Raw genomic sequence first — 227,526 nt, forward strand, 5'->3', positions numbered from 1 at the left:
GGATCGCGGCGGGGAAGGTGACCTGGTTCATCGTCGGGTCGTAATAGGCATTCACTTCCTGCGGGGTCATGTACCACAGGTCGCGATCGACCGGCTTCGTCATCCGCGACAGATCGAGCTTCCATTCGAAGATGCCGGCATTCATCGCATTGGCCAGCGGATCGGCGCGGTCGACGATCATCGCGGAATAATCGATATATGTCTTCGGGTGGCCGATGCGCGGATCGAATGAGGCGAGCTTGGCGAGCGCTTCCTTGCGGGTCGGCGCGTCCATCCAGGCGGCATGGTTGATCTTGTCGGCATAGGCAGCGCGCAGATCCTCGATCAGTTCGCTGGCGAGCTTGTCGGTCTCGGGCGTCCAGTGATCCTTGACGTAGAGCTGCCCCACCGCCTCGCCGAGGCTGCCGTTGATCAGGCGGATGCCGCGTTTCCAGCGATCGGATTGCTGCGGCACGTCGCGCATCTTGTGGCTGTAAAAGTCGAAGCGCGCGTCGTCGAATGCCTTTGGCAGGAACTGCGCGTGATCGCTGACGAAGCGGAAGGTGATCCAGTCCTTCCACGTGTCGATCGGGGTATCGCCCACCCTCTTGCCCGCAGCGGCGACGGCGGTGGTTTCGCGCACGACCACCGTCGGCATCGCGCCGAGCCCGGCATGGTCGAGCGTCGCGGGCCAATCGAATTCGGGGGCGAGCCTGGTGAGTTCGGCGCGGCTCATCGGGTTGTAGGTCGCCTGCGGATCGCGGCGGCGCTCGGGTGTCCACTGGTCCTGCGAGAGCTTCGTCTCCAGCGCGACGATGCGATCGGCCTTCGCGGGCGCATCGCCGATGCCCGCGAGCGTCAGGATCCGGACGATATAGTCGCGATATTGCTTGCGAATCGTCTCATATTTTGCGCCGGGCAGCAGATAATAATCGCGGGTCGGCAGGCCGAGCCGGGCCTGGCCGGCGTTGATCGTATAATGGGACGGATCCTTGTCGTCGGGCGCGACGCCGATATCGATCGGGCTGGCGTAGCCGGGTTCCGCCATCAGATTGTTGAGTTGGGCGCGCGTCGAGACCGATGCGATCCGCGCGAGCCAGGGCTGCAGCGGCTTGGTGCCGCGCGCCTCGATGCCGGCCTCGTCCATCCAGGCGGTGTAGAAATCGACGATTTGCTGGACCATCGGATCGTTGTGCGGCTGTTTCGCCGCCGCCTCGACGAGCCCGCGCACCTCGCGCTCGGAAAGATCGGGCAGCTCGCTATTATAGCCGGCCGAGGATTTGTCGGCGGGGATCGGATAGGTTTTGAGCCAGGTGCCTTCGGCAAAGCCAAAGAAATCGTCGCCCGGCTTTATCGATGTGTCCATCGTCGCATAGTCGACGCCCCAAGGGCCATATTTGGGTTTGGCGGGGGGCTGGGCGGCGGCCGTCGCGATGCAGGTTGCGGCGGTGATCAGCAGGAGGGCAAGCGTGCGGCTCGGGCGCATGAACGGCTCCGTATCAGGCGAGTTGCCGAATTAGAGCAGCAAAGCGCGCCTGATGCATCCGCTAAAATGAGCGTCTGCCGAAACAAGCTAACGCCCGCCAAGGCCGGAGCCTTGGCGGGCGTTAGCCACCCCCGCAGGTGTAATGAGATCAGGCGATCTGCAGTGCGGCTACCGCGGAGCGGCGGCGCTTGCGCAGGCTGAAGCCGACGATGCCGAAGCCCAGGATCAGCATTTCCCACGTCGACGCTTCCGGCGCGGCCGACACGAATGCGCCGGTGAGCGAGACGCTGTCGAGCAGCGAGAAGGGCGGCTGCCCGCTCGGTGTGCCGGCGGCGAGGAAGTAGAGCGTGTCGCTGGCTTTCGAGGCGACGAAATTATAGGTCTGGGTCTGCCAGCCGGTAAAACCGTGGCTGGCATCATTGAGGATAGCGGTCTGACTGCTCAGGCCTTCGTCGGTCAGGCCGAACTTCCACGATTCAGTCGTCGCGCCATCGAAATTCTTCTGCTGCGCGCCAGCCCAGTTGAAGGTCAGCGAATAGCTTTGGCCGACGATGAGCCCGGAAATCTGCTGACTGATCCGGGCCACCTGATAGGCGCCGTCGGCACCTATGAAGTTGCCGCCCGTGGGGCTGGCGACGAACCCGTTGTTGACGCCGCTGCCGGGCCCCCACAAGGTCACGTTGCCGCTATCGCCATTCGCGCCGGTGCTCGTCGCGGTCGCGCCCGAGAAGATGAAGTTGTAGCCGGGGGCGCCGCCGGCCTCGTTCGCATTGGTCCACCCCACCGCATTGGTATTGTAGTTGAGCTGGCCAATGCCGTTGGTGGTAAGCTCGAAATCGCCATTGGTGATGAACTGGTGCGCCGGATCGATGGTCGCCAATGCCGGTGCGGTGGCAGCCAGGCCGATGAGCGTCGCGATCCCCAGCAAGGCGGCTTTCAGCGTGCCGCTGGCGCGACGAGCCTTCACATCATGCATGCCCGAAAGAATCGACGTCATTCTCTGCCCCCCGAATATATGCCACGCATAGCCGAAACGATTGCGCCGGGCGATAGGTTTGTCGGTCCGACCCACCGGCAGAGGCCGGGATTTCCGCGAAGCAAAGCAACCGTACAGCATGCCACATTTCCGAATATGTTCCGTCTACGGAATATTAAGCAATATTCGCGCCATTATAAATTATTTGTATATTTCAATTGTTTAATCGTGCTCCTTGATTGCCAAGAAATGCAAATTGTAAAATCTGCCGACAACAGGTTTGCTGGATCTGCTCCATCGTCGCCGCAAAGCAGCAAGCGGATAATACGCCGTGATCGCCGCCGCGAAAATCGCTATCGGTATTGCGGGGCTGCTCCTCCGGCGGGGGAGATCATTAGCAAGAGGGTTTGAAGTGCGGGGTAAAGTAAGCTTTCGGGGTGGCGCGGTGATCTGCGCTCTGCTTCTGTCGGGCTGCCATAATGAGCCCAAGGGTCAGGTGATCGCTATCGTCAATGGGCATGAGATCTCGTTCCAGGATCTGAATGCCGAGCTCGACGGCCTTCAGCTCCCCGACAACGTCGATCGCAAGCAACTGCGGCGGATCCTGTTGCAGCAGGTGATCGATCGCGAGCTCATGGTGCAGAAGGCGCATAAGATGGGGATCGACAAGACCCCCGAATATGTAAGCGAGGTTCGGCGCGGTGAAGAGAATCTGCTCGCCGGGATGATCGGTCATAATGTTGCGGTGACGGTGCCGTTGCCGGACGAGCGCGACATCCAGCAATATATCGACAGCCACCCATTTCAGTTCGGCAGGCGCGAGCAGTTGAAGTTCGATCAGATCCTGTTCGATCCGCCCAAGGACCGGCGCAAGCTCGACGTGCTCAAGGATACGCACTCGCTTGACGCGGCGGCGGCGGCGCTGCAATCGATCGGCGTCGCCTTCACGCGCGGCGAGGGCGCGATCGACACCGGTCCGACGGCGCCCGATCTGGCCGCGCAGATTGAGGCTGCGCCGCCGGGCGAACCGATCCTGTTGCCGCAGGGCAATCAACTCGCGGTTGGTGTGATTACCGCGCGCCAGCCAATTGCCACACCGCCGGCCGCCGTGCACCTTGCCGCGGCGCGCGCAGTCCGCGCCGCCGCTTTGCTGCATGAAAGCCAGGCACAGATCCAAAGCGTCCGCGAAAAAGCCAAAATTGATTATCGAGACCCTGAACTGGCGCCAGCGCCGGTTGCCCGGCGCTAAAACGTTTCCCCGAGTTCGGGCTCCGGCTCGGGGAAACGCTTTACGTCAGCGCCCGCTCGATCAGTCGCCCCAATCGTGCCGAGAAAGCGCGCGGATCGAGCGGGTGTTCGCCGTCGGCAATCTGCGCTTCGTCGAGCAGCAGATGCGCCGCATCTTCGCGGAAGGTCTTTTCGTCCTCGCCCAGCGCGGCGAGTTTGACGATCAGGCCGTGGCGCGGATTGACTTCGAGCACGGGCTTCGCCGCCATCGGCGCCTGGCCGGCGGCCGCCAGGATCTTTTCGAGCTGGCGGTCCATGCCGCGATCGGGGGCGACCAGGCAGACCGCGCTTTCGGTCAGCCGGTCGGAAGCACGAACGTCGGACACCGCTTCGCCCAGAATCTCCTTGGCGAAGGCGATAAAGCTGGTGACCTGCTCGCTGGCTTCGACTGACGGCGTCGCATCACCCTCGGCGAGCGGGATCAGGCTGAGGTCGGCGGCGCCCTGCGTGACCGATTTGAACGGCTTGCCGTCATGATCGACGCCGGCGGTGACCCAGAAACTGTCGACCTGATCGGCGAGCAGCAGCACTTCGATGCCGCGGGCGCGATAGCCTTCGATCTGCGGCGAGGCTTTCAGCCGGTCGAGATCGGTGCCGACGGCATAATAGATCGCCGTCTGGTTCTCCTTCATCCCCGCGACATAGTCTTTCAGTGAGCGCCAGCCGTCGCCGGCCGTGCTCCGGAAACGGGCGAGGCCCAGCAGGCTCTCGCGGCGCTCATAATCCTCGTACAGGCCTTCCTTGATGACCGGCCCGAAATTTTCCCAAATCGCGGTATAGGCTTCGACATCGTTGCCGGAGAGCTTTTCGAGTTCGGAAAGGACGCGGTTGGTGACGCCCTTCTGGATCGCCGACAGAATCGGGCTTTCCTGAATCATCTCGCGCGACATGTTGAGCGGCAGATCGGCCGAGTCGACCAGCCCGCGCACGAAGCGAAGGTAGCGGGGCAGGATGTCGGCTTCATCGGTGATGAAGACTCGGCGGACGTAGAGCTTCATACGGCCCTTGCGATCGGGATCGAACAGGTCGAACGGCTTTGATCCGGGCACGAAGGCGAGCACCGAATATTCCTGCCGGCCCTCGGCACGGTAATGGAGCGTGATCGCAGGCTTGTCGAACTGACCGGCGACGCTGCGATAGAAATCGGTATATTCGTCCTCGCTGACCTCGGACTTGGACTTGGTCCAGAGGGCGGCGCCATCGGCGATCTCGGCGGGTTCGGCATCGGGCTTTTCAAGGATGGAGATCGGCACGGGGACGTGGCCCGACTGCGCCTTGACAATCCGCTCGACCTTGAAGCGCTCGGCGAAATCCTTCGCATCCTCCATCAGGTGGAGGACGACGCGGGTGCCGCGCGGCGGCGCTTCGGCGACCTCGACCGGTGCGATCGTATAGGTGCCGAGTCCGTCCGACGACCACATCGCGGCTTCGTCCGATCCGGCGCGGCGCGAGACGACATCGACCTTTTCGGCGACCATGAACGCCGAATAGAAGCCGACGCCGAACTGGCCGATCAACTGCGTGCCTTCGCCTTCCTTGTTCGCGGCGATCCGGTCCATGAACGCCTTGGTGCCCGAGCGCGCGATCGTGCCGAGCGCCTCGGACATGTCGGCGGTGGTCATGCCGATACCATTGTCCTCGATCGTCAGTTTGCGATTGTCGGGATCGAGGATCAGCGAGATCCGCGGCTGCGGATCGTCGCCGAGCAGGGCCGGATCGGCGATCGCCTCATAACGCAGCTTCTCGCATGCATCAGCGGCGTTGGAGATCAGTTCGCGCAGGAAGACATTTTTGTCCGAATAAACCGAATGCACCATCATGTGGAGCAGCTTGGCGACATCGGCTTCGAACGCGTGGGTCTCGGGGGCAGCTTCGGTGATGGTTGTCATGGGCTTGAAAGGTCTCTCCGGGTTGAAACTTGCCGCGGAGATGGCGGGCAGCGAATTTTATTTCAAGGGGCAAGCACCGGTCGACGGCACGGGTTCTTTTGAGCAAGCCAGGCCCCGCTTCTCAAAAATCGCTCGGCGTGAGCGCGATCACGGATATCGCGTCCGATCGGGCCTAGAACAGGATCGACATCGGGAGAGGTGGTGACAATAAGAGCCTAGTCGATGTTCGATCATATTCGCCAATGCCCAGCTATTGTATCCGAAATGGTTCAATATGGGTGGTGATGAATTGTTCGCAGGATATGTTCATGTAAAGCGTAAGGAGTAAGTAGCATGCCGTTACCGTCAAATGTCCATGAATTGATGGCCAATCTGCACGAGCAAGGCGTCGTCAATCTCGATACGTCGATCCGCTCGCTTGTTCAGCCTGCGGTGCTTGGCTCGGCCAGCCCGAATTCGCTGCCGACCGACATCATCATTGGCCCGCGCTACGTGTTCGTCACGAAGGTCGGCCAGCAGGCCGGCATCAACGAACAGGTCGGGGCCGTTGCCGGCCACGCCGCCGGCATCCGCTGAACATTAAGGGAAGGAGAATTCCAATGCCAACGACTCCTGTTCAGGCGTCCAAGACGCTGACCGCGCTTTCCGACGCCAAATTCCTCAACCTCGATGCCTCGCTGCGTTCGCTGGTCCATCCGGCCGGCATGGGCGGCATGTCGGTCGGCGGTCCGGTTTCGGATGAAGGCCCGGCGATCCTGATCCACGAGAATTTCGTGTTCATCCATGTCGGCGGCCTCGTCGGCGGGATTAACGAGATGACCCAGAAGGCGGGGATCGCGGAAGCCGCGGGCCGTGTCGCCGGTGGGCTCTAATCATCCGTCGCGAGAGTGGATGATCGAAACTTTGGGCCGCGTCCTTCGGGATGCGGCCCATCTCCTCGATCGGCTCCCCGCGCTCTCGCCGCATTGGCCCGCGGATCGCACCAGCGGCCATGTCGACAAACTGATCGGGGAATCGGCGTTGCTGTTGCTCGCCGCGGCACGTGTGCCCGCCGACGTGCTGTGGCCCCATATCGCGAGTTTGACCGCCTCGCTGATTCCGCATGTCCATTCGGTCCGATCGCGGGCGCTGCTGATGCGGTCCCGGAGGAACCGGCATGCGATCCTGCTGCCGCACCTCGTGCTCGCAAAGCTCGGATATTGCGATCCGGTGCTCGAAGGCTTGTTGTGCGACGGTGCTGGCGCGGGTGAGGCCGAGGTGCAGGGCTTCCGGCTGGCCGAACGCGAATGGTTGCGGGCGCTCGACGAGGGGACGCCGCCCGACATGCGGCGCTTTACCGGCGACACCATCTTTTCGCGACCGCTCAATGTGCTGGAGATGGATCGTGGCGATCTCTACGCGGTGACCCATTGGGTCGCTTACGCCACCGATCTGGGCCAGGTTGCGGCACCCCGCTGGATGGTCGATGCGGTCATCGCGATGATCGACGACGCGATCGCGTGGCAGATCGGGGCCGAGGATCTCGACCTGCTGGGTGAGCTGCTGATGATGGCACGGATGCTGCGGCTGCCGCAGAGCCCCGCGACCGACGCTGCCTGGGCACTGATCCGGGCTGCGTGGGACAGGATCGGTTTTCTGCCCAGCCCCAGCTATCGGGCCGCGGACGTGGAGCCGCTCGAAGGCGATGCCCGCGCCGCGCATGAGGCGGCGCACGTCTATCATACGATGTATGTGCTCGGATTGCTGTGTGCGACCGAAGTGCGCTTCCCGTCGCGCAACATCCACAGGTCCCACGCGGATTGGGCCTATGCTCTGGTGGTGGCGCAGGATGCGGAACGCGCGGCCGAACGGGCGGCGCCTTATTGCCGCGGCAAGCCCGGGTCGATGGCCGATGGCGCCGATCCATCGCCGCAAGCCGCGCCGCCATTCTGGCGCGGTGTGCTGGAAGCCAACGCGCACCACGCCGACATCGTCGCCGCGGCGGACCTCATATCGGCGGTGCGCAGCTATGATCTGGCCGCGTTGGCGCGATCGATGGACCGGTGGATTGCGGACGGGCTGCCGGCATCGGGGCTGTTTATCGATGCTGTGACCTTTCTGATCCGCCAGCAGGTGGCGGACGGTGCGATCGGCGCGCAATTTCTGATTGATCAAAATCGCGCGAGCCCGGCGGCGGCCATTGTGACGAGTGCGCTGGCCGAACTGCTGGCGCGATCCGCGATCCATATTCGAACGGAGCTTGCCGCGAGCGGGGCCGTGCCGATGCGGGAGTGCGTGCATTGAGAGCGGGCTGGCGGGTGGATTAGGAGACGATATGGTGAAAGGCCTGCCCGGCCGTCATTCTCCGCTTGCACGCGCCACCAGACATCCGTCACAGAGAGGCCGGCTGAGCAGCCCGCCCGCCGGTGCGGCGAGGCTGCTCCAGGGGGGCCTGGCTATGGGGCGTGCAGCGAAGCTCGCGACCGATTTCGGGGAGGGTGGCGATCCCGCGGCGGACGTGGGGCCGCCGGCGCGATATCGCGCTTTCATCAGCTACAGCCATGTCGATGAGACGGTGGCGCGCCGGCTCCATCGCTGGCTGGAAACCTATCGCATTCCCGCGCGGCTTGTCGGCCAGATCACGGAGGAGGGGACCGTGCCGCGACGGCTGTCGCCGATCTTCCGCGATCGTAACGAATTGCCGGCGTCGAGCAGCCTCGACGATGCGGTGAAGGCCGCGCTCGCCGAATCCGCCAGCCTGATCGTCTTGTGTTCGCCCGATGCCGCGCGTTCGCGCTGGGTGGGAGAAGAGATCAGCCATTTTCGGGCGACTCATCCCGATCGGCCGGTGCTGGCGGCGTTGCTGCGCGGTGCCCCGGAAGACGCGTTTCCGGCGGCGCTGATCGATGATGGCGAGGCCGAACGAAAGCGCGAACCGGTGGCAGCCGATTTTCGGAAAGGCGGCGACGGCAAGCTCGCGCGGCTGAAGCTGGTTGCAGGATTGAGCGGCGTCGCGCTCGATGAGATCGTCCAGCGCGACGCGCAAAGACAGTTGCGGCGTGTGATGGCCATCACGCTCGGAATGATCGTTTCGACGCTAATATTGGCGATGCTCCTGATCGTTGCGCTCGAAGCGCGCAACGAAGCGGAGCGCCAGCGCCAGCAGGCCGAAGGACTGATCGAATTCATGCTCACCGATTTGCGATCACGGCTGCAGGGGGTGGGCAGGCTCGACATATTGGGATCGGTCAACGAGCGCGCGCTGGCTTATTATGGCGCGCAGGGCGATCTGGGCCGGCTGCCGAGCAGCTCGCTCGAACGGCGTGCCCGTGTATTACAGGCGATGGGCGCGGACGATCAGCGGCGGGGCGCTGTCGATATGGCGCTGAATGAATATCGCGAGGCGCACCGGACGACCCGTGCGCTGCTGGCCGAAAAACCGAACGATGCGCAGCGTATCTTCACGCATGCGCAGAGCGAATTCTTCCTGGGCTATGTCGATTATCAGCGCGGTCGATACGATGCGGCACGCCCGCATTTTCAAGCCTATCTCGATCTGGCGCGCCGGCTCGTCGCGATCGATCCGCACGATGTGCGGGCGTTGCGCGAATATGGCTATGCGCAGGGCAATATGTGTTCGCTCGAACTTTCCAGCAAGGCGAATATGGCACAGGTGCTTGGCGCCTGTCGCGGCGCGCTGTCGGCAATGAAGAAGGTCGCTGCCGCCAGGCCCGCCGATGCGGAGGTGCGCAACGATCTGGCCAATCGTCATGCGTGGATGGCCGATGCGCTGCGCGCGTCGGGCCGGATGCGCGAGGCGCTGGCCGAGCGGCAGGAGCAGGCGCGGATCGTAGATGATCTGCTGCGCTCGGACCCGATCAATGCCGGCTATCGGCAAAGCTGGATGCTGTCCCGTTATTCCATCGCGATGTTGTACGTCGACCTTGGCGACAAGCAGGCGGCCTGGCAGCCGGCTCGAGAAGCTCGCGACGCGAATGCATTGTTGATTGCCACCGATCCACAAAATCAGGACTGGCGCCATTGGCGCCAACGTATCGCGGATAGCTTTCGTGGTCTTAGCAAGGAGAATTGATGATGACGCACAGGAAGATGGCACAATATCCCTTGTCTTTGGCGGCGCCGACGGGTGTGGAGCCGCGGAACGCGATAGTGAACTTCAGCGTCACCCTGACGGCTGATGGCAGAGACATCATTCTCGTGATGGAGGATATGGAAACCGGAAAAGATTATATCGCTATTAAGGAGCATAGCGACGTCAAAATCGTGCTCCGCGGTGACCAGATCTTCTTTTCGAAAGAGCATGACGGTATCACGATGAAGGATGACGACCTCGGCCATTTGTACGGAGGTCTCGAATATGGCGACTATGATAAGGAACTCGACCGCTACAGGAGCGTCAAGTTCGTCGCCTGTTTCAACAAGGGCGGAAAAGTCGGTACGAAACACCCGTTCAACATCAATGTGGATCTGTTGCAAGGCGGCTCCAAGGCGCCGCGCTGGATCGGCCTGACGATCGATCCTGACATCACGAATCCGCCGCCGCCCCGGGACTGAGCGTGGCTGGCAAAGTGGGCTGCATGAGAGATAGGGCAGGACGGATGATACTGTGAACAACGCGATGCTCGCGGCGATCAGGCGTCACGCGCGCTCGGGCGATACCGAGCGTGCATGGCAGCTGTTCGCCGACGGCGGCTTCGAAGGCGAACGGCGAAACGCCAACATCCTCAGCCTCAAGGGACGCTTGATAAAGGATCGCGCGCTCAAGGCTCCGGCGGGCGAGCGATCGGCGCTGTTACGGGCGGCGGGCGATGCCTATCTCGATTCAGCCACGATCACGCCGGCCACCTATCCGTTGATCAACGCGGCGACGATTGCTTTGTTGAGCGACGATCGCCCGCGGGCGGAGACTCTTGCCCACCGTGTGTTGGCGATGCTGGAAAGCGGCGGATACCAGGCCGAGACGCCTTACTGGCTCGGCGCCACGCGCGCCGAAGCCTGGTTGCTGCTGGGCAGGATCGTCGATGCGCGTGGCGCTTTGGCCGAGGCGGTTCGGCGTGCGCCGCAGGCGTGGGAGGACCATGCCTCGACTTTGCGCCATTTCCGGCTGATTCTGGAGAAGCTGGGCGAGCCGACGGACTGGCTGCGCACCTATCAACCGCCGTCCAGCCTCCATTTCAGCGGGATCATCCATGTTGCGCCCGATGCTGGCGAGGCATCGGCGCGGATCGGTGCCGCCATCGACGCGGTGAAGCCCGGTTTTGCATTCGGGGCGCTTGCGGCTGGCGCCGACATCATGGTGGCCGAAATCCTGCTCGACCGCGGCGTCGATCTGCACATCGTCCTCCCATCGCTGACCAGCGCGTTCCGCCGGGATTCTGTCGGGCAGTTCGGCGCGGCATGGGAGGGGCGATTCGATGCGGTGCTAGCCGCCGCCGGCACTGTCGAGGAGATCGGTGATCTCGATCGGGTGTCCGAAGCGGGCATCTTCATGGGCGACGAAATGGCGATGGGGCTGGCGATCCGTCACGCGCATGTGCTGGAAAGCAGCGCGTCGGCGCTGAGGATCGGCGATGGTGCTCGGCTCAGGGGGCGCGGACTCGACGATGCCTGGACGCGGCAGGGGCTGGCGATCCATGCCGTCCCACTCGATCGGGACTCGCGCCGCGCAGTTGGAGCGCTGCCTGCTTTCACGCGCGAGGCACTGGTCGCTGTCCCTTACGGCCATGCCGTCGCCGCTGAACTCGCCGCGGCCGGTGCGCGCGTCGATCGGCTCGGATCCCACACGATCGCCAGTTTTGCTGATCCGGTCGCGGCGGTGCGCGCCGCGCTGGCCAGCGGTCGCGATACGAACATGCCGCTGGGCATCGCCTATATGGCGTTCAATCCCGATATGCCGATGCGCGATCGCGCCGAACAGGCGGTGCATATCGCCGGCGCCGTCCATCCGGGCAGTATCTCTGTCTCCCGCTCGACCGCGCTCGCGCTGACGCTCGAGGCGCCGGACCTGCGCTGTGAGAATTTCGGGCACATCGCTACGCCACAGGGCGACATCGCGCTGAGTATCATCGCGTCGTCATAGGGTGACGGGGGCTCCGGGGAAGACTTCTCATTCTTTAACCGATCCAGTCTGCAGCTCTGATAATTTAGCAAATAATGTTCTGTTGCCGCAAAAATAGTGCTATCGAAGTGCCATGCCGTCGCGGATTTCCCTTGAGCTGGCGTTTACGTCGCCGACGCCGCCTTTGGCCCGGTTGCCGCGCGACTGGAGGGGCTTTTCAGCGGAGTATGTCGACTTCACTAGCGACGCGCCCTTTGAATTCCGAAATCTCGGCGACAGCCATTATCTTGCACTTCATGACATTGCACTCCGCGACGGGGAGCTGAAAATCGACGGGCTGACACGCCGGAATACTCTCGATCTGCGCGATACGATCACTTTCGTACCAAGAGGTTGCGAAGTTAGCGGATGGTCTGACCCGGTAGAGCGGTCGAACAGCTTTGTTGCGATGTACTTCGATCCCGAAGTGATTCGCGAGGATCTGGGCGCTCGTTATATGCGAGCCGAGCCTGGGCCGTTCGCTTATGCGCGGAATGCACCGCTTCGCGATACGCTGAAAAAGCTCGAGGCGGTGATTCGCGAACCCGAAATTGATGAACTGCATGCCGAAAGCCTGTGCCTTCTCGCTTCGCTAGAGATTTTCGGCGTCATGGCGGACGCGCAGGGGCGGCTGTCGGATCGACAAGTCACGGCGGTGACAGAATTCGTGGAAGCGCAACTGCATAAGCCGATCGGATTGTCCGACATGGCTGCCGTTGCCGGGCTTAGCCGATTCCATTTTTCCCGCGCGTTCAAGGCGACGACGGGCGAGAATCCTCATGGTTTCGTCCAAAGGCGCCGCATCGCCCGCGCCGCCAACCTTCTGACCACCAGCGATCTATCGATCGAGGCTATCGCGTTGGTGGTGGGCTTCGCGGGGGCTTCGCAGTTCCGGCGAGTTTTTCGCGATCAGATGGGGATTTCTCCATTAAGTTATCGATTGCAACGGCGTTGAGCTGAAAGGGAACATGTCTGAAATCGACCAAAACGCGCTTGATCTGACCGTCTGCGATCGGGAGCCGATAACCCGGCTCGATCGAATTCAAAGCTTTGGCTTTCTGATCGCACTCACCAACGACTGGACGATCGTTCGAGTCTCTGAAAATATCGAGGGCTTCTTAAAGGCAGATCCCGCTCGGTTGCTGGGCTCCCGCTTTGATAATTGGATCACGCAGTCTGCGTTGCACGACATCCGCAATCGCATGGCAATTATGTCGTCAACCTGTGGAGAGAGGCTGTTCGAGGTCAAGATTGTCCCGAACGCTCCGCCGGTCGATCTCGCAATACATTTCCAGGGCGATCTTCTGATCATCGAAGGCGAACGATCGCAGAAGGCGGAACGCATGGAGGCTGCGTCCATGGTCCGCGCCATGACATCGCGCCTTGCCAGATCTCCGACAATCGACAGGTTCCATCGCGATGCCAGTCGGCAGGTCCTGGCCATTACCGGTTTCGATCGGATCATGATCTATCGGTTCGATCACGATGGGAATGGAGAGGTTATTGCCGAGGCGACCCGCAGCGGCATGGAAAGCTTTCTGGGCCTGCATTATCCCGCGACCGACATCCCGCAGCAGGCGCGGGCGCTGTACCTGATCAATCCGTTCAGGATAATTGCGGATGTCGACGCTCCCACAGTCGCGCTGTTCCCGCCTGCCGATTCGGTAACACCGCCGCTCGATCTTTCGCTGTCGGTCAGCCGCGCCGTCTCGCCCGTTCATATCGAATATCTGCGCAATATGGGAATCGGTGCGTCGCTGTCGATTTCCATCGTGGTCGAGGAGCGGCTGTGGGGGCTTATCGCCTGCCACGCGCGGGCTCCACGCCTCCCAAGCTTCGTCATGCGAACAACGGCTGAGCTGTTCGGCGCAATGTACTCGATGATGCTGGAAAGCCGTTTGCGGCGCGGCAGTGCCGAGGACGAACAGAGGGCGCGCGCGCTCGCCGATCGCGTCATCACGATGATCGCCGGTGACGAAACACTGATGGAAAACGCGCAATGGCTGCAGGACATGACCCGCGACATGATCGATTGCGATGGCGTTGCGATCTATCGTACGGGAGCGGCACATCTCCACGGTGCCACGCCACCGGAAGATCAGGTGACTGCCCTTGCCCACCATTTGAATGCGGCCTCTCCCAGCCGCGTTTTTGTCACCGATAAACTGTCGGCCATCCATGCACCATGTGGGACGACGGCGGATCGCGCCGCTGGCATGATGGCGATCCCGATTTCCCGGGTCCCCCGCGATTATATCATGCTGTTCCGCCGCGAACGATTGAACGAGGTGCGGTGGGGTGGTGATCCTGCCAAGCCCGTCGAGCCCACCGCCGATGGCTCTCGCCTCTCTCCACGCAAGAGTTTTGCGGCATTTTCCGAGTTGGTACGCGGCACGGCGCTGCCTTTTTCCGATCGCGAGCAGCGCATCGGTGAGGCGATCCGCCAGGCCTTGATTGAAGTGATTCTGCGGTATTCCGATAGTGCCAGCGAGGAACGCAGGCGAGCGTCGGAGCGGCAGGAACTCCTGATTGCCGAACTCAACCACCGGGTTCGCAATATCCTCGGGCTGATCAGCAGTCTCGTCAAGAAGACCGGAAAATTGGCGACGGATGTCGCGACCTATGTCGAATCTCTCAGCGGACGAGTCCAGTCGCTGGCCCGTGCGCATGATCGGGTGACCCGGCAAAGTTGGGGACCTGCTGGCCTGGCAGGATTGTTCGAGGATGAGTTCGCGGCGCATGACGGGGCGCTTGGCCGTCTGCGTTTGTCGGGGTCCGGGATACGCCTTCTGCCGCAGGCGATTTCAACGGTGGCGCTGGTTGTGCACGAACTGGTCAGCAACTCGTGCAAATATGGTGCGCTCTCTTCGACTGGCAGCGTCGAAGTGAACCTGGACGTGGTCAATGGCGAAGGACTCTACATTCGCTGGAAGGAGCGTGGTGGACCGGTGGTTGTCGCACCGGCACGACGCGGCTTCGGCTCGGTTATCACCGAGCGGACGATACCATTCGACCTTCAGGGGACAGCTCAGATACGGTTTCTCGCGGCGGGGCTCGAGGCGGAGTTTTTCATCCCGCACCACCATGTGGTGATTGCACCAGACGATCTGGTCCAGCCGGTGGGCGCCAGTACAAGCGCCTTTTCGATGGAAATCGGCGAGGTGCAAGTTCAGACTCTGAGCGGCGCCGTCGTATTGCTGGTCGAGGATAATATGATCATCGCTCTGGAAGCGGAGGATATGCTCCGTGAACTCGGCGCGGTGGAGGTTGCCCTGGCGGCGACGATCGGTGAAGCGGAAGAGCTTCTTTCCCGACACCATTTCCAATTCGCCATGCTCGATATCAACGTCGGCAGGGGTACCAGTTTCGACCTGGCTAAAAAACTTGCGGCTGCGGGAACACCATTCATCTTCGCGACGGGCTATGGCGATGAACTGGCGCTCGAGCAACGTAATGGCGGCGAAATCGTCATCCAGAAACCATATGACCGTGACCATCTGGCCCGGGCCGTCGATCAGGTTCTTCGGCGTGTTCCTGTTGCCTAAAATGTTGAATGGGAAGAGACTTGGCGTTGATGAATGCGCGACAACGCTCCATTCGCGCCTGAAACAGGAAACCAGCTTCGCCCATCGGCGGGTTGAACAGGCGTTCGACCTGCCGAAAGCCGCCGGAGATGTGAACACATACGTCCTGGCGCTCGCCATGATGTATGGTGCCTTTTCCGGAATTCGGCAAGGATTGACGCTGATTGCCGGGAAAGGGGGCAAAGAAGCCGAACGCCAAGCATGCGTTCGTATCGAGCGATTGCAAGATGATCTCCGTTTTTTTGGTCTTCTTGCCGACGACAGTTCTTTTCCCCCAATCGTTCTCCACGACGTGCAAGAGGCCTTAGGCTGCGAATATGTCATGCGAGGTTCCGCGCTCGGCGGGCTGGTGATCTTCAACCGGGCGGCCACGCAGTTAAAAATCTCAAAGACGCGTGGTGGAAAATACTTCTACGGCGATGGCAAGGCGACCATCGCAATATGGTCGGCATTTCGGGAAAGACTGACGCGACTAGACGCCGCCGGAGAGTGCGCGGACCAAATCGTGGGGGGCGCTATCAAAGCGTTTTGCTATATCGAAAGGGTATTTTCCAATGCCGCCGACATCGGCTTAACCCGAACGTTACCCGGTGAGGGTGGGGTGCCTGGATTTGGGGTGGCTGCCTCCGTTGGCCCCAATGTTCGATTCTCGGGTTGATGCAGTGCTGGCCAAGCGGATGGAGCGATTGGCGCTGGCGGCGATAGCAGCCAAGCGCGATCCGCAGCGTTGGATCATGACTGCTGCAACTCTCACCGCGCTCCAAACTTCCCTCGAACGCGCCGAATTCGATCTTGACGCACCGCGGCTGATAACGCTCGAAGGGCCGATGTTCATGAACATTCCCATCGATATCGGCGTGCCTATGAATGATGATCCACCCGTCGATCTTGTGACACGATAGGTGCACTCTATCCATCGACGGGATGGTTGGTTTTTCGTCGCAATCCTGAATGTCTGCGGCGGGCCAAGCCAACAACATTTGCGTTTCGAAAGCCCTTTTATGGGCGGTTACGTCGCCGTGCAGGGGCACGGTAGCCGGTCCAGACGGGTCGAGTTGGTCGCCAGTTCAGAAACGGATACGGTGCCTTTGGCGAGATCGCGGCTACGCTTCCGTCCCAAACGGCCATTCCGGAATTCAATACACCATATCCTCGAGCATGCGCGGCGCGACAATCGTCATGTGGCGATCCGATCGGCTGATCACCCCGCGCCGTTCGAGCGCGCTAATCGCGCGCGATGCGGTCTCGCGCGATGTATTCGCGTTGAGCGCGAGAGCGGTCACCTTGGGCGGGGGAACGATCCGGTGGTCGGGACCGGCAAGCCGCATCAGTTCGGCATGGACGCGGCCCGGCGCGGAGAGGGTGCTGCGCGCGGCCATGCGATCGAGCGACATGTCTAGCTGCCGGGCCAGCCGCAACGCAAGTCCGGCGCCGATCGCGGCGTGACTGTTCGCAAGGGCGGCGAGCGTCGCGCTGGGCATGCGCAGCGCCTGGACATCGCCATTGGCGACAATGTCGGCGCGGTGCGTCGTGGGTGCCGGATAGGCGCCGAAAAACTCACCGGGTCCATGATAGGCCAGTTGGACCCGCTGCCCATCGAGCCCGAGCAGCTGGATATGGACGACGCCGTCGATCAGCAGCCAGCATTGATCGGATGGGTCGCCCTGATGCGCGAGCACCGTCTTGTGGGGAATGTTAAGCGGCACCATCGACTTGTCGAGCAGGGCGGCGACGGCCTCCTCGCAGGCGAACATCGCAGCAATGGCGGCAAGTCGCTCGTCCTTCTGCACCGTCAATTATCCCCGCAGGCCACGACCGGCGGTTCGGTCGATAGACCAGATGCATCCATTTCGGAAGGGAACACGCAATCCTGCACCATATCGCCGGATTAGCCGAAAGATTTGCTGCAATCGCGTGATCCAGCGCACGCTCATGTGCATTTGTCGACATTTCCTTTCGATTGCCCCCCAATGCGGGTTTCTTGCGCGACGCGCGGGCCAGCAATGCGATTCGCGGACGATGAATCGGAAAAGGACGGATGATGCCGCTGAACTTCTACGGGCACCCATTTTCATCATATTGCCAAAAGGCGCTGATCGCGTTGTACGAGAACGATATCAGCTTTGAATTCCGCGTGATCGAGCCGGGCGCGGACGAGATCGTCGCGCAATGGGCGGGCTTATGGCCGCTCAAGCGGTTTCCGCTGCTGGTCGACGGCGATCGGATGGTTGCCGAGTCGAGCATCATCATCGAATATCTCGACCTGCATCATCGCGGAGCCGTCCGGATGCTGCCGGATGATCCGGCCGAAGCGCTCGACGTGCGGTTCATGGACCGCTTCTTCGATCACTATGTCATGAACGTGATGCAGGTGCCGGTGGCCGAGGCCTTGCGCACAGGCGACGCGCGCAAGGACATAGCGCTGGCAGAGGCGAAGGCGGCGCTCGAAACGGCCTATGCCTGGCTCGACCGGCGGCTCGCGGGAAAGACCTGGGCGATGGGCGACACGTTCACGCTTGCCGATTGCGCGGCGGCGCCATCCTTATTCTATGCCGATTGGGTCCATGAGATCGATGGCTATCCCAATCTCCGTTCCTATCGTTCGCGCCTGCTGACCCGGCCATCGTTCAGGCGCGCTGTCGAGGAGGCGCGGCCGTTTCGGCCATATTTTCCGCTAGGGGCACCTGACCGCGACTGAGGTACCTTGAGGGGCGTATCGTCGATCCCTACATAGGCGGCACTGGTTCATTCGGGGATTCTGAAACATGTCTCGGGCGATGGCGATTGGGCGCGGCGTGTTGGCGGCGCTGCTGGTTATGACGATGGTGGCAGGACCAGCCGATGCCCGCCGCGGCGGCAGCTTCGGCAGCCGGGGTTCGCGCACCTATTATTCGCCCACGACGACCCGGCTGGCGCCGACATCGTCGGGGCCGGTCGCGCGATCGATGACGGCGCGGCCGACCTACCAGGCGCCGCAATATCAGCCCAGCTATGCGCCGGCCTATAATCCCCGCCCGCGTTTCGGATTTGGTAGCGGGCTGCTGACCGGTGTCGTGGCCGGCGGACTGATCGGCTCGCTGTTCGGACAACATGGCTGGGGCGGCGGTTATGGCGGCTATGGCATGGGCGGCGGTGCGGGCATGGGGCTGCTCGCGACCCTGATCCAGCTGGCGCTCCTTGGCGGCGTCATCTGGTTCGTGCTGCGGCTGTTCCGCGGCAAACGATCGACGCAACCGCCTTATTATGAGCGGCCGACAAGCTATGCCGCGGAGCCTTATGTCGCGCCGTCGCCGTTCAGCATGGGGCCGGGCGCTCCGTCCTCGGGCGCCGACATTTCGCTAACGGGCGCCGATCAGGAGGCGTTCGAGCGGCTGCTGATCGAGTTGCAGGATGCGTTCGGGCATGAGGATTACGGACGGCTGCGGACGATCACCACGCCCGAAATCATGTCCTATCTGGCCGAAGAGCTCAGCGACAACGCCACGCACGGGCGGCGTAACGAGGTGAGCAGCACACGCCTGCTCGACGCCGAAGTGTCCGAAGCCTGGCGCGACGATGACGGCTCAGATTATGCGACGATCGCGATGCGCTACGAAAGCATCGATGTGATGCGCGACCGCAATTCGGGTGCGATCCTCACCGGGGACCCCGGTCGCCCGACCCAGGCCACCGAATTGTGGACCTTCATTCGCCCGTCGGGTTCATGGAGCACGTGGAAAGTATCCGCGATCCAGGAGGCATAAGCGGTTTTTGAATCATTACGCGTCGGAATCCTGTGTGGCCGCCCGCACCTTATGCAGGAGTAGGAGGCCGCCATGCCTACAGGACCTTAGCGGGTTCGCTTCTGAAGGCTTTACGGCGCGGGGAAGCCGGCTACAAATGAACTATCCGTTGCCGAAGCGCGAATAGAATCGATGTGCCCAAATGGCGCCGCCGGCTGACAGGAATCGGGAGATGCGAATGTCTGAGCAAATCGAATTGACCAGTGTCCACAACACGGCGATCCAGTCAGCCGCGATCCGCGCCGGCCATACGCTGACAGGGTCCGAGCCGAAGATCTTCGAAGATTCGTTGGCGCTGGCGATCAGCGGCATGGCTGAACAGGATGCCATCGCCTTCTGCAAGAATATGGGGCCGAGCAACGCCTCGACTTGCGTCGTGCGTAGCCGCGTCACCGAAGATCGTCTTGCTGCGGCGCGCGAACGCGGCGTCGAACAATATGTGATCCTCGGCGCTGGCCTGGATACTTTTGCGCTGCGCATGGCGGACCGCCTCGGTTCGCTCACCGTCTATGAAATTGATGATCCGGTGTTTCAGCAGTGGAAGCGGGAGCGAATCGAATCGCTGGGACTGAAATCGCCACCACAGCTTCGCTACGCGCCATGCGATTTCGAAACGATGTCAATTGCCGAGGCGCTGGCGCCGGCGGGATTCGACGCCGACCGGCCGGTCTTCATCTCTTGGCTGGGCGTTACGCAATATCTGACGCTCGACGCCATCAGGGAAACGCTCAAATGGGCCGGCAAGTGTGCGCCAGGTTCCGAAATCGTGCTGACCTACACCGATGGCGGTGATCAGAGCGAAACGCTGATCGCCCATGCGGCAACCCGGGGCGTGAAGCTCTATTCGCATCCATCAGCTCAGGAAATGACCGATCTCCTGCGAGAAGCCGGCTTTACCAAGATCGAGCAACAGACACGGGAGCAGGCCAGCGAGCGCTATTTCAAGGATAGGGCTGACGGGCTCGTTGCCCCGGAATTTCAGCGCATGGCGATGGCCATCGTGTAAATTAGCATCGCGACCATACGGCGTCTGACGTCGATATTCCGCTGCGGTGGACTGTCGACGTCAATCCCCGGGTCGAGCGTGATAGCGCGGCGCGATCTTCCCCGCTAAACAGCCTGCCATGTTGCGCCTTACCGAACTGAAACTGCCGCTCGGGCATGCGCCCGAGGCGCTGCCTGCTGCGATCTGCGAACGCCTTGGCATCGCACGCGAGGACCTGCTGGGTTTCGAGATCGTGCGGCGCGGCAATGATGCGCGCCGGAAATCGGCGATCCAGATGGTCTATTCGATCGACGCCGACGTTGCCGACGAAGCCGGCGTGCTCGCGCGATCCGCCGGGAACCCGCATGTCCGGCCGGCCCCCGATACGGCCTATCGCTTCGTCGCGCAGGCGCCGGCCGACTATGCCGGCCCGCGGCCGGTGGTGATCGGCACCGGGCCGTGCGGATTGTTCGCCGGCCTGATCCTCGCGCAGATGGGGTTCCGCCCGATCATCCTCGATCGCGGCAAGGTGGTGCGCGAGCGCACCAAGGATACGTGGGGACTGTGGCGCCGGAGCGTGCTCGATCCCGAATCCAACGTCCAGTTCGGTGAAGGCGGGGCCGGTACCTTCTCCGATGGCAAGCTCTACAGCCAGATCAAGGATCCGCGCTATCTGGGGCGCAAGGTGCTCGCCGAATTCGTCAAGGCCGGCGCCCCGCCCGAAATATTGACAGAGGCGCACCCGCATATCGGCACGTTCCGGTTGGTGACGATGGTCGAAAGCATGCGCGCGGCGGTCGAGGCGCTGGGCGGCGAATATCGGTTCCAGCACCGGGTCGACGATATCGCGGTCGAAACGGCTGCCGACGGTGGCCGCCGGATACGCGGACTGCATCTCAGCACCGGCGAATATCTGGAGGCCGATCATGTCGTGCTCGCGATCGGCCACAGCGCGCGCGATACCTTCCATATGCTCCACGATCGCGGCGTTCATATCGAGGCAAAGCCCTTCTCGATCGGGGTCCGGATCGAGCATCCGCAATCGTGGATCGACACGGCGCGCTTCGGCGCCTGCGCCGGCCATCCCGATCTGGGGGCGGCCGCCTACAGCCTTTCGCACCATTGCAGCAACGGGCGCACTGTCTACAGCTTCTGCATGTGTCCAGGCGGCACGGTAGTTGCCGCGACGTCCGAGGTCGGCTGCGTCGCCACCAATGGCATGAGCCAATATTCGCGCAACGAGCGCAACGCCAATTCGGGGCTGGTGGTCGGTATCGATCCGGCGCGCGACTATCCCGGCCATCCGCTCGCCGGCATCGCGCTGCAGCGGCATTGGGAGCGGCTGGCCTTCGCCGCCGGCGGCTCTTCGTACGCGGCGCCGGGCCAGAAACTTGGCGATTTTCTCGCCGGCCGGCCGTCGAGCGAACTGGGCGAGGTGATTCCGTCCTATCGGCCCGGCGTGCATCTTACCGATCTCGCGAGCTGCCTGCCCGAATTCGTGGTGACGGCGATGCGCGAAGCGTTGCCGGTCTTCGGGCGCCAGATCCCCGGCTATGATCATCCCGACGTGCTGCTCACCGGGGTCGAGACCCGCACCTCGTCGCCGATCCGCATCACCCGCGGCAAGGATTATCAGAGCGTCAACACGGCGAACCTCTTTCCCGCTGGCGAAGGCGCAGGTTATGCTGGCGGTATTCTCTCGGCGGCGGTTGACGGGATCAAGGTCGCAGAGGCGGTGGCGACGGCGATGATGAGCGCTCGATAGAGGATCGCAACCGGACCGCCGGTGGATCGTTACGGGGAAGGCTCAGGCCGATCCCATGGGCACGAACAGGCGGAGAAACAGGTGACACGTTTGATCGGAATGATGGAGCGCGGATGCGCGGTGGCGGCGCTTCTGCTGATATCGGCGGCTGCCGTCGCACAGAACAGCGAGACAAGCGCCGATTCGGGGCATCCGAGCCGGTTCGAGGAAACGCGCAAGGAGGCCGGTGCGATCATCACCCAGCCCGCGCGCGACGTCGGCGTATCGAAGACGGTGATCCCCCCGCTGCTGGTGAAGGCGGCGGAAGATCCTTACGGCCTGGGCGGGCTCAAGAGCTGCCGCCAGATCGCTGGCGCGGTTCGGGAACTCGATGAGGTGCTCGGCCCCGATTTTACAGCGCACAAGGCCTATAAGGAAAACCGTGCGGGAAAGCTGGCGAAGGAAGGCGGCGAAACCGTGATCAACTCATTCATTCCGTTCCGCGGGCTGGTTCGCGAAGTCACGGGCGCCGCGCCCGCCGAGCGTCGCCGCGAAGCCGCGATCGCCGTCGGCTATGCGCGGCGCGGCTTTCTGCGCGGCGTGATGCAGGGCAGGGGCTGTCGCGGCTGATCCGTCGCCGCTCTTTCGCTCGTGTGAGGGTATAAAAGCCCCTCCCCTTCAGGGGAGGGGCTTTCGGCACATTTCTTCACGCCTCAGCGCACCAGCACACCGTGCGCCTTCTTGCCTGCCGACAGCCGCACCGGCGCATCGCCGACGGTCACGATCGCATTTTCGTCGGCCACCTTGTCGCCTTCGATGCGCGCGCCGCCGCCCTTGATCAGCCGGCGGGCCTCGCCCTTCGATGCGACCAGCCCGAGATTGAGGAGCGCGTCGACGATGCCGATCGATCCTTCGGGAACGCTGAACGTCGGCAGTTGCTCGCCGGCCGAGCCCTCCTCGAAGGTCTTGCGCGCGGTTTCGGCCGCGGCTTCGGCGGCCTCGGCGCCGCGGCACATCGCGGTCGCGGCATTGGCGAGGATCTTCTTGGCCTCGTTGATCTCGGCGCCACCCAGCGCCTCCAGCCGCGCGATCTCGTCGAGCGGCAGATCGGTGAACAGCCGCAGGAAACGGCCGACATCCTTGTCGTGGGTGTTCCGCCAGAACTGCCAGTAATCATAAGCCGGCAGCGAATCCTCGTGCAGCCACACCGCGCCCGACACCGTCTTGCCCATCTTGCCGCCGTCGGCCGTCGTGATCAAAGGCGTGGTGACGCCGAACACTTCGGTGCCGTCGATCCGGCGCGCCAGCTCGATACCGTTGACGATATTGCCCCACTGATCGGAGCCGCCCATCTGCAGCCGGCAGCCGTTGCGGCGCGACAGCTCCAGGAAGTCATAGGCTTGCAGGATCATGTAATTGAATTCGAGGAAGCTCAGCGATTGCTCGCGATCGAGCCGCAGCTTGACCGAATCGAAGCTCAGCATCCGGTTGATCGAGAAGTGCTGGCCGACATCGCGCAGGAACGGAATATATTCGAGCTTGTCGAGCCAATCGGCATTGTTGACCATCACCGCATCGGACGGGCCCTCGCCGAACGTCAGGAAGCGATCGAAGATGCGCTGGATCGAGGCGACATTGCCGGCGATCATATCGGTGGTCAGCAGCTTGCGGGCTTCGTCCTTGAAGCTCGGATCGCCGATCTTGCTGGTGCCGCCGCCCATCAGCACGATCGGCTTGTGGCCGGTCTGCTGCATGCGGCGCAGGAGCATGATCTGGACGAGGCTGCCGACGTGGAGCGACGGAGCCGTGGCGTCGAAGCCGATATAGCCGGGCACCACCGATGTCGCGGCGAGCGCATCCAGCGCGCTGGCGTCGGTCGCCTGATGGATATAGCCTCGCTCGGTGAGAAGGCGCAGCAGATCGGATTTATGTGCGGTCATAACGCGCGGGCGCTTAGCATGGGGTTGGACGGATGGGTAGCATGTTGGCGGTGGGTTTGATGTCGGGCACGTCGCTGGACGGCATCGACGCCGCGTTGATCGAGACCGACGGGCTCGGCTACATCCGCCCGATCGCGTTCCGCAGCGATCCGTACAGCGTGCAGGCGCGCGATCAACTGCGCGAGGCGTCCGCGCTCGCGCTCAGCTTCGAAAGCCCGCGTCAGGCGAAGACGATCGTTGAGGCAGAGGCGATGGTGACGCGGCGCCATATTTTGTCGGTGCGTCAATTGTTGACCGATGCCGGCGTGGCAGCAGAGGCGGTCGGCGTGGTCGGCTTTCATGGCCAGACGATCGCGCACCGCCCCGATCGCGGCTGGACCTGGCAAATCGGCGACGGCCGCGCGATGGCCGATGCGCTGGGCATCCACGTCGTCAACGATCTGCGATCGGCCGATGTCGCGGCGGGCGGGCAGGGCGCGCCCTTGCTGCCGGTCTATCACCGCGCGATGACATCGGGGATCGGTGCGCCGGTGGCGGTGCTCAACCTTGGCGGGGTCGCGAATATTACCTGGATGGGGACTGGCGAGCACGCGGTGATCGCGTTCGATACCGGGCCCGCCAACAGCCTGATCGACGATTGGATGCTGGCCGAGACCGGATCGCCTTATGACGCCGGCGGCATGTTCGCGGCGCGCGGGGCGGTCGATGAGACGGTGCTGGCGACAATGCTCGATAATCCGTGGTTCGATGCGCCCCCGCCGAAGTCGCTCGATCGCGCCGATTTCACGATCCAGCCCGCGCGCGGGCTTTTGCCGGCCGACGGCGCCGCGACCCTGACCGCCTTCACCGCGCGGACGGTGGCGCTGGCGCTCGGCCATCTGCCGGAGCGGCCGCGCCGGTTGATCGTTGCCGGCGGCGGGCGCCACAACCGGACGTTGATGGATATGGTCTCGGCCGCGTGCGGGGTGCCTGCCGAGCCGATCGAGGTGCTCGGCTGGAATGGCGATGCGACCGAGGCGGAGGGCTTTGCCTATATGGCGGTGCGCGCGCTGGGCGGGCATCCGATCAGCTTCCCCGGCACCACCGGCGCGCCCGTGCCGCTGACCGGTGGCGTGGTGCATCGGGCGTGAGAGGGCTCTCCACCCCTTTCCGTCATCCCAGCGAAGGCTGGGATCCCCCCAATGCCTGTTCCAAGCGGTGAGCCGAGAGGGATTCCCTTCGCTGGAATGACGGGGATCTGCGGCGAATGTGGGAGGGCGTTTATCGACCCATTGCAGACATGACATTGAGTGCTATTAATGGAGCAAGATGAGCAAAGCATACGAATGGGCATCGCGGCCGCCGAATACCGTAGAGCGGGTAAGTGCTGGTATTTGGCTTGTGCTATGGCTGTTTTCATCAGCTAATATCTTTGCAGAATGGCACTTATTCGGCCGTTATGACGGCACGGTTGGGGGATTGCTTACCCTCGTCGGTTTTATGGGATTGGCTCTCTTGCCGAAGGTCAAACGGACTGAAGCCGATCAATAATCTACGACCCGGTTTCCACCCTAGGCTGTCATTTGGCGGACTCTGCTGCAGGACACTGTGCGTTGGAAGGCGTCTTCGCCTCGCTCAGATGAACGATGTGCTCAGCCATATAGAACAGAGCGTCAGCAAGTGTCGTGAGACGCGCGAAATTTGTTAGGCGCATGGGGAAGATCCAACGATGAAACGCCTGCTCACCAGCCTCGGCTATCGCGCGGTTGCGGCTGGCTTGCGCATCCCCGACTTCGCCGCCGCCCGCGCGTTTCACCAGCAGGCGCGCACGATGCAACTCATCCGCACGCTGGACATCAATCTTGTCCTCGATGTCGGTGCGAACCGCGGCTTCTGGTCGCAGCATTTGCGGATGTCGGGCTATCGCGGCCAGATCGTGTCGTTCGAGCCGATCGCGGGCAATACCGGCGCGATCGAGGCAAAGCGCAAGGGCGACCCTTGCTGGCTGGCGATGCGCTGTGCGCTCGGCGCCGAGGATGGAGCCGCCGATTTCAACGTCGTGCTGAGCGGTGCGGCCGATGAAACCGTGCTCAGTTCCTTCCTGGCGATCCGCAATCAAAATGCCCGGACGACGATCGAGCAGGTCGAGGTCAAGCGACTGGAGAGCCTGTGGCCGCTGCTGTCCGGGCTGGTGCCCGATCCGCGCATCTTCCTGAAGATGGACACGCAGGGCTTTGATCCGCAGGTGATCGCCGGGGCTGGCGCGGTGCTCGATCATGTCCGGCTGCTGCAGTCCGAAATATCGGTCGAGCCGCTTTATGACGGGATGACCCATTATACCGATGCGCTGCTTGGCTATGAGGCGCTGGGCTTCCGGCTGATGGACCTGTTCGTCGTCAACCGCACGGCAGATGGCGGCGTGCTCGAATATGATTGCCTGATGGCGCGGCCATAGGATCAGGAAAAGCGGCTGAAATCCGGTGCGCGGCGCTCGGCAAAGGCCGCGAACGCCTCCTGCGCCTCGGCCGACGCCAGGCGGGCGAGGAACTGGGTGATTTCCTCCTCCATATGCGCGGTGATCGCGCGTTGCGGGCGCATCAACCTCTTGGTGGCGATCAGGGCGCCGAGCGGTTGGCGGACGAGCCGCCGGGCAACCGCATCCGCCGTCGCATGCAGATCGGCAAGCGGCACGACTTTGTTGGCAAGGCCCCAGGCGAGCGCATCCTGAGCGCCGACCGCGTCGCCGAGTGCGAACATCGCGAACGCGCGGACATGGCCGATCAGCCCGGGCAGCAGCAGGCTCGACGCTGCCTCCGGCGCCAGTGCGAGGCTGACGAACGGCGCCGACAGGACCGCATCCTCGGCCAGCACGACATGGTCGCAATGCAGCAGCATCGTCGTCCCGATTCCGACCGCGCGGCCCTGGACCGCCGCCACCAGCGGCTTTTCCAGCGCCGCCAGCGTCCGCAGGAAGCGCATGACATTGGCCGGTCCACCCGACGAAGCCGTGGCCGCGAATTCGCCAAGATCGTTGCCGGCGCAGAACATATCGCCTTCACCGCGGATCAGGATCGTGCGCACCGCGGGGTCGCTTTGCGCCGACTCCAGTTGATCGGCGAGCGCCGCGTACATCGCGTCGGTCAGCGCATTCTTCTTGTCCGGTCGGTTCAGGATCAGGGTCAGAATGCCGCCGTCGTTGAGGACGATGATATGTTCGGTCATGGGCCGCCCTGCGCTCACTTCTTCCGGCTCAGCGCGCGCATCGCGTCGTCGAGCCCCGTCAAGGTCAGCGGATACATGCGCCCGCCCATCAGTTCGCTGATCAACTGGGTCGATTGCGAATATTTCCACTGTTCCTTCGGCACCGGGTTGAGCCATGCCGCGGACGCATAGATGTTCGTCATGCGCTGGATCCAGACGGCGCCGGCTTCCTCGTTGAAATGTTCGACCGATCCGCCGGGATGGGTGATCTCATAGGGGCTCATCGCCGCATCGCCCACGAAGATCAGTTTGTAATCATGGCCGAATTTATGGAGCGTATCCCAGGTGGGGGTGCGTTCGGCAAAGCGGCGGCGATTGTCCTTCCACAGGCTTTCATAGACGCAATTGTGGAAATAGAAGAATTCGAGATGCTTGAATTCGGCGGTCGCCGCCGAGAACAGTTCCTCGCACAGCTTGATATGCGAATCCATCGATCCGCCGATATCAAGGAACAGCAACAGCTTGATCGCATTGCGCCGCTCGGGCCGCATCTGCACGTCGAGCCAGCCCTTGCGTGCGGTGCCGTCGATGGTGGCATCGATATCGAGTTCGTCGGCGGCGCCGGCGCGGGCGAAGCGGCGCAGCCGGCGCAGGGCGACCTTGATGTTGCGCGTGCCGAGTTCGACATCATTGTCGAGATTCTTGAACTCGCGCTGTTCCCACACCTTGATCGCGCGATTGTGCTTGCTCTTGCCGCCGATGCGGACGCCTTCGGGGTTATAGCCATTGTTGCCATAAGGCGATGTGCCGCCAGTGCCGATCCACTTGCTGCCGCCCTGATGACGGCCCTGCTGCTCCTCGAGCCGCTTCTTGAGCGTCTCCATGATCTCGTCCCAGTCGCCGAGCGCCTTGATCTTTTCCATCTCCTCGGGCGAGAGGAATTTTTCGGCGACCGCCTTCAGCCATTCCGCGGGGATTTCGGCCTGTTCGGTCGAGTAGCTGCTCTCGATCCCGCGGAAGACCTTGGCGAACACCTTGTCGAAGCGATCGAGCAGGCCTTCGTCCTTCACATAGACGGCGCGGGCGAGATAATAGAAATCCTCCGGCGTGCGATCGATCACGTCGCTGTGCAGCGCCTCGAGCAGCAGCAGATGCTCCTTGAGGCTGGCCTTGATGCCGGCCGCGCGCAATTCATCGAGAAAGCCGAAAAACATCAGGCGATCCTATCGCGATGATGCCGCGTCCACCAGAGCGCGAGCAGGCTGATCGCGGTGGCGGCGCTCAGATAATAGCCGACATAGGCAAGGCCGCCGCGATCGGCGAGCCACTGTGCAACCAACGGCACCGGCGCCGCGCCCAAAATGCCTGCGATGTTGAAGGTCATCGATGCGCCGGTGTAGCGCACCCGCGACGGGAACAGCGAGGGCAGGAAGGCGCCGAGCGGGCCATAGACGAAGCCCATCATGAACAAGGCCAGCGCCAACCACAGGAAGATCGGCAGCAGGCTGCCGCTCAGAAACATCGGGCCGAGCAGGAAGCCGGTGCCGATCGTGCCGATGCAGCCACCCATCAGCACATTGCGCGCCGACGACAGATCGGACCACCAGCCCGCCAGCATGATGCCGCCGGCCATGAACAGGATCGCGACGAGCTGGATCGACAGGAAGGTTTCCTGCGGATAGCCGAGCGATTTGGTTCCATAGCCGAGCGCGAACGCGGTCGCGAGATAATAGGTCGCGAAACAGGCGATCGCGGCGAAGGTGCCGGCGATCGTTGGCGAGAGATGATCGCGAAACAGTTCGGCGATCGGCACTTTCGGCGGCTCGGCCTCGGCGAGCGCGGCCTTGAACGCCGGCGTCTCGGTTAGCTTCAACCGCACCCACAGGCCGACCGCGACGAGGGCGGCCGAACCGATGAACGGCAGGCGCCAGCCCCAGGCGAGGAATTGCGCCGAACTCAGGGTGACACCGAGGATCAGAAATAGGCCGTTGGCCGCGATGAAGCCCACCGGAGCGCCGAGCTGCGGGAACATGCCGAATCGTCCGCGCCAGCCCGGCGGGGCATTTTCGACCGCGAGCAATGCCGCGCCGCCCCACTCGCCGCCAAGGCCGATTCCCTGGCCGACGCGCAGGACGCACAGCAGCAGAGGCGCGATCCAGCCGGCCATCTGATAGGTCGGCAGGAAGGCGATTAAGGTCGTCGATCCGCCCATCAGCAGCAGCGACGCGACCAGCGTCGATTTGCGGCCGATGCGATCGCCGAAATGCCCGAACAGCCATGCCCCGAGCGGCCGCGCCAGAAAGGCGAGGCCAAGCGTGGCGTAGGATTGCATCAACTGGGCGGATACCGACGATTTGGGGAAGAAGAGGGGCCCGAACACCAAAGAGGCTGCCGTTGCATAGATATAGAAATCGTAGAATTCGACCGCGGTGCCGACCAGGCTGGCGATCAGGATGCGCGGCGTCGAGGCCGATTGAGTGTTCGTGCTGTCCGTCATCGCGCTCCCCAGGTCCGTGCCGGGATTGGCGCGCCGGGCGGCCGGGGTCAAGCGCTCGCGAAAAGGCTCCGGAACGCGGGACGCTCCGGAGCCTTATCCCTCAGCTCAGCTCAGCTCGGGATCAACGGCAGCGCACGCTGCCGCGATCGATCGACTGGCCGAGCAGCGCACCGCCACCAGCGCCCAACAGGGTGCCGAGCGTGGCGGAACGCCCGCCGGAAATGGCGTTGCCCAGCAGTCCGCCGGCCACCGCGCCGACGATCAGGCCGGTCGTGCCATCGCTGCGGCGGCAATAATAGCGATTGTCGCGGCCGCGATAGATCCGGTCGTTACGGCCGAGGCGGCGCTCGCCATAGCCGGGATCGGCGCGATAATAACGCGACGCATCATAATAGCCGTAGCGCGGATCGGGGCGGTTATAGTCGTATCGCTGGTAAGCGCGCCATTCGGCACGGTCGTTGCCGCGGCGGTCATCGCGATCATGGTGACGATCGCGATCGCCTCCGTGATCACCGTCATCGTGGCGGCGGTCTCCATCGTCATGACGACGATCGCCGTCATCATGATCGCGGCGACCATTGGCCTGCGCCCATGGCGGAGGGTCGGCGAAAACGGTGGTGGTGGGGGCGATGGTGGCGACGAGGGCGGCCGCGAGAATGAATTTGCGCATGGGGAACTCCGTTCGATGTCTTTTTAGTTGCGGCATCAGAACGGACCGGGCGCGTGATAAGTTGCGTGAACCGAAAACTACCTGTCGTTCACCGTTCCGACAGCCGCCGGAACGCGGCGCTGGCCAGCCAGCCGAGCACCAGCGACAAGGCGACGGCACCCAGCCCGTACAGGAACGAATTGCGTTCGGCCGAGCGCGCGACATAGGCCTCGAAGCCCGATTTCGCGATGTCGATGTCGCGCGTAGCGGCGGCCACCACCCGGCCATTTTCGATCAGGAAGGTCTCGGCCGTATATTTGCCGACCGGCACGCGTGCGGGGATCGCGATGCGCGCGCGGTAGAGCACGCCTTCGCGAATCTCGACGCCATTTGCGGTTTCCGAATAATAGCCGCCCCGGCGCTTGAGATCGACCACGCCATCCTCGAACGCGCGATCGTCGGCGGGATCGCCGCTGGCGGGCGAAAGCTGGAGATTGTCGATGCCCAGTTCGTAGATCACGGCGGTGCGATCCTTGACGATCTGCGCGATCGGCCGGGAGGCGGCCAGGGCATAAAAGGACGGCACCGATCGGAAATCGGCGCTGGCGGCGTTGATCCACATGCCGGCGATCTTGCGCTTCTGGCGGATCAGCACCGCCTCCGACGGTCCCTTGATCACGACCGCGATCTCGGGATGCCGGCTCGGCACCTTGCCGCCGGGATAGAGGATCGCGCCGAACAGCAGCAGTTCGGCGCCGGTGAAGCTGTAGATGATGTCGATCTTGTTCTGCGAGACATCCGGGACAAGCCGGGGCGCTTCCGCTCCCATCAGTAGCGGCGTGAAACATAGCAGCCCCAGCCATCCTCTCATGCCGGCTGCACCGTGAAGATCTCGGGCGGCCGCCACGTCAGCCCCAGCCCCATGCGAAACGCGATCACCAGCACCATGAAGGCCAGGATCAACCGCAGATATTCGGGCTTCAGCAGCTGGGTCATCCGCGCGCCGATCTGCGCGCCGGTGACGCTACCGATCAGCAGCAGGCCGGCGAGCACGATATCCACGGCATGGGTGGTCATCGCATGTACCATCGTCGTCGCGGCGGTGACGAACAGGATCTGGAACAAGGAGGTGCCGACCACGACGCGCGTCGACATGCCGAGCAGATAGATCATCGCCGGCACCAGGATGAAGCCACCGCCGACCCCCATCAGCACGGTCATCACGCCGGTCGCGAAGCCGAGCAGCAACGGCGCGAGCGGCGAGATATAGAGGCCCGATTTGTAGAAACGCCACCGGAACGGCAGCACCGCGATCAGCGGATGGTGCCGCTTGGCCTGCGCCCGCGGCCGCTCGCCGCGGCGTTGCGCCATGATGCTGCCGATCGATTCGCGCGCCATGATCACACCGATCCCGCCGAGCAGCACGACATACATCAGGCTGACGACCGTATCGATCTGCCCCATCGCCTGCAGCACCCGAAAGGCAAAGCCGCCCGCCAGCGCCCCCAGCGCCCCACCGACGACGAGCACCGCCCCCATATGATAGTCGACCCCGTCACGCCGACCATGCGCCATCACCCCGGATACGCTGGCCCCGGTGATCTGTGTGGCCGAGGACGCGACCGCGACGGCGGGCGGTATGCCGTAGAAAATGAGGAGCGGCGTCGTCAGGAACCCCCCGCCGACCCCGAACATCCCCGACAGCAGCCCCACAATCCCGCCGAGGCCGATCATCATGAAGACGTTCACCGACAGGCCGGCGATGGGGAGGTAGAGATCCATGGCGGATCAGGGGTAGCGCAGATGGGCGGCGGGGGGGAACTGGTTTCGGAGCTTCGCCAAGGCCAGATTGAACAGATGCCTGCGGTAAACACCGCAGGCATCCTCAAGCTTATAGCGAATGTTCTTTGACGCCGGCCATGACCAGCCAGCCGATCGCATAAGTGATCAGCAGGGAGAAAAACACGGTGAGAACGATCCGCCCGCGTTCCGGGAATTGCGATTTCACGGGCAAATTGGGTTCGACCACGCGGACGATATATAATTGCTGCTTGGATGCCTGGTCGCGCGCCTTTTCCAGGTTTGCGGCCGCGGCCTCATAACGCTTCGCCGCGAACTCTTGCCGAACTTTAAGGTCTTCATAATTACCGAGATTTGCAGCAATCGCGTCGCCGCCCACCACCAGCTTGCCGGACTGGCCCGCAACCTGCGCACTCAACGCCCGCACGCGCGCCGCGGTGGCGACATATTGGGGGCTGGAAGGCGAGATGATCCCCTGCATGCTCGCAAGCTGCGCGCGCGCCTGGGTCAGGGCGATCGAGAGCGTGCTGACGAGTCCGATCTGCGCCCTGCCTGAGCCTTCCGGATCGATGTCGCCCCGCTGCTGGCGGAAGCTCGTCATACGGACCTGAAAGGCGGCAAGCGCGGTTTCGGCATCAGCCAATTGACGCCCAGCGGAGGAAAGCGTGTCGGTCAGGCTGCGTTGGTTCAGTAGGTTGACCCGCTGCTCACCCATCAGCATCAGCTGCTTAATGATCGCGTAAGAATCTGCGGGACGAAAGGTTCGCACCTGCAATTTGGTGATCCCGCTGTCGCTGTCGAAATGGACTGACACCTGTTTGCGATAATATTTCAGTAACGCTTCGGGTGTGGGATTCGCACTCTGCAGCCGTGTCGCGATATCCGCCTCGGGGCGGCGGAAGCGATCGATGATGTTCACGCGGCGATTGAGATTCAGCACCGCATCCTGGGAATCGAGATAGTCGTTGACGCTTAACGCATCACTCCGGGTTTGCGAAATGCCTGGGGTCATTCCCAGAAACTGCCCGAATCCACTTGAGAGGCCCGGCGAGGAATCCGCCGTTCGCACCACGAAATGGGCCTCGGATTGATACTGATCGGCGGCGACAAGGTAATAATATGCCGCCGTAACAAGTGTCGGCACGATGACGATTAGCAAAAAGGCCCGGTTGCGCTTTGCCCATGCGCGCAGCGATATGGCAAAAGACGCCATAGCACCGGGCTTTTCGTGCGGTTCGTAAACGGGCTGAGGCCTAATGATTCCGTGCATTGTCGTTCCAGAACATGAATTGATCCCGTCGCCGGGGCGAGCCTTCACGAAAGATGGACACGCTCCCGGGCCTTCTTGATCGCGATCAGGCCGATATATGTCACAATAGCGCAACAGGCCGTTATATACGAGCCGTCCAGATATGTATCCGGTGCGCTTTCGAACATGCCATATCTAACATATTCGAATATGAGCGCCATCGGATTCCATTCCATGAACGTTTTGAATGGTCCGGAGAGCCAATCCATCATCAGGAACGCGCCCGAAATCGGCATAGTAAAATAGGTGATCGGATGGATCAGCCGCCCTAATGTGGGGCGCTCGTAGACGGAGGCGGTTACGATCATACCCAGCCCGAAGGCGAGCCAAACGAGCCAGGCGATACCGGCAAAAAGATAGAGCGGCCGCGCGGGCAAATTGGCATATCCGAGAATGATCGATGCCGAGAGCAGGATCACCAGCGCGCTGAAGCAGCCGGCTGTTTCGATGATCGTGCGGGCGATGGACATCGTCAGGACCGAAATCATCCGGTGGTACAAAAGCACCGCATTTCCTTCGAGGATCGCGTCGGCTCGCGAAAAGATCCCGCGAAAGATAATGAAAACCGTATATCCCAGGATACCGAATGGCACCGGGTTTATGTCGCTTCCGGTGTGGGCGCCTTGAAAAGAGTGAAGGATGCCGATCACCGTTGCAAACGTAAGCGGTTCGCCGATCATCCACAAATAGCCGATATTGTTGCGGCCGAAGCGGGTGTGAAGCTCCCGTATTACCAGAGCCCCAATCACATGGATTTGACCCGTCAGGTCGTTATAGAAGCTCGACGGCGGGCGACTCATGCAGTTCCAAAGCCTTTAAAATGAAGATACTGCCGATGGGAAATGGCTGGATCTTCATTGCGTTGTAATCCAAAGCGAGCCACCATACCCTGCGGAACCCCGGACTTGCAACCCTCGCAACCGCTATTCTCTCCATCTCGTTAGCTGGGCGGTGTGTGTGCGTCGCAGCATGCTATCGGTCGGACCGGCATGGTGCGTTCGCTCGGCTCACCGTTCGCTGGCGTGTTCATTTGACTAGGGATGTCAATTTTGCGATGGCTTCCGCCGGCTTCGGACCTGTAAAGACGTTCGATTTTGAACTTTGGCGAGGAACGAAGGGTGCCGGTTTTGAACTGCCAGACGAGCTGGCGACGGTAAACTCTCCTGTCTGATAACCGGATAATGTGGACGATATGGTAGAAATGCTTCCTGCTGAACGGCTTTCAGATCTGTTTGATCAAGACGACGACGATTTTCTTGAATGCTGCTACGTCTCAATCTTAGGGCGGCCATCAGATCCACCGGGTTTTCGGCACTTTCAGGATCTTCTTCAATCCGGCGCTGCGAAAACTGAAATCGTATTCGGGATAGCGGCATCACCAGAAGCCCGGAAGTATGGTTGGCGGCTGCCGGAACTGTCCCAGTGGATGTTCGATCAGGGTTTAGCTGGATCCGCTCATATGATCGAGTTGGTGCGGGCATCGGGCATCCCCTCAATACCGCCATTCGAACCGGTTGTGGCCCCGGGGATTGCCAGGATGTGGATTGATCTTACGGGCGCGTTTGAAGCCCGCGGAGCATTCTCGGAATCCGTCAGGGTGGAGTTGGAACTCGCCCGATCGCTGAGGGTCGCCAATCCTTGGCTTCGTTTCTCAATTTACATCGATACGGGGTTTGCTGAAATCCCGGAAAACCAACTCCAATGGCTATTCGGCGCGGCGGACCTTCGTGAGGCATACCAAGTATTTTTCGGCAGGGTCGAAGGTCGTGAGTCCCCGCTTCGATCGATTGAATTGACGGTTCCGGATTCGGACATGTTTTTTCATCCTTACGGGTCGAGCGATCTGATATTATCGGCCGGATTGCAGGGAGATCGAAAGAAAGAAGGCTTCTCCAAGCTGAAAAGTATCAGCCCCCAGATTTATGTAAGCTTCCTCGTTTACGATATCATGCCCCTTGTTGCCGACACGGCTCTGTATTTTAGCGAGGAGAGCCGGGATGTCGTTCATCGTTACTTGGATTGGGCGACGGAGCATTGCGACTTCCTGCTTTACGGCAGCGAGGCGGCGCAGAAAGATGTTGAAACCCAGCTCGAGTCCGAAGAAACGCCGGCCATTTCCGGGAAGCCCATTCGGCTGGGGATCGATCCCGTGGAAGGGATCGTTCAAGACGGGGACGCCGAACGACTGATTACTCTCGGGATAACCCGGTCCTTCATGTTGGCGGATGTGTCCGCTGACGCGAGCAGCGATTATGGTCTCCTTTATCGCGTGATGCTGATGTGTCTTGCCCGGAACCCTGATCAAACACCCCAGTTAGTCATATCGGGGGATATCGGACTTGAGAGTGACCTTGCTAGCATGGTGCTGCGAGACCCGCGGGTAGCGGGGCACATTCTGATCGTAGATCCGTCTGACGATGATACAGCCGTTCTGTACAGAAACTGCCGCTTCACGATTTTCGCGGGGGCATATCCTGGATGGGCCCCCTCGGTGAGCAAGAGTTTCGCTTTCGGCAAATTCGCCCTCGCCGCAGACACACCAAATTTGCGTGAAACGGGCTACGATCTGATCGATTTCGTTGAGCTTGACGATGTTCGGTCATGGACGGAAAAGATATTGTCATATGCGGGCGATGACCGGTTGCTCGATGATGTGCAGGCGAAAATTGCGGTGCAATGGTCAAGGCCATCATGGACAGATGCTGGGCACGCCGTTTACGAAGCCCTCACCGCCCTTGCCAACCAATGTTTGCCCTCGGCTCAGCTCGTTGATCTTATTGGCTCGAATGTGCCTTGGAAAAAGCCGGTCATCTGGATGGACCTTTCACTTACCTTCCTCAATTGGGGTGGGGGAATGCAAGGTATCGTAAGGGTGGAATTGACTTATGCCCATTACTTGAAGAAAATCGCACCCGACAGCCGATTTTTTGCTTATCATAATGGCCGTTTCTTCGAAATACCCACTGATTACCTGACATGGTTGTGGGACGCCGAAGAGTTATCGGCTGCCTACGATTTTTTCCATGATTTCTGGAATAAGGCTGAGTCCGAAGGGACCGGCAGCCGATTCCAGATTGCATCCCAGGATTCGATCGATGGCGCTGTGCGCCATTTGACCAAAATTCCTGAAAACACGATCGTTCTCTTTTGCGGTATCGGATTCGTAACACCGGGTCAGATGCACAGTGAAAAAGCGATCACGGACATGGTTTCTCCAGCGCGTCGTGTAATGACGTCACAGCTTCTATATGACTTCACACCATTTCTGCTGCCGCACACACATGTGCAATCGACGGTCGATGGATATGAGTTGTTCGTGAAGCATATATCCAATGAGTTCGAGCATATTCTCTATGGTGGGAAGACGGCGCAAAGGGACGGCATTAAGATACAGAAGGATCGGGGATGGCGCTCACCTCCGAGCGATTATCTGGAGTTTGGATCCGAACTCGATTTGGCCGATCAGGGGGCTCCGCCAACGCTGAGACAGCGCCGTAAGGTGTTGGCTGATCTCGGCATCACGGAGCGTTTTGTGATAACCGTTGGGACAATTCAGCCTCGCAAGAATCATGAAGTCCTTTACAAAGCTTATCTTCGAATGCTTGAGGACGAGATGCTCGAAGAGCCATTGCAGCTGATATTTGTCGGCAAAAATGGCTGGCTGAGCGATGACCTGCTGGCGGCAATCGCCAATGACGAGCGTGTTCAGGACAAGTTGCTGGTGCTCAGCCCTACCGACGAGCAACTCCGCATTCTGTATCATGCGTGTGAATTCACCTTGCTGCCAAGCTTCTATGAAGGATGGAGCCTGACGCTCCCGGAAAGCCTGGGTTACGGGAAATTCTGCCTCACGGCTGATGTCGATCCACTCCGCGAAACAGGCCAGGATCTGGTTGAATATATAGACCCTCTGGATACCTTCAGGTGGGCCGAGCGAATGGCGTATTACGCGAGGAATCCCAAGGAAGTGCTCAACCGTGAACGGGTAATTGCCGAGCAGTGGGATGCGCGAACCTGGCTTTCATCGACGGAGATGATGCTCGATAAGCTGTACGATGCTCACCGGATCATGGTCGAAAAGCAGAACGGCGAGCCACACGCGGTCGGAGCGGACAAGTGACGAAGGTTCTCGTAACGGGATCTTCGGGCTTTATCGGACAGCACCTGATGAGGGAGCTTGGGGCTAAAGGATATGATGCGGCAGGTGTATCCACACAGCAGTCAGCTGACTCGATCTATGAATGTGATATCGCGCAATTCGAGCAGATCGATGCAGTCGTTGACAACTTTCGACCCGATGTCGTCATTCACACGGCTGGCATCGCCGCCGTCACTGCTGCGGATGTCCTGCGCTACTATTCAGTAAACGTTATAGGTACCGAGAATTTGCTCGAGGCCCTTCGCCGGACAGGTGCGCAAACTAGGCTATTATTTCTTAGTACGGCCGGTGTTTACGGTAATCGCGACGCCGAGTTTTTGTCGGAGGCGTTGGCGCCACAGCCCGTCAGTCATTATGGTTTCAGCAAATTTTCCTGCGAAAGACTAGTCGAAAATTATATCGACGAGGTCGTTTATACGACGATTCGGCCTTTCAATATAATCGGACCGGGACAAAATCCGTCGTTTCTTGTGCCGAAGCTTGTATCGACCTTCGCCAGGGGAGAGCGAACGATCAAGTTGGGTAATCTGGACGTGCTTCGCGACTTCATGGATGTTCGGGTATCCGCCGAGAAGATCGTCTCGCTTATCGAGCGCGAGAGCAGCTTTGGTGAGCAGGTCAATCTTTGCACGGGAGTAGCGACGTCACTATACTCGCTGATTAAGGATCTGGAAGATATCGCAGGCTATGAAATTGAGATCGAGCAGGCAGTCGGCCTCGTTCGCAGATCCGAAGTGTGGCGGTTGGTGGGGTGTCCGTTGAAACTCCGCGCGTTGCTCGACGATCGCTCGGAGCCGACGCCCGTGCGAGACATACTTCTCGAGATGATGACGCTATACCGCCATTAGGGTCACGGTTGATCATCGATGCCCCCGAAGGAAAGATTAGGGCGGCGAGAAATTATAAGAACATGTATATCGGCGTTCATCCTTCAACCATTGCGTTTGCGATTGAGATTGCGAGGATGGACGGTTTGAGTTGCATCCGTGCAGGCTGCGCATTTGCGCATTGCGATAGCCAGATTGGACTATTCCTGTGGCAGATTTGCCGCCGTTCTGGTGGAGTCGCTGTAACGAAGAGGAGTTAAACGATTGAGATTTGAACAAATTGACGTACAGCATGTCTTGCATGATACGCGTACGGCTTATCTGCGGGGTATCGACGCGCGCGGCAAGACGATGGTTAGCGTTGGTGCCAGCGGTCTGTGGTACTTCGATTGGGTTCATACCAATTGTGGATGGCCGGCGCGCCACATCGGGGTTGAGTTATATCTTCCCAAACCCGACGATTTGCCACCAAATTCCGAATGGGTCGCCAATACCGCCGGCGATATGAGCGACGTGGAAAGCGATGTCGCAGATATCGTTTTTTCCGGGCAAAATATTGAGCACCTTTGGGAAGATGACGTCACGAATTTTCTGATGGAGGCAAGCCGAATATTAAAAAGCGGCGGGCTGCTTGTCGTTGACAGTCCAAACAGAATTATCACTGAAGCCCTGTGCATCATTCAACCAGAGCATATGGTGGAATTCACTCCGAACGAGATTGCCGATATCTTATTCGCGGCGGGTTTCGATGTCGTAGTGAATCGGGGAATATATCTGACTCGCGATCCCGTAAGCGGCGAATTTCTGTCCTATCAACCGGATCATCTGTGGGCTGGTCCTTGGTCGTTGGTGCAGCGTTGCGCGATTTCCGACAGGCACGCGAATGAATCCTACCTTTGGTGGGTCGAGGCACGTAAAGCACGTCGTGACCCCGACGAGGCCAAAGTGCGCGAACTCATCCGTGTCTGTTGGGAAAAGGCTTGGCCGGAACGTATGAATCGCTTCAATAGCGAACTCAGTGAAATCAAATCCGATGGTGCGATATCATATTACTCATCGACCAAGGGGCATCAGGGTGCCGTAATCTATGGGCCTTATGCTCCCATCGTTAAAGGCCAATATAAGGCAGTTATGAGCGTGTCTCGTTCAGATCTGGTCGGTCCGCACGACGTAGTCGGAATCATGGACGTGCTCTTGAATAATGCAATGATAAATCGGGTAGATATATTGGCTAGCGACACACCATTACATGAATATGTTGATGTTTCGATCGAGTTTCAGATAGAGGCCGAGACGGCGTTCGGTATGCAGTGCAGGATAATCGCAAATGGTTTATCCGGGCTTCGCGTCGAGAGGGCCCTTAGGTTAGAAAAAATTGGCTAGAGCCCCCGGTGATCTTGACGTGGAAAGGCCCTGCTGTGGCGCCACGTCAAGATCACCGCTCGGCCTTGAAGGCTAGACTCACATTCGATCAGATTTGCACGTATCCGGAGTTCCGGAGGTAATTGGAACATTCGTCTGGCTTGAACTGTCAATCGGCGCGCAAACGGGACCCCCGATCGGCGTTGAATAGGGACCCCTTGATGAGGATACGCGACTTTCCCAGCTTGTGACGCAGGGAGGGCGTAGCCCGACCGAAGGCGCAAGCTGGGAAAGTCGTTCGGCGTTTCTCTGGGGCTACCCCGGGGCGGTCAGCTGCGGTTTTTGAACCGCCAGCTGTCATTGCCGGTCTCGATGATATCGCAATGATGAGTGATGCGATCGAGCAGCGCGGTGGTCATCTTCGGATCGCCAAAGACGGTCGGCCACTCGCCGAACGCGAGATTGGTGGTGATGATCACCGATGTCCGTTCGTAGAGTTTGCTGACGAGGTGGAACAGCAGCTGACCACGTGATCGTGCGAAGGGCAGATAGCCGAGTTCGTCGAGCACGATGAGATCCAGGCGCGAGAGCTGGGCGGCAAGCGAACCGGGCTTGCCGATGCGGACTTCCTCTTCAAGCCGGGTAACCAGATCGACGGTATTGAAGTAGCGGCCACGTGCGCCGTTGCGGATAACATGGGCGGTGATCGCGGTGGCGAGATGGGTCTTGCCCGTGCCGGTGCCACCGACCAGGACGATGTTGCGTCGCCCCGGTAGGAATGAACCGCTGTGAAGCGACCGGACCAGTCCTTCGTTGATCGGCGTGCCATCGAAGGCGAAGGTGTCGATATCCTTCACCGCCGGCAGCTTGGCCGCAGACATCCGGTAACGGATCGAGGCGGCATGACGATGCGCGATCTCGGCGCGCAGCAGGTCTGTCAGGATCTCCATGGCAGTGCGATTGCGCTGCAGGCCGGTGGTGACCGCATCATCGAACGCGCCCGCCATGCCCTTGAGGCCAAGGCCGCCCATGGCGGCGATCATATCATGCCGCTGCACGGACATCTCGCAGCTGGTCGTAGCGGTCGCAATCGGCGATCGGCGGATGCTTCAAAATCAGATCCTCGGATGTGATGATCGTAAGCGTTTGTGGCGGTTCGCGCCTGCGCGACAGGATATTGAGGATGACCTCGTCGCTGGCCGCGCCCGCATCGAGGGCTTCCCGGATCGCATCCTCGACAGTCTCCAGGCCATCGGTCAGCACGGCCCACAGCACGCGCACGAGCCGGCGATCGGCCTCGTCGCCGGTCCCGAGCTTGCGCCGCAGCCGGGCCAAAGCTGGCGGCAAATCCCAGCCCTGGAACGGCGCGCCATTCCTCAGCGCGCCGGGCTTGCGGGCAAGCACGGGCAGATAATGCCACGGATCAAGTGTTGTCTGGTTGCGCCCGAAGAGGCGAGCATGGTCGGCGACGATATCTTCACCGCAGCGAACGACGATCCGGTCAGCATAGCTGCGAACCTGCACCGTGCGGCGGGCGGCCTTGGCCATCACCGAATATTTGTTGCGATCGAAGCTGACCAGGCATGTACCTGTCACGGCATGTTCGCTCTCGTGGAAGTCATCGAACGGCGCCAATATCGGTTGCAGAAACGGCCGCTCCGCGTCCAGCGCCTGCGCCACGGTCAGGTCGCCTTGTTCGGGATGGGCATGAAGCTCGGCCCACCGCCGGCATTCTGCTTCCAGCCAACCGTTCAGCTCCTCAAAGCTGGCGAACCGCAACCGGGGTTGGAAGAACCGTCCCCGGATCGTCTGGACCTGATGCTCGACCTGGCCCTTCTCCCATCCCGCGGCCGGTGAACAGGCCGTCGGTTCGATCACGTAATGATCGGTCATGATCAGGAAGCGCCGGTTGAAGATCCGCTCCTTGCCGGTGAACACCGTCGTCACCGCCGTCTTCATATTGTCGTAGATGCCTCGGCTCGGAACCCCGCCGAAAAAGGCGAATGCCCGCGCATGGGCGTCGAACAGCATCTCCTGCCCCTCCCGAGGATAGACGCGGACATAGACCGCCCGCGAAGCGCATAGCCGCATATGCGCGACCTTCACCCGCATCGGCTTGCCGGCGATCTCGACGTCCTCGTGACTCCAGTCGAACTGGTAGGCTTCGCCGGGCCGGAATAGCAGCGGGATGAAGGCGACCCCGCCGTCACCGGGATCGTCCCGTCGCGCGACCTTCCAACGCGCCACGTAGCGCCGAACCGCATCGTAGGAGCCTTCGAAGCCTTCGCGCTTCAGCAAATCGTGGATCCGCGTCATCCGCAGCCGATCTCGCCGCCTGCAAAGCCAGGCCGCTGTCTAAACCATCGGAATGAGGGGTCCCTGTTCGACGCCGATCACCCCGCTAACAGGGCTCTTTTTGCACGCCGATCAACACACCTTGCGGAATTCGGCCACGTAGCGAACCCCGGTATCGCCAATCTGGCTAAGCTGGCTGAGCAGACGTTGGCAAAGGATAGCTTGCCATCGTATGCCCGGTCGGCGCTGGAGATCCTGATCCGGCAGATCATGGCAATCAATACCGAGGTGGCCCAACTCGATCAGCAACTCGCAGTCTGGCATGCGGCAAGCGAGGCAGCCAGAAGCTCGCCGCGATCCCGGGTCTTGGCGTTATTACCGCGACCGCCATCGCCGCCACTGTCGCCGATCCGGAGCAGTTCAAATCCGGCCGGCAATTTGCCGCTTGGCTGGGCCTGACCCCGCAACAACATTCCACGGGCGGCAAGACCCGACTGGTTGGCATATCGAAGCAAGGCGATCGATACCTGCGCAGGCTGCTGGTCGTCGGTGCCACTGCTGTCATGCGACACATCAAGGACAAGCCCACCCCGATGGCCGACTGGATCCGGAAGCTCAGCGAGAAGAAGCCCTTCCGTGTGGTTTCAGTCGCGCTCGCGAATAAGCTCGCCCGGATCGCCTGGGTCGTGCTGACCCGCAAGGAAGCTTACCGGCCATACCACCTGGCGGCCTGACGAAACACAATCACCCGAATTGGCAATGGCAGTCGATGATGAGTAACGATCGAGCCAATGGTGAGGAAAGCCCGTCTGATTCACTGCGCTTCAAATGCGCGCGAGCTTGATTAGGGACCTCACCGGCGGATTTCCATCAAGGCCAGCGACAACCAAAAGCCGCACAAACAGGCTGGACATATGAAAGAAACCGATCAAACCCAGCTCGACAAAAAGCCCTTGCCATAGGGGCGTCCACATATGAATCAGATTATAGCACCCTTGGGAATCCCCACGATTCAACTCGATCGGATTTCAGTCTAATATCGCGATCACAGCATAGATGGCCCCGGTTCATGACCTGCATATCTTGGGCTGGACACATTGTGGTCGGAATGCCGCGGTTGTTCCGCAGCGTGCGAATGGATGCGCGGTGCCATACTGTCAGATGTTGTGATGATCCGCACGATAATCAGCGACTATCCGAGACAGCGGCTGAAAGTTCATCTCGCTCTTATGCTTAAGGAGTTCCGCGTAAGATAATTCCGCAATGTCGCTGACCTGCCGCTGCTCAACCGCGGGTCGCGGGCCGCGCCACATCACCATCTGCCATGGATCTTTGTCCGTACAGGCGAAACGGAACGGCTGGAGGAATGTGTCGATGAACATGACCACGCGATAAACGTCACCCATCCACGCGACGCTGCCGTCAGGACTGGCCTCCCGGACGCGAAGCATATCGTCGGTGCTGGGAAGCGACGCCGCATAAGAGGTCGGCCATACATCATCGATCACGATCACGCCGTTAGGAGCAAGGGACTCGACCGCATTCAACGTATCCCGCAAAATCTGCTCGAACGTGTGCAAACCATCAAGGAAAATGACATCGAATTTGGGGTCCGTTGCTTTCCGCGCACCGAAATAGTCGTCGCTCGGTATCTGATGATATTCGAGACTATCGGTTATGGGAGTGGTCGGCATTTCGAAACGAAACACGGGGTCGACCGCGATCTTTCGAGCTGCTTTGATAGTGTGAAAGGTGAACCCATCCTCGACCCCGACTTCGAGATAATTCGGCCGGTCGAAACAGTCCACAAGACTTTGAATTACCGAAACCCTGCTCACACGCACATTCTCCATGGAAGATAAGGAAGGCATAAGCGGAAAAATGGGAGCGCTTCAAGCTCGTTCGGCATCTTGACCGAACGGAAGCCAGCGGGCTGGCGCGACACCTGGCCGGTGAAGCAAGCCGGGATTGGCCGTGAGTCGAGGAGGGGCGTCCCCATACTCACCCCATGGTCCTTCCATGTCGCGACATCTCGCTATGTGCTTCGCGTCATTGATCGCGCGCATCGTCTCTAAGTGCGCCGTATCGGTGTCGCCGGTCGGCTTCATCGCTTGCGTTGAGAAAGAAGATAGTTATCGCGATGGCGTACGGGTGTGAGGTTGCAGACTGCCTGCTTCTGCGGCAGAGCCCGCCGACGTCAGTGGGAAGTCAAGAATGGTTGCCGTCATATACAATATCGTCCGCCTTGAGGATGCAGTTACATCAATGCCCAAGGTGGTCAAATTCACTCAAACGTCTGAGGGGTCTCATTTGGCGCGCCATGTGCCGAGCCTCGTGATCGGTCCGGGCACGCAAGAGTTTCTGGAGGTCTATCACAGGTCGAATGGCGCCATCTCCCCTCGCGGAATTTTCTCGATCAAGGAAGCGAGCGTAATCGGCGACGGGATGATCATCCGCGGCAATTCGATGCTGATGAGTGCGTCGCTGATGATGATACCCGAGGCGTTTCCCGGCCCTTGGAATTCGCCGATCTTCCACGATCGGCATGGCGATGTGGTTGGGGCGCATATTCCGGAACGGCGCGTGCGCCTGTCCGGCACAACGGTGAACATGATCTCGCTGGGCTGGCAGGTCTTTGGCCATATGCTGGTCGACGTGTTTCCCAGGTTCGAACGAATGAACCGCAGCGGCGTCGCTGTCGATCGATATCTGTTCGGCGCGCTTGAGGCCGAGTGGCACGGAAAGGTTATAGAGGCGGCAGGCATCCCGATCGATAAATGTGAGTTTATCGATGTGAATTCCACGATTGTCGATTGCGATCACATGCTTTTGCCGACATTCGATCGACTGGCGTCGGAACTTCATCCCGACATCATGAATGTTCACCGTCGCTTGCGTGAGACCTACGCTCCTGCCGTTGAACCGACTCGGGATATTTTCGTGGCCCGCAGCGGGTGGGGTGGGGCGCGTGAACTCGTCAATCGCAGAGAAATCGAAGCTATCGTTGCGGAGGCGGGGTTCGAGATCGTGTTTCCCGAGCAAGTGAGCTTCCCGGAGCAGGTCGCGCTTTTTGCTTCGGCGCGGACGGTGCTCGGCGAAGCCGGTTCTGGCATGCACGGCACACTATTCAGCCATCCTCGGACAAGGGTGGGAGTTTTGCAAAGCAAGGGAAATGTGAACTTCATCCAGCCGCAGATTGCGGCGATCGGGGGACAGGAAATTTATATCGTGCTCGGCGATGACGAGCCCGGCAGCGGCGGGCAAGGGTGGTTCTCTATCGATCCCAACGACGCGCGTCATATCGCATCGCTGCTGCGCAATTAAAGCCTGCTCAGTACTTACCGGTTAATTGGGAATTGATTGATGCCATGTCCTAATATCATAAAATAACAGAATCAGGACAGTCGCGATGCTCTGCTATCAATTATCCCGTAATGGGATGTGCCAAACATCGCCTGCATGAATTGCTCCACTGACTGCTCCCAGCGCAATGGTTTGAGCCCTGAGGACGAAGGTGCTGAGCCCGCTTCATGTAACACGAGCCACCGCGTGATTGCGTCGGCTACTTTCTCGCCCGTGTTGCCGTCAAAGTAATATGCGTGCTCGCCAGCCACCTCATGAAACACTGGAATGTCTCGCACGATCAACGGGAGCCCACGCGCCGCGCCTTCGATCAAAGGGAGGCCGAAACCTTCGCCCTCGGAGGCCGCGATCAGCGCCGTGGATGCCTTGTAAAGCTCTTCAAGATACTCGTCGCTAACACCTTGTAACCAATGGAGCCGCTTTCCATTTTCCCGGCTATCGTGGATCGACTGTGCGACTTTTTCCATGGACCAGCCTAGTTTGCCAACGATTACGAGATTCGCGTCGATCCCCCTGCCCCAGAGCTGGTGAAAGGCATCGAGCACCAACGGGTGACCTTTACGCGGCTCGACAGTTCCAACAGTGATGAAAGTCGGCTTAAGGCTGAGCTTGTCGAGCAGTGCAAGCGCCCCATCGGACACGCCCTTGGTTGGAAGGCTTGCGGAAATATCTGCGCCCAGAGTGAAATAATCGACATTGATATGGGTCGGACGGGATCGGACCAGAGCATTACCAAACCGCAACACATCCTCTGCCACGCAACGCGATACGCAAATGAATTGGTCCGCTATCGCAAGCGCAGTTTTGAACCACATCTGTGCGATGCCCGGAATGAATTCTGGGAATCGGTGAGGCATCTGGAACGGTAGTAAATCGTGAATGCCTATGACAATTTTTCCTCCAACTCTCCGAAAATCCTGCAAATACTCTTCCATGCCAGGCAATATTCCTGCGGCCCATTCCAGCATAATGTAAATATCACCATCATCGTAATCGATGGGAGAATCGGGCAACACATCGGCAGGGATGGCAAGCTTATCGGCAACGTATTTTCGTGCAAAAACGAGTTTTCCATTCTCGAAGCGAACGGGCTCTACGGTATAGCCTTCTGGCACTTGCTTAAGAAGTCGATCAAGAAAGCTTCGAACCACGCGCTCGATGCCTGTATGAGAGTCGCTTTCTGCAAGCAAAGTGATGTCATAAAAAATGCGCCTCAACCCAATCCGGCCGGTCGCTTTTGCGATTGTCTCCGCGAGATTTATCAGGTCCTCTTCGTGGGGCGACATGGGTGCGTAAAGATCGCCGATCGCCTGAAGCAGGCGTTTCTGCCGCCCGCTGGCGCTATCGATCGCAAAGTTTTCAAGCACCTCACGCACTGAATTGCCGACTACAGCTGGATGATAGTGGTTGATCAGTTCGTCGCGGGCCCGGTCACCTAGTGCCAGTCGATACTCGGAATCGCCGAACAAGCGATCGATGGCATCAGCCAGTTCCTGTGACGTGAAAATCTCTGGAAGCTGAATGAGAGAATCCGTATTGATTTCTGCGGACGTTCCATGCGCGTTTACGATAACGGGCAGCCCCGACGCCATGCAATCCAATATCGCGCCCGACGTTTCGCCTCGGGTCTGCCTTCGTAGCTGGATAGCCACGTCAGCGGCGGCTAGGTGAGATTCGTAAGTCTCCATATCGGCGTAGCCAGTGACCGTAATGGATAAAGTGTCCGACAGTGACTCCACCAGCTCGCGGAATTCGTCGCCCCAGGGGCCGGTAGGATGATCCCCGACGAATATGAGTGCTGCGCGTTCCGCACGCGCTGCGGCAGTGAGTGCCCATGCTTCAATAAGGTTGTCGCCGCATTTCGTTTCAGCAACGAAGCCAAATGTCGACACAATAAATGCCTTGGGATCAATTCCAAGCCGCCGCCGCGCCTCCAGTTTATCCATCCTTGGCCTGACGGCTCGAAGGTGGGGTATATGAACCATCTTTGCGCTTACTGCATCACCGTAAATCTCACGTGCGCGAGCAACCGCCCATTTCGAATGAACTATCACGCCTTGCGCATTGGCGAAGACGATCTGATTGGCGGGATAGCGTTCGGCTGCAGCGCTGCGACCCTCGTCGTTTACATAGGCCAGCGCGGGCAGCCCGTGCGTCAGGTAGAGTTGCCTTAAGAAATATTCTTTTGAGCGATGGCCGACGTTTCCAAGCCAATCCAAAACGCCGCTCAGAAAGAAGTCGTGAAGAATGACCACTCCAGGAATTTCTATGAGAAGTTCAAGCATGTGCGCGTGAAATTCAGAATTACCGATCTGATATAAAATATAATCGTAGTGATCAGCATTCGCGCGAAAGTAAGCTACATCGCGCAGCGCAAAATTCGCCGTCACCCATGGATCTGAAATGACCGTTCCATGAATGATGCAGTCTATCTCATAGTGGCAGCCTAGTTCGCGCAGTAACTCGCTGCCGTAGTTTGCGATTCCGCTTCGATCTGAGGGTAGTGGGGAAACGAACGCGAGGCGTGGCTTTGCTTTGAATAGCAAGCCAGTTCGCTTACTCTGGATATGGCGGTCGTAGAGCCTTTCGAGGGAGCTAAGCGTTTTGCGCCCCGCCTCCGCCCATGAGAATCGCGACGCCCGTTCTACGCCCGCTGCCCTGAGTTCATCAGCATACGCATTGTCCGTAAGAACCCGGCCCATTTTCGCTGCGAGATCGTTTGAATCGAACGTATCGAACAATTGGTCATCTCGCCCGACCACTTCTGGCAAACTGCTGTTACGCGCAACAAGCACCGGGGCTCCGCACGCCATTGCCTCCAGCGGCGGAAGCCCGAATCCTTCGTGCAGAGATGGGAAAACAAATAGGCTACACAGCGAATACAATGGAGCGAGATCTGCTTCCGCAACGAACCCAGGCAGGATGAGGCGGGAGGGATCAACACCAAACCGTACAGCCGCGGTCTGAAGTTGCAGGCGCTCGGCGTCGCTCAACTTGCCGCCAAAGACTAAGGCCGTGCTTCCTTGCTGCGTCGGCGAGAGTTTACCAAAGGCCTCAATGATAAATGGAATATTTTTCCTTGGTTCAATAGCGCCGACGTAAAAAATGAAGGATTCTGGCAGTCCATAGCGGCGCCGCAGCTCGCTAGATTCAAGTCGTGATAGATCAGATTTGGTGAATGATTGATCCGCGGCGAGCAGGGCGACATCGATTCGATCCCCTGGTATTTGTAACAACTCCATGGCTTCACATTTGGCATATTCCGAAATCGCGACGAGCTGATCGGCGCGTTTCAGCGATTGTAAGCGTCGATAATAAAATGTTTGCATGAAGTCTGCAGCGAGATACGTCTTCGGATCGGTCAGCGGAATGAGATCGAACAAGGTAACAGCGGTTGCATAAGGTGTTTGCATCAAGCCGATAGATGTGACCGCGTTATCTACGACGCCTTCGAAGAGAGAGGTAACATATAGGACATCCGGATGTAATGAGGCGATTGCCTCCTCGCGGAGAAGCTCGGCGCACCGCATGCGCCAAAGATTTCTACTCTCTAATTCTCTTAATTCGCCGGGAATCGAAAAAGTCTTGATACGGTCGGCCGACAAAACTCGAAGAAATTCATGATAAATTTCTTGAAATCCATTTTTCAGCTCTGCGTTAAGCAGGATGTACACGTCATGAGCTGTTGCAGCTTCGATCAGACTCAATGCTAGCGCGCGGGCTTGGCGTCCGATGCCGCGGTAACGGCTTTCGGTTTGCGCCCCTTGCAAGTCGATAAGCAACCTCATCCGCGGCGCCACCGATATTGGTTGATGGCCCTGTGAAAAATAATACTTGCCGACATCGAAATATCTGTCCTCAAAACTATTTTTAGCGGCCCGGTATCCTCGGTCATCGATTTCGGCCGATGAATTTCGCGCCAGCCGCTTATTGCCGCGAGTTCTGTCCGAGCGACCTCAAGAGTAGGATCCAGCGCGCTTGCTTGCCGGTACAGATCCCCAGCGGCGGCAAAGTCGCCCATAAGCTTCAGAAGATGCCCACGTTGAAGGAAGACGTCGGCATCGTCCGGGCGGATTTTGATCGCCGTCATATAGATTTGGTCTGCTTCCGCATATGAACCGCTATCTTTCAATGCGTTCCCGCATTGTACCAGCAGTCCGAAGTTGACACCCCATCGCTCGATAATTGCCCTATAGAGGGCTGCCGCTTCAGCATGTCTTCCGCGATCTCGCGCGGAGTCAGCTCGACGAATAGCGCTGCGTTTGGCGGAGAAGAGGTGTTTCCAACGAAATTTTAGCATCTCTTTACGCACAATCCGAATTGACTAAAACTGGTCGATCCCTCTGGCTGCTGGGAGGGGGCGCATCAATGACAGGCGGCAACAAACTGCTCCTCCGGGCAGGGACGCGGGACTGTAGAAACACCTAGGCTGAAAGGAGTAATGCCGTCTAGTGTCTTCGATCTAGACGCGCGATCGCAAATGTGGCGCGCGCGACGCCTTATCGAGGGAGCCTACGTTAGCGCTCACTGGCTTTTGGAGCTAAACTTCCGGCGCCGCCGCTGTTTTGGTCGCAAAGGCTGGCATATTGCGGCATGCCACGATATGCGATCCGGGCATTAGGACAAATTCGCAAGCAGTGACAGGAAGCAGAATGACGAAGCGTGCTTTGATAACCGGAGTGACGGGCCAGGATGGCGCCTACCTTGCCCAGTTCCTGCTCAAGAAGGGTTACGAAGTGCACGGCGCCGTCCGCCGATCATCCCACTTCGGCGTTGCCGACCATCGGTTGCGCTGGTTGGGGATTCAGCGGGATGTCAAGATCCATGACGCGAACCTTTCGGATCTCTCGTCTCTGATTCGTGTCGTCACCGAAGTTCAGCCCGATGAGGTATATAACCTCGCCGCGCAATCGTTCGTGGCGACCTCCTGGCGGCAGCCGATCCTGACCGCGAACATTACGGCGGTCGGCGTGACCAACGTGCTCGAGGCGATCCGGCTGATCAAGCCCGATGCGCGTTTCTATCAAGCATCTTCGTCCGAGATGTACGGGTTGATTCAGCAGGAGCGGCAGTCGGAATCGACGCCCTTCTATCCGCGCTCGCCTTATGCGGTAGCAAAACTCTACGGGCATTGGATCACCGTAAATTACCGTGAGAGTTTCGGCATGCACGCTTCCTCTGGCATCCTGTTCAACCATGAAAGCCCGCTGCGCGGCATTGAGTTCGTAACCCGCAAGGTGACCGACGGCGTAGCGCGGATCAAGCTCGGGCTGGCCAAGGAACTGCGGCTTGGCAACATCGACGCCAAGCGCGATTGGGGCCATGCCCGCGATTATGTGCAGGCGATGTGGATGATGCTGCAGCAGGATGTGCCCGACGATTATGTCGTTGCCACCGGCATTACCACCACCGTGCGTGACATGTGCCGGATCGCCTTTGAACGTGTCGGCATGGATATGGACAAATATCTGATTATCGATCCTGACCTGTTCCGCCCATCCGAAGTGGATGTTCTCCTAGGCGAGCCTGCGAAGGCTCAGAAAGTCCTGGGATGGAAGGCCGAAACCTCGCTGGTCGATATGATCAACGAGATGGTTGATGCCGACATCGCAAGGCTGGCGGCGCTGCAGGTCGTCGCAGAGGCCACCATGTAAAAGGGCATACCCCACTGGGCTTGCCGTCCGCGGAGGCCGCATTACGCGGTCCTCGCGGTCTGGATGTTTCGTGCCAAGCGTGCGATGCTGCGTTGCCGCGGGTTTGGGACGGTCGGTGTGTGTGAAGTAAGGGATGACGATGAAGATTGCAGTTTTGGCCAATTGCCAGGGTGAAACCATCGCGGCATGCGCGCGTAACATGATCCCTGGACTGCATGTTGACTTCATCAATGAAATGGACGTCTGGAACGGAACACATCCCGCATCGCAGATTGTGGCGGACTATGATCTGATCTTCTCGCAGAAATTCTTCCGTGGACATGCGCCGGCCGGTTCCGAATCAAAAATCTGCTATTTCCCGGTTATCGCTTTTAACGGCTACCACCCGGATATGACCTACTTGCGGGCATGCCCAAAGGGAAAGAGCGAAGTCGAGGCGATCAGCGGCCCGATGTTCACTTACCATTCGGCGATCGCTATCTATAGCTACTTGCGGGGGAAATCCGTCGAGGATGCCCTTGAGATGTTCACTCCCCAGGTGTTTTCCCGTCTGGGCTATTATGATGTGTGGGCGGCTGCGAAGGCTGACCTTCTGGCGGAAGGCGTTGCCGTTGGCATGCCGCTTACTGCCGCTTTCGAGGCGTGGACGGCCACGGGCTCGTTCATGTATTCGTTCAACCATCCCAAGTTGAACGTTCTTGCCGATCTCACTCGCAAAATTTTCGAGCAGGTCGGACTTGAGGTTGTTAGCTGGAACGCTGAGGAGTCGCTTCAGGATCCAATGAAGAATATGCCGGTCTGGCCGGTTTATCCGTCGTTGGCGGAACGCGTGGGAATGCGCGGCGATTACGCCTTCAAATTGCCGCATGGCACCTTGCTTCTGCCGCGCCTCATCAACGAAACTTACGCGGAACTAGACAAATTCGAGCTTTCGACCATCGATCCGCTGAATTTTTCGCCAGCGGATTTCGACGAGAAGCTGGTGGCCCCGGCGGCGCAGCCGACGGAGATCAAGGCCAAAAATCCTTATAGTACGGTGCCGAAGGTGCAGTTCTGGCGCAACTCGGTTGCTTCGGTGAATGCCGCCGAACTCGACCCTGTGGTCGCGCCGCGTTTCGCGATCCGGCCGACCGAAAAGCTGGCGACTGCCGGCAGTTGCTTTGCGCAGCACATAGCGCGGACGCTGGCCCGAAGCGGATTCAATTATTATGTGCCGGAATCAGCCCCTGCCGGTATGGGGGAAGAGGAAGCCCGAGCCAAGAATTTCGGAACCTATTCCGCACGGTTCGGCAACATCTACACCGTCAGGCAATTGCTGCAGTTGATTCAGCGCGCTGAGGGCGCGTTCACGCCGGACGATGTCTTCTGGACGAGGCCGGATGGACGGCTGGTGGATCCCTATCGGCCCCAGATCGAACCGGACGGGTTCGCAGATCTCCCGGCCTTGGTTGAATCACGCGAGCGCCATCTTGATGCCGTCAGGACAATGATCCGTGACATGGAATTTTTCGTCTTCACCCTGGGCCTCACCGAGGGCTGGCGCTCGAAATATGACGGCGCCGTCTTCCCGCTTGCGCCCGGCGTTGCTGGTGGTGAGGTCAATCCGGAACGCTATGAGTTCATCAATTTTTCTATCCAGGAAATTGAAGCGGATCTCTTTTCCGTCATTGATATGTTGCAGGTCATTAATCCGAAATGCCGCATCATTTTGACGGTGTCGCCGGTGCCGCTGATCGCGACCTTCGAACATAAGCATGCGCTGACCGCCACAACCTATAGCAAGGCTGTCCTGCGCACCGCCGCTGATCTGGCCCGGCAGGCATATGCGCATGTCGAATATTTCCCTTCGTTCGAGATCATCACCGGCTCCTATAATCGCGGTGCATATTTCGAGGACGATCTGCGCGAAGTGAAACCGGAAGGCGTTACGCACGTCATGGGTGTGTTCATGCGGCGATATACGAGCAATGGTGAGAACGTGCCCGCAAACGACTCTGCGGAGGATTTGATCGCGGTGCCGGAGAAGAAGAAATCGCTCTTCGATATCGTTTGCGATGAGGAAGCGATCGCGCGATTTTGATGGCAAACTGCTGAGAGGTTGCGTTCGTCGGGCGAGGGGCGCCGATTTGATCGGCGTTTCTCAAGGGGTCAGTTGCTCCAACGGCCCGTAGGTACCGGCGAGGAACGCGCCAACAGTGCCTTGGTTGGCCAAAATCCCGATTTTGACGTCCGTATGATATTCGGAAGCAAAACCTTGCGTGTTCAGGTCGATCGGCTTGCCTACCTGCACCCACAGATCATCGGTTCGTCGATGCTGGAAAATGTGAACGATATTCCCTGACCTCGCCACGCGCCACCGCATGCCGGCTTCGTTCGCGTCAAAACTCAACGCCGAATCGATCAGTTTGCCGAAATTGACGGAACCGTGGGCCGCCTCGAAGGTCGCGATGCGCTGGGCGCCTAGATTGCCGAAGTCACCAGCACCAATCCAGCCGGCTACGCCTGATCCGAACAATATCCACAGGCTGTTGCCGGAGGCGGGGAGGGACGTAAACTCCACCGCATTCTGGTCCGCGTCGGTTAGCCAGAGGGCCGAAAAATAAAATCCTTCGGCCAGGGTAAAATCGACTTGATCCTGTGCGATGGTGATCCCATCACAACCTGTGCCGGACAATACATCTTGCGTCGGAATAGCGAGGGACCACTCCCCCAAGCCCGGCGAACGGTCGCCCGGCAACGTCGGATGCGGACGCAAGCCAATCAGTTGGTCGTAAATATAGTGCGCGAGTTTCAGACCTCCCGCGGGATTGAGATGGACGCCATCAGCCAGATAAACGCTGCTAGTGAGGCCACCGATTCCGGCACTTTGTCCCGCATCGATGACTGCCACGCCGCACCAGGCGCAAACTTCGTGGATCGCAGCGACAAATTGTTCAAGTCTGTCGCCATTTTCGTTTTGGGTATCCCATTGGCCGACGAAGTTCGACGATGTCGTACCGAAAGGCGTAAGGAATATAATCGTGCGCCTTGCATTTGCGGCCAGCGTGTCGGCGATGCTCCGGTAAATCGCGCCGTAAAATGTTTCAATGGATGTGTCATAGAGCGCACCGAGGGTCGCGTTGGTTCGGAAATCAATCATTCCCGCCTCGAACGTCACCAGATCCGCATCGAGCGGGATGTTCGATATCTGCGCGTATATTCCACCCGGGTCCGAGGTCGCTGACGTCGAAAGCGAGCCGCCGCCCACGGCGAGGTTATTGAGTGTCGCCCCAAGCATCGCTGCGAGCGGCTGCGTATATGCGCCGAAAATCGTAACGGATGTGCCAAGGGCGGCCCAATTTTTTCCGGTCCACGGGGAGGGGGGGGCATCATAGGAAATGTCAGCGAGTGAAGGGATCGGATTTTGCGGTTGCCCTGCGGGCGCGAGGCTAGTCATTTCGACGGTGGCACCTTCGCTCGAAAACAATCTGCCGGTTAAGCGTGTGAGTGCCGGAAGCCGGACATCCACTGATGCGTGCAGATCGCCTCCAATACGTTCAAGGCCGTCGAGTTTTGTCACACCGTAAACAACGAGCCTGTCACCCACCGATATCAAGGCCGGCGCTTCCAGTACCGCGGCCGCATTGATGACGAGATCCCCTGCGATTTTAGTCAGCGTTTCTAGTCTCGTTGGGCTGAATGCGTACAGATAATCTCCCACCATATGAAGTTTATCGAGCCGCGTTTTCGCATTGATGACCAGTCCACCTCCGACAAGCATCAGTTTTTGTAAGTCAACATCTGAATTAATCGAGAGGCCGCCGCCAATATTGTGGATCTCAGGTGCTATAAGTCTCGATTCGGGATAAATGAATAGACCCCCACCGATCGCAACAAGGGCATCGCATCGGACGCTGGCATTCGAATAAGCGTATAAGTGGTTTCCCACATACACTAATTTTTCCAGCGTGGCCGAGCCATAAACCGTCAGTCCGTCGTTGACGACGGTCAACATCGGGCATTGCAGAGAGCAATATTCGTCTATTATCAGACTTCCGCCAATTTTGACGAGAAATGGCAAAATACTGGATAATTTTATATGAAGGTTACCAGGAACATCAACAATACCTTCAAAAGATAATGCGTTTTTCTCAGTAATCGTCAGATTTTGGGACTCTATCATCGTGATACCGATTCCAGCATATTGCAAGTGTAGCTCGGCCTATCGCCTGCGAAATTCACTCAAACATGTCACAGTGACAGCGCATTACGAATTGGCATTGCAGCCTTTCGGATGAATCGGATCACGGGCTGTCGATTGCCGGTCCCGGATCGCCTGACGAGGCCATCTCGTGCTTGCGCCAACGAATTGCTTGGTGCACCGATTCCGCTGCCGCGGCAAAGCGCGCGGCCTTTTCATGCTGGCCATGCGCCGTGAACATCGCTGCGATCTCGCGCAAAACAAGCCAGTTCTTGGGGCTGCTCAGAAGAACGGATTCCGCTGCCCGCATTCGGGACTGCTCTTCGCCCCCGCAACAAAAGCGGGCCATTGCGGTGGCTGCGTCAACGCCGTTCAATCTTTCGAAGTGATCGAGATGAGCGAGCTTTTCCTGCCAGTCTTTCGTCGCCATATGCTTGAGCATAGGGCTCAGCCCCTCGGGGCGACCTTCCAGTGAGGCGATCGGTTTGACCGCTCGTTGAAGGGTGATGTCTTGACTATATCCCAGCATTTCGAAGTCCATCGCGTAAATATGACTCACGCGGTCAATCGCCGATTGTGTGTAAAAGTGATCAAGACGCGTGCGCGCATCACGAAACCCGATATTAGATCGCATCATGCGTCCGGATAGATGCTGTTGCAAATATTCGACCGCGGGTAGCATGTTTTCAAGGTAGAAGAGATGGTCAATGCGCGCCACTGGTTGCAGCAGATTAAAATATTGGGGGCTCCAGTGAGGGTCCATCATTTCAACCGGTTCGCGCTCGATCATTTCGAGATATTCATCGAATGTGGGGACCGCATTGTCGGGTAAGCCGAAACGATCCTGGAACTGGCGCCAGACGAACAGATCCTGCTGCGATCGTTCGCCGATCTTGGAAAGGTAACCCGATAAGGCCCGGGCAAAGGGATTGCGGACGATCGAAAAAGTCGACCGCGCCACCACTGCATCAACGGATTCGGCGGGCATGTCAGCAATTCTTTGCCAAGGTCCGGCGCCATGGGGATCGCCGGAAAACGTCTGCGTGTCACGTAAATTGTCGACAACCTGCCACATATATCCAAGGACGGTCGAACAGCCGCTTTTTGGATTCAGAATATAAACTAGAGGAGTTTGATCAGAAAAGATGAAACAGCTTGTCACCCTTGACTGAAATAACATCGTAGACACGGCACAAATCCTAATAGATTTAGAAAAATCAACTATTCGACATTGCAAATTATAAGGAGAAACAAACGCACCGCATGCCGCCACAGTGTGGGAAAAATGCATGCGTATGCAACCCAAGCGTTAGGCGTTCTGGCGAGATTTGTCCACGCCGCCGGGCCATAGCCGAAAGGTCCTGCAGACCACCGGCCGTCTGCGGATGGGGCGATCAGAGGCGGTTGATGAGGGAGCAATGTCGCGGCATTGTGACCGACGAGCAGCGTGGCAATGGGCCAAATTCGACCCGCCCCGAAGGGGGGGCATCTGGGAGCTGGCTGGGGGCGTCGTGACGCTTGCACGGGGCAACCAAGCCCGCACGGCGCGCGACTTCTGCCCAGCAAGCTTCCCGATGCGATCCCGGTGCCTCAACCTAACCCTGAAGGGCTCTAGTGGGCGCGAATTATTGCGCGGCCTCCCTACTTCTTAACCAAGGGAAAACTTCCACGACCTCATGAACGGCGCAGTATCGCTTGCTTGAGATAGGTGCCATATGCACTCTTGCCCAGTGCCGCCGCCAGTTTGTCAAGCTGCGCCGCATCGATAAATCCCTGATCGAATGCCACCTCTTCTGGACATGCAATCTTGAATCCCTGGCGTTTCTCCAGCGTCCGCACAAATTCCGCCGCCTCAATCAAGCTGTCGGGAGTACCGGTATCCAGCCAGGCAAACCCGCGTCCCATCACCTCTACCGACAGCGCGCCCCGCTCCAGGTAGATCCGGTTCACATCCGTGATCTCCAATTCGCCGCGCGCGCTGGGTTTGAGGTTGGCCGCGATCTCCACCACCTGACTGTCGTAGAAATACAGACCCGTCACCGCCCAATTCGATCGCGGCTGCGGCGGCTTCTCCTCGATTGACAGCGCCCGCATCTTCTCGTCGAACTCGACGACGCCATAGCGTTCGGGATCGGTCACATGATAAGCGAACACCGTCGCCCCGGTCGGGCGCGAGATCGCATTTTTAAACAGGTCGGTCGATCCGTGGCCGTAGAAGATATTGTCGCCCAGGATCAGCGCCGAGGGTGAATCGCCCACGAAATCGGCGCCGATGATATAGGCCTGTGCCAGCCCGTCGGGGCTCGGCTGCACCGCATATTCGATCTGCATGCCCCACTGCGAGCCATCGCCGAGCAAAGCCTGGAAGCTCGGCGTGTCGCGCGGCGTGGAGATGATGAGCACTTCGCGGATGCCGGCCAGCATCAGGGTCGACAGCGGATAATAGATCATCGGCTTGTCGTAGATAGGCATCAGCTGCTTCGACGTGACAAGCGTCATCGGATGCAGGCGCGTCCCCGATCCGCCGGCCAAAATGATACCCTTCATGCTATTGTCCCCGATGCCGGCACCGGGCCGACGAGTTCCGTAATGATGTCGTTGATCGCCAGCCGCCAGTCGCGTGGGACGATGCCGTAATCGGCACCGATCTTGGCTGTGGCGAGGCGCGAATTGGCCGGCCGCTTCGCCGGTGTCGGATATTCCGCGGTGCTGATTGCCAGCACCGCAGCGGATGGCCCGCCGGCGGCGGCGCTCTGGCTGAAGATTTCGCAGGCAAGGTCGCACCAGCTCGCTTCGCCGCCGTTGACGAAATGATAGATGCCAGTCGGGGCTTGCGGATCGTCGATCATCCGCAGCGCGATCGTCTTCAGGGCGGCCGCGATGTCGGCGGCAGAGGTCGGGCAGCCGAACTGATCGGCGACCACGCGCAGTTGCGGGTTGACTGCGCCCACCCGTAGCATCGTCTTCAGGAAATTGCCGCGATGCGCGCTCAGGACCCACGCCGTCCGCATCACCACCGATCGGGCGTTGCCGTGGCGCACCGCATATTCGCCCGCCAGCTTGGAGGCGCCATAAGTGCCGATCGGCGCGACCGGATCGCTCTCCTCATAAGCGCCGGCCTTGCTGCCGTCGAACACATAGTCGGTCGAAACATGGATCAGCGGGATGCCGGCCTTGCGCGTGGCTTCGGCCAGCCAGGCCGGGCCCTGCGCATTGGCGAGGAAAGCCTCGCCGGTCTCCTCCTCGGCCTTGTCGACCGCGGTATAGGCGGCCGGATTGATGACGGCAGCGAAGCGGCAGGCCGCGAATGCCTCCTTCACGCTGGCGGGGGAGGAAAGATCGAGTTCGGCGCGTGTGGGGATATGCAGCCGGACATTTTCGGGCCACGCCTGCCGGGCCAGTTCGAGCCCGACCTGTCCGGCGCCCCCGGTGATGAGGATGTCGCGCATCAGCCGGCTTTCGCCAGCCCCAGCCGGCTCGTGTCGTAGCGGCCGGCGAGGATGTCGCCCCACCATTGCCGATTGTCGAGATACCAGCGGACGGTCTTGCCGATACCGCGCTCGAACGTCTCCTGTGGCTCCCAGCCGAGTTCGGCGCGGATCTTCGACGCGTCGATCGCATAGCGGTGATCATGGCCGGGCCGGTCGGCGACGAAGGTGATCTGGCTGCTATAGAGTTTGCCGTCGGCGCGCGGCGAAAACTCGTCGAGGGCCGCGCAGATCGCATGGACGACCTCGAGATTCTTGCGCTCCGAATTGCCGCCGACATTATAGGTTTCGCCCGGTACGCCGGTTTCGAATACGGTGCGCAGCGCACGCGCATGATCCTCGACGAACAGCCAGTCGCGGACATTGCTGCCGTCGCCATAGACCGGCAGCGGCTCGCCGCCCAATGCGCGGATGATGATCAAAGGGATCAGCTTTTCCGGGAAATGATAGGGACCATAATTGTTCGAGCAATTGGTGACGAGCACCGGCAGGCCGTAAGTATGGCCCCACGCGCGCACGAGATGATCCGATCCCGCCTTCGACGCCGAATAAGGCGAGCGAGGATCATAAGCCGTGGTCTCGGTGAAGAAGCCGGTTTCGCCCAGCGACCCGAACACCTCATCGGTCGAGATATGGTGGAAACGGAACGCCGCCTTCTTCACTTCATCGAGCCCCTGCCAATAGCCGAGCGTCTGCTGGAGCATCGTGAAGGTGCCGACGACATTGGTCTGCACGAATTCACCCGGGCCGTCGATCGACCGATCGACATGGCTCTCGGCGGCGAGATGCGCGACCACGTCGGGCTGAAACTCGGCCATCAGCTTCGCGACCAGCGGCCCGTCGCAGATGTCGCCCTTGACGAAGCGATAGCGCGGGCTGTTGTCGATCGGGGCGAGCGAGGTCAGCACGCCGGCATAGGTGAGTTTGTCGAGATTGAGCACCTCGTGATCGGTCTCACCGATCAGGTGCCGAACCAGGGCCGATCCGATGAAGCCCGCTCCGCCGGTTACGAGGATACGCATCGATACTATGCTCCGCTAAATTTTCATCGCCTCTCTTACAGAGGCAGCAGGGGATTGCCATCATAGACGAACGGGCTGTCGAAGCCGGCAAGCGTCGGGAGCTTGACGTCCTTGTCGGATAAGGTCGGTCCACTGGCAGGCAAGGGCCAGTCTATGCCGATATCCGGACAGTCCCAGCGTATGCCGCCATCGCATTGCGGAGCATAGACGTCCGACACCTTGTATTGGACCTCGGTATCGGGTTCGAGCGTAACGAACGCATGGCCGAAGCCGACGGGCACGAACAATTGCAGGCCATTTTCGGCGGTGAGTTCGGCCGAAACATGTTGTCCATAGGTCGGCGAACCTTTCCGCAAATCCACCGCATAATCGATGATCCGCCCGCGCGAGCAGCGGACGAGTTTGACCTGCGCGTGCGGGGGCGTCTGGAAATGAATGCCGCGGATCGTGCCGGTAAAGGCCGACAGGCTGTGATTGTCCTGCACGAACCGGCAGGCCACGCCGTACTTTGCCCAGGTAACTTCGTTGTAGGTTTCGGTGAACCAGCCGCGATCGTCGCCAAAGCGCTTGGTCGATATCAGTTTTACCGGCGAATCCGTCACGCAGAACCCCCATTACATGCCTTCAGGCGGAGCCCACGCCGCCCGTTCGCGACAATTTTTATCGCAGTGCAGTGATAATGATCCTGTCGAGATGCGCCAGACCCCCCGTACAGATTTCAGCAAGGCTGCCTCGACCGCCAAGTTTTACGCTCCGACTCAATGGATGCAAGCGGGCGGGTTGCCGATTTTAAGGCACGACCAGCGCTGCTGCTGCGGCACGGCGAACCGCCTCCGTAAGGCCGGCAAGTAACCGCGCTTCGAGCCGCGCATATTGCCAGTGCAGGGCAACCGTGAGCCGGTGGCCCGGCTTCAACTCCACCAGCCGCCCGTCCCCCAGGTGCGCGCCGATCAGCGCCAGCGGCTGCATGCCCCAGCCGAGGCCGGCGAGCACGGTGTCCAGAAAGCCTTGCGTTGCCGGAACCCAGTGGGTCGGGGCCGCAAGATGCGGGACGCCGCCGCGTCGCGCGCCCAGCGGGCCTGCAGCAGGTCGCGGCGATCGAACCCGAGCACGGGGGCACGGGCGAGCGCGGCGGCGTCGATGCCATCGGCGAAATGGCGGCGCATGAAGGCCGGGCTGGCGGTTGCGGCGTAGACGGCGGTGCCGAGTGGCAGGGTTCGGCAACCTTGGACGGGAGCGGGATCGGTGGTGATCGCGGCGAGCACGTCGCCCGATCGCAGGCGTTCGGCGGTATGTTCCTCGTCGTCGAGCACGATGTCGAGCAACGCGCCACTCCGTTCGGCGAAGTCGGCGGCGGCCTTCGGGAACCATGTGTTGAGGCTGTCGGCGTTGACCGCGACGCGAACCGTCGTCGGCGCAGCCGTTCGGGGGGCGGGCAGGTCTTCGACGACATCGGCCTCAAGCAGGCGGACCCGCTCGACATGCGCGCACAGCCGTTCGCCGGTGGGGGTGGCCACGCAGGGCTGTTGCCGGATGACGAGGATCGCACCCAGCCTTTCCTCGAGCAGGCGCACGCGTTGCGAGACGGCGGAGGGCGTCACGCCGAGCGTGTTTGCGGCGCGTTCGAAACTGCCTTCGCGGATGACGGCGGCGAGCGCGGCTAGGGCGGCATAATCGAGCATGATGAAGCTGTACTTCATTTGGATAAGAAAGTTGAGCTGGTCTACGTCGAAACCGATCGGCAAGAGGATGGCATGATCGAAATGACCATCCCCGCCTTCACCACCGGCTTTGCGCTCTCGGGCGCGCTGATCGTCGCGATCGGCGCGCAGAACATGTTCGTGCTGCGGCAGGGGCTGCGACGCGAGCATGTCGGGCCGGTCGTGGCCTTCTGCGCCTGTGCCGACGCGCTGCTCGTTGCGGCCGGTGTCGCGGGGCTTGGCGCGGTGCTGGGGGCCATGCCGGCGCTGAGCCATATCCTGTTGCTCGGCGGTGCGGCGTTCCTGCTCTGGTACGGCCTGTCCGCGCTGCGCCGGGCGCTCGATCCGGGCAGCATGGCGCTGGGCGGCGGCGGATTGTCGCCCTCGCTCGCCACCACGATCGGGCGCACCGCGGCGTTCACATTGCTCAACCCGCACGTCTATCTCGATACCGTGTTGCTGATGGGCTCGATCGGCGCGAGCCAGCCGGGGCACGGGCAGATTGCCTTCGTTGCCGGCGCGGCGACAGCGAGCGCGCTCTGGTTCACCGGCCTGGGGTATGGCGCGCGCCTGCTCGCGCCGCTGTTCGAACGGCCGATGGCGTGGCGGGTGCTCGATGCGGTGGTTGCGGTGACGATGTTGCTGCTGGGGGCGGGGTTGCTGCTGCGTGGGTGGATAGCCTAACTGCCGACGCATCGCGCGCTCGATCCCCGTCGCCCTCGCGGAGGCAGCCGCCTATGTCTCTGTCCACAAGTGATGCGTGCATTATAGAGGAAACGCACCAAGGTAGTTGCGTTCTTCTTTATTTCGTTCGTACTTTTCAATCCGACCTGAGCCAGGCAACGGCCGTTTCCACAGATGTAAAGGTCCTCTCGTGTTGGGAGTTGAAATTGCGCTTCATTTGAAGTTTCGCAAGGCTCGAACTCACCACAACAGCAACGCGATCGCTCGGACTCGATATCATGCTTGGTAAGCAGGCAAATGCAGCCATCACTTCTTGGGATTGGATAAGGGATTCTCGACTATCGAGGCACAACCTTACAACGCCGTCGGATTCCCGGGCCTGACAGGTAAGTCGCGCGAGTTTCTGTGCGTAATCTTCGACATCTTCAACAGTCAAAAAACCAGCGCTCACGCCCTTAATGATCTTCAATTCAGCATCATATTCCAAGGTCAGCATCCCCATCCATCCATTTTTTTCTATTTGCAGTTATGGTCTCGTATCATAGATTTCTTTCATAGATATTCGTAATTTATCAGAGAATGTGTTTTTCTTCTATACAGGACGGGGCCTCGCTGCGGAGGCGCGTGATGACCCTTGCCTTCGCGAGGGTGGAGGTAAGGTGTTGAATTAACCTGTGTTTCTTCACCGCACAGTGAACCGCACCTCATCCCGCGTGCGCCCGTCGCGATCCACGAGGGTCAAGCTGTGCACCCCCGGCCCCGGCAGCGCGCTCCGATCCACATCCGCCGCTCCCAGGTCGTGCCGGTCGAGCAGCAGCCGCTCGCCATTGGCGACGCCGATTGCAGCGAGCCGGATCTTCTGGTGATCGATCGGAATGTCGGGATCGAGTGCATAGACGCTACCCGCGACCGGGCTGACGATATGCGGCCGCCGCGCGGTCGCCGGGGCCTGCGCGACGAGCGCCTGGCCGGTGCCGGCGCGGAAAAATTCGGTGCGTGGCGGTTCGATTGTGCTGGCGAAATGGACGAGGCGGCGTTCGATGCCGGCGGGGGGCAGGGGCGGGGAACCCGCGCGGTCGCGATGCAGGCCCAGCATGATCTCGCGCCACACCGGCGCCGCGCCGCTGGTGCCCGAGACGTCGCGCATGCTGTCACCCTCGGCATTGCCGACCCATACGGCGACAATGAAGCGATCGCTATAGCCAATGCACCAATTGTCGCGCATCGCCTTCGACGTGCCGGTTTTGGCGGCGCTCCAGAAGGGTAGGCGCAGCGCGGAATCGATCCCGAACGTGCCCGCGCGGGCGCCGGCATCGGAGAGGATGTCGCCGGTGATCCACGCACTGGCCGGATCGATCACCGGCCGCGGCGGCACGCTTTTGTCGTCGGCGCGGATGCGCAACGGGCGATAGCGGCCGCCGTCGGCCAGCGCGCGATAGGCGGCGGCCTGCTCCAGCAAGGTCACCTCGGCCGGTCCGAGCGCAAGGCTGAAGCCATAATATTCGCCATCCTCGGTCAGCCGGCGATAACCGAGATCCCACAGCCGATCGCGAAAATCCTCGACCCCGTCGAGCAGCAGCACCCGCACCGCCGGCACGTTGAGCGACCCGGCGAGCGCAAAGCGGGCGCTGACCGGCCCCTTGAAATCATGATCATAATCCTTGGGCACATAGAGGCCCGAGGCAGTATCGAGCTCGATCGGTGCATCGTCGAGGATCGAGGCGGGGGTGATGAACCCGCGTTCGATTGCCTGTGCGTAGAGGAAGGGTTTGAGGCTCGATCCGGCCTGGCGCGGGGCGGCGGCATTGTCGACATGGGACGCGGTCGATCCGCCGCCAGCACCGCCGACATAAGCGAGCACATCGCCGCTCGCATTGTCGACGACGATCACCGCGCCGTCGCGCGCGCGATCGGCGCCGAGACCGAGCAATTGGTGCCGGAGCGCGGTCAGCGCGAGCGACTGGATGTGGATATCGAGCGTGGTCTTCACCGTCTCGCCGGGTTTGCGCAGCAGGCTGGCAGCGAGGTGCGGGGCGAGCCCGGGGTCGTCGGCCAGCCGTGTCTCGGGCGCGATCATCGTGTCGGCGAGCGCGGCGATCGTCGTGCAATCGGCGATACGCCCGATCCGGCAGGCGCGCCGCGCGACTTGCGCCGGATCGGCCTGCGGTGACGGCAGCAGGGCCGCGAGCAGCAACGCCTCATTGCGGTCGAGCGCATCGGGCGCCTTGCCGAACAGCGCGCGCGCGGCTGCGCCGATCCCCTGCGTCTCACCGCGAAAGGCGGCAAGGTTGAGATAGGCTTCGAGGATCTGGTCCTTGCTCCAACGCGCCTCGATCGCTTGCGCGGCACGCATCTGGCGCAGCTTGGCGCGAAGCCCACGTGTGCCCGGATCGCCGAGTTCGGGCGCGAGGAAGCCGGCGAGCTGCATCGTCAAGGTGCTCGCGCCGCGCGCATGACGGCCGCGCAACTCGCCCCACGCCGATCCCAGCAGGCCGATCCAGTCGACGCCGCTATGACTGGCGAAGCGCTTGTCCTCGGCGGCAATCACCGATGTCCGGACGTCGGGGGCGATGCGCGCGAGCGGCACCCAGTCGAGCCGGCGCACCGAATAATCGACTCGCGTTGCATCGAGCAGCCGGCCGTTCCGGTCGCGCAGCCATGCCTCGCTCGGCCGCCAGTCGGCGCGGGTCTGCGCGAAGTCGGGGATGGGCGGGGGGCGGGTCCACAGGCCGGCGATGCCGATGGCGAGCAGCAGCGCGAACAGGCAACCGACGGGCCGGCGGCGCAGCCATGCGATGGGGGGGATCATCATAATTCCTCCCCGAGCTTGCTCGGGGAGGGGGACCATCCGAAGGATGGTGGAGAGGCTTGCGCGACGGCTGAACAATCTCGGACGGAGAGGATGAGAGGTGGGATTGCCCCACCACCGCCTTCGGCGGTCCCCCTCCCCGAGCAAGCTCGGGGAGGAATTGAATCCCCTGTCCCCATCATGGCACGATCGTCACCGGCGCATTGGGCAAAGCCGCATGGATCTCGGGCGAATACATCGCCTCGACATGGGTCGGCGGCAGCAGATAGCGGCCCGGCGTGTTCATCCGAACCGTATATTCGACGGTGGTCTTGCCCTTCGGCATCCAGCCGAAATAGCCGCGCCATGCGTCGAGACCCTGCTCAACATAGGACGGCCCCGACATATCCTCTTCCTCGCTGCTGCCGCTCTGTCCGGCGAGCAACGCCGACTGGCCGCCGCCGGCGCCGATGATCGAGCCGCCCGCCGGGATCGGATCCTCGACCACCACCCAGGTCCGGTCGACCGGCGCCTCGACGGTGATCCGGATCTTGAGCACGTCGCCCCGGCTGATCCGGTCGGCGCGCTGGCGCTGGACGAATGACACCTGGCGGCTCACCCGATAGCCGGCGAAGTCCGCGGCCTTGAGCGGTACCGCGGCGTGCACGGCCACCGATGCCCATGGCCCCGGCGTCGCCGAATGCGTCAGCAGCAGCGGCATTGGCGCGGGCGGCAGCTTCAGGCTCAGCATGGTTGGGCGCAAAGCGATACTCGTCGCCACCTGCGCACCAAGCCGGGCGCTCGTGGTGCCGCCGATCGCCGCCGGCGGATAGGCCGCGGTGAAGCGGGCCGCGGCGACGGTGCCCCACGCATTGGCCGGCGTCGTATCCCAATGGCCGTGCATCTGGCGCAACGCGACGCCCACCATCATCCGTGGCGCCTCATCCTGCCAGCCCGGCTTGCCGGTGACGGCGAGCAGCGCCTTGATCGCCATCTCGTCATCGCTCACCATCATCCACCATGGCGCCGTCTTGCCGTCGGTCAGGTCGAGGCGGGTGCCTTCATAGATGATGCGGCTGCGCAAGGCTTGTTCGGCCGCTGCGCGCTGGCGCGGATCGGCGCCGGGGACATGATCGAGCGTGACGATCCAGTCGGCCAGCGCCTCGGTCGGCATGTCGGCGAGCGGCATCGCGACGCGCGGCAGCATGTCGAGCGTTGCGGCGCCGTTGCGCGCGAGCGCCGCCAGCGCGGCCATCCGCAGGAAGCGCGCATCGCCGGGCGAGGCCGATGTCTCGGTGATCCGTCTCTCGACCACGCCTTCCAGGGTTTCGAGCAGCCGCGCCTTGACGTCGTCGGGCCATGGCAAGCGGGCATCGGCGGTTAGCGACAGCGCATAAGCGGTCAGCGCGATCGATCCTGGCTGGCGCTCTTCGGGCCAGTAGCGCAAAAGCCCGTTCGCCGCGACATAGGTCGGCAACTCGCCGATCTGCTTCGCCCAGGCCGCGCGATCGCCGAGCGCGACCGCCTTCGACAGCTTTTGCTCGAAGCAGCCATAAGGATAGGCCGTCATATAGGCGCGCACCCCGGCGAGCGGCGCCACCGGCGATGCCATCAGGGTGATATCCACACTACCGCGTCCCGGCAGTGCGCCGATCGGCGCCGCCACCGGCAGCCGCGTATCGCCGTCGATCCGCAGCAGGCTGGCCGCCCAGGTCGTGACCGGTACGGCGGGCACGATCTGCTGATCGACGGCCACCGCATCCTTCGCGCGGCCGTCGGACGAGCGCGCGGTCACCGTCCAGTGGAGGCGATCGACATGCTCGGGTGCGGTCAGCCGCCACGTCACCGGCCGCGCGCCGCCGGGCGGAATCGTCACGGTCAACGCCGCGCCGCGCGCGACGGTTGGCGTCAGCGCAACGTTCGCGGTGACGGTCAGCGGCCGATCGGTGCCGTTCCGCAGGGTGAAGGTCGCATTGTAGAAGTCACCCGATCGCACCAAGGGCGGCACACCGGGATAGATGGTAAGATCCTGCACCGTGCGGATATTGGTGCTGCCGGTGCCGAACAGTTGCTCGCCCGCCGTCGCCACCGCGACCAGCCTGTACGAACTCAGCGCATCGGCGAGCGGTACGTCGACTGTCGCGCGGCCCTGTGCATCGAGCCGCACCCGCCCGCGCCATAGCAGCATCGGCCGGAAATCGGATCGGGTCAGCGACGACAGATCGCCGCCGCCACCACCGCCCGATGCTACCGCCTTGCGCCCATAATGGCGCTTGCCGACCACCTGCATCTGCGCGGTCGATGTCAGCACCGACAATGGCCGCTCGCCCATCATCACCGACAAGATATCCCAGCTATCGTTGGGCGAAAGCAGCAGCAGCGCTTCGTCGACCGCCGCGAAGGCGATCTCGGCCGATGCCGGGGGCTTACCTCCCGGACCCGTCACCTGCACGGCCACGCGTGCATGATCGCGAATCCGGTAACGGTTGCGCTCGGCGCTAACGGCGACCTTCAACTGATGCGTTTCCCAGCCGACCGCGACCTTGGCGATGCCGAGCCGGTAGCTCGGCTTGGCGAGATCGACCAATGCGGTCGGATAGCCGCCGTCCTGGCTGAAGAAGGGCAGGTGCCAGCGCCGCGCGAAATCGGCGAGCCATAGCCGCCACCCCGCGATCCGCCCGCGCACCGCCAGCACCGAGATATAGGCATCGGGCGCGTAAGTGCCGGGCAGCTTGACGTCGATCACCGGATTTCTGCCGGAAATCGTCGTGACGAAAGAGGATAGCACGCCTTCGCGCTCGACGCTGACCAAAGCCGTCGCGCTGCGGAACGGCATTCGCACCTGGACATGAGCGATGTCGCCGGCGCGATAGGATTTGGCGTTGGGAATCACGTCCATCCGGTCGCCATTGTCGCCGCCGAACCACCATTCGTCGTCGCCGACCAGCCAGAGGCTGGTGACGGCGCGCGATTCATTGCCCTGCACGTCGCGGGCGGTCGCGACCGCGATCACCTCGCCCGATACGCCGGGATCGATCGCACAATCGGCCATGCCCCGCACGTCGGTCGTGCCCTCGCAGCGCGCGCCGATCTGCCTGGTGACGGCGCTATTGTCATAGGCATAGAAGCCGCCGATCAACCGCCGCCGCGCCGAGACGATCTCGCGCGTGTAGAGCGCCACCGAGATATGCTTGCCGGAAACCGGCTGGCCCTCCGGCGTTAGCGCGGCCAGCTTGAGCCGCATCGCGCCGGCGCGCTGCATCCAGCCGTCGGGCCGGATCGCCACCCGCACGGCGGCGGGATAGACGGGCACGTTGGTCGATGCGGTCAGCGTCTGGCCGTTGGCATCCTGATAATCCATCTCCACCGTCAGCTTTGCCTCGTCGGGCAGAGCCGGCATGTCGATATTGGTGCGCAGCGCGCCATGTGCATCGAGCGTCGCGGGCAGGGTGGCGGAGGCGGGTAGCGGGGCCGCCTTCAGGTCGTTCTGATTTTCGTCGAGCGGGACCGTGCCGGCGCGCACCGCCGCGCCGCCGAAGGTCCAGTCCTCCCATCCGGCGGGCTTCGTCGCTATCGCCATCCAGGCGGTGCGCAGCCGGATCGGCATATGCGGCGCGCCACCGCCGGAAAGATAGCCGACATAGAGATCGACCGGCAGCCGCTTCGGCCGCACGGCGGCTTCCTTCGGCCCGCGCACGCTCGCGCGCATCGTCGGCAGCCGATATTCGTCGACCCGCACCGACTGGCCGGTCGCGATCTCGTCCTTGCCGGTCTTGAAGACAAGATCATAGTCGCCGGTGGGCGCGGCCTTGGGCGGAGTCCATTCGCTCTCGCCGCGCCCGTCGCGGCCCAAAGCCAGCGGCAGATCGAAGCTCATGTCCGATCCGCGATGCCGCAAGGTCAGCACGCCTTTTGCCGCGCCGCCCGATCGGAACCCGAACACGCCGGGCTGGCGATAGACATGGGTCATGTGCAGCGTCTCGCCGCCGCGCAGCAGGGTGCGGTCGAAGATCGTGTGGAAAATCGGCTGCGGCGCGGACCAGCCATAAGGCAGGTCGAAATCATAGGGCCTGATGCCTTCGCCCCAGCTCGTCAGCACGAACGACAGGTCGCCATCCTTACGCGCCGAGACCATCAACGGCGAGCTTTCACCCGTTTCCTGCGCGCAATCATTGCTCGTCGAAGGCGCGGGCAGGTCGCGGATCAGCAGTCGCCCGGAGGAATCGGTCGATGCAGACGCGAGCAATTTGCCAGAGCAGCTGTCGGTCACGCGCACCGCTGCGCCCGCCACCGGCGCACCGCTGTCGAGTGAGGTCACCCATGCGAGTGACGTGCCATGCCCCCATTTGAAATGGACCGCCATATTGGTGACGAGCGCCGCCGACGCGACATAGCGCGTCGCCGGCCGCCCGAGCAGCGCACGCCCGAGCAACGGGCTCGCCAGCTCGACGACATAGAAACCGGGCTTTTCGAGCGGGATGCCGACCACCTCGAACTGCCGCCCGCCGCCCGGAAGCGCGAGCTGCAAATGCCGCGCCGCGTCCTTCGCGGCCAATAGTGGCCGATCGCCGGTATGGTTGATGGTGACGTCCTGCCCGTTTTTCTTCTCGGTCCGGAAATCGGATTCCTGCGATTTGGCCACCCGGCGCATCCAGTCGGCGATCGCGGCGTCGCCGGCATCGATCCGTGCCATGCCGCCGCCGACTGCCTTGATCGCCTGGCCCAGCCGTGGCTCAACCCCGCGCACTGTGACTGGCAGCATCCCGCCCTCGCGCGCCTCGATCAGCCCGAAGGGAGCCGCGAACTTCACCAGCGGCGGCGCCTCAGCGATCTCGACATCGAGCGGAAAGCGCCGCGCATTGGCGAGCGGGCGCCCGCTCTCGTCTTTGAGACCCGCGGGTATCGTCAGCCGCGCGGTGACCGCGGCGGGGAAGGCGGGCTTGAAGGTGATTTCGCGCACTGTGGCGGAACTGCCGTCGGCGGTCGGCATCGCGCTCTTGCCCTCGCCAAGGTCGAGCCGTAGCCCGAGTGCGGCGGCGCGCGCCACCGGCGCGGTGAAGCTGACGGTAATCGGCAAGATCGGATCGCAGCCGGCCGCGGCATTTGCGCGCTCGCAGCTCATTTTCGCGCTGAACGCCTCGCGCACCGAGAAATCGAGCCGGTGATCGCTGCCCACTGCGGGGCCGCCGGGCGTGCGAATCGTTTTGCCCCACACGATCGAGACGTGCCGGCCGGGCGGCAGCGGCCGGTGACATTTGATCGCGATCGTGCTTGCCAGCGCGGCGGCGCGTGCCTTCGCATTGGCGGGCAGCGGATTGGGAATTCCTGCAGCGTCGAGAAATTCCCGCCGCTCCCATGCGCTCGACGACACCGGCAGCACGCGCCTCACCGTGTCGGCGGGCATCAGGTCGACGGGGATGCGTTCGCCAAGTCCCTCGACGGCGCAGTAAGCGCCCGTCGTTACGGATGCGCGATCGATCGCCCCGCTCGCGGCAATGATGAAGCTCTGATCCTCCTCGATCGACCCGTTCTCGCGCGGCAGCACGGAGAGGACAGCGGGCCCGCCGCTATCGATCGGAAAGCGCCGGGTGCCGGATATCGTGCCGCCGGCGGCATCCTTCAGATCGTCGACGAGCTTCGCCGCGCAGGACAGGCCGGCGGGCAGCGGCCTTGCAAATTCCCAGACGAAGGTCGTGGGGTCAGCCCAATGTCCGTTTCCCGGCACCGGGCAATCCATCGCGATGGGCGGAGTGGAGCGGCCGAGCGGCACGATGGGTGCCGAGAAGCGCAAGGTGAGGCGGGTGATGCGCGCGCCGTCACGACCGATCAGCGCCTGCGTGACCGCAGTGTCGTTGCCGCCGAAAGCCGCGAGTGGCGCCAGCAGCGCGAGCGCACCTCCGAACACCGCCCACCATGCACGCATCGGATTCTCCCTTGGGCTGAACATGCCCATCGGGGTTGCATGTGTCCAGCGACGAACTGTTGTATTTCGTCGACGAAACGAGTTTTGGAGGTTGGGGATGCGCTTTTCGATCCCCTCGTTGACGGGGAAATCGTTATTCGGAAAACTAAAGTAATTGCCTAACTATCGATTTCGAGATAGTTAGGTGCATGCTTAACGAATCGCCCGGCCTCGATCGCCTCTTCCATGCTTTGGCCGATCCCGCCCGCCGCGCGATGGTCGAACGGTTGAGTCGCGGCCCGGCACCGGTCAGCGAGCTGGCCCGGCCGCTGCCGATGTCGCTGCCTTCGGCGATGCAGCATCTCGCGGTGCTCGAGGCGGCGGGGCTGGTGCGTTCGGAAAAGGTCGGCCGTGTGCGGACCTGTACGATCGAAGCCGGCGCGCTCAGCCAGGCCGAACAATGGATCGATGCGCGCCGACAGGAATGGGAACGCCGGCTCGATCGCCTCGACATCTATTTGAAGACCCTGGAATCGGAAGGAGACGATCATGATGCGATCGCATGAAGACCCGGATATGCCCGCTTTCGTTCAGCCGCAGCCGCTGCAGATCACCCGCTCCCTCCACGCCCGGCGCGAGACGGTGTTCAGTGCATGGGGCTCGGCCGACCATGTCAGCCAGTGGTTTGCGCCCTTGCCGTACACCGTGCCCGCGGCGACGGTCGATCTGCGCGTCGGCGGCAGGTTCGATGTCTGCATGCGCTCGCCCGGAGGCGTCGAGCACTGGACCCGCGGAACCTTCGTCGAGCTGATTCCGAACAGCCGGCTCGTGATCAACGCGCATGTCAGCGATGCGGCCGGTCGCAAGCTGTTCCGGGCCTATACCGAGGTCGACTTTTCCGATGGATTCCCCGGTACCCGGCTCGATGTGACGCAGACCTATGTCGTGTTCGATCCGGACGTGGCCGCACCGATGATCGATGGCGCGCAGGCGGGTTGGAACAGCGCGCTGGACCAGCTGCAGGAATGTGTCATGCGCATGAGTGGCGCGATCGGAATCGAAGTGCGCTCGGTCGTCCACGCGACCTTCCACTTGGAGCGCAGCTATGATTCGCCGGTTGCCCGCGTCTGGAAAGCGCTTACCGATAACGCCGCCAAGCAGAAATGGTTCGGCGGCGGGCCCGGCGCATTGGATGTGCTCGAACGCGAGATGGACGTCCGCCCGGGTGGGCGTGAGCGCCTGAAAGGGCGTTGGCCGAACGGCGTGGTCTCCGATTTCGATGCCATCTATCACGATGTCATCCCCAACGAACGGCTGGTGTACAGCTACCTCATGCACATCGACGACAAGAAGATCTCCGCCTCGCTTGCTACCGTGCAGTTGAAGGCCGAGAGCGGGAAAACCCGGCTGGCGATCACCGAACAGGGCGCCTTTCTCGATGGCTATGACGACGCCGGTTCGCGCGAACATGGCACGGGCATGCTTCTCGATCTGCTGGGGGCGTCGCTGGCAGATTGATCGCTCGCCTGACGGCCGAAGGACCGCCCCATGCAGAGTGGATCGGACGAACGTCGTCCTCAGGCAGGCCCGGTTATTCGATGCCTGCGAATGCGTGAGATCTGGAACGGTGATGAAGGGGGACCGGAGGTTTTGTCGCCGTTCCTGCATCATTCCGTGAACGGCGGCCTCGCGACCAACTTCCGCCGTAGCACGGCGTCGCGAGCGATTATGCGGCTTCTGCCGATGCCGCCTTAAAGACTGACGGGATTTGAAGGCGGCCATTGGCACCTTTGCGACACTCAAGGTGTCGGGCCAGCCGTTGCGCTGTTCCGTTCCCAAGCCTTGCTCATTGCCGATTGCTCTATATACGACGGTATATATCGATTCGGTGATCGCGCAAACGCGGCAAGTGGGGGAATTCATGCGTTCATATCTTGGCGCGATGCTGACGAGCGTCGCCATGCTGGCTTTTTGTGTGCCTTCGGTGGCGATTGCAGCGGCGGCCGACAGCGCCGCCGTGGATGATGCGGCGGCGGTTCAGGCTTCTGACGATAAGGGGGGGGCATTGATCATCGTCACCGCTCGTCGCCGCGCGGAAGATGCGCAATCGGTGCCCGCGGCGCTGTCGGTGGTCCGTGCGGACCTGCTGAACCGATCCTATACAGTCAACACCGGCCAGCTCAGCCAGCTGGTACCCAGCCTCAATTACAGCTCGGCCAATCCCCGCAATACGGCTTTCACCATCCGCGGCCTTGGCAGCAGCGTCGTTGCGGTCAGCCAGGCCAACGACGGGCTCGAGCCCGGCGTCGGCTTCTACGTCGATCAAGTCTATCATGCGCGCCCGGCTACAGCCGCCTTCGACTTCACCGACATCGATCAGATCGAGGTGTTGCGCGGCCCGCAGGGCACGCTGTTCGGCAAGAACAGTACGGCGGGCGCAATCAACGTCACCACCCGGCTGCCCAGCTTCACGCCCGAGGCACGTGAGGAATTGTCCTTTGGCAGCGATCGTTTCGTGCAGGTGAAGGCGTCGGCTTCGGGCCCGATCACCGATACGCTGGCGTTCCGCCTGTCGGGCCTCTCCACCCGGCGCGACGGCGTGATCCATAATGTCAGGACCGGCCGCGACCAGAACACGCTGGGCAATCAGGCGATACGCGGCCAGCTGCTGTTCAAGCCGTCCGATGCCTTCCAGCTCCGCCTGATCGCCGACTTCGCTAATTTCGAAAGCGAGTGCTGCACGCAGGTCTATGTACGGGTCGCCCCCACCCTCAAGACGACCGCGCGGCAATATGCGGCCCTGGCGGCGAATGTGCCCGGCGGTGCCTATACGCCGCCCAGTTTCAATCCTTATGATCGGTTGACCGACATCGACGCCGATCTTGGCGTGAAGACCAATGAGGGCGGCGTTTCGGCGATCGCCGACTGGAATCTGGGGCGCGCGACCCTGACGTCGGTCAGCGCGTGGCGCTTCTGGAACTGGGATGCGGCCAACGACCGCGACTATACCGGCATCCCGATCCAGCTGACCCAGCACATCCCGTCGCGGCAGGACCAGTATAGCCAGGAACTGCGCCTCGCCTCGAACGGAGACGGACCGATCAGCTATGTCGGGGGCCTCTATTTCTTCCGCCAGAAGATCACCGGCCGGCCGATCTCGATCTACGGCCCGCTCGCGACCTACTGGCTGCTAGGCGGTCCTTCGGCCGCACTTCCCGGCAATCTGCTCGACGGGTACGGGACGGACGGCCATACCGACTTCCGTTCGGACAGCTACGCCGTGTTCGGCGAGGTCAATTGGCGGCCGCTCGACGGGCTGACCGTGACCGGCGGCCTGCGCTACACCTATGAGGAGAAGGAAGGGACGTACGACACCTTCACCTTTGGCGGCCCCGCGACCGTCACCACCGTCCAGCGCAACAGCCAGCTGTCGATCCTGCGCGGCCAGACATATGCCGCGCGCGACAAGGACGGAGATCTTACCGGGCGCGCCAACGTCTCCTACGTCTTCACGAAGGGGGTGCTCGGCTATGCGAGCTATGCGCGCGGATCGAAATCAGGCGGCATCAACATGTCGGGGCTTCCGCTCGACAATGCCAATCTGCCCGCGCTCAACACGGCGGTGGTGAAGCCGGAGAAGAATACGGCCTATGAGATCGGACTGAAGACGGCGCTGTTCGATCGCCGGCTGATCTTCAATGTCGACGCTTATTACACCACGGTGCGCGATTTCCAGACCAACGTCACCGATACGGGCGCGGCGGTGGCGCTGCGTACCTATCTGGCGAACATCCCCAAGGTGCGGGTGAAGGGCGTCGAGGCCGATGCGACCGCGCAGATCACGCGCGAGTTCCAGTTGCGCGGATCGGTCGCTTATGCCGACGGGAAATATGTTTCCTATCCCAACGGTCCCTGCCCGATCGAACTGATCGGTTCAGGTACGGCTGCATGCAATCTCAGTGGCCGGGCGCTTTCGGGGCTGCCGAAATGGTCGGTCACCCTGGGCGCCGATTATGCCCATCCGATCGGTGGGTTCGGTGTTGACGCGGCGATCCTCCTCCATGTTGATTCCAGTTCGCGCAGCAAAGTCTTCGGCGATCCGACCGCGTCTGCCTACACGATCATCAAGGGCTATACGGTGGTGAACGGCAGCATCGGGCTGCGCCTCAACAAGGCAATCGAAGTGGCGTTGTTCGCGCGCAACCTGTTCGACAAGGACTTTATCCAGAACCTGACGATCCAGGCGGGCAATTCGGGCCTGATCGTCGGCACGCCCAGCGATCCACGCGTGATCGGCGTGACATTACGAGCGAGGCAGTGAAGCGAGCCGACCGGCGCCTCTAACGGACAGGGTTGGCTTCGGCCGATGCAGAAAGTGGTTGCCGCGGTGACGGTGCTTGATCACCAGTGACCGGAGTACCGACGGAAGAGGTCGCCCAATGCAAGTAATGCTCGAACGCGAAGGTCATCTCGCGATCATAACCCTGAACGCACCCGAGCGGTTGAATGCGATCGACGCCGAGATGGGCCAGGAGCTCGATGAGGCGCTGGTGGAGGCGGGGACAGACGATACGGTTCGGGCAATCCTGTTGACCGGGGCCGGTAACGGGTTCTGCGCGGGCGCCAGCATGGAGCGGATCGAGGAAGTGACGGCCGGCGGCGGTGCGAAACGCGGGTCTTCGATCGATCTTGGCGCGGCTTTCCCGGAGGTCGAGCCGGCTTTATGCCGGCGCTACACCTTGCCGCTCGCGATTTCCAAGCCGGTCGTTGCCGCGGTCAACGGCGCCTGCGCCGGCGCGGGGCTGTCGCTGGCGCTGGCCTGCGACGTTCGATTGGGATCGAGCAAGGCGCGCTTCATCGCCAGCTTCGCAAAAATGGGTCTGGCCGCGGAACAGGCGATTGCGTTCCTTCTGCCGCGTATCGTCGGGATGGGTTTTGCCTCCGACATGCTGCTCTCGGCGCGTACCATCGCAGGAGAAGAAGCGGTTCGCGTCGGCCTCGTCTCGCAACTCTGTGACGCCGATGCTTTCCCGGCATTCGCGCGCGATTATGCCCGCACGCTTGCCGATCATCGTTCGCCGCGCTCGATGGCCGCGATCAAGCGCCAGCTCCGCCTCGGGCTGGCCGCGACGCTGGGCCAGTCGGTCGACGATGCCGCGGCCTTGACCACCGAATCCTTCAGTTGGGGGGACCTGACCGAAGGCGTGGCGGCCTTCCGCGAACGCCGGGAGCCGAAATTCATCTAGGCTCCGGCGGCAATCTCGCTCGCTCGTGGCGTTATCGACAGGCGAAAGCTCTGCGATCCAAACGCAAGCAGCGTCCCGTCTTCCGCGTAGAGCGTCGCCGTGCCGTGGCCCACGCCGTTGGCCACGCCGACGATATGATATTCCGCGAGCACCCATTCGGTGGGGACCAGCCGTATGAAGCGCACGAGATTATCCATGCTGCGCCCGCCGGAGCGGACGCCCAGCGCGTTGGTGGTGCAGGCCGGAAGAAAATCGGCGATAATCGCAAGCGTCGGGCGGTCGATCGTCCCCGAAAAGGGCCGAAACCAAACCAACACTTTCCCGTCGGTGGTACGAGGATCGTGCGAAAATTTGCCGAAACGCCCGCGCGCCTGCCGTGCTTCGAAACGCCCATGAACATCTTCGTCCGCGTTGCGGTGGGCAGCGACCGGTTGCGAGGCATTCGGCCCGGGTATCCCGTCCAGGCTGGACCATGATCTGTCGTCGGCGAGCGGGATGGCGATGCCGGTCGCGCCAAGAGCTTCCATCACGGTGTTGCCGCCCACCTGCGAATGCAATGTAAACTGGGCCGAAGAGCGGCCTTTGAGCACCGATTTTTGTGCGACTTCCAGTGTTTGCCCGACTTTCGCGACGGAATGGAACTGGGCGGAGACCCAGAGCGCGGACTGCCCCGACAGCGCTTCCATCGCCATGATCGCGGCGGCGGTTCCAACGCCGCCGAACAAGTGGCGATCGTCCCGGGCCCCCGTACAGAGCGGGGCGTCGAGGAAAAGGCTGAAACGGCCTTCGCCCGTGCATTGGAGGTTCAACGACGAGGACTGGGAGTTGGGCTTCGACAAGGGAGTGCGATCCTTTTGCGGGCATATGCTGCCACGCATCAAGCATATCCAACCGTCCGCCAAAAGGGAGAAGCAGGCATTCAGGCATGCTCGCGGACATGGTTAGAGGATGCCATCGGCTGGAAAATCGACAGGCACGGCCTGGCATCGACCCATATCGCGCGTTGCTTGCCCCGTTTCACGCCATGGTCGGAGAATTGCCGCAGTCCGATCCAAGCGACCGGCCATTGCGGCCCCGTAAGACGGATTGAACGGCTCGTCCCACGATAACGCAAATCCCCGTGCTATTACCTACGTCGCGGCTACGCGCGCTCGGCTATCAACGACGTCTCATCCCAAGAGGACCGCCATGACGATCGCTGCGACCGGGATTGCGTCCGATCCACCCCTGAGCGGCCTTTCATCGGCCGAAGCGCTGGCCCTGCTCGCGGCCGAGGGGCCGAACGAACTGCCCCGGGCCGATCGGCGCTCGTCGCTGCGCATTGCCGGTGAAGTTCTGCGTGAACCGATGCTCGCGCTGCTGCTCGTCGGCGGGATTGCCTATCTGCTGCTCGGTAGCCTTGCCGAGGCGCTGATCCTGCTCGCCTTCGCGACTTTTTCGATCGTCGTGACCGTGATCCAGGAAAGCCGCACCGAACATGTGCTCGAGGCGCTGCGCGATCTTTCCGCGCCGCGCGCGCTGGTGATCCGCGACGGTGCGCGGATCCGCGTTGCCGGGCGCGAGGTCGTGCGCGGCGATCTGCTGGTGCTCGAGCAGGGCGATCGGGTCGCGGCCGATGCGTCGCTGCTGACCGCCGACGATCTGCAAGCGGACGAATCGCTGCTGACCGGCGAATCGCTGGCGGTGCGCAAATGCGTCCGCGCCGATGATGCGATGCCGGCTGAGCGGCGGCCTGGCGGCGAGGATCAGCCGATCGTCTATTCCGGATCGCTGGTCACGCGTGGCACCGGGCTGGCGCGGGTGATCGCCACGGGCGCACAGAGCGAGATCGGGCGGATCGGCCAGTCGCTGGCCACGCTCGATCCCGAGCCGCCACGGCTTCGGCAGGAGACCGCCCGGATCGTTCGGCTGTGCGGGATCGGCGGTGGCGCCGTGGCGCTGCTGGTCGTGTTGCTGTTCGGCATGTTGCGGGGCGGATGGCTTGACGCGGTGCTGGCCGGCATCGCGATCGGCATGTCGATGCTACCGGAGGAGTTTCCGGTGGTGCTGACGATCTTCCTCGCGATGGGGGCGTGGCGCATTGCGCAGGCGGGTGTGCTCACGCGCCGTGCGGCGGCGATCGAGACGCTCGGATCGGCGACGGTCCTGTGTACCGACAAGACCGGCACGCTCACCGAAAATCGCATGGCGGTGGCCGAGCTCTGGCTGGCCTCGGGCGAGAGCGCGACCATCACCGCCGATGGCGATCTTGCCGCACCGTTCCAGCCATTGATAGAAACGAGCATTCTGGCGAGCGCGCCGGTCCCGGTCGATCCGATGGAGATCGCGTTTCATGGTGCGGGGCGGCTCATCCCGGCGGTGGACGCCGGCCGTCTTAAGCCGACGCTGGTCCATGCTTATGGCCTGCGCCCCGAATTGCTGGCGATGTCCAACATCTGGCAGCCCGCCGAAGGGGCGGGGGCCTGCACCGTTGCCGCCAAGGGCGCGCCAGAAGCGATCGCGGCGCTGTGCCACCTTCCGGCCGGGGAGATCGAACGGCTGACGGCGGCGGTCGATGCGATGGCGGAAAAGGGCATGCGCGTGCTCGGCGTCGCGACGGCGGCGGTGGCGGCCGGCGCGGCATGGCCAGACGGCCAGCACGATCATGATTTCTCGCTCGTCGGGCTGATCGGGCTGGCCGATCCCCTGCGCGCGAGCGTGCCCGCCGCAGTTGCCGAATGCCGTGCCGCGGGCATCAGGGTGGTGATGATCACTGGCGACTATGCGGCCACCGCCCGCTCGATCGCGGCGCAGGCCGGCATAATCGATGGCGACGTGCTGACCGGCCCCGATCTGGCCGCGCTCGACGATACCCAGCTCGCCGAACGCCTCAAGACCGTCACCGTCTTCGCGCGGATCATGCCCGAGCAGAAATTGCGGATCGTCGCGGCGTTCAAGGCCGATGGCGAAATCGTCGCGATGACCGGCGACGGGGTCAATGATGCGCCGTCGCTCAAGGCTGCGCATATCGGCATCGCGATGGGCAAGCGCGGTACCGATGTCGCGCGCGAGGCGGCGGCGATCGTGTTGCTCGATGACGATTTCGGCTCGATCGTGAAGGCGGTGCGGCTTGGCCGCCGGATCTACGACAATATCCGCAAGGCGATGGCGTTCATCTTCGCGGTGCATGTCCCGATCGCGGGGTTGGCGTTGTTGCCGCTCGTGCTCGGGCTGCCGATCCTGTTCGGCCCGATCCATATCGCCCTGCTCGAAATGGTGATCGACCCGGTCTGCGCGCTCGTGTTTGAAGCCGAACGTGACGAGGGCGATCTTATGCGGCGCAAGCCAAGGCCACCTCAGGCCCGGCTCTTTTCGCTGCCCATGATCGGGTGGAGCATATTTCAGGGCGGCCTTGCCTTCGTGACGGTTGGTGGCTTGTTCGTGATCGCCAGCCACCGCGGGATGCCGGAGCCGGAGATCCGCGCCTTGACTTTCTTCGCGCTGATCGCGGCGATCCTCGCGCTGATCCTCGTCAATCGCTCGTTCAGTACCTCGATTGCGCAGGCGCTCGGTCGGCAAAACCGCGCGCTGACCTGGGTGTTCGGGGCGATCCTGACGATATCGGCGTTGATTCTGCTGGTCTCGCCCATCCAGATACTGCTTCATTTCGAACAGGTGCGATGGATCGATCTTGCGGTGGCGGGCGGAGCAGGCGGCCTGTTGCTGGTGTTGCTCGAGACGTTGAAGGCGCTGGTCGGGCCGGCACTGCGCCGGGATGCGGCCTTGAATGTGGCGTCCGATCCGTGAAGATTGGCGACAGAAGCGATGACGGGCGATCCCTCGCGCCGTCACAACCTGTCGGGACGTATCCGTGCGCCGCATCCAAGACCCTGCTTTCCTGATCTTCGTTCTTGCCGTGTCCGCAGCCTTTGCGTGGATCGTACTGCCGTTGTTCGGCGCGATTCTCTGGAGCGTGGTCGCCGCGATCCTGTTTGCGCCACTCAACGATCGCCTGCTGCGCGCAATGCCACGGCGACGCAATCTTGCCGCCCTTCTGACCCTGCTGGTGATCATCACCGTGGTCGTGCTGCCGGCCTTGTTCCTGGCGGCGCTGCTGCTGCAGGAAGCGACCAACGTCTATGCCCGGATCCAGAGTGGCGCGATCGATCCCGCCACATTTTTCGTCCGGTTCCAGGCACATCTGCCACACTGGCTGACCGGATTGATGGAGCGTTCGGGGCTGAGCGACTTTGCGGCAGTGCAGGCGAAACTGAGCGCGGGGATTGCGGCCCGGTTCCAATCACTGACCGCGCAGGCCTTCAGTCTCGGCCAGAGCGCCTTCGGGTTCGTGGTGGCGCTCGGCGTGATGCTCTATGTGACCTTCTTCCTGCTGCGCGACGGCAAGACGCTTTCGGCACGGATCGAACAGGCCGTCCCGCTTCAAGCCGATCGGCGCACCGCGCTCTTCGATCAGTTCATCACCGTCGTTCGTGCGACGATCAAAGGCAGTCTTGTGGTGGCGGCGGTTCAGGGCGTGATCGGCGGGATCATATTCTGGGCGCTGGGCATCCATGCGGCATTGCTGTGGGGCGTGGCGATGGGCTTCCTGTCGCTGTTCCCGGCGATCGGGACGGGGCTGATCTGGGTGCCCGTCGCCATTTACCTGCTGGTGACTGGCGCGCTGTGGCAGGGGATCGTGCTGATCCTGTGCGGGCTGTTCGTGATCGGCATGGTCGACAACATATTGCGCCCGATCCTCGTCGGTCGCGATGCGCGGATGCCCGACTATGTCGTGCTGATATCGACATTGGGCGGGCTCGAGGTGCTCGGTTTCAACGGCCTCGTGATCGGCCCGGTCATCGCCGCGCTCTTCCTTGCCAGCTGGAAGATACTGGCGAAACAGCCGCGATGACCTGAAGCGACTTCGAACCGGATGGCATCGTCCGGTGACTCGGAAATCGCGTTAAATCCATGGCCTGGGGCGGTCGAGCCGATGCAATCGAAGCGGACTTCGATCCAGGCTACGGCGCCACTCAAACACCGACCCGGTCGAGCGCCAGCGTCATCGTTACGACAAGCCCTTGCGTGCGCCACTCGCGGTCGACCGTGCCGCGAAACTGGCCGCGCACGGTCCGTTCGGCCAGCGTCGTGCCAAAGCCGGTCTGGTTCGGAGCCCCGTCGATGGGTGGGCCACCGGTTTCAACCCACGACAGGAACAATCTGTCGCCATCGGCCTGCCACCGGATCGCGACATGCCCGTCCTTTTGAGAAAGCGCACCATATTTGGCCGCGTTGGTCGCCAGTTCGTGAATCACCAGGGCGATACCGTTGCTCGCATGATCACCGCAATCGATCGGCAATCCTTTGATGGAGAAGCGCGAAGCGACATCGCCTTCAGCCGGATCATGTGCCTTCACGATGGCCTGGATCAGCTCCGAAAGATCGGTCGCCGAACTTGCCGCACCGATGTCGCTGACCTTGCGGCGCACCAGCGAATGGGCGTTGGCAAGGGCATGGAGCCGGCCGGACAAGGCCTGCGCCATATCGGCCGGCGTCTGGGCGCTACGGGCGCTGATCCGGATCATCCCGTCCGCCATGGCAAAGATATTCTTGAGGCGGTGGCTCATCTCCTTGGCGACGATTTCCTGTTGTTCGAGGGCTTGGCGGAGGCGAGCCTCATTTTGTGCCATCCGCAGCGCGATGCCGACGAAGCCTGCCAGTTCGCCGATCATCCGGGCATCGCCGCTGTCGAAATGGCCATCCTCTTCGGAGACCACCCACAAGGTGCCGAGCGGCGCGCCGCCGATATAAAGAGGGACAAGCAACACTTCGGGGACGACGATCCCGGCATCGCTGATCCATTCATAGACGCGTTCGGGATAGGCTGCGAGCGTCGGGCCATTGCAATCGAGCGTCACCCCGCAGGGACTATGTTTGCGCGGCGTCTGGGCATGTTCGAACCGGGCGAGGCTGCCGCGCAGATGGCGCCACTCGAAGACGTCGGGCGCAGTCTCTTCGTCATAGAGGCTTAATCCCGCCGCGATTGCATCGGTCATCGTCATGGCGAGGTCGACGAAATGGGGCAGCACATCAGCCGGATTGTTCGCCATCCGCGCCGCGAGGGCCTGAAGCGCGAGCCGCTCGCCACGTTCGTCGGCGCGGCGCGGCGGCCGCGACATCAGGGTGCTGGTAATGAACACATCTGCCGCCGCCGGCCGAGTAGTTGAATGCAAAATGCCGCTCATCGCACGACATTACGCACGTTCAATAAAGATGGAAACCAGATATTATTCGAACAAATAGCATCATTACTTGGAACTTTTTTGAGTTTCGGCTTTAGCCATGGCCAGCTTTACGATCAGTCTGCCGCAATCGGTTGCAGCGGCAGCGCGGGGATGCGGCCTCGGCCATAAGTGCGGTGGTGCGAAACGGGATAGGGCAGGCCCTTGCGGCTGGCGCGATCGAGTTTCGCCATATCAACATCGCTCAGCGACCAGGTTGCGGCGGCAAGGTTGTCCTTGAGCTGGTCGATCCTGTGCGCGCCGATCAGGACGGAGCTGACGCCTGGCTGGCGGCGCACGAAGTTCAGCGCGACCTGTGAAAGGCTTGCGCCGGGATAGCCGGCGGCGACCTCTTCCAGCGTCTGCAGGACATTGCGGGCATCGTCATTGTCCCAATATTTGACTTGGCCGACCGAGCCGAGCCGCGTCACCTCCGCTACGTCGTTGCGGAACTTACCGGACAGATAGCCTTGCGCGAGCGGGCTCCAGATCAGCGCGCCTACGCCCTGATCGACACCGGCGGGCAGCATCTCGAATTCGGCATCGCGCTTGAGCAGCGAATATTGGATCTGCTGGCTGACAAAGGGTGTGAAATTGCGCCTTTCGGCTATCCCAGCCGCCTTGGCGAGGTGCCAGGCCGCCCAGTTCGAATGGCCGATATAGCGGACCTTGCCCGCGCGCACGAGATCGTCGAGCGTACGCAATATCTCGTCCATCGGTGTCAGCGCGTCGAAATTGTGGACCTGATAGAGATCGATATAGTCGGTGCCCAGCCGCTCGAGGCTGGCATCGAAGGCATCCATCAGATGCTTGCGCGAAAGGCCCTGGCCATTGGGCCCAGGCGCTACCTTGCCGAACGCCTTGGTCGCGATCAGCACATCCTGGCGACGCCCTTTGAGCACATCGCCCAATATCTCTTCGGAACGCCCGTCCGAATAGACGTCGGCGGTGTCGAACAGGTTGACGCCGGCATCGAGACAAAGATCGACCATGACGCGCGCATCGTCGCGCTGGACGTCGCCGGACATGCCGCCGCCAAAGGTCATCGTGCCGAAGGACAAGGCGGAAACATAAAGGCCGCTGCGGCCAAGAAGGCGATATTCCATATGATCCTCTCGAAATCCATTCATCAGCGCAACAAGGCGTCAGCCGAAGTAGGCGCCGCGCCGCGATTTCGTGCCCGGCCTTTCCGAAGCTGATCCGGCGCCGAAAACGAAAAGGTGCGGAATTCTCGAGCCGACACTGTCGGTGATCAGAACGATTGGCAACGATGCCTTCGTCATGGGCGCATAGCGGATTATCCATGACGCCGCCGATAATAGATTGCGTCGAGCGGCAATGCGGGAAAATCGTCCGCTGCGAAAGAAATCGGTGGCAGCAGGAGGAAGGAGGCGGGTAGCAAAAACGCACAGCGCCTCCGCTACCCGCTTCCTGTCGTGTCAGCAGTTGTTCTTCGACTTGGTATTTTCCTTGTCGAGGTGCCGGCCGAGCAGGGCTCCGCCGAGGCCACCGGCCACGGTGCCCAGCGTGCCGCCGCCCAACGCGTTTCCGATCACCGCGCCGCCGACGCCGCCGGCCACGGTACCCACCGCGCCATTTCCGCCGCCACAGCGATGGCGATAATCGCCGCCCTGGTTACGATAAACCCGATCATGTCGGTAATCATCCGAATCGCGCCTGTAGCCATCCGAACTCTGGGCGATTCCAGGCGCGGGCAGGAGGATCGGGCCGGTAATCAGGGCAACCAGGGCGCCCATCGCTAGCTTGCTTCTCATCTCGCTCTCCTTTGTGATGCGGCCCTAACGCGCAGAGGCCGGGCCGGTTGCGGCCGGAGCGATTTCGTTGATGGGACATGTCTGCTGGTTGGCGCTCGCCGTTGGCTGGCAGAGCGCGCGATCGATCCGGTTGAAACACCGCGCCGGCGAAAAGGCGCAGCCGTCATTCCGGCGCTATTGGCTGAACTCGGATGAACAGTCCGTGGGAATTGGTGGAGCCGTGGGGGATCGAACCCCAGACCTCTGCAATGCCATCGCAGCGCTCTCCCAGCTGAGCTACGGCCCCGAACCTATTCGGCTGCCGGGTGGGACCGGCAGCGAGGGCCGCGCTTTAGGTCAGGGCGCGGCAGCCTGCAAGAGTGCTTTTGTCGATCTTGCTGTTTTTTTCCTGCCCGGCAATCGGCGGAGCGCCGCGCCGGGCAGCAAATATCAATTGTCGTCGTCGTCGCCGGTCGTCGCCACGCCGATATCGTCGTCGCCGCCCAGATCGACATCGTCGTCCGGATTCTGCTCGGCATCCTCGTCGATGTCCAGATCGTCGTCGGACAGGTCGGTATCGGCGACCTTGTCGATCTCCAGATCCTTCTTCGGTGCGTCGAATGGCAGCGGCTGCTTCGACTTGAGAATCGGATCGGGCTCCCAGGCCGCACCGCATTCGATGCAGGTGACGGGGTTATCCTTTTCGAGGTCGTAAAAGCGTGTGCCGCATTTCGGGCAGGTCCGCTTGGTGCCCCATTCAGGTTTCACCACGGTGATAATCTCCAGAAAACAAGTGAAAGGTCGTGGGCCGGCCGGATGACCGGAACACGAAACGCCGCGCGCCTTGCCATAGCGTGGCGCCGCTGTCAAAAGCCGCGCCCGATGCACATATCTTCTCCCCGACCTCTGGCGTTCACCGCGCCCGCCGCGCTGAGCGGTACGGCTACCGTCCCCGGCGACAAGTCGATCTCGCACCGGTCGCTGATGCTGTCGGCGCTGGCCGTCGGCGAGTCCGTCGTCGAGGGGCTGCTCGAGGGCGAGGATGTGCTGGCTACCGCTGCCGCGATGCGGGCGATGGGCGCCGATATCCAGCGCGCCGCCGACGGCCGCTGGCGAATATATGGCGTCGGCGTCGGCGGGCTGCTGCAGCCGCAGGCGGCGCTGGACATGGGCAATTCGGGCACGTCGACCCGGCTGCTGATGGGGCTGGTCGCCAGCCACGCGATCACTGCGGCTTTCACCGGCGATGCTTCGCTGTCGCGCCGGCCGATGAACCGCGTGATCGAACCGCTCAGCCTGATGGGCGCGGAGTTCACCTCGAGTCCCGGCGGGCGCCTGCCGCTGATGCTGCGCGGGATCGCGCCGGCGGTGCCGATCGAATATCGGCTGCCGGTGGCGTCGGCGCAGGTCAAGTCGGCGATATTGCTGGCAGGGCTCAACACGCCGGGCATCACCCGCGTGATCGAACCGGTGCCGACCCGCGATCATAGCGAACGCATGCTGTCCGGTTTCGGCGCCGATCTGGCGGTCGAACTCGATGGCACGACGCGGGTCATCTCGATTCGTGGCGAGGCCGAACTCAGGCCGCAGAATATCGTCGTGCCCGGCGATCCGTCCTCGGCGGCCTTCCCGGTGGTGGCCGGATTGCTCGTGCCCGGATCGGCGATCACCATCACCAATGTCGGGCTCAATCCCACGCGAGCCGCCTTGTTCGATGTGCTGCGGATGATGGGCGGTGACATCGAGTTCGCGAACGCCCGCACGGTCGGCGGCGAGCCGGTTGCCGATCTCGTCGTCCGCGCCTCGGCGATGAAAGGCATCGAGGTGCCGATCGAATGCGTGCCGAGCATGGTCGACGAATTCCCGATCCTGTTCGTCGCCGCCGCGCTCGCCGAAGGCCGCACTATCGCGCGCGGGCTGGAGGAGTTGCGAGTCAAGGAATCGGACCGGCTGGCCACGATGGCCGAGGGGCTCCGCGCGATCGGCGCGCGCGTCGAAGAGCTTGAGGACGGCCTGATCATCGACGGCACCGGCGGCGCGCCGCTGGCCGGCGGCGCGACGATCGCCACGAAACTCGACCACCGCATCGCGATGAGCTTTGCGGTCGCCGGGCTAGTATCGAAAGCGCGGGTCGAGATTGACGATATGACCCCGGTTGCGACAAGCTTTCCGGGATTCGTCGAATTGATGACGGGATTGGGGGGCGACATTTCATGATCATTGCCGTCGATGGACCGGCTGCATCCGGCAAGGGCACGATCGCCAAGGCGCTCGCGCGCCATTATAGCCTGCCGCATCTCGATACCGGCTTGTTGTACCGCGCGGTCGCAGTATCGGTGATGCATGCCGGCGGGGATCCGGCCGATGCCGAGGACGCCTTGCTCGGCTGCAACTTCGCGGCGGCATTGCTCGACGATCCTGCGCTCAAGACCGAGGCGGCGGGCAAGGCGGCGTCATTGGTATCGGCGCACCCGCAGGTGCGCGAGGCACTGCTCGAGCGGCAGCGCGATTTCGCGACCCAGACGGGCGGTGCGGTGCTCGACGGCCGGGACATCGGCACGGTGATTGCGCCCGATGCCGACGCCAAATTGTTCGTGACCGCATCGTCCCGGGTTCGTGCCGAGCGGCGCTTTCGTGAGATGCAGTCGATGGGGCAGGATGTGGGCTTTGACGCCATCCTTGCCGATATACTCGCGCGGGACGAGCGCGATTCGGGCCGAGCCGCGGCGCCGTTGCGGCAGGCGGAGGATGCGGACTTGCTGGACACCAGCGAACTGGGTATAGACGCGGCCGTCCAGCGGGCGATTGCGCTCGTGGAAGCCCAGGTGGCAGACCGCTAAACATAGCGATCGCCGGCATGGCGTGTCAGAGATCCGGCGTTTGCCGGTGATTTGGCGCGCTTATCGTGTTTTGAACCAGGCTGTCCGCGATTCGATCATCCAATGGATGCTGCGCGGGCATGGGGTTCGCGGGGCATTCTGGCCTTAAGACCTCCGGAACCAACCGGATGGCCGGAAAAACCGTTAGAAAGAGACACTGTGTCTATGGCCACTATGGCAAATCCAACCCGCGAAGATTTCGCGGCCCTCCTGAATCAGACCCTCGGCGGCGAAAACGAAGGCTTCGAAGGCCGCGTCGTGAAGGGCACCGTTACCGCAATCGAAAATGACATGGCCGTGATCGACGTCGGACTGAAGTCCGAAGGTCGCGTCGCGCTGCGCGAATTCGCTGCCCCCGGCCAGAAGGCCGATCTCAAGGTTGGCGACGAAGTCGAAGTCTATGTCGATCGCGTTGAAAATGTTCATGGCGAAGCGATGCTCAGCCGCGACCGCGCCCGTCGCGAAGCCGCCTGGGACAAGCTCGAAGCCGAATTCGGCCAGTCCACCCGCGTCGAAGGCGTGATCTTCGGCCGCGTGAAGGGCGGCTTCACCGTCGACCTCAACGGCGCCGTGGCCTTCCTCCCCGGCTCGCAGGTCGATATCCGCCCCGTGCGCGATGTCACCCCGCTGATGGATATCCCGCAGCCGTTCCAGATCCTCAAGATGGATCGCCGCCGCGGCAACATCGTCGTCTCGCGTCGCGCCGTTCTCGAAGAAACCCGCGCCGAGCAGCGTTCGGGCCTGATCCAGTCGCTCGCCGAAGGCCAGGTGATCGAGGGTGTCGTCAAGAACATCACCGATTACGGCGCGTTCGTCGATCTCGGCGGCATCGATGGCCTGCTGCACGTCACCGATCTCAGCTACAAGCGCGTTGGCCATCCGAACGAGATGATCAACATCGGCGATGTCGTGAAGGTGCAGATCATCCGCATCAACAAGGACACGCAGCGCATCTCGCTCGGCATGAAGCAGCTCGAGAGCGATCCGTGGGAAGGCGCCGCGGTCAAATATCCGATCGGTGGCAAATTCTCGGGCCGCGTCACGAACATCACCGAATATGGTGCGTTCGTCGAGCTCGAAGCCGGCATCGAGGGCCTCGTCCATGTTTCCGAAATGTCCTGGACCAAGAAGAACGTCCATCCGGGCAAGATCGTCTCCACTTCGCAGGAAGTCGATGTGGTCATCCTCGAGGTCGACGCTGACAAGCGTCGCATCTCGCTGGGCCTCAAGCAGGCGATCAACAATCCGTGGGATTCGTTCGCCGAACAGCATCCGATCGGTTCGACCGTCGAGGGCGAAGTCAAGAACGCCACCGAATTCGGCCTGTTCATCGGGCTCGATGGCGATGTCGACGGCATGGTCCACATGTCGGATATCGCCTGGGGCGTGACCGGCGAAGAAGCGCTGGCGCTGCATCACAAGGGTGAGACCGTCAAGGCGATCGTGCTCGATATCGACGCCGAGAAAGAGCGTATCTCGCTCGGCATCAAGCAGCTCGAGCGTGGCGGCGTTTCGTCGGCTCCGGCTGGCGGCGAAGGCGCGGGCCCGAAGGTCAACAAGAACGCTGTCGTCACGGTCACCGTCATGGCGGTTACCGACGGCGGGCTCGACGTGCAGGTTGGCGACGACGGCGCGATCGGCTTCATCAAGCGCAACGACCTCGGCCGCGACCGCGACGAGCAGCGTCCGGAGCGTTTCCAGGTCGGCCAGAAGTTTGACGCGATGGTGACGGGCTTCGATCGTTCGAAGAAGCCGACCTTCTCGATCAAGGCGATGCAGATCGCCGAAGAGAAGCAGGCTGTCGCGCAGTACGGTTCGTCCGATTCGGGCGCATCGCTCGGCGACATCCTGGGCGAAGCGCTCAAGGCTCGCCAGAACAGCTGATCGTTCATTCGATCCGAATATGAAGAGGGCGCGGAGGGAAGCTTCCGCGCCTTTTTTCATGGGGCGCAGCTGGCCGCCCGCCGCTCCCGTCGTTCGGCCATATACCGCGACCATCGCGCCCGCAGTAGAGCCGGCCGTTCGCCATGCCGTTCGTCGAGGAAATCGGCGGCCAGCACGCGATCGGCGCGGAAGCTGCGAAAATCGGTTCTGAGTTCGCACCAGCCGAACAGCATGCGCACCATATCGAGATAGCCGACGGCGACTGGCCAGATCACGCGCGCGCTGATCGCGCCCTGCTCGTCGCGATAATCGATCCGGATTTTCCGGCCCGCGCGGATCCAGGTGCGCGTCTGCGCGATGTCGATTCCGTCGGGTGGCATCGGTTTGGCGGGCGGCGTTGCGGCAGTGGGCTCGGCGATGAAAGGGTGGAGGTGCGCAGGGATGACGGCATCGATCTTGGCTATCAGATCGCGCGCAGCCTTCGCCAGCGCCGGATCGCCGCGCGCTGCAACCCAAAGTGCGCCCAGCACCGCCGCTTCGATCTCGTCGGGCGTTAGCATCAGCGGCGGCATGTCGAAGCCTTTGTCGAGCACATAGCCGAAGCCCGCGGCGCCGGTGATCGGCACGCGCTGCCCGATCAGATCGGCGATGTCGCGATAGACGGTGCGCTGCGAAGCCTCCAGCTCGGCGCCGATCGCGGCGGCCGTCACCGGTGCGCCGCTTCGTCGCAATATCTGCACGATCTGAAATAATCGGTCGGCGCGTCTCATGATTCAGGGATATCCACCTCCTGCTGCCATCATGCTGTCAGCAGGAGGTGGATACAAGCATCGCCAGGCCCGGATCGCCCGGGCTGATGTCGACGCCTTTCAAGGAGCGCAAGCCATGATTACCCTGTTTCACGCCCCCCAATCGCGGTCGTCGCGGATGATCTGGCTGCTCGAGGAACTGGGCGCACCCTATGCGATCCAGCCCGTTTCGATCTTCCGCCCGATGATGGGGACAGGTTCGCCCGATCCGATCAATCCGCATCCTGACAAGCAGGTGCCGGCGATACTCGATGGCGATACGCTGGTCGCTGAATCGGTGGCGATCGTCCTGTATCTCACCGATGCATTTCCGTTAGCCGGGCTGGGCCGCGTGGTGGGGGATCCACGGCGCGGCGATTACCTAACCTGGCTCGCCTGGTATGCGGCGGCGCTGGAGCCCGCGATGTTCGCGAGCATGGGTCAGGAACTCGAAGCCGCGCCGATGAAGCAGCGCGGCTATGATGCCGTCGTGCACCGACTTGAGAGCCGGCTGGCGGAGGCTCCCTGGCTGATGGGCGAGCATTTCTCGGGTGCCGACATTTTGGTGGGCAGCGCGCTCGGCTGGGGCCGGCCGGCCTTTCCGGCGAGCGATCTGCTCGATGCCTATGCCGCGCGATGCCGCGCGCGGCCGGCGGCGATCCGGGCCATGGCGCTGGACGATGTCGAGGGCGTTCAGCGCGCGGCTTGAGCGCGCCATAGCAGCGGCGGCCGCGCCGGATTTGCCTCCGGCGCGGCACCGTTCCTTACTTCAGGGACAGCAGATAATCCGCGACCCCCTCGGCCGCCTTCTGGTCCTTGAGGCCGGCGAACGGCATCCGCGTGCCCGGCACCGTCTTTTGCGGCTCCATGATGAAGCTCACCAGATTGGCGCGGTTCCAGGTCAGCCCCGATTTCATCATGGCGGGCGAGAAGGCAAAGCCCGGCACCGCTCCGGCCTTGGTGCCGCCGATCGCGAACAGATTGGGTCCCACGCCGTTGGGGGCGCCCTTTTCGACCTTGTGGCACACGCTACAGATGCCGAACGCCGCGGGCTTGGCGAGCGGTGCCGCCGTCGCCGCGCTGGCGGTGAGCAAGGCGCCGGCAGATATCAGAGCTGCTATCGATCGTGTAAGCATCATTTCCCTTCCGACCCGGTGGATGGCGTCGATCCTAATGGTGCGCTTCTGTCATCACAACCATGTCGGCATTCTGAACCGATTGAGTCTATTTGCGCCTAAATTCCGCGACATGATTGATTCATGCCGGTGTTCCTCGCATAGATGGTAGCAATAAGCAGAAAATCGGGCAGGTTTTTTCCGCAGGGGGTTGGTCAGTCGTGCGTGAATCCGCATTTGCGGATTTGCACGATGTCGAGGAGAAACGCAGCATGATCAGATCTGAATTGGTACAATTGCTCGCGCGTGACAATCCTGATCTTTCTCCCAAAGAAGTGGAGAAGATCGTCACGAAATTTTTCGAAGCCATCACCGAAAGACTGGCAAGCGGTGGCCGCGTTGAACTTCGCGGTTTCGGTGCTTTTTCTACACGGGCTCGTGATGCGCGGCTCGGGCGCAACCCGAGAACGGGTGATGCGGTGGATGTATCTGCAAAACGCGTTCCCTATTTTAAGCCGGGGAAGGAAATGCGGGTGCGGCTGAACGTCTGAAATATCAGGCTTTTCGCATCTTATCGATCGACGGCCGATTCGCGCTTGGCGGGTTGATGTGGGGCCGTTAAGGGACGGCCTGCAACGCTGCGGGCGTGGCGAAACTGGTAGACGCAACGGACTTGAACACGAAATCGGGTGCTCGTGCGGGAAACCGCCGATGCAGAACTGCTCAAATTCGGGGAAGCCTTTTCCTGGTAATCCCGAGCCAAGCCATGCTGCGGCATGGAAGGTGTAGAGACTAGACGGGCAGCGCCTAAATCAGGTCGGCAGGGGGAACCCGAACCGTCATGACAAGGCGAAGGGATAGTCCAGACCACGAACGACGGCGCCACATCGGCGGCATCGGCGGCGAAAGCCGTAGCTGGTACGAAAATCCGTAAGGTCGAAAGACCTGTGGGGGTTCGATTCCCCCCGCCCGCACCAATCCTTGCTAGTCTCGCGTCAGGAGACCTTGGATTCTGTAAATGTTGGCTAATCGCTGGTTGTTTACTGTTCGGCTCTGTCATGCGGAACGAAGGAGCCGTTCGAAAGGGGGCCGATATCGCGACATTTGCTCGAATCGCTGCATCACCGGGGGCCTTCGTCGCGCATATGCCGCGGATGGGCACGTTTTTTTGTTTCGCGCGACCGGCAAATAGGGCAAGCGATGTCGAAAGCGAAGTGAGCTTTTTCCGGGAGGCGGTGGCTGTTGCAAGAGCCGCCGGTGTCGGATGCGTGAGGTGGTGGGGCGAAGTAATGCGTAGAATTGGCGTTGCCGGTGCGGCCGTTCTGGTCTTGCTCATGCCCCTGGACGTTGCGGTTGCCATTGTCGGCCCGCCGGCGCCACCGCCGGCGCCCGTAACCGCGCCGCTCAAGCCCTATCGGATCAATCCCGGCGACGAGATCGAAGTCTATGTGTGGGGCGACGAACGTCTCCAGCGGACGCTCAAAGTGCTGCCCGACGGCAGCTTCTCCTTCCCGTTGGTGGGGCGGATCGAAGCGCTCGACAAGTTGCCGACCGACCTTGAAGGCGTGATCGTCAAGGGATTGGCGGATCAGTATCGCAACAGTGTGCCGCGCGTGACGGTCTCGGTTCGCAACCCCACAGGCCTGACCTATTCGGTGGCTGGAAGGGTGAAATCCCCCGGCAGTTTTACGCCCGGCCATTATGTCAATGTGCTGGAGGCGATCAGCGTTGCCGGCGGCCCGACAGAATTCGCGGATCTGGCCAAGACCAAGATCTATCGTAAAAAAGGTGGCGAACTCGTCGTTATCGACGTGAAGCTGGACAGTGCAATGAAGGGTTCGCCCTCTCAGGCTGACCTGAAGACCGGATTGATTGAACTCCAGAGCGGGGATGTGGTGGTCGTACCATGAAGATATTGGGGGGACATGCCACTGCGATGGGGGTCGCGCTGGTTCTGACGAGTGCCGCGCAGCCTACGGCTGCAAAGATCATTCCGTCGATCGATACGACGGTGCGTCTTGGCTATGACACCAATCCGTTTCTATCGCAGGGCAATGATCTGGCGACGGGATCGGCGAAGGTCGATGTCAAGCCAGCGCTGAGCTATGTGACGCCGACGGGGCAGGCCGTGCTGACCGGCGACTATGAGCGCTCGCAATATCAGCAGCATTATGGCCATACCGATCAATATGGCGGAACGCTGGATCTTCGGAAGCGCTTCAATCCCAAATTCGATGCGTTTGTCGCGCTACGCTATGACAGCAGCGTGATCGGGCAGAGCGACGATGTCGTGGCGCAATCGCCCAGCGCACCGCCGACCGACCAGACCGACGTCAACCTGATCGGTCAGCGCCAGAGATCGAACGTCTATAGCGCGCAGGCCGGCTTCAACTATGTCGTCGGTCCAAAAGACACGGTTTCGGTCGATGGCGGCATCACGTTGACGCGGTTTCCGGGCCGGGGGCTGGGATCGGCGTCCGATAATTATGGCGGGCGGGTGGCCTTGTCGCATGCCATCAGCGCCAAGACCAAGATCGGCGTCAGCAGTTCTGTCTACCGGATCGTCTACGACATTGCCGGTTTCAACACGCTGGTCGCGCAGCCTACTGTCACTTTCTCCACCCAGTTGAGCCCGACCTGGAACCTCGACTTAGCGGCGGGCGTGTCGATCAGCGACATTGTGTTGCCAGGTCCGGGCAACGACAGCCGCACGGTCGGTTTTGCCGGTAACGTCAGTCTGTGCCACGCCGGGCGGACCAACCATTTCTGCCTCTCCGGATCGCGCACCGTCAGCGGCTCCGGGCTTGGCGGCTCCAGCCAGCGCAATCAGGTCGGGCTGCATTTCGACCAGGATCTGACCCCGACCTTGAGCGCCGATGCGAATGCCAGCGTCACGCAGAGCAAATCGCAGAGCAAGGCGATCGGAAACCGCGATTATGTGTCCGTGCAGGCCGGGCTAACCAAGAAGGTGACGCGGCGCTTCAAGGTCGGCGTCGATGGCCGTTATCGCGACGTGTTCGGCTCGGGCACCAAGGTGAAGGCCGATGTCGGCGGGGAGGTCAACGCGACGCTGATATTGCCGGGGCCGTCATGAGTGAGGCCGGCCTTAGCGCCGCCGACGGCGAGCTTTATGAAGGCTTGCTGGGCTACATTCCGTCAATCCTGATCCAGCGGCGATGGTACGTCGTGATACCGGCCATTGCTTGCTCGGCTGCGGGGGTGGGGCTGGCTTATTCACTGCCGACCCAATATCAGTCCTCCGCCACCGTGCTGGTCGAATCCAAGGACCTGCCCGATGATATCGCGGCATCGCCGCTCAACAATCTGATCGATCAGCGAATTGCGAAGATCAAGCAACAGGTCCTAAGCCGGCCGGATCTTATCGATCTGATCCAGAATAACGGCCTCTATGCGTCGGAACGGCGCCGCCAGCCGCTGTCGGCGATCATCGACAAGATGCGCGATGCGACCGCGATCACGCCGGTGAGTGCCGATATCGACAAGTCGAACCGGGCGCGCGGCACATCCAGCACCGTGGCTTTTTCAATCTCTTTCACCTATCGCGACCCCGCCAAGGCGCAGCTCGTCGCGCAGCAGTTTACCGAGAAGCTGCTGCGGCTGGATTCGACCCAGCTTGCGGCGCAGGCTGATGCCACGGCGAGTTTCCTGCACGATCAGGCCGCCGGAATCCAATCGCAGATCACCGAGGTCGAAAACCAGATCGAGGAAATCAAGAGCCGCAATGGGCTGGCCTTGTCGCGCATGGGGGGCTTCATTCCTTCGACCGGGAGCTATGATGTCCAGATCGCGGCTCTCCAGCGCGACAATACCGAATTGTCGGCGAAAATGACGAGTGCGACCTCGATCGGCAATGACAAGATCTCGGCCGCCGAGGCCCAGCTTGCCGCCGCCAAGGCAATCTATTCGGACAATCATCCCGACGTGATCGCCGCTCAGCAGAAATTGACCGAGGCGCGCGCATCGGCCAGATCCGGCAGTACCAATGTCGGCAACAATCCGGCGATCGCGGCGCAAATCGCGGCCAATAATCGCGCGATCGCCGCGCTCAATGCATCGCGCGCAAGCGAGACGTCACGCGCGTCCGCGGCCATCTCCGCTCAATCCGGGGCGCCGTTAATCGAAGAGCAGATCCGGCAGTTGCAATCCAAATCGGATGGGCTGCGGCGCAATTATGATCGCATCTCGGGGAGCCTGCTCGCGGCCGAAGCCGCGCAGAAGATGGAGAGCCAGCAGAAAGGCGATCGGCTGGTGCTCGTCGATCCGCCGACCACGCCCGACAAGCCGATTTCGCCCAATCGGCCGATGTTGATGATCGGCGGGTTCGTCCTCGGGGATCTGCTCGGCATCGGCCTGGCCTTGCTGATCGAATTCTTCATGCGGCCGATCCGGGGCGCGGCGGCGCTGCAGAATCTGCTTGGCGTGGGGCCGCTCGTCGTCATACCCACGCTTAAGGAAAAGGCGCCGAAGCGCAAGCGACAGCGTTTTTGGCGGCGCAAGATTCGCAAGGCAGCACAGGCATGAGCTTCGATTCTGCCCCCGGAAGCCAGCCGGCTTTCCCGGTGCCTGGCGCCGCCGGCCACCAGACCGGTTTCGATGCGCTTCGCAAGAACGGCATTTACGGATTCGACAGCAAGGATATCCGATCGCGGCCGTTTACGCTGCTGCGTGCGCAGGTGCTTCGCATCGCGCGCGCAAAGAACTGGCGGCTGATCGGCGTAACCTCTCCCACGCCACGTGTCGGCAAATCGTTCATCGCATCGAATCTCGCCGCGGCGCTCGCGCGGACGCCCGATCTGCATACCTATCTGTTCGATTTCGATTTGCGGCGGTCGTCGATTGCCCGCAATTTCAACCTGCCCGGCGAAATCGGCGTGTCGCATTTCCTCGATGGCACGGTCAACGATCTGCGCGAGGTCGCCCGAACGATTGCCGACGAACATCTGACGATCTTCCCGAGTTATTCCAACGGAGCAGCTTCGGACGAGTTGGTGGCGTCGACCCGGATGGATTCGCTGATCGCCGCGATGCGCGCCTTGCCTGAAAACACGATGTGCCTGTGCGATCTGCCGCCTGTCTTTGCCAATGACGATGCGGTGATCATCTCGCAGAAGATCGATGCCTATCTGATGATCGTCGAAGACGGGGTCACAACGCGCAAGCAGATCCGCGACAGTTTTCGCCTGCTGTCGCCGGCGCCGTGCATCGGCACGGTGCTCAATCGCTACGACGCTAGCCTGATCTCGGACGATTATGGCTATAGTTATCGCCAGCAGAAGCAATATTCGGAATATTACAACGATTAGGATCCAGACCCATGATTTATGAGGTCGTGATGAGGCGGAGAAGGGCATTGGAAGGGAGAGCGTGCAGCCAGCTACTTTTCAGTAGCTGGCAATCGATCGACCGTGCCAATGCCCTTCTCCGCCTCACCCTTCGGGCAGCGCTTTTCCGGGCGCCAGGCTGCGTCGGACCGCTCGATCGGGCTAAACAGCGCGCCCTTCGCGCTCCTTCTTGCCTGGCATCCCGGAAAAACACTGTCACGGCCTCATAAATCATGGGTCTGGATCCTAAGCCGACACGCAGCGTTGGGTTTGCCGAGGTTTCGTCGCAGGGCGCGCGCCAGCCCATCGTTCGCGACGTCGCCGTCGAATGCCCCATTGCGATCGAGATCAACGGCATCGGTTATGCCGTGATGATGGCGAGCCCGGCCGATATCGAGGATTTCGCGGCGGGCTTCGCGTTGAGCGAGCGGATCGTCGAAGCCGTTGGCGATCTGGTCGCGATCGATAGCCACGCCATCGACGGCGGCATGATCCTGCGTATCACCGTTGCCGCGCATTGCCTGCCACGGGTGTTCGATCGCGTGCGGCACCGCGTTTCGGAATCGTCGTGCGGGCTGTGTGGCATCGAAAATCTCGAACAGGCGCTCCGTCCGTTGCCGGTGGTGACGGAGCATAGCCTTGCCGATCATGCCGCGATCTTCCGGGCGCTCGACGGCTTGCGCGCGCACCAGCCGTTGAGCCGCGCGACCGGGGCCGTCCATGCGGCGGCTTTGGTCGGCGCCGACGGCACGATCCGCCTTGCGCGCGAGGATGTCGGCCGGCACAATGCGTTCGACAAATTGATCGGAGCGATGGCACGGGGCGGGCTGGCGTGGGGTGGCGGCTTTGCCCTGCTGTCGGCGCGCTGTTCCTACGAGCTGGTCGAAAAGGCGGCGCTGGCGGGGTGCCCGATGCTCGTGACAATTTCGGCGCCGACAAATCTGGCGATCGAGCGGGCGCGGGACGCGGGGTTGCGCCTGATCGTTCTTGCGCGTTCCGACAGCCTGCTCGATTGCGGTGATTGACCGCAGCGGCGGTGCGACGCAATCTGCCAAGGGCAACTGTTTGGGCTGGAACATAAAAATGGGGTGGAAATCGCGCGCGGCCGGCATGGTCGCGATCTTTGCTATACCGATGGCCGTCGCGGCGGCGCCGGGCGGCAGCTTTCTCGATGACGGCTATTTTCACGTGATGGACGTGTTGCCGCCGGCGCCGATCAAGGAAGAGCCGCGTGGACAGGCTGATCGCGAGATCTTCAAGCTGACCCGCAAGCTCAAGGGCAGCGATCGGTGGACCCTGGCCGTCAACGATATTGCCAGCGATACGGCGTCGCTGCTGCGCGATTTCAGTTGTGCCGTCGGCATCAACCTTACGCCGCAAAATGCGCCGAAGACGGCGGCGTTGCTCGAAAAGGCCTCGCGCGATACGGCGCGTGAAACCAATGTCGTCAAGGATTTCTACCGACGGCAGCGCCCGTTCCTGATCGATCAGGGCGAGGTGTGCGAGCCGGTCGCCGATCTGGCGGGCAGCTTCGACTATCCATCGGGCCATGCTACCCGCGGCTGGACGTGGGGGCTGATCCTCGCCGAGATCGCTCATGACCGCGCCTCGCCGATCCTGACGCGCGCACGCGCTTATGGCGAAAGCCGGGTCGTCTGCGGCGCCCATAATGCCAGCGCAGTCGAAGCGGGGCGGCTTTCGGCGACGGCGACCCTCGATGTGGTGCGCACCGAGCAGGCTTATGCCGATTCCGTCATTGCGGCCCGTGCCGAACTATCGGCGTTGCGCAAGCAAAGCGCGCCGCCCTCGCCATCGGCCTGCTCGGCCGAGGAGATCTTGACCGAGCAGCCGATCATGCGCTGACGATCGCGATGCGCCGTTCGGCCAGCGCGAGCATGGCAGGCCGGTGGCTGATCAGGATCAGGCCGCAGCCGCGCCGATCGATTTCTGCTTTCAGCCGCACGATCAGTTCGGCTTCGGTCGCGGCATCGAGGCCTTCGCTGGGCTCGTCGAGCAGCAGCCACGGCCGGCCGGCGAGCAGCGCGCGGGCGATGGCGATCCGTTTGCGCTGCCCGCCGGACAGCCGGCTGCCATCGTCGCCGATCCAGCAATCGAGCCCGCCGGGCAGCGCGGTCAGTTCGCGATCGAAGCAGGCGATCGTCAGCGCCTCGATCATGTCCGCCTCGGTGATGCCGGGCCGCGCGAGCCGGAGGTTGTCTGCGATCGTCCCGGCCAGCAGCCGCGCATCCTGCGGCGCGAGCCCAAAGACCCGGGACAGGTCGCGCGGCCCGCATGTCCGCAGGTCGATGCCGTCGACCGCAAAGCCGGACGGTGCCGGCCGCAGTCCGGTCAACGTTTCGATCAGGCGGGTCTTGCCCGCCCCTGATCGGCCGACCAGTGCGATCCGGTCGCGCTGCGCCATCTCATGCGCCACGCCGTCGATCGTCATCCGCAGGTGATGTCCGACAAGGTCCAGGCAGCGGCCGGCGTCGGCGGGCAGGGCGGCCAGCGCCGCGATCCGGTCGAGGCCCGCAGCGATCATGCCCTCGCGGGCATATCCGCGCACCATGGCGGCGAGCGCCTCGATCGTACCGGCTGCGCCGAGCGCCGCCAGTGCGATGATCTGTGGCGTCGCGTCGGCGAGCAGGATCCCGCCGCCCGTCGCGATCCCGCCGATAATGAGCAGGAGGCCGTTCAGCCGCGCCTCGCCGATCGCGATGCGGCGGCGGGCCTGATCGTACAGGTCGGCCTGTGTGGTGCCGATCGCCGTAATACGACGCTGCAGGTCATAAACGAGGATGTCGGCGGCGGCCTCCGCGTGGCTGACCAAATCGCGTTTCAGCAGGCCGATCACCTGTTGGGCATCCTCCGCCGGTCGCTCCAGCCAGCGGCGGGCAAGCACAGGCGTGCCCCATGCCACCGTGCCGATCGCGATCGCCAGCACCAGCGGCGGCCATGGGCCGGCGAGGGCCGCGAGCGCCAGCCCGCACAGCGCGGCGGCGATGGCCGCGGGGCGGGCGGGGCGGCGCACCACCCGGTCTTCAATCGCGTCGATCGCGTCGATCAGCCGCGCGGTCGTATCGCCGGGAATCAGGGCGAGGGCATCGGTGACCGGCGCCTGCGCGATCCGGGCGATGAGCCGCGCGCGCAGCCGTGCGGTGGCGTGCAGCGCGGCCTGGTGGCTCCATAGCCGTTCGCCATAGCGGCCGGCGGTGCGCGTGATCGCCAGAAAACGGATGGCAGCGCTGGGCAGCAGATAGTTGAGCGCCTGGATTGCGGCGATGCCACCGGCTGCGGCGACGGCGGCGCTGGTCAGGAACCAGCCCGACATGGCGAGCAACAGGATCGAGCTTCCGGCGACGAGCATCGCGGCGGCAATGGCACCAGCCATCGCCCGACGCTCGATCCCAGCCAGCGGGCCGATAGGATCGGGATCGCTCATGGCATGTCGATCCGCTGCATCGCGGCCGCGATCAGCCCGGGATGATGGGTGGCAACGATCACGGTGCGTCGCTGCGCCGCGCTGACGAGCAAAGCGATCACCGCCTGTGCGCTCGCCTCGTCAAGATCAGCGGTGGGCTCGTCGAGCAGCCAGACCGGCGCATCGCGCAGGATTGCCCGCGCCAAGCCGATCCGTCGCCGCTCGCCGCCCGACAAGCCCGATCCTCGATGATCGACGATCGTCGCCAGCCCGTCGGGGCGGCTGTCGATCATCGGCCCGAGCCCTGCGGATCGTGCTGCGGCGTCGATCGCCGCCGCGTCGGCACCGTTCCGGGCGATCGCGATATTGTCGGCGATCGATCCCGGAATGAGCGCGGTGGCCTGCCCGGCCCAGCCGATCGGATGGCGAAGGCCCTCGATTGCGCCGGCGCTCAGCGGGACAAGGCTGATGATTGCGTGCAGCAGGCTCGACTTGCCCGATCCGCTCGGGCCGGTGAGGGCGGTGAGGCTGTTTTTGGGGGCGTTGAGCGAGATCGGGCCGATGCAGGTACCGTCGGGATAGGTGATGATGGCGTTGTTGATCGTGAGGGTATCGCCCGCGGATAGCCCCCACCCCAACCCCTCCCTTAAAGGAGAGGGGCTTGCAAATTGCGAGGGCAGCTCAACACTAAGCCCCTCTCCTTTAAGGGAGGGGTTGGGGTGGGGCCTCGCCGCAAGCGCCATGCTTGAAATCCGCGCCTGTGCCGCCTCGCCCACCTGCTTGTCATGATAGGCTGCCGCCAGCCGGCGCATCGGCAGATAATATTCCGGCGCCAGCGCGAGCGCGAACAGCGCCCGCCCCAGGGTCAGATGCTCGGGCACGGGAAAGGGCAGCAGGCCAAGCAGGTTGAAGCCACAATAAACCGCGATCAGCGCGACCGAGAGGGCCGCGAAGAATTCGATGACGGCGGTGGACAGAAAGGCGATCCGTAGCACCGCCAGCGTGCGATCGGCGACCTCGTAGGTCGCGCGTTCCATCTGCGCGATGATCCGGCCTTCCGCCGCAAAGCCGATGATCACCGGCAGCGCGCGGATCCGATCGACGAACAGCCCGGACAGGCGCGCGAGCGCGATCAACTGGCGGTCGGCGGCGTTGCCCGCCGCGCCGCCCGCCAGCGCCATGCCCAACCCGAACGGCACCAGCGTCGCGAGCAGGATCGCGGCGCAGATCGGGCTCGCCATGGCGACGGCGGCGGCGATCAGCAGTGGCATGCACATCGCGGCCGTCCGCAACGGCAGGTAGCGCGCATGAAATCCTTCCGTCGCCTCGACATGATCGACGGCCATTGCCAGATCTTCGCCGATCGAGCGGCGGCTCACGCGTGCGATCAACAGAATTGGATAAAGCCGGCTGCGCAGATTCCGCTTGTGGAGACGGGCGCAATCGAACCCCGACCAGGCGGCCTGGTGCTGGAAAAAGGCCCTGATGCTGGCGGCCAGTACGATGGCGAACACCCCCGCACCGACCGCGATACCCTGTCTGTCGACGAGCCCGGCGACTGCGCCAGCCAGTCCGCCGGCGAACAGGATTGCGCCGAGCGCATCGGCGATCCAATATCCGGCGGGGCGATTGATCTGCAGCCGCGGGGATCGCATCTGGCGCGGATTCCTCGTTGAACAGCCCCCGATAAGAGCCTAGGCGCTAGGCTACAAAGCGACGCCCCGCAACCTTGACGGTGGCGCCCGACCCTTGGGGGTTCGCAATGGATATTGCCGTCGTCGAGCTGTCTCGCCTGCAATTCGCGCTCACCGCGCTCTACCATTTCCTGTTCGTGCCGCTGACGCTGGGATTGTCCTTCCTGCTTGTCATCATGGAGAGCATCTATGTGATGACGGGACGGGAGATCTGGAAGATCACCACCCGTTTCTGGGCCAAATTGTTCGGCATCAATTTCGTCCTCGGCGTGGCCACCGGCCTCACCATGGAATTCGAATTCGGGATGAACTGGTCCTATTATTCGCATTATGTCGGCGACATTTTCGGCGCGCCGCTCGCGATCGAAGGGCTGATGGCCTTCTTCCTGGAGGCGACTTTCGTCGGGCTGATGTTTTTCGGATGGGATAAGTTGTCGCCGCGGGCGCATCTGCTGACCACCTTCCTGGTGGCGCTGGGATCGAACCTGTCGGCCTTGTGGATATTGGTGGCGAATGGCTGGATGCAGAATCCGGCCGGCGCGGCCTTCAATCCGGCGACGATGCGGATGGAGGTGACCAGCTTCTACGAGGTGCTGTTCAATCCGGTCGCGCAGGCAAAGTTCGTGCACACGGTGAGCGCCGGCTATGTCACCGGATCGGTGTTCGTGCTCGGCGTATCGGCCTGGTTTCTGCTGAAGGGGAAATGGGTCGCGCTCGCGAAGCGATCGATGACGGTGGCGGCGGCGTTCGGATTGCTCTCATCGCTGTCCGTGGTCGTGCTCGGCGATGAATCGGGCTATACGCTGACCGACAACCAGCGGATGAAATTGGCCGCGCTCGAAGCGATGTGGCACACCGAGCCGGCGCCGGCGGGGATTTCGATCTTCGGTATCCCCAGCCTGTCGGGGCGCGATACACGCTACGAAGTCAAGATACCCTATGTGCTTGGCCTGATCGCGACCCGCAGTTTGACGGGGCAGGTGACCGGCATTTATGAACTGGTCGCCAAAGCGGAGACCCGCATTCAATCGGGCATCATCGCTTATGATGCGGTCCAGACGCTCAAGCGGGCACCTGCCGATCTTCCAGCGCGCGCGCAGTTCGAACTGCATAAGCACGACCTCGGCCATGCGTTGCTGCTCAAGCGCTTCGTCGCCGATCCGCGCGCGGCGAACGCGGGTCAGATCGAGCAGGCGGCATGGAGCACGGTGCCGAACGTGCCGGTGATGTTCTGGGTGTTCCGGGTGATGGCGGGACTGGGCTTCTTCCTGATCGGTTTCTTCCTGCTGGCCTTCTATTTCTCGACCATCCGGCGATTCGATGTGCGCTGGTTCCTGTGGACGGCGGTGCTGATCATCCCGCTGCCGTGGATCGCGATCGAATTCGGCTGGATATTGTCGGAAATCGGCCGTCAGCCCTGGGTGGTCGCAGGCGAGTTGCCGACCTTCCTCGGCGCATCGAGCCTGACGGTCGCGCAGCTCTGGACGACGATCATCGGCTTCACCCTGCTCTACGGCGTCCTTGCGGTGATCGAGGTGCGGCTGATGCTGAGTGCGATCGGCCATGGCCCGGAACAGCCGAAGGGAGCCGAAGACGGCGATGTGACTGCGGGCGGCTATGCGCCGTTGCCGGCGGAATAGGAGCGGGACGATGGCGATTCCGATCGATTATGAAACGCTGCGGCTGATCTGGTGGGTGCTGATCGGGGTGCTGCTGATCGGCTTCGCGCTGACCGACGGATTCGATCTCGGCGTGACCGCGATGTTGCCGTTCATCGCACGCAGCGACGTCGAGCGGCGGCTGGTGATCAATAGCGTCGGCGCGACCTGGGAAGGCAATCAGGTGTGGTTCATCCTCGGCGGCGGGGCGATCTTCGCCGCCTGGCCATTCGTTTATGCCGTGAGCTTTTCCGGCCTCTACCCGGCGATGTTCCTGGTACTTGCCGCGCTGATCCTGCGGCCGGTGGCGTTCAAATATCGATCGAAGCGACCCGATCCGGCTTGGCGCAGCCGGTGGGACTGGGCGTTGTTCGTGGCCGGTTTCGTGCCCGCTTTGGTGTTCGGCGTCGCGGTCGGCAATGTGCTGATCGGCCTGCCGTTCCGGTTCGATGACGACCTGCGGAGTTTCTACGAGGGCAGTCTGATCGCGTTGTTCAGTCCGTTTGCCTTGTTATGCGGCCTGCTGTCGGTGGCGATGGTGGTGCTGCACGGGGCCTGCTGGCTGGCCATGAAGCTCGAGCCTGGTGTGGTGCAGGTTCGCGCGCGGCGGTTCGGGGTAGCGGCGGCGGCAGCGGCAATATTGTTGTTTGCGGCGGGCTATGTGCTGATAGCGTGGGGGCCTTTCGGAATGCGGATCGATCCGGCGGCGATAGCCGGCGGGCCGTCCAATCCGCGGTTGAGCAGTTCGTCGGTGATGGCCGGGGCCTGGCTCGATAATTTCCACATGCGGCCATGGCTGTGGGTGGTTCCGCTTCTCGGCTTCATCGGTGTCGTGCTGGCTGCTGCGGGCCTGCGGTTTCGTCGCGATCTGATGGCTTTTGCCGGTTCGTCACTGGCGACGTTCGGGATCATCGCGACCGTCGGCCTGTCGATGTTCCCCTTCATCCTGCCGAGTTCGATCGATCCGCGTTCCAGCCTGACGGTCTGGAATGCGTCGTCGAGTCATGCGACCTTGTTCGTCATGCTGATCGTGACGGCGGTGATGCTGCCGCTCGTATTGCTCTACACTGCCTGGGTGTACCGCGTCCTGTTTGGACGGCTGACGGCGGAAGAGATCCGAATCAATCCCGACTTTTACTGAGCGAGGCGAATCGATGTGGTATTTCAGTTGGGTGCTGGGCGTCGGTCTGGCCGTCGCCTTCGGTATATTGAACGGCCTGTGGCACGAGATTCGGTCGGGCGCAGACGAGGATAGCGCGATCTGATCGCAAGCAGAAAGGTGATGCGGCCGGGCCAGTTGCCATCGAGGGGATACGGATAACGTTACTGGTCCGGTGCATCGGTTCTGCCGAGAAACAATAAAAAGGCCGCACCATGGTGCGGCCTTCCTATCGACTTCGGCAGCCTTAAAAAGGCTGCAATCGCAATTACATCGCGTTCGAAGCGTTATCCGTCGCGTTGGTGTCCATCGCAGCGTTGGTGTCAGCCATCGCGTCGGCAGCAACGGCGTTATCCGTCACGTTGGTGTCGTTTGCGGGAGCAGCTTCCTTCGGCTTGCACGAAGCGAGACCGAGCGAGGCAACAGCGATAAGCGAAAGGGTAACGATCTTCTTCATGATCGAAGTCTCCGGAATGTTTCAAAAAAAGCGAGTGGCTTGAACGATCCCAATCACGTTCAGGCTTGTTTCCCCCCGAAACAGGCACGCCCTCTTTATCGTCTTGCTGTGTGCGATGCAATGTCTCTTATTATGGTAGTTATTGAGGCGATGCTGGCGGGGGGGAGGCGGGTGTTTCGGCCGGGGGCGAAGCGGCGGGAGCCGCGGCTTCTGGCGGTGTGGCCGTTTCGGGGCCGATAGGATTTGCCTCGGCATCTGCAGCCGCCGCGGCTTCGGCGGCAGCTTCGTCACCCTCCTGATTCAGAATTTCCGCTCGCCTTGTCTGTAGATAGGCGGATCGGGCGGCGGCATAGGGATCGAGGCTTGATTCCAGGAAGGCGTCCGCACCGCTGTCCATCAGGCCCGATCGGATGCTGAGGAGTTGTACGCCGGTCAGGGCGAGCGGAACGTGGCGGGGCAGGCCGCAATAGGTTTTGCAGGCGCCGTAAGGATCGGCAAATTGTGCAATGCCGAAGCCTATTCCGTCGCGCATCGTATACGGACCGAACAAAGGCAACATCAGATAGGGGCCGCCATTCATACCCCAGGCGGCGAAGGTCTGGCCGAGATCTTCGGGGGCGGGGGTGATGCCCGCGCGGGTCGCATTGTCGAACAACCCACCGAAGCCGGCTGTCGTGTTCACGATGAAGCGCGCCAGATTATGTGCGGCGCGCTTGGTATGCCCCTGCAGCACATTGTTGATCATCGACCAGGGTTCGCTCAGATTGCTGAAGAAATTGGTGATGCCCTGCCGGGCGGGTTTCGGGGCGACCGTGCGGTAAACCTTGGTCACCGGCTTCATGATCACCTTGTCGAGGCCCTGATTGACAGACCATATGCCGCGATTGAACTTTTCGAGAGGGTCGCGCTCAGCCAACCGGTCGGTTCCCACATGTGCCGTGGTGCAGCCGGCCAATAGTGTCGCCGTCAATAACACGGGCAGGATTTTTGCGGGAAAATGCATAGGTAAGCCCCCTTGGTAAGACGCTGTTCGCGGCCTGTCATACTCCTGTCGGTCGAACAAGTTCCTTGACGCCATATAAAGATATCTTTATATCCGTATATATGCCATGTGATGCCCTTGCTATCTTTCGCGCACTCGCCGATCCGACGCGGTTGCGGATCTTTCACTTGTTGCGCGCGATGGAGTTGGCAATAGGCGAACTGGCACAAGTGCTGGGCCAAAGCCAGCCACGCGTTTCGCGGCACGTGAAGATCCTGTCCGATGCCGGACTGGCCGAGCGGCGCAAGGAGGGGAGCTGGGTCTTTCTTGGCCTCGGCGATCCGGCGTGTGTGACGCCGTTGTTCGGAACGATCGACGCCTGGGATGGCGAGCAGGGTAATGCCTGGACGGTTGCCGATCGCGCGCGACTGGCGGCGGTTCGCGCCGATCGAGCGGCCGCTGCAGCCCGCTATTTTGCGGAACATGCCGAGGAATGGGACGCGATCCGATCGCTCCATGTGCCGGAGAGCGCGGTCGAGGCGCGGATCGGCGAGATGCTGGCGGACGCCGCGATCGGCCGGCTGGTCGATATCGGTACGGGCACCGGTCGGATGATCGAACTGTTCGGCGGTCAGGCGGAATCGGTGGTGGGCGTTGATCGCAGCCCGGAAATGCTCAGGCTGGCTCGCGCAAAATTTACCGAGGCCGGCTTGATCGGCGTCGACTTGCGGCAGGGGGACATGTATGCGCTGCCGCTGGCCGATGGCGCGGCCGATGTCGTGATCATCCATCAGGTTCTGCATTTCGCGCAGCAGCCCGCTGCTGCGATCGCTGAGGCCGGGCGGCTGCTGGCGGCGGGCGGACGATTGCTGGTTATCGATTTCGCAAGCCATGATCGCGAGGATCTGCGAACGCGCGATGCCCATGTGCGTCTGGGTTTCGGCGATGATCAGATCGAAGCGTGGTTTCGCGCGGCGGGGCTGGCACTGTCGCGGGTCGAGGAACTGGTGGGTGAGGCGTTGACCGTTAAATTATGGATGGGGTCGCGCGCGCCGCGCGCTGCACTGAAGGTAGTATGATGAGAACAGTCTCCCTTTCGAAACTCGAAGAGGCGCGCCGCGCGCTTGATGCGCCGCTGTTCGCGGATCTTGCGGGCGACGCGTCGGTGTCTTTCGAATTCTTCCCTCCGAAGACGGCGAAGATGGAGGAGTCGCTCTGGGCGGCAATCCAGACTTTGGTGCCGTTGTCGCCGCGCTTCGTGTCGGTCACTTATGGGGCCGGCGGCTCCACGCGCGAGCGGACCCATGCCACCGTCGCCCGCATCGCCAGCGAGACGGGTGTTGCCGCCGCCGCACATCTGACCTGCGTCGATGCCAGCAAGGTCGAGATCGAAGAGATTGCACGCGCTTATTGGGATGCCGGCGTTCGCCATATCGTCGCGCTCCGCGGTGACCCACCGGTGGCTGGCACGAAATTCGCGCCCCATCCGGAAGGTTATCGCAACGCCGCCGATCTTGTGGCCGGGCTCAAGGCAATTGCACCATTCGAAATCTCTGTCGCGGCTTATCCCGAAACCCACCCCGAAGCGGTCAGCGCGGCTTCGGATCTCGACAATCTGAAGGCGAAATTCGACGCGGGCGCGACCCGTGCGATCACGCAGTTCTTTTTCTCGCCGGAGGCTTACTTTCGCTTCTGCGATCGGGCCGCGGCTGCAGGGATTGATGGAGAGATCGTCCCCGGCATCCTGCCCGTGTCCAACGTCGCGCAGACGCGCAAGTTTGCGGCGATGTGCGGCGCTGAAATCCCGGCGTGGATGGACCGCCTGTTCGAAGGACTGGACGATCATCCGGCGGCGCGCCAACTCGTCGCGGCGACGACTGCCGCTGAAATGTGCCGGCGGCTTTATGCGGGCGGTGTCCGCCAGTTCCATTTCTACACGCTCAATCGCGCGGAACTGTCGTTCGCGATTTGCCACCTGCTCGGCCTGCGCGCCGATGCCAGCAAGTTGGAGCAAGCAGCATGAGCCTCGCCCATTCGGCCGCCGCCGCGCGGTTCCGCGAGGAAGCCGCCAAGCGTATCTTGGTCACCGACGGCGCGTTCGGCACGATGATCCAGAACTACAAATTGCAGGAAGCCGATTATCGCGGGTCCTACGACCTGAAACTCGATCAGAAGGGCAATAATGACCTATTGGTGCTGACCCGGCCCGATGTGATCGACGAGATTACCCGCGGCTATCTGTCGGCGGGTTCGGACATCGTCTCCACCAACACGTTCAACGCGAATACGATCAGCCAGGGCGACTATGATGCCGTTCATCTTGTCCGCGAGATGAACCTCGCCGCCGCTTCGATCGCACGCAGGGCGGCCGATGATTTCGCGACGAAGGATGGCCGCCCTCGCTTTGTGGCGGGTGCCGTCGGGCCGACCAACAAGACCCTGTCATTGTCGCCCGACGTCAACGATCCGGGCTATCGCGCTGTCGATTTCGATACGATGCGCGATGTCTATGGCGATCAGATCGGCGCGCTTGTCGATGGCGGCTGCGATTTTATCCTTATCGAGACGATCTTCGATACCCTCAATGCCAAGGCCGCGATCATGGCGGTCCTCGACGAGCGCGATCGGCGCGGGATCGATATTCCGATGATGGTGTCGATGACGATCACCGACATGTCGGGCCGTAATCTTTCCGGTCATTCGGTCGAGGCATTCTGGCACGCTGTGCGTCATGCCCGTCCGCTGACGATCGGGCTGAACTGCGCGTTCGGCGCCGATCTGTTGCGCCCGCATGTGCAGGTATTGTCGCACATCGCGGATGCGCTGGTGATGATCTATCCCAACGCCGGCCTGCCGAACGACCTGGGCGAATATGACGAGCAGCCGCATACCACCGGCAATTTTATCGGCGACTGGGCAGACAGTCGGCTGATCAACGTCGTCGGCGGCTGCTGCGGCACCACCCCGCCGCATATCGCGGCGATGGCCAAGGCAGTGTCCGGCAAGGCGCCCCGCGTCGTGCCGAGCCACGATCATCGCACCAGGCTTGCCGGGCTCGATCCGATGGTTATTGCGGCCTGACCCTCGAAATGTCATCCCCGCGAAAGCGGGGACCCATGGACAGAGGGACCTGCAAATCTGTCCGCCACTGTAACCGTGGGTTCCCGCTTTCGCGGGAATGACGATGAAAATAAAAGCGAAATGGTACTCATGACTACCGACACCGCCCGCCCGTCCACCGCCCAGTTCGTCAACATCGGAGAGCGGACCAACGTCACCGGATCGGCGGTGTTCAAGAAACTGATCATGGCCGGCGACTATACGAAGGCGGTCGAGGTCGCGCGCCAGCAGGTCGAAAACGGCGCGCAGATTATCGACGTCAACATGGACGAAGGCCTGCTCGATTCGCAGGAAGCGATGACGACCTTCCTCAAATTGATCTCGGCCGAACCTGATATCGCCCGCGTGCCGGTGATGGTCGACAGCTCGAAATGGTCGGTGATCGAGGCGGGGCTGAAATGCGTGTCCGGCAAGCCGATCGTCAATTCGATCAGTATGAAGGAAGGCGAGGCCGAATTCCTGAAATATGCGAAGAAGGTGATGGCCTATGGCGCCGCCGTCGTCGTGATGGCGTTCGATGAGGTCGGCCAGGCGGATACGCGTGAGCGCAAGGTCGAGATCTGCGCGCGCGCTTATGACCTGCTGACCGGCATCGGCTTCTCGCCCGAGGATATCATCTTCGATCCGAACATCTTCGCGGTTGCCACGGGCATCGACGAGCATCGCCGCTACGCGATCGATTTCATCGAGGCGACCCGCGACATCAAGGCGCGCTGCCCGCATTGCCACATCTCGGGCGGCGTTTCGAATTTGAGCTTCTCGTTCCGCGGCAACGAACCCGTCCGTCGGGCGATGCACAGCGTGTTCCTCTATCACGCCATCCAGGCGGGGATGGACATGGGCATTGTCAATGCCGGCCAGCTCGACGTCTATGACGCGATCGATCCCGAATTGCGCGAAGCCTGCGAGGATGTGATCTGGGATCGCCGCGATGACGCGACCGACCGGCTGATCACCCTGGCCGAGCGCTTCCGCGGCACCGATGCTGTCGCCGAAAAGGCCGCCGAGGAATGGCGCAGCTGGCCCGTCGCCCGGCGGCTCGAACATGCCTTGGTTAAGGGCATCGACGCTTTCGTCGTCGACGATACCGAGGAGGCTCGCCACCATTTCGCCCGCCCGATCGAGGTGATCGAAGGGCCGTTGATGGATGGCATGAACGTCGTCGGCGATCTGTTTGGATCGGGCAAGATGTTCCTGCCGCAGGTCGTCAAGTCGGCGCGCGTGATGAAGAAAGCGGTTGCGCATCTGCTGCCCTATATCGAGGCGCAGAAGGTGGCCGGCGATCGCCCCAAGGGCCGCATCATCATGGCGACCGTGAAGGGTGATGTCCACGATATCGGCAAGAACATCGTCGGCGTCGTCCTGCAATGCAACGGCTATGAGGTGATCGATCTCGGCGTGATGGTGCCGTGGACGACGATCCTGCAGTCGGCGAACGAGAATGATGTCGACATGATCGGCCTGTCCGGCCTGATCACGCCGTCGCTCGACGAGATGGTCACGGTCGCCGCCGAGATGAAGCGCGCGAAGATGACGATGCCTTTGCTGATCGGCGGCGCCACCACGTCGAAGGTCCACACGGCGTTGCGCATCGCCGTGGCCTATGACGGCCCGGTCGTCCATGTCCTCGATGCCAGCCGCGCGGTCGGCGTCGCCTCGACGCTGTTGTCGGATACGCAGCGCGACGAATTCGTGCTGAAGACGGCGGCCGATTATGAAGCCGTTCGCAAGGCCCGCGAGGGCAAGGGCCAGAACGAGTTGGCGTCGCTCGACGATGCGCGCGCTAACCATTTTCCGGCCAATTTCGATCAGAAGCCGCCGGCGCCGAAGCAGCCCGGCGTGCATGTCTTCGCCGATTGGCCGCTTGAGGATCTGCGCGACTATATCGACTGGACGCCGTTCTTTCGCGCCTGGGAATTGGCGGGCAACTACCCCGCGATCCTTACTGATCCGGTGGTCGGTGAAGCGGCGACTAACCTGTTCGCCGATGCCCAGGCGATGCTCGACAAGATCATCGCCGAGAAATGGCTGACGGCGAAGGGCGTTGCCGGGCTGTGGCCGTGCCACCGCGACGGCGACGATGTCGTCATCGAAATCGAAGGCCATGGCGAGGTCCGCCTTCCATTCCTGCGCCAGCAGATCAAGAAGCGCGAAGGCCGCCCCAACATGTGCCTCGCCGACTTTATCTCGCCCGGAGACGACTGGATCGGCGGCTTCGCGGTGACGGCAGGGCACGGCATCGAGAAGCACCTCGCCCGGTTCAAGGCCGAGACCGACGATTATCAGGACATCCTGCTGAAGGCGCTGGCCGATCGGCTGGCCGAGGCATTTGCCGAGCGGCTGCATTTGCACATCCGCACCACATTATGGGGCTATGCTGAGGGAGAACAACTCACCAACGAGGCCTTGGTCCGTGAACAATATCGCGGCATCCGCCCGGCACCCGGCTATCCGGCCTGCCCCGATCACAGCCTCAAGCCGATCCTGTTCGATCTGCTGAACGCTACCGACGCGACCGGTATCACCCTTACCGAGAATTTCGCGATGCTGCCGACCGCGGCGGTATCGGGCTTCTATTTCGGGCACCCCGACAGCAGCTATTTCGGTGTCGCCCGCATCGGCCGCGACCAGCTCGAAGACTATGCGGTGCGCCGCGACGTCGATCTCGACACCGCCGAACGCTGGTTGCGTCCCAATCTGGATTGAGCGAAATCTTCATCTTCGCGGGGGTAACACTTCACCGTCATGCCAACTCGCGATCACCGCGGTTAGGTCAAGGAATTATGCGGTTTTGAATGGCACAAGGCGTCCTGTCCTCAACCGTCATTCCCGCGGAAGCGGGAACCCACGGTTACGGCACGCTGGAAGCGGCAGGTGCTGCAGTCCATGGGTCCCCGCTTTCGCGAGGATGATGATGAAGGGGAGGTCGGCGCTAAAATTGTCGAGGGTTGCATGAGCAAGACGATGAAGCAGCTCCTCGCCCTGTCGGCCCTGCTGCTCGCCGCGCCGGCCGCGGCCGCGCCGTACACCGTCGAGGCCACGCATCAGGGCTATGATCGGCTCGTCGACGCGGTGATGGCGATCGGCGACGGGCGCGGGACCATCCTGATCGCGCCCGGCGTCTATCATGACTGTACGATCCAGACCGAAGGCTGGGTCATCTACAAGGCCATACAGCCGGGCACGGCAGTGTTCGACAGTACGGTTTGCGAGGGCAAGGCCGTGCTCGTGCTGCGCGGCCGCGGTGCGGAGGTCGACGGGATCGTTTTTCGCCGCCTGCATGTCGACGATGGCAACGGCGCCGGCATTCGTGCCGAGCGCGGCTTCCTTACGGTTCGGCGCAGCGCCTTCCGTGACTCCGAAGAAGGCATATTGGGCAATGACGACGACTCCGCCGATATACGGGTGGAGGGCTCGACTTTTTCCGGCCTCGGGCGCTGCGATCGGGGGCTAGCCTGTGCCCATTCGATCTATATCGGCCATTATCGATCGGTAACGGTGCTGCGCAGCCGCTTCGAACGCGGCCGCGGCGGCCATTATGTGAAGAGCCGCAGCCCGACGATCGAAGTCAGCGATTGCAGCTTCGATGACGTGCAGGGGCACACCACCAACTATATGATCGATCTGCCCGCAGGCGCGACCGGCACGATCCGTCGCACCGTCTTCGTGCAGGGTGCCGATAAGGAAAACCATTCGGCGATCGTTGCGGTCGCGGCCGAAGGGCCCAACAACCCCTCGACCGGCCTTCAGGTTATCGACAACGTCGCGCACCAGGTGCCGGGCATCACTTGGCCGACCGCGCTCGTCGCGGATTTCAGCCACTCGCAGATGGTCGTCGAACACAATATCCTCGGCCTGCGCATCACGTCCTATCAGGGCGCCGATTCGGGTCAGGGCGCGGGGCTCAAGGGCAAGGCGCGCTATTATCTATCGAAGGTGAAGGCGAAGCTGCTGGGGTGACGAGCCTGGGTAGGTCCGGACGGTAGTCCGCGGTCGTTCCCACCCCGCCCTGCTCTCGGATCAGCAGCGTGGCTTTGCCTCCATTCCTTCATGCGTGATCACGGCCCGGCGCTTGCCCCAATAGGTCGCATCGATCGCGATTCGTATCGGCGATCCCGGGCGCGTATAATCCTCCTGTTCGCCCTTGAGGCACGAGTGCCAGCCTTGGCGTTTCAGCGCGTCGCTAATCGCGAGCAAGGCGCCCTGATCGCTGCCGTGCCACAAGGTCAGATGATCGAAACCGCCGCTGCCATCGCCACCGGCCAGATCTACCGCCGCCTCATAGGGGCCGGCGCCCACCAGCATCACGCCCTCCCGGCGGCACCGCATGGTGATCGTGTCCTCGATGCAACCGGCGAAGCCTGCCGCCCGGGCATCGGCAAGGCTGCCAGCGATCGGCAGGCCCTCGAACGCGCGTGTCGGCGGGGGATGAAGATCGGCTCGGCAGCCGACAAGCACCAGAAGAGCCAGCAATGCCGGGCTGCGCGTCATCGCGTGAGCAATAGAGGGGGGCACGATTCGGTCAACCCGGCCTAAACCCTGGGCCGTCGTTCCAGCGAAGGCAGGAACCCCTCCCGGTCGCAGATCTTGAAACAGGCCTCGGAGGGATCCCAGCCTGCGCTGGGATGACGAAAAGGTCCGGTGGAGAGGATTGCTACCGTCCGCAATTCGCACCCAAATCGAGGCACTTCCCATCCACCTTTGGTGTCTGCACCTTCACCAGCGCCGCGAGCGTCGGCGCGATGTCGACCGTTTCGGCGGGGGCCGGGCGGCTCTCACCCGGCGCACCCGGCCACCAGAAGAGGATCGGCACCTGCCGGTCATGATCCCACGGCGATCCGTGCCCGGCGACATAATCGGTGGGCCCGCGCGGCACGCCGAACGATGTGCGCGGGCCGAAGGCCACCGCGATGTCGCCCGATCGCTCGGGATCGTAGCTTTCGTTGAAACGCTGGGCGATCGTCAGCGTGTCGGCCGGCGTGCCGGGAGCGACCGTCGCCGCCTCCACCTGCGCGCGGGTGAGGACCTCGCGAACTTCGGGCCGTGCCTTCAGCCATGCGACCGCGGCGTCCTGCACCTTCGCCGCCAGCGCGGCATCAGCACCGACATTGATCACGATCTGCTGCGGATCGCCGCTCTCGATCGGATCATAAGCGAGATCGAGCTGCTGCTTCAGCGCCTTGTTGAGATCGCTGACCAACGCCCCGCCGTCGAGTCGGCTCGCCTGCGGATCATGGTCATGCTCGCGCTCGGCGGCGTCGGTCGATCCATGGTCGGCGGTCAGCACGACCACGAACGGGACGCCAAGCCCCTTCAGGTGCTCGACGAAGCGGCCGAGCCCTTCGTCGAGCGCGGCCATCTGCACGCACATCTCGGCGCCGCCATTGCCATAGCGGTGCCCAACATAATCGGTTGCCGACAGGCTGACCGCGAGCAGATCGGTGCCCGGCCCCTTGCCGAGCTGGTTCTGGTCAAGCACCTGCGTCGCGAAGGCGAGGATCAATTTGTCGAACAATGGCGATGCGCGCAGCTGATCCTGGAATTCGGCCGTGGCGGCGAAGCCGGGCGCATCCTCGACATGCAGCGTGGCGTCGGGCGGCACCTTGCCCGAAATGTCGGCCTTGCCGAAGCGATAGGGCTTTTGCAGTGCGGCGCATGCCGCCGAAGGCGCCGGCCATATCACCGGCGCCTTGGCGGCCCAGTCGGCAAACAGCTTCGCATCGAACGCTTTGGCGGGCTGGGTCACTTCGGGGCCAGCCGCACCGGCGAAGGACGAGGTGCGGAACCCTTCCTTGTCGGCCCACCAATAGGTGCCGTTGCTCATATGACCCGCCATGGTGATCGCGGCGCGGTCCTTGCCCGAGACCGCGAACACGCGATCGGCGGGCACGGCCTTCTTCATCCAGTCGCCCAAAGTCGTCGCGCGCAAATTCTGCGGGCCGCGCGCCTGCGGATCGGCATTCAGCCCGGCCGAGACGCAATAGACGTTCGATCCGGTCTTCTTGTCGAACCAGCTGTTCGCGACGATGCCGGTGCCGCTCGGGTGGCGGCCGGTCAGGATCGTCGAATGGCCGGGGCAGGTCTCGGTCGCGGCGTGGCTCTGATAGCCGACCGGGTAGGCGATGCCGCTGCCTATCGTCTTGAGGCCGCCGGTGAAGCCGGCGCGGTAGCGATTGTAGAGTTCGGCCGAAAATTGATCGACGGAGATCGCGACGATCAGTTTCGGCTCGGGCGGTGCCGCTGTGACGGGCGCGGCGAGCGCGGCGGCGAGAAGGAGGCTGAGCTTGTTCATGGCGATGGATTGCCCTCCGGCGATGTCAGCATGATGACGGTCATTTCGCGACCCAGACCCTTTTGCCCCCGATCCAGGTTTCCTCCGGCCGCGCCGCGCGGATGTCGGCGGTGCCGGCGGTGAAGATGTCGCGATCGAGCAGCAGGAAATCGGCCATATGGCCCGGCGTCAGGCTGCCGATCCGATCCTCGGCAAAGCCCGCATAAGCCGCCGTCGCAGTGAAGGCGCGGAAGGCTTGCGTGAGGTCGATCTTCTGCGCCGGCATCCAGCCGCCCGCAGGTTGCCCGGCCGCATCCTCGCGGCTGATCGCCGCGGCGAGCGCAGGGAAGGGGTTCGGGCTTTCGACCGGATAGTCCGATCCGAACGCCAAGGGCGCCTTGTTGTCGAGCATCGACTTCCATGCATAGGCTCCGGCCAGCCGTTGCGGGCCCAGCCGCGCCTCTGCCATCAGCCGGTCCGATGTCTGGTGAACCGGCTGCATCGAGGCGACGATGCCATGTTTCGCGAAACGCGGCAGGTCTGCGGGATCGATGATCTGGGCATGTTCGATCCGCCAGCGCCGATCGCCCTTATAGGTGTCCGAAAGTTCGTCGATCGCATCCATCAGCTGCGCGTTGGCGGCATCGCCGATCGCGTGCACCGCGACCTGAAACCCGTCCATCGCCGCGCGGCTCATCAGGTTGCGCAATTTCGCATCGTCGAGGAATTGCAGCCCGCGCTGGCCCGGGGCATCGGCATAAGGCGCCTTGAGCCAGGCGCCGCGCGACCCGAGCGCGCCGTCGGCATAAAGCTTCATGCCGATCATCCGCAGATGGCCGTCATATAGCCACGGCGTCGGCCCGGTGCCGGCGATCGACAGCAACGGTTCGAGCCCGCGTGCATAGGCTGTGATCCGCACCCGCAACCGGCCCGCGTCGCCGGCGCGGCGCATCACCTGCCAGTCGTCGACCGAGGTGCCCATGTCGTCGGTCGCGGTGATCCCGAAGCCGAGCAATATTTCCTGCGCCTTGGCGAGCTGCGCATCGCGATCGCGCGGCAGCGAGGGGGGCACGGCCGCGCGGATCAGCGTCTGCGCGGCATCGATGAACACGCCGGTCGGATTCCCTTTCGCATCGCGCTCGATTCGCCCGCCCGCGGGATCTTTGGTCTTGGTTGTGATCCCGGCGGCGGCCATCGCCGCGCTGTTGGCGAGCACCGCATGGCCGTCGATCCGCGACAGCACCACCGGCCGCCCCGCCGTAAGCGAATCGATGTCGCTCGCCGTCGGATAGCGCCCGAGTTTCCAGCGCTCCTGATTCCAGCCGCCGCCGCCGATCCACACCGGGGTCGGCCGCTCCCGCGCATAACGCGCGAGCAGCGCCTGCGCTTCGGCGAGGCTGTTCGTGCCTGACAGGTCGAGCGAAAGCGCCACCGCGCCGAGCTCCATCACATGGCCGTGGGCATCGATCAGGCCGGGGATCAGCGTTCGGCCCTTGGCGTCGAGCTTGAAATCGAGTTTTTCGGGGCGCTTGTCGGTCCGATCGAGCAGCTTCGCGACCTTGCCATAGTCGTCGATGACGAGGCCGTTGAAGCGGATCAGCTCGCCTTTGGCGCCGATCGTATAGCCATTGGCGTTGTCGATCAGCCCGTCGGCGAGGGCCGGGGAGGCGAGAGACAAGACGGCGGCTAAAAGCGCTCCCCACCCCCAAACGTCATCCCCGCGAAGGCGGGGACCCATATCTTCGGAAGCTCGAACCTCTTGCGGTTCAGAGCCTATGGGTCCCCGCCTTCGCGGGAATGGCGAAGAAAGGAAGGGTAGGCGTGTCCCGGCCCACCTCACTTCGGCAATCGCCGTACCAAAGCCGACGTATCCTGCCGCCCGCCGCCCATATGCTGGATGTCGGCATAGAATTGATCGACCAGGGCCGTCACCGGCAATGTCGCGCCGTTCGAGCGGGCCTCGTCGAGGGCCAGCCCCAGATCCTTGCGCATCCAGTCGACCGCGAAGCCGAAATCGAAACTGTCGTCGGACATCGACTTCCAGCGGTTGAGCATCTGCCAGCTCGCCGCGGCGCCGCCGGAAATCGCTTCAAACACCTTGTCGAGATCGAGATCGGATGACTGGGCGAAGCGCAATGCCTCCGATACGCCTTGCAACGCGCCGGCGATACAGATCTGGTTGCACATCTTGGTGGTCTGCCCGGCGCCCGGTGGGCCGACATGGACGATTCGCGATGCATAGGCCTTGAGATAGGGTTCGGCCGCCGCCATCGCCTTCGGCGAACCGCCGCACATGATCGAGAGCGTGCCATTTTCGGCGCCGGCTTGTCCGCCGGACACCGGGGCATCGACTACCAGCAATCCGCGATCGCGCCCTTCGACCGCCAGCTGCCGGGCGATCCGCGCCGATACCGTCGTATGATCGACGTACACAGCGCCCTTCTTCATCGTCCGGAACACGCCGTCATTGCGCAGCGTCACCGCTTCGAGATCGCCATCGGCGCCGACGCAGGAAAAAACCGCATCGGCATCTTCGCCTGCGGCGGCCGGCGTGGCGACTGCCCGCCCGCCATATTGTGCCACCCAGGCGTCGGCGCGCTCGCGCGTGCGGTTATAGACGGTGACGTCATGGCCAGCCTTGGCCAGATGTCGTGCGATCGGGGCGCCCATGACGCCCAGCCCCAGAAAACTTACCTTTGCCATCAGCGTGGCATAAGCAGCTTTTTTCGGACGCGCCAGCCGCCTCGTGCAGGTTCGTGACAATGGGTACAACTACAGGTTCACCTACGCGGCCCTATCGTCTATGGCGGCGCCACTATGGCAAGCCTTCCGATAAATGCAGACGTAATCAGCGTCCCCGTCACCATCGATGATGTCCGCGCCGCGCATCAGCGCGTCGCCCCCTCGATCGTGCGGACGCCGATTATGCGGAGCCGGACCCTGTCCGAGCTCACCGGCGCGAATGTCTGGTTGAAATTCGAAAATCTCCAGTTCACCGCCGCCTACAAAGAACGCGGCGCGCTCAACAAATTGATGCTGTTGAGCGACGAGGCGAAGGCGCGTGGCGTGATAGCGGCGTCGGCGGGCAATCATGCGCAGGGCCTGGCCTATCATGGCGCGCGGATGGGCATTCCCGTGACGATCGTGATGCCGAAACCCACCCCGACGGTGAAGGTCCAGCAGACCGAGGGCCACGGCGCCCGTGTGATTCTGACGGGCGAGCGATTCGACGATGCGCAGGCGGCGGCGCTTCTGCTTGCCGCCGAGGAGAATCTCACCTTCGTTCATCCGTTTGACGATGTCGATGTGATCGCCGGACAGGGTACCGTCGCGCTCGAAATGCTCCAGGATGTGCCCGAACTCGATACGTTGGTCGTGCCGATCGGCGGCGGCGGGCTGATCTCCGGCTCGGCGGTGGTTGCGCGTGCGCAAACGAACCGGGTCGACGTGATCGGCGTCCAGGCTGAACTTTATCCGTCGATGTATGCCAAGATCAACGGCCTCGACCTGCCCTGCGAAGGCGATACGCTGGCCGAGGGCATCGCCGTCAAGCATCCGGGGGCGATCACGTCGGAAATCGTCCGTCAGATCGTCGACGATATCGTTCTGGTGTCCGAACGCGATCTCGAACAATCGGTTGCGATGCTGCTCCAGATCGAAAAGACCGTTGCGGAGGGGGCCGGCGCGGCCGGGCTCGCGGCTTTGCTGGCGCACCCCGAACGGTTCCGCGGCCGCAATGTCGGGATCATCCTGTGCGGCGGCAATATCGATCCGCGCCTGCTCGCCAACGTGCTGCTGCGCGATCTCGCCCGTTCTGGCCGGCTCGCGCGGTTGCGGATCCGTCTGCAGGATCGGCCGGGCGCCTTGTTCAACGTCGCGCGGATATTCGACGAACAGCAGGTGAATATCATCGAGATCTCGCACCAGCGCATCTTTACGACTTTGCCGGCCAAGGGACTGATCACCGATATCGAATGCGAGACTCGCGATCGCGCGCATCTGCAACGGCTCGTCGATGCATTGACCGCACATGGCTATGAAGTTGCGCCCGTCGAGCTTGCCTGATGAACGAGGTCTAAACGCCCCGCAAATTTTGATGGTTAACGCTCTTTTCAATATGCTTGGTGCACGGCATAGTTGTGACAGTTCAATGGCTGTCCACTTTTGTTTGGGGAGGGAAGGGCTGAATGACTGCGCAGTTCCGTTTCCCACGGTTCTTTGTCACTACGCCCGGACCATGCCCTTATCTGCCGGGCAAGACCGAACGTAAGGTTTTTACCGAACTGGCCGGCCCGAATGCGAACGAACTCAACGATGCGCTGGGCCGCATCGGATTCCGCCGCAGTCAGGGCGTGGCCTATCGTCCGAGCTGCGTCGATTGCCAGGCCTGCGTGTCGGTGCGGGTGGTGGCGAAGGAATTCCGCCCCAATGCCAGCCAGCGCAAGCTGATCAAGCGGCATTCGGATCTGGTCGTCAACGCGTGCAAGCCGTGGACCACCGAGGAACAGTTCGCCTTGCTGCGCCGCTATCTGAAGGCGCGCCATCCGGGCGGCGGCATGGCCGAGATGGACGAACTCGATTTCGCCGACATGGTCGAACAGACGCCGATTCGCACCCAGGTGGTCGAATATCGCGAGCCATCGGAGGATGGCCGTCCGGGGCGGCTGGTCGGCGCCTGCCTGACCGATCAGCAGGCGGATGGCCTGTCGATGGTGTACAGCTTTTTCGAAACCGAAGATCCGGCGCGCTCCGGGCTGGGTACCTTCATCATCCTCGATCATATCCGCCATGCGGCGGAGACGGGCCTGTCTTTTGTCTATCTCGGCTATTGGGTCGAAGGATCGGCGCGGATGCAGTACAAGACCCGCTTCCAGCCGCTCGAACGGCTGTCGGCCGGCGGCTGGCGCCGCTTCGAAGGACCGGCCGAGACCGCGCGGGTCGAGCCGGGCCCATTCGCGCAGAAGCTGCCGACGATAATTTGAATAATAATTCCTCCCCCGCCAGGGGGAGCGCGCGAGCTTTGGCTTGCCCCCGGCAAGCCGAGATTGTGTCCGGGGGACACGATCTCGCTCGCACGCGCCGAAGGCGACGGAGGGGGCGGACAGCAACCAGTTATCGGTGGAGGTCAGCCGGCTCCTTCCCCTTCGAGCCGCACCGCCGCCCGCCCCGTCAGCCTGCAGCGGGGGAGGAGTTTTCCTACCGCGCCATTACCCGCCACACGCGGTTGCCGACATCGTCGGTCACCAGCAGCCCGCCCTTGCTGTCGATCGCCACGCTCACCGGCCGGCCCTGTGCGTGCTCGTCTGCGGACAGGAAGCCGGTCAGCACGTCGATCGGCTTGCCCGCCGGATGGCCCTTCGCAAACGGCACATAGACCAATTTATACCCCGACAGCGGGCGCCGGTTCCACGACCCATGTTCGGCAATGAAGGCGCCCGATGCGAAATTCTTGCCCAGCGCCGCGCCTTTGGCGAAGCTCAGCCCCAGCGCCGCAACATGCGGCCCCAGCGCATAATCCGGCCGGATCACATAGCTTTGTAGATCGTCGGTGGGCTCCGGCACGCGCTTGTCGATATAGCCGCCCCAATAATACCAGGGCCAGCCATAGAAGCCGCCGAACTGCACCTGCGTCAGATAATCGGGCACCAGATCGGAGCCGATCATGTCGCGCTCGTTGACGGTGGTCCACAGCTCGCCGCTCTCGGGCTCATAAGCGAGGCCATAAGGGTTGCGCAGGCCATAAGCGTAGATGCGGTCGCTGCCGTCCTTCAGGTTGACCTCCCAGATCGCAGCGCGCTTCTGCTCGATATCGAGGCCGTCGTCGGCGATATTGGTCGCGGATCCGACGCCGACATAGATGAACTTGCCATCGGGGGAGGCGACGATGTTGCGTGCCCAATGATTGCGCCCGCCGGGCAGCTTGACGACCAGCTTCGGCTTGTCGGTGATCGTCGTCATGCCGGGTGTGAACCGCACGCTGACCAGCGCATCGGTATCGCCGATATAAAGTTTGTCGCCCACCAGCGCCATACCGCTCGGCGAATGCAGACCGGTGAGCAGGATCGTCCGCATGTCGGCGCGGCCATCGCCATTGGTATCGCGCAGCAGGGTGATTCGATCGGCGGACGGCGTACCGGCGCCGGCAATGCTCATCATATAGTTCATGACATGGCCGGTGATCCCGCCGCCGCCATTGTTCGCGTCGCGCCGCGGCGAATTGCTCTCCGCCACCAGCACGTCGCCATTGGGTAGAACATAGAGGCCGCGCGGATGATCGAGCCCGTCGGCGAACAGGCCGACGGCGAGCCCCGCCGCCGGCTTCGGCGTCGCATTGCCGTGCCATCCGATCGCCCTCGCGATCTTCAATGTCGGTATCAGGCCGGCATTCGGCGTGGCCATCACGGGTTTCGGGCCGACGACGTCGCTTATCGGCAATGTCGCGGCCTCGCGGTTGAGCAGGAGGAAAGCGGCGATCAGGATGGCGATCACGGCCAGTGCGGCGAGGATGAGTTTCTTCTTCATGGTCGTCGTCCTGCCGGGCCTTTGGCCTTGTGCCGCCGGGTTCGGATGCGATGTAATCATGCCGCCAACGCCCGGCAAGGCGCGTTGCTCCCGCCCGGCTTCGCAGCTCTGGCCTTCGCACCCGCCGGCGCGCTACACCATGTTCGAAAGAGGGCTGCGTATCACGCACGCCCGCGATCAGGAGGGCGGTCATGGGCAGGCGGCGGCTGGAGCTTTGGGGGGCGATGGCGGGCATGCTGTCACTTGGCGGCTGTGGCGGTGGCGGCGGCAGCAGCGGCGTCGCGTCGACTCCGGCGGCTCCGGTGTCGCCGGTGACGCCGGTCGTGCCCACGCTCAACGATGGCGAATATAAGGCGTCGAACAGCGCGGTCGCCGCCAACGCAATCAACGCCTATAATGCCGGCGCGACCGGCCAGGGCCGCAAGATCGCGGTCATCGACAGCGGCCTTTCCGATCCGCTCGGCGAATTTTCCGGGCGGATCGACGCTGCGAGCCGCGGCTTCGCCGGTAATACCAGCTTTGTCGATCCCGATGGCCACGGGACTTCGGTGGCGGCGGTAGCCGCGGCCGGCCGCAATGGCAGCGGGATCGAAGGCGTGGCCTATGGTGCGACGGTGATGGCGCTCCGCTCCGATACGATCGGCAGCTGCGGCACCACCGACGGCTGCTCGTTCAACACCGGAACGCTGGCCACCGCGCTCGATTATGCGGTCGCCAATGGCGCCACGGTAGTCAATCTGTCGCTGGGCGGCGATTCGCCGGCGCCGATCGCGCTGCGCGATGCCATATCGCGGGCAACGAATGCGGGCGTGATCATCGTCATGTCGGCGGGAAATGTCGGCAGCGCCGATCCCGAGATCTTCGCGCAGGTGGCGGGCGACAGTACGGTCTCGCACGGGCTGGTGGTGATCGCCGGCGCGCATGATGCGAGTTATGCGAGCGCCACCTTCTCGAACAAGGCCGGGATCGACGCGAATGTCTATCTGGCCGCGCTCGGCGTCCAGGTGCGTTCGTTCGACAATGCTGGCCAGGCCGCACTCTATTCCGGCACATCTTACGCGGCGCCCGCGATCGCGGCCGCGGTTGCCGTCCTGCGGAGCGCCTTTCCGAACCTCACGGCGGCACAGACGATCAGCCTGCTCTATAGCTCGGCCACAGATGCCGGGACCGCGGGCATCGATCCGATCTTCGGGCGCGGCATATTGAACCTCACCAAGGCGTTCCAGCCGGCCGGCACGGCCAGCCTTGCCGGATCGACCATCCCGATATCGCTGACATCGAACGCGACACTGAGCGCGGCGATGGGCGATACCGCCGTTACCGCCACGTCGCTGGGCAAGGCGATCTTCCTCGATGGCTATGGCCGGGCTTATGCGCTGTCGCTCGCGAACACGATCGGCCGGCGCGCGGCGGCCCGGCCATTGTTCCAGGCGATCGGTGCCGATATCCGGCAGACCGGCGGTGATTTGGGTGCGGTCTCGGTGTCGCTGACGGTCCGCCACAATGCTTTCGCCGGCCTGCCGTGGATGGGGATGGCGCAGGCGCAGATCGAGGGCCCCGAGGGGCGAACCATGGCGGGATCGATCGTCGCGCGTGTCGATCGTCACACATTGGCCGCCTTTGGCTTCGGCACCGGCGCGGCGACGCTTGCGCGCAATGTTGGCCAGATAACGAACGAAGTCGGCTTTCTGATCGCGCAGCGCCCAGGCGATACGCCCGGCTTCGATGCGCAGCGCGGCGGCGCGATCGCGGTCGCGCACGATCTTGGCCGCTTCACCCTGACGGTCTCGGCCGAGCAGGGGCGGCTCGCGCCGCTCAGGTCCGGCGAGTTGAACCCGCCGGCTTACGCGACGATCGCTGCCGGTCTCGGCCGACAGGTTGGCCCACTGCATCTTACGATGGGCGCCGGTATGATGCGTGAGGCCGGCAGCGTGCTGGGCAGCCGTTTCGGCGCGGCCTTCGGCGATCGCGGTGCCGAAACCAGGATCGCCGATCTCGATGCCGGCCTGGCGCTCGGGCACGGCTGGCAGGCGGGCCTGGCATGGCGGCACGGCTGGACGATGGTTCCGCGATCGGGGCTGATGTCGGCCGACGCCACGCTCGCGAGCAGCGCCTGGTCATTCGATCTCACACATGTCGCGGCCGGTGCCCATTTCGGCATCCGGATCGCGCAGCCGCTTCGGGTGGCGGCGGGCGGTCTGCCGCTCGCCGTGCCGGTCGGCTATGATTATGCGGGTGGCGCTGTCACCTTCGCCGATCGCCGGCTGAACCTCGCCCCGAACGGTCGGGAACGCACGATCGAGGCGGTCTGGGGCCGCCGCGTCGGCGCCGGCTGGATCGACACCAGCGCCTTCGTGCGCACCGAGCCCGCCAACATCGCCACCGCCGCGCCCGATGCCGGCGCGGTGCTGCGTTACACGACACGGTGGTGAAGCAGTGCCGGCCCCTACTTCTCCGATATGAACGGCAGCGCTCCACCGCCGGCCATATAGGTCGGCAGCGCGCCGTTCCATTTCTCGATCGCGCGTTGCTTCAGGATCGCCGGGTTGGCGCGTAGCGCATCACCCTCGATCTGCGATGCGCGCGCCTTGCCCTCGGCCTGCGCGATCAGCGCGTCGGCATTGGCCTTCACTGTCGCCACGTTCGCCTGCGCCGCCAGCGCCGCCTGCTCGTTTGCCAGCTTGGTGTTGATCTGGCTCAGCACCTGTTCGGGCACGCGAATATTCGACGCCCAGTAAAGCTGCTCGACATGCAGCCCGAACGGCTCGAAATAGTGCTGCACGTCGCGCAGTGCGTTGCCGATCAGCATGGCCTTCTTCGGCCCGTAAATCTCCTCGACACCGAAGGTTGATGCCTGCTCGACCAGCGCGTTGCGAACCGCATTACGCAACGGCCCCGCGACGATCCCGGCCATGTCGGTGCGATATTTCTGGAACAGCACCGGCGCATGCACGGGATCGACCCGATAGGCGACCGACACGTCGGCCGACAGGTTGAGCCCGTTGCGATCCTGGAACGCGAAGCTTTCGTCGACATTGGCCTGTTCGGTCGTGCTCGATGTCCATGCATAAGTTGACGTGTAGATCGGATATTCGAAGATGCTGGTGCCCACTGGCGTGAAATACCAGCCGACCCCGAGCGCATCGTCCGAAACGCCGGCGCTGCTGCCGAAATTGCTCACCTTGATGCCGACATGGCCCGGCTCGACCCGGCTGCACGATGTCAGCGGCACGACCACCATCAGCGGAACGATGACGAGCGGCGCGATCATATATTTGTTCAGATTAGTCATGGGTCTGGTCCGAAATCAGAAGTTGGAATTCGCGCGTCAGCATCGCGCCGGATACGAAGCCGGTGACGATCGCGACGATCGCGAGCATGGCCGCGCCAAGATTGGCGAGGTCGCTATGCAGGTTGAAAAGCGTCGGGATGACGAACAGAAAGCACGCCAGCTCCGCACAGAGCAGCGCGCAACATCGCAGCCCGAAGCTCACGAGCCACAAATCCAGCGATTTCATGGTGTAGATTGGCCTCATACGCCCGAATTGCCGGGCGCGCAGCGCATCGATTGACGCGCCGGGCCTATATACTATGACCGAAATGAAAAGTTTCGCGAAATCGGAAGGCGTTATCGAACTTTATTTTTGCATTATCGCGAATGATACGCATTCATTTTGGCGGTTTTTGCGCCGCAACATGTCAAGCCGCTACCGGCTGCATGTATGCTGCCGAATCACACTAAAGGTTGCGATGACCTTCTTTGCCTTTCTCCCGCTTGCGGGAGAAAGGCTTAGTCGGCGCATATCCGAACACGCCCGAGCCCCCGAGGAATGAGGGATCTTATCGCCGCCTCTCCCGATCCCGCATCACCCCGGCAGGAGCCCGCTAATCTCCCGACTCTTCATCCCTGCCACTGCCGCCGCAATATCGCCTGCTGCCAGCGCTGCCGCGGCCTCGGCCACTGCCGTCATCGCATGATTGTACAGCGACGCCCCGATGCTCACCCGCCGGACGCCGACCTCGGCCAGCGTCGCCAGCGGCACCGGCCCGCTCGCCGGCCCCACCACGACATTGACCGGCTTGGGCGCAACCGCACGCACCACCGCGCGGATCGCATCCATATCGGGCAGTCCCGGCGCGAACAGCACGTCGGCGCCCGCCTCGGCAAAGGCGATCAGCCGCCTGATCGTGTCGTCGAGATCGGGGCTTTTATGCAGATAATTGTCGGTACGGCCGGTCAGCAATATCCGCCCCTTCGCCGCCCGCGCGGCGGCCCGCACCCGCGCGACGGCATCGTCGAAATCGTGGATCGGCCGCGCGGGATCGGCGGTGCTGTCCTCGATGCCAAGCCCCGCCAGCCCGCCGGCGATCGCCGCCTCCACCGTCGCCACGCAATCATCCGGCGACGGCCCGAACCCGTCCTCCAGATCGCCATTGACGGGCAGGCCGGTCAGCGATCCGATCAGCGTGCCGTTGCCGACGGCCTCGGCGCGGCTGACGGCATGCGCGCAATCCTGCCGGCCCAGCCCGAATGCGATCGCCGCCGAACTCGTCGCCAGCGCCTCGAACCCGGCCCGCTTGAGCAGTACAGCGGATGCTTCGTCCCAGACATTGGGCATGACGAAGATCGACGGCCGCTCGTGCAGCGCGCGAAAGCGGGCATAAGCTTCGGACTGGCTGGTCATGGCGAGGCGACTCCGGTGCGGGATGGTCGTCCATTTTAGCATGGCAGCGGCGCGAGGCGAGGGAGAGGGGTGCGATTTTGCGGATTGTGGCTTTGGCGGCGGCCGCCGCCGCTTGTAAATGGCGCGGAAACATGACCATGACGCCAGAGAGCGAATGACGATCGCCAACCGGGCATCGCGGCGAGCAACCAGCAGACAGGACTTCTTCATGTGTGAACTGCCGACGGCGCGCAGCCCTGTCGCGCGCGCGATCTGATGGGAATGACCGAAGCGCAGAGCGCCGCGGATTCGAACCGGGTCCACATCGTCGATCTCGCGGACATCCCCGGCGGCGGCTATTTGACGCTGCTCCAGTGGCGCGACACATTTTCGATCGAGTTCGGCACTGAAGAATTGATGGGCAGTTGCGTCCGCCATTCCGAGGAAGCCCTGGCCGATCTCGCATGCGCCCGCCTGGACAATCCGCAGGCCTCTATCCTCATCGGCGGTTTGGGCATGGGGTTCACGCTGCGCGCGGCTCTGGCGGCGCTGCCGGCGGGCGCGAGCATAGTCGTCGCCGAACTGGTTCCGAAGATCGTGGAGTGGGCACGCGGCCCGCTGGCGCATCTGTTCGGCGATTCTCTGAACGATCCTCGCCTGTCGCTCGAGATTGTCGACGTCCATGACGTGATTGACCGCGAAGTCGCGCGTTTCGATGCGATCCTGCTCGATGTCGACAACGGCCCCGATGGCCTGATCCAACTGGCTAACGACCGGCTCTACTGCAACTGGGGGCTGCGCGCCGCCCACTCCGCGCTTCGGCCGGGCGGCATCCTCGCCATATGGTCGGCTTATGCGGACGAGGCATTCGCCGACCGTCTCAAAGCCGCGGGGTTCGCCGTCGATGAAGTCACGATGCCGGCCAACGACCGCGAAGACTCCCGAGACAACACGATCTGGTTCGCGACCCGCCTGGATTGATGCGCGTGCGCGCGGCTGAATAATGGCACTGCCCTTGCTGCCGGCGCATAGCCCATTCGCCATTGGTCGCGGGCTGCTTACCGATTGTTAAGCGCTAAGGGTGTAGGATCGCAGTTGATCCGAGAGGCGCCCGGCTTTCATGGCAAAGATTCGCGTACTCATTATCGATGATTCGCTCGTGATTCGCGGCATGCTGACCAGCATCTTCGAACGCGATGACCAGATTCGGGTCGCCGGCGTAGCCGCCAGTGCGGGCGAAGCGGATGAAATTCTTGCAAAAAAGCCGGTCGATGTCGTCACGCTCGATATTACCATGCCGGGGATGGACGGGTTCGAATATCTGCCCTCGCTGGTCCGCCGCCACCTGCCGACCGTCATCGTTTCAAGCGCGACGTCGCCAGGGTCGCCAGAATCCGAAATGGCCAGCGCGCGCGGGGCGTTCGCATCGTTCCATAAAGAGCATTTGATTCGCGATGCTCGCTACTTCCTTCAATGCGTGAAGGACGCGGCGGAGCAGGAGCGTAAGACTCCCAGGCCGTTAGGTCGCGATCCTCCGGCCATCGATCCGGTTCGCGAAGGGCCGGCCACGGCCACCGAACAACTGATTGCGGAACATGGTGATGGCCTGACAATATTCATTGCCGAGCGCATCGCCCAGGCGACGGTTGGCAACGATTCAGCGGGCCTGGCGCGATGGCAGAGCCTGAGCCGCAAGCTCGAAGCCATACTGAACGCCCGGAAATTTCCGCCTCAAACAGTTTGACGGGCCACACCAGAACCAGGGCGATGCCCCGCAGTGCTGGTGCAATCAGCCCGCGGATATGAGCCGGATCAGGACCGATCACACTCGACGATCGCCCCGTGCACCTCATATCCCTGAATGGGCACGCACCAGCCAACCTGCGGCCGTGACACCAGCCGGATTCCCGGGACGCGCAGCAGGGCATCGATGAAAATGCGCGTTTCATACAGCGCAACCTGTGCTCCGGGGCAGCGATGCGGACCATCGCCAAAGCTCATCCAGCTGCCCGCCATCTTTTGTCGCGCGGATCGGCCCGGCTCGGCTGCGAACGGGCAGTCGCCGGTCACATGATCGTCGGTGTTCGCTGCGCGCAAATCTATGCCATAGAGTTCGCCGGCCTTGATCTGTCCGCCATCGCTTGTGGAAATATCCTTCGTCGCCCTGCGGTACACAAACGAAGTGACCGGCTCGAGCCGAAGTATTTCCTCCAATATGGCAAATTGCTGCGCCTCATCGCCCTGGAGGAATTGCTCCCGTAGCGATTCATTCTCGAACATGTGCAGGGCGACCATGGCGATGAATTCGCGCGTGGTCAGCATGCCGGCGGTCGCATAGGTCAGGCATTCGATCAGAAGGCCCTTGTCGGTGTAACCCAGTTCCAGGCAGTGCGAGATGATATCATCCTTGGGATGCTTGCGCCGGGCTCGTGCCGCGCGCTGCACATCGAACAGGTTGAACATCATATGGCGGTAGAGGGTGTTCGCCTTGAACAGGAGGCCGGCAAGTCCGCTCCTGTTCTTCACGCCCTGCAACAGGAAGATGTGGCGTAACCGCTCGGAAAGCTTGGCGGGAGCGCTCTCGGTCAGGCCAATGATTTCGGCGGTTACGTCGCAGGCAAGCCGCATGCTCAAAATGTCGATCTGGCCGCGTCCTGCGGCCCGCAATTCGGCGATAAGTTCGGCGGTGGTAGCTTCCATGACCCGGTGATGGCGGTCGCGGATCGCCTTCGGCGTGAAAAAGCGGGCGAGCTGGCCACGCCGGGTCTTGTGCAATTCGCCATCCAGAAAGAAGACCGACACCTGATCGGGATTCGTCAAATCCATATCTTCGGCTGCGGTGCCGGCCTGGCGCATGCCCGGGCTGCGCAATATCTCCCGCGCAAGGCCGAAATCTGACACCATTTTGGCCCCCTTTTTCGGCTGCATGGCGCGCGCGGCGACGACAGCGGACTTGCGATCGTCGCGCGCACGCTGAACGGGACAGATGGGGGTTGGTTCATTCACCTGACGGCGTCCTTAAACTGGCTCGGCCTCGGCATAAGTCGGAATGTCGCCCAGCTTCTTCATATATTGCCGGAGCTCATTGTAAGGCGCGTGTATCTTGCGCAACGTCCGGACAGGGCCGCCGCCTTCGACATAATGGCGGCTGTGCTGGATCGACATATTATCCCAGATCACGAGATCCCGGGTGCGCCAGTGATGCTCGATGATGCATTCGGGTTTGTAAATATGCGCGAACAATGTGTCGAGCAGCGCATCGCTTTCGCTCTTCGGAAGCCCGATAATCTCGCGCGTCTGCTGTTCGCAAACGTACAGCATGGTTTCGCCGGTGCGTGGATGCTTCATGGCGATCGGCGTAACTGTTTCGTGTGATCGCGCCCAATCGGGCTGGATCAGTTCAGCCTCATATGTGGTGCGTCCCCGCCCCTGCTGGCCGCTTTCGTGGCGGGCACTGAGCCCCTTGACGCGCTCCTTAATGTCTTCGGGAAGCACCTTCCAGGAATGGACGGTATTGACGAAGGTCGTCGGGGCTGCGCCCGGCTCGACCTCGACGCCGTAAAGCGACGGCGTCTGGAAGGGCATTTCAGACCAGTGCATGTCGATATGGTAAAGGAGGCGTCCATAAGGCGCGCCGCCTTCTTCTTCCTTGTTGGAAATATAGCCGAAGCCGTCAGTGTTGATGCCGTTAAGCTTCGACATGTCTCCGCCATAATGCAGGGTTTCGATCACCCTGTGCTGGGTCGCGACATCGACATCGACATCGCGGAAGACAAGAACACCGGTCTGGTCAAATGCCTGGCACATCTGCCGCCAGGCATCGGTGCTGATATCGCCCATGAGATCGATACCCTGGACCTCGGAACCCACGGTCGGGCTGATTTTGCGAATGTGAAGTTGCGTCATAGCCTCATTCCTCGCCCAGGCATCGCGCCCAGGCCTTGATGTTAGGTTGGATCGATTAGGCCGCCATGGCCGGTTGCCGGGCGATCGCCTCGCCAACCGTGTGCGAGAAGCTGACCGCCGGCAGTTCCTCCCGTGCCACCGGGGTGCCCATTTCCTCGACCGTCGGGCCGACCCGGTCCGCGATTTTCTGCAGCATGTCGAGATCGAAGCCATAGAGTTTCGCTGCGTTGAGCGACGTCATCGCGCGCACTTCCGCTTCCGGCAGGTCGTGGAACAGCAACCGCACGGCAAGGTTGTTATGCGGGAAGCTGCCTTCGTGGTGCGGATAGTCACTGCCCCACATGATCCGGTCGATGCCCAGCGTGTGGCGCACATCCAGATCCTTGCGCACCAGAAGCGACGGGGCGATGTGCATGTTATTGTGCCAATGTTCGGACGGCAACTTGGCCATGCCTTCCACCGCGCGGTGGTAAAGCGGATAGGCGATCGTGCCCTTCTGCCGCCCCATGATCACCGATCCGTCAAGACGCTTCAACTCATCGGGAATCCAGGCACAGCCGGTTTCGGTAATGACGAATTGCAGATCCGGGAAGCGCTCGAAAACGCCGCCTATCATCAGGTGCGGAAGCGTCCGCTGAATGAACTGCGCGGTTTCATAGACCCCAATCGCCACTGCGGCAGGCCCGGTCAGCTCGGTTTCCGGCGGACCGACGCTCGCCGCATGGCGATGGACCGGCATCCCATAATCGCTGCAAGCCTTCCAGAACGGATCGAGGCGGCGTTCATAGAGGTTCACGATCGAAAGCTGGTGGTCCGAGGGGACGAGGATTCCCGCAAGCCCCTGCTCCTTCGCCCATTTCACTTCGGCGATGGCATCGTCGAGATCGTTGAGAAACACTTGCGCAAGACCGGCGCGGCGCCCCGGAGCCTTCTTGCAGAAATCCACCAGCCACCGATTGTGCGCCTGCACGCCCGCCCACAACAAGCGATAGTCCGCAGCATTGGTGGGGGAGGGGGCGGTCACCGCGCCCGAGGGATAGAATGGCGGAACCGTGTTGGGGTAAATGACTTCGGCCACCGTGCCCTGGCCTTCCAGGATCGTGACGCGCTCCTCGCTCTCCCAATTATACGGGGACGAAGCTGATGAAACGCCGATGCGCAGCCCTTCGTCGTCGGTGTCGGCCAGTTCCTTGTCGAAATCGGCCCAGGGATCATGGAAGTCCTTCGCCCAAGTTTCGAACTCGCCGTGGAATTCGCCGGCGAGATAAGGCTTGTAATCACGAATGCTGGCACCGGCATGGCCGTCGGCGTTAATCAGAACATAATTGCGGGATTTCGATGGGGCGCTATCCATAATTCTATCCTCCAGGCAGAACGGGCGGCGGAAAATCGGAACGCCGGGCCGGCGATCCGCAATCCTTCGCACCAGTTTGACGGGGCTCTCCTCCCCGCTTGAAACATAGTATGTGCTATATTTTCCTCCCCAAAATTGACGCCGGTCAAAATTGCGGAACCCGATTTCTTGTAGGCTGCGTCCAAGCTGGCTGAGGAGCCAAGTGCGCCCGATCAGCGGCGGATGCTCCGAAGCCGTGATTGGAGGATTGCAGTATGACACATCTGGAAGTGCGGGATCTTTCCCCGGAATTTGGCGCCGAAATCATTGGTTTCGACCCGAAGGCGCCGCTGGACGACGCCACCCGCGACGAACTGCGTCACCTGTTCGACACCAGGCGCCTGCTGCTGTTCCGTAATATGGACCTTTCGCACGAAGAGCAGGCACGGATCTGCACCATGCTTATTCGCAAGGGTGAGGCCGAGACCATCGAAGCGATGGGATCGCGCGAATCGTTCATCTCGAACAAGCTTGACGATGGGGTCGCGCCGTTCGGCCGCCTGCAATTCCATGGCGATACGATGTGGGCGGACAATCCTTATCAGGTGCTTTCGCTATATGGCGCCGACGTTGGCAACCCCGTGGCGCCGACCACCTTCGTCGACGCAGTTAGCGCGTGGAAAACCTTGCCCGACGATCTGCGCCGGCGCGCCGAGGGCCATGAAGTACTGCAGACCGCCGGTGCCGTGCGGCGCGGCGACATGTCCAGCGTGCTGCTTACCGAAGTCGAAAATCCGCCGAGCACGGTTACCCGGATCAATTACACACATCCGCGCACTGGTGAGACCGTTCTGCACATCTGCGAACAGATGACGAAGAACGTGCTGGGCATGCCGGAAGCAGAAAGCGAAGAATTGCTCACCAGCTTGTTCAAGCACCTTTACCGCGCCGATCGCCAGCTCGAACACAACTGGCGCAAAGGCGACTTTGTGGTGTTCGATAATATCGCGCTCCAGCATTCGCGCGGTCGGGTCACGAAGGAGGGGCCGGCGCGAACCCTGCGGAAGGTGGCCAGCCCCATGCCCAGGCTGCGCCCCGATCAGATGCCCCGGTGGAAAGCGGAGGCGGCATAAGCCGTCCCTGATCGTGCGGTAGCTCGAGCGTGCCGACCCCGGCACGTTCGAGGAGAGGAGCGAGAAAATGAAGGTGATTGAAATCGATTCGGAACTTCTGCGTGAATATGCAGAGGCGTCCATCCACGCCGGAACCGAAGCGTGGACGCATATGGAGGCCGAATTCGTCGGTAACGTCGATGGTCTGATGAAGACTTTGGTCAGCAAGGAGCCGCTGGCCTATACGATCGTCCCGGAGATATTTCCCGACGGCAGTGTCAAGTCACCGATCAGCAGCACATTCAAGGGGGTCCGCGAATGTTACGTCTTCGTACGCGGGCGCAGTGACCTGCTGAATGTCGAGTTGGTGAACGAGATCCGCGGCGGATGGTATGATTTCCAGGTTGGCGTCAATACCGGTCGTGTCAGAGGTCAGGACAAGATCACAAACAGCGTCACGATCGGTATCTTTCCCGTTTCCAAGGGCAAGGGCATTACCGGGGAACTGGTGTGGGTGATGACGCCGCGTGAAAGGCTGGGCACCGGCCCCGCCCCGACCGAGCCCGCGCTTGAAGGCTTCGCCGGGCGCCGCCAATTGCTGACTTTGCACAAGCAGTTCCTCGATGGCTATCGCGCCAACGACGTCGAGGCTGTGCTCGAAACGATGAACGACGGCATTCAGGCGAATATCCGCAACTATGTCAACGATACGGGCACGCTGATCGGTATCGAGAGCAAGAGCGACTACCGGGCCTATCTGAAGGAATTCTTCGCCAGATTCGAAGTGCTGAAGGTCGATCATCTGCAGCGGCTGACCGAGGACTGGTACCTGTTTGCCGAATCGCGGTTCGAACTGCGCGAGCGGAGCGGGCAGGGGCGAGAATTCGGAATACATACGGCCGAATTCTTTGTTCCGGCAAAGGATAACCGTATCATCGTGCAGACCGGGCATGGAACCGATCTACCGTGATCGGGGCATCGACCTGAAACATCGACACCTGATCGATTTCGGCCGGGTGGGAGGGCGTCCTGAACCTCGGTGACAGTCCACTGAATTGCCGTTCCCCGGCGGTTCCGGCTCGCGCGTTGCAGAGCACCGGATCGGGAACCGCCTAAAACGCTCGGCCGTTGTCAGTCTTCCAATGCCGAAGGTTTAGCCGTCTCGCGCCGGATCGCGCTTCGTCAGGCGCAGCCAGGACAACAGGAAGGGCCGGAGAATCGGCGATAAGCCGTTGGGCGTCTCGATATCGATGTTCAGCTGTTTGAACCGCCAATAAATCATCACGCTCATGGTCGCTGCATAGAAGCACCAGACCGAGGCGAAGCTATAGGCTTTGACGATCTGCACGATTGTAAGCACGATCACGTTCAGCACGCCATAGGCCTTCACGACGTGATGGGTCGACAGCAGCAGCGCGCCGCATGTCGCGAGGATATACAGGCAGGATACCCAAAAGCTGCCCGTCATCGCATTATGATAGCCGATCGAATTATGTTCGACGACAATCTGGCTTGGCAGGAAGATTAACCCAAAGACATCCCAGGCAAAGACCAGCGCCCCGATACAGGTCAGCCCGAGGATCGATTTGCGGCGCCAGCCGGGCGGCTCCATCAGCATGACCGCGATCGGCATCAACAGCGGGAGGACGCCCTGCGCATAGAGCATGAACAGGAAGCCGACATGGTCGAGCGCGAGCTTGTTGATCCACCCGTCCAGGCCAAGCCAGACCATGCCCTCGGTGAACTGGTGCACCGCGAACAACATTGGCACCGCGGCGAACAGCAGGGTGCGCGGCTCGCGCACGTGCCGGAGCGTCGCTATGCCGATCAAACCGATCACGCCGGAGGCGATAAAGCTGGACGTGGCCGAAAAGCACATACGATTCTCTCCGACCGAAGGGGAGATGCCATGTGCAGGGTTTGCCGGCATATAGCCAGCATGGCGAAGGGTGCCAGGAAACTGGTGCTCCACAAGCACACACACACACACACACACACACACACTCTCTCTCTCTCTCTCGCCATCCTGACGCAGGGGCGCGCTTCGTTGTTTCAGCATCCGTCGGAACACGAGCCGAGCGGTGGAGGTGAAGGCAATGGCTCACAGGGCTCGGCTTGCCGCACGGTGGACCCCCAAACACGTTCGGGGTGGAGGGTTAAGAGAGATTGGTAAGTCGGCGCCCACGGGCCTTCGCCGGCATCGCTACGATGAGCCCCATTGACGCGCGGTGGTGCCGGCTCGAAACACACGGGGCCTCGTCATCCGCTGGAAATCCTCAATGACCCGTCCACCTTTCCTGATCGCGGCCATCCTGGCCAGCCTCGCGGTTCCGGTGTTCTCGCAGGAACTTTTGCTCGACGGCGATTGGGATGGCGGGGTGCGCGTGGCGGCTGGCTCGGAATTGCCGCTGACCTTGCACCTGCGGGGCGGCGCATCGACGATGGATAGCCCCGATCAGGGCGCAGCCAATGTGCAGTTGATCGTCACGCGCCAGGGGGACGACATCATCGTCGAGGTACCATCGGCAAAGGGCGTGTTCACGCTCAGGCCGGCGGCCGACGGACTGAGCCTCGCCGGCAGCCTCGCGCAGCGCGGCGCGCATTTGCCGGCGCATTTCGCTCGGCGGGTGGCGGGCGCCCCTGTGCCGAACCGCGATCGGCCCCAGATGCCGAAGCCACCCTTTCCTTATGGTGCCAAGGAGGTTCAGGTCCCCAGCGACCCCGGCGTCATTCTCTCGGGCACGCTGATCCGGCCGGCGGGCGCCGGACCGCGGCCGGCCGTCGTGCTGATCGCCGGTTCCGGCCCGCAGAACCGGGATGAGACCGTATCGGGGCACAAGCCCTTCCTGATCATTGCCGATCGGCTTGCCCGCGCGGGGATCGTGGTGCTGCGTTATGACAAGCGCGGGGTGGGCGAATCGTCGGGCGACTATCGCGGCGCCACGGCGGCGGATTTCGCTACCGATGGGCGGGCGGCGCTCGCATGGCTCCGGCGGCAACCCGGCATTGATCCGAACCGGATCGGCCTGATCGGCCACAGCGAAGGCGCGGAGATTGCCCCTGAGATCGCTCGCGGAAATCCCGATGTCGCCTTTCTCGTCTTGCTCGCGCCGCCTGGCGTTCGCGGCGATCAGGTGCTGCTCACCCAGAAGCGCGCGATAGAGCTGGCCAGTGGTATGCCCGCCGACATCGTCGACCAGAGCATGGCCAACGAGACCGACCTGATCGCCGCCGTCAAGGCCTCGCCCGATGCCGACACCGTCCGTGCGAAGGTCTCGACCTTGCTGGTGGCGCGCGGCGTGTCGGCCGAACGGGCGACTGCGATCGCCGCCGATGCCGCATCGCCGGCGTTTCGCGAGCTGCTCGATCGGGATCCGGTGCCGGCGCTGAAGATGCTCGATCAACCCGTGCTGGTGATTGCCGGCGCGCGCGATCTTCAGGTGCTGCCGGACGTGAACCTGCCGCCGATCCGCGCGGCTCTGGCTGGCAATCGGCACGCCCGTATCGTGCTGATGCCGGGGCTCAACCATCTGCTCCAGCCCGCAACCACCGGCACCCCGCAGGAATATGTGGCGATACCAACGACGATCGATCCGGCGGTACTCGATCTGATCGAGCATTGGGTGACGGCTGAGACGAAACGCTGACGCGCCTTTCAGACCGGGCGGGCCCCGCGGGTGACGGGTGAAACATACCCCGGATCATGTGCGAAGGGCAGGGGGCGGCCATCACGCAGCGCCGCGAGGATACTGCCAAAATCGGTGCGCGCCCGAAAGCCCAGCAAGCGTTCGGCGCGGCCGGGATCGTAAATGCGGCCGATGCTGGCCGGTAGCCGCCAGCCGCGCGCGGCATAAAGGTCTGCCGCTTCCGGATAATATCGGGCGATGACGGCCGCCGCATCCTGTTTGAGTGCGGGACCATCGCCGCGCGCAAAGGCGATTGGCGCGGACAGGACGAACGTCTCGCAACCGAGCGCCGGCGCTCGATCGAGCGCGAGCAGATGTGCCTCGGCCGCATCCTCCACGGTCAGGCGCCGGTTAAGGAATTCGTTTGCCTTCAAATTGGGACCGTCGAGCGCATCGATCGTGTCATCGTCCTCTGGGAAGAAGCGTCCGGTGCGCAGGATCATGCAGGCGAGGCCATGGTCGCGGTGATAGAGGCGGCACAGCCCCTCGGCCGCGAGCTTCGTCACCCCGTAAATGTTGCGTGGCGCGAGCGGCCCGAAATCCTCGTCCAGCCAGATCGCGGATGGCCCGGCTTCATCCCGGATCGCGTCGGTGATCATCAGCGATGTGGTGGATGTGAAGAGGAACCGGTCATGACCCGCCTCGGCTGCGGCCTCGAGCAGGTTGAGCGTACCGGTGACGTTGACATCGATAAATGCCTGTGCGGCAAAGCGGGCGATATCAGGCTTATGCAGCGCTCCGGCGTGGATGACGGCCTCGATCCCATAGTCGCCGAACGTCCGGTCAATCAGCAGCCTGTCGGCCACCGACCCGATGATATCCGTGTTTGCCCCCGGCACAACGTCTATGCCCAGGACATCATGGCCGCTGGCGCGCAGGCGGGTTGCGAGGAAACGGGCCAGCCATCCCGAGGAACCGGTGAGAAGTAAGCGCATCGTTGTTTTGAGTTGATGGCCGAGCTGGCGGTGGTCGTCAATTGCCGAAACGCCAAGGCGGGCCTGTCCACCGGATCGATTGCGCATGAAATGATGTGCACAAGGCCAATATATGCCTCATCTCGAGATGAAATATTGCGATACAATTGCGCGGGAGAGGTATATGATTTTCAAATCAGGGACCGCTCGAAAAAACGGGCGGATAGTGCAGGGGAAGTGACATGCCAAATCACCTTCGCTCGACGGCATTGCAGTCAGGGAGTTTTGCCTCCTTTGCCGGTGCTGAAGCCTGGCGGGATCTGAGCCGCTTTGTGGCCGATACGCGTTTTGCCGATCTGGGGGGTACGCCCAAGGGCGGAGCCAATGTGCAATACGACCAGGGGCAGGACCTGCACCGACGTGGCCGTTAAATCGGCGCGCGTTCTGACCGAATAGCTCCCCGCCGCGCTGCTAGCAGTTCTCGTACTTCCAGTTGCGCCTCTTGCCTTCGGCCAGCATGCTGACCGCCTGTTCGACGCGCCGCCGCCGTGTTTCGGGACGTTTTGCCTCGCTCACCCAGTCTATATATTCGCGCTGCTGGCTGGGCGGAAACGCATCATATGTTGCGCGGGCCGCGGGGGATGCGGCCATCGCCGCAAGGAGATCCGCGGGCGGCTCGGCCGGCGGTCTGGGGTGTTTGATCGGGCGCTGAGCTTTCTCGCCGGAATCGATCAGGTCCATGGCTGCAACGACGATGCCGTTCAGGCTGGCCGCGTCAGGCAGGTCGTCGAGGCTGCAGATCCTGCCGAACTGGCCCATGGCCGATTGGTTTCCCCGGATTTCGGCGCCTTTCGTCACGCGCTCGCCTTGCCAGAAAGACAGCGCAGCATGCTGCTTGAACGCCGAGATGCTGCATAGGATCTTGCCGCGATAGCTGAAACTGGGCCGGCCCCATTTGATCGTTTCTTCGACGTCCGGGCAGGCGGATCGAATGATCGCGCGAAGTTGGGTGAGGATGGGCTGCGCGAATGCCGCGGCCTGCTCGATATAGCGATCTATCCTCGGGTCTGCACTCATGCGGCGAATATCCACCTCGGCTGACCTCTTGAGTCAAGTATCGGTGGCTGGCAGGGCTTTCCGTTTCCACCATATTGGCGCAAATATACCGTCTATGGGCGCGACGAAGCGCCGCGAAGGGGGACGACGGGAATGAAGGATCGCGAATTGCGCGTGCTGTTGGTCTGCGCTGCATGGGCGGTGGCGGGGATGGCAGCGCCGTTGACTGCTGCAACCCGCGCCGCCGGCATCGCTGCAGCGGATGCCGCCATGTCCACGCCCGCTGCTTCCGATCCCGGCGGACCCGTTTGCGTGGCGCCGCCGCCCACTGGTCAGCAGCTTGCCGGCGACATGAAGCTGGGCAAGGAAGGCCATAGCATCGAGATCGAGAATGCCGGTGGCGGTGATTCGCTCGTCAAGATCCGCCATGCCGACACCGGCAAGCTTGCCGCCAGCTTTTTCATCCGGACGCATGAGACCATGCTGATCGATGGCGTGCCCGATGGCGAATATGTCATTCAATATGCGTTCGGGCCGGCGCTCGCGGCCGATTGCCGATCATTCACACGGATCATCAAGGCCAATGCGCTTCCCGGCACCGACAAGCTGAAAACCGAGACGATCGACGATGACGAACATACCGAGGTCAAGCGGATGAGCGTATCCTACCAGCTCTATGTCACGGAAACGGGTAATGTGAAGCCGGTCCCTCTCGATCCTGCAGCGTTCAACGCGGACTGATCGATTTTGGTCGCTGTTGTTTCTGCGAATATTGCGATTAAGGAACCGGGTGATGCGGGGAGCGGCGCTGTCTTTGCCAGTGGTTTCTGTCCTGCGGGGGGCAAGTATGGTTGCGTATCGGAATTGCGGCGATTGACATGAACTATCCGCCACCCACCCTGATTCCGCGCAAATCGCGCGCATCGTGGGGACGCCGTTTCGTCTTCGTCGGAACCCTCGGCCTGCTCGTGGGCACCTGCACGGTGGCGCGGATCGCGGGCGGTGGCGATGGTGACAAGACACAGCAGGGGCCGCTGGCGGACCCGGCGCCCCCATCGATACCCGCACCTGCCGAGGCGCCGGCACCCGAAGGCGCCGCAGCAGATATCTCGGCGGCACCCGTTGCCGCCGCGCCCGCCGATGTGGTGGTCGCGCCTCCGGCACCTGCGATCGATGCCCGGCAGTTGGATCATTGGTATTATGTGCCGCAAATCGGTGACGGTCCGGGCGCGATCTATAGTCGCAAGGGCGGTGGCTGGGACTATGCGTTCGCCTGTACCGCGGCCACGCATGTCATCGAGTTCATTGCCGTAAACACCGGCGATCCGGGAAACTTCGATCAGCAATATGTGCGGGTCGGCCGGGTGAAGTTGATGCTGGATGCAGCCTATTCGAAAGAAGGGCATGGGACGATCAGCAGCAAATTGCCGGCAAAACATCCGTTTTTCGATGCTTTTGTCGGCACCGGTAAGACTATCGAAATCCAACTGCTGGCGAATCAGACGGTGGCTATCCCGGTCGGTAGCGCTGTGACGCGGCTCATTCGCGATTGTCGGGGAAACGGCGAAGTGGAGAAGGCAGCCGGGGCGGCCGCCGCAAAGCGCTAGGGTTTCATCGCAAAAGGTCTCGCCAGGGTTTTCTTACCACGGACGATCGCGCATGGACGGTGCATGCTGTTTCGATCCGCCCCTCGTGCCTATCTGCCGACGCTGTCGATCGCGGCGCTGCTGGCGGCCTGTACGCCGTCGGCATCGCCACCGCTGCCGCCGTCGCCGCCGACAGCACCGCCACCGATCGTGCAACCGCACTCGATCGACGCGGCGGACTGGCGCGATGTGCCGCTGGCGCCTGGCGCCTGGCATTACCTGGATAGCCGGCAGTCATCGGCCGCGCGTTACGGTCTTGATGGCACTGCGCCGATAATCGTTGTGCGATGCGACAAGGTCAGGCGGCAAGTTATGATCATGCTGGCTGGCAGTGCGCAGCAACTCAGCATCTTCACCTCGTCGGGCGGCGAGCATTTTGCGGCCGGACGGGCCGATGAAGGCGGCGTGGCGATGACTGGTGCAACGTTCGCCGCGAACGATCCGCTGCTCGATCGGCTGGCATTCAGCCGCGGACGTTTTGCGCTGGCTGCGCCGGGGCTGGCGCAGGTGGTGGTGCCAGCCTGGGCCGAGCCGGCGCGAACGATCGAGGATTGCCGAAAATAAATTGTAAAACAAGACTTGTTCAAGCCGTGCGGATGAATCATGTTCGGCTTCTCATCAACGTAGCGAAAGGAGGTGATCCGATGTCTCATGGTTCAGCATGGAGGTCGGTTCAGTCCGTTCGGGAGACGCGCTCCTAAGGAGCGCCGACGGTTTCCCGGGCCGGCACTTCCGGCCGCTGACCATGTCAGGGGATTGCCGGAGCGAAAGCTCCGGCAATCCTTTTTCATATGTGGCGGCTTCGATCCGTCACGATCCACTTTTCTGCGGTGCGGCATGAAGCCTGGCGACGCGCGCTTGCCAGAGCATCAGGATCGGCACGACTCCCAACTCCATCATCAGGCCGAACTTGTGCCCCCCGCTCGGCGCGCCGACCAACGCCCAGCTGAGCGCGCGTGACAGGCCGCCGCACACCACCATCGCGCCGAGCAGGCGAAAGCGCGCGCCTTGCGTCTCGATCCGGGAAATCGTCGTGACGAACCCGATCCCCATCATGAGGAATATGCCCGAAAGATAACGGAAGTGGCTGTCCAGATCGGGGGTGACGGCGGTTCCGCGGATATAGGCGACGCCCCGGATGATTCCCTGCGATCCGGCGGTTAACGGAACCAGGCAGGCGATCGCGACGGTCAACTGCAATGCTCTACGTTCGATGGTCAATTTCTCGCTCCAGCAATTCGTCGCGGATTCGGATGGCACGCACTGCGATCCGAACTTCCCATAGGAAGAGGATCAGGCCGGTGATGAAAACCAGCATCGCCAGAACGAAGACCGCGGCCGTCGTCCGCGCAAAGCCCAGGCCAAGCAGGCTCGCGACGAACAGCCCGGCAACGACGATGCAGATCAGGACCGCGCTGGTGGTGCACAGGAAGATCGCGGTGTTGACGATCCGCATCCGCTTATCGAGCAGGCGAAGCTGGCGGACCTGATCGGTATGGCCCGGATCGTCGATCGGCGTGAAATCGGCTTCGATCTTGCGTGCGCGATCGACGATCCGGGCGAGCCGGCTGGCCAGCAGGTTAAGGATCGAACCAATGCCGGTGAGCAGGAAGACGGGCGCTAGCGCAAGCTGGATAGTGTGCGCGATGTCGGTCAGGGCGATGGGCTGTACGATCATCATGCGCGTCGATGGCGCTTCACTGTGCGGGTGGTCAAGCGCCATGCGATGCGGCGGTGGGCCCCTTTCCACTACGAAATTTGGTGCGATGCATCAAAATTGTGCCCCGGAAGTCCGATGGCGGGCTGGGAATCATTATGTGCTTTTCGCAGAAATGCGCGAGGAATCGGCCTCTATGGATACCGATTCAACACTAAATGCAAAAAATGCAACCGTAATCGCGTAGGAATCAATCGCCAGCTTCGGCTGCATGCATATGATGCAGTGCACAATAAGAGGACCTGCTGGCTTTCTCGAAAGGAGACCGAAATGAAGAAGTTTGTTGCTCTCGCCGTCCTTTCCGTATTCGCCGCCGCGCCGGCATTTGCGGATACCCAGCAATTCACCCGCGATGGCGTGAGCTATCGTTATGAGGTGAAGCAGGCTGGTTCGTATCAGGTTATCTCGGGCCGCAATCTGTCCACGGGCGAAAATTTCACGCTCCGCGTTCAGGGCTCGCGCGTTGCCGGTGTCTATAATGGCCACGCCATTGCGTTTGCAGCTCCCGAAGGCGCCGCACAGCTCGCTGCCAACTGATCGACCGAGATCAGGTGATACAAGAAAAACGGGGATCGGCCAGTGCCGGTCCCCGTTTTCTTATGCGACGAACGCGGGCCTCAGCCTGCGTTCTTGCTGCCGGTGTTGACGCCCATCGATTGGAGGTAGCGCTTCACGTTCCGCGCGGCTTGGCGAATTCGCTGTTCGTTTTCGACCATCGCGATCCGCACGAAGCCCTCCCCATCTTCGCCATAGCCAACACCGGGCGCCACCGCGACCCCGGCATGGGTGAGCAACTGTTTGGAGAATTCGAGGCTGCCGAGATGGCTTATCGCCGGCGGCAGCGGCGCCCAGCAGAACATCGAGGCGCGTGGCGAGGGAATGTCCCATCCGGCGCGGCCGAAGCTTTCCACCATCACGTCGCGTCGGCGCCTGTAGAGCTCCCGATTGGACTCGACAATGTCTTGAGGACCGTTGATCGCCGCGCAGGCGGCGGCCTGAATCGGCGTGAACGCGCCATAATCGAGGTAGCTCTTCACCCGGGTGAGCGCCGAAATCAACGTCTTGTTGCCGACGGCAAAGCCGATCCGCCAACCGGCCATCGAATAGGTTTTCGATACGCTGGTGAATTCGACCGCGACATCCTTGGCCCCCGGCACCTGGAGGATGGAAGGCGTCGGCTGCCCGTCATAATAGAGCTCGGAATAAGCGAGGTCGGACAGAACCCAGACCTTGTTTTCCTTCGCCCAGGCGACAAGCCGCTCATAAAAGGCCAGATCGACGACCTCGGCGGTCGGGTTGGACGGATAGCCGACCACCAGAACCGACGGGCGCGGTACGGTGAACTTCATCGCGCGATCAAGCGATTCCCAATAATGCTCATCGGGTGTCGTCGGCACCGACCTGATGGTCGCGCCGGCGATGATGAAGCCGAACGTATGGATCGGGTAGGACGGGTTGGGGGCCAGGACGACGTCGCCAGGCGCCGTGATCGCCTGCGCCAGATTGGCGAGCCCTTCTTTCGAGCCGAGGGTCACAACGATTTCGGTTTCGGGATCGATGTCGACCCCGAAGCGGCGGCCATAATAGTTCGCCTGGGCCTTGCGCAGCCCAGGGATCCCCTTCGATGCCGAATAGCCATGCGCATCGGGCTTGCGCGCCACCTCGCACAATTTGTCTATGACATGCTGGGGGGGCGGCAGATCGGGATTGCCCATGCCGAGATCGATGATGTCCTCGCCCCGCGCTCGCGCCGCGGCCCGCATCGCGTTCACTTCGGCGATGACATAAGGGGGCAGGCGTTTGATGCGGTAAAATTCCTCGGACATTTCGATTCCTTCGGGTTTCGGACTTGGCGTTCGCCGGGCACGGGCCCATTGTCACCAGCGGCGACATCTCTATGCGCCGCCGCGGGGGCTTATACGCGCGATATGGTCGAATTGGCAGGCGCCTTTTGGAAAAACTCGAGAGGAGGTTTTTGTCATGGTTGATAGCGAGAACAATCAGGGCAAATCCGGCGTCGGCCCCATCGCAATGCCGTCGCTCGCCGATCTTCAGCACTGGACGGGAGTTTTCGGCGAAGCGCAGCAGATGCTGATGGAGCATGCGGCGGAGGCGATGGGCAAGGCCGGGATCGATATGCCGATCCCCGCCGATTTTCGATCGGCGATGTTTGGAGACCCGGCCAAAGTCGCTGAACATCAGACCCGTTTGATGACCGAAAGCATCGATTTGCTAACGGGCATGGCGACGGGCAATGCGGCGCTTGCCGCCGCCGCCGACAAGGATCGCCGGTTCAACGCCGAGCAGTGGCGGCAGACGCCGATCTTCGATCTGATCAGGCAAGCCTATCTGTTGCTGTGCGATCATTGGATGCGGGGCGTGGATGCGCTCGAGGGGCTTGATCCGCGCCAGCGCGAACAGCTGAAATTCGCCACCCGAACGGTAATCGAGGCGATGGCGCCGTCCAATTTCCCGCTGACCAATCCGGTGGTGCTCGAGCGAATCGTGGAAACACGTGGGGAAAACCTGCTGAGAGGCATGGAGCATATGCTGGCGGACCTTGGCCGCGGTCAGCTCACCCATACCAACGCCGAAGCCTTCGAAGTCGGCCGCAATATTGCGGCCACGCCCGGCAAGGTGGTCCACGAGACGCCGCTCTATCAGTTGATCCATTATACGCCGACGACGCCCGACGTGCTGGCGACGCCGCTGCTGATCTTTCCGCCCTGGATCAATCGTTTCTATATTCTCGATCTCAATCCCAGGAACAGTTTCATCCGCTGGGCGGTCGAACAGGGAATCAGCGTTTTCGTTGTCTCCTGGAAATCCGCCGATGCCAGCATGGCCGACGTCACGATGGACGACTATGTGCTGGGAGGGCAGATCGATGCGATCGATACCGTCCGCTCGCTGCTGAAGGTCGATCAGGTTCACACGATCGGCTATTGCGTCGCCGGCACGGCGCTGGCGATGGCGCTTGCCTATCTCACCGCGACCGGGGAGGCGGGGAAGGTTGCCAGCGCAACCTTTTTCACCGCGCAGGTCGATTTCAGCGAGGCCGGCGAGCTCAACCTGCTCGCCGGTGACGAGCAGATCGAGCTGATTTCTGCGACCGGGAGGGAAAGCGGCGTGATCGACGGCCGTATTATGGCTGCGACATTCAACCTGTTGCGCGGCCGCGATCTGATCTGGAACTACGTCATCAACAATTACCTGCTGGGAGAGGATTATTCGGAGTTCGATCTGCTCTATTGGAACAGCGATACGACGAACCTGCCGGCCAAATGGCATCGGGCCTATCTGGAGGAACTGTATCGTGACAATCTGATGGTTGTTCCGAACCGTTTGGCAATCGGCGGCGTACCGATCGATCTGACGCGGATCGAGACGCCGGCTTATGTGCAGGCCGGACGCGAAGATCATATTGCGCCGGCTGCCAGCGTCTGGAAGCTGACCCGACAGTTGAGCGGTCCCGTGCGTTTTGTGCTGGCCGGGTCGGGGCATATCGCCGGCGTCGTCAATCCGCCGGCGGCGAACAAATATCAATATTGGACCAATCCAGATCCGGTCGAAACACTCGACCAGTTCATTGCCGGCGCCGGGGAGATCAAAGGCAGCTGGTGGCCGGATTGGCTGAGGTGGATAGAAGCGCGATCAGGTGGGAAGGTTCCAGCGAAGGGAATGCGCGTGCCCGGCCGGGGGAAGGCCAAGGCCATTGAGGACGCGCCAGGCCGCTATGTGCGTATGCGATAGACAGTTCGCTTGAGATTCGCCTGAGAGGTTTGCAGCTGCGGAACAATTTTGCGAGTCGAGTGTTGCCATCTGAGGTTTTTGGCGGGAATCTGGATAATCAATCGGCGCATAAGCGATATTGTGCGGCGCACAATAACCCTTGCATTTGGCGCTCGCTTGTTATATTGTGCATTGCAACAAAGGTGATTGGGTTAGGGTAAAATGGCTGAAGGCGAAAAGGATAAGGGCAAGGGAGCGCGGTCAATGCAACCTGCTGCCAAGCCCGTGTCGGCCAAGCCGGCGGTTTCACCCGCTATGCCCGCCAAGCCGTTGGCCGCGTCAAAGGTGATTGCTGAAAAGGTGGTACCGAAAGCGTCAAAAGCGGTTGCGCGGGTGATCGCTGCGAAGCCGGAAGCGGCCGCAAAGGCGATTGCACCAGCGCCGAAATCGGAGCCAATTGTCGCCAAGCCAATTTTGCCCGTTGCGGCTGGCAAGATCGACAAGCCTGCCGTCATCAAGGCGACATCACCCGTCGCTATCAAGGTGGCGACGAAGGCTGCTCCCTTGTCACCACTCCTCGAACCCGCCCCGGCGGCGACATCGCCGGTCTCAAAAGGAGAAACCGAGATGCCGACCCCCATTCCAACCTCAACCAAAGCCGTTGCTGAGAAGGTCAAAACCATGTTCACTGAAATGAATGATCGCGCGAAAGCCGCAATGGAGAAGAGCACGAAGGTTGGCGAAGAGCTGACCGAGTTCACCAAGGGCAATATGGAGGCGCTCGTCGCTTCCGCGAAGACGGCTGCCAAGGGCGCCGAAACGCTCGGCCAGGAAGTTGCCGAATATGGCAAGAAGAGCTTCGAGACCGCGTCGGCGGCGATGAAGAGCATGGCGACCGTAAAGTCGCCCACTGAGCTGTTCCAGTTGCAGAGCGAATTCGCCAAATCGTCTTTCGACGGTGCGATTTCGGAAGCGTCCAAGCTGAGCGAGGCCTGGATCAAGCTGGCGGGCGACGTGTTCCAGCCTTTGTCGAGCCGTTACGCGCTTGCCGCAGAAAAATTCAAGTCGGCCGCTCTCTGATCGCGGGTTAGTGTTCACGTATATTGGCGTCGCAAGCGGCCGCTGTCTCGGGGGAGATGGCGGTCGTTTGTTGTTCCGGGTTCCATCGCCCGTCGATTCTCTGCTGTTGTAGCCATCGGCCTTCGGAACCTCTTGCCGAATGGCAATGCGGTGCCATATCCTGCTTTATGCACCAGAGCCCGAGTCCCATAGCGTCAATGATTCACAGATCTGCCTTGACCTCCGTCACCAGCATGGCCGCCCGTAAGGATGGCGAGGATAATGGAACCGGTCTCGGGCTAGCGACGCGGACGCGCACCCGCACCAAGAAGCCGTCGCCGTACAAGGTATTGATGCTTAACGACGATTATACGCCCATGGAATTCGTCGTCCTCTGCCTGCAGCGATTCTTCCGGATGAACATCGAAGATGCGACGCGGGTGATGCTGCATGTCCATCAGAAGGGCGTCGGTGTCTGCGGGGTGTTCAGCTATGAAGTTGCGGAAACCAAGGTGAGCCAGGTCGTCGATTTTGCGCGACAGAATCAGCACCCCCTTCAATGCACGCTCGAAAAGGCCTGATACAGGCGATCTTGTCTTCATCGCGCCAGCGTTCCGACGCCCGTAGCGTCGCGCTCCTTCCGAGATGAACCTGCGATAACAAAGTTGTTCAGCCTTGCTCCAAGCCGCTCGAGATAAACCCTGACCGTCGGCCAGATTTGGCCACATGCTCGGAAAAGGGATCCTGTCATGAGGAATATATTTTTGGCGGCTGGCATGGGAGTGGCTCTGGCGGCTGCGGCGCCCGCGTCAGCCCAGAGCGCAGGCCATATCCTGCGCGGCGCGGGTATCGGCGCTGCTGCGGGTGTTGTGGCCGGTGCGGTGATTCCCGGCCTTTCGATCGGTCAGGGGGCGTTGATCGGCGCTGCCGGCGGCGCGATCGTCAATACGCTCGATAAAGGCCATCATCGTTCATATCGTCACCGGCGCTATCATCGCTGATGCGGGTCAGCCAACCTCGTCATCTGTGGGGTTGGCGACCATCATATAAGCAAGCATCGCGTTGTCGGGGCTCGGCCGCAGGATGTTCGCCCTTTGGCCCAGCATAGTGAGCATGTCGCTGCTCGAGGGGGTGGCCTTGCCGTCGCCTTCGAACACTTCCCGGGCATAAGCGAGCCGCAGCCGGTCCGGCGAAAGCGCAGCAGGGGCCGACGGAGCGGAGGCATCGCCGCCCAGTTTGCGTCCCATTAGCGCATAGACCTGTCCGAGCGAGCGAGCCGATCCCGCTTCGTCGAAGAAGATCGATCGATTGGATCGCGCTTCGCGCGGGAACAAGGCGGCAGCGCTGCCACCCGGGTTTGCGTCGGCGGCTTTCAGAAATTTGGTTGCACCCTCAAGGCCCAGGAAGTGCGCGAAATAGAGATCGGTGCCGTTGGCGGGGCGGCCGAGTGCGCCTCGCAGTCCTTGCGCATTGTCGCTGGCAAATTCGGCGGCCATCATCGCCGATGCATCGGGTTGTTTGCGCAGCGCGAACACCGCTTCGCGTGCAGAAGGATCGACAGACCAGCTTCCGTCCGCTCGCCGCTGGATCGCATCGGCGGCCCATCCCATCCCATGCTTGGCGCCATATGTCTTGACGGCGCCCAACCAGCTTTGATCAATGAACTGAAACAGGCCGCCCGCCGACGATCCCTGTGCCTGCGCCTTGGGATTGAGTCCGCTCTCGCTCTTCGCCTGATTGAAGAGATATCCGAACGCCACGCCGGTTGCCTGCGCCGCCCGGCTGATCGCGCCGCGTGCGCTAGCGACGTCGGCGCTCACCGAGTCGGACAGGCCAATTCTCGACCAGGTCATGAGGCAGCAACGGGATTCATGCCCTGATATTATCGGGGGAGCAGGTTAACGAAACGTTGTACCGGGAAAGAATGCGCTCAGGATCATTCGGAAATGCCGGGCCCGGCCGGATGTTTCCGTTCGATATTCGGCAAGAAGGCGCACAACAGCCCGAGCATCGGGAGGAAAGCGCAGATTTGATAAACTGTGGCCAGGCCCGCGCGGTCGGCGATCCATCCCAGCACCGCCGCGCCAATTCCCGCCATTCCGAACGAAAAGCCGAAGAACAGGCCCGAGATCATGCCGACATTGCCCGGAACGAGTTCCTGGGCGAACACCACGATCGCCGGAAACGCCGACGCCAGTATCAGGCCGATGATCACGGTAAGCGGTCCCGTCCAGAACAGGCTGACATGCGGCAGCATCAGCGTGAATGGCAGCGTGCCGAGGATGGAGAACCAGATCACATATTTGCGACCGAACCTGTCGCCCAGCGGGCCGCCGACGATCGTCCCGACCGCGACGGCTGCAAGGAAGACGAACAGGTGAAGCTGCGCATTCTGTACCGAAAGGCCGAAACGCTGGATGAGGTAGAAGGTGAAGTAACTCGTGATGCTGCTCAGATAGACATATTTCGAGAAGATCAGCGCCAGCAATATGGCAATACCGCGCCGGGCCGTGCGGCCAGGCAACGGCGTCGCCGCAACGGCTTTGCGGCCGGCGCGCAAGCGTTCGAGCCCATGGTCCCTGTACCATATGCCGACATTCCACAGGATCGCGCCCGACAGCAGAGCGAGCAACGCGAAAAAGGCGACGCTCGATTGCCCCCAGCGCACCACGACGATCGCGGCGGCGAGCGGCCCGAGCGCCTGGCCCGCATTGCCGCCGACCTGGAACAATGATTGCGCCAGTCCATGCCGGTTCCCGCCTGCCATCCTCGCGACGCGTGACGATTCGGGGTGGAATACCGACGATCCCATGCCGAGCAACGAGCCGCCGATCAGAACTACGGGATAAGCATGCGCCACCGAAAGGACGGTGAGCCCCGAGAGCGAGAAGAGCGTTCCGATGGGCAATGCCATCGGCATCGGCCGCCGATCGGCATAAAGCCCGATCAGTGGCTGCAATATCGATGCCGTCACCTGATAAACCAACGTCACGAGCCCGATCTGGCCGAAGCTGAGGCTGAGGCTTGTCTTGATGGCCGGATAGATTGCGGGGAGCAGCGACTGCATCATGTCGTTGATCAAATGGCAGAAGCTGATCGCGATCAGGACGGCGAATACCGGTCGGTTGTCGCTTTGCCGGGTTGCGGCCTTGTCTATCGTAGCCATGGCTTAAGCCGCCATCCACTCGCGCAACGCTTCGCCCGCCCTGTCTGCCATCATCGCCTTGCGGTCGCCCTTGCGCTTGCGACCGCCGCGCGCGCCTTCCAGCGGCGGGAACAAGCCGAAATTGACGTTCATGGGCTGATAGGTCTCGGCGTCCGCTCCGCCGGTAATATGGTTGAGCAGCGCGCCGAGCGCGGTCGTCAGCGGTGGCGGCGCGAACGTCCGGCCCAGCAATTCGGCCGCTGCGAAGCGCCCGGCAACAAGGCCGATCGCCGCGGATTCGACATAGCCTTCGCAGCCGGTGATCTGTCCGGCGAAGCGGATCTGCGGGCGCGATTTCAGGCGCAGGGTGCCGTCGAGCAACTTTGGCGACTGGATGAAGGTATTGCGATGCAGGCCGCCCAGGCGCGCGAATTCAGCATTTTCCAGCCCCGGAATGGTGCGGAACAGGCGGACCTGCTCGGCATGTTTGAGCTTGGTCTGGAAGCCGACCATGTTCCATAGCGTGCCCAGCGCATTATCCTGCCGTAGCTGGACGACGGCATAAGGCCAGCGCCCGGTGCGAGGATTGTCGAGGCCGACCGGTTTCATCGGCCCGTAGCGCAACGTGTCGACGCCGCGTTCGGCCATGACCTCGATCGGCATGCAGCCATCGAAATAGGGCGTATCCTTTTCCCAATCTTTGAACTCGCCCTTTTCGCCATCGATCAGTCCCTGATGGAAGGCCAGATATTGCTCCCTGGTCATCGGGCAGTTGATGTAATCCTTGGTCTCGCCCTTGTCCCAGCGCGATGCCATCCAGGCCACATCCATGTCGACGCTGTGGGCATGGACGATCGGCGCGATCGCATCGAAGAAGGCGAGCGCGTCGGCACCGGTCGCATCGCCGATCGCGCCGGCAAGGCTGGCGCCGGTGAGCGGACCGGTGGCGACGATTACGGGGGTGTCGGTCGGCAGCGTATCGACCCGTTCGCGGACGAGATCGATCATCGGATGTCCCGCGATCGCCGCGGTGACAGCCGCCGAATAGCCGTCGCGATCGACCGCCAGCGCCGAGCCGGCCGGCACCTTGTGCGCGTCGGCGCAGCGCAGGATCAGCGAGCCGAGCGCACGCATTTCGGCGTGAAGCAGGCCGACCGCGTTGTTCGGATCGTCGGAGCGAAAGCTGTTCGAGCAGACCAGTTCGGCGAGATGATCCGTCTGGTGTGCAGGCGTGCCTTCGACACCGCGCATTTCCGACAGGCGAACCCGGATGCCGGCTTCGGCGAGTTGCCAGGCGGCTTCCGAACCGGCGAGCCCGCCGCCGATGATGTGAATCTGATGCGTCATATGGCGCGCTGTACGGGATCGCGCGGGCAAGGTGAACCGATCTTCGTCAGGCGCGGGATTCGAATATCAGTCGAATCACATGCCGTGGCCGCAAGGTCAGCCGGCTCACCGGCTCCGGCCGGGCAACCGGCGGATAGCTCAGCCGGAACGCCCGAAGCATGCTTGCAAGCACGAGCATCCCCTCTTGTTGCGCGAAACCCGCGCCGACACAGATCCTTGGGCCCTTGCCGAACGGCATATAGGCATGTTTGCAGGCCTCGGCCTCTTCGGGGTCGTCGAACCGGTCTGGCTGGAAGCTGTGCGGGCATTTCCAATTGTCGCGGTTGCGCTGGATCAGCCAGGGCGAAATCACCACCATCGCGCCGGGATCGAGCGACTTGTCGCGCATCGTCGTTGCCTTGGTCACTTCACGGATGAAGAAGCTGACCGGCGGATAGAGCCGCAAGGTCTCGCGAAACAGGTTACGGACGCCATCCATCCCGCGCAGATGCTCGAACGCGATCGGCGCGTTCCCGGTCTCGCGGTCGATCTCGGTGTTAAGCGCATCCTGCAGGTCCGGGCATTCGGACAATAGATAGAGTGCCCAGGTCATCGCGCTCGCGGCGGTTTCATGGCCGGCGAGGAAGATCGTCGATACCTGCTCCATGATCTGGACGAAGCTGAACGGCTCGCCTGTCTCCGGGTGGCGCGCCTCCATCAGCGACTGGAGGATATCGGCCTGTGCCGTGCCCGTGCCGCTATGCCAGGCGTCGTAGCGTGTGCGGACGATCGGTGCGAATACCGCATGGATCTCGGCCGCTGCCTTGATCGCGCGCCGACGATAGCCGAGCAGCGGCAGGCCGTAGATGCGTAGCATCGCGCTCGGCTGCACATTCTTCTGAAAGCGGTGGAAAGAATGATAGATGCGGTCGGCGCCTTCCGCATCGAGCTTCACCGAAAACAGCGTCCGATAGATGATATCGGCCGCGACGTGCGTCATCAGCGGATCGACGTCGAGCGGCCGGCTTCGGTCCATCGCGGCAATCGTGGCGAGCAGGTCGTCGACGGCGTCGCGCATCACAGGAAAGACGCGCTTGAGATTGGTGTGCGCGAAGGCGGGATTCACCATCTCGCGCTGATTCTCCCAATCCTTGCCATTGGCGGAGAACACACTGTTGCCGATCAGCGGATCGAGCAGATCGTTGAGGAAGCGATGCTTGGGGAAGACCTTTTCGCGATCATCCATCACCCGATCGACGATCGAGAGCTCGTTGACGATGAAAAAATCGAGCTTCGGAAGCCGGATTTCGCCCATCTTCATCGTATAGCTGCGTTCGAACAGCGTGTGGATCCAGCTCACCCAGCCGGTGAAGAAGCGCTTGAACAATGAGGACTTGTTCTTGTGCGGAACCGGATAGGGCGGGGTGAACAAGGGGGCGTGGTTCTGCTCAGCCATTTTCGGCCTTGAAGGCTTCGATCGATGCCCGGAGCGGCCGGTCGCCGGAACTTATCGCGATATAATCGAGCGGCGACAGCCGATCGAAAGTCCGCAGATAATCGAAATGGACCTCATATTTGTTGCGCCGGCGCGCATCATAGGTCGCCGGATCGCAATATTTGAACCAGCGCGGACTGGTCTGGAACAGGTTTGCGCGGCGCGGGCGCGGCGTGGCGACGCACGGATCGATGCCGGCGATGCACGCGCCGTCGGTGATCGATCCGATGTCGAGCCACAGGAAGTTCCCCTGGCCGACCGTATCCAGCAGCTTACCGAAGCGGTGGCTGTCCTTGCGGCAGCCGATCAGCGGGATGCACGAGCCTAAGGTCACGAACGCGAAATGATCAGGGAGGTTACCGCCACAGGTTTCGATCAGCCGCGCCATCATGGGGATGCCCATGATCGAGCCGTTGCTGTGGGTCACGAACAATATCTCGTCCCAATCCTCGTCGAAACTGGCACGGATCGCTTCGACGAACTCATCCATCCGTGCTTCGATCGCGGGATCGAGCCTCTCGTCGGCCAACGTGTCGTTGAAGATGATAAACCGCAACAGCCAGAAGCCCTGGATCTTGCGGACGATGAACATCGATACGGCGACCGCGATCGCCAGTGCAGCCACCGCCCCCCATGTCCAGCCGAGCAGGGCGATTGCCGGGTACCAGAGCAGCAGTCCGAACAGGATTGGCAGCAGTACCGCCGATACGCCGGGATAATAAAAGGCGAAGCGCACACCGCGCGGGAATGTGATGACGTGGGTCCAATCGACCCGGGTGGTGAAATTATAATAAGCGACGATCGAGCGCCACAGCAGGGCGATCGGATTTTTGACCCAATGATCGCGGACGACATCGTCCCAGCCGAGGAAAACATTGTCGGTCATGGTGTCGACCGTCTTGTCTTCGATCGTCCAGCGCGCCGAATGCGGGGGCTGGCGGCGGCGCTTGCCGACGACGATCTCGCGCCCGGCCCTGGCGCCGTACAATGCCGCCTGCTCTTCGTAGAGCTGATGGTAAAATCGCGGACCACGCGGATCGAAACCGCTGAGATAGAAGATTTTTCGCTTGAACCCGGGCATTACCGCTGTTTACTCGCCACATGGCCGATAGCGACCGTCAATATTGCATCTTCATGGATGGATCGAAGCATAATCGCAATGCCGGATGCCGCGCGCACGATAATGCCTATGGCATTTATGGCGGCGGAACCGAGCGCGATCGCTGCGCTGCCGACATGAGATTGTTTCGCCATATGCGTGAAAATCGTGATCCGTTGGCGCTCGTAGTGCTCTATTTCACGCGCGTCTACGGCTGGTTCTTCTTCAATTATCATGGGCGTCCGTGGCGCGGGCAACTGATCCGCAAGCTCTTTTCGCGATATTGAGCGGATCCCGGTCTGCTGTTATAACGGCCGTATGAACAAACCCGCCAATAGGAGCAAGCCGCTGAAGCTGATCGCGATCGGCAACTCTACTGGTGTCGTATTGCCGAAAGACGTTCTCGCGCGTCTGCGCGTCGAGCAGGGTGATACCTTATATGTCAGCGAGGGAACGAACGGCATCGAATTGCGCGTTTATGATCCCGAATTTGAGAAGCAGATGGCGGCTGCGCGCGACGTCATGAAACGCCGCCGCAAAGCCCTTCACGAACTGGCAAAGTAATCCTTATGTCTCCCGATTGGTGTTGGGTGGCCATTGAAGTCGCGCTGGCGGCACATCGCGAACATCTGGCGGAACACGGCGGGGGAGAAGGCACTCGTTCTCCGGATATGGTCGAAAGTGACATGGCTCGCCCTCGCAATCTGGCAGTCTATGGTAAGCCGGATGCTGCGGCTTTGGCGGCGGCCTATGCGTTTGGTATAGCGCGCAATCATCCATTCGTTGACGGCAACAAACGCACGGCAGCGGTGATCAGCGAAACCTTTTTGATCCTCAATGGCTATCGGCTTGAGGCGACAGATGCGGAACTCGTCGTCGCGTTCCTGGCACTGGCTGCGGGTGAGCTGGCGGAGGATGAACTTGCCGTCTGGTTCCGCCAACGGATCGTTTCGGGTGATCCGCAACCTATGTGATGCCCGGCACGTTCTCCTTCGATCGAACCCAAGGAGAATGTGATGCGCATTGCCCACGATGTCCTCGTCGTCGTCGCTGATGGCCGAAAGTCGCTGTTTTTGCGCAATGAAGGTGACGCTGAATTCCCGCATTTCATCGTGGAGAGCCATCGCAGTCATGAAGACTTGCCGGATCGCGACCTGAAATCCGATGCTCCCACGGTGGCGGTGTCGAGCGTAGGCGGCCGCCGCAGCACCGTTGAGGAAACCGATTATCACCAGCAGGCCGAAGACCGTTTCGCTGCCGATTCGGCGGCATTGCTTGGCCGAAAGGCGCAGGACGGCGAGTTCGCGAAACTGATTATCGTCGCGCCACCCCGCACACTGGGGGAATTGCGTCGGCATTATACAAATGAAGTGTCGTCGCGGATCCTGGTCGAGGTCGACAAGGACCTCGTCAACCATCCGATCAATCGGATCGAAGAAGCATTGAAGGCCCTTTGAACCCCTGAACCGTCAGCCGGCGAAGGCGGGCATCCTTCCAATCTCGACGATGAAGAGAAGGGGAAGGAGTCCAGCCTTCGCTGAAGCGGCGGAATAGGGGTCAGGCGTCCGGGTCGCTTTGGCCGCCATCGGCGAGATCGTCGCCGATTGTGCCGTCGTCAGGGGCAGCCACATCTGGCGTCATCACGTCATCCGCGGTGCGCAGATCGGCTTCCGCCTCATCCTCGCTTTCCTCGATGCGCGCTGCGCCCACGACATGCTCGTCATCGGCGACGTTGAACAGCCGCACGCCGGCGCTGTTGCGGCCGATCACGCGGGTGTCGCCGACCATCATCCGGATCAGCTTGGCCTGATCGGTGACGAGGATAAGCTGTTCGCCATTATGCGCGGGGAAGCTGGCGACGACCGGGCCGTTGCGGGCGAGGTTGTCGATATTGGTGATCCCCTGGCCGCCGCGGCCGGTGCGGCGATATTCGTAGGCCGAGCTGCGCTTGCCATAGCCGTTGGCGCAGACCGTCAGGATGAACTCCTCAGCGGCCGCAAATTCGGCCATCCGCTCGGGTGCCAGCGATGGCGTGGTGTCATTGTCCTTCCACGGCGCCGCGCGCAGATATTCCTCGCGCTCCTCGGTGCTCGCTTCGAATCCGCGCAGGATCGACAGCGAGATTACCTCGTCGCCATCCTTGAGCGTGATGCCGCGAACGCCGGTCGAGGTCCGGCTCTGGAATTCGCGGACGTCGGTGGCGGAGAAACGGATTGCCTTGCCGTTGCGGGTCGCCATCATCACGTCGTCGGATTCGGTGAGGACGGCGACGCCGATCAGCCGGTCGGAGTCATCTTCTTCGAAACGCATCGCGAATTTACCGTTGGTCGGCACATTGGCGAAGGCGTCCATGCTGTTCCGGCGGATATTGCCGTGCGCGGTCGCGAACACGACGTGCAGCGCCCCCCAGCTGTCCTCATCCTCGGGCAAGGGCAGGACGGTGGTGATCTTCTCGTCATTGGCGAGCGGCAGCAGGTTGATCATCGGCCGGCCGCGCGCCTGCGGGGCGCCCTCAGGCAGGCGCCACACCTTCTTGCGATAGACCTTGCCATGGTTCGAGAAGAACAACACCGGCGTGTGGGTGCTGGTCACGAACAATTCGGTGACGGCATCCTCATCCTTGGTCGCCATGCCCGAACGGCCCTTGCCGCCGCGCTTCTGCGCGCGGAAAGCTTCGAGCGGGGTGCGCTTGATGTAGCCGCCATGGGTGACGGTGACGACCATCTCTTCGCGCTCGATCAGATCTTCATCGTCGATATCGTCGCCGGCGGGCGCGATCTCGGTTTTCCGCGGTGTCGCGAATTCAACGAGGATGGCATCGAATTCCTCGACCATCACCTCATAGAGGCGCACGCGGTTGCCCAGGATTTCCAGCAGCTCGGCGATCGAGGCCGCGAGCTTCGCCAGTTCGTCGCCGATCTCGTCGCGGCCGAGGCCGGTCAGGCGGTGCAGGCGCAGATCGAGGATCGCGCGAACCTGAACATCGGTAAGCTGATAGGTGTCCGAATCGCCGATCGATTCGACGGCCTCGACGAGCTTGATATAGCTTTCGATCTCGCCGCGCGGCCAGACACGCGAGATCAGCTTCGCGCGCGCCTCGGCCGGGGTCGCCGATCCGCGGATGATTTTCACCACCTCGTCGAGATTGGTGACCGCGATGACGAGGCCGAGCAGGATGTGGGCACGGTCGCGCGCCTTGTTCAGCTCGAACTTCGACCGCCTCGTGATCACTTCCTCGCGGAACTTCACGAAGGCTTCGATCATGTCGCGCAGGGTCAGCGTTTCCGGGCGTCCGCCGCGGATCGCCAGCATATTGGCCGGGAAGCTCGTCTGCGCCGGCGTGAAGCGCCACAATTGGTTGAGCACGACCTCGGGGGTCGCATCGCGCTTCAATTCGATCACGACACGGACGCCCTCGCGGCTCGATTCGTCGCGAATATCGGAAACGCCTTCGATGCGCTTTTCCTTGGCGGCATCGGCGATCTTTTCGACGAGGCCGTTTTTGCCGACCTGATAGGGGATTGCGGTCAGCACGATCGCGCGCTTGTCGCCGCGACCTTCCTCGATCTTGTAGCGCGATCGCATAATGATCGACCCGCGCCCGGTATGATAAGCCTGCCGCGCGCCGCTCTGGCCCAGGATGAAGGCACCGGTTGGGAAATCGGGGCCGGGGACGATTTCGATCAGTTCGTCGATCGTGATCGCGGGGTTCAGCACATAGGCTTTGCAGGCGTTGACGACCTCGCCCAGATTATGCGGCGGAATGTTGGTGGCCATGCCGACGGCGATGCCGCCCGCGCCGTTGACGAGGATGTTCGGAAAGCGGGCTGGCAGCACCTGCGGCTCTTCGCGCGATCCGTCATAGTTCGGCTGGAAATTGACGGTGTCCTTGTCGAGATCCTCGAGCAGGGTCATCGCAATCTTGGAGAGGCGCGCCTCGGTATAGCGCATCGATGCCGGGGGATCCGGATCCATCGATCCGAAATTGCCCTGGCCGTCGATCAGGGTAACCCGCATCGCCCAATCCTGGGCTAGCCGGGCGAGTGCATCGTAGATCGATGCGTCGCCATGCGGATGATAATTGCCCATCACGTCGCCGACGATCTTCGCACATTTGCGATACGGCCGGCCGGGCACGAAGCCGCCCTCCTGGCATGCGAAGAGAATGCGCCGATGCACGGGCTTCAGGCCGTCGCGCACGTCGGGGAGTGCGCGCGAGACGATCACCGACATGGCATAGTCGAGATAGCTCGACTTCATCTCGTCGACGATCGAGATCGGGGTAATGTCGGCGTTTTCGATGGACGGCGGTGCGCTGGCCAAGTTGGTCTTCCGTATCGTTCAAAGGCTGTATCTGCGCGCTGATGCGGCGCGAAAACATGCCTCTAACGAATGCGGGGCCCTAGCGCTAGTGGGGCGTAGCCGCGGTGCCGGGTGCGCTTATCCGTGCAGGAGATAATAAGCCACTATGGCGATGAATGCGACGATCACCAGGCCAAGCGACCAGGGCAGAATGACCCGGGTCATATGCGGTGTGGCGCCGGATCGCGCTTCATCGCCCGTCAAGTGGACAGCATTGCCGCTATCGGGGTCGTGGGTCTTGATCGTCATGTCGACTGGTCCCTTCATATGCCCGATCAACGGGTGGGGAGCAGCTGGGTTCCTTACGTGCGATCAGAGCGCCCGGACGAAGCGCCAGACCGATTCGTCCGAGCCCTCGGCGCAATAGCCGTAACCATCGCTGTCGAAGCCTTTCAGGTCTTCGGCTTTGGTTACGCGATGTTCGCACATCCATCGTGCCATCATGCCGCGAGCGCGTTTGGCCCCGAAACTGTTGAAGCGCAGACCGTTCGGGCCATTTTCCCGGAAATCGATGCTGATGATGCGGGCGTTTTTCGGCGGCGCCTGCTCGACGACGTGCCAATATTCCTTGCTGGCGAGATTGATGATCACGTCCGACCCCTCTTGCAGCAGATCGGCGGCCAGCGCGTCGGAGACCATATTGCCCCACATTGCGTAGAGCGTCTTCTTGCGCCCGGGCGCCCAGCGCGTGCCCATTTCCAGGCGGTAGGGACGGATCAGATCGAGCGGGCGAAGCAGCCCGTACAGACCCGACAGGATGCGCACATGGTCCTGCGCAAAGTCGATCGCGGGCTCATCGAGGCTTTTCGCCTCGAAGCCGATATAGACGTCGCCGGCGAAGGCATAAAGCGCGGGCCGTTCGTCCTGTTCGGCGAAGCCCGCGTAACGATCGGCGTTGAGTTTCGCCAATTTGTCGGAAATCCCCATCAGCTTGGACAATTTCTTCGGGCCCAGTTTCGCTGCCGCCGACGCCATATGTAGGGCCTCGTCGGCAAATCGCGGACGCGTAGCGGCCACGGGCGGCAGCGGGCTTTTGTAGTCGAGGGACTTAGCGGGGGAGAGCAGGGCGATCATGACCCTGACCTAACCAATGGCGCGCGCCGGGTCAAAGCCGATGGCCGCGGCGGTTCAATCGGCATTCATCAAGGCATTGTCAGATGCGAAGATGACATGGGAAGGATGCGGAGCGCTTGTGCGCAACCAAGGGAGCCATTAGTCAATCCACGTGTTATTTTGGCGGCCGCAGATCCGGCCGCGATGAGGAGGCTTGAAGCATGAAGGTTACGTCCCGGTACGCGCTGCTGGCGGCGCTTGGCGTAAGCGTTGCGACGACGGCCGGGTTCACCCCCGCCTTCGCGAAGAAGAAGGAAGAGGCCGCGGCTGCACCGGCTGTGAAGCTGAGCGACGATGTGCGAAAAGCGCTTGCCGCGGCGCAGGTGGCGCTCGGCAAGAACGATATTCCAGGAGCAGAGGCTCAGGTCGCGGCGGCACAAGCCGCCTCCAAAACCCCCGATGACACGTTCGTATCGGCCCAGATCGCGCTGAACGTCGCGATCAAGGGCGGCGATCATGCCAAGCAGGTGGCGGCACTTGATGCCGTGATCGCGACAGGCCGCGTTGCAGACGCCGATAAGGCAAAATATTACGGTTATCAGGCCGATTTTGCCTATCAGGACAAGAATTATCGCAAGGCGGAACAGGCATATCAGAACGCGGCCGCGGCCGGCAGCACCGACCCCGATATCGGTGCCAAGCTGGCTGATTCGCAGGCCCGCAACGGGAATGCTGCGGGATCGGTTGCCACGCTGCAGAAGTTCATCGACGCGAAGATTGCCGCCGGGCAGACCGTGCCCACCGAATGGTATGCGCGCGGCGCGGACATCGCATCGCGGGGCAAGCTGGTCGAACCTTTCGTCAACATCACTACGGCTTGGCTGAAAGCCTATCCTGCCAAGCAGAACTGGCATGATTCGCTGTTCATCTATCGCCAGGCGGCGGCGCTGACGGGCGATCCTGATCTCGATCTGCTGCGCCTTGCCCGCTACGCCGGCGCGCTGCAGATTTCGGCCCAGTCCAATTATGTCGATTATGCGCTGGCGGTCTATCTTCGCTATCCGAACGAAGCCGTGTCGGTCCTCAAGGAAGGCATCGCGGCTGGCAAGGTCAACACGGCAACCAGCCAGAATGCGCGCGAAATACTGGCTTTGTCCGAACCCAAGATCGCGGCCGACAAGGCATCGTTGAAGGGGGCTGATGCGGCAGCGAACGGTTCGAAGGCAACCTTCAAGTCCGTTCTTGCGACGGGCGACGTTTATTATGGCTATGGCCAGTTCCAGCAGGCTGCCGATATGTACAAGATCGCGCTGACGAAGTCTGGAGCGGACGCGGGTGTCGCCAACCTGCGCATGGGCATGGCGCTGGCCCAGTCCGGCAACAAGGATGCTGCGAAGGCCGCATTCAGTGCGGTGAGCGGGCCTGAGGCGAATATTGCGAAATATTGGCTGGTGCTGCTCGATCACCCTGCCGTTTGATCCCGACGAGGGCGGCGGCCGTCGTCGCCCTCCACCGCTTCTTAGCGATTATCGACGGGTACGCCTGGTATGTCCTTGGATGTCCTGATCGTCAGCGATGTCTTGACGCTCGCGACATTGGGGGCCGTCGTCAGCTTCGATGTCAGGAAAAGCTGAAAGGCCTGGAGGTCGTGCGCGACGATTTTCAGGATGAAGTCGATCTCGCCATTCAGCATGTGGCATTCGCGCACTTCGGGAAGCCCGGCGACATGCGCCTCGAACAGGCGAAGATCGTCCTCGGCTTGGCTGCGTAATGAAACCAATGCAAAAACCATGATGCCATAACCGAGGGCGGCGGCATTCAGCTTGGCGTGGTAGCTCTCGATCACGCCGGCTTCCTCGAGCGACCGGACGCGACGAAGGCAGGGCGGGGCCGTCAATCCGGCGCGGCGCGCAAGTTCGACATTGGTTATCCGGCCGTCCTCCTGAAGGTCGTGGAGGATGGTACGATCGATTTGATCAAGCGACGCCGCAGCCATATTACGAACCCTTCAAAACTAGCGGTATATTTATAATTATATTTCTAATCCCTGCAATAAAAATAGCGGGTGCACCTTCTTGCAATGACCCTTTTCGTGGGCATCGATGCGAACTATCATGAAACAGAGGGGAAACGGGCCGCGCGATGGCGCGTGGACTGGTTTTTTTGGGCGGAGACCGGTTTTTGCGGTTCGACGACATGCTTGCGACATTGCTTGCTCAGCCTGCACCTACTGCGGAGGCGCGGGCGATCATGTGGCGCCAGGTCGTGGACGTGCTGGCACAAGGGCGCGGTCATCATGTCGATGATCCGCTGGTTGACGCGCCGCGGGCGATGGATGCGTATAACTTCCTGCGTTCGATCCGCCCCGAAATTCCGGTCACGGTGCGACAGTCGGCAGGGCGGGCGCTGGTGGGACGTCGCGTGCCCCCCGAACTGATCCTGCTGTTCGCCGAGGATTTGCCGCATATCGCGGCCCCGGCGCTGGGCGGCGTGCTGCTGTATGAAGATCAGTGGCTGGCGCTGCTCCCGCGGCTTTCGCCGAGCGCCCGCAACCTGATGCGCAATCGCCGGGATCTGGGCGAGACAATTGCAAAGGCGCTCGAGCATTTCGGATCGACCGATTTTCTGATCTCCGGACCGACGTCCACGCAGGAGGCGGTGGCACCTCTTGTTGCAGGTGTGGAGCCGCTTTGTGCAGCACCTGTCGAGCCAGAGCCTCAGCCCGAGCCGGTCATGCCGCCTCCTGAGCAGGAGGACCTGTTGGCCGAGGCGCCAAGTCTCGTCCCCATACAGAGTGAGACCCAGATTCGCGATTTGCTGTCCCGGATCGAGACTTTCCGAGCTCGCCACTTGCCGAATGCCGGATCCGATCGGGCAACCGAAGCGCCGTCTTTCGAGCCTGATCTGTCCTATCGGGATGAGGCCGATCATCCGGTGGTGGAGAGTTTCCGGTTTGAAACCGGGATCGATGGCGTCATCTGCCGTGTTCAGGGCGCGCCGGCCGAGCCGCTGACGGGTGAAACGATCGCGGTCGCCGCGCGCCAGACCGATCACGGCGTCGATGGTCATGCTGCGGGCGCCTATCGCAGCCGCACCCCGTTTCGCGACGCGCGGTTGACGATCGCCGGCGACGGGCCTGTGTCGGGCGAGTGGCGCATTTCGGCGGTTCCCTTTTTTGACAGCCGCGATCACCGGTTCGGTGGCTATCGGGGAAGCGCGCGCCGTCCCCGCGCAGACGAAACCGCGAAGGCGGTGAGTGCACCGCCGCCGCGCGCTGCTGAGCATGCCCCAAACGACTCGCTACATAAGCTCGTCAAGGAATTGCGAACGCCGCTGGCGGCGATCATCGATTTTTCAGAAGCAATCGACGGGCAGCCGACGGTGGCGCCCTATCGCTCGCGCGCCCAGGAGATCCTTGAGCAGAGCCGCAAATTGCTGAACGCTGTTGAGGATCTGGATCTGGTGGCGATCGCCCGGTCTGATGATGCTCCGGATGATGGTGCTTCGGTTGATGCGGCGGCGATTCTGATGCGGCTGCACGGCGATTTCGAGGATGCTGCCAGGGAAAGGGCGAGCGATCTGGCGTTTCGGATCGATCCGGAGCTTCCGCTTGTCGCGGCTGACAGCGCGACTGTGGAACGGATGCTATCGCGGATGCTGGCTGCGACCATTGCCATGTCGTCGGAAGGCGAGCGAATCTGCATCGATCTGCAACGCGATCCGCGACGTTCGGAGCGACTGCTGATGACGGTCGTGCGGCCCAGGGCGCTTGCCGGGCGGGACGAGAAAATGCTGCTCGATCCGGGTTACAATCCCGGCGGGAACTGGCCCGATGCGCCCGTGCTGGGCCTTGGTTTCGCGCTGCGCCTGATTCGCAATCTGGCCCTGGCATGTGGGGGGATGCTCGAGATCGATTCGACGCGTTTCTACCTGTCGCTGCCGTTGCGCGATGGTACTGCGCAGGCGCTCAATGGCAATCGTTAGAGGCCGGAAGCTGAGACGTTTGGCTTGCCAGCGGCGTCCATCGTCCGCTATCGCCGCGACGCTGGTTGGGGCCTGTAGCTCAACGGTTAGAGCTGGCCGCTCATAACGGCTAGGTTGGGGGTTCGAGTCCCTCCGGGCCCACCAGCATGAATACTTCGAGGTCTGTCGCCTGGGAAGAGAGCAATGCTCGACGGATCGGAACTGACGTCGTTACTCTATGTCAGCCACAGTCTGGTGGGGGATGCTGGTAGCGTTCGCCAGATCGTGATGGCGTCGCGCCTCCGAAACGTTCGCCTTGGCGTCACCGGCGCGCTTGCCAGCGTCGGCGATCGTTTTGCGCAGGTTCTGGAGGGATCGCGTGCGTCGATCGACGAATTGATGCGCGACATTTCGGCAGATCCCCGTCATGAGAAGATTAACGTCCTCTTTTGCAGGCCGATCGGGCAGCGCGATTTTGCGAGGTGGGCGCTGGCCTATTGGTCGCTGGCATCTGCCACCCCAATTCTAGCGCGGGGTGCCATGGATATCGCGATTGCTGCCGCGGATGCGGGGGAAGCGGATGCATTGTACGAACTGATCCGGGGCAAATCTTTGTAGCACTATCTATTGGTGACAGGTTCGTTGCCCTGACTTCGCAAAGAAGATCGCCGGAACATAGCACTAAGGATGTCGTTACCGGATGATGCTTGCAGACCATCGGCCCACCGAGAACGTGCCAGACGTTCACCGCATTGTCGGAGCCGACCTGGGGCTTGCCGATCGTTATCGCGCGGTGCGGCACCACACTGAAGACCTGGCGGCAGCCCTGTCTGACGAGGATCAACTCGTTCAGTCCATGCCGGATGCGAGCCCCACCAAGTGGCATCTGGCGCATAGCAGCTGGTTCTTCGAGGCGTTCATCCTCGCGCAGACCGATTATGTGCCGTTCGATCCGCAGTTCAACTATTTGTTCAATTCCTATTATGAGGCGGTTGGCGATCGTCATCCGCGCGCTGCGCGGGGCTTGTTGACGCGCCCATCCGCATCCGATGTGCGACGCTATCGCCAGCATGTCGATGCGTCGATGCTGGCTCTTCTGGAGGATTGCCCGGAACACTATCGGGCCGTCGTCGAACTCGGTCTCCACCATGAGCAGCAGCATCAGGAGTTGCTGCTGATGGATATCAAGCATGCGTTTTCGGAGAATCCGATCGCGCCGGCTTATACGCCACGGCCCGATCGGCCGCCGGCAACGACGGTGCCGCTCGAATGGACGATATTCGATGGCGGACTGGTGGAGATCGGTCATGCCGGCGACGGATTCGCTTTCGATAATGAGGGTCCGCGCCACAAGGTCTGGCTGGAGCCATTTCGTATGGCCAACCGGCTGGTGACGAACGGGGAGTGGCTCGCCTTCATGACCAGCGGTGGTTATGCCGATCCGGCGTTCTGGCTGTCGGACGGCTGGGCCACGGTGCAGCGCGAAGCGTGGGCGGCGCCACTATATTGGCGCGAAGGCGACGAAGGTTGGCGCGTCTTCACGCTCGAGGGGCTGCATCCGGTCGATCCCGCCGCGCCGGTCTGTCATGTCAGTTATTATGAAGCCGATGCCTATGCGCGCTGGGCCGGGGGACGGTTGCCGCGCGAGGCGGAATGGGAAATCGCGGCGCACCGGGTGCACGAGCATCTGGCTGGTGCGTTGCATCCAAGGCATGCCATGGCCTCGACGTTGAGCCAGATGATTGGCGAGGTGTGGCAATGGACGGCCAGCCCTTATGCTGCCTATCCGGGCTTCCGTCCCGCCGACGACCCGACCGGCGAATATAATGGCAAGTTCATGTCAGGGCAGATGGTGTTGCGCGGCGGCGCCTGCATCACACCCGTCGGGCATAGCCGCCAGACGTACCGCAATTTCTTCCCGCCCACGGCGCGCTGGGCGTTCAGCGGATTGAGGATCGCAACCGATGTATAAGCCCGGTCCAGACGAAATCGGGGATCTCGCCGCCGATATTGCCGCATTTCACGATATGGCACCGGATATGCTCGATTTCCGCGAAGCACTGATCGAGGGGCTTTCGGGCGCGCGCAAGGCGATCCCGTGCCGGTTCCTCTATGACGAGCGCGGCTCGCAATTGTTCGATCAGATATGCGAGCTGCCCGAATATTATCCGACGCGTACCGAAATCGGTATCCTGCGGCGGATAGCACCGGCGATCGCGCGGATTGCGGGCTCCGGCGCGCAACTGATCGAACTGGGCAGCGGATCGAGCGCCAAGGTTGGCATATTGCTCGACGCGCTGGACCGTCCGCACAGCTATGTCCCGATCGATATTTCGCGCGAGCATCTGCGCGCGGCGGCCCGGCGCATCCAGGCGATCTATCCGCGGCTGCGGGTCGAGGCGGTCTGCGCCGATTTCGGCCAATCGTTCGATCTGCCTGCGATGCAGGGAGAGGGGCGAAGGATCGGCTTCTATCCGGGATCGACGATCGGCAATCTTGAACCGGTTGAGGCGATAGCATTTCTGGGAGGCTGGGCCGACCGCCTCGGTCGTGGCGCGCTGATGATCGTCGGCGTCGATCTGCGCAAGGAGCGTGCGGTTCTCGAGCCGGCCTATGATGACGCGCAGGGCGTGACGGCGGCGTTCAGCCTGAACGTTCTTGCACGCGCCAATCGCGAGCTGGGCAGTGATTTCATGCTCGATGGATTTCGGCACCGCGCACTTTACGATGCCGCCACGGGCCGGATGGGGATCGATCTCATCAGCTTGGTCGATCAGTCGGTGACGCTCGACGGCCGCCGATTCGATTTTGCGCAAGGCGAACCGCTGCACATCGAGAATAGCTGGAAATATTCACTCGACGATTTTCAGGCGATGGCGCGGCGCGCCGGCTTCACGCCGGCCGCGGTGTGGACCGACGAGCGCGCGTTGTTCAGCGTGCACCTACTGGAAGTCGCCCCGCCGGCCCGCTAATGGCGTGGGCATGGCAGTCCCGTCTTTCGATCTAGAACATCCTCACCCGACGCCGCTTGCCGGCGTCGACGAGGCGGGCCGTGGTCCGCTGGCGGGGCCCGTCGTGGCGGCCGCCGTCATCCTGGACAGAAATTGTTGTCCGGCAGGGATCAATGATTCGAAGAAGTTGACCGCCGATGCGCGGGCACGGCTCTGCGCCGAGATCCGCGCCTGTGCCCATGTCGGCATCGGTATCGCGACGGTCGAGGAGATCGACGACATCAACATTCTGTGGGCAAGCATGCTGGCAATGGAGCGCGCGGTGGCCGCGCTCGCGCACGAACCAGCGATGGTGCTCGTCGACGGCAATCGCCTGCCACGCTGGCAGCGGCCGTCGCGCGCGATCATCGGCGGCGATGCCTTGTGCCTGTCGATCGCGGCCGCCTCGATCATCGCCAAGGAAGAGCGCGACCGGATGATGATCGAACTCGATATTGTGCATCCCGGATATGGCTGGGCGCAGAACAAGGGCTATGGCACGCCTGCGCATCTTGCGTCGCTCGCACAACTCGGGCCGACGCCGGTGCACCGTCGGAGCTTTGCGCCAGTCGCCCAATATCGATTGTTCGCGATCGCGGGCTGACGAGGCTCAGACCCCGCCGGTGTCGCGCATGTAGGCGACGCAGCCGCGCCGGAAATCCCAGCTTTCCATCGGGCAGTCAGTTCCCGAACTGATCTGGCGGACCGACGCCCAGTGATAGCCGAGGTCGCGTTCCGAACAGCCGTCGCAATCGGCCGCCGAAGCCTGTTCGCCAGGTGCGGTCTCATCGTCGGTGGCGGCGATAGCTTTGGGCTGGCGGCTGGCGGCGTCGGCCTGCCCATAAGGTATCGGAGCGAGGCCATGGACTGTCGCCGTGCCGCCGAAAATGCCGGCCGTCAGCGACAGGGCGACGAAAACCATCGGTGCGGAAAAGGTGCGGAACGATATGTTCGACATGGCAGCTATCCCATCGCGTTCCCCCGAACGGACGCAATAACGACCGGATTTACGGAGCTGTTCCCCCCGGAAAGCGAGAAAATCTTCCATGTGAGTCTTGGGCGACACACCACAAGGGGTAGAGTCTCGGCGTCCAGTTAAGACTCCATATGAAGTGTCGGCCTCGTTTCGTTCCCGATCTCGAGTCGGATGCGAGGAAGTGGAGCCAAGTGATTGAGCTTGACCGCAGACTCCTGACGATTCACTTTGCCGACCGTTACGAAACGGGGGAATGTCGGACATGGGTGTCCTGGAGAAGATTCAGACGGCGAATGCGCGCGTGGCTGCGGCGAAAAAGGCGGCGAGCCCCGCTCAGTCTGCGCTGCCGCTGAATGAGATCATCAAGGGCGATTGCATCAAGGCGATGGCGGCTCTGCCCGATCGCTGCGTCGACATGATCTTCGCCGATCCGCCCTATAATCTCCAGCTCGGCGGCGATCTGTTCCGGCCCGACGGGAGCCAGGTCGACGCGGTCGACGACGATTGGGACAAGTTCGATACGTTCGCGGCCTATGATCGTTTTACGAAGGCCTGGCTGCGGGAGGCGCGGCGCATCCTGAAGGATGACGGCACGATCTGGGTGATCGGCAGCTACCACAATATCTTCCGCGTCGGCACCGCGCTGCAGGACGAGGGTTTCTGGATTCTCAACGACATCGTCTGGCGCAAGGCCAATCCGATGCCGAATTTCAAGGGTACGCGGTTTACCAACGCGCATGAGACGATGATCTGGTGCTCGAAGGCCGAGAAAGCGAAATATACGTTCAACTATCGCACGATGAAGGCGCTCAACGACGATCTGCAGATGCGGTCGGACTGGTCGCTGCCGATCTGTTCTGGTGGCGAGCGGCTGAAGGATGATGACGGCCACAAGGCGCATCCGACGCAGAAGCCCGAATCTTTGCTCTACCGGGTGATGCTGGCCTGCACCGAGCCCGGCGATCTCGTGCTCGATCCGTTCTTCGGCACCGGGACGACCGGCGCGGTTGCGCGGCGGCTGAAGCGCCGCTGGATCGGTATCGAGCGCGAGGACAAGTATATCAGGGTTGCCAGCGAGCGGATTGCCGCGACCTTGCCGCTCGACGAAAGCGCGATGCTGTCGATCCCCGAGAAGAAGGCGGTGCCGCGGGTGGCGTTCGGCCTGCTCGTTGAAACCGGTCTGATTGCGCCGGGCTCGGTGCTGATGGACGCGAAGCGCCGCTACAAGGCGGCGGTGCGCGCCGATGGCGTGCTGGCCACCGATTGCGGCAAGACCGGATCGATCCACGGGCTGGGCGCAGCGCTGCAGGGCGCGCCATCGTGCAACGGCTGGAGCTTCTGGCATGTCGAGGGGCCGGACGGGCTGGTGTCGATCGACAGGCTGCGGCAGCAGCATTTGACGGCGGAGTGAGGCGAATGTCTTCATCCTCCCCCGCCAGGGGGAGGTGTCGCCGAAGGCGACGGAGGGGGCGGACGACGGCGAACCTCTGTTTGAAGACTTGCCGGCTCCGCTTATTTCATCGCACACTGCCGTCCTCCCCCTCCGTCAGCGCTTCGCGCTGCCACCTCCCCCTGGCGGGGGAGGATGGGAACGGAGGGAAGGGGCTTTAGATGCAGCGCCTCTATCTTCGGCCGACCGGCTTCGTCGACCATTCCTACGGCATACAGGGCCAGGCCTGCCGGCTGGCGGGCGGGGCGGTGTGGTTTTCGGCCTATGAGGCGATTTTCGTCGAAGGCGGGCGGCGGGTGGCATCGCAATTGATCCCTGTCGAGCGGATCGATCAGGCGATCGAGGCGATGGATGCCGATCTCGCCGATCAGGCGCAGGCGATCCTCGCCAATCTCCTCACCCATCGTCCCGCCATGACGATCGGCGATCATGCGCTGCGCTTCGATCGTCCGCGGGTGATGGGCATATTAAATATGACGCCGGACAGTTTTTCCGATGGCGGTGCGCATATTGGCGACCCTGACGGCGCGGCGCAGGCGGGGTTGGCGATGATCGCTGCCGGGGCCGGGATCATCGACGTCGGCGGAGAATCGACGCGGCCGGGAGCTGCGACCGTGTGGGACGGCGACGAGATCGCCCGCACCGAGCCGGTCGTCCGCCTGCTTGCAGGCGGCGGGGCGCCGGTATCGATCGATACGCGCAAGGCGTCGGTCATGGCGGCTGCGCTCGCGGCGGGCGCGCATATCGTCAACGACGTATCCGCGCTCGATCATGATCCGGCGGCCGCAGCCCTTTTGGCCGCCCACGATTGCCCGGTCGTGCTGATGCACCATCAGGGCAGCCCGGAAACGATGCAGCAGGATCCGCGTTACGAGGATGCACTGATCGACGTCTATGATTGGCTCGCCGTGCGCATTGCCCGGGCGGAGGCGGCCGGAATCGCGCGGGGCCGGATCATCGTCGATCCGGGCATCGGCTTCGGCAAGAACATGCGGCACAACCTGCAACTGCTGAACGGGCTGGCGCTGTTTCACGGCCTCGGTTGCCCGATCCTGCTGGGCGCCAGCCGCAAGCGGGTTATCGGCGCGCTGTCCGATAACGCGCCGGCGGACCAGCGGCTGGGCGGCAGCGTCGCATTGGCTCTTCATGGTGCGCAGGCGGGTGCGCAGATCCTGCGCGTGCACGATGTCCGGGAGACGGTGCAGGCGCTCCGGGTATGGCAGGGGTTGCGCGACGAAGGGCTGATGCCACCGGTCGATCAGAGATTCTGATCGATCCCGAGTTCGCCGAGTTTGCGGTATAGCGTCGATCGGCCGATGCCGAGTCGGCGGGCCACTTCGGTCATCCGGCCATGATAATGGCTGATCGCGAACCGGATCATATCGCCCTCGATATCGGTCATCCGGCGGATATGGCCGTTGGCTTGCAGAAGCGGCATTGAATTTTGCGGGGTCGGCGAAGGATGGCCTGAAGGTTCGGCGTCCGCCTGCGCAGGCGCCGCCATCGTCGCGAGGTGGGGAAGGTCCGCCACCGATAACGTCCCGGCGGGGCAGAAGATCGCAGCCCGGAACAGCACATTGTGCAATTGGCGGACGTTGCCCGGCCAGTTGAAGGCCGAGAGCAACTGTAACGCCTCTGCATCGATTGCGATCGGCGGCACACCCAGATGGTCGCTGATCCTTGCCAGCAGGTGTCGGGCCAGTGGCCCGATATCCTCGATCCGTTGCCGGAGCGGCGGCACCACGATCTGGACGACGGCGAGCCGATAGAACAGGTCTTCTCGAAAGCGCCCGCGGGCGACATCGGCGGCGAGGCTGCGGTTGGTGGCGGCCAGCACGCGGACGTTGAGGCGCCGGGCGGTGCGTGCGCCGATCGGCTGGATCTCGCCCGACTGGAGCACTCGCAGCAATTTCACCTGCGCCTCAAGCGGCAGTTCGCCGATTTCGTCGAGGAAGATCGTGCCCCCATCGGCGGCGGCGAAATGGCCGATCCGCCGCTCGAACGCACCTGTAAAGGCCCCGCGCTCGTGGCCGAACAGTTCGGATTCGACGAGTCCCGCGGGAATTGCCCCGCAATTGACGGTGATCAGCGGCTTGTCGTGGAGCGTGCTGGCGTGATGGATCGCCTGGGCGATCACCTCCTTGCCGACCCCGCTTTCACCCTCGATCAGCACGGGCGCGGTCGTCTGCGCAACCCGCATCGCGATATCGATAGCCGCACGGAACGAAGCCGCCTCGCCCACGACTTCGTCGAAGCCGAGCGGCTGGCGGAGCTTTTCGGCCAGCGGGCGGAGTTCACCGGGCCGGCTCGCATCGCTGGCATGGTTCAGGGCGCTGCAAAGCCGATCCGGCGTAACCGGCTTGACGATGAAATCGGTGGCCCCGGCCCGCATGGCCCGCACGGCCAGATCGGCGGAATCGCTGGTCGTGATGGCGACGACGGGCGGCCCCTGGCGGTCGGAGGTCAATTGCGCGATGGCGGATACACCATCGGACTGCGAAGCGCCGATATCGATCAGGATCGCGTCGATCTGCTGCTCGTCGCGGGCGATGACCTCCATCGCCGCGGCGGCGTCTGCCACGCGCGTCACGCGCCAGCGCGTCCGGGCGACGAGCGCTCCGATCAGGCTGGTCTGCGCCGGCTCATCGTCAATCAGCAACAGGCCACGCAAACTCAGATGCCCCCGGAAAACCAGCGGATCGGGCTTCGATCCGTCAGCATCCGTTAGCATAGGGGCATGAAATATCCTTTAACGGAGGCAGAACAGTAACGGGCCTTTGGACTTGAGACGACAACGGACCGCGTCTAGAAGGTCGCACGAACACAAGCATCCCCGGGGGATTTTATGTCTGCAGATCACGGCGCGCCCATGGACTATAAGGCCCATAACGAAACCTATGCCGGCTTCCTGACCTTGTTCAAGGTTGGTACCATCGTGTCGGCGCTGGTGGGCTTCGTCGTTATCATGCTCATCTCGCACTAAGGCGATCCATTGAAAATCGCGGTATTGAAGGAAACGGCCGCCGGCGAGCGCCGCGTTTCCGCCACGCCCGAAACGGTGAAGAAATTCATCGCGCTGGGGGCCGAGGTCGCTGTTGAAGCCAAGGCCGGTGTGACAGCATCGGTGGCCGACAGGGCCTATTCCGATGTCGGCGCGACCGTCGGCACGCGCGAAGCGACGCTGGCCGGGGCCGATATCATCCTTGGCGTACAGGGGCCTGATCCGGAAACGCTGTCCGGCTATCATCCGGGTGCCTGGGTGGTTGCCGGGCTCAATCCGTTCGGTGAGCGGGCGCGCGTCGATGCCTATGCCGCCGCGGGGCTCGAGGCACTGGCGATGGAATTCATGCCGCGCATCACCCGCGCACAATCGATGGATATCCTGTCCTCGCAGTCAAACCTCGCCGGCTACAAGGCGGTGCTCGATGCCGCGTCCGAATATGGTCGCGCCTTTCCGATGATGATGACGGCGGCTGGCACGATCTCGGCCGCGCGCGTGTTCGTCATGGGCGTCGGTGTTGCCGGGCTGCAGGCGATCGCAACCGCGCGCCGGCTGGGCGCGCAGGTCTCCGCCACCGATGTCCGCTCGGCCACCAAGGAGCAGATCGAAAGCCTCGGCGCCAAGGCGATCTTCGTCGAAAACGTCAAGGGTATCGAGGGCGAGGGATCGGGCGGCTATGCCACCGAAATGTCCGACGAATATAAGGCGGCGCAGGCCGAACTGGTCTCGTCGCACATCGCCAAGCAGGACATCGTCATCACCACCGCGCTGATTCCGGGCCGGCCTGCACCGCGCCTGATCACCGATGCGCAGATCGCGACGATGAAGCCGGGTTCGGTGATCGTCGATCTCGCGGTCGAAGCCGGCGGCAATGTCGAAGGCGCCGTGGCGGGCAAGGTGGCCAATGTACGCGGCGTGAAGATCGTCGGTTACACCAATGTGCCGTCGCGGCTTCCGGCCGACGCCTCGGCGCTGTTTTCGCGCAACCTCTACAACTTCCTGTCGGCCTTCTGGGACAAGGAAGCCGGCCGTCCAATGCTCGACGAGGAAATCGGCAACGCGATCCGGATCACCCAGGGCGGCAAGGTCGTCAATCCGCGGCTGCTCGGCTGATCACGGGAAAGGAATAATCATGGATTTCATCTCGATCCTGTCGATCTTCGTCATGGCTGTCTTCGTCGGCTATTATGTCGTCTGGTCGGTGACACCAGCGCTGCACACGCCGCTGATGGCCGTCACCAACGCGATCTCGTCGGTCATCATCGTTGGTGCGCTGATCGCCAGCGCGGCCCCGGGCAGCGCAACCTCGAAATATCTGGGTCTGCTCGCCGTAGTGTTCGCGAGCGTCAACATCTTCGGCGGCTTTGCGGTCACCGCGCGGATGCTGGCGATGTACAAGAAGAAAGAGAAGAAGGCGTGAGCCTGGTGCTGGGGGGAATATCATGACGGAACCGGCAACCTTGGCCGAACATGCGGTGCCCGGCTGGGCGGGGCTCGCTTATCTGATCGCGGGCGTCCTCTTCATTCTCGCGCTTCGCGGGCTGTCGAGCCCGACGAGCTCGCGGAGCGGCAATCGCTTCGGCATGGTCGGCATGCTGATCGCGGTCGTCACGACCCTGATCCTGCACGGCACCGGTCTCGTCGAGATCGCGGTCGCGATCGCGATCGGCGGCGCCATCGGCTTCGTCACCGCGCGCAAGATCGCGATGACCGACATGCCCCAGCTCGTGGCGGCCTTCCACTCGCTGGTCGGCATGGCGGCGGTGCTTGTTGCCGCGGCGGCCTATCTCAATCCCGTTGCCTTCGGTATCGCCGGGCTCGACGGGGTGATCCATCAGGTCAGCCGGATTGAAATGGGTCTCGGCGTGGCGATCGGTGCGATCACCTTCTCGGGATCGGTGATCGCCTTCCTGAAGCTTAACGGCAATATGTCCGGCAAGCCGATCATGCTGCCGGCGCGCCATGTCATCAACCTTGGCACGCTGGCTGCGATCATCGGCCTGGTCGGCTATTTCCTGACCGATCAGAGCGTATGGGTGTTTGCCACGATCACAGCCTTGTCGTTCCTGATCGGTTTCCTGCTGATCATCCCGATCGGCGGCGCGGACATGCCTGTGGTCGTCTCGATGCTCAATAGCTATTCGGGCTGGGCCGCTGCGGCGATGGGTTTCACGCTCCACAACACCGCGATGATCATCACCGGCGCATTGGTCGGCTCGTCGGGTGCGATCCTGAGCTACATCATGTGCAAGGCGATGAACCGCAGCTTCATCAGCGTGATTGCCGGCGGCTTCGGCGCCGAGGCAGCGGCGGGAGACGGCAGCGCCAAGGAACAGCGCCCGTGGAAGCGCGGTTCGGCCGAAGACGCGGCGTTCCTGATGAAGCAGGCCGAAAGCGTGATCATCGTGCCCGGCTACGGCATGGCGGTCGCCCAGGCGCAGCACGCGCTGCGCGAGATGGGCGATCTGCTGAAGAAGGAAGGCGTGTCGGTCAAATATGCGATCCATCCGGTCGCGGGCCGCATGCCCGGCCACATGAACGTGCTGCTGGCCGAGGCGAACGTGCCTTATGATGACGTGTTCGAACTCGAGGACATCAACAGCGAGTTCGCGCAGTGCGATGTCGCCTTCGTAATCGGCGCGAACGACGTCACTAATCCGGCGGCCAAGACTGACAAGACCTCGCCGATCTACGGCATGCCGGTGCTCGATGTCGAAAAGGCGAAGACGGTGCTGTTCGTGAAGCGCTCGATGGGCGGTGTCGGCTATGCCGGCGTCGACAACGACGTCTTCTACATGGACAACACCATGATGCTCCTCGCCGACGCGAAGAAGATGGTCGAGGATATCTGCAAGTCGATGGCGCACTGAGCGCTTCGCCCTGACGGAATAAAGAAGGCCCCGGCGGTTACGCCGGGGCCTTTCTTCTTTCTACGTCATCCCGGCGAAGGCTGGGAACCCTCCAATCTATGCCCAAGATCGGAGTTGGGAGGGGCCCCCTGCGTTCGCCGGGGTGACGGAAAGAGTATCAAACCTGCGCAACCTCCTCGGCATCGGCCTCGCGGGTCTTGCCGATTTCGCCGGTCGCGACAATCTGGTCGTAAAGTTCCTGCTGGCGCGCGCGCAATTGCTCGCCGATCGCGTCGAGATCGAGCTTGCCCTTGGCGTGGGCCTCCTTGGCCTCCTCGAACAGGTCCTCGTCCTCCTCGTCGATGTGATGGACCGTTTCCTCGCCGAGCACATGGACCTTGGACGAGAAAAGTTCTTCGTCGCCGTCGAGCTGCTCCAGTTCGGCGATCATGATCTTTCCCGATTGATGCTCGACGATGCCTTCGTTGACCTCGTCGGGGCCGATGGTCGTCTTTAAAGCCGGATAGAGGATTTCTTCCTCGATCGTCATATGGATCGTCAGTCGCATGCAGAGCTCACGCGCGATCGCGACGAGCCGGTGACTGTTGGCATCCCGGGCTTCATCGAACAGGCCCCGGAAGATATGGTGTTCTTCCTTGAGCACCTTGAGCGCCATGGGGTCGTCTTTGGCGATCACATGATGCCCCTGATTGTTGCGCGCACCATATTTGTCGGACATGGACCATTCCTTCGATTGCGGTTGAGCGCAGAAACGAAGTCGAGGGGCGGCTGTTCCCGATGGGCCGTCAGGCGAGCGCGATGACGCTTGCGAGGATCAGCCGGATGAGATCGGGCTGGCCGCGCGCGCCGGTCTTGGCGTAGATTTTCTTCGAATAATTGCGCGCGGTCTCGATCGTAAGGTTCAACTCGATCGCCGCATCGGCGATCGATTTGCCCCGGCTCAGCGCAACGGCCAGCGCGGCTTCACTGGGGGTGAGGTCGAACAATTGCGCAAGTTGGTCGCGCCGGTCGGCGCTCGATCGCTCGTCGCCATGGACATAGGCGATCAGGATCGGCGTGACCGCACCGGAGATCGCCCGTTCGCGCATCGGCACCAACAGCATGTCCAGCCAGGGTTCGTCGGAGAGATGCACCACGCGCGGCCGATTGTCGCTGTCGGCAGCGAAGGCACGGAGCGCTTCGCCCAGCGCGCGATCGGCCTCCGGCGATGATGCCATCAGCCGCCCGCGCGCGCTGCGGACCAGGATCTGCGAATTGCGCAGGAGCCGCTCGGCCTGGCTGTCGCAATCGACGACGCGCCCGCCGATGTCGAGCGTGAGCCAGCCGAAGTTGAGTCGCCGGATCGCATCGGCAGCGATCCCGGCGCGGATGCGCTCGCGCTCGATCGCGGCGAAGTTGCGCAAGGCGATCGCGAAATGCGGTGCGAGCGCGCTCAGCAAAGCAGTATCCGTTCCGGTGAAAAGGGCATTTTGCCGGGCGATCGTCAGCCACACATTATAGCCATTGGGATCGCCGATCCGGATCACGCGCATATCGCGCCAGTCATTGCCGAGTAGCATATTGCCGCGAGCCGTCAGCCCGGACGCATCCGCAAGGTCGGCCAGATCGCCGGCCGCATAGACCCGGCCCAGCCGCAATTTCTGATAGGGATGTGTCCTGCCCGGCGGCGAAAACCAATCATACCTGTCGCGGGGTCCGGCCAATGATGGTTTGCCCGAAAACAGGCTGATCACGTCCTCCGGCGCGGCGTCGGCGCGGCGAAATTGCAGGCTGACATGATCGGCGCCGGCGCGCAGCCGCAGCCGTGTCAGAAAGGTCGACCATAAGGGCTGCTCGAGCGGACCTTCGTGGAGCGCCGTCAACAGGTCGGTTTCGTCTTCTCGCGTGATCGCCATGGCAAATATAGTCATACCTCCCATATGGGAGGTGTTTCAACCCTGCTGTGCTTTAGGGCGCATGGGCATGTTCGTATAGACCGAGATGGAGATTTGAGATGTCATCAGCCCGAACCCTGACGCATCTGGAGCGTCTGGAGGCCGAGAGCATCCACATCATGCGCGAAGTGGTGTCGGAAGTCGAAAAGCCGGTGATGCTCTATTCTGTCGGCAAGGATTCGGCGGTGATGCTGCATCTGGCGAGGAAGGCCTTCTATCCGTCGCCGCCGCCATTCCCGTTGCTGCATGTCGATACGACATGGAAGTTCAGAGCGATGTACGATCTGCGCGACAAGGCCGCCGCCGATGCCGGCATGGAATTGATCGTCTATCACAATCCGGAGGCGATGGAGCGCGGTATCAACCCGTTCGATCATGGTTCGGCGCTCCACACCGATATGTGGAAGACCGAGGGGCTGAAGCAGGCGCTCGACAAATATGGTTTCGACGCAGCTTTTGGCGGTGCGCGGCGCGACGAGGAAAAGAGCCGCGCCAAGGAGCGAATCTTCTCGTTTCGCTCGGCCAATCACCGCTGGGATCCGAAGAGCCAGCGCCCCGAATTGTGGAGCCTGTACAACGCTCGCAAGGCCAAGGGTGAGAGCATCCGGGTCTTTCCGATCTCGAACTGGACCGAACTCGATATCTGGCAGTACATCCATCTCGAGGGCATCGAGATCGTCCCGCTTTATTTCAGCGCGCCGCGCCCGACCGTCGAGCGCGACGGCCTGCTGCTGATGGTCGATGACGATCGCTTCCCGTTGAAGCCGGGTGAGACCCCGGTCGAACGCTCGATCCGCTTCCGCACTTTGGGCTGCTATCCCCTCACCGGTGCCGTCGAAAGCACCGCCGCAACCTTGCCCGAGGTGATCCAGGAGATGCTGCTGACGACGACGTCGGAACGGCAGGGCCGCGCGATCGATCATGATCAGGCCGCCTCGATGGAGAAGAAGAAGCAGGAGGGGTATTTCTGATGACTGCGCTCACCGACACCGAAAGCTCGTACAAGGCGCAGGATCTGATCGCCGAGGATATCGATGCCTATCTCGATCAGCATCAGCACAAGTCGCTGTTGCGCTTCATTACCTGCGGATCGGTCGATGACGGCAAATCGACTTTGATCGGGCGGCTGCTTTATGATTCGAAGATGATCTTCGAAGATCAGCTTGCGGCGCTCGAGGCCGACAGCAAGAAGGTCGGCACGCAGGGGCAGAACATCGATTTCGCGCTGCTCGTCGACGGGCTTGCCGCCGAGCGCGAACAGGGCATCACGATCGACGTCGCCTATCGCTTCTTCTCGACCGACAAGCGCAAGTTCATCGTCGCCGATACGCCCGGGCATGAGCAATATACCCGCAACATGGTGACCGGCGCATCGACCGCCGATCTCGCGGTGATCCTGATCGATGCGCGCAAGGGCGTGCTGACCCAGACCCGGCGGCACAGCTATCTCGCGCACCTGATCGGCATCCGGAACCTCGTGCTCGCGGTCAACAAGATGGATCTGATCGGCTATGATCAGGCCAGATATGACGCGATCGTCGCCGACTATCGGACCTTCGCCGATTCGATCGGGATCAAGGCGTTCACGCCGATGCCGATCTCGGGCTTCATCGGCGATAATATCACCACGAAGAGCGGGAATACGCCCTGGTATATGGGGCCGCCGCTGATGGAGCATCTCGAAACCGTTGAACTCGATGTCATCGCCGATCAGGCGAAGCCGTTCCGTATGCCGGTGCAGTGGGTCAATCGCCCGAACCTCGATTTCCGGGGCTTTTCGGGTCTTGTTGCCAGCGGCACTGTGCGCAAGGGCGATGCGGTGCGGGTGGTGCCATCGGGCAAGACATCGACCATCAGCCGCATCGTGACGATGCCGGGCAAGGCGGGCGGCGGCGATCTCGACGAGGCGGTCGCCGGCCAGTCGGTCACCTTGTGCTTCGAAGACGAGATCGATTGTTCGCGCGGGAATGTGATCTCGGTTGCGGACAATCCCCCCGAAGCCGCCGATCAGTTTGAAACCACGATCGTGTGGATGGCCGACGAGCCGCTGCTGCCGGGTCGTGCCTATTGGATCAAGCTCGGCACGCAAACCGCGTCCGCGACCGTGCAATCACCGAAATATCAGGTCAACGTCAACACGATGGAGCATCTTGCGGCGAAGACGCTCGAGCTCAATGCGATCGGCGTCGCCAATATTTCGATCGATAAGCCATTGGTGTTCGAATCCTATGGCGTCGACCAGGCGACACCGAACAAGACGCTTGGCGGCTTCATCCTGATCGACAAGCTCACCAACGGTACGGTTGCCGCCGGCATGCTGCACTTCTCGCTGCGCCGGGCGCAGAACGTCCATTGGCAGCCGACCGATGTCACCCGCGAAAAGCGGGCCGAGCTGAAGAATCAGAAGGCCGCCGTCCTCTGGTTCACCGGGCTTTCGGGCGCGGGCAAGTCGACGATCGCCAACCTTGTCGAGCAGAAATTGGTGCGCATGAACCGCCATGCGGTGATGCTCGACGGTGACAATGTCCGCCATGGCCTCAACAAGGATCTGGGCTTCACCGACAATGACCGGGTGGAAAATATCCGTCGTGTCGGGGAGGTTGCGCGCCTGATGACGGACGCTGGCCTGATCGTGCTCACCGCGTTCATCAGCCCGTTCCGCGCCGAACGGCAGATGGTGCGCGAGATGATGGCGGCGGGCGAATTTTTCGAGGTGCATATCGATACGCCGCTCGCCGAGGCAGAGAGGCGCGATGTGAAGGGCCTCTACAAGAAGGCGCGGGCGGGCCAGTTGAAGAACTTCACCGGCATCGACAGCGCCTATGAAGCCCCCACCGATCCGGAGATACGGATCGACACCACCAGCATGTCGGCCGAGGACGCCGCCGAAGCCATCATCAAGGTGCTGATTCCATGAGCGAGACGATGACCGATGCTCAGCTTGCCCGCCACATCGCCGATGCTGCTGGGCGGTTGCTGATCGAATTGCAGCAATCGGGCCTGTTCGAGGGCAAGGCGCTGGGCAAGGCGGGCGACCGGGTCGCCAATGCGTTTATCATGGAGGCGCTTGCGGCCAACCGCCCCGACGATGCGATCCTGTCCGAGGAGGAGAAGGACAGCGCGGCGCGGCTCTCCGCAAGCCGGGTGTGGATCGTCGATCCGCTCGACGGCACCCGCGAATATGGTGAAAAACGTACCGACTGGGCGGTGCATGTCGCGCTTGCCATCGATGGCAAAGCGGCGATCGGTGCGGTTGCGCTGCCTGGCCTTGCACTGACGCTGGGCTCCGATGGCTGTCCGCCGGTGCCGGCCAATACCGGCACACTGCGCATGCTCGTCAGCCGTACCCGGCCGGCGGCCGAGGCGGTCGCGGTCGCCGCGAAACTCGGCGCCGAACTGGTGCCGATGGGATCGGCGGGTGCCAAGGCGATGGCGGTGGTCCGTGGCGAGGCGGATATCTACCTCCATTCGGGTGGCCAATATGAGTGGGACAATTGCGCGCCGGTCGCGGTCGCCGAGGCGGCCGGCCTATACTGCTCGCGGATCGATGGATCCCCACTTCGGTACAATCAGGAGGATGTGTATCTTCCCGATCTGCTGATCTGCCCAAGAGCTCTTGCGCCGCGCGTTATGGAAGCGATGAAAATGGCCTGAAGCGCCGCTGGCGGGAGGAACCGTGGGCGAGGACTGGCGTTGCACCTGTCACGTACCCGTCACGACCTCTCCGCCGGAAACATGCATCATGCGATCTATTCCCGCTGCTGCTCGTGTGAAGTCGGGAGCGGCGCGATCGACTCGCAAGGCCCTGATGTCGTTCGCCGCGATCGGGTTTTGTGGCTTTCTGCTTTCGGGGTGCGCGTCCGTGCCCGAGGTCAGCCCAGCCATCGGCCATACTGCTGTCGCGCAGAAGCCGAACATCGTCACGCGGTCGCGGGCATTGTCGAGCGTGGAGATCAAGGCCGTCGTGGCCGGGCTGACTCTGGCACCCGGCGATAATGCGCTGCTGCGCCATCATCTGGCGATCGAACAGGCCGTGGCCGATGCACCGCTGGTCGCGGGCGAGACGACGCACATCCTGCGCGATGGTCCGGCAACGTTCCGGGCGATGTTCGCGGCGATCCGATCGGCGAAGCGGCGGATCGATCTGGAATATTATATCTTCGAAAATGTCGAGAGCGACGGTGTGCATCTCGGCGATCTACTGCTCGCCAAGCGGGCAGAGGGTGTCGCGGTCAATATCATCTATGACGATTATGGGTCGGGGAGCACGCCGCAGGCGTTTTTAGAGCAGCTGAAGGCCGCCGGCTGCCATCTCGTCGAGTTCAATCCGCTGAATCCGCTGAAGGCCAAGGCAGGCTGGAAACCGAACTCGCGCGATCATCGCAAGATCCTCGTGGTGGATGGCGCGACGGCGATCGTCGGCGGGATCAACCTTGCGACCGAATATCAGAGCAATCCGATCGGCAAGTCCGGCAACAGCAACGAACAGGCCGGCTTGCACTGGCGCGACACCGACCTGGTCGTCACCGGGCCGGCCGTTGCCCAGCTCGAGAAGCTGTTCGAGGATCACTGGAATATCCAGCAGGGGCCGCCACTGGCCGAACTCGAAAAGACGCCGCCGGTGCCGGGGCAGACGGGTAACGCCGTCGTCCGCTTCGTCGGTAGCGCGCCGGGCCGTGACAAGCCGCATTATTATGTAACGTTGATCTCGAGCATGCGCAGCGCCGAGAAGAGCATCACCGCCAGCGCCGCTTATTTCGTGCCCACCAAAGACGAGCGGCGGGCGCTGATGGATGCCAGCCGGCGCGGGGTCGATGTAACGCTGATCCTGCCGGACAAAAGCGATTCCGGCCTTTCGATCGCGGTTGCCCATTCGCATTATGGCAAATTGTTGCGCGCAGGCGTGAAGATCTACGAGACCCACGGTATCGTGCTGCATTCGAAGACCGTGGCGGTCGACGGGGTGTGGTCGATGATCGGATCGTCGAACTTCGATCATCGCAGCGTGGTGTTCAACGATGAGGTCGACGCGGTCGTGATTGGATCGCAAACCGCGGACGAACTCGATGCGATCTATGCGCAGGATCGGGCGACCGCGACGCAGGTCGACTATCAGGCCTGGAAACATCGGCCGCTGGGCGCCAAATTCAAGGAAATGTTCGCGAGCCTCCTGCAGAATTTTCTCTAGGATCGTGGCGATCAGGAGATGCTTGCAGCCTCCAAAGGGTTGGTCGGCAGGACGGTGCTTGAGCCGGCCGCGGGCGCGTGACACTATCGGCCGCAGCTTGGCGATTCTGCCCGGAGTTCAACATGCCACATGAGCCGGCCCCGATTCATATTGTCGGCCCCGACGATCTCCACGCGCTCGACAATATTGCAACGCCCAATCGGCCGAGTTTTGGCGAGCGCAAATGCCCGATGTGCCATGGTCATGGCGAATGGAATGACGAATATTTCGTCAGCGGCCGTGCGATCGTGAAGGCGTGTCCGACCTGCGAAGGCTTCGGCTGGCTGGTGCACAACGGCCATCATGTGCGCATCGATATCATGCTGATTCAGGGACTTCCGCACTGGGCATTGATCATCGAGTGACGCCGCTGTGGGCCAGAAAGCGGTGAATGGCTGGAAAACGGGGCGGGTCGAACCGAACTGAAATATCCCTGCAATCTTCATCACGTAGGGATCGGTTCGGCGGGGGCTTGGAAGAAAGGCTTTCCGATGGGCCAGGCCCGCATGCTTCCCCCTCGTGCTCGTCCGCTGATTATCGCGGCTGCCCGTCGCTGGCGCGCCGCCCGCGATCTCGGCGAGGCCGTACAGCCGGCATTGTTTACCACGCTCGAACGGGCAGGGTGCGGGGTCCTTGCGCCTGTGCTTGATAGCCTGATCCGGATGTTCGAAGTCAGTTCGGGGCAAGGCTTTCAGGTGGCGCGTTCTTCGAACGGCGGGCTTTCTCGCGATGAGCGCACACTGCTTGCCATGCTCGAAGTCGATTATGGCGAACGGATGATGGTGCGTTCCGCGGGAGATCGGCGTCTCGGCGCCGCCATGACGGTCGCGATCCGCTCCGCCCGGATCATGATCCGGCTTGCGCTGCGAAATGGCTCGTCGGATTGCGGGCCCAGGCTATGTGCCACGCCTGCATAGGCTTTCAAACTCAGGGGATGATTGGCGGCCCGCATCTTTGGATGCGGGCCGTCCCTCTTATTGCCGCGGCGTGGTCGATGTCTTGTTTTCGGTCACGACATGCGTGCCTGTCGGCGTCTTCACGGTCCGTTTGATTTCCTCGTGATGGACGGAAACCGGGCCGGTCGACGGGCGGTGCGTCACGACCCGGTGACGCGTGTAGGTGTGATGATGGATCACGCGGTGAACGGTCGCCGCCGGAGCCGCCGGAGCCGCCGGAGCCGCTGGGGCCGGTGGCGACGGGGGTGGCGTTTGAGCAAATGCTGCGCCGGCGGCCAACAATCCCATCAGTATCGGCAGAAATATCGCCTTCATGTTTTGTCCTCTCGGTTTGTTGTCTTTGTACAAAGACCGAAAGAGCTTGAAGGTTCCGGCTTGGCGCGGTCGGTGCGTCTCCTCGTGCACCGTTCACTGACCGAGCTCATGGTTGGCCGGGCGTTTACCAGTCCGGATAACTGACTGCGAACAGGTTCGGCCTAGTAATATGGGACGTGGCGGATGTCTTTCCGCCGATTGACCAGAGGAAGCCGATGTGTCGCTGATATCCGCCGTCTTGGAGCGGGGCCGAAAGCTTGACGGCCGCCAGGGCCGCCGCATCAAGGTGTTTCTCAAGGCGCGCATGCTGAGCGAAGGGCAGGCGCTGGAGATTCATCTGCTGGACATATCGCAATTGGGCGCTCTGGCGCATGCTCCTTCCGAACGCACCCCGAACGAAATCGTCTGGGTGGCCGTGAAGGGGGTGGAAATCCTCGCGCGCGTGGCGTGGACGCGCGGCAACCGCTTCGGTTTGAATTTCAATACGCCCTTGCCCCAGCTACACCTCGATCGCCTGGTTAAAGCATGACGGCCGGGTGAGGCGCGCCGGTAAGGCTACCGTAGCGGCGGGGCTCGGTCTTTGGTTTCGCGGGCTTCCGCCTTCCAGTCGGGAAGTGTATCGAGCATCGCCCGATCGATCGATAGCTCGATATGGTCGCCGCATAAAGTGATCCGGTTGCGATTGATCGCACACAGCTTTTCGCCAATTCCACCGACGCCGCCTACGGCAACGACGATATAGGCCATTCGGGCGCCTGGGCATTCGACCATCATCTCCACCACCGTTCCGGCTTGCGAGCCATTGGCAAAGTGGGCGGGTTGACCGATCAGACGCGAAGCGGCCGCGAGGGTCGGCACGGCGGGTTCCTGCTCGCTGGCCTCGACGGCGGCCTGGCCGCTATCCTCGTAACGCGCCTGCCGACCGAGCCAGCGCCAGACTCCGAGCATATTGACGAGCGTCAGGAACGCGTTGGTGGCGAGCAAATTGTGCTGGCCGCTGGTTACGCCGACGATCGACCAACCGATCGATCCAATGGTGAAGACGACGAAGCCCCACCCGGTTACGCGCGCGCCCAGATTAGCCGCCGTCATCAGCGCGGCGACGGCGGTGGCGGCCGGCGCTACCCAGCCTGCGATATCGCCGATTCCGATCCCGGACATGGGTTTTCGCTACCTCCTTCACGATGTATCTTCGGTACCGAAGGCTAGAACGCAAAATCGGCAAGAACGCCGCGAGGAGCGTATCAAAATTTGTGCGGGGGCTTTCGCGAGTGCTGCCGCGGAGATGGGCGCTGCGATCTTTGGCGTGGCAGCATCGATCGCGCGCTATCTGATCAGGCCTGGCCTTCCGCGATGGCAGCCAGTTGGCCGGCCACGACGGTCCATCCGTTGATGAAGCCCATCTCCTCATGCTGCTTCAGCGTCTCCGCGTTCCAGTGGCGGGCGCTCGCGGTGTAGCGCGTGCCATCGCCTTCGGGCTCGAAGGTGAAGATGGCGACCATGAACGGGGCCTGCGGCTTCCACCCTGCCGTAAACGCATCGGTAAAGACAATCCTGCGATTTGTAACGACCTCCAGCACCACCCCTTCATTGCGCATCGCATTTCCGTCCGGCCCGATCATGTCCATGCAGTTGCGGCCGCCGGCGCGCAGATCCATCTCGATGATGCTGGTCGTCCATGGCTTGGGCGCCCACCATTCTTCCAGCCGCTCGGTCCACACCTTCCAGACGGTTTCGGGCGATGCGGAGATCAGCCGGGTGACAGAAAGCTCATAGAGCGGCGCGGGTGTGTCGTTCATTGTCCCTCTCCCTGGAATGCTGCTTCGAGTGTCGCGATATCGAGCTTCGTCATGGCGAACAGCGCGCCATACATGCGGCCGATCTGTTCTGCCGTGCCTGCTTTCAACATGCGGACGATCGCATCGGGCACGATCTGCCACGACAGGCCGTAGCGATCCTTGAGCCAGCCGCACTGGCCGGGTGTGCCGCCGTCCGCGATGAGGGCAGACCAATAATGGTCGATCTCGTCCTGATTGGCGCAATCGGCCGAGAAGGAAACCGCTTCGCTGAAGCTGAAATGCGGGCCTCCGTTGAGCGCCTGGAACGGCCGGCCGTGCAGGGTGAATTCCACAAGCAGGGCCGTTCCGGCAGGGAAGGGGGCGCCTTCGCCATAGCGTGAAATGGTGCCGATCGAGGAATTGGGGAAGACCGTAGTGTAGAAGCGCGCGGCTTCCTCAGCCTGTCCGTCGAACCACAGGCACGGGGCAATATCCGGCATGATCACTCTCCTTTCTTACATCGTAGTGGCGGCGGCCTTGAGTTCGTCCGCATTCATCGGAGCGCGCAGCGGGGTGGCGATCGACCAGCGATGTCCGAACGGATCCTCGACGATGCCATAGCGATCGCCCCAGAACATGTCGGTCGGGGCCATCATCTGCGTGGCGCCGGCGGCAACCGCCTGTGCGGCGGCGGTATCGACATCGGCCACGATCAGGTGGATCGTCACCGGCGTTCCGCCGAGGGCCTTGGGGGACAGCATGCCATGCTCGGCATATTCGTCCACGAGCATGACCGACGCACCATTGATCGAAATGCAGGCGTGCATCAGCTTCCCCTGGGGATCGGGCAGGCGGACGCGCTCGGTCGCGCCGAACGCCGCCTTGTAGAAATCGATCGCCGCGGCCGCACCGGCGCAGACCAGATGCGGCGAAAGATGGTGCATGCCCTGCGGCAGAGTGCCATCATATGGTTGAGTCATCGTCACTTCTCCAAGGATGTCGGGGATGGAAACAGGCCGGCGATGTAGCGGCGCAGGTGGGTAACACTGTCGACCGCGATCGCCGGATCGTCCTTGGCCTTCGCCAGGATGAAGGCGCCTTGCAGTACCGCCTGGGTATGGAGCGCGAGGCTGGGTGCAGTGACCCCGTCCTTCACACCATATTGTGCGATCACTTCTTCAATGTCGGCTTCGAGTGTTTGGGCATGGCCCGAAATGCTGGCGAAGCAGGCATCGCGGATCGATGGGTTGGTCAGGAATGTTTCCTGCGTCATGGTGCCGGCGAGGCAGGTAAATTCGGCAAGCGTGCCGCTGATCAGTGCCGCGCGGAAATCGAGATAGCCGAGCACGCGATCAAGCGGGTCGGCAGGCATGTGATACGGTGCGTGCGCGAACAGATCTCCGGTGATCGCCGACCAATGATCGGCCGCGGCGATGGCGAGTTCTTCCTTGCTTTTGAAATGATGGAAAAATGCACCCTTGGTGACGCCCGCCGCCGCGCACAATTCGTCCACCGACGTCGCGTGATAGCCCTTTTCGCGGATCACACGTAGCGCGACGTCCAGCAGTTTGCCGCGAGCGCTTTCGGAGCGGGAGGGGTGAGTCGCATTCATGAATGCTTCCATACCAACTGGTTGGTATGGAAGTCAATCGCGACCCTTTTTCTCTGTCGCTCCGGCGCGGATGCTGGGCCGCAATCGCCGGCTCAGCATCCTGGCACGCACTTATTTGTCGAGATTTTCCGCCATATCGAGGTGCTTCCGGACGGCCGGAGCGATTTCGCTCGCCGCAGCCTTCAACGTCGCGACATCGCCATTTTTGGCATATTCATCCATCAACGTCAGGGCGGCCTTGTGGGCCGAAACTTGCCCGGAGACATATTTCTTGTCGAAATCGGCCCCGGTCAGCTTGCCGAGATCCGCCAATTTATCGGACTGATCGCTGGTCAAGGTCGGGTCCGGCGTCAAAGAGGGGGTGGCTTCCTTCGCGGCGGCCTTGATTTTCGCGGTCGATTCGGTGTGCGCCTTGGTCATTTCGCCCGCGAAATTCTTCACGTCGGGCGAGGCGGCGTTTGTGATCGCCAGTTTGGCGGCGGCGATTTCGAAGGCATCGCTCTTGGCGGCCTTGTCGATGAACTCCTGGCCCGACGGTGTCGGCGTAAGGGCCTCCTTCACATCCTGGGCGGCATTTGACGTGGCGCTTCCGGCCGCCTCCAGCGCGTTGCTGGTCGTGTTGGCGGCATCGTCCGCAGCCTTCTCGGTTTTGGGACCGCAGGCCACCAGCGACAGCGCGAGTGCCGCCGTGGATGCGATCGAGATGAATTTGTTCATTGATTTTCTCCGGTTACGAACGGCCTGCCAACGCTCCTGTGCCGGGCACGTTCCTGTGGCAGCCTTGTAGCGACGCGAATTCAGGGTGCGCTGCTGGCCATGCGCGCATCGTGCGCAGACGAAGGCGCCTCCCTTGTGAATTGCGATCGAACTAATTGGGAATAGCGTTTGCAGCGGGGGCGGCGTTGACGGAAGCGACGACGACAGCCGGGTCGGCACCTGTGAGAGGGGCGGTCGACTCGCTCGTCGTCAGTGTAAGCTGCGAACAGTTATGGCGCACCATCAGCATCGACCGAACATGATCGACCTGGGCAGGCTCTGGTCGCGGCCTGATCGACGATATAGATTGATTGAAGGCGGCGAGGTCGGTTGCCCGAGCGGCATCGTCGGGCAGGAATTCCGGGCAGATAAAGCGCTGGTCGATATTCGACATGATCGCCACCACGTCCGCACGTGGGGTCGGGTGGGACCCGGTCCCTTGGGCGGAAGCCGACGACGCGAGGGACAATGCGACAATCGCCGCCGCTCGGCCTGCGTCACACCTTGGCATTGCAGAAAATCCTTCTTCCCACCGGAGCGGCGCCCCCGCCGATCCGACCTGTTCGTCGTGCATGGCCAAACTCACAACCTTGCCCTATGTTCAAATGAAGTCGCTCCCCGTTTCGATCTTTAAACGTGAGGAATGCCGCGCCCGCTTGTCGATAAAGCTGGTTATTCGGGGGCTTTTCGCCTAAAGGGAGGCATGACCAATATCGAAATGTACCGTGCCAATGCCGCGGCTCAGCGCGCTGCGGCTGCCGCGACCAACCTCCCCAACCGCCGCGAGATGCACGAGCGCTCGGCGCAAAGCTGGGACGCCATGGCGGATAGTGCCGAAGACACTTTGCGCCGGACCGGGGTCAACGAGGCAGCGAAAGCCCAGCTTGCAGCGGCTTCTGCCTGATCACGAACCGCGGCCGACCTTGTGCGGGGCCAAGCCTGTGCGGCCGGTATACCATGGGTTCAGGGCCCTCGCCGTCGGCCGCCGCTTGGGTGAAAGCGGCCGGACGCGAACCTAGGTGAATGCGTGACCGAGTCCATTGACGATCGCATGATCGATACGCCCGACGGCCCGATGACCTGGGCCGAGTGGAAAAAGAAGCATCCGGTTCAGCTGCCATCGCGCCGGACCAAGGGCAAGAATCTGCCAAACAAGGTCAAGCGCAGGACAGACGAAAGCTGAGATAGCCATCCACCCTGTGAGTTCGCCGGGATAGCATCGATGGGCGGCAGATCGTCCTTATGGCGTGTCCATGTCCAGTGCGGTGCGGATGGTGTTCCGCAATTTCAGTGCCGATATCGGTTTGAATAACACCGCTGAAGGATGATCCAGCTGGATCCGGGCCATCGTCGATGGCTCGCGAGACCCTGTGATGAAGATCATTTTCGATCCGATCGTTTCGTGAATGGCGAGGGCGGCATCCACGCCGTCGCCTTCTCCACGCAGGCGCATGTCCATCAAGACCAGCATGGGGCGATGTTCGCGCGCCAGGCGGACGGCATCGGCGGCTGTCGCAGCGGTGCCGCAGACCGTAAATCCCATATCTTCGACTTGCGCCGCGAGGCCCTGGGCGATGAGAAATTCGTCATCCACGATGAGGATGCTGTTGCCGAGATCGCTCATGATGAATGGGCCTCCGGCAAGCGGATTTCGGTTCGCGTTCCTCCACTGGTTTGCATGCTCATTCGTCCTTGCAACTGATCGATCAGGCCGTTGATGATCGTCAATCCCAGCTTATTTGGGCGCACTTCATCTGAATGCATTCCTTGTCCGTCATCTTGAACAATCAGTACCAGTGAGCCTCCGTCATCGCGGTCGAGGCTGACCTTTATGGTCCCTGCGCCGGTGGGGAAAGCATGCTTGAGGGAATTCGTGACCAACTCGGTCACGAGCAGTCCCAGCGGAATGGCAAAATCCAGCCCGACCTTTAGCGAGATGGCTTCGACCGAAAGGGTGATGTTCATCTCCGGCCCGCCGTCCACGATATTGTGCGACAATTCGCTCAGAAACGGGGCAATATCAAAGGTCTTGAGATCGGACGAGTCCATCAGCTGGTGATGGACGAGCCCGAGCGCGTAGATGCGCCCGCGCAGCCCCTGTAATGCAGCGCGGGAATCGGCATCCGATATCGCGCGCGATTGCATGACGAGCAGGCCATCGACGATCTGAAGATTGTTTTTTACCCGGTGATATACTTCGCGCAGCAGCAGATCGCGCTGTTGCAGCGCCGCCGTTCGTTCCTCCAGCGCCAAAGCGAGATCGGCTGACGTCTGCTGGAACGCGATCTGGGCTTTATGGCGCTCGTCGATATCCTCGATCACGCCGATCAACAGCCTTGGTTCACCATTATCTTTCATTTGCACGATCGTTGCCGAAATCCGGACCCAGATTGGATGACCGTCGCGGTGGCACATCCGCAGTTCGCGCTTCATCACCGTGATCTCGCCCGTCTGCATCCGTGCGAGGTCGCCGTGCAGCCGGTCTTCGGGCCACGTCAGTTCGCTTCCGAGCTCCCCTACTAATTCCTCGGGCTCATATCCGAGCATATGTGCAAAAGCCGGATTTACGCGCAGCAGGCGGCCAGTGAACGGATCGGCCTGTATCTTACCGACGGCCGCCGACTGGAAGCTGATGCGAAACTCCTCTTCGCTGCGCGCCTGCGCTTCCTCGGCAGCGCTGCGCTGCGCCATTGCCTCGACCAGACGGCCATTGGCGGCGGTAAGTTCGGCTGTCCGCTCGGCCACGCGATGTTCGAGCTGGAGGTTTGCAAGCCGTGCCTTGGCTTCACTCTCGCGCAACGAGGCGGCTGCTTTTCGTTGATCGGCCAGCAGTTCCGAAAGTTCGGCATTAAGCTGCGTCAGTTGCAAGGGCCCTGGTACGCGCATCAGTTTCGGGATCAGCGGCCAGAGCATCACGGCCGTTCCGATCGAAAGAATTGCCGTCACCAGTTTGACGAGCCCCTCTACGCCATAAATGGGAAACCACAGCGTGACGATTGATAGAAGATGGGTGGTGCCGCACGCTACGATGAACGCCACGAACAGATAGGCAATCCAGCCATATGGCAGATCGCGCCGACGCCGGGCGAAGGCGAACAGGGCCAGCGGAATCGAGAGATAGGACAGACCGGTCAACCCATCCGATACGGCATGCAGCGCTACGAGGCCCGGTGCCCAGCTCAGGCAGAAGCCATGTGCGGTCAGGCCTGAGGGGTTGAACAGCCAATCGAGAAGCGGCACGAGTGATACCCCGCGAGGTGAAAAAGACCCCGACCAAAGGGGTGGGGCGTATGTTGCGAAAATCGTAACGCGTAAGTCGCTTAATTCTACTGTTCGTGAACCAGTTCCGTAGTTTACCTGATAGGCGGCCGCACCCCCTATCGTTTCTGTGCCAGCAAACGGCCAACGTTTAACGTAACTTTGAAATGCCAAGTCCATCGGCTTTCGCGCGATCTTTCACGGACTCTTCGCTTCGGGTGAGGGCCTTCGCGATCGCTTTCAGTGCCATGCCCTTCTTGGCCAGCACGTGCAGCTTTTGGATCTCGTCGCTTGTCCAGGGTTGCTTATGCCGTTCGAACCGTTCCGCCATATCATGCCCCTCATATTATAGTCCCTTGTCGCACCGCATTGCCGCGGTGTCGATGCGGCTATCTTGGAGCGCTGATGCAACCATTGCATCAGCGGAACGTTCTACCCGCGATATGATGTCATATCGTGCGGGGACGGCCCTGCACTATAAGGGGAAGCGCAATGAACCGTCTCACTACGCTCGAGCGTGCATATGAACTTGCCAGGACGGGCCCTTGCGTCAACGTTGACGAGATTCGCGCGCAACTCAAGCGCGAGCGGTTTGAAGCGGTCGATGGCCATTTGCATGGATCGATGATTACCGGGCAGCTTCGGGCATTGTGCCGCGCCAAGCGTGCTGTCGTACCGGCCCGGCGCGCCGGCGATTGAACGCTGCCGTCAGAGCCAGATGGAAACGGCGTGCAGTCCGAGCCCGACCAGCCCGCCAACAATCGTTCCGTTGACCCGGATATATTGCAGATCCCGGCCCACGGCATTTTCGAGCTGGAGCGTCACCGTGCGTGCATCCCAGCTCCTGATCGTTTCCGATACAAGTTTGACGATGCCGTCCCCATAATCGGCCACCAGACCCACAGTTGCGCGGCGGGCGAAGCGGTTGATCGTGCGGCGCAGACGGGCATCGGTCTGCAGGGTGTTGGCAAGCTGCTTCAGTGCTTCGGCGATCTGGCCTCCCGACGCGAGATCCGGGTTGCGCGCCATTTCTATCAAGCGACGTCGGCCATTCTGCCATAAGGTATCGATCCAGGCGCCGACGGCCGGGCTGTCCAATATCTCGGCCTTGAGCGTCGCGATCTGCGCCTGCATGTCGGGATCGTTCCGTAGCTTATCGGCGAGGCTTTCCAGCCCTTCCTGAGCTTTCAACCGCAACGGATGGAGCGGATCGGTTGCCATGTCGTCAAGCAGCTTGTGCAGCCCTTCGACAATGGCAGTCGACAGCTTTTCGTCGAGACCTGTCCAGCGCATCACCTTGCCAGCGCGCGCCTGCACCATGTCATGGATCATGTCTTCGTTGTGGAGAAGAACCCGGCTGGCCCAATTGATCAGCCCGTTGAGCATTTCCGCATGCCGATTTTCAATGATCGCCGCCTGCAAAGCCTGGCCGAGCAGGGGAGATATATCGAATGCCCGTAGGCGCGTGGACAAAGCGGACTTCACCATGCCGCCGAAACGATCGTCGTCGAGCGATTCGAGCATCGTCGCGAACAGCCGGCCGATGCCATCGCGCATCCGTCCGGTCCGCGGCGGATTCGACAGCAGCCGGCCCATCGCGGCGGCGACATCGACCCGCACCATGCGCCGCGCGACCACCGATGCCGTCAGGAAATTGACACGCAGAAAAGAGGCCAGGCTGTCGCCTATGCGATCCTTGTTGCGCGGGATGATCGCCGTGTGCGGGATCGGCAGGCCGAGGGGATGGCGAAACAGCGCGGTGACGGCGAACCAGTCGGCGAGACCGCCGACCATTGCCGCTTCGGCAAAACCGCGGGCATAGCCCCAGAAGGCGGGCTGACCCGGCCCCTCGTGCGTGCGCGCAAGCAGGTATAGCGCGGCCATCAGCAGCAGCAGGCCCGTCGCGACGATACGCATGCCGCGGACCCCGCCTTGCGCGGGGTTGAAACGGTCTAGCCCGGTCGCGGTCAGCAAATTCATTCCGTCAAAATGGCTGGTGTCGCCGATAGTTCAACTGGCGAAACAGTTTGCGCCGATTATTCCGCCGGATGTGCCTGCGGGACAGGCCCATTCTTCCCGCCCACCACAAGCTTGCGCCCGAGCCAGCTGCCCAGCCGGCCCTCAAAGCCTATCGCGAGGCTGAAGCTGGCGGGAACGATCACGAGCGTCAGCAAGGTCGATAGCAGCAGCCCGCCGATCACGGTGATGCCCATGGGCGCGCGCCAGCTCCCGTCGCCGGTGAAGGACAATGCGACGGGCAGCATGCCCGCAACCATCGCGACGGTCGTCATGACGATCGGCTGGGCACGCTTATGGCCGGCATCGATGATCGCTTCGGTCTTGGGGACGCCCTTTTCCATTTCCTCCAGCGCGAAATCGACCAGCAGGATCGAGTTCTTGGCCACGATCCCGAACAGCATCAGAAAGCCGATAAACACCGGCAACGACAACGCGTTGCCCGTCAGGTGCAGTGCGAGCGCTCCGCCGAGCGGCGCCAGCACCAGTGAGCCCATGTTGACCATCGGCGGCAGCACCCGCCGATACAACAGCACCAGCACCGCAAACACCAGCATGATACCGGCAAACACAGCGATCAGGAAATTCGATACCATCTGCGCCTGGAACTTCTCCTGGCCGAATTTCACGCGGTTGACGCCCGTCGGCATGTTGGCGACGGCCGGCAGCGCTTCGATCTGCTTTTGCGCCGTGACGACGCCCGGCGCCAGATCGGCGGTGATGGCAATACGGCGATTCTGATTCTGACGACGCAGTTCGGATGGTCCCGCACCGAAGCTGATGGCGGCGACGACCTTCAGCGGCACCGAACCGCCGCGCGTCGTCGGCACCGGCAGATTCTCGATCGTGCCGAGATTGCGCCGCGCGTCCTCGTCCAGCGAGACCCGGATCGGGATCTGGCGATCCGAAAGTGAGAATTTGGCGACGTTCTGATCGATATCGCCCATCGTCGCGATGCGGATCGTCTGACTGAGGGCTGCCGTCGTCACGCCCATATCGGCCGCCAGATCGAAGCGCGGGCTGATGGTGATTTCGGGGCGCGGTGTATCGCCTTCGATGCGCGGTGCGCGCAATTCCTTGAGCTTGCCCATCTGCTCCACGACCTTGAGCGCCTGTGCGTAAAGCTTCACCGGGTCGTCGCCGGCCATCATGAAGGTCACGTCGCGTCCCAAGCCGCCCGACTGCGACTGGAACGTCACCCGGGCGTCTGGAATGGCGCCAAGCTGTGGTGCCAGCGCACGTTCGAATTCAGTGCTCGTGCGCTTGCGTACCGAGTTGAGGGTCAGATAAATGTCGGCATTGCCAACCTTCACGTCGGCGAAGGCCGCGGCAACATCCGGCTGGGCCCGCAAGATACGCGATGCCTGCTCCGCAACATTCTCGGTCTGCTTGAGCGTCGCGCCCGGCGCCATCTGCACCTTCACCTGACTGTAATCGAGGTTCAGCGGCGGCTGGAAGGTCATCGGCAGGGTTGCAAACGACCCGATCGTAAGGACAAAAGCGACGACGGCGATCAGCACGGTCTTCCACCTGTGCCGCAGCGACCAGCGCAGCACCGTGAGATAATGATTGATCCATGCGGCGTCGCCATGCGGCTTGGCGCCCTCCGCCTTCAGGAAATAGGCAGCGATCATCGGCGTGATCAGTCGCGCCACGCCAAGGCTGAGCAGGACGGAAATCACCACGGTGATACCGAAGCTCTTGAAGAATTGCCCCGAAATGCCCGGCATCACGCCAACCGGCAGGAAGACCGCGACGATCGCCATCGTCGTCGCCAGCACGGCAAGGCCGATCTCGTCGGCGGCGTCGATCGATGCCTGATAGGCGGATTTACCCATCCGCATGTGACGGACGATATTTTCGATTTCGACGATCGCATCGTCCACGAGCACGCCGGCAACCAGGCTCAGCGCCAGCAGGCTGATGCCGTTCAGCGTGAACCCCATCAGATCCATGAAATAGAAAGCAGGGATCGCCGACAGCGGAATAGCGAGCGCGGAGATTGCGGTCGCGCGCCAATCGCGCAGGAACAGGAATACGACGAGCACCGCAAGCACGGCGCCTTCGATCATCGCCTCGATCGCCGAATGATATTGGGCCTTGGTATAATCGACGCTGGTGTAAAGCTGGGTGAATTTTACGTTGGGGAACTGCTTCTTGAGCTTCTCCAGCACCTTCATCGCTTCGTCATAGACGGTGACGTCTGATGCGCCTTTCGACTTCGCCATGGCGAAGCTCAGCACTTCGCGGCCGTTCATCCGCGAGATGCTGCGCTGCTCGGCATAGCTGTCGCGGACGGTGGCAATATCAGACAGACGCACCGTCTGGCCGTTGGGCAGCGCGATCAGCTTGTCACCCAGGGCAAAGGCATTTTTTGCGTTGCCGAGCACACGGACAGATTGTTCGGAACCTGCGATTTCAGCGCGACCGCCGGAGGCGTTGACGTTGGTCTGCCGCAGTTGGGCGTTGACCTGGCTGGCGGTGATGCCATGTGCCTGCATCTTCGCCGGATCGAGGACAACCCGGATCTCGCGGCTTACACCGCCACCGCGGTTCACAGATGCCATGCCTTCGACGCCGAGCAGAGACTTGGCGATCGTATTGTCGACGAACCAGCTCAACTGCTCGACCGTCATATCCACGGCCTCGACCGAGAAATAGGCGATCGGGCCGCCATCAATTTCAATCCTGGCGATCTGCGGCTCGAGAATGCCGTCGGGCAGCTGGCTGCGGATTTGCGACACGGCATCGCGCACGTCGTTGGTCGCTCGATCGATCGGGACGCCGATCGCGAACTGGACGACGGTGCGCGAATTGCCTTCGCTCACATAAGAGGTGATCTCGTCGACGCCGTTGATGCTGCGAACGGCGGCTTCGATCCGCTGAGTCACCTGCATCTCGAGCTCGGGCGGGGCCGCGCCAGGTTGCGACACGGAAATGGAGACGGCCGGAAAGCTGATGTCCGGATTCTGGTTCACGTCCATCCGCAAGAAGCTGATGATGCCGGCGAGCGTCAGCGCGATGAACAGCACGATCGGTGCAACCGGATTGCGGATCGCCCAGGCAGAGATATTCTTGAAATTCATGGTGCTGCCTTACCGGCCGACCTTCACGGTTGGCTTCACCTTATCGCCTGGATTGAGGAAGGCGCCGGCTGAATAGACGACCTTCTCGTCCCCGCTCAGGCCGCTTCGGATGGTGATGCCGGAATCGGATACATCGCCGACCTTTACCTCGCGACGGGCGACGATATTATCGGGCGTGACGATATAGACATAGTTGCCCTTGATGTCGCTGAGCACGGCGCTCTCGGGCAATTGCGGTGCGGTCGTCCGACCGGCCGTGATCTGTGCGGAGGCGAACCCCCCGGGGCGTAAGGCAGGGTTGTAGGGAAGCTGGATGCGTGCTGTACCCTGCCGGGTTAGCGGATCGATCACCGGTGAGAGCTGCCACACCGTGCCGTTAAAGGATTGCGACGAACCAACCGGCGTGACCACCGCCGTCGATCCGACGTGCAGGCGCGCGACATCGCCCTCGGACATCAGCGCCTTGATTTCAAGCTCGCCGCCCTTGGCCACTCGGAACAGGGCGCCATTCGACGGGCCGACCACCTGGCCGGGCTCGACCGCGCGGGTCAGCACGAGCCCCGCCTCGGGCGAACGGATATCGAGCCGCCCCATACGCGCCTGCGCCTGGCCTAGCTGCGCCTGGGCGACTGCCACGCGTGCGATCGCGGCATCGCGGGTTGCCGCCTTGCGCTCGAGGTCGGCCTTGGAAATGAAGCCGCGGGCAACCAGAGCCTGGGCGCGCTCATAGTCCGATCGGGCAATATCGGCGTCGGCGCGCGCGACACGCACCGAAGCGGCAAGCGACCCTGCCTCCTGCGACTGCACCGAACGCTCGATCGTGGCGAGCGTCTGCCCGGCTTTCACCCAATCGCCCGGTTCGACGAGGACGCGCTGTACCATGCCGCCTTCCCCCGCGACGCCGACCGGCATTTCGCGCTTCGCCGCGAGTGAGCCGGTCGCCGAAATAACCGATGCGACATCCGCCCGTCCGGGCACGATGATGGTGACGGTGGGGGCCGTATCGGGTGTCGGTGCCGTTTTTTTGCGGCCGAACACCATCATCGCGATTACGACGATCAGCCCGATCGCCACGACGCCAGCAATGATCATCAGCCGCCGACGGCGTACCGAACCGTCGTCAAGACCATAAGCGGCATAATCGGATGCATCCTGATGGATGCCGGATTCGACGTTCATCCCCACACACTTTCTCTTCGCGAGCTATCGCAGCCCCAGCATGGCGGCTGTATTATATTAATAAGGCACCTCGCTCAAGGCCGGGATTCACGTTCCCCTTTCCCGCACTTGAACGGACACTGCCGGCAGACGTTCAGCCCTTGTGCAGCCTTACCCAAGCATTCACTCTAGCATGTCCATCAAAAGCGGCAATCGACGACTGAACCAAATTGGATAAGATATGAACAAATTTCCTACAGTTTTTGGATCAATATTGCTAGCATCAGCGTCATTCGTGCCCGGAGGCGCCTTCGCACAGAATTCGGCGCCTGTCATCAACGGTACACGGCTGGATATTGTCGCGACGGGCGAGGTTGAGGCGGTCCCCGATATTGCGCTGATCGGGGCGGGGGTCGTGACGCAGGCCCCGTCCGCCGGCGATGCAATGGCCGAAAATGCACGCAGGATGGCGGGTACGCTCGCCACGTTGCGAAAGGCCGGGATCGCGGACCGGGATATCCAGACAAGTGCGGTCAATCTCAGCCCGCAATATAAATATGCGGACAATCAGCCGCCGGTCATCACCGGCTATCAGGCGACGAGCCGGGTCAGCATACGCTTTCGCGAGGTGAGAAAGGCCGGTACGATACTCGATGCGCTGGTGACCGCTGGGGCCAACCAGATCGACGGCCCCAGCCTGCAGATCGACCATCCCGAACCGCTGCTCGATCAGGCGCGCGAACGGGCAATGGCGCAGGCACGCATGCGCGCCGAGCTCTATGCGAAGGCCGGGGGCCTGCAGATTCGGCGGATCGTGGCGATCAGCGAGGGTAATGTCGAATCGCCGCCGCGGCCGATGCCGATGGTAGCCATGGCGCGGTTCAAGGAAGCTGCCGATACCGCCATTCAGCCGGGTGAACAGAAGCTCTCGGTCAGCGTGTCCGTCACATACGAACTGCAATAAGCGCGGACGCAACAAAAAGCCGCCGGCATCATGCCGGCGGCCAATAGTCTTTCATTTCGGAAAGGCGTTAACGCACCGCACCGCGACGGACGAGATTGATGATCGCCAGCAGGATGACCGCGCCGAGGAAGGCGCTGAGCCAACCATACATGCCGCCGCCGATGGTTGGTCCGAAGAGGACGCCGCCGATGAACGATCCGATGATGCCGACAACCACGTTCAGGATGATGCCCTGTTGGCCATCGGTCCGCATGACGATGCTGGCGAGCCAGCCGATGATGCCGCCCACGATAAGAAAAATAATAAGATTCATTGCACCCTCCTGTTCCATGAGGAACGGCCGCCGCCGGTAGCGAAAGCCATCAGGAGTAAATACGTTCAAGCGCGGCCGTAGTTCCTTTTGCCTCCGGTCCGCGCTTGGCAACGTTGCGAATCAGTATTTCTGTTGTCGCTCGTAAAGCGATTTATAGTGTTGGATGCGCGTGACCCGCAGGCCGGGCATGCCCGATCGCTCGACCGCACGCTGCCATGATGCAAACTCCTCGACGGTGAGCGCATATCGCTCGCACACCTCATCGATACTCAGCAGGCCACCGCTGACCGCTGCTACGACTTCAGCCTTGCGTCGAACCACCCAGCGGGTCGTTCCGGGCGCGGGCAGGCTTTCCAGCGTCAGCGGTTCGCCGAGCGGGCCAATAACCTGGGCGGGACGGATTTTTTGATTCTCAATCATACGCAACCTCGACACGGTCCTGCGACCAAAGCTTGTTTCCCCGTCACCATCCCTAGACAGGGGGGACTCAAGGAAGCTTGAAATGTCAGGGTAAACACGACCGTCATCTTCCTTTACAACAGCTTGTCGGCAAAATGCGCGGCGGCTTCCTTATGGAAGCTGCCGAGCATGACGGCCCGAGCATCCTGCCAGCCATCCTCGCAGCGCAGGACGGCGATGGCAGGCTCTGACGATCGCGCCCGGGGCGGCGCATTCGTCAGACTGTTAGCCAGTTGCGCCGTCGGCGTTTCGGCCTGGGCGGCGTCAAGCGCCGCACGCAGAACCTCAAAGTCCGGAGCGGCGAGGGGTTGGCATTTAAGGGCGTCAAATTCGTCGAATGAGATCTTCACGCCCGCCTCCCTGCACTGGTGTCTCCAGCTCATGAACGGGTGATTCAGCCAATTCTTTAGCGCCCGGGTGACGATTGTCGCCACGGCCGGAATGGCGAATGCCGCCGCTTGCTGCTAAAGGCGCCGAATGGATGGTGATTTTCAGATTGTCGGCCGCGAAGGGGCTGCTTCGCTCAAAGGCGCGCGCATCGTCGTGGCGATGTCGGGCGGCGTCGACAGCTCGGTCGTCGCGGCGCTGGCCGCCAGGACGGGCGCCGAAACCATCGGCGTGACGCTGCAGCTCTACGATCATGGCGCGGCGGTCGGGCGTACCGGCAGCTGCTGTGCCGGCCAGGATATACGCGATGCGCGCGCCGTCGCCGATCGCATCGGCATCGCGCATTATGTCTTTGATTATGAAAGCCGCTTTCGCGATTCGGTGATTGCCGACTTTGCCGATGAATATGCGGCCGGGCGGACCCCGATTCCGTGCGTGCGCTGCAATCAGGGCGTAAAATTTACCGATCTGTTCGGCATCGCCCGCGATCTCGGCGCGGATTGCCTGGCGACCGGCCATTATGTCCGGCGGGCGATCGGTGCCGATGGCCAGGCGCAATTGCACCGTGCGGCCGATCCGGCGCGGGATCAGAGCTATTTCCTGTTCGCCACGACGCAGGATCAGCTCGATTATCTGCGATTCCCGCTCGGTGGCATGCCGAAGCCTCGCGTGCGCGAGATCGCGGCGGAAATCGGTCTTGGTGTTGCCGCCAAGCCCGACAGCCAGGACATCTGCTTCGTGCCCGACGGCGATTATGCGAAGATCGTCCGAAAGCTGCGCCCCGAGGCGGCCGATCCCGGCGATATTGTCGACCTGCAGGGGCGCGTGCTCGGCCGGCACAAGGGGCTGATCCACTTCACCGTCGGGCAGCGCCGCGGGATCGAGATCGGCGGCAGCCCGGAGCCGCTCTACGTGGTGCGGCTCGATCCGCTAGCCAAGCGGCTGATAGTCGGGCCGCGGCGTGCGCTGGCGGTATCCGCGGCTGCGCTCGACGATATCAACTGGATCGGCGGCGATTATGTCGGCCCGGTGACTGCGAAGGTCCGCTCGCTCGCGAAGCCGGTGCCGGCGCGCTTCGATGGCCAGGCCGTGCATTTCGATCAGCCCGAATATGGCGTGTCGCCGGGGCAGGCCGCAGTACTCTATGCCGGTGAGCGGATATTGGGGGGGGGCTGGATCCGCGAGACGGTGTCGGCCGCGCTGGAGGATGTCGCGGCTTGAGGCGCTTTTTTGCAATTCTTACTGAAGCATCATCCGGGGCTTCGCGCGGGGAGCATTTAACTTGTGTTGAAAAACCCAGTTGCGGCCGTTCCTGCCACTTTTGGGCAAAGCATGTTCATGCAGCCGTGGGGCCCCGCAGCCGAGTGGTATAGGCGTGTGGCACAAGCTGTGTGACTTGAGGGCAGATCCTCAGACAGGGAATGCCGAAGCGTTCAGGATTTTCCGGAGGCTGCTATGGCCATGTTTACGATCAGCGGGGCGGGCGCGTCACTGCGATTTCGATTTCGGGAAAGGGTAGCGGCCTGGAGCCGGCATGCCGAAGCAATGTTTGCATTGTCGCGGCTTCCTCGCTCTGTTCCCGCACCATGAGGGCCGCGGCACGGGCGACGGTCGGCGTCTCGGCATGGCGGTCGGCAAAGCGGGCCATTGGTATGGCGCTGAGATGGTGCCGGAGCATCAGCTGCAGGAACAGGATATCGAGCGATTTTCCGCTGGCGGCGCGCAGCTGATTCAGTTCCGCCGATGACGCCATTCCCGGCATCCCGCCGGATGCCGAGCATAGCCGGGCATAGGCTTGTTCCGGGGTCCATGACTGTCCCGCTGAGGTGTCCATCCACGCCATCGACGATGTTTGCGGCAACAAGGGACGGCGCCACATCTTGAGCCAGCCGCGCATTTCACCGATTTCGAGCAACTGGTTGTGCGTGATCTGCGAGGCCAGGCCGGTAATTTGGGGTGATGCGCTTCCCGCAACGATGCCTGCCATCACGACGGCCTGGTCATGATGCTGGGCCATATGCTGCAGGAAGCCGACATCGACCGTTCCGCCGGCGACCTCGCGGACTGGAACGTGCTGATGCGCGCGCCACCACATCGCCCCGGCCGAAACGACCGCCAAGCCGAGCAAAATGCCCAGCGCTACGGAAAGGCTCAGTCGAGCGCGATCAACCGCGAGCGGGCGCATGAGCAGGCTGTTCATCAGCCTGCTCAATCGTCCGAGGGCCGGACCTGCGTCGCCGGATCACCGGCGTTCGACGGCTGCCGGTACACGCCATTGGTGAATCGCAGCACCTGGACGCCATTGTCCTGGCACGTCGCCCAGAGCTGATCGCTACCCACGAAGCGGGGCGGCGAAGTGCACCATTCCGCTGTAAGCTTCGCGGTATATTCGCTGGAGCCGAACACGCCGTTGGCGTGCTCCGATCCCTGCAGAAGCACATTTTTGCCCGTCTGCGCAGGCGGGTTGTAATAAGCGATCTCGCGAATATCGTTCGGCCCGGTCGTGCCGAACACGCGGATGCCCGAATTGAAATAACCACAGGCGATCGCAGTCGGCTCATCGCGGCGATCCACGGTGCAGTAATGGCTGTAATATCCCGCGAACAGACCCGTTCCCTTGGTATCGCTGCTCGCGACCGTGCTGTTCGCCGGCAATTGGATTTCAAGTTGCAGGTTCCGCACGATAACGGGGTTGGTTTCATCGGAAATGTCGATGATCCGCACCGTGCCAAATTCGTCCGGAGCGATCAGATAGGGGTGCCCGCCCCATGTCACGGGAATGGTCATCTGGGCCGCGCCGGTCGAGTTCCACGAGACTGAGCCAAGCTCGCGGATGGTTGGCACGGGTGCGCGCCGTTGAATGTCGCTGACGTCGAAAATGCGAATGCCCGCCGGATTCAAGCTCGCGATATAGAGTCTGTTTCCATCTTTGCTGAACGAAAAGCCGTGATTGAACGTGCCGGTGCTGCCCACGAAGACGATCGTGGGCAGCTTGGGGTTCGATACGTCGATTGCGGTCAGGACCCCGAGCGCAAAACCGGCAGCCCAATAGGTCATGCCGTCGGGCGACCAGCCGCCTTCGTGGCCCAGGACGTTTGCCGGGATGCTCAGATTGCCGATGCCGTTCTGGAGCTCGGGCGCTGCGCAGCCCTTGTTGAGGTCATAGACCTCGAAGAAAGCCCCGCCGACCGCGACCCCGCCGGATACGCCGCCGAGCAGTCCCCGCTTCTCGTTGACTTTCAGGCTTTCCCAGGGGCTCAGCATCGATGCGGTGGTCAGGCGCGTGGCGAAGCGCGGCCGCGCCGGATCGCTCAAATCGACCACCTGGACACCAGGCGAGCGTTTCAACAGTCCGGTCAATGTCGTCGCCATATAGGCGCAATTGCGGTAGAAGGGGTTCACCCACGATCCGCCTTCGCCCTGATATCGACCGACCAGTTCGAGGTTGCAGCGGTAGCCCTGCTTGCTGCGGCCGCTATTGCGATCGGCTAGCGGCACCTGACCTTGCAATCCCGTTTCCGGCAGCGAGCCGGCGCCGCAATTCGCGTGCGGAATCACGTCGCTGTCGAGCGAGGCCGTCGTGAGTGAAGCCGACGCGGTTTGCCCGGTTGACGACGTGTTTTGGGTGGAACTGTCGGCGGCGGCGGCGGCGGTGCTGGTATCACCGGCGCTGTTGCTGCTGCTCGACTGGGCCGCGATCAAGGCAATGCCCGATACGGCCATGACGGCTGCTGCCGTTCCCACGATAACCTTGCCGGAAAATTGCATGTTCTCTCTCCATAGGGCCCAGCATCGACAGGCTGGATTGCTTCCGTGCATTGCGGATCACACTCACCCACTTGGCGCCAGTGGTGCAATGCTGTGCCCCACTATTTGTGGTAATATTTCAAGGTGTGGAAGAAATAATCTCAGTATTACTACATAATAAAATTTGGTAATAGATTATGATCGACGGAATTTGTTCATCTATGCTAAAAAATTAACAATATTAGAAATTTTATGTGCACAATGAGGCGCAATCCCCCAGCAATACCGGGGGATTGTTTATTCCAAGTCGTAAATGCGCCTAATAATATTTTTAATTAGGAGCGCATTGCCAATTCGAAGAAACTGGCGCGTTAGTTCCAGGTGCCGCTGCCGAAATGGATCCGCAGGCGTGCGCCGTAGAACCTGGGCCGGCCAAGGCTGCGCGAATCGTAGCCGAGGCTTCCAAGGAGGCCGTTGGTCGACACGACCGTGTTCTGGTTGGTCACATTCTGTGCCCAGAGGCCAAGGTCGAGCGGTCGTCCCGCGATGGAGGACCAGTCGAGGAACAGGTCCAACTGGTTGACCGCGGTCGCCAGCGGGCCGGTGGCCGCAGTCTGATACCTGTCGACGTGGCGATACGTCGCACCAAGGCTGAGGTCACCGGATTCTTTCGGAATGGGAACCAGTAACGTGCCGGTGATCGCGGCGGACAATTTAGGCGAATATGACAGTACGCCTCCGGCCTGTGCCGACAAGCTGGCGACATAGCCGAAATCCAGAATATTCTGTGGCACGGTCAGGTCTTTTACTTTGGTATTCAGGTAGGTCACCGTCCCGTTCAGGCGAAACCGATGGTAAAAGGTAAGTGTCGAGTCCAGTTCGGCGCCATAAATGTGCGAACTGCCTGCATTGATGATCGTCGTCGTGAGCGGCAGCGGCCGGTTGTCGGTGGGATTGGCGTCGATCAGCGAGGCCTGAATTTGCTGGTTGGCAAAGTTCGAGTAAAAGCCTGCCACGTTGAAGGTCCCCGAAATCGGTCCGCGGAACTGCGTTTTGAGGCCTATTTCATAGCTATCGAGCTTTTCCGCATCGTAGCCGTTGAACCCCGGCTGGGCCGTCGCAACCACGCCGCCCTGGCGATAGCCGCGCGAGTAGGTTGCGTAGGTCATGATCCCCGGCGAAAGGTCGTAGGCGACGTTGAGCGTCCAGGTCGGCGCCTCGGTCGTGCGGCTGTCCTGATAGGCGCAATTCGTCAGGCCGGTGTAGCCGGGACCGCAGATGCGACCCTGTGGCGCGACCAAGTCGACCGGATTGAGGGGAGTCGGATCCGGGGTGAAGATCACCGACTGCAGCTGCGAATAGACCTCCGATTTGTCTTTCGAGTAGCGAATCCCGGCGGTCAGATGCAGAGCGTCCGTCAGATCGTAAGTTCCCTGGGCGTAAATGCCCAGATTGGTAAACTTCGTCGATAATGTCGTGTCGTTCAACGAACTTGCCGGCGAGGCCAGGCAGCGGACATTGGCGATGTCGACATCGACATTACAGATGGAGCCGAACGAGGGAGAGTAGTTCCGCAGGCGCTTCGGAGGCGTGCTCTTCTCGAAATAGGTTCCGGCTTGCCATTTCAAACGGCCCGACAAGGACGTGCCGCTAACCTGAAACTCCTCAGTGAAATTGCGCTGCCAGTTGCTATATTGACCTTCTGGAAGATTGTTCTGCGGCGTAAATATAAAGGTGTCCGGCGGAAAAAAGTTGAGCGGCCCGAGCAGGGTGGTCGGCCATGTTCCGCCGATCGTCGAGGCCTCAAATTTCTGTCTCGAGTCCGAATAAGAGAAGATATTCTTCAGGCGTAGGTTGTCGCTGATCTGGAACGTCGTGTGATTGATAAGCTGATAGACCTTCGTGTAGGCTTGTGGGGTCTTTGCATAAGATGCGACCTGATAGAAATCGCCGCTCTGCTGCAAGCGCTGCACGTCGCCGGAAGCAAAGGCCCCAAATCCGACGGCCGGGTCAGCGGCATAGACTTGCACTTGTTCGGGCTGGTGATCGGTGAAGAAATAAGAGCCGACCGTGTAGTTCTCGATATCCGGAGTAATCTCCCATAGCGCGCTTCCGCGAACGGCGATGTAATCGACATCGGCGAAACGGCCGGTGCCAACGCCGGTGACGTTCTTGATCACTCCGTCGCGCTTCATATGATCGACGCCGAAGCGCAGCTTGAAGGTTGAAGAAACAGGGATGTTGATGACACCCTGAATGCGATGCATGGCATAGTTGCCGTAGCTGCCTTCAAGATAGCCTTCGAATTTGTCGGTAGGGCGCTTCGGCTGCAGCAGGACGGCACCGCCGGTCGTGTTGCGTCCGAACAGGGTTCCTTGTGGCCCCTTGAGGACCTGAACATTCTCGAGGTCGAAAAGATTGCTGGGATTAGCGCCCTCGCCCGAACCCGTGAACTGATTGCCGCCCCGCGGCGCCACAACCTCTGCGAAATAGCTGCCGACGGTCGCTGAAGTGCGCAATTCCTGGCTGAAGCCACGAATGGCAAAGGACGTTTGTTCCGAACTGTAGCGCTGGTTCGCCGTGAGCCCGGGGACATATTTCGTCAGGTCGGCGGCATTGGTGATATTGTACCTGGCAAGTTCCTTATTGGATACGACATTCAACGAGATCGGCACATCCTGGGCAATTTCGTCTTGGCGGCGTGCCTGAACGATGATTTCCTCGGTCTCGCCGTTCGATTTCTGCGCCGAGGAATCCCCCGTATTGTCGGCCCCCTTCGCGGCCCACGCTTCGCCCCCCCCGACAACGGCGACTGCGGCCACTCCCGCAACAAGGATAAACCTGAATTGTACTTTCCTCATGATATCTCCTCTTCCCGTTATTATCTCGCGTGTATTTCACGTGTTTTTTGATTTTTGGCTCAGTTCAATCACTCGACGGCCGGTACCGTTCGCTAGTGGCCAGGATTTCCCTTTAAGAACTCTGACAGGGCTGAATTCCAGAAGAAATATTCAGCATTATTTCGATATCGTAGATTTCCGACTGTCAACTGATCGAGGATTAGTGATGATTGTAAGAAAATTGGCTAAAGCAGCGAAGAAAAATGAAAATAACAATATAGAATAAATTAGCGAATTGCATTCGGGGAGCGCCAGCGTGGCCCCCCCCCCGCCCCGACGAGCAGCGGCAAATTCCTGCCGCCGCCAGATCGGTTCTGTTCGTCAGCGCATCAGGCGTGGACCCGTGCCCGCCACAGATCTTCCTGCAGCATGCCATCGATCTCCGGCATGCGCTCCTCGCCTTCCGGTTCGGCGAGATATTGGCCGCGCGTGTGGAAGTGCGCGATCAGTTCTTTGCTAAGCGGCTCGTGCTTGCCGAATATTGCCTCCAAAGGCACGCCGATCCTGGCCGCGATCGAGTCGAGCTTTGCCTTGTCCAGGCCGAGCGCATTGATAGCGTTCTGGCCCATGATACCGATCGCCTCATCCCTGGGGATGTTGCCAAGCGCGTCACGCAGCCACTCGATCGTATTGGGCCAGGTGCCCTCGCCATGCGGATAGTCGCGTCCGAACCCAAGTCGGCTGATGTCGAGGTCGTGACGCATTGCGACCTCGCACCTGCGGATGAACGAGAGGCCGTTGAAGCAGTTGGTCGTCCAATATTCGCTCGGCTTGCGCCTGGCCGGCAGGACGTCGCGGTGTGCCTCGAACTGTTCGTCGAGATAGTTGAAGACGCGGCCCATCCAGTCACCGTAGATCTCACTAAGCACGAGCTTGAGGCGGGGGTAGCGATCGAACACGCCTCCCATCATCAACTGCCACATGGCGCGGCGTGGCTTGACGCTTGCGAAGACCTTGCCCTCGAAGAACTGCTTCGAAAGCTTTTCGATCGCGGTCGCAACATCGGACTGTTCTTCGCGGATGGTCTGGCCAATGCGGTGAAACATCGCGCCGAGCTCGCCCTGACGTTCGCCCTGGCCGGCATGCATCCAAAGCAATATCCCGCGTTCCTCGCAGCGCGCCCAGAACGGATCCCAATATTTGTCGAACAGCGGTGGTTGGCCAGGATAAGTGGTGAAGCCGGGCAGAGTGGTCGCCTTGAAACCATGATCGGCGATCCAGTCGAGTTCCTCGATGAGTTCGTCGACGCTACGCCATGGCGCAGAGCCGAGGATGCCGATCAGATAGAGCCGGTCAGGCTCGGAACCAAAGGTGTCGTACAGCCAGCGGTTATAGGCCTTCACGCCCGCGTTGCAGCGATCCATGGTATGATCGCGATTCGACGACTGGTAGAACAGGCCGGTTGCGCGCGGGTCGCCACTATGGATGAACTCGGCGGCGATGCCTTCGCGATCCATTTCCTGCATACGGATCTTGTGATCCCAGACGCCGAGCCCGTAGCCGTTACGTACCGCGCCATCATGGTCATAGATGTCGTAAAGATCGGCATTGTGCATGCGTTTGAAGAAGTGACTGCTCACACCGATGAAGTCGCTGTTTTCCTGGTTCAGTACAGGCAGGAAGTCATGATAACGCTTGTCCAGGTATTTCGGCCAGGCATCTGGGGGCATTTGTGCGTGCCCGTCCATCGAAACAATCGTGAGCCTTTCCATCTGCAATCCATCCTTTCTTTATAGTGTGTGACATCGGGCGCCGTGGTGTCTGCCAGCGGGCGTCTGAGGCGAATCCATGTTGTCGCCGTAACCGTACATCAATGTACACTTAATGAGGTAGATGTCCATGTGTGTTTTTCGGGGCAGCCAATTTCGTGGAGGACGGAACTTCGTCGCGCCTCGATGTCCGGTTGCGCGCGGCTGTCCGTAAGCTGCTCGCCGAGGCTGGTTCCAGCGCCATCACGCGCATTTTTGCACAGGTGATCGACTATCGCGAATGGCCGATGCGACCGGATGATTACGTAGATCGCTCAGGCGCTTTGGCGGGTTAGATCGCAGTCAAAGCGGCCAATCTGTCGAGGACATGGGGCCGGATGCAGAAATGGAGGGATGTCGCAGAGCCAGGCGAGGAAATTGCATGCGAAGATTGAACATGGCCGCAGAGATGACGCAGGTGTCGGGCGTCCGTTCGTTCGGCATTGTCCGCAAGCTGGGCTTCGCCTTTGGTCTGCCGGGATTCCTCGCCGGGTGCAGTTTTGCCCCATCCCATATCAGACCGGCCCAGCCAGTGCCCCAGACCTTTGCGGAAACCGCCCCGCCGGGCGTCTCGATTGCTCGGATCGGCTGGCAGGACTTCTTCCGAGAGTCCCAGCTGCAATTCTTGATCACACAGGCGCTGGCGAACAATCGCGAGATCAGGGTCGCGACAGGGCGGGTCGCAGAAGCGCGGGCATCCTGGCGCATCCAGGGGGCCGCGCTATATCCCCAGTTCGATGCGGTAGCGACAGGAACCCGCGGCCGAACGCCTGCCGATCTTTCGGCGACCGGCCAGGCGGCCACCGGTAACCAGATCTATGCGCAACTCAGCGCGAGTTGGGAAATCGACTTCTGGGGACGTCTGCGCAACCTGAACGATGCGGCACGGGCACAATATCTGGCGACCGAGGAAGCCCGGCGCGCGGTCGCGACCGATCTCATCGCGCAAGTCGCGAACGGCTACCTGATCGAGCGCGAATATGAAGAGCGCGTCGCGATCGCCCAACGGACGATCGCGACGCGCGAGGAATCGCTGCGGATCGTGCGGCGGCGCTATGAGGTCGGCGCTGGCTCGAAGCTCGACATGGCGCAGGCGCAAACCCTGCTGGCGCAGGCGCAGACTACGTTGCAGGCGCTCGACCAGGATCGCGCCATCAATCGCAACGCTCTCGCTTTGCTGGTGGGGCAACCCGTGGAGATTGCCCCCGGGCCGCTTGGTCTCACGCAGGCGAGCCCCGAATATATCCTGCCGGCGGGGCTACCTTCCGAACTGCTCGTAAACCGCCCTGATATCGTCGAGGCCGAATATGCGCTGCGTGCCGCCAATGCGAATATCGGTGCCGCCCGCGCCGCCTTTTTCCCGAATATCAGCCTCACCGGCGCCTTGGGTACGGCGAGCAGCGAACTGGGGGGCCTATTCAAGGCGGGGAGCGGAGCATGGAGCTTCACGCCCACGATGTCGGTGCCGCTGTTCAACGCCGGCCAGCTCAGAGCCGACGTCGATGTTGCCAGGGCCCGTCGTGACATCGCCGTTGCGAACTATGAGCGGACCGTTCAGTCCGCCTTCCGCGACGTATCCGACGCATTGGTCCGTCGCCGGCAGCTGGGGCTGCAGATCGAGAGCATGCGAACCATGCTGGAGGCGACGCGGGAGCGCGCCCGCCTTGCCCAGTTGCTGTTCGACAATGGCCGCTCCGCATATCTGGAAGTGCTCGACGCACAACGCGATCTCTTCGCGACCGAGCAGTCGCTGGTTCAGCTGCGCAGGGCGGAGCTGGCCAGCATCATCAGCCTCTATGCCGCCCTTGGCGGGGGTTTCCTGGCAAACCCGGCTTTCGACATCAACGCACAAAACAGGAGCCCGGCACGATGAACATGCCCCCGCAGAAATGGCTCATCCGGGGCGGTATCGCTCTTGTGCTCGTGCTGACAGGCGTTGTCCTCTGGTATCTGATGAAGCCGGCCGGGCTGCCCGATGGCATCGTCAGCGGCAACGGCCGGATCGAGGGGGTCGAGGTCGACATCTCCGCCAAGACCTCCGGACGTATTCGCGACATCGTCGCCAATGAAGGCGACTTCGTGAAGGTGGGGCAGGTCGTGGCGCATATGGACATCGATGTCCTCAAGGCCCAGCATTCGGAGGCGCAAGCCCAATATGCGCAGGCGCTCAACGCCGTCGGCACCGCGCAAAGCCAGGTCGCACAGCGCGAGAGCGAGCGGGCCGCATCGTTGGCGGGGCTCCGCCAGCGTCAGGCCGAACTGAATGCGGCGCGCAAACGGCTCGGGCGCTCCGAGACGCTTGCGCGGGAAGGGGCAACGCCCGTCCAGGAGCGTGACGACGACGAGGCTCAGGCGGAGGGCGCAAGTGCCGCCGTCGAAGCCGCGAGGGCTCAACTCGCGGCGACCGAAGCGGCGATCGGAACCGCGCGCAGCCAGGTTATCGGCGCGCGTTCCCAGGTCGATGCCGCGCGCGCGACGATCGAGCGGATCGACGCCGACATTCGCGACAGCGACCTGAAGGCGCCGGTCGATGGTCGCATCCAGTATCGCGTCGCCCAGCCCGGCGAAGTGGTCGCAGGGGGCGGGCGTGTTCTCAATCTCGTCAATCTTGGCGACATCTACATGACCTTCTTCCTTCCCGAGACCGTCGTCGGGCGGATCGCGATGGGAACAGAGGTGCGGATCGTGCTCGACGCAGCGCCGAACTACACGATCCCGGCGACAATCTCGTTCGTCGCCGATGTGGCGCAATTCACCCCGAAGACGGTCGAGACCGCCAGCGAGCGACAGAAGCTGATGTTCCGCGTGAAGGCGCGGATCGATCCGAATCTGCTTCGCAAGCATCTTGCCCAGGTGAAGACCGGTTTGCCCGGCATGGCCTATGTCCGCGCCGATCCGAAGATCGCCTGGCCCGCTTCGCTGACCGAGAACCTGGTGCGATGAACGCGGCACTTCCGCCGGTCATCGTCTTTGCCAATCTCGGGCTGACCTATGGCGAGACGAAGGCGCTCGACGATGTCTCGCTGGAGATGCCATCGGGACGGATGATCGGACTCATCGGCCCCGATGGAGTCGGAAAATCGAGCCTGCTGGCGCTGATCGCGGGTGCCCGCGCGATGCAGGCCGGATCGCTGGCCGTGCTCGGCGGCGACATGCGCGAAACGCGCCACCGAAACGACGCGTGCCCCCGCATAGCCTATATGCCCCAGGGGCTGGGCAAGAATCTCTATCTCACGCTGTCGATCTTCGAGAATATCGATTTTTTCGGCAGGCTGTTCGGCCAAGGCCATGCCGAGCGCGAAGCGCGCATATCGGACCTGCTCAAGGCGACCGGGCTGGCGCCTTTCCGTGATCGTCCTGCCGGCAAATTGTCCGGCGGCATGAAGCAGAAGCTCGGCCTGTGCTGCGCTCTGATCCACGATCCGGACCTCCTGATTCTCGATGAGCCGACCACCGGCGTCGATCCTTTGTCGCGTCGCCAGTTCTGGGATTTGATCGACCGGATTCGGTCGGGCCGACCGGGGATGAGCGTCATCGTCGCCACCGCCTATATGGAAGAGGCTGCGCGCTTCGAGTGGCTGGTCGCGATGAATGCCGGCAAGATCCTGGCAACCGGCACGCCGCAGGAGATTATGAGCCGGACCGCGACCGACAGCCTGGACGCTGCTTTCGTCGAGCTCTTGCCGGAAGACATTCGCGAAGGGCACCAGCCCGTCAGGATTGCCCCAGCCGGGCGACCGACCGGCGAAGGTTACGCGATCGAGGCGCATCACCTTACCAAAAGGTTCGGCGAATTCGCCGCCGTCGAAGATGTCAGCTTCGAAATCCCGCGCGGCGAGATCTTCGGGTTCCTCGGTTCGAACGGGTGCGGCAAGACAACGACGATGAAGATGCTCACGGGCCTCCTGCCAGCGACCGCGGGAACCGCGAAGCTGTTCGGCGGGGTGGTGGACCCCAGGGATCTGACGATCCGCAAACGCGTCGGATATATGAGCCAGGCTTTCTCGCTCTACAGCGAGTTGACCGTCCTTCAGAATCTCGATCTCCACGCGCGCATCTTCAAGTTGGACGAAGCGGCGATTCCCGCGCGGATCGAGGAAATCGCCCGGCAGTTCGACCTCGAAAAGGTCATGGATGTGCTGCCCGACGCGTTGCCGCTCGGCATCCGCCAGCGTCTGTCACTCGCCGTCGCTACCATCCACGCGCCCGACATACTCATCCTCGATGAGCCGACCTCGGGTGTCGACCCGGTCGCGCGCGACGCCTTCTGGCAAATCCTGGCCGATCTCTCGCGCCGCGACGGCGTGACCATCTTCGTGTCGACGCATTTCATGAACGAGGCCGAGCTTTGCGACCGGATCTCGCTGATGCACGCGGGCAGGGTGCTCGTCACCGATACGCCGAAGGCCATCCGCGAAGGGCGGTCTGCCGCAACGCTCGAACAGGCGTTCATCGCTTATCTCGAGGAAGCGATCGGCACGCCCCCAGCCGAGCCGGACCTGCACCTGTCCGGCAGCATGAAGGGGGCGGAATCGTCTCTTCCGAACTCGCCGGCCTCTTCCCGTCGGCGGATGTTCGATCCCGGCAGGATGCTGAGCTACACCCGGCGCGAGACGCTCGAGCTGATCCGCGATCCGATCCGTGCGACGATCGCGGTGCTGGGCACGGTGATCCTGATGTTTGTCATCGGTTTCGGCATCAATCTCGACGTCCAGGATCTCAGCTTTGCCGTGCTCGACCGTGACGACAGTGCCATCAGCCGCGATTATACCGCCGAGATTGCCGGTTCGCGCTATTTCATCGAACAGGCGCCACTGACCAACTATGACGATCTCGACCGGCGCATGCGTGCCGGCACGCTGAACCTGGCGATCGAGATCCCCCCCGGCTTCGGCCGCGATGTGCTGCGAGGCAGGAATGTCCAGGTCGGCGGCTGGGTCGATGGCTCGAATCCCAACCGCGCCGAAACCGTCCGGGGCTATGTCCAGGGTGTCCATGCCGCATGGCTCGAGGAAAAGGCGCGGCAGGCCGGCCAAAACGCGTCGGGCGGCTTCAATATGGAGATACGCTATCGCTACAATCCGGACGTCAAGAGCCTGGTAGCGATGGTGCCTGCGGTGATCCCGCTTCTGCTGATCTTGATTCCCGCGATGCTGGCGACCTTGAGCGTCGTACGGGAGAAGGAGGTGGGGTCGATCACCAACCTCTATGTGACGCCCGTGACGCGGGTAGAATTCCTTGTCGGCAAGCAGATTCCCTATGTCGGGCTGGCGATGCTGAACTTCCTCCTGCTGTGGCTCTTCGCGGTAGTCCTCTTCCGCGTGCCCTTCACGGGCAGCGTGCTGGTCTATGCGCTGGCAGGGTTTCTCTATGTGGTCGCGGCCACCGGCATCGGTCTGGTGATCTCCGCCTTCATGAAAAGCCAGATTGCGGCGGTGTTCGCGACCACGATGCTGACGATGCTGCCCGCGGTACAGTTTTCCGGGCTGATCGATCCCGTTTCGTCGCTGGAAGGCTTCGGCGCCTTCATCGCCCGCATCTATCCCACCACCTATTTCACCACGATCTCGCGCGGGGTTTTTTCCAAGGCGCTGGGCTTCCAGGAACTGACCGGCTCGTTGTTGCCGCTGGCGATCGCGGTCCCCGTGCTGGCGGCACTCGGTTCGGTGCTTGTGAAGAAGCAGGAGCGCTAGGCGATGTGGTCCTCGAACATCGTTCAGCTCGGTATCAAGGAACTTCGCGGCCTGCTGCGCGATCCGGTGATGCTCGTGCTGATCGTCTTCTCCTTCACGATTTCCGTCTATACCGCGTCCACATCAGCGCCCGAGACGCTCAATCGCGCGACGATCGCGATCGTGGACGAGGATCATTCGCCTTTGTCGACGCGCATCACGACGGCGTTCTACCTGCCGTATTTCATGACGCCGGAGTTGATCTCGATTCCCGAGATGGATCGTCGAATGGACAATGGGCTCGACACATTCGCTCTCGATATTCCGCCCAATTTCCAACGTGATCTGCTCGCCGGCCGTTCGCCGGCCGTCCAGTTGAACGTGGACGCGACGCGCATGTCCCAGGCCCTGAGCGGAGGCGGTTATGTCCAGCAGATGGTGTCCAGCGAGATCAGCGAATTCCTGCTGCGATATCGAACATCGGCCGCGCCGCCGGTCGAACTCACATTGCGGGCGCGCTTCAACCCCGAGCTCAACAAGGGGCGCTTCACCGCCCTGACCCACATCATCGACAGCATTACGATGTTGTCGATCATCCTGGCGGGCTCGGCGCTCATCCGCGAACGTGAGCACGGCACCATCGAACATCTGCTCGTCATGCCGGTTACCCCGCTGGAGATCATGATCAGCAAGATCTGGTCGATGGGGCTTGTGGTGGTGCTGGCCTCGACCTTCTCCCTTCTCGTCGTCGCTCAGGGATTGCTTCACGTACCCCTTCACGGCTCTTTCATGTTGTTCCTTTGGGGCGCCGTGCTGCAGATCTTCGCGACGGCATCGCTTGGCATATTTCTGGCGACGGTAGCGGGGTCCATGCCCAAATTTGGCCTGCTGCTCATCCTGGTTCTGTTGCCGCTGCAAATCCTGTCGGGCGGCACCACGCCGCGCGAGAGCATGCCCGCAGCTATTCAGATCGTCATGCTGGCCGCGCCGAATACGCATTTCATCATCCTGGCGCAGGCCGTCTTGGTGCGAGGAGCGGGGCTGGACGTCGTGTGGCCACAGCTTCTGATGCTGTTCCTGATCGGGGCAGGGTTGTTCGCTTTCTCGCTCCGCCGATTCCGTGCGTTCCTGAGATAGCCGATCGGGGCGGGACAACTTATTTAGCGAACGGACTGTGGATCGATGCCAGGCGCGGCATCCTTGGGCTGAAACCAAGGAGTCAGTATGGGCGATTGGCCTGCATTACCGTTGATTCGCCAATGCTATCGCCGCGCCTTCGATGCCGTACCGGCGGTCGGATACGACTGCTGGCTGCAGGAAGGGGCATCCGACCGCCATGGTGCCGCGCTCGGCTATCGTCGGGCCGATAGCACGCCTTTGTTCCTCGAAAGCTATCTTGACCAGCCGATCGAAACGCTTGCGAGCGCCTCCCTCGGGCGGGAAGTGCCGCGGACCGGTATCGTCGAAATCGGCAATTTCGCCGCGGCCGATGGCCATGCCATGATCCGCCTGTGGGCGGCGGCGGCCAATGACCTCGGGCTCGCCAGCGAGATCGCCGCCGCGACGCTGACCGCGCCGATGCGCGCCATGTTCGCGCGCATCGGCGTGCCGATCCGAGTGCTGGGGCCGGCGCGCGCCGACCGGCTGGGTGCGGCAGCGGCGCGTTGGGGCCGCTACTACAAGGCTGATCCGCAAGTCTGCATCGGCGAGATCGGGCCGGGTCAGCAGGCCATTGCCGCGTTCATGGCCCGCAGGCGCCACCGGCCAGCGGCATAACCGCAACTTGCGCGGCGATCCGGTGCCTGGCGATGGCGCGGCCGGACAACCGCGCCATGGGATGGGTCTGAGGCCCTTCCGGCCAACCCCAACATGCGCAAATATGTTGATCAGGTGGCAAACAAGGCCCCGAAATCCATTGTGACCGCGGTCAAGCTGCAAGGCCTGATCAGGCTGCACCGTGTTTTCCGTCGTTCGACGATGGCCGAGCGGAAAAGCCACCCTTCGCTTCAGGACCGGTTCGGGCTAAAAGCCTTTCTGCGCATAATCAATTCGGTTATCTCCGTTGAAAGGGGAGTTGCCGCCATGAACTTCGAGTGGCTGTGCTGGGTGATCGCCGCACCGAACATCGCGCGGATCGGCCCCACGTCCGCAGGTTCGGCGATCCAGAGGCTCCCATGACGACTCCGGCGTACACGGTCGATCGGGCTGGCCTGTGCCTGAGCACGCTTCACCCCGATCCGCACCGGCATGTCCGCGACGACGTCGAGCGGCTCATTCGCATTGCCGGCAAGGCGGGTTTCCGAAGCCTGGCGTTCCAGCCGAACTGGGTCGCGAGCTACGGCACCATTGAAACCCGCAGGCTGCTCCAGGATGAAGGCATGTTCGCCAGCGCGCTTGAGGGCGGGATGAACTGGGGCGAAGGACCCGAAGGCGGCACCGCAGATGCCGACCGGTTGCTCGATGCGGCATCGGCGATCGGGGCGCGCGTGCTCCATGCCGCCAACATGGCGCCGCAACTCAACTCTCTCTCGCAAGCTGCGGACGGTTTCGCCACCTTGTGCGAGCGGGCACGCGCGCACGATATCCAGGTGAGTCTGGAATTCATGCCATGGTATGCGGTACCCGATCTCAAGACCGCGTGGCGCATCGTGCAGAAGGCCGGAGCGGATAATGGCGGGATCTGCCTCGATTTCGGGCACTGGCACAATCAGCCTGGCGGACCGGATTTCGATTTGTTGCGCACGATCCCCGGAGACCGCATTTCCTACGTTCAGCCGACCGATGCCCCGTCTGCGGAGTTCACGTCCGCGACAGACTATTTCGCGCGGAACATCACCCAGCGGCCGTTGCCGGGGGAGGGCAACATCGATGTCCCCGCGATCTTCGCGGCGCTGGCCGACATCGGCGCAGAGCCCTGCTTCGCCTATCAGGTCTGTAACGTCGCATTGGCAAGCGAGGGTGCGGAATCGATGGCGGCCAAGCTTCACGCCAACGCCGAACAGTTCTTCGTCTGAGTTCAACCGGGACCACGAAATTGGCCGAGCCCTTGCTGATGATCGCACGCAATCTTGAACCGGCATCGCCGTTTGCGGGCGTTTGACAGGCGATATCTATCAAGCATCCGGGCAGTCGATTTGACGTAACGATGGCCAACCCGTCACTGAGGCGGCAATTCGAGTATGCGATGGAGAGTCATGTGCCAGCCTTTGCCGATGCGGACGACATTGCGATGGTCGAGCGGCTGATCGCCGCACATGGAGGGCGTGGTGCCTTGTTGCCCGTGTTGCATGCGGTGCAGGATGCGTTCGGCTATATCGACGAAGCGGTCATCCCGCTGATCGCATCGGGCCTGAACCTGACCCGGGCCGAGGTACATGGCGTCGTCAGTTTTTATCATGATTTCCGGTCGGCGCCGGCGGGGCGCCATGTCGTCAAGCTCTGCCGTGCCGAGAGCTGCCAGGCGCGGGGGGCTGCCGCGCTGGAGGTGGCGGCCGTCGAACGGCTGGGCGTAAAGATGGGATCGACCCGGGCCGACGGGCAGGTGACCTTGGAGCCGGTTTACTGCCTCGGCCTGTGTGCCACCGGGCCGAATGCGCTTGTCGACGGGGCGCCGGTGGCGCGGCTCGATGCGGCTGGGCTGGATGCGATCGCAGCGCGGGTGGCGGCATGACGCGGGTCTTCATATCGGCCGACATGGCATCGGTCGCGCTCGGCGCCGACAACATCGCCGAAGCCTTCGCCGCTGCGGGATGCGATGTCGTGCGGACGGGCAGCCATGGCCTGTTTTCGATCGAGCCGCTGGTCGAGGTGGAGGGCGAGCAGGGGCGCATCGCCTACGGTCCGGTTGCGGCGGGCGATGTTGCGGCGATCCTGGCCGGGACGCATGCCAACCGGCTCGGGCGGGTCGCCGATCTGCCCTTCTTTACCGCGCAACAGCGTTTCACCTTCGGGCGGTGCGGCGTGATCGATCCGCTCAGCCTCGACGATTATGCTGTGCATGACGGCTGGGCCGGGCTGCACACCGCGCGCGAGATGGCGCCGGCGGCCGTCGTCGCAGTGGTTAGGGAATCCGGGCTGCGCGGGCGCGGCGGGGCGGGTTTCCCGACCGGCATCAAGTGGCAGACGGTGCTCGATGCGCCGGGCCCGGAAAAGTTCATCGTCTGCAATGCCGATGAGGGCGACAGCGGCACCTTCGCCGATCGCATGCTGATGGAGGGCGATCCCTACGGGCTGATCGAGGGCATGGCGATTGCCGGGCATGCCGTCGGGGCGAACCACGGCTATGTCTATATCCGCTCCGAATATCCGTTCGCGATCCGCGCGATGCAGGCGGCGATCGAACGTTCGGCCGGGATCGTAGCCCCTTTCATACTCGAGGTTCGGGTAGGAGCCGGGGCTTATGTGTGCGGCGAGGAAACTGCCCTGCTCGAATCGATCGAGGGCAAGCGCGGGCAGGTGCGCGCCAAGCCGCCCTTGCCCGCGCATGCCGGCCTGTTCGGCAAGCCGACGGTGATCAACAACGTCCTGTCGCTCGCCGCGGTGCCGTTCATCCTGCGCGAGGGTGCGGCGGCCTATGCGGCGGTCGGCTATGGCCGGTCGCGTGGGACCATGCCGATCCAGATCGCCGGCAATATCCGGCATGGCGGGCTGTATGAGATCGGCTTCGGCATCACCCTGCGCGAGCTTGTCGAACAGGTTGGCGGCGGTACGGCCAGCGGCCGGCCGGTGCGTGCGGTGCAGGTCGGCGGGCCGCTCGGCGCCTATTTCCCGCCTTCGATGTTCGATCTGGCCTTCGATTATGAGACCTTCGCCGCGGCCGGTGGGTTGATCGGCCATGCCGGGATCACCGTGTTCGACGATACGGTCGACATGGCGCATATGGCGCGTTTCGCGATGGAATTCTGCGCGATCGAGAGCTGCGGAAAATGTACGCCGTGCCGGATCGGATCGACGCGCGGGGTCGAGATAATCGACCGCATCCGCTTGGGGCGAACGCGATCCGTCGATCAGGATGTCGCGACGCTGCGCGATCTTTGTGATACGATGAAATACGGATCGCTCTGCGCGCTCGGTGGGTTCACACCCTATCCGGTGCTGAGCGCGCTCGATCATTTTCCCGAGGATTTCGGCGGATCGGCCCCCGCCGTCGCGGCGGAGTAAGCGTCATGGCATGGATCGGCGAAATAGACCTCGGTACCAAGGCCGCTCCGGTCGCTGCGCAGGCGCTGGTGGCACTCACTATCGATGGCCAGCGGACAGAGGTGCCCGAAGGCACGTCCGTCATGCGCGCTGCCGCTTTGATGGGCACCAGCATCCCAAGATTATGTGCAACCGACAGTCTTGAAAGCTTCGGATCGTGCCGGCTGTGCCTGGTCGAGATCGAGGGCCGCGCGGGCTACCCGGCATCCTGCACCACGCCGGTCGCCGCGGACATGGTGGTGCACACGCAGACGCCGAAACTGAAGAGCCTGCGCAAAGGGGTGATGGAGCTCTATATCTCCGATCATCCGCTCGATTGCCTGACCTGTTCGGCCAATGGCAATTGCGAACTGCAGGACATGGCCGGCGCGGTGGGGCTGCGCGACGTGCGCTACGGCTATGACGGCGACAATCATCTGAGCGCTGCGAAGGATGAATCCAACCCCTATTTCACCTTCGATGCCACCAAGTGCATTGTCTGTTCGCGCTGCGTGCGGGCGTGCGACGAGGTGCAGGGCACGTTCGCGCTGACGGTGCAGGGGCGTGGCTTCGAATCGCAGATCGTCGCGAGCCAGAATGACGGTTTCCTGGCCTCCGAATGCGTTTCGTGCGGCGCCTGCGTGCAGGCCTGCCCGACATCGGCGTTGATCGAAAATAGCGTGATCGACATCGGCACGCCCGATCGTGCGGTCGTCACCACCTGCGCCTATTGCGGCGTGGGCTGCACCTTCCGGGCGGAGATGCGTGGCGAGGAACTGGTGCGGATGGTACCGTGGAAGGATGGCAAGGCCAATCGCGGCCATAGCTGCGTCAAGGGCCGTTTCGCCTGGGGGTACGCAAACCATAAGGAACGCATCCTCAATCCGATGATCCGCACGAGCATCGATCAGCCGTGGCGCGAGGTGAGCTGGGATGAGGCGATCGCTTATGCGGCCTCCGAATTCCGCCGCATCCAGGCCCAATATGGTACGCGCAGCGTGGGCGGCATCACCTCCTCGCGCTGCACCAATGAAGAGACCTTCCTCGTCCAGAAGCTCATCCGCCAGGGCTTCGGCAACAACAATGTCGATACCTGCGCCAGGGTCTGCCATTCGCCGACCGGCTATGGGCTGAAGACCACCTTCGGCACGTCGGCCGGCACCCAGGATTTCGACAGCGTCCAGTTCGCCGACGTGATCATGGTCATCGGCGCCAACCCCACCGACGGCCATCCGGTCTTCGCCAGCCGGATGAAACGGCGGCTGCGTGAGGGCGCGCGGCTGATCGTTATCGATCCGCGTCGCATCGATATGGTCCATTCGCCGCATGTCGAGGCCGATTATCATCTGCCGCTGAAGCCTGGCACCAATGTCGCGCTGCTCACCGCGATCGCGCATGTGATCGTGACCGAGGGCTTATATGATGAAACCTTCATTCGCGATCGTTGTGACTGGGATGAGTTTGCCGACTGGGCGGCTTTCGTATCCGAACCCGCGCGCGCGCCCGAAGCGATCGAACCGCTGACCGACGTGCCGGCGTCCGACGTGCGCGGCGCGGCGCGGCTCTATGCCACCGGCGGCAATGGCGCGATCTATTATGGTCTCGGCGTCACCGAGCATAGCCAGGGATCGTCGACGGTGATGGCGATCGCCAATCTGGCGATGGCGACCGGCAATCTGGGCCGCGAGGGCGTGGGCGTGAACCCGCTCAGAGGGCAGAACAATGTCCAGGGCGCGTGCGATATGGGCAGCTTCCCGCACGAATTTTCGGGCTATCGCCATGTCTCCGATGGTGCCACCCGTGCCTTGTTCGAGGAGGCGTGGGGCGTGCCGCTCGACGCCGAGCCGGGGCTGCGTATCCCCAATATGCTCGATGCCGCGACCGATGGCGTGTTCAAGGCCTTGTTCGTGCAGGGTGAGGATATTCTCCAGTCCGATCCCAACACCCATCATGTCGCGGCGGGACTCGCCGCGATGGAATGCGTGGTGGTGCAGGATCTGTTTTTGAACGAAACCGCGAACTACGCGCATGTCTTCCTGCCCGGATCGACCTTCCTCGAAAAGGACGGCACTTTCACCAATGCCGAACGCCGTATCCAGCGCGTACGCAAGGTGATGGAGCCCAGGAACGGCCTTGCCGACTGGGAGATCGTCCAAAATGTCGCCAATGCGATGGGGCTCGGCTGGTCCTATGCCCATCCGTCGCAGATCATGGACGAGATCGCCCGGCTGACACCGACCTTCGCCAAGGTCAGCTACGCCGCGCTCGACGAACATGGTTCGCTGCAATGGCCGGCGACCGAGGCGATGCCGGCGGGCACGCCGACCATGCACATTGGCGGCTTCGCGCGCGGCAAGGGCAAGTTCGTGATCACCGATTATGTGCCGACCGACGAAAAGACCGGGCCGCGCTTCCCGCTGCTGCTCACGACCGGTCGGATTCTCAGCCATTATAATGTCGGGGCGCAGACCAGGCGGACCGACAACGTTGTGTGGCATCCCGAGGATCGGTTGGAGATCCATCCACAGGACGCCGAAAATCGCGGCGTCAAGGATGGCGACTGGGTGAGCCTGCGCAGCCGCGCCGGTGAGACGACCCTGCGCGCGGTGGTGACCGATCGGGTGGCGCCTGGTGTCGTCTATACGACCTTCCATCACCCGGAGACCCAGGCCAATGTCGTCACCACCGACTTTTCGGATTGGGCCACCAACTGCCCGGAATATAAAGTGACGGCGGTGCAGGTCGCTCCGTCGAACGGGCCCAGCGACTGGCAGATTCGCTATGATCAACTGTCGCACCGATCGCGCCGGATCAGCGCCGCCGTGGCTGCGGAATAGGGCAGAGCCGATGATGAGCAATCTCGAGCGGCTGGTCTATATGGCCAACCAGATCGCCCGCAACTTCGCGGCGACGGGCGATGAGGCGGCGGCGAGGGCAACCGCCGATCATATCATGGCATTCTGGGATCCGCGGATGAGGGCGCAACTCGTCGATCGGCTGGCGGCCGCGCCCGAAAGTCTCGAACCGCCGGCGCGGCAGGCGGCGACTATCCTGCGCGATCGGGGAGATCGCGGCCGTGCAACATCGGTCCGTGACGATTTCTGAAAAGGGTGTCGCGGCTGCAAAGGGGTATGCGCGGGCGCAGTGACGTCCGGCCCTATATCGTTACGGGCGGCTATCAAGCAGCGGATCGTTCAAAACATCAGATCGATCAATGCCGGTATCGCGGCCGCCGGAACGGTCATGACCGGCTCACTGTCGGGTAGCGGTATCGGCGCCATGCATTCGAGGAAGGCGACGTCTTCTCTCTCCTTGGCAGACATTTTCTCGAAACGGCGCACGACCTCTTCCAGATCCTCGGGTTCCGAGTATCCGCCATCGTTGGTCACAAGCCATGCTGCGGTCCACCAAGGGATTTCCATGCGACATCCTGCTAATCAGAAGAGGTGAACGGGGCGTAAAACTTTCGTCAAAAGAAGGGCCTGACCACTAGGTATTTTTGCCTATCGGCGAGTGGACTTTTGCGGGATGCCGGCTCCTTCCGATCGATGGTCTTTTACGGGAACGTAATCACTCCGGTGGTAACCATCAACGATCGCTGGAGGAGTGGCCGATGTTTTCCACCGAAGTTACCGTTGTCGAATCGCGCCGCCAGGACGTGCGGCTCCCGGTCGACCTGCGCGCGCGCTATGGGAGTGCCGGCTCTCCCACCCGCGCGCTTTGCCGCATTCTCGATGTCACGAAGCGTGGCGCGCGGCTGCGAGTCTATTGCGATCTCGAACCGAATACGACGATCACGTTGGTACTGCCGATGTCCGGGGCCGTCCGGGCACGGGTGATGTGGGCCAATGACTTTGAGGCCGGATGCAAATTTCACACACCGTTGGGCGAAAGCGAACTCGATACGATCTTCAAGCTCGGGCACGCCTGACCGGTTGCCTGGCACTGTTCATTCGCGAGCAGCGATCGGACGTTGCACTTTGATTCGGAGGCATTAAGGCGCATGCAGATGCCGGCGTCGGGGCCGGGCCGAAGCAAAGGGAGCGGGGAAGATGAGCGTCATCATCAAGGAAGCCGATCTTATCGAAAGCGTCGCCGACGCGCTCCAATATATCTCTTATTACCATCCCATGGATTATATTCGCGCGCTGGGCGTGGCCTATGAGGCCGAACAGGGCCCGGCCGCCAAGGATGCGATCGCGCAGATCCTGACGAACAGCCGGATGTGCGCCGAAGGGCACCGCCCGATCTGCCAGGATACCGGCATCGTCACCGTCTTCATCAAATGGGGCCAGCAGTGCGTGCTCGACAGTCAGAAGTCGCTGCAGGACGTCGTCGATGAAGGCGTGCGCCGTGCCTATCTGCACCCGGAAAATCGCCTGCGCGCGTCGATCCTCAAGGATCCGGCTTTCAGCCGCGTCAACACCAAGGACAACACGCCTTGCGTGCTCAATGTCGAGATGGTGCCGGGCCATCATGTCGACGTGCAGGTCGCGGCCAAGGGCGGCGGTTCGGAGAACAAGTCGAAGTTCGCGATGCTCAATCCGTCCGAATCGATCGTCGACTGGGTGCTCGAAATGGTCCCGAAAATGGGCGCTGGCTGGTGCCCGCCGGGCATGCTCGGCATCGGCATCGGCGGCACCGCCGAAAAGGCTATGACGCTCGCCAAGGAATCGCTGATGGGCGATATCGACATGGCCCAGCTCAAGCTGCGCGGGCCGCAGACCGATATCGAGAAGCTCCGCGTCGAGATTTTCGACAAGGTCAACGCGCTTGGCATCGGTGCGCAGGGGCTCGGCGGTCTCGCGACGATCCTCGACGTCAAGATCATGGATTATCCGACCCACGCTGCGTCGAAGCCGATCGCGATGATCCCGAACTGCGCCGCGACCCGTCATGCGCATTTCCATCTCGACGGATCGGGGCCGGCCTATCTCGAGCCGCCGTCGATCGACGAATGGCCGAAGGTCGAATGGACTCCATCGAAGGAGGCGATCCGCGTCGATCTCAACTCGCTGACGCAGGAACAGGTGGCAAGCTGGAAACCCGGCGATCGCATCCTGCTCAACGGCAAGATGCTCACCGGGCGCGATGCCGCGCACAAGCGGATCCAGGACATGCTGGCCAAGGGCGAGGAATTGCCGGTCAGCTTCAAGGGCAGGGTGATCTATTATGTCGGTCCGGTCGATCCGGTGCGCGACGAGGTCGTGGGCCCGGCCGGCCCCACCACCGCGACGCGGATGGACAAGTTTACCGAGATGATGCTCGCCGAAACCGGCCTGATCGCGATGGTCGGCAAGGCCGAGCGCGGCCCGACGGCGATCGAGGCCATCAAGAAGCACAAGGCCGCCTATCTGATGGCGGTCGGCGGGGCGGCCTATCTGGTCGCGCGCGCGATCAAGGGGGCCAAGGTCGTCGGTTTCGAGGACCTCGGCATGGAGGCGATCTACGAATTCGACGTCAAGGACATGCCGGTGACGGTGGCTGTCGATTCCACCGGTGAGAGCGTCCATCACACTGCGCCGCTCGTGTGGCGCGAGAAGATCGCGAAGATGAAGGCGCTGGAAACGGCATGACGGCGTTGGGGCGCCAAAAAGCGCCCCGCGCCGCCTTTCCCGGCTGAGCCGCTTCAGCGCCGATCGTGCCCGGTTCCGCCTTCCGTAATGGCCTTCATCTCCTGGGTGAGGCGCGCTTTCGCCTTTCTGCTGCCGAGCCGGCTGACGTACAGGCTCCGTAACCACAGGCGTTTGCCGAACAGGTTTCGGCGGTGTTTGGCAATGCGGTAGCGATCCTGAAGTCGCAACAGGGTCGCGCGAAACAGTGATGGCGGGCGTACGCGCCCGCTCAGCACATAACCGTGCTGGAGCAGCCAGCGCGCGCCTTCATATTCGGCGGCGGCGACATCGGCGGGATCTGCATCGCGCCATTTGCCCACGGGTGCCGCGCGAACCTCACTCGCGTTGTAGCGCAGCAGCTCCGGGGAGAAAGCTACCCCCAGAAATTGGCAAATGCGGCGTAGCTCGCGTTCCGGGTCGCTGGTCAATTTCTCATAATGAACCGTAAGCTGCCGCTCGATCGGCAGCTTGTGTTCCATCCTTTCCCACAATTGCTCGGCCTCGACCCACCAGCGTATGGCGCGCCACACGGTTCCGGCACGGCCGGTTGGAAGTGTCGCCAGCGCGACATCGCGCCCGTCGCGGACCAGGTGAATGAAGCGCGCGTCGGGCCAAAGCCATAACAGCCGATCGAAATGCCGATGCACCGTGGCGCCACGGATTGGGGCATTCTTGGTCGCGGCGACCTGATCGAGAAAGTCGTGCGCGATCCCGGTGAAATTCAGGCGAGGCGCGATCGCCAGCCCGCTCCGCTGGAAGACCCCATTGAGCGACAAGGACCGGACGAACGCGTCGCGCTTCATGAAGCGCCCGTCCGCCGATATCGCGTCGATCAGAAATTCGAAATTGCCGGCAATCGCCACTTGCGGATGACGATCGAGCATCAACCGCAAGAGGGTCGACCCCGATCGTTCCGCGCCGATCAGGAAAACGGGTGGCTCGCTTGCGCTCAGTGGCCCATCCCCGGCATATCGTCGCCAGCGGCGGGCACTGTCTTCGCCTCGGCTTCGATCTCGGCCCCGCTGGAAAAAGTGAACAGCATCGGGATCGCGGTTCCCGGCGTGATCCGCGCGTCGACATCGAACAGCATGGCATGGTTGCCGCTCGGTGCGAATTCCACTTTCGTGCCTGCCGCCACCGGCACATTGGCCATCGGCTTCATCGTCATCATGCCGCCGGCCATGCTGCTTTGATGTAGTTCGATCGATTTCACGACGGCGCTGTCGATGCGCATCAGCCGATCGTCTTTCGATCCGCCAACGATTGTGAAATAGCCCGCGGCCGGCCGGCCGGGGACGGCCGCCAGCCGGACCCAGGCATCGCGAATCTGCGGTTTGTCCGCACTTTTCGGCTTGCAGCCGGGCAGGACGAGCAACGCAAGGGAGAGGATCAGCAGACCGCGCATCAGAAACTCCGGAAATTCCCGCCCTGCATAAGCACCTTCCCGTCTTGCAGCAATAAAATCCCCCCCTATATCGCGCCGGGTAAGTGCAGGTTCGACGGATGCTCGCCTCGTTAGCTGGGGGCATGGCCGGGGACCCGAATAGTGGGGTTGAAAGGACGAGAATGGCCAAAGTTATCGGAATCGATCTGGGTACGACCAACAGCTGCGTCGCCGTGATGGAAGGTGGCAAGCCGAAGGTTATCGAAAATGCGGAAGGCGCGCGCACCACGCCGTCGATCGTCGCCTTCGCCAAGGATGGCGAACGCCTGATCGGTCAGCCGGCCAAGCGTCAGGCGGTCACGAACCCCGACAATACGGTGTTTGCGGTCAAGCGCCTGATCGGCCGCCGTTTCGACGATCCGATCACCAAGAAGGACACCGAACTGGTTCCCTATCACATCGTGAAGGGCGCGAATGGCGACGCATGGGTCAAGGCGGGTGGCGAGGATTATTCGCCATCGCAGATCTCGGCCTTCACCCTGCAGAAGATGAAGGAAACCGCCGAAAGCTATCTGGGTGAGACCGTTACCCAGGCCGTGATCACGGTTCCGGCTTATTTCAACGACGCCCAGCGTCAGGCGACCAAGGATGCGGGCCGCATCGCCGGCCTCGAAGTGCTGCGCATCATCAATGAGCCGACGGCGGCTGCGCTCGCTTATGGCCTCGAGAAGAATGACGGCAAGACGATCGCGGTTTACGATCTCGGCGGCGGCACGTTCGACGTCTCGATCCTCGAGATCGGCGACGGCGTGTTCGAAGTGAAGGCCACCAACGGCGACACCTTCCTGGGCGGCGAGGATTTCGATGCCAAGATCGTGGAATATCTGGCTTCGGATTTCCAGAAGGTCGAGGGCATCGATCTGACGAAGGATCGGCTCGCGTTGCAGCGCTTGAAGGAGGCGGCAGAGAAGGCGAAGATCGAGCTGTCGTCCGCACAGTCGACCGAGGTCAACCTGCCGTTCATCACCGCCGACGCGACCGGGCCGAAGCATCTCGTCAAGGCGATCACCCGCGCCGATCTCGAGCGTCTGGTCGAGGCGCTGATCAAGCGGACGATGGAGCCTACGAAGAAGGCTCTGGCGGATGCGGGCCTCAAGGCCAGCGACATCGACGAGGTCGTCCTCGTCGGCGGCATGACCCGCATGCCCAAGGTGCGTGATGCGGTGAAGGCGTTCTTCGGCAAGGAGCCGCACACCGGCGTCAACCCGGACGAAGTCGTTGCGATGGGTGCGGCGATCCAGGCTGGCGTGCTGCAGGGCGACGTCAAGGACGTGCTGCTGCTCGACGTGACCCCGCTGTCGCTGGGCATCGAGACGCTGGGTGGCGTGTTCACCCGGATGATCGATCGCAACACAACGATCCCGACCAAGAAGTCGCAGACCTATTCGACGGCAGATGACAATCAGAACGCCGTCACGATCCGCGTCTTCCAGGGCGAACGTGAAATGGCGGCCGACAACAAGATGCTCGGCCAGTTCGATCTCGTCGGCATTCCGCCGGCGCCGCGCGGCGTGCCGCAGATCGAGGTGACGTTCGACATCGACGCGAACGGCATCGTCAATGTCCATGCCAAGGACAAGGGCACCGGCAAGGAGCAGCAGATCAAGATCCAGGCTTCGGGCGGATTGTCCGATGCCGATATCGATCAGATGGTGCGCGATGCCGAGCAGTTCGCCGAAGAGGACAAGAAGCGTCGTGCCGAGGCCGAAGCGAAGAACAACGCCGAAAGCCTGATCCATTCGACCGAGCGCCAGCTCGTCGATCATGCCGACAAGATCGATGCCGCCCTTAAGGCCGAGATCGAGGCGGCGATCGCCGAGACCAAGGCGGCTGTCGAGGCCGGCGATGCCGGTTCGATGACCGAAAAGGCACAGGCGCTCGGGCAGGTCGCGATGAAGCTGGGCCAGGCGATCTACGAGAAGGAGCAGGCCGCTGCCGCCTCGCCGTCGAGTGAAGCGCCGCGCAACGATGATGTGGTCGATGCCGAATTCTCGGAAGTCGACGACAAGAAGTAAGGTCGTACATATACCCGGTCCCGCCGATCATGGCGGGGCCGGGATATGGTGCGCGGGGGCGTAATGGCTGATATCGATTTTTACGAGCTTCTCGAGGTCGACAGGACCGCTGACGACAAGACGATCAAGTCGTCCTATCGTCGGCTCGCGATGGTATGCCATCCCGATCGCAATCCGGGCTGCAAGGAGTCCGAGGCCAGGTTCAAGGCGATCAGCGAAGCCTATGATTGCCTGAAGGACCCGCAGAAACGGGCGGCTTATGATCGCTTCGGCAAGGCTGCGTTCCAGAACGGCGCCGGCCAAGGTGGCGGGCAGGGCTTCGAAGGCTTTTCGGACATTTTCGAGAACATCTTCGGCGAATTCATGGGCGGCGGCCGCGGCGGCGGCCGCGGCGTCCAGCGCGGCGCGGATCTGCGCTACGATATGGAAATCACGCTCGAAGATGCCTATGCCGGCAAGCAGGCATCGATCACCGTCGATGTCGCCGAGCAATGCGATACCTGCAACGGCAGTGGCGCGAAGCCGGGCACCAGCGCAACCGGATGCAAGACGTGCGGCGGCCATGGCAAGGTGCGTGCGCAGCAGGGCTTCTTCGTGGTCGAGCGGGCCTGTCCGGCCTGTCATGGCGCGGGGCAGGTCATCTCCGATCCGTGTCGGGAATGTCGCGGCGAAGGGCGGGTCGAAAAGACCAAGACGCTCGATGTCCGCATCCCCGCCGGCGTCGACGAAGGCACGCGGATCCGACTGACCGGTGAAGGCGAGGCGGGCGCGCGCGGTGCGCCGTCGGGCGATCTCTATATCTTCATCCATCTGGCACGGCACGAACTGTTCGAACGTGACGGCACCACCTTGTTCGCACGTGCGCCGATCAGCTTCACGACGGCGGCATTGGGCGGATCGATCGAGGTGCCGGGCCTCGACAAGGCCTGCCACGAAATCCGCATCCCGGCAGGCATTCAGTCCGGCAAGCAGATCCGCCAGCGCGGTGCTGGCATGCCGGTGCTCAACGGGCGCGGCCATGGCGATCTTGTGATCCAGGTCGAGGTCGAGACGCCTATGCGGTTGAGCGCGCGCCAGAAGGAACTGCTCGAGGAATTTCGCGCGACCGAGACCGGTGATGAATGCCCCCAATCGAGCGGATTCTTCTCACGTCTCAAGGGTATGTGGGGCGAGCTTAAGGATTGACCTCTCAATTCCTCCCCGAGCTTGCTCGGGGAGGGGGACCGCCGTAGGCGGTGGAGGGGCTTGCGCAACACCTCTTATGTGGGATCGC

At 62.1% G+C, this 227,526-nt stretch carries 208 protein-coding genes, 2 tRNA genes and 1 pseudogene (2 of these 211 cut by a window edge); 114 read left to right on the forward strand and 97 right to left on the reverse strand.

Annotated features, from left to right (window positions below; all coding sequences use genetic code 11):
* Together BLS13_RS01165 and BLS13_RS01170 are read right to left on the reverse strand one after the other, a co-directional pair.
* Positions 1-1,465, reverse strand: the 5' portion of a protein-coding gene (locus tag BLS13_RS01165; RefSeq protein WP_093449098.1) for a M13 family metallopeptidase. The gene continues 569 nt to the left of window position 1, outside the view; the window shows 1,465 of its 2,034 coding nt (coding positions 1-1,465); its start codon is at positions 1,463-1,465; its stop codon lies off the left edge, out of view.
* Between the two features lie 148 nt (positions 1,466-1,613).
* Entirely contained in the window at positions 1,614-2,462 is an 849-nt protein-coding gene (locus BLS13_RS01170) for a PEP-CTERM sorting domain-containing protein (protein ID WP_256325648.1), read from the reverse strand.
* 391 nt (positions 2,463-2,853) lie between these two features.
* Here BLS13_RS01170 and BLS13_RS01175 point away from each other — a divergent pair, with 391 nt between their 5' ends.
* On the forward strand, positions 2,854-3,690 hold the full coding sequence (locus tag BLS13_RS01175; RefSeq protein WP_093449101.1) for a SurA N-terminal domain-containing protein: 837 nt from the start codon (positions 2,854-2,856) through the stop codon (positions 3,688-3,690).
* Positions 3,691-3,730: 40 nt separating this feature from the next.
* Here BLS13_RS01175 and htpG read toward each other — a convergent pair whose 3' ends face one another.
* On the reverse strand, positions 3,731-5,617 hold the full coding sequence (gene htpG, locus BLS13_RS01180) for a molecular chaperone HtpG (RefSeq protein WP_093449103.1): 1,887 nt from the start codon (positions 5,615-5,617) through the stop codon (positions 3,731-3,733).
* Positions 5,618-5,950: 333 nt separating this feature from the next.
* On the opposite strand from htpG, the gene BLS13_RS01190 reads away from it, so the two are divergent.
* The 10 genes from BLS13_RS01190 to BLS13_RS01235 all read left to right on the forward strand — a co-directional run bounded on the left by BLS13_RS01190 (position 5,951) and on the right by BLS13_RS01235 (position 16,200).
* The gene (locus tag BLS13_RS01190) at positions 5,951-6,193 is read left to right on the forward strand and encodes a hypothetical protein (RefSeq protein WP_093449109.1); all 243 of its coding nucleotides are present in this window, start codon (positions 5,951-5,953) and stop codon (positions 6,191-6,193) included.
* A gap of 23 nt (positions 6,194-6,216) precedes the next feature.
* A complete protein-coding gene (locus BLS13_RS01195) occupies positions 6,217-6,489 on the forward strand; it encodes a hypothetical protein (RefSeq protein WP_093449111.1) in 273 nt (90 codons plus the stop codon).
* Between the two features lie 19 nt (positions 6,490-6,508).
* Positions 6,509-7,900: a DUF6895 family protein gene (locus BLS13_RS01200; RefSeq protein WP_093449114.1), complete on the forward strand. Its 1,392-nt coding sequence runs from the start codon at positions 6,509-6,511 to the stop codon at positions 7,898-7,900.
* Between the two features lie 154 nt (positions 7,901-8,054).
* A complete protein-coding gene (locus tag BLS13_RS01205; RefSeq protein WP_093449116.1) occupies positions 8,055-9,689 on the forward strand; it encodes a toll/interleukin-1 receptor domain-containing protein in 1,635 nt (544 codons plus the stop codon).
* On the forward strand, positions 9,689-10,171 hold the full coding sequence (locus BLS13_RS01210) for a nucleotide synthetase (protein ID WP_093449119.1): 483 nt from the start codon (positions 9,689-9,691) through the stop codon (positions 10,169-10,171). The genes BLS13_RS01205 and BLS13_RS01210 overlap by 1 nt, the downstream gene beginning before the upstream one ends.
* A 52-nt stretch (positions 10,172-10,223) precedes the next feature.
* Positions 10,224-11,696, forward strand: coding sequence for a tetratricopeptide repeat-containing protein (locus BLS13_RS01215; RefSeq protein WP_093449122.1), 1,473 nt, complete (start codon positions 10,224-10,226; stop codon positions 11,694-11,696).
* A 112-nt stretch (positions 11,697-11,808) separates the two neighbouring features.
* Positions 11,809-12,669: an AraC family transcriptional regulator gene (locus tag BLS13_RS01220; protein ID WP_093449124.1), complete on the forward strand. Its 861-nt coding sequence runs from the start codon at positions 11,809-11,811 to the stop codon at positions 12,667-12,669.
* Positions 12,670-12,682: 13 nt separating this feature from the next.
* Positions 12,683-15,259, forward strand: a complete 2,577-nt coding sequence (locus tag BLS13_RS01225) for an HWE histidine kinase domain-containing protein (protein ID WP_093449127.1) — start codon at positions 12,683-12,685, stop codon at positions 15,257-15,259.
* Positions 15,198-15,956 carry a biliverdin-producing heme oxygenase gene (locus BLS13_RS01230; RefSeq protein ID WP_176943377.1) on the forward strand — a complete coding sequence of 253 codons (759 nt, stop codon included), beginning with the start codon at positions 15,198-15,200 and terminating at the stop codon, positions 15,954-15,956. The genes BLS13_RS01225 and BLS13_RS01230 overlap by 62 nt, the downstream gene beginning before the upstream one ends.
* Before the next feature lie 4 nt (positions 15,957-15,960).
* Complete coding sequence (locus tag BLS13_RS01235; RefSeq protein WP_143011834.1) at positions 15,961-16,200, forward strand: hypothetical protein; 240 nt, start codon at positions 15,961-15,963, stop codon at positions 16,198-16,200.
* Between the two features lie 234 nt (positions 16,201-16,434).
* On the opposite strand, the gene BLS13_RS01240 is transcribed toward BLS13_RS01235, so the two are convergent.
* The gene (locus tag BLS13_RS01240; protein ID WP_093449505.1) at positions 16,435-17,088 is read right to left on the reverse strand and encodes a Crp/Fnr family transcriptional regulator; all 654 of its coding nucleotides are present in this window, start codon (positions 17,086-17,088) and stop codon (positions 16,435-16,437) included.
* A 251-nt stretch (positions 17,089-17,339) separates the two neighbouring features.
* Here BLS13_RS01240 and BLS13_RS01245 point away from each other — a divergent pair, with 251 nt between their 5' ends.
* From BLS13_RS01245 to BLS13_RS01265, 5 genes are all read left to right on the forward strand, one after another.
* Entirely contained in the window at positions 17,340-17,996 is a 657-nt protein-coding gene (locus BLS13_RS01245) for a glutathione S-transferase family protein (protein ID WP_093449507.1), read from the forward strand.
* Between the two features lie 67 nt (positions 17,997-18,063).
* Positions 18,064-19,041, forward strand: a complete 978-nt coding sequence (locus BLS13_RS01250) for a TIM44-like domain-containing protein (protein ID WP_093449134.1) — start codon at positions 18,064-18,066, stop codon at positions 19,039-19,041.
* 217 nt (positions 19,042-19,258) lie between these two features.
* A complete protein-coding gene (locus BLS13_RS01255) occupies positions 19,259-20,086 on the forward strand; it encodes a class I SAM-dependent methyltransferase (protein ID WP_176943378.1) in 828 nt (275 codons plus the stop codon).
* 118 nt (positions 20,087-20,204) lie between these two features.
* A complete protein-coding gene (locus tag BLS13_RS01260; RefSeq protein WP_093449140.1) occupies positions 20,205-21,830 on the forward strand; it encodes an NAD(P)/FAD-dependent oxidoreductase in 1,626 nt (541 codons plus the stop codon).
* A gap of 81 nt (positions 21,831-21,911) precedes the next feature.
* On the forward strand, positions 21,912-22,439 hold the full coding sequence (locus BLS13_RS01265; protein ID WP_256325649.1) for a hypothetical protein: 528 nt from the start codon (positions 21,912-21,914) through the stop codon (positions 22,437-22,439).
* Between the two features lie 83 nt (positions 22,440-22,522).
* On the opposite strand, the gene tyrS is transcribed toward BLS13_RS01265, so the two are convergent.
* Positions 22,523-23,749, reverse strand: a complete 1,227-nt coding sequence (tyrS, locus tag BLS13_RS01270) for a tyrosine--tRNA ligase (RefSeq protein WP_093449142.1) — start codon at positions 23,747-23,749, stop codon at positions 22,523-22,525.
* Between the two features lie 41 nt (positions 23,750-23,790).
* Here tyrS and BLS13_RS01275 point away from each other — a divergent pair, with 41 nt between their 5' ends.
* The 3 genes from BLS13_RS01275 (at position 23,791) to BLS13_RS01280 (ending at position 26,183) form a co-directional block, all read left to right on the forward strand.
* Entirely contained in the window at positions 23,791-24,879 is a 1,089-nt protein-coding gene (locus tag BLS13_RS01275) for an anhydro-N-acetylmuramic acid kinase (protein ID WP_093449145.1), read from the forward strand.
* Between the two features lie 178 nt (positions 24,880-25,057).
* Positions 25,058-25,279 carry a hypothetical protein gene (locus tag BLS13_RS20215; RefSeq protein ID WP_143011835.1) on the forward strand — a complete coding sequence of 74 codons (222 nt, stop codon included), beginning with the start codon at positions 25,058-25,060 and terminating at the stop codon, positions 25,277-25,279.
* A gap of 178 nt (positions 25,280-25,457) precedes the next feature.
* The gene (locus BLS13_RS01280; RefSeq protein WP_093449147.1) at positions 25,458-26,183 is read left to right on the forward strand and encodes an FkbM family methyltransferase; all 726 of its coding nucleotides are present in this window, start codon (positions 25,458-25,460) and stop codon (positions 26,181-26,183) included.
* Positions 26,184-26,185: 2 nt separating this feature from the next.
* Here BLS13_RS01280 and BLS13_RS01285 read toward each other — a convergent pair whose 3' ends face one another.
* The 8 genes from BLS13_RS01285 to BLS13_RS01320 all read right to left on the reverse strand — a co-directional run bounded on the left by BLS13_RS01285 (position 26,186) and on the right by BLS13_RS01320 (position 33,984).
* Positions 26,186-26,950: an enoyl-CoA hydratase-related protein gene (locus BLS13_RS01285; protein WP_093449150.1), complete on the reverse strand. Its 765-nt coding sequence runs from the start codon at positions 26,948-26,950 to the stop codon at positions 26,186-26,188.
* A 14-nt stretch (positions 26,951-26,964) separates the two neighbouring features.
* Positions 26,965-28,143, reverse strand: coding sequence for a vWA domain-containing protein (locus BLS13_RS01290; protein WP_093449153.1), 1,179 nt, complete (start codon positions 28,141-28,143; stop codon positions 26,965-26,967).
* Positions 28,143-29,426 carry an MFS transporter gene (locus BLS13_RS01295; protein WP_093449155.1) on the reverse strand — a complete coding sequence of 428 codons (1,284 nt, stop codon included), beginning with the start codon at positions 29,424-29,426 and terminating at the stop codon, positions 28,143-28,145. The genes BLS13_RS01290 and BLS13_RS01295 overlap by 1 nt, the downstream gene beginning before the upstream one ends.
* Positions 29,427-29,547: 121 nt before the next feature.
* Positions 29,548-30,096, reverse strand: coding sequence for a glycine zipper 2TM domain-containing protein (locus BLS13_RS01300; protein WP_093449158.1), 549 nt, complete (start codon positions 30,094-30,096; stop codon positions 29,548-29,550).
* Positions 30,097-30,184: 88 nt separating this feature from the next.
* Entirely contained in the window at positions 30,185-30,946 is a 762-nt protein-coding gene (locus BLS13_RS01305; RefSeq protein WP_093449160.1) for a TIGR02186 family protein, read from the reverse strand.
* Positions 30,943-31,857 (reverse strand): sulfite exporter TauE/SafE family protein, encoded by a 915-nt coding sequence (locus BLS13_RS01310; protein WP_093449162.1) that lies wholly within the window; start codon positions 31,855-31,857, stop codon positions 30,943-30,945. The genes BLS13_RS01305 and BLS13_RS01310 overlap by 4 nt, the downstream gene beginning before the upstream one ends.
* Positions 31,858-31,966: 109 nt before the next feature.
* Positions 31,967-33,088 (reverse strand): KpsE/RkpR family capsule polysaccharide export protein, encoded by a 1,122-nt coding sequence (locus BLS13_RS01315; RefSeq protein WP_256325650.1) that lies wholly within the window; start codon positions 33,086-33,088, stop codon positions 31,967-31,969.
* Positions 33,089-33,189: 101 nt separating this feature from the next.
* Positions 33,190-33,984, reverse strand: a complete 795-nt coding sequence (locus BLS13_RS01320) for an ABC transporter permease (RefSeq protein ID WP_093449167.1) — start codon at positions 33,982-33,984, stop codon at positions 33,190-33,192.
* Between the two features lie 392 nt (positions 33,985-34,376).
* Between BLS13_RS01320 and BLS13_RS01325 the strand changes: the two genes are divergently transcribed.
* From BLS13_RS01325 to BLS13_RS01335, 3 genes are all read left to right on the forward strand, one after another.
* Positions 34,377-37,304 (forward strand): glycosyltransferase, encoded by a 2,928-nt coding sequence (locus tag BLS13_RS01325; RefSeq protein WP_093449171.1) that lies wholly within the window; start codon positions 34,377-34,379, stop codon positions 37,302-37,304.
* The gene (locus BLS13_RS01330; RefSeq protein ID WP_143011836.1) at positions 37,301-38,191 is read left to right on the forward strand and encodes an NAD-dependent epimerase/dehydratase family protein; all 891 of its coding nucleotides are present in this window, start codon (positions 37,301-37,303) and stop codon (positions 38,189-38,191) included. Before BLS13_RS01325 ends, BLS13_RS01330 begins: the two co-directional genes overlap by 4 nt.
* A gap of 243 nt (positions 38,192-38,434) precedes the next feature.
* Positions 38,435-39,553 carry a methyltransferase domain-containing protein gene (locus BLS13_RS01335; protein ID WP_143011837.1) on the forward strand — a complete coding sequence of 373 codons (1,119 nt, stop codon included), beginning with the start codon at positions 38,435-38,437 and terminating at the stop codon, positions 39,551-39,553.
* Between the two features lie 308 nt (positions 39,554-39,861).
* On the opposite strand, the gene istB is transcribed toward BLS13_RS01335, so the two are convergent.
* Positions 39,862-40,590 (reverse strand): IS21-like element helper ATPase IstB, encoded by a 729-nt coding sequence (gene istB / locus BLS13_RS01340; RefSeq protein ID WP_093449509.1) that lies wholly within the window; start codon positions 40,588-40,590, stop codon positions 39,862-39,864.
* A pseudogene (istA, locus tag BLS13_RS01345) lies at positions 40,577-41,866 on the reverse strand (IS21 family transposase); the annotation flags it as partial. The pseudogene istA and the gene istB, both read right to left, overlap by 14 nt.
* Positions 41,867-42,216: 350 nt before the next feature.
* Here istA and BLS13_RS20845 point away from each other — a divergent pair.
* A complete protein-coding gene (locus tag BLS13_RS20845) occupies positions 42,217-42,561 on the forward strand; it encodes a transposase (RefSeq protein ID WP_256325663.1) in 345 nt (114 codons plus the stop codon).
* A gap of 423 nt (positions 42,562-42,984) precedes the next feature.
* Here the strand turns inward: BLS13_RS20845 and BLS13_RS01355 are convergent, their stop codons facing one another.
* Positions 42,985-43,665, reverse strand: a complete 681-nt coding sequence (locus BLS13_RS01355) for a class I SAM-dependent methyltransferase (protein WP_176943379.1) — start codon at positions 43,663-43,665, stop codon at positions 42,985-42,987.
* Positions 43,666-44,041: 376 nt separating this feature from the next.
* Between BLS13_RS01355 and BLS13_RS01360 the strand changes: the two genes are divergently transcribed.
* Positions 44,042-45,151: a glycosyltransferase family 61 protein gene (locus BLS13_RS01360; RefSeq protein WP_093449180.1), complete on the forward strand. Its 1,110-nt coding sequence runs from the start codon at positions 44,042-44,044 to the stop codon at positions 45,149-45,151.
* 71 nt (positions 45,152-45,222) lie between these two features.
* Here the strand turns inward: BLS13_RS01360 and BLS13_RS01365 are convergent, their stop codons facing one another.
* A complete protein-coding gene (locus tag BLS13_RS01365; protein ID WP_093449183.1) occupies positions 45,223-48,978 on the reverse strand; it encodes a glycosyltransferase in 3,756 nt (1,251 codons plus the stop codon).
* Positions 48,975-49,490 (reverse strand): tetratricopeptide repeat protein, encoded by a 516-nt coding sequence (locus tag BLS13_RS01370; RefSeq protein WP_093449184.1) that lies wholly within the window; start codon positions 49,488-49,490, stop codon positions 48,975-48,977. The genes BLS13_RS01365 and BLS13_RS01370 overlap by 4 nt, the downstream gene beginning before the upstream one ends.
* Before the next feature lie 352 nt (positions 49,491-49,842).
* Here BLS13_RS01370 and gmd point away from each other — a divergent pair, with 352 nt between their 5' ends.
* Both gmd and BLS13_RS20560 read left to right on the forward strand, forming a co-directional pair.
* Entirely contained in the window at positions 49,843-50,844 is a 1,002-nt protein-coding gene (gmd, locus tag BLS13_RS01375) for a GDP-mannose 4,6-dehydratase (RefSeq protein ID WP_093449187.1), read from the forward strand.
* Between the two features lie 139 nt (positions 50,845-50,983).
* On the forward strand, positions 50,984-52,924 hold the full coding sequence (locus tag BLS13_RS20560) for a GSCFA domain-containing protein (RefSeq protein ID WP_176943381.1): 1,941 nt from the start codon (positions 50,984-50,986) through the stop codon (positions 52,922-52,924).
* 60 nt (positions 52,925-52,984) lie between these two features.
* On the opposite strand, the gene BLS13_RS01385 is transcribed toward BLS13_RS20560, so the two are convergent.
* The 8 genes from BLS13_RS01385 to BLS13_RS01415 all read right to left on the reverse strand — a co-directional run bounded on the left by BLS13_RS01385 (position 52,985) and on the right by BLS13_RS01415 (position 61,234).
* Positions 52,985-55,006, reverse strand: coding sequence for an SGNH/GDSL hydrolase family protein (locus tag BLS13_RS01385; RefSeq protein WP_143011839.1), 2,022 nt, complete (start codon positions 55,004-55,006; stop codon positions 52,985-52,987).
* A 121-nt stretch (positions 55,007-55,127) separates the two neighbouring features.
* Positions 55,128-56,204, reverse strand: coding sequence for a sulfotransferase family 2 domain-containing protein (locus BLS13_RS01390; protein ID WP_256325664.1), 1,077 nt, complete (start codon positions 56,202-56,204; stop codon positions 55,128-55,130).
* Between the two features lie 494 nt (positions 56,205-56,698).
* Positions 56,699-57,571, reverse strand: a complete 873-nt coding sequence (gene rfbA, locus BLS13_RS01395; protein ID WP_093449196.1) for a glucose-1-phosphate thymidylyltransferase RfbA — start codon at positions 57,569-57,571, stop codon at positions 56,699-56,701.
* Entirely contained in the window at positions 57,568-58,473 is a 906-nt protein-coding gene (gene rfbD / locus BLS13_RS01400; protein ID WP_093449199.1) for a dTDP-4-dehydrorhamnose reductase, read from the reverse strand. Before rfbD ends, rfbA begins: the two co-directional genes overlap by 4 nt.
* Positions 58,473-59,534, reverse strand: coding sequence for a dTDP-glucose 4,6-dehydratase (rfbB, locus tag BLS13_RS01405; RefSeq protein ID WP_093449201.1), 1,062 nt, complete (start codon positions 59,532-59,534; stop codon positions 58,473-58,475). Before rfbB ends, rfbD begins: the two co-directional genes overlap by 1 nt.
* Before the next feature lie 35 nt (positions 59,535-59,569).
* Entirely contained in the window at positions 59,570-60,136 is a 567-nt protein-coding gene (gene rfbC / locus BLS13_RS01410; protein WP_093449204.1) for a dTDP-4-dehydrorhamnose 3,5-epimerase, read from the reverse strand.
* A 187-nt stretch (positions 60,137-60,323) separates the two neighbouring features.
* The gene (locus tag BLS13_RS20850; protein WP_218123211.1) at positions 60,324-60,503 is read right to left on the reverse strand and encodes a hypothetical protein; all 180 of its coding nucleotides are present in this window, start codon (positions 60,501-60,503) and stop codon (positions 60,324-60,326) included.
* On the reverse strand, positions 60,485-61,234 hold the full coding sequence (locus tag BLS13_RS01415; protein ID WP_305367247.1) for an ArgP/LysG family DNA-binding transcriptional regulator: 750 nt from the start codon (positions 61,232-61,234) through the stop codon (positions 60,485-60,487). The genes BLS13_RS20850 and BLS13_RS01415 overlap by 19 nt, the downstream gene beginning before the upstream one ends.
* Positions 61,235-61,288: 54 nt before the next feature.
* Between BLS13_RS01415 and BLS13_RS01420 the strand changes: the two genes are divergently transcribed.
* The gene (locus BLS13_RS01420) at positions 61,289-61,918 is read left to right on the forward strand and encodes a LysE/ArgO family amino acid transporter (RefSeq protein ID WP_256325651.1); all 630 of its coding nucleotides are present in this window, start codon (positions 61,289-61,291) and stop codon (positions 61,916-61,918) included.
* A gap of 136 nt (positions 61,919-62,054) precedes the next feature.
* Here the strand turns inward: BLS13_RS01420 and BLS13_RS01425 are convergent, their stop codons facing one another.
* The 3 genes from BLS13_RS01425 to BLS13_RS01435 form a co-directional block, all read right to left on the reverse strand.
* Positions 62,055-62,414: a SpoIIAA family protein gene (locus BLS13_RS01425; protein ID WP_143011840.1), complete on the reverse strand. Its 360-nt coding sequence runs from the start codon at positions 62,412-62,414 to the stop codon at positions 62,055-62,057.
* A 186-nt stretch (positions 62,415-62,600) separates the two neighbouring features.
* Positions 62,601-64,727: a penicillin-binding protein 1C gene (gene pbpC, locus BLS13_RS01430; RefSeq protein ID WP_371128178.1), complete on the reverse strand. Its 2,127-nt coding sequence runs from the start codon at positions 64,725-64,727 to the stop codon at positions 62,601-62,603.
* Positions 64,728-64,905: 178 nt separating this feature from the next.
* Positions 64,906-70,629: an alpha-2-macroglobulin family protein gene (locus tag BLS13_RS01435; RefSeq protein ID WP_093449212.1), complete on the reverse strand. Its 5,724-nt coding sequence runs from the start codon at positions 70,627-70,629 to the stop codon at positions 64,906-64,908.
* Between the two features lie 188 nt (positions 70,630-70,817).
* Here BLS13_RS01435 and BLS13_RS01440 point away from each other — a divergent pair, with 188 nt between their 5' ends.
* From BLS13_RS01440 to BLS13_RS01455, 4 genes are all read left to right on the forward strand, one after another.
* Positions 70,818-71,174: an ArsR/SmtB family transcription factor gene (locus tag BLS13_RS01440; protein WP_093449215.1), complete on the forward strand. Its 357-nt coding sequence runs from the start codon at positions 70,818-70,820 to the stop codon at positions 71,172-71,174.
* Positions 71,158-72,126, forward strand: a complete 969-nt coding sequence (locus BLS13_RS01445; RefSeq protein ID WP_218123212.1) for an SRPBCC family protein — start codon at positions 71,158-71,160, stop codon at positions 72,124-72,126. The genes BLS13_RS01440 and BLS13_RS01445 overlap by 17 nt, the downstream gene beginning before the upstream one ends.
* Before the next feature lie 403 nt (positions 72,127-72,529).
* A complete protein-coding gene (locus tag BLS13_RS01450; protein WP_093449514.1) occupies positions 72,530-74,929 on the forward strand; it encodes a TonB-dependent receptor in 2,400 nt (799 codons plus the stop codon).
* Between the two features lie 118 nt (positions 74,930-75,047).
* Positions 75,048-75,854 carry an enoyl-CoA hydratase-related protein gene (locus BLS13_RS01455; protein WP_093449218.1) on the forward strand — a complete coding sequence of 269 codons (807 nt, stop codon included), beginning with the start codon at positions 75,048-75,050 and terminating at the stop codon, positions 75,852-75,854.
* On the opposite strand, the gene BLS13_RS01460 is transcribed toward BLS13_RS01455, so the two are convergent.
* Complete coding sequence (locus BLS13_RS01460; protein WP_176943383.1) at positions 75,851-76,693, reverse strand: thioesterase family protein; 843 nt, start codon at positions 76,691-76,693, stop codon at positions 75,851-75,853. The two genes, BLS13_RS01455 and BLS13_RS01460, sit on opposite strands and share 4 nt — an antisense overlap.
* A gap of 349 nt (positions 76,694-77,042) precedes the next feature.
* Here BLS13_RS01460 and BLS13_RS01465 point away from each other — a divergent pair, with 349 nt between their 5' ends.
* Both BLS13_RS01465 and BLS13_RS01470 read left to right on the forward strand, forming a co-directional pair.
* The gene (locus BLS13_RS01465) at positions 77,043-79,640 is read left to right on the forward strand and encodes a cation-translocating P-type ATPase (RefSeq protein WP_093449221.1); all 2,598 of its coding nucleotides are present in this window, start codon (positions 77,043-77,045) and stop codon (positions 79,638-79,640) included.
* A gap of 64 nt (positions 79,641-79,704) precedes the next feature.
* Entirely contained in the window at positions 79,705-80,745 is a 1,041-nt protein-coding gene (locus BLS13_RS01470; RefSeq protein WP_256325652.1) for an AI-2E family transporter, read from the forward strand.
* Between the two features lie 121 nt (positions 80,746-80,866).
* Here BLS13_RS01470 and BLS13_RS01475 read toward each other — a convergent pair whose 3' ends face one another.
* From BLS13_RS01475 to BLS13_RS01495, 5 genes are all read right to left on the reverse strand, one after another.
* Complete coding sequence (locus BLS13_RS01475) at positions 80,867-82,066, reverse strand: sensor histidine kinase (RefSeq protein ID WP_218123213.1); 1,200 nt, start codon at positions 82,064-82,066, stop codon at positions 80,867-80,869.
* A 125-nt stretch (positions 82,067-82,191) separates the two neighbouring features.
* Positions 82,192-83,220, reverse strand: a complete 1,029-nt coding sequence (locus BLS13_RS01480) for an aldo/keto reductase (protein WP_093449226.1) — start codon at positions 83,218-83,220, stop codon at positions 82,192-82,194.
* Between the two features lie 333 nt (positions 83,221-83,553).
* Positions 83,554-83,889: a hypothetical protein gene (locus BLS13_RS01485; RefSeq protein WP_176943384.1), complete on the reverse strand. Its 336-nt coding sequence runs from the start codon at positions 83,887-83,889 to the stop codon at positions 83,554-83,556.
* A gap of 210 nt (positions 83,890-84,099) precedes the next feature.
* A tRNA-Ala gene (locus tag BLS13_RS01490) sits at positions 84,100-84,175 on the reverse strand.
* Between the two features lie 143 nt (positions 84,176-84,318).
* Entirely contained in the window at positions 84,319-84,639 is a 321-nt protein-coding gene (locus BLS13_RS01495; protein ID WP_093449229.1) for a TIGR02300 family protein, read from the reverse strand.
* 111 nt (positions 84,640-84,750) lie between these two features.
* On the opposite strand from BLS13_RS01495, the gene aroA reads away from it, so the two are divergent.
* From aroA to rpsA, 3 genes are all read left to right on the forward strand, one after another.
* Complete coding sequence (aroA, locus tag BLS13_RS01500) at positions 84,751-86,085, forward strand: 3-phosphoshikimate 1-carboxyvinyltransferase (RefSeq protein WP_176943385.1); 1,335 nt, start codon at positions 84,751-84,753, stop codon at positions 86,083-86,085.
* Positions 86,082-86,708: a (d)CMP kinase gene (locus tag BLS13_RS01505; protein ID WP_093449232.1), complete on the forward strand. Its 627-nt coding sequence runs from the start codon at positions 86,082-86,084 to the stop codon at positions 86,706-86,708. Before aroA ends, BLS13_RS01505 begins: the two co-directional genes overlap by 4 nt.
* Positions 86,709-86,912: 204 nt before the next feature.
* On the forward strand, positions 86,913-88,631 hold the full coding sequence (gene rpsA, locus BLS13_RS01510) for a 30S ribosomal protein S1 (RefSeq protein WP_093449233.1): 1,719 nt from the start codon (positions 86,913-86,915) through the stop codon (positions 88,629-88,631).
* Between the two features lie 56 nt (positions 88,632-88,687).
* On the opposite strand, the gene BLS13_RS01515 is transcribed toward rpsA, so the two are convergent.
* Positions 88,688-89,401: a helix-turn-helix transcriptional regulator gene (locus tag BLS13_RS01515; RefSeq protein ID WP_093449235.1), complete on the reverse strand. Its 714-nt coding sequence runs from the start codon at positions 89,399-89,401 to the stop codon at positions 88,688-88,690.
* A gap of 115 nt (positions 89,402-89,516) precedes the next feature.
* On the opposite strand from BLS13_RS01515, the gene BLS13_RS01520 reads away from it, so the two are divergent.
* Positions 89,517-90,128, forward strand: a complete 612-nt coding sequence (locus BLS13_RS01520; RefSeq protein ID WP_093449515.1) for a glutathione S-transferase family protein — start codon at positions 89,517-89,519, stop codon at positions 90,126-90,128.
* 55 nt (positions 90,129-90,183) lie between these two features.
* Here the strand turns inward: BLS13_RS01520 and BLS13_RS01525 are convergent, their stop codons facing one another.
* Positions 90,184-90,558, reverse strand: a complete 375-nt coding sequence (locus BLS13_RS01525; protein ID WP_256325653.1) for a c-type cytochrome — start codon at positions 90,556-90,558, stop codon at positions 90,184-90,186.
* A gap of 248 nt (positions 90,559-90,806) precedes the next feature.
* Between BLS13_RS01525 and BLS13_RS01530 the strand changes: the two genes are divergently transcribed.
* The 7 genes from BLS13_RS01530 to BLS13_RS01565 all read left to right on the forward strand — a co-directional run bounded on the left by BLS13_RS01530 (position 90,807) and on the right by BLS13_RS01565 (position 97,739).
* Positions 90,807-91,085: an integration host factor subunit beta gene (locus BLS13_RS01530; RefSeq protein ID WP_093449518.1), complete on the forward strand. Its 279-nt coding sequence runs from the start codon at positions 90,807-90,809 to the stop codon at positions 91,083-91,085.
* A 783-nt stretch (positions 91,086-91,868) separates the two neighbouring features.
* On the forward strand, positions 91,869-92,444 hold the full coding sequence (locus BLS13_RS01540; RefSeq protein ID WP_371128179.1) for a polysaccharide biosynthesis/export family protein: 576 nt from the start codon (positions 91,869-91,871) through the stop codon (positions 92,442-92,444).
* The gene (locus BLS13_RS01545) at positions 92,441-93,628 is read left to right on the forward strand and encodes a hypothetical protein (protein ID WP_143011841.1); all 1,188 of its coding nucleotides are present in this window, start codon (positions 92,441-92,443) and stop codon (positions 93,626-93,628) included. The genes BLS13_RS01540 and BLS13_RS01545 overlap by 4 nt, the downstream gene beginning before the upstream one ends.
* On the forward strand, positions 93,625-95,076 hold the full coding sequence (locus tag BLS13_RS01550; protein WP_093449240.1) for a GumC family protein: 1,452 nt from the start codon (positions 93,625-93,627) through the stop codon (positions 95,074-95,076). The genes BLS13_RS01545 and BLS13_RS01550 overlap by 4 nt, the downstream gene beginning before the upstream one ends.
* Complete coding sequence (locus BLS13_RS01555; protein ID WP_093449241.1) at positions 95,073-95,858, forward strand: CpsD/CapB family tyrosine-protein kinase; 786 nt, start codon at positions 95,073-95,075, stop codon at positions 95,856-95,858. The genes BLS13_RS01550 and BLS13_RS01555 overlap by 4 nt, the downstream gene beginning before the upstream one ends.
* Before the next feature lie 251 nt (positions 95,859-96,109).
* On the forward strand, positions 96,110-96,901 hold the full coding sequence (gene fdhD / locus BLS13_RS01560) for a formate dehydrogenase accessory sulfurtransferase FdhD (RefSeq protein ID WP_093449243.1): 792 nt from the start codon (positions 96,110-96,112) through the stop codon (positions 96,899-96,901).
* 58 nt (positions 96,902-96,959) lie between these two features.
* The gene (locus tag BLS13_RS01565; RefSeq protein ID WP_093449244.1) at positions 96,960-97,739 is read left to right on the forward strand and encodes an acid phosphatase; all 780 of its coding nucleotides are present in this window, start codon (positions 96,960-96,962) and stop codon (positions 97,737-97,739) included.
* Here BLS13_RS01565 and BLS13_RS01570 read toward each other — a convergent pair.
* Entirely contained in the window at positions 97,729-99,318 is a 1,590-nt protein-coding gene (locus tag BLS13_RS01570) for an ATP-binding cassette domain-containing protein (protein WP_093449246.1), read from the reverse strand. The two genes, BLS13_RS01565 and BLS13_RS01570, sit on opposite strands and share 11 nt — an antisense overlap.
* A complete protein-coding gene (locus BLS13_RS01575; protein WP_093449248.1) occupies positions 99,315-100,952 on the reverse strand; it encodes an ABC transporter ATP-binding protein/permease in 1,638 nt (545 codons plus the stop codon). The genes BLS13_RS01570 and BLS13_RS01575 overlap by 4 nt, the downstream gene beginning before the upstream one ends.
* Positions 100,953-101,059: 107 nt before the next feature.
* Here BLS13_RS01575 and BLS13_RS01580 point away from each other — a divergent pair, with 107 nt between their 5' ends.
* From BLS13_RS01580 to cydX, 3 genes are read left to right on the forward strand one after another with little or no spacing between them, the layout of a single operon-like run.
* Positions 101,060-102,631: a cytochrome ubiquinol oxidase subunit I gene (locus BLS13_RS01580; RefSeq protein ID WP_093449249.1), complete on the forward strand. Its 1,572-nt coding sequence runs from the start codon at positions 101,060-101,062 to the stop codon at positions 102,629-102,631.
* 10 nt (positions 102,632-102,641) lie between these two features.
* The gene (gene cydB, locus BLS13_RS01585; protein WP_093449251.1) at positions 102,642-103,790 is read left to right on the forward strand and encodes a cytochrome d ubiquinol oxidase subunit II; all 1,149 of its coding nucleotides are present in this window, start codon (positions 102,642-102,644) and stop codon (positions 103,788-103,790) included.
* Positions 103,791-103,803: 13 nt separating this feature from the next.
* Entirely contained in the window at positions 103,804-103,914 is a 111-nt protein-coding gene (gene cydX / locus BLS13_RS01590) for a cytochrome bd-I oxidase subunit CydX (protein ID WP_093449253.1), read from the forward strand.
* A gap of 162 nt (positions 103,915-104,076) precedes the next feature.
* On the opposite strand, the gene BLS13_RS01595 is transcribed toward cydX, so the two are convergent.
* Both BLS13_RS01595 and BLS13_RS01600 read right to left on the reverse strand, forming a co-directional pair.
* A complete protein-coding gene (locus tag BLS13_RS01595; RefSeq protein ID WP_037522225.1) occupies positions 104,077-104,265 on the reverse strand; it encodes a hypothetical protein in 189 nt (62 codons plus the stop codon).
* Positions 104,266-104,404: 139 nt separating this feature from the next.
* The gene (locus tag BLS13_RS01600; RefSeq protein WP_093449254.1) at positions 104,405-105,268 is read right to left on the reverse strand and encodes an MlaA family lipoprotein; all 864 of its coding nucleotides are present in this window, start codon (positions 105,266-105,268) and stop codon (positions 104,405-104,407) included.
* A gap of 101 nt (positions 105,269-105,369) precedes the next feature.
* Between BLS13_RS01600 and BLS13_RS01605 the strand changes: the two genes are divergently transcribed.
* From BLS13_RS01605 to BLS13_RS01625, 5 genes are all read left to right on the forward strand, one after another.
* Positions 105,370-106,326, forward strand: a complete 957-nt coding sequence (locus BLS13_RS01605; protein ID WP_093449256.1) for an ArsR/SmtB family transcription factor — start codon at positions 105,370-105,372, stop codon at positions 106,324-106,326.
* Positions 106,326-107,270 (forward strand): methylenetetrahydrofolate reductase, encoded by a 945-nt coding sequence (gene metF, locus BLS13_RS01610; protein ID WP_093449520.1) that lies wholly within the window; start codon positions 106,326-106,328, stop codon positions 107,268-107,270. The genes BLS13_RS01605 and metF overlap by 1 nt, the downstream gene beginning before the upstream one ends.
* Positions 107,267-108,328: a homocysteine S-methyltransferase family protein gene (locus tag BLS13_RS01615; RefSeq protein ID WP_093449257.1), complete on the forward strand. Its 1,062-nt coding sequence runs from the start codon at positions 107,267-107,269 to the stop codon at positions 108,326-108,328. Before metF ends, BLS13_RS01615 begins: the two co-directional genes overlap by 4 nt.
* A 129-nt stretch (positions 108,329-108,457) precedes the next feature.
* The gene (metH, locus tag BLS13_RS01620; RefSeq protein WP_093449259.1) at positions 108,458-111,073 is read left to right on the forward strand and encodes a methionine synthase; all 2,616 of its coding nucleotides are present in this window, start codon (positions 108,458-108,460) and stop codon (positions 111,071-111,073) included.
* 246 nt (positions 111,074-111,319) lie between these two features.
* Entirely contained in the window at positions 111,320-112,327 is a 1,008-nt protein-coding gene (locus tag BLS13_RS01625; RefSeq protein WP_093449260.1) for a right-handed parallel beta-helix repeat-containing protein, read from the forward strand.
* Between the two features lie 60 nt (positions 112,328-112,387).
* On the opposite strand, the gene BLS13_RS01630 is transcribed toward BLS13_RS01625, so the two are convergent.
* The 4 genes from BLS13_RS01630 to BLS13_RS01645 all read right to left on the reverse strand — a co-directional run bounded on the left by BLS13_RS01630 (position 112,388) and on the right by BLS13_RS01645 (position 117,341).
* A complete protein-coding gene (locus BLS13_RS01630) occupies positions 112,388-112,858 on the reverse strand; it encodes a hypothetical protein (protein ID WP_093449262.1) in 471 nt (156 codons plus the stop codon).
* A gap of 163 nt (positions 112,859-113,021) precedes the next feature.
* Positions 113,022-114,659, reverse strand: a complete 1,638-nt coding sequence (locus BLS13_RS01635; protein ID WP_093449263.1) for an alkaline phosphatase family protein — start codon at positions 114,657-114,659, stop codon at positions 113,022-113,024.
* A gap of 40 nt (positions 114,660-114,699) precedes the next feature.
* Positions 114,700-116,376: an amidohydrolase gene (locus tag BLS13_RS01640; RefSeq protein ID WP_093449265.1), complete on the reverse strand. Its 1,677-nt coding sequence runs from the start codon at positions 116,374-116,376 to the stop codon at positions 114,700-114,702.
* Positions 116,377-116,474: 98 nt separating this feature from the next.
* Positions 116,475-117,341 carry an NAD(P)-dependent oxidoreductase gene (locus BLS13_RS01645; RefSeq protein ID WP_093449266.1) on the reverse strand — a complete coding sequence of 289 codons (867 nt, stop codon included), beginning with the start codon at positions 117,339-117,341 and terminating at the stop codon, positions 116,475-116,477.
* 114 nt (positions 117,342-117,455) lie between these two features.
* On the opposite strand from BLS13_RS01645, the gene BLS13_RS01650 reads away from it, so the two are divergent.
* Together BLS13_RS01650 and BLS13_RS01655 are read left to right on the forward strand one after the other, a co-directional pair.
* Positions 117,456-118,703 carry a threonine ammonia-lyase gene (locus BLS13_RS01650; protein ID WP_093449268.1) on the forward strand — a complete coding sequence of 416 codons (1,248 nt, stop codon included), beginning with the start codon at positions 117,456-117,458 and terminating at the stop codon, positions 118,701-118,703.
* A 122-nt stretch (positions 118,704-118,825) separates the two neighbouring features.
* Complete coding sequence (locus BLS13_RS01655; RefSeq protein WP_093449269.1) at positions 118,826-119,620, forward strand: arginyltransferase; 795 nt, start codon at positions 118,826-118,828, stop codon at positions 119,618-119,620.
* Between the two features lie 214 nt (positions 119,621-119,834).
* Here BLS13_RS01655 and BLS13_RS01660 read toward each other — a convergent pair whose 3' ends face one another.
* The gene (locus BLS13_RS01660; protein WP_093449271.1) at positions 119,835-121,160 is read right to left on the reverse strand and encodes a PQQ-dependent sugar dehydrogenase; all 1,326 of its coding nucleotides are present in this window, start codon (positions 121,158-121,160) and stop codon (positions 119,835-119,837) included.
* 191 nt (positions 121,161-121,351) lie between these two features.
* Between BLS13_RS01660 and BLS13_RS01665 the strand changes: the two genes are divergently transcribed.
* On the forward strand, positions 121,352-123,592 hold the full coding sequence (locus tag BLS13_RS01665; RefSeq protein WP_093449272.1) for a S8 family peptidase: 2,241 nt from the start codon (positions 121,352-121,354) through the stop codon (positions 123,590-123,592).
* Positions 123,593-123,606: 14 nt separating this feature from the next.
* Here BLS13_RS01665 and BLS13_RS01670 read toward each other — a convergent pair whose 3' ends face one another.
* The 3 genes from BLS13_RS01670 to BLS13_RS01685 form a co-directional block, all read right to left on the reverse strand.
* Complete coding sequence (locus BLS13_RS01670; RefSeq protein WP_093449274.1) at positions 123,607-124,452, reverse strand: SPFH domain-containing protein; 846 nt, start codon at positions 124,450-124,452, stop codon at positions 123,607-123,609.
* Positions 124,445-124,678, reverse strand: coding sequence for a hypothetical protein (locus BLS13_RS01675; protein WP_093449276.1), 234 nt, complete (start codon positions 124,676-124,678; stop codon positions 124,445-124,447). Before BLS13_RS01675 ends, BLS13_RS01670 begins: the two co-directional genes overlap by 8 nt.
* A 348-nt stretch (positions 124,679-125,026) precedes the next feature.
* Entirely contained in the window at positions 125,027-125,845 is an 819-nt protein-coding gene (locus BLS13_RS01685; protein ID WP_093449279.1) for an isocitrate lyase/PEP mutase family protein, read from the reverse strand.
* A 261-nt stretch (positions 125,846-126,106) separates the two neighbouring features.
* On the opposite strand from BLS13_RS01685, the gene BLS13_RS01690 reads away from it, so the two are divergent.
* Together BLS13_RS01690 and BLS13_RS01695 are read left to right on the forward strand one after the other, a co-directional pair.
* Entirely contained in the window at positions 126,107-126,805 is a 699-nt protein-coding gene (locus BLS13_RS01690) for a spermine/spermidine synthase domain-containing protein (protein ID WP_093449521.1), read from the forward strand.
* Between the two features lie 139 nt (positions 126,806-126,944).
* On the forward strand, positions 126,945-127,568 hold the full coding sequence (locus BLS13_RS01695; RefSeq protein ID WP_093449280.1) for a response regulator: 624 nt from the start codon (positions 126,945-126,947) through the stop codon (positions 127,566-127,568).
* Positions 127,569-127,636: 68 nt separating this feature from the next.
* On the opposite strand, the gene BLS13_RS01700 is transcribed toward BLS13_RS01695, so the two are convergent.
* The 3 genes from BLS13_RS01700 to BLS13_RS01710 all read right to left on the reverse strand — a co-directional run bounded on the left by BLS13_RS01700 (position 127,637) and on the right by BLS13_RS01710 (position 131,084).
* Complete coding sequence (locus tag BLS13_RS01700; protein WP_256325654.1) at positions 127,637-128,728, reverse strand: cytochrome P450; 1,092 nt, start codon at positions 128,726-128,728, stop codon at positions 127,637-127,639.
* A gap of 114 nt (positions 128,729-128,842) precedes the next feature.
* On the reverse strand, positions 128,843-129,730 hold the full coding sequence (locus BLS13_RS01705; RefSeq protein ID WP_176943386.1) for a TauD/TfdA dioxygenase family protein: 888 nt from the start codon (positions 129,728-129,730) through the stop codon (positions 128,843-128,845).
* A 55-nt stretch (positions 129,731-129,785) separates the two neighbouring features.
* Entirely contained in the window at positions 129,786-131,084 is a 1,299-nt protein-coding gene (locus tag BLS13_RS01710) for an amidohydrolase family protein (RefSeq protein ID WP_093449285.1), read from the reverse strand.
* A gap of 254 nt (positions 131,085-131,338) precedes the next feature.
* Here BLS13_RS01710 and BLS13_RS01715 point away from each other — a divergent pair, with 254 nt between their 5' ends.
* Both BLS13_RS01715 and BLS13_RS01720 read left to right on the forward strand, forming a co-directional pair.
* A complete protein-coding gene (locus BLS13_RS01715; RefSeq protein WP_093449287.1) occupies positions 131,339-132,196 on the forward strand; it encodes a TauD/TfdA dioxygenase family protein in 858 nt (285 codons plus the stop codon).
* Between the two features lie 67 nt (positions 132,197-132,263).
* Positions 132,264-133,145: a nuclear transport factor 2 family protein gene (locus BLS13_RS01720; RefSeq protein ID WP_093449288.1), complete on the forward strand. Its 882-nt coding sequence runs from the start codon at positions 132,264-132,266 to the stop codon at positions 133,143-133,145.
* A gap of 183 nt (positions 133,146-133,328) precedes the next feature.
* On the opposite strand, the gene BLS13_RS01725 is transcribed toward BLS13_RS01720, so the two are convergent.
* Positions 133,329-134,054, reverse strand: a complete 726-nt coding sequence (locus tag BLS13_RS01725) for a DUF6629 family protein (protein WP_093449290.1) — start codon at positions 134,052-134,054, stop codon at positions 133,329-133,331.
* A gap of 400 nt (positions 134,055-134,454) precedes the next feature.
* On the opposite strand from BLS13_RS01725, the gene BLS13_RS01730 reads away from it, so the two are divergent.
* On the forward strand, positions 134,455-135,822 hold the full coding sequence (locus BLS13_RS01730) for an alpha/beta hydrolase family protein (protein ID WP_093449292.1): 1,368 nt from the start codon (positions 134,455-134,457) through the stop codon (positions 135,820-135,822).
* Between the two features lie 8 nt (positions 135,823-135,830).
* Here the strand turns inward: BLS13_RS01730 and BLS13_RS01735 are convergent, their stop codons facing one another.
* Entirely contained in the window at positions 135,831-136,796 is a 966-nt protein-coding gene (locus BLS13_RS01735) for an NAD-dependent epimerase/dehydratase family protein (RefSeq protein WP_093449523.1), read from the reverse strand.
* A 221-nt stretch (positions 136,797-137,017) separates the two neighbouring features.
* On the opposite strand from BLS13_RS01735, the gene BLS13_RS20220 reads away from it, so the two are divergent.
* A complete protein-coding gene (locus BLS13_RS20220; RefSeq protein WP_143011842.1) occupies positions 137,018-137,206 on the forward strand; it encodes a hypothetical protein in 189 nt (62 codons plus the stop codon).
* A gap of 40 nt (positions 137,207-137,246) precedes the next feature.
* On the opposite strand, the gene BLS13_RS01740 is transcribed toward BLS13_RS20220, so the two are convergent.
* A complete protein-coding gene (locus tag BLS13_RS01740) occupies positions 137,247-137,867 on the reverse strand; it encodes a YdeI/OmpD-associated family protein (RefSeq protein WP_256325655.1) in 621 nt (206 codons plus the stop codon).
* Positions 137,868-137,984: 117 nt separating this feature from the next.
* On the opposite strand from BLS13_RS01740, the gene BLS13_RS01745 reads away from it, so the two are divergent.
* The 3 genes from BLS13_RS01745 (at position 137,985) to BLS13_RS01755 (ending at position 140,041) form a co-directional block, all read left to right on the forward strand.
* Positions 137,985-138,572, forward strand: a complete 588-nt coding sequence (locus BLS13_RS01745; RefSeq protein WP_093449295.1) for a hypothetical protein — start codon at positions 137,985-137,987, stop codon at positions 138,570-138,572.
* Positions 138,573-138,709: 137 nt separating this feature from the next.
* On the forward strand, positions 138,710-139,438 hold the full coding sequence (locus BLS13_RS01750; RefSeq protein WP_093449296.1) for a hypothetical protein: 729 nt from the start codon (positions 138,710-138,712) through the stop codon (positions 139,436-139,438).
* Positions 139,439-139,501: 63 nt separating this feature from the next.
* Positions 139,502-140,041, forward strand: coding sequence for a hypothetical protein (locus BLS13_RS01755; protein WP_093449298.1), 540 nt, complete (start codon positions 139,502-139,504; stop codon positions 140,039-140,041).
* Between the two features lie 246 nt (positions 140,042-140,287).
* Here the strand turns inward: BLS13_RS01755 and BLS13_RS01760 are convergent, their stop codons facing one another.
* Positions 140,288-140,698 carry a DUF4345 domain-containing protein gene (locus BLS13_RS01760; protein ID WP_093449299.1) on the reverse strand — a complete coding sequence of 137 codons (411 nt, stop codon included), beginning with the start codon at positions 140,696-140,698 and terminating at the stop codon, positions 140,288-140,290.
* Complete coding sequence (locus BLS13_RS01765; protein ID WP_093449524.1) at positions 140,682-141,155, reverse strand: DUF2721 domain-containing protein; 474 nt, start codon at positions 141,153-141,155, stop codon at positions 140,682-140,684. Before BLS13_RS01765 ends, BLS13_RS01760 begins: the two co-directional genes overlap by 17 nt.
* 309 nt (positions 141,156-141,464) lie before the next feature.
* Here BLS13_RS01765 and BLS13_RS01770 point away from each other — a divergent pair, with 309 nt between their 5' ends.
* On the forward strand, positions 141,465-141,731 hold the full coding sequence (locus BLS13_RS01770) for a hypothetical protein (protein WP_093449301.1): 267 nt from the start codon (positions 141,465-141,467) through the stop codon (positions 141,729-141,731).
* Positions 141,732-141,811: 80 nt separating this feature from the next.
* On the opposite strand, the gene BLS13_RS01775 is transcribed toward BLS13_RS01770, so the two are convergent.
* On the reverse strand, positions 141,812-143,020 hold the full coding sequence (locus BLS13_RS01775; RefSeq protein WP_093449303.1) for an LL-diaminopimelate aminotransferase: 1,209 nt from the start codon (positions 143,018-143,020) through the stop codon (positions 141,812-141,814).
* A gap of 154 nt (positions 143,021-143,174) precedes the next feature.
* On the opposite strand from BLS13_RS01775, the gene BLS13_RS01780 reads away from it, so the two are divergent.
* Positions 143,175-144,947 carry a PHA/PHB synthase family protein gene (locus tag BLS13_RS01780; protein WP_093449304.1) on the forward strand — a complete coding sequence of 591 codons (1,773 nt, stop codon included), beginning with the start codon at positions 143,175-143,177 and terminating at the stop codon, positions 144,945-144,947.
* A gap of 191 nt (positions 144,948-145,138) precedes the next feature.
* Here the strand turns inward: BLS13_RS01780 and BLS13_RS20925 are convergent, their stop codons facing one another.
* A complete protein-coding gene (locus BLS13_RS20925; protein ID WP_256325656.1) occupies positions 145,139-145,609 on the reverse strand; it encodes a hypothetical protein in 471 nt (156 codons plus the stop codon).
* On the opposite strand from BLS13_RS20925, the gene BLS13_RS20930 reads away from it, so the two are divergent.
* The 3 genes from BLS13_RS20930 (at position 145,608) to BLS13_RS01795 (ending at position 146,986) form a co-directional block, all read left to right on the forward strand.
* The gene (locus tag BLS13_RS20930; RefSeq protein ID WP_256325657.1) at positions 145,608-146,006 is read left to right on the forward strand and encodes a phasin family protein; all 399 of its coding nucleotides are present in this window, start codon (positions 145,608-145,610) and stop codon (positions 146,004-146,006) included. The genes BLS13_RS20925 and BLS13_RS20930 overlap by 2 nt on opposite strands.
* 233 nt (positions 146,007-146,239) lie before the next feature.
* Positions 146,240-146,566: an ATP-dependent Clp protease adapter ClpS gene (clpS, locus tag BLS13_RS01790; RefSeq protein WP_037522289.1), complete on the forward strand. Its 327-nt coding sequence runs from the start codon at positions 146,240-146,242 to the stop codon at positions 146,564-146,566.
* Positions 146,567-146,734: 168 nt separating this feature from the next.
* Positions 146,735-146,986, forward strand: a complete 252-nt coding sequence (locus tag BLS13_RS01795) for a hypothetical protein (protein WP_093449309.1) — start codon at positions 146,735-146,737, stop codon at positions 146,984-146,986.
* Positions 146,987-146,992: 6 nt separating this feature from the next.
* On the opposite strand, the gene BLS13_RS01800 is transcribed toward BLS13_RS01795, so the two are convergent.
* The 5 genes from BLS13_RS01800 to BLS13_RS01820 form a co-directional block, all read right to left on the reverse strand.
* Positions 146,993-147,838, reverse strand: a complete 846-nt coding sequence (locus BLS13_RS01800) for a hypothetical protein (protein WP_093449311.1) — start codon at positions 147,836-147,838, stop codon at positions 146,993-146,995.
* A gap of 83 nt (positions 147,839-147,921) precedes the next feature.
* Positions 147,922-149,151, reverse strand: a complete 1,230-nt coding sequence (locus BLS13_RS01805) for an MFS transporter (protein WP_093449312.1) — start codon at positions 149,149-149,151, stop codon at positions 147,922-147,924.
* A 3-nt stretch (positions 149,152-149,154) separates the two neighbouring features.
* Positions 149,155-150,477, reverse strand: a complete 1,323-nt coding sequence (gene trmFO, locus BLS13_RS01810; protein ID WP_093449314.1) for a methylenetetrahydrofolate--tRNA-(uracil(54)-C(5))-methyltransferase (FADH(2)-oxidizing) TrmFO — start codon at positions 150,475-150,477, stop codon at positions 149,155-149,157.
* 46 nt (positions 150,478-150,523) lie between these two features.
* Entirely contained in the window at positions 150,524-151,912 is a 1,389-nt protein-coding gene (locus BLS13_RS01815) for a cytochrome P450 (RefSeq protein WP_093449315.1), read from the reverse strand.
* On the reverse strand, positions 151,905-153,032 hold the full coding sequence (locus BLS13_RS01820; protein WP_093449317.1) for a hypothetical protein: 1,128 nt from the start codon (positions 153,030-153,032) through the stop codon (positions 151,905-151,907). Before BLS13_RS01820 ends, BLS13_RS01815 begins: the two co-directional genes overlap by 8 nt.
* Before the next feature lie 20 nt (positions 153,033-153,052).
* On the opposite strand from BLS13_RS01820, the gene BLS13_RS01825 reads away from it, so the two are divergent.
* Genes BLS13_RS01825 through BLS13_RS01840 form a run of 4 tightly spaced genes read left to right on the forward strand, consistent with a single transcriptional unit; the run spans position 153,053 to position 154,507 of the window.
* A complete protein-coding gene (locus BLS13_RS01825; RefSeq protein ID WP_093449318.1) occupies positions 153,053-153,337 on the forward strand; it encodes a hypothetical protein in 285 nt (94 codons plus the stop codon).
* Between the two features lie 31 nt (positions 153,338-153,368).
* Positions 153,369-153,614, forward strand: coding sequence for an AbrB/MazE/SpoVT family DNA-binding domain-containing protein (locus BLS13_RS01830; protein WP_093449320.1), 246 nt, complete (start codon positions 153,369-153,371; stop codon positions 153,612-153,614).
* A gap of 5 nt (positions 153,615-153,619) precedes the next feature.
* Positions 153,620-154,024 (forward strand): type II toxin-antitoxin system death-on-curing family toxin, encoded by a 405-nt coding sequence (locus tag BLS13_RS01835; protein ID WP_093449321.1) that lies wholly within the window; start codon positions 153,620-153,622, stop codon positions 154,022-154,024.
* Between the two features lie 42 nt (positions 154,025-154,066).
* Entirely contained in the window at positions 154,067-154,507 is a 441-nt protein-coding gene (locus BLS13_RS01840; protein ID WP_093449323.1) for a host attachment family protein, read from the forward strand.
* 100 nt (positions 154,508-154,607) lie between these two features.
* Here the strand turns inward: BLS13_RS01840 and gyrA are convergent, their stop codons facing one another.
* The 3 genes from gyrA to yaaA all read right to left on the reverse strand — a co-directional run bounded on the left by gyrA (position 154,608) and on the right by yaaA (position 158,486).
* A complete protein-coding gene (gene gyrA / locus BLS13_RS01845; RefSeq protein ID WP_093449324.1) occupies positions 154,608-157,373 on the reverse strand; it encodes a DNA gyrase subunit A in 2,766 nt (921 codons plus the stop codon).
* Between the two features lie 117 nt (positions 157,374-157,490).
* Positions 157,491-157,679: a hypothetical protein gene (locus BLS13_RS20225; protein ID WP_143011843.1), complete on the reverse strand. Its 189-nt coding sequence runs from the start codon at positions 157,677-157,679 to the stop codon at positions 157,491-157,493.
* Between the two features lie 45 nt (positions 157,680-157,724).
* Positions 157,725-158,486 carry a peroxide stress protein YaaA gene (gene yaaA, locus BLS13_RS01850; RefSeq protein ID WP_093449326.1) on the reverse strand — a complete coding sequence of 254 codons (762 nt, stop codon included), beginning with the start codon at positions 158,484-158,486 and terminating at the stop codon, positions 157,725-157,727.
* 200 nt (positions 158,487-158,686) lie between these two features.
* On the opposite strand from yaaA, the gene BLS13_RS01855 reads away from it, so the two are divergent.
* Positions 158,687-159,943 (forward strand): hypothetical protein, encoded by a 1,257-nt coding sequence (locus BLS13_RS01855; RefSeq protein WP_093449327.1) that lies wholly within the window; start codon positions 158,687-158,689, stop codon positions 159,941-159,943.
* Positions 159,944-159,984: 41 nt separating this feature from the next.
* On the opposite strand, the gene BLS13_RS01860 is transcribed toward BLS13_RS01855, so the two are convergent.
* The gene (locus tag BLS13_RS01860) at positions 159,985-160,461 is read right to left on the reverse strand and encodes an Lrp/AsnC family transcriptional regulator (protein WP_093449329.1); all 477 of its coding nucleotides are present in this window, start codon (positions 160,459-160,461) and stop codon (positions 159,985-159,987) included.
* A gap of 185 nt (positions 160,462-160,646) precedes the next feature.
* Between BLS13_RS01860 and BLS13_RS01865 the strand changes: the two genes are divergently transcribed.
* From BLS13_RS01865 to BLS13_RS01890, 6 genes are all read left to right on the forward strand, one after another.
* Complete coding sequence (locus tag BLS13_RS01865) at positions 160,647-162,449, forward strand: sensor histidine kinase (protein WP_256325658.1); 1,803 nt, start codon at positions 160,647-160,649, stop codon at positions 162,447-162,449.
* Between the two features lie 68 nt (positions 162,450-162,517).
* Positions 162,518-162,593 (forward strand) — tRNA-Ile (locus BLS13_RS01870).
* Between the two features lie 39 nt (positions 162,594-162,632).
* Complete coding sequence (locus BLS13_RS01875; RefSeq protein WP_093449332.1) at positions 162,633-163,046, forward strand: BLUF domain-containing protein; 414 nt, start codon at positions 162,633-162,635, stop codon at positions 163,044-163,046.
* An 82-nt stretch (positions 163,047-163,128) separates the two neighbouring features.
* On the forward strand, positions 163,129-164,400 hold the full coding sequence (egtB, locus tag BLS13_RS01880) for an ergothioneine biosynthesis protein EgtB (protein ID WP_256325659.1): 1,272 nt from the start codon (positions 163,129-163,131) through the stop codon (positions 164,398-164,400).
* Entirely contained in the window at positions 164,393-165,400 is a 1,008-nt protein-coding gene (gene egtD, locus BLS13_RS01885) for an L-histidine N(alpha)-methyltransferase (protein WP_093449333.1), read from the forward strand. The genes egtB and egtD overlap by 8 nt, the downstream gene beginning before the upstream one ends.
* A 10-nt stretch (positions 165,401-165,410) precedes the next feature.
* Complete coding sequence (locus tag BLS13_RS01890; protein WP_093449335.1) at positions 165,411-166,022, forward strand: ribonuclease HII; 612 nt, start codon at positions 165,411-165,413, stop codon at positions 166,020-166,022.
* 6 nt (positions 166,023-166,028) lie between these two features.
* On the opposite strand, the gene BLS13_RS01895 is transcribed toward BLS13_RS01890, so the two are convergent.
* On the reverse strand, positions 166,029-166,376 hold the full coding sequence (locus BLS13_RS01895; protein ID WP_093449336.1) for a hypothetical protein: 348 nt from the start codon (positions 166,374-166,376) through the stop codon (positions 166,029-166,031).
* 280 nt (positions 166,377-166,656) lie between these two features.
* Between BLS13_RS01895 and BLS13_RS01900 the strand changes: the two genes are divergently transcribed.
* On the forward strand, positions 166,657-167,805 hold the full coding sequence (locus tag BLS13_RS01900) for a site-specific DNA-methyltransferase (RefSeq protein ID WP_093449527.1): 1,149 nt from the start codon (positions 166,657-166,659) through the stop codon (positions 167,803-167,805).
* Positions 167,806-168,005: 200 nt separating this feature from the next.
* Entirely contained in the window at positions 168,006-169,115 is a 1,110-nt protein-coding gene (gene folP, locus BLS13_RS01905; RefSeq protein ID WP_093449338.1) for a dihydropteroate synthase, read from the forward strand.
* Here folP and BLS13_RS01910 read toward each other — a convergent pair.
* Positions 169,103-170,575, reverse strand: a complete 1,473-nt coding sequence (locus BLS13_RS01910) for a sigma-54-dependent transcriptional regulator (RefSeq protein ID WP_093449339.1) — start codon at positions 170,573-170,575, stop codon at positions 169,103-169,105. The two genes, folP and BLS13_RS01910, sit on opposite strands and share 13 nt — an antisense overlap.
* Before the next feature lie 138 nt (positions 170,576-170,713).
* On the opposite strand from BLS13_RS01910, the gene BLS13_RS01915 reads away from it, so the two are divergent.
* Genes BLS13_RS01915 through BLS13_RS01930 form a run of 4 tightly spaced genes read left to right on the forward strand, consistent with a single transcriptional unit; the run spans position 170,714 to position 173,715 of the window.
* Positions 170,714-170,827 (forward strand): aa3-type cytochrome c oxidase subunit IV, encoded by a 114-nt coding sequence (locus BLS13_RS01915; RefSeq protein ID WP_176943387.1) that lies wholly within the window; start codon positions 170,714-170,716, stop codon positions 170,825-170,827.
* A 9-nt stretch (positions 170,828-170,836) separates the two neighbouring features.
* On the forward strand, positions 170,837-171,958 hold the full coding sequence (locus BLS13_RS01920) for a Re/Si-specific NAD(P)(+) transhydrogenase subunit alpha (RefSeq protein ID WP_093449341.1): 1,122 nt from the start codon (positions 170,837-170,839) through the stop codon (positions 171,956-171,958).
* A gap of 19 nt (positions 171,959-171,977) precedes the next feature.
* Positions 171,978-172,265 carry an NAD(P) transhydrogenase subunit alpha part 2 gene (locus tag BLS13_RS01925; protein ID WP_037522365.1) on the forward strand — a complete coding sequence of 96 codons (288 nt, stop codon included), beginning with the start codon at positions 171,978-171,980 and terminating at the stop codon, positions 172,263-172,265.
* A gap of 22 nt (positions 172,266-172,287) precedes the next feature.
* Positions 172,288-173,715, forward strand: a complete 1,428-nt coding sequence (locus tag BLS13_RS01930; protein WP_093449343.1) for an NAD(P)(+) transhydrogenase (Re/Si-specific) subunit beta — start codon at positions 172,288-172,290, stop codon at positions 173,713-173,715.
* A gap of 157 nt (positions 173,716-173,872) precedes the next feature.
* Here the strand turns inward: BLS13_RS01930 and BLS13_RS01935 are convergent, their stop codons facing one another.
* Both BLS13_RS01935 and BLS13_RS01940 read right to left on the reverse strand, forming a co-directional pair.
* Complete coding sequence (locus BLS13_RS01935; RefSeq protein ID WP_093449344.1) at positions 173,873-174,433, reverse strand: hemerythrin domain-containing protein; 561 nt, start codon at positions 174,431-174,433, stop codon at positions 173,873-173,875.
* A gap of 67 nt (positions 174,434-174,500) precedes the next feature.
* On the reverse strand, positions 174,501-175,625 hold the full coding sequence (locus BLS13_RS01940; RefSeq protein ID WP_143011844.1) for a helix-turn-helix transcriptional regulator: 1,125 nt from the start codon (positions 175,623-175,625) through the stop codon (positions 174,501-174,503).
* Between the two features lie 83 nt (positions 175,626-175,708).
* Here BLS13_RS01940 and cysD point away from each other — a divergent pair, with 83 nt between their 5' ends.
* From cysD to BLS13_RS01970, 6 genes are all read left to right on the forward strand, one after another.
* Positions 175,709-176,620 carry a sulfate adenylyltransferase subunit CysD gene (gene cysD / locus BLS13_RS01945; RefSeq protein WP_037522373.1) on the forward strand — a complete coding sequence of 304 codons (912 nt, stop codon included), beginning with the start codon at positions 175,709-175,711 and terminating at the stop codon, positions 176,618-176,620.
* The gene (gene cysN, locus BLS13_RS01950) at positions 176,620-178,566 is read left to right on the forward strand and encodes a sulfate adenylyltransferase subunit CysN (protein ID WP_093449347.1); all 1,947 of its coding nucleotides are present in this window, start codon (positions 176,620-176,622) and stop codon (positions 178,564-178,566) included. Before cysD ends, cysN begins: the two co-directional genes overlap by 1 nt.
* Positions 178,563-179,303 (forward strand): 3'(2'),5'-bisphosphate nucleotidase CysQ, encoded by a 741-nt coding sequence (locus BLS13_RS01955; protein ID WP_093449349.1) that lies wholly within the window; start codon positions 178,563-178,565, stop codon positions 179,301-179,303. The genes cysN and BLS13_RS01955 overlap by 4 nt, the downstream gene beginning before the upstream one ends.
* A gap of 88 nt (positions 179,304-179,391) precedes the next feature.
* Positions 179,392-180,837 carry a phospholipase D-like domain-containing protein gene (locus BLS13_RS01960; protein WP_093449350.1) on the forward strand — a complete coding sequence of 482 codons (1,446 nt, stop codon included), beginning with the start codon at positions 179,392-179,394 and terminating at the stop codon, positions 180,835-180,837.
* A 122-nt stretch (positions 180,838-180,959) separates the two neighbouring features.
* Positions 180,960-181,241: a hypothetical protein gene (locus BLS13_RS01965; RefSeq protein ID WP_093449352.1), complete on the forward strand. Its 282-nt coding sequence runs from the start codon at positions 180,960-180,962 to the stop codon at positions 181,239-181,241.
* Positions 181,242-181,367: 126 nt separating this feature from the next.
* Positions 181,368-181,793, forward strand: a complete 426-nt coding sequence (locus BLS13_RS01970; RefSeq protein ID WP_093449353.1) for a hypothetical protein — start codon at positions 181,368-181,370, stop codon at positions 181,791-181,793.
* 57 nt (positions 181,794-181,850) lie between these two features.
* Here the strand turns inward: BLS13_RS01970 and BLS13_RS01975 are convergent, their stop codons facing one another.
* The gene (locus BLS13_RS01975) at positions 181,851-182,147 is read right to left on the reverse strand and encodes a hypothetical protein (protein ID WP_093449355.1); all 297 of its coding nucleotides are present in this window, start codon (positions 182,145-182,147) and stop codon (positions 181,851-181,853) included.
* A gap of 217 nt (positions 182,148-182,364) precedes the next feature.
* On the opposite strand from BLS13_RS01975, the gene BLS13_RS01980 reads away from it, so the two are divergent.
* The gene (locus BLS13_RS01980) at positions 182,365-182,676 is read left to right on the forward strand and encodes a PilZ domain-containing protein (protein WP_093449357.1); all 312 of its coding nucleotides are present in this window, start codon (positions 182,365-182,367) and stop codon (positions 182,674-182,676) included.
* Positions 182,677-182,702: 26 nt separating this feature from the next.
* Here BLS13_RS01980 and BLS13_RS01985 read toward each other — a convergent pair whose 3' ends face one another.
* The 7 genes from BLS13_RS01985 to BLS13_RS20855 form a co-directional block, all read right to left on the reverse strand.
* Positions 182,703-183,308, reverse strand: a complete 606-nt coding sequence (locus tag BLS13_RS01985; RefSeq protein ID WP_093449358.1) for a PRC-barrel domain-containing protein — start codon at positions 183,306-183,308, stop codon at positions 182,703-182,705.
* 173 nt (positions 183,309-183,481) lie between these two features.
* The gene (locus BLS13_RS01990; RefSeq protein ID WP_093449360.1) at positions 183,482-183,946 is read right to left on the reverse strand and encodes an SRPBCC family protein; all 465 of its coding nucleotides are present in this window, start codon (positions 183,944-183,946) and stop codon (positions 183,482-183,484) included.
* Positions 183,943-184,425: a VOC family protein gene (locus BLS13_RS01995; protein ID WP_093449361.1), complete on the reverse strand. Its 483-nt coding sequence runs from the start codon at positions 184,423-184,425 to the stop codon at positions 183,943-183,945. The genes BLS13_RS01990 and BLS13_RS01995 overlap by 4 nt, the downstream gene beginning before the upstream one ends.
* Before the next feature lie 15 nt (positions 184,426-184,440).
* Positions 184,441-184,905: a VOC family protein gene (locus tag BLS13_RS02000; RefSeq protein WP_093449363.1), complete on the reverse strand. Its 465-nt coding sequence runs from the start codon at positions 184,903-184,905 to the stop codon at positions 184,441-184,443.
* A 2-nt stretch (positions 184,906-184,907) separates the two neighbouring features.
* On the reverse strand, positions 184,908-185,537 hold the full coding sequence (locus tag BLS13_RS02005; RefSeq protein WP_093449528.1) for a TetR/AcrR family transcriptional regulator: 630 nt from the start codon (positions 185,535-185,537) through the stop codon (positions 184,908-184,910).
* Positions 185,538-185,648: 111 nt separating this feature from the next.
* Positions 185,649-186,254: a DUF4142 domain-containing protein gene (locus BLS13_RS02010; RefSeq protein WP_093449364.1), complete on the reverse strand. Its 606-nt coding sequence runs from the start codon at positions 186,252-186,254 to the stop codon at positions 185,649-185,651.
* A 151-nt stretch (positions 186,255-186,405) separates the two neighbouring features.
* Positions 186,406-186,687: a hypothetical protein gene (locus BLS13_RS20855; RefSeq protein ID WP_093449366.1), complete on the reverse strand. Its 282-nt coding sequence runs from the start codon at positions 186,685-186,687 to the stop codon at positions 186,406-186,408.
* A gap of 309 nt (positions 186,688-186,996) precedes the next feature.
* On the opposite strand from BLS13_RS20855, the gene BLS13_RS02025 reads away from it, so the two are divergent.
* Together BLS13_RS02025 and BLS13_RS20565 are read left to right on the forward strand one after the other, a co-directional pair.
* Positions 186,997-187,197 carry a hypothetical protein gene (locus BLS13_RS02025; RefSeq protein WP_081911765.1) on the forward strand — a complete coding sequence of 67 codons (201 nt, stop codon included), beginning with the start codon at positions 186,997-186,999 and terminating at the stop codon, positions 187,195-187,197.
* A 123-nt stretch (positions 187,198-187,320) separates the two neighbouring features.
* A complete protein-coding gene (locus tag BLS13_RS20565) occupies positions 187,321-187,476 on the forward strand; it encodes a hypothetical protein (RefSeq protein WP_176943362.1) in 156 nt (51 codons plus the stop codon).
* Between the two features lie 57 nt (positions 187,477-187,533).
* Here the strand turns inward: BLS13_RS20565 and BLS13_RS02030 are convergent, their stop codons facing one another.
* From BLS13_RS02030 to BLS13_RS02045, 3 genes are all read right to left on the reverse strand, one after another.
* Entirely contained in the window at positions 187,534-187,917 is a 384-nt protein-coding gene (locus tag BLS13_RS02030; RefSeq protein ID WP_093449369.1) for a response regulator, read from the reverse strand.
* A complete protein-coding gene (locus tag BLS13_RS20860) occupies positions 187,914-189,428 on the reverse strand; it encodes a sensor histidine kinase (RefSeq protein WP_218123215.1) in 1,515 nt (504 codons plus the stop codon). Before BLS13_RS20860 ends, BLS13_RS02030 begins: the two co-directional genes overlap by 4 nt.
* Before the next feature lie 274 nt (positions 189,429-189,702).
* On the reverse strand, positions 189,703-189,882 hold the full coding sequence (locus BLS13_RS02045) for a hypothetical protein (protein ID WP_093449371.1): 180 nt from the start codon (positions 189,880-189,882) through the stop codon (positions 189,703-189,705).
* Between the two features lie 161 nt (positions 189,883-190,043).
* Here BLS13_RS02045 and BLS13_RS02050 point away from each other — a divergent pair, with 161 nt between their 5' ends.
* Positions 190,044-190,250 (forward strand): hypothetical protein, encoded by a 207-nt coding sequence (locus BLS13_RS02050; RefSeq protein ID WP_093449373.1) that lies wholly within the window; start codon positions 190,044-190,046, stop codon positions 190,248-190,250.
* A 9-nt stretch (positions 190,251-190,259) separates the two neighbouring features.
* On the opposite strand, the gene BLS13_RS02055 is transcribed toward BLS13_RS02050, so the two are convergent.
* From BLS13_RS02055 to BLS13_RS02065, 3 genes are read right to left on the reverse strand one after another with little or no spacing between them, the layout of a single operon-like run.
* A complete protein-coding gene (locus tag BLS13_RS02055) occupies positions 190,260-191,531 on the reverse strand; it encodes a DUF445 domain-containing protein (RefSeq protein ID WP_093449375.1) in 1,272 nt (423 codons plus the stop codon).
* Positions 191,532-191,587: 56 nt separating this feature from the next.
* Entirely contained in the window at positions 191,588-194,653 is a 3,066-nt protein-coding gene (locus tag BLS13_RS02060; protein WP_093449376.1) for an efflux RND transporter permease subunit, read from the reverse strand.
* Between the two features lie 9 nt (positions 194,654-194,662).
* Positions 194,663-195,832: an efflux RND transporter periplasmic adaptor subunit gene (locus BLS13_RS02065; protein WP_093449378.1), complete on the reverse strand. Its 1,170-nt coding sequence runs from the start codon at positions 195,830-195,832 to the stop codon at positions 194,663-194,665.
* Between the two features lie 220 nt (positions 195,833-196,052).
* Here BLS13_RS02065 and BLS13_RS02070 point away from each other — a divergent pair, with 220 nt between their 5' ends.
* On the forward strand, positions 196,053-196,775 hold the full coding sequence (locus tag BLS13_RS02070) for an SIMPL domain-containing protein (RefSeq protein WP_093449379.1): 723 nt from the start codon (positions 196,053-196,055) through the stop codon (positions 196,773-196,775).
* Between the two features lie 67 nt (positions 196,776-196,842).
* Here BLS13_RS02070 and BLS13_RS02075 read toward each other — a convergent pair whose 3' ends face one another.
* From BLS13_RS02075 to BLS13_RS02085, 3 genes are all read right to left on the reverse strand, one after another.
* Positions 196,843-197,088, reverse strand: coding sequence for a GlsB/YeaQ/YmgE family stress response membrane protein (locus tag BLS13_RS02075; RefSeq protein WP_093449531.1), 246 nt, complete (start codon positions 197,086-197,088; stop codon positions 196,843-196,845).
* Positions 197,089-197,208: 120 nt separating this feature from the next.
* Positions 197,209-197,508, reverse strand: a complete 300-nt coding sequence (locus tag BLS13_RS02080; protein WP_093449381.1) for a CtrA inhibitor SciP — start codon at positions 197,506-197,508, stop codon at positions 197,209-197,211.
* Between the two features lie 113 nt (positions 197,509-197,621).
* Entirely contained in the window at positions 197,622-197,897 is a 276-nt protein-coding gene (locus tag BLS13_RS02085) for a hypothetical protein (protein WP_143011846.1), read from the reverse strand.
* Between the two features lie 127 nt (positions 197,898-198,024).
* Between BLS13_RS02085 and mnmA the strand changes: the two genes are divergently transcribed.
* Positions 198,025-199,155, forward strand: coding sequence for a tRNA 2-thiouridine(34) synthase MnmA (gene mnmA, locus BLS13_RS02090; RefSeq protein ID WP_093449384.1), 1,131 nt, complete (start codon positions 198,025-198,027; stop codon positions 199,153-199,155).
* Positions 199,156-199,405: 250 nt separating this feature from the next.
* Here mnmA and BLS13_RS02095 read toward each other — a convergent pair whose 3' ends face one another.
* The 4 genes from BLS13_RS02095 to BLS13_RS02110 form a co-directional block, all read right to left on the reverse strand.
* Positions 199,406-200,134: a DUF305 domain-containing protein gene (locus BLS13_RS02095; protein ID WP_093449386.1), complete on the reverse strand. Its 729-nt coding sequence runs from the start codon at positions 200,132-200,134 to the stop codon at positions 199,406-199,408.
* 8 nt (positions 200,135-200,142) lie between these two features.
* The gene (locus BLS13_RS02100) at positions 200,143-201,702 is read right to left on the reverse strand and encodes an LVIVD repeat-containing protein (protein ID WP_176943388.1); all 1,560 of its coding nucleotides are present in this window, start codon (positions 201,700-201,702) and stop codon (positions 200,143-200,145) included.
* Positions 201,703-202,052: 350 nt separating this feature from the next.
* The gene (locus BLS13_RS02105) at positions 202,053-204,542 is read right to left on the reverse strand and encodes a TonB-dependent receptor (protein ID WP_093449387.1); all 2,490 of its coding nucleotides are present in this window, start codon (positions 204,540-204,542) and stop codon (positions 202,053-202,055) included.
* Between the two features lie 368 nt (positions 204,543-204,910).
* Positions 204,911-206,293 carry an amidohydrolase family protein gene (locus BLS13_RS02110; RefSeq protein WP_093449389.1) on the reverse strand — a complete coding sequence of 461 codons (1,383 nt, stop codon included), beginning with the start codon at positions 206,291-206,293 and terminating at the stop codon, positions 204,911-204,913.
* Between the two features lie 131 nt (positions 206,294-206,424).
* Here BLS13_RS02110 and BLS13_RS02115 point away from each other — a divergent pair, with 131 nt between their 5' ends.
* The 12 genes from BLS13_RS02115 to BLS13_RS02170 all read left to right on the forward strand — a co-directional run bounded on the left by BLS13_RS02115 (position 206,425) and on the right by BLS13_RS02170 (position 220,284).
* Positions 206,425-206,625: a hypothetical protein gene (locus BLS13_RS02115; protein ID WP_093449390.1), complete on the forward strand. Its 201-nt coding sequence runs from the start codon at positions 206,425-206,427 to the stop codon at positions 206,623-206,625.
* A gap of 86 nt (positions 206,626-206,711) precedes the next feature.
* Positions 206,712-208,202, forward strand: a complete 1,491-nt coding sequence (locus BLS13_RS02120) for an efflux transporter outer membrane subunit (RefSeq protein ID WP_256325660.1) — start codon at positions 206,712-206,714, stop codon at positions 208,200-208,202.
* Positions 208,199-209,272, forward strand: coding sequence for an HlyD family secretion protein (locus BLS13_RS02125; protein WP_093449392.1), 1,074 nt, complete (start codon positions 208,199-208,201; stop codon positions 209,270-209,272). Before BLS13_RS02120 ends, BLS13_RS02125 begins: the two co-directional genes overlap by 4 nt.
* Positions 209,269-212,022: a ribosome-associated ATPase/putative transporter RbbA gene (gene rbbA / locus BLS13_RS02130; RefSeq protein ID WP_093449393.1), complete on the forward strand. Its 2,754-nt coding sequence runs from the start codon at positions 209,269-209,271 to the stop codon at positions 212,020-212,022. The genes BLS13_RS02125 and rbbA overlap by 4 nt, the downstream gene beginning before the upstream one ends.
* 3 nt (positions 212,023-212,025) lie before the next feature.
* The gene (locus tag BLS13_RS02135; RefSeq protein ID WP_093449395.1) at positions 212,026-213,138 is read left to right on the forward strand and encodes an ABC transporter permease; all 1,113 of its coding nucleotides are present in this window, start codon (positions 212,026-212,028) and stop codon (positions 213,136-213,138) included.
* Between the two features lie 87 nt (positions 213,139-213,225).
* Positions 213,226-213,777: a thermostable hemolysin gene (locus tag BLS13_RS02140; protein ID WP_093449396.1), complete on the forward strand. Its 552-nt coding sequence runs from the start codon at positions 213,226-213,228 to the stop codon at positions 213,775-213,777.
* A 93-nt stretch (positions 213,778-213,870) separates the two neighbouring features.
* Positions 213,871-214,179, forward strand: a complete 309-nt coding sequence (locus tag BLS13_RS02145; RefSeq protein WP_093449398.1) for a hypothetical protein — start codon at positions 213,871-213,873, stop codon at positions 214,177-214,179.
* Positions 214,176-215,015, forward strand: coding sequence for a sugar phosphate isomerase/epimerase family protein (locus BLS13_RS02150; RefSeq protein WP_093449399.1), 840 nt, complete (start codon positions 214,176-214,178; stop codon positions 215,013-215,015). Before BLS13_RS02145 ends, BLS13_RS02150 begins: the two co-directional genes overlap by 4 nt.
* 182 nt (positions 215,016-215,197) lie before the next feature.
* Entirely contained in the window at positions 215,198-215,671 is a 474-nt protein-coding gene (locus tag BLS13_RS02155; RefSeq protein ID WP_371128177.1) for a formate dehydrogenase subunit gamma, read from the forward strand.
* On the forward strand, positions 215,668-217,161 hold the full coding sequence (locus BLS13_RS02160) for an NADH-ubiquinone oxidoreductase-F iron-sulfur binding region domain-containing protein (protein WP_093449401.1): 1,494 nt from the start codon (positions 215,668-215,670) through the stop codon (positions 217,159-217,161). The genes BLS13_RS02155 and BLS13_RS02160 overlap by 4 nt, the downstream gene beginning before the upstream one ends.
* Before the next feature lie 5 nt (positions 217,162-217,166).
* Positions 217,167-220,016 carry a formate dehydrogenase subunit alpha gene (gene fdhF / locus BLS13_RS02165; RefSeq protein WP_093449402.1) on the forward strand — a complete coding sequence of 950 codons (2,850 nt, stop codon included), beginning with the start codon at positions 217,167-217,169 and terminating at the stop codon, positions 220,014-220,016.
* A gap of 10 nt (positions 220,017-220,026) precedes the next feature.
* On the forward strand, positions 220,027-220,284 hold the full coding sequence (locus BLS13_RS02170) for a formate dehydrogenase subunit delta (protein WP_093449404.1): 258 nt from the start codon (positions 220,027-220,029) through the stop codon (positions 220,282-220,284).
* Positions 220,285-220,373: 89 nt separating this feature from the next.
* On the opposite strand, the gene BLS13_RS02175 is transcribed toward BLS13_RS02170, so the two are convergent.
* Positions 220,374-220,601, reverse strand: coding sequence for a hypothetical protein (locus tag BLS13_RS02175; RefSeq protein ID WP_093449405.1), 228 nt, complete (start codon positions 220,599-220,601; stop codon positions 220,374-220,376).
* Between the two features lie 191 nt (positions 220,602-220,792).
* Here BLS13_RS02175 and BLS13_RS02180 point away from each other — a divergent pair, with 191 nt between their 5' ends.
* Both BLS13_RS02180 and BLS13_RS02185 read left to right on the forward strand, forming a co-directional pair.
* Positions 220,793-221,110 (forward strand): PilZ domain-containing protein, encoded by a 318-nt coding sequence (locus tag BLS13_RS02180; protein ID WP_093449407.1) that lies wholly within the window; start codon positions 220,793-220,795, stop codon positions 221,108-221,110.
* A gap of 121 nt (positions 221,111-221,231) precedes the next feature.
* Positions 221,232-222,755, forward strand: a complete 1,524-nt coding sequence (locus BLS13_RS02185) for a fumarate hydratase (protein ID WP_093449408.1) — start codon at positions 221,232-221,234, stop codon at positions 222,753-222,755.
* 53 nt (positions 222,756-222,808) lie between these two features.
* Here the strand turns inward: BLS13_RS02185 and BLS13_RS02190 are convergent, their stop codons facing one another.
* The gene (locus BLS13_RS02190; protein ID WP_093449535.1) at positions 222,809-223,747 is read right to left on the reverse strand and encodes a sulfotransferase family protein; all 939 of its coding nucleotides are present in this window, start codon (positions 223,745-223,747) and stop codon (positions 222,809-222,811) included.
* The gene (locus tag BLS13_RS02195; RefSeq protein ID WP_093449410.1) at positions 223,744-224,199 is read right to left on the reverse strand and encodes a copper chaperone PCu(A)C; all 456 of its coding nucleotides are present in this window, start codon (positions 224,197-224,199) and stop codon (positions 223,744-223,746) included. Before BLS13_RS02195 ends, BLS13_RS02190 begins: the two co-directional genes overlap by 4 nt.
* A gap of 161 nt (positions 224,200-224,360) precedes the next feature.
* Here BLS13_RS02195 and dnaK point away from each other — a divergent pair, with 161 nt between their 5' ends.
* Both dnaK and dnaJ read left to right on the forward strand, forming a co-directional pair.
* Entirely contained in the window at positions 224,361-226,253 is a 1,893-nt protein-coding gene (gene dnaK, locus BLS13_RS02200; RefSeq protein ID WP_093449411.1) for a molecular chaperone DnaK, read from the forward strand.
* Positions 226,254-226,316: 63 nt separating this feature from the next.
* A complete protein-coding gene (gene dnaJ, locus BLS13_RS02205; RefSeq protein ID WP_093449413.1) occupies positions 226,317-227,438 on the forward strand; it encodes a molecular chaperone DnaJ in 1,122 nt (373 codons plus the stop codon).
* A gap of 74 nt (positions 227,439-227,512) precedes the next feature.
* On the opposite strand, the gene BLS13_RS02210 is transcribed toward dnaJ, so the two are convergent.
* A protein-coding gene (locus BLS13_RS02210; RefSeq protein ID WP_093449414.1) for a sulfotransferase domain-containing protein crosses the window boundary here: on the reverse strand, positions 227,513-227,526 show its final stretch. The gene runs 922 nt beyond the window's last position; 14 of the gene's 936 nt are visible here — the last part of the coding sequence; the start codon falls outside the window, past its right edge — the gene reads right to left on this strand; it ends in the stop codon at positions 227,513-227,515.

Source organism: Sphingomonas sp. YR710 (genome assembly GCF_900101455.1).
Taxonomy (GTDB): Bacteria; Pseudomonadota; Alphaproteobacteria; order Sphingomonadales; family Sphingomonadaceae; genus Rhizorhabdus.

What these genes read in the sequence shown, in the direction of transcription:
- BLS13_RS02145 (WP_093449398.1), top strand. Translation starts at nt 213,871, where the DNA reads ATGCGCAAATATGTTGATCAGGTGGCAAACAAGGCCCCGAAATCCATT.
- htpG (WP_093449103.1), bottom strand. Translation starts at nt 5,617, where the DNA reads ATGACAACCATCACCGAAGCTGCCCCCGAGACCCACGCGTTCGAAGCC.
- BLS13_RS01255 (WP_176943378.1), top strand. Translation starts at nt 19,259, where the DNA reads ATGTCTGAGCAAATCGAATTGACCAGTGTCCACAACACGGCGATCCAG.
- BLS13_RS01370 (WP_093449184.1), bottom strand. Translation starts at nt 49,490, where the DNA reads ATGCTAAAATTTCGTTGGAAACACCTCTTCTCCGCCAAACGCAGCGCT.
- BLS13_RS01605 (WP_093449256.1), top strand. Translation starts at nt 105,370, where the DNA reads ATGCCATGTGATGCCCTTGCTATCTTTCGCGCACTCGCCGATCCGACG.
- BLS13_RS02105 (WP_093449387.1), bottom strand. Translation starts at nt 204,542, where the DNA reads ATGAGGAAAGTACAATTCAGGTTTATCCTTGTTGCGGGAGTGGCCGCA.
- BLS13_RS02030 (WP_093449369.1), bottom strand. Translation starts at nt 187,917, where the DNA reads ATGAGCGATCTCGGCAACAGCATCCTCATCGTGGATGACGAATTTCTC.
- BLS13_RS01385 (WP_143011839.1), bottom strand. Translation starts at nt 55,006, where the DNA reads ATGATAGAGTCCCAAAATCTGACGATTACTGAGAAAAACGCATTATCT.
- cysN (WP_093449347.1), top strand. Translation starts at nt 176,620, where the DNA reads ATGACTGCGCTCACCGACACCGAAAGCTCGTACAAGGCGCAGGATCTG.
- fdhF (WP_093449402.1), top strand. Translation starts at nt 217,167, where the DNA reads ATGGCATGGATCGGCGAAATAGACCTCGGTACCAAGGCCGCTCCGGTC.
- BLS13_RS01720 (WP_093449288.1), top strand. Translation starts at nt 132,264, where the DNA reads ATGAAGGTGATTGAAATCGATTCGGAACTTCTGCGTGAATATGCAGAG.
- BLS13_RS01190 (WP_093449109.1), top strand. Translation starts at nt 5,951, where the DNA reads ATGCCGTTACCGTCAAATGTCCATGAATTGATGGCCAATCTGCACGAG.
- fdhD (WP_093449243.1), top strand. Translation starts at nt 96,110, where the DNA reads ATGGGTCTGGATCCTAAGCCGACACGCAGCGTTGGGTTTGCCGAGGTT.
- BLS13_RS01745 (WP_093449295.1), top strand. Translation starts at nt 137,985, where the DNA reads ATGAAGGATCGCGAATTGCGCGTGCTGTTGGTCTGCGCTGCATGGGCG.
- BLS13_RS01390 (WP_256325664.1), bottom strand. Translation starts at nt 56,204, where the DNA reads ATGTTATTTCAGTCAAGGGTGACAAGCTGTTTCATCTTTTCTGATCAA.
- BLS13_RS01480 (WP_093449226.1), bottom strand. Translation starts at nt 83,220, where the DNA reads ATGGAATATCGCCTTCTTGGCCGCAGCGGCCTTTATGTTTCCGCCTTG.
- BLS13_RS01935 (WP_093449344.1), bottom strand. Translation starts at nt 174,433, where the DNA reads ATGTCCGACAAATATGGTGCGCGCAACAATCAGGGGCATCATGTGATC.
- BLS13_RS01415 (WP_305367247.1), bottom strand. Translation starts at nt 61,234, where the DNA reads ATGAAGTACAGCTTCATCATGCTCGATTATGCCGCCCTAGCCGCGCTC.
- BLS13_RS01170 (WP_256325648.1), bottom strand. Translation starts at nt 2,462, where the DNA reads ATGACGTCGATTCTTTCGGGCATGCATGATGTGAAGGCTCGTCGCGCC.
- cydX (WP_093449253.1), top strand. Translation starts at nt 103,804, where the DNA reads ATGTGGTATTTCAGTTGGGTGCTGGGCGTCGGTCTGGCCGTCGCCTTC.
- BLS13_RS01805 (WP_093449312.1), bottom strand. Translation starts at nt 149,151, where the DNA reads ATGGCTACGATAGACAAGGCCGCAACCCGGCAAAGCGACAACCGACCG.
- BLS13_RS01600 (WP_093449254.1), bottom strand. Translation starts at nt 105,268, where the DNA reads ATGCATTTTCCCGCAAAAATCCTGCCCGTGTTATTGACGGCGACACTA.
- BLS13_RS02135 (WP_093449395.1), top strand. Translation starts at nt 212,026, where the DNA reads ATGTGGTCCTCGAACATCGTTCAGCTCGGTATCAAGGAACTTCGCGGC.
- BLS13_RS01765 (WP_093449524.1), bottom strand. Translation starts at nt 141,155, where the DNA reads ATGATCGTACAGCCCATCGCCCTGACCGACATCGCGCACACTATCCAG.
- BLS13_RS02150 (WP_093449399.1), top strand. Translation starts at nt 214,176, where the DNA reads ATGACGACTCCGGCGTACACGGTCGATCGGGCTGGCCTGTGCCTGAGC.
- BLS13_RS01985 (WP_093449358.1), bottom strand. Translation starts at nt 183,308, where the DNA reads ATGTCCGGGATCGGAATCGGCGATATCGCAGGCTGGGTAGCGCCGGCC.
- BLS13_RS02060 (WP_093449376.1), bottom strand. Translation starts at nt 194,653, where the DNA reads ATGAATTTCAAGAATATCTCTGCCTGGGCGATCCGCAATCCGGTTGCA.
- rfbB (WP_093449201.1), bottom strand. Translation starts at nt 59,534, where the DNA reads ATGCGTATCCTCGTAACCGGCGGAGCGGGCTTCATCGGATCGGCCCTG.
- BLS13_RS02125 (WP_093449392.1), top strand. Translation starts at nt 208,199, where the DNA reads ATGAACATGCCCCCGCAGAAATGGCTCATCCGGGGCGGTATCGCTCTT.
- BLS13_RS01960 (WP_093449350.1), top strand. Translation starts at nt 179,392, where the DNA reads ATGCGATCTATTCCCGCTGCTGCTCGTGTGAAGTCGGGAGCGGCGCGA.
- BLS13_RS01420 (WP_256325651.1), top strand. Translation starts at nt 61,289, where the DNA reads ATGATCGAAATGACCATCCCCGCCTTCACCACCGGCTTTGCGCTCTCG.
- BLS13_RS01725 (WP_093449290.1), bottom strand. Translation starts at nt 134,054, where the DNA reads ATGTGCTTTTCGGCCACGTCCAGCTTTATCGCCTCCGGCGTGATCGGT.
- BLS13_RS01505 (WP_093449232.1), top strand. Translation starts at nt 86,082, where the DNA reads ATGATCATTGCCGTCGATGGACCGGCTGCATCCGGCAAGGGCACGATC.
- BLS13_RS01230 (WP_176943377.1), top strand. Translation starts at nt 15,198, where the DNA reads ATGACCGTGACCATCTGGCCCGGGCCGTCGATCAGGTTCTTCGGCGTG.
- BLS13_RS02075 (WP_093449531.1), bottom strand. Translation starts at nt 197,088, where the DNA reads ATGAATCTTATTATTTTTCTTATCGTGGGCGGCATCATCGGCTGGCTC.
- BLS13_RS01580 (WP_093449249.1), top strand. Translation starts at nt 101,060, where the DNA reads ATGGATATTGCCGTCGTCGAGCTGTCTCGCCTGCAATTCGCGCTCACC.
- BLS13_RS01755 (WP_093449298.1), top strand. Translation starts at nt 139,502, where the DNA reads ATGCTGTTTCGATCCGCCCCTCGTGCCTATCTGCCGACGCTGTCGATC.
- egtD (WP_093449333.1), top strand. Translation starts at nt 164,393, where the DNA reads ATGTATAAGCCCGGTCCAGACGAAATCGGGGATCTCGCCGCCGATATT.
- BLS13_RS01635 (WP_093449263.1), bottom strand. Translation starts at nt 114,659, where the DNA reads ATGAACAAGCTCAGCCTCCTTCTCGCCGCCGCGCTCGCCGCGCCCGTC.
- BLS13_RS01450 (WP_093449514.1), top strand. Translation starts at nt 72,530, where the DNA reads ATGCGTTCATATCTTGGCGCGATGCTGACGAGCGTCGCCATGCTGGCT.
- BLS13_RS02065 (WP_093449378.1), bottom strand. Translation starts at nt 195,832, where the DNA reads ATGAACGTCGAATCCGGCATCCATCAGGATGCATCCGATTATGCCGCT.
- BLS13_RS01530 (WP_093449518.1), top strand. Translation starts at nt 90,807, where the DNA reads ATGATCAGATCTGAATTGGTACAATTGCTCGCGCGTGACAATCCTGAT.
- BLS13_RS01425 (WP_143011840.1), bottom strand. Translation starts at nt 62,414, where the DNA reads ATGCTGACCTTGGAATATGATGCTGAATTGAAGATCATTAAGGGCGTG.
- BLS13_RS02185 (WP_093449408.1), top strand. Translation starts at nt 221,232, where the DNA reads ATGAGCGTCATCATCAAGGAAGCCGATCTTATCGAAAGCGTCGCCGAC.
- BLS13_RS01640 (WP_093449265.1), bottom strand. Translation starts at nt 116,376, where the DNA reads ATGGGTCCCCGCCTTCGCGGGGATGACGTTTGGGGGTGGGGAGCGCTT.
- BLS13_RS01650 (WP_093449268.1), top strand. Translation starts at nt 117,456, where the DNA reads ATGGCAAGCCTTCCGATAAATGCAGACGTAATCAGCGTCCCCGTCACC.
- BLS13_RS01995 (WP_093449361.1), bottom strand. Translation starts at nt 184,425, where the DNA reads ATGCCGGATATTGCCCCGTGCCTGTGGTTCGACGGACAGGCTGAGGAA.
- BLS13_RS01210 (WP_093449119.1), top strand. Translation starts at nt 9,689, where the DNA reads ATGATGACGCACAGGAAGATGGCACAATATCCCTTGTCTTTGGCGGCG.
- BLS13_RS01655 (WP_093449269.1), top strand. Translation starts at nt 118,826, where the DNA reads ATGACTGCGCAGTTCCGTTTCCCACGGTTCTTTGTCACTACGCCCGGA.
- BLS13_RS01795 (WP_093449309.1), top strand. Translation starts at nt 146,735, where the DNA reads ATGAGGAATATATTTTTGGCGGCTGGCATGGGAGTGGCTCTGGCGGCT.
- BLS13_RS02000 (WP_093449363.1), bottom strand. Translation starts at nt 184,905, where the DNA reads ATGACTCAACCATATGATGGCACTCTGCCGCAGGGCATGCACCATCTT.
- BLS13_RS01840 (WP_093449323.1), top strand. Translation starts at nt 154,067, where the DNA reads ATGCGCATTGCCCACGATGTCCTCGTCGTCGTCGCTGATGGCCGAAAG.
- BLS13_RS01570 (WP_093449246.1), bottom strand. Translation starts at nt 99,318, where the DNA reads ATGAGCGATCCCGATCCTATCGGCCCGCTGGCTGGGATCGAGCGTCGG.
- rpsA (WP_093449233.1), top strand. Translation starts at nt 86,913, where the DNA reads ATGGCCACTATGGCAAATCCAACCCGCGAAGATTTCGCGGCCCTCCTG.
- yaaA (WP_093449326.1), bottom strand. Translation starts at nt 158,486, where the DNA reads ATGATCGCCCTGCTCTCCCCCGCTAAGTCCCTCGACTACAAAAGCCCG.
- BLS13_RS02160 (WP_093449401.1), top strand. Translation starts at nt 215,668, where the DNA reads ATGACGCGGGTCTTCATATCGGCCGACATGGCATCGGTCGCGCTCGGC.
- BLS13_RS20215 (WP_143011835.1), top strand. Translation starts at nt 25,058, where the DNA reads ATGAGCAAAGCATACGAATGGGCATCGCGGCCGCCGAATACCGTAGAG.
- BLS13_RS01445 (WP_218123212.1), top strand. Translation starts at nt 71,158, where the DNA reads ATGATGCGATCGCATGAAGACCCGGATATGCCCGCTTTCGTTCAGCCG.
- BLS13_RS02180 (WP_093449407.1), top strand. Translation starts at nt 220,793, where the DNA reads ATGTTTTCCACCGAAGTTACCGTTGTCGAATCGCGCCGCCAGGACGTG.
- BLS13_RS01735 (WP_093449523.1), bottom strand. Translation starts at nt 136,796, where the DNA reads ATGCGCTTACTTCTCACCGGTTCCTCGGGATGGCTGGCCCGTTTCCTC.
- BLS13_RS02055 (WP_093449375.1), bottom strand. Translation starts at nt 191,531, where the DNA reads ATGAATTTGCTGACCGCGACCGGGCTAGACCGTTTCAACCCCGCGCAA.
- BLS13_RS01225 (WP_093449127.1), top strand. Translation starts at nt 12,683, where the DNA reads ATGTCTGAAATCGACCAAAACGCGCTTGATCTGACCGTCTGCGATCGG.
- BLS13_RS02170 (WP_093449404.1), top strand. Translation starts at nt 220,027, where the DNA reads ATGATGAGCAATCTCGAGCGGCTGGTCTATATGGCCAACCAGATCGCC.
- BLS13_RS01940 (WP_143011844.1), bottom strand. Translation starts at nt 175,625, where the DNA reads ATGACTATATTTGCCATGGCGATCACGCGAGAAGACGAAACCGACCTG.
- BLS13_RS01550 (WP_093449240.1), top strand. Translation starts at nt 93,625, where the DNA reads ATGAGTGAGGCCGGCCTTAGCGCCGCCGACGGCGAGCTTTATGAAGGC.
- rfbD (WP_093449199.1), bottom strand. Translation starts at nt 58,473, where the DNA reads ATGCGCGACATCCTCATCACCGGGGGCGCCGGACAGGTCGGGCTCGAA.
- BLS13_RS01855 (WP_093449327.1), top strand. Translation starts at nt 158,687, where the DNA reads ATGAAGGTTACGTCCCGGTACGCGCTGCTGGCGGCGCTTGGCGTAAGC.
- dnaJ (WP_093449413.1), top strand. Translation starts at nt 226,317, where the DNA reads ATGGCTGATATCGATTTTTACGAGCTTCTCGAGGTCGACAGGACCGCT.
- BLS13_RS01685 (WP_093449279.1), bottom strand. Translation starts at nt 125,845, where the DNA reads ATGACCAGCCAGTCCGAAGCTTATGCCCGCTTTCGCGCGCTGCACGAG.
- rbbA (WP_093449393.1), top strand. Translation starts at nt 209,269, where the DNA reads ATGAACGCGGCACTTCCGCCGGTCATCGTCTTTGCCAATCTCGGGCTG.
- BLS13_RS02175 (WP_093449405.1), bottom strand. Translation starts at nt 220,601, where the DNA reads ATGGAAATCCCTTGGTGGACCGCAGCATGGCTTGTGACCAACGATGGC.
- BLS13_RS01890 (WP_093449335.1), top strand. Translation starts at nt 165,411, where the DNA reads ATGGCAGTCCCGTCTTTCGATCTAGAACATCCTCACCCGACGCCGCTT.
- BLS13_RS01830 (WP_093449320.1), top strand. Translation starts at nt 153,369, where the DNA reads ATGAACAAACCCGCCAATAGGAGCAAGCCGCTGAAGCTGATCGCGATC.
- trmFO (WP_093449314.1), bottom strand. Translation starts at nt 150,477, where the DNA reads ATGACGCATCAGATTCACATCATCGGCGGCGGGCTCGCCGGTTCGGAA.
- pbpC (WP_371128178.1), bottom strand. Translation starts at nt 64,727, where the DNA reads ATGATCCCCCCCATCGCATGGCTGCGCCGCCGGCCCGTCGGTTGCCTG.
- BLS13_RS02140 (WP_093449396.1), top strand. Translation starts at nt 213,226, where the DNA reads ATGGGCGATTGGCCTGCATTACCGTTGATTCGCCAATGCTATCGCCGC.
- BLS13_RS20925 (WP_256325656.1), bottom strand. Translation starts at nt 145,609, where the DNA reads ATGGTTTTGACCTTCTCAGCAACGGCTTTGGTTGAGGTTGGAATGGGG.
- BLS13_RS01520 (WP_093449515.1), top strand. Translation starts at nt 89,517, where the DNA reads ATGATTACCCTGTTTCACGCCCCCCAATCGCGGTCGTCGCGGATGATC.
- BLS13_RS01360 (WP_093449180.1), top strand. Translation starts at nt 44,042, where the DNA reads ATGGTTGCCGTCATATACAATATCGTCCGCCTTGAGGATGCAGTTACA.
- mnmA (WP_093449384.1), top strand. Translation starts at nt 198,025, where the DNA reads ATGGATGGTGATTTTCAGATTGTCGGCCGCGAAGGGGCTGCTTCGCTC.
- BLS13_RS01630 (WP_093449262.1), bottom strand. Translation starts at nt 112,858, where the DNA reads ATGACGCGCAGCCCGGCATTGCTGGCTCTTCTGGTGCTTGTCGGCTGC.
- BLS13_RS01895 (WP_093449336.1), bottom strand. Translation starts at nt 166,376, where the DNA reads ATGTCGAACATATCGTTCCGCACCTTTTCCGCACCGATGGTTTTCGTC.
- BLS13_RS01540 (WP_371128179.1), top strand. Translation starts at nt 91,869, where the DNA reads ATGCCCCTGGACGTTGCGGTTGCCATTGTCGGCCCGCCGGCGCCACCG.
- BLS13_RS01250 (WP_093449134.1), top strand. Translation starts at nt 18,064, where the DNA reads ATGTCTCGGGCGATGGCGATTGGGCGCGGCGTGTTGGCGGCGCTGCTG.
- BLS13_RS02010 (WP_093449364.1), bottom strand. Translation starts at nt 186,254, where the DNA reads ATGAACAAATTCATCTCGATCGCATCCACGGCGGCACTCGCGCTGTCG.
- BLS13_RS02100 (WP_176943388.1), bottom strand. Translation starts at nt 201,702, where the DNA reads ATGCAATTTTCCGGCAAGGTTATCGTGGGAACGGCAGCAGCCGTCATG.
- BLS13_RS01515 (WP_093449235.1), bottom strand. Translation starts at nt 89,401, where the DNA reads ATGAGACGCGCCGACCGATTATTTCAGATCGTGCAGATATTGCGACGA.
- BLS13_RS01665 (WP_093449272.1), top strand. Translation starts at nt 121,352, where the DNA reads ATGGGCAGGCGGCGGCTGGAGCTTTGGGGGGCGATGGCGGGCATGCTG.
- BLS13_RS02195 (WP_093449410.1), bottom strand. Translation starts at nt 224,199, where the DNA reads ATGCGCGGTCTGCTGATCCTCTCCCTTGCGTTGCTCGTCCTGCCCGGC.
- BLS13_RS01485 (WP_176943384.1), bottom strand. Translation starts at nt 83,889, where the DNA reads ATGAGAAGCAAGCTAGCGATGGGCGCCCTGGTTGCCCTGATTACCGGC.
- BLS13_RS01545 (WP_143011841.1), top strand. Translation starts at nt 92,441, where the DNA reads ATGAAGATATTGGGGGGACATGCCACTGCGATGGGGGTCGCGCTGGTT.
- BLS13_RS01595 (WP_037522225.1), bottom strand. Translation starts at nt 104,265, where the DNA reads ATGAAGAAGATCGTTACCCTTTCGCTTATCGCTGTTGCCTCGCTCGGT.
- BLS13_RS01290 (WP_093449153.1), bottom strand. Translation starts at nt 28,143, where the DNA reads ATGTTTTTCGGCTTTCTCGATGAATTGCGCGCGGCCGGCATCAAGGCC.
- BLS13_RS01310 (WP_093449162.1), bottom strand. Translation starts at nt 31,857, where the DNA reads ATGGATCTCTACCTCCCCATCGCCGGCCTGTCGGTGAACGTCTTCATG.
- BLS13_RS01275 (WP_093449145.1), top strand. Translation starts at nt 23,791, where the DNA reads ATGTTGGCGGTGGGTTTGATGTCGGGCACGTCGCTGGACGGCATCGAC.
- BLS13_RS01320 (WP_093449167.1), bottom strand. Translation starts at nt 33,984, where the DNA reads ATGAGTCGCCCGCCGTCGAGCTTCTATAACGACCTGACGGGTCAAATC.
- BLS13_RS20560 (WP_176943381.1), top strand. Translation starts at nt 50,984, where the DNA reads ATGAAGATTGCAGTTTTGGCCAATTGCCAGGGTGAAACCATCGCGGCA.
- BLS13_RS01915 (WP_176943387.1), top strand. Translation starts at nt 170,714, where the DNA reads ATGGACTATAAGGCCCATAACGAAACCTATGCCGGCTTCCTGACCTTG.
- tyrS (WP_093449142.1), bottom strand. Translation starts at nt 23,749, where the DNA reads ATGACCGCACATAAATCCGATCTGCTGCGCCTTCTCACCGAGCGAGGC.
- BLS13_RS01825 (WP_093449318.1), top strand. Translation starts at nt 153,053, where the DNA reads ATGGCCGATAGCGACCGTCAATATTGCATCTTCATGGATGGATCGAAG.
- BLS13_RS01325 (WP_093449171.1), top strand. Translation starts at nt 34,377, where the DNA reads ATGGTAGAAATGCTTCCTGCTGAACGGCTTTCAGATCTGTTTGATCAA.
- BLS13_RS01660 (WP_093449271.1), bottom strand. Translation starts at nt 121,160, where the DNA reads ATGAAGAAGAAACTCATCCTCGCCGCACTGGCCGTGATCGCCATCCTG.
- BLS13_RS20225 (WP_143011843.1), bottom strand. Translation starts at nt 157,679, where the DNA reads ATGAAGGGACCAGTCGACATGACGATCAAGACCCACGACCCCGATAGC.
- BLS13_RS01295 (WP_093449155.1), bottom strand. Translation starts at nt 29,426, where the DNA reads ATGACGGACAGCACGAACACTCAATCGGCCTCGACGCCGCGCATCCTG.
- BLS13_RS02005 (WP_093449528.1), bottom strand. Translation starts at nt 185,537, where the DNA reads ATGAATGCGACTCACCCCTCCCGCTCCGAAAGCGCTCGCGGCAAACTG.
- aroA (WP_176943385.1), top strand. Translation starts at nt 84,751, where the DNA reads ATGCACATATCTTCTCCCCGACCTCTGGCGTTCACCGCGCCCGCCGCG.
- BLS13_RS01770 (WP_093449301.1), top strand. Translation starts at nt 141,465, where the DNA reads ATGAAGAAGTTTGTTGCTCTCGCCGTCCTTTCCGTATTCGCCGCCGCG.
- BLS13_RS01465 (WP_093449221.1), top strand. Translation starts at nt 77,043, where the DNA reads ATGACGATCGCTGCGACCGGGATTGCGTCCGATCCACCCCTGAGCGGC.
- gmd (WP_093449187.1), top strand. Translation starts at nt 49,843, where the DNA reads ATGACGAAGCGTGCTTTGATAACCGGAGTGACGGGCCAGGATGGCGCC.
- BLS13_RS20220 (WP_143011842.1), top strand. Translation starts at nt 137,018, where the DNA reads ATGCCAAATCACCTTCGCTCGACGGCATTGCAGTCAGGGAGTTTTGCC.
- clpS (WP_037522289.1), top strand. Translation starts at nt 146,240, where the DNA reads ATGGCCGCCCGTAAGGATGGCGAGGATAATGGAACCGGTCTCGGGCTA.
- metH (WP_093449259.1), top strand. Translation starts at nt 108,458, where the DNA reads ATGACTACCGACACCGCCCGCCCGTCCACCGCCCAGTTCGTCAACATC.
- BLS13_RS20930 (WP_256325657.1), top strand. Translation starts at nt 145,608, where the DNA reads ATGTTCACTGAAATGAATGATCGCGCGAAAGCCGCAATGGAGAAGAGC.
- BLS13_RS02110 (WP_093449389.1), bottom strand. Translation starts at nt 206,293, where the DNA reads ATGGAAAGGCTCACGATTGTTTCGATGGACGGGCACGCACAAATGCCC.
- BLS13_RS01780 (WP_093449304.1), top strand. Translation starts at nt 143,175, where the DNA reads ATGGTTGATAGCGAGAACAATCAGGGCAAATCCGGCGTCGGCCCCATC.
- BLS13_RS02120 (WP_256325660.1), top strand. Translation starts at nt 206,712, where the DNA reads ATGCGAAGATTGAACATGGCCGCAGAGATGACGCAGGTGTCGGGCGTC.
- BLS13_RS01730 (WP_093449292.1), top strand. Translation starts at nt 134,455, where the DNA reads ATGACCCGTCCACCTTTCCTGATCGCGGCCATCCTGGCCAGCCTCGCG.
- BLS13_RS01975 (WP_093449355.1), bottom strand. Translation starts at nt 182,147, where the DNA reads ATGAAGGCGATATTTCTGCCGATACTGATGGGATTGTTGGCCGCCGGC.
- BLS13_RS01930 (WP_093449343.1), top strand. Translation starts at nt 172,288, where the DNA reads ATGACGGAACCGGCAACCTTGGCCGAACATGCGGTGCCCGGCTGGGCG.
- BLS13_RS01220 (WP_093449124.1), top strand. Translation starts at nt 11,809, where the DNA reads ATGCCGTCGCGGATTTCCCTTGAGCTGGCGTTTACGTCGCCGACGCCG.
- BLS13_RS01990 (WP_093449360.1), bottom strand. Translation starts at nt 183,946, where the DNA reads ATGAACGACACACCCGCGCCGCTCTATGAGCTTTCTGTCACCCGGCTG.
- BLS13_RS01800 (WP_093449311.1), bottom strand. Translation starts at nt 147,838, where the DNA reads ATGACCTGGTCGAGAATTGGCCTGTCCGACTCGGTGAGCGCCGACGTC.
- BLS13_RS01280 (WP_093449147.1), top strand. Translation starts at nt 25,458, where the DNA reads ATGAAACGCCTGCTCACCAGCCTCGGCTATCGCGCGGTTGCGGCTGGC.
- BLS13_RS02050 (WP_093449373.1), top strand. Translation starts at nt 190,044, where the DNA reads ATGAACCGTCTCACTACGCTCGAGCGTGCATATGAACTTGCCAGGACG.
- BLS13_RS01300 (WP_093449158.1), bottom strand. Translation starts at nt 30,096, where the DNA reads ATGCGCAAATTCATTCTCGCGGCCGCCCTCGTCGCCACCATCGCCCCC.
- BLS13_RS01775 (WP_093449303.1), bottom strand. Translation starts at nt 143,020, where the DNA reads ATGTCCGAGGAATTTTACCGCATCAAACGCCTGCCCCCTTATGTCATC.
- BLS13_RS01365 (WP_093449183.1), bottom strand. Translation starts at nt 48,978, where the DNA reads ATGAGGTTGCTTATCGACTTGCAAGGGGCGCAAACCGAAAGCCGTTAC.
- BLS13_RS02025 (WP_081911765.1), top strand. Translation starts at nt 186,997, where the DNA reads ATGACCAATATCGAAATGTACCGTGCCAATGCCGCGGCTCAGCGCGCT.
- BLS13_RS01815 (WP_093449315.1), bottom strand. Translation starts at nt 151,912, where the DNA reads ATGGCTGAGCAGAACCACGCCCCCTTGTTCACCCCGCCCTATCCGGTT.
- BLS13_RS01565 (WP_093449244.1), top strand. Translation starts at nt 96,960, where the DNA reads ATGGGGTGGAAATCGCGCGCGGCCGGCATGGTCGCGATCTTTGCTATA.
- BLS13_RS01965 (WP_093449352.1), top strand. Translation starts at nt 180,960, where the DNA reads ATGCCACATGAGCCGGCCCCGATTCATATTGTCGGCCCCGACGATCTC.
- BLS13_RS01315 (WP_256325650.1), bottom strand. Translation starts at nt 33,088, where the DNA reads ATGGCGTCTTTTGCCATATCGCTGCGCGCATGGGCAAAGCGCAACCGG.
- BLS13_RS01305 (WP_093449160.1), bottom strand. Translation starts at nt 30,946, where the DNA reads ATGAGAGGATGGCTGGGGCTGCTATGTTTCACGCCGCTACTGATGGGA.
- BLS13_RS01690 (WP_093449521.1), top strand. Translation starts at nt 126,107, where the DNA reads ATGACCGAAGCGCAGAGCGCCGCGGATTCGAACCGGGTCCACATCGTC.
- BLS13_RS01925 (WP_037522365.1), top strand. Translation starts at nt 171,978, where the DNA reads ATGGATTTCATCTCGATCCTGTCGATCTTCGTCATGGCTGTCTTCGTC.
- metF (WP_093449520.1), top strand. Translation starts at nt 106,326, where the DNA reads ATGAGAACAGTCTCCCTTTCGAAACTCGAAGAGGCGCGCCGCGCGCTT.
- BLS13_RS01910 (WP_093449339.1), bottom strand. Translation starts at nt 170,575, where the DNA reads ATGCTAACGGATGCTGACGGATCGAAGCCCGATCCGCTGGTTTTCCGG.
- BLS13_RS01625 (WP_093449260.1), top strand. Translation starts at nt 111,320, where the DNA reads ATGAGCAAGACGATGAAGCAGCTCCTCGCCCTGTCGGCCCTGCTGCTC.
- BLS13_RS02095 (WP_093449386.1), bottom strand. Translation starts at nt 200,134, where the DNA reads ATGAACAGCCTGCTCATGCGCCCGCTCGCGGTTGATCGCGCTCGACTG.
- egtB (WP_256325659.1), top strand. Translation starts at nt 163,129, where the DNA reads ATGATGCTTGCAGACCATCGGCCCACCGAGAACGTGCCAGACGTTCAC.
- rfbA (WP_093449196.1), bottom strand. Translation starts at nt 57,571, where the DNA reads ATGAAGGGTATCATTTTGGCCGGCGGATCGGGGACGCGCCTGCATCCG.
- BLS13_RS01675 (WP_093449276.1), bottom strand. Translation starts at nt 124,678, where the DNA reads ATGAAATCGCTGGATTTGTGGCTCGTGAGCTTCGGGCTGCGATGTTGC.
- BLS13_RS01875 (WP_093449332.1), top strand. Translation starts at nt 162,633, where the DNA reads ATGCTCGACGGATCGGAACTGACGTCGTTACTCTATGTCAGCCACAGT.
- BLS13_RS02045 (WP_093449371.1), bottom strand. Translation starts at nt 189,882, where the DNA reads ATGGCGGAACGGTTCGAACGGCATAAGCAACCCTGGACAAGCGACGAG.
- BLS13_RS01860 (WP_093449329.1), bottom strand. Translation starts at nt 160,461, where the DNA reads ATGGCTGCGGCGTCGCTTGATCAAATCGATCGTACCATCCTCCACGAC.
- BLS13_RS01710 (WP_093449285.1), bottom strand. Translation starts at nt 131,084, where the DNA reads ATGGATAGCGCCCCATCGAAATCCCGCAATTATGTTCTGATTAACGCC.
- BLS13_RS02070 (WP_093449379.1), top strand. Translation starts at nt 196,053, where the DNA reads ATGAACAAATTTCCTACAGTTTTTGGATCAATATTGCTAGCATCAGCG.
- BLS13_RS01260 (WP_093449140.1), top strand. Translation starts at nt 20,205, where the DNA reads ATGTTGCGCCTTACCGAACTGAAACTGCCGCTCGGGCATGCGCCCGAG.
- BLS13_RS01555 (WP_093449241.1), top strand. Translation starts at nt 95,073, where the DNA reads ATGAGCTTCGATTCTGCCCCCGGAAGCCAGCCGGCTTTCCCGGTGCCT.
- BLS13_RS20850 (WP_218123211.1), bottom strand. Translation starts at nt 60,503, where the DNA reads ATGCAGCCGCTGGCGCTGATCGGCGCGCACCTGGGGGACGGGCGGCTG.
- BLS13_RS01820 (WP_093449317.1), bottom strand. Translation starts at nt 153,032, where the DNA reads ATGCCCGGGTTCAAGCGAAAAATCTTCTATCTCAGCGGTTTCGATCCG.
- BLS13_RS01970 (WP_093449353.1), top strand. Translation starts at nt 181,368, where the DNA reads ATGGGCCAGGCCCGCATGCTTCCCCCTCGTGCTCGTCCGCTGATTATC.
- BLS13_RS01455 (WP_093449218.1), top strand. Translation starts at nt 75,048, where the DNA reads ATGCAAGTAATGCTCGAACGCGAAGGTCATCTCGCGATCATAACCCTG.
- BLS13_RS01715 (WP_093449287.1), top strand. Translation starts at nt 131,339, where the DNA reads ATGACACATCTGGAAGTGCGGGATCTTTCCCCGGAATTTGGCGCCGAA.
- BLS13_RS01440 (WP_093449215.1), top strand. Translation starts at nt 70,818, where the DNA reads ATGCTTAACGAATCGCCCGGCCTCGATCGCCTCTTCCATGCTTTGGCC.
- cydB (WP_093449251.1), top strand. Translation starts at nt 102,642, where the DNA reads ATGGCGATTCCGATCGATTATGAAACGCTGCGGCTGATCTGGTGGGTG.
- BLS13_RS01670 (WP_093449274.1), bottom strand. Translation starts at nt 124,452, where the DNA reads ATGACTAATCTGAACAAATATATGATCGCGCCGCTCGTCATCGTTCCG.
- BLS13_RS02080 (WP_093449381.1), bottom strand. Translation starts at nt 197,508, where the DNA reads ATGATTGAGAATCAAAAAATCCGTCCCGCCCAGGTTATTGGCCCGCTC.
- BLS13_RS01525 (WP_256325653.1), bottom strand. Translation starts at nt 90,558, where the DNA reads ATGATGCTTACACGATCGATAGCAGCTCTGATATCTGCCGGCGCCTTG.
- BLS13_RS20855 (WP_093449366.1), bottom strand. Translation starts at nt 186,687, where the DNA reads ATGTCGAATATCGACCAGCGCTTTATCTGCCCGGAATTCCTGCCCGAC.
- BLS13_RS01645 (WP_093449266.1), bottom strand. Translation starts at nt 117,341, where the DNA reads ATGGCAAAGGTAAGTTTTCTGGGGCTGGGCGTCATGGGCGCCCCGATC.
- BLS13_RS01200 (WP_093449114.1), top strand. Translation starts at nt 6,509, where the DNA reads ATGATCGAAACTTTGGGCCGCGTCCTTCGGGATGCGGCCCATCTCCTC.
- BLS13_RS01695 (WP_093449280.1), top strand. Translation starts at nt 126,945, where the DNA reads ATGGCAAAGATTCGCGTACTCATTATCGATGATTCGCTCGTGATTCGC.
- BLS13_RS01835 (WP_093449321.1), top strand. Translation starts at nt 153,620, where the DNA reads ATGTCTCCCGATTGGTGTTGGGTGGCCATTGAAGTCGCGCTGGCGGCA.
- dnaK (WP_093449411.1), top strand. Translation starts at nt 224,361, where the DNA reads ATGGCCAAAGTTATCGGAATCGATCTGGGTACGACCAACAGCTGCGTC.
- BLS13_RS01955 (WP_093449349.1), top strand. Translation starts at nt 178,563, where the DNA reads ATGAGCGAGACGATGACCGATGCTCAGCTTGCCCGCCACATCGCCGAT.
- folP (WP_093449338.1), top strand. Translation starts at nt 168,006, where the DNA reads ATGCAGCGCCTCTATCTTCGGCCGACCGGCTTCGTCGACCATTCCTAC.
- BLS13_RS01700 (WP_256325654.1), bottom strand. Translation starts at nt 128,728, where the DNA reads ATGGTGTCAGATTTCGGCCTTGCGCGGGAGATATTGCGCAGCCCGGGC.
- BLS13_RS01705 (WP_176943386.1), bottom strand. Translation starts at nt 129,730, where the DNA reads ATGACGCAACTTCACATTCGCAAAATCAGCCCGACCGTGGGTTCCGAG.
- BLS13_RS01575 (WP_093449248.1), bottom strand. Translation starts at nt 100,952, where the DNA reads ATGCGATCCCCGCGGCTGCAGATCAATCGCCCCGCCGGATATTGGATC.
- BLS13_RS01750 (WP_093449296.1), top strand. Translation starts at nt 138,710, where the DNA reads ATGAACTATCCGCCACCCACCCTGATTCCGCGCAAATCGCGCGCATCG.
- BLS13_RS01205 (WP_093449116.1), top strand. Translation starts at nt 8,055, where the DNA reads ATGGGGCGTGCAGCGAAGCTCGCGACCGATTTCGGGGAGGGTGGCGAT.
- BLS13_RS01435 (WP_093449212.1), bottom strand. Translation starts at nt 70,629, where the DNA reads ATGCGTGCATGGTGGGCGGTGTTCGGAGGTGCGCTCGCGCTGCTGGCG.
- BLS13_RS01195 (WP_093449111.1), top strand. Translation starts at nt 6,217, where the DNA reads ATGCCAACGACTCCTGTTCAGGCGTCCAAGACGCTGACCGCGCTTTCC.
- BLS13_RS01900 (WP_093449527.1), top strand. Translation starts at nt 166,657, where the DNA reads ATGGGTGTCCTGGAGAAGATTCAGACGGCGAATGCGCGCGTGGCTGCG.
- BLS13_RS01285 (WP_093449150.1), bottom strand. Translation starts at nt 26,950, where the DNA reads ATGACCGAACATATCATCGTCCTCAACGACGGCGGCATTCTGACCCTG.
- BLS13_RS01615 (WP_093449257.1), top strand. Translation starts at nt 107,267, where the DNA reads ATGAGCCTCGCCCATTCGGCCGCCGCCGCGCGGTTCCGCGAGGAAGCC.
- BLS13_RS01245 (WP_093449507.1), top strand. Translation starts at nt 17,340, where the DNA reads ATGCCGCTGAACTTCTACGGGCACCCATTTTCATCATATTGCCAAAAG.
- cysD (WP_037522373.1), top strand. Translation starts at nt 175,709, where the DNA reads ATGTCATCAGCCCGAACCCTGACGCATCTGGAGCGTCTGGAGGCCGAG.